Consider the following 230,686-nt stretch of genomic DNA (forward strand, 5'->3'; position numbering starts at 1 on the left):
GAAACGCCTGGCCGAGGTGCAGGAAGAGATCCTATGGATAACCGAAGCTGCCCATCTGCCTGTAGTCTGGGCTACCCAAGTGCTGGAGAAACTCACCAAAAAAGGCCGCCCTTCCCGCGCCGAGATCACGGACGCCGCCATGGCCCAACGCGCCGACTGCGTCATGCTGAACAAAGGGCCTTTCATCCTCAAATCAGTGGCCGTGCTGGATGATATCCTCAAACGGATGCAGGAGCACCAGTACAAGAAGTTTCCGCTCCTGCGCAATCTGCACGTTTCGGAAATGGACCACCCTGCCAAGCCCTAACCCCTAGGGTAAAAAATGAAGCGGTGTTTTAAGCCTGTTTTTCTAAAAACAAGCCTGAAACACCGCTCTGCCTGAAACATGACCTTGTTGGAAAATCATCTACATTTTGTCCCCCCTGTGAAGGAGAAAGAAATGCACGTTACACGTGGTTAGAGAGATAATCCATGTCGGAGAAATGGATTGTCACTGTTGATTGCCAGGTGTTGGTTCAACACCTCCTGCAAAATCATCAAGGCAGAAAAAGACCTTATTTCAACTGCACTTTCGTGGCTCCGTACCCGAACTTTTCTTTGCGGGCGTCTTCGTAGAACTTGATGTGCGGGTTTCGGCTCAGGACCTTCTGGATTTCCTTTTTAAGGACGCCGTTGCCGGTGCCGTGGATGAAAATGATCTCGTGCATGTTGGCGGCCAGAGCGCGGTCCAGATTATCCTGAAAGGCAGTCAATTGGAGGCGCAGAATCTCAGAATTGCTCATCTGCTTGGGGTCTTGGTTAGGCAGTAGTTTCTCAATGTGCAGGTCCACCTCATGGTTGGGCACGGCTACCTTGGTGTTCTCGGCCGTCGCCGCTGATTCCGTGAGTTGCTCCTGAATCTGATCTGGGTTCACCAGGGACGGCTTGGAGTCCAGTTGGAATACGTAGCCTTCTTTCTGCAACACCGGGGCGGTTTTCTTGCTCTTGTAGAAAGAAGAAGCCTTGAATTTGAGTTTGCGGGTCACGGGCTCCAGCAGCGTGTTGGCGCCGGTTTTGTGCTGCAGGTACTGCACCACCAGGTCGGGCCACTTCTCAAAATCGTTGAGGTGGAGGTGGGCCACTGGTTTGGTTTTCTTGGGCGGCAGCTTGTCGTTGTTCTGGGCGCGGTAGCCTTTCTCGGTTTCCTCGCCGTAGGTGAAGAGCAGATCAAACTCAGAGTTGTTCACGATATGCACCGCAAGCAGCTCGGGCGTCTGGTGGACCAAAGCCACGTAAATGCCGGCCACCGCCGTGGAAGGCAGTACGGGTGCTTCTTTTTTCTTCGCCGGCTCCGGCGCCGGGGCGTTCCGGAACATCTGGTCCTCTTCGGGGGCAATCACCACCACCTCACGGCGCATCACCGGAATAGTGAAATCGTTGTCAATGGCTACCTCTACCAGGTTGTTGTCCAGGAAGCGGGTAATCACCCCTTGTTCCTTGCCGTGCATGAGGCGCACGCGGTCTCCTATATTCATGTCGTTTATCGTCTGTTTTCTGAAAAACAGGCCTAAAGCAAAGGCCTTTTGCAAAGATACGCAAAAGGAAGCGGGCACGGCCGGAAGAGTTCTACCATGGGCAGAGGCAGTTTGTAGCCTTTGTTTCATAGATGGGATTCTGGCCTACAGGGCTTCTTTAAAAGGCTTCGGCAACTGTGGTTATAAGAAACCGTTCAAAATGTTGGAACAGCCGGATAAACTATGACCCAACACATTCACCTGGTTCCTGCTCCCTGGGAGTTGACCGGCAACGGCGTAGTCTGGCTGTACTCCATTCCCAAAGACTTCAACTTGCAGCATGGTTTCCTGGCCGATTACCAAAGAGAGGCATACCATAGCCGCCTGGGTGCCGTGATGCTGATGGACTACGAGACCTCAGGGGTAGGGCCTTACCAGGAGCTGCTGTATCTGCCGGCCATCTTCAAGCTGGGAGGCAAGCTGACTTTCTCGGTTTCCAAGATATACGTCTCCACCGAGGCCAGTGCCTTTAGCGGCCGCGCGAACTGGGGCATTCCCAAGGAAGTGGCAGCTTTTAGTTTCCTCAACTTCCAAGAAGGCACCCGGACCGTGGAGGTAAGCACCGGAAACCACCCGTTCTTTACCGCGCAGGTGAAGCCCTGGGGGCCCAAGTTTCCGTTCACCACCAAGCTTTTCCCCTGGAACCGAATTGTCCAGCAAAAGCAGAACCAACTGTTACTTACCAAACCAGAAACCCACGGGAATGCCCGTTTTGCCTCCACGGCCAAGATCAACAGCGATGCCCGTTTTTTTCCGCCTGTACACCTGCTCAAGCCTTTGGCCACTGTGAGGTTAAGTGATTTTCTGATGTCCTTTCCGGTGCCGGAGGTAATCACATGACCAACCTTTGTCCTTCCGCAAGTTTAGCGAAGCGTAACTTGTGCCTTAAAAAAAAAGCGCATGTGCTTTCCAGCCTTGCCTTCTGTTGTACTCCAGCGCCGGGGCCGGGAATTTGAAGATGGAAAGCACATAGAAGGCGCTTTTCAGGAATTTGCTGCGGGTGGGGATGGCCTGCCAGTTAAGATCCACGCTCAGGTAATACTGCCGGTACGCTGCCAGGCCGATGGCGCTGTTGGCATCTGCATCATTAAAGACCATTTCCTCAGCGCCATAACCAATGGCGGGGTTGAGCCATTTGGGGAAGCGGCCTTCCTTGGGCAGAAATTTGGCCAAGTCCACGCTCAACCAGTACGTGTGGCCGTTGTAGTCTTTCAAGAATTCCTCAGATAGCCCTTTCCCCAGCACGTTAGGGCGCAGGGCGGCGTAGCGGGTGCGGTGAAAAGAGTATTTGGGTATAATCCGGTTCTCGCCCCAAGCCAGTTGCTGCCCGATGACCAACAGGGAGCCAGCAGCGTTGGCCGCTATATCAGAGATGGAGGCGCCGTACTCGGGTGAGCGGCCATCAAAGTACTCAATAGGGGTTTGCAGCACAAAACCAAGGGCGCCACCGTACCAGATGGCTTTTTTCTCGGACACACCCGCTTTCAGTAGCAAATCAACGCCTAACCGACTTTCATGGAAGGCGCCCCAGAGATGGCCGGCTTTGTCCAGTTGTTTCCATTCGCGGGCATCGTTGAACCAGTGAAAGGAGGTGCGGTCTTTTTCACTGTACCAGGCTTGGTTAAGAAAAGTCAGACCACCAAAGTACAGGGTGGCACCTCCGGCCGAGAGCCAGGGCAGGCGGCGGCTGAACTGGTTGGCTGTGTCCTGCGGTTCCCCGGTTTCATAGTTGTAGGTAGCCTGCGACCAAACCTTTGAAGGAGAAAAACTCAGGCAGGACAGAAGCAGAAAAAAGAAGAAAGGGAAGAAGGTTGATCTGGTTAACACGGGTTAAAAGTACGCAAACCGCGCTCATTTTGCCGCCCTCGGGAAAATTGCATCTTTTTTTACCTGTTTTCTTGCAAATGATTTTCTGGCTCCTACATTTGCATCATGAACAAGACGCAATTCTCTCATAAAGCCTGGTGGCACACACGTCAAGACTGATGGGTGAACCGCTTGCTGTGCAGAGATGCAAATAATGAAAGGCTCGGATTCACCCGGGCCTTTGGTGTTTTAAAATCGTTCAGAAGTACAAGAAAGAGCAGAAATGGAAAAAGTGATGTTTAGCGAAATGATTTGGTGGTGGCACAATCGAGAGATTCGTGAACAGCAGGTTATTGCCTAAACTAAACTAGCCCATACTATAAAAGGCTTGCTGTTCATCCCAAACGGCAAGCCTTTTTTTATACTTTTTATGAAAACGTACACCCTACAAACGCAATACCGTCAACTCCTCGCCGACACCGTGACGCCGGTGGGCATTTACCTGCAACTGCGTGACAAGTACCGCAACTGCCTTTTGCTGGAAAGCTCTGACTACCACGGCCACGAGAATAGCTTCACCTACATCTGCTGCGAGCCCATCGCAGAGTTCAGACTCAAGGACAGCTTGCTGCGCCGCTCTTACCCGGACGGATCGGTAGAGGAGGAGGTACTGGCCAACAAGCGTGATGCGGTAGGATTGCTGCAAACCTACTGCGAGTTGTTCAAGACCGAGGCCGGGCCTTTCGGGTTTATCCAGAACGGGTTGTTCGGGTATATGTCTTTTGAGGCAGTGCAGTATTATGAAACGCTGGACCTGCGCCAGAAAGAAACCGCCCACCCGGAGCTGCCCGAGATCCTCTACCAAGCCTTCCGCTTCGTCATCGCCATTGACCATTTCAAAAACGAGTTGTACATTTTTGAGCACTTTTTTGGAAATGAGCCCCAAAACGATGGCCTGGATGAGTTGGAGACTCACATCCGGAACAAGAACTTCCCTATGTTTCACTTTTCCCTCTCCGGAGAGGAAAGCACAAACCAAACCGATGAGGAGTTCCTGCGCGTGATTGAGGAAGGCAAGCGCCACTGCCACCTGGGCAACGTGTTCCAGATTGTGCTCTCCAGAAGATTCTCCCAGTCTTTCCAGGGCGATGAGTTCAACGTGTACCGCGCCCTGCGCTCCATCAACCCGTCGCCTTATTTGTTTTATTTCGATTACGGCAACTTCAAGATCTTCGGGTCTTCGCCTGAGGCGCAGCTCACCATCAAGAACGACGTGGCCACCATTTACCCCATCGCTGGCACGTTCAAGCGCACCGGCAACGATGCCGCCGATGCCGAACTGGCCCAGAAACTCTACGATGATCCCAAAGAGAACTCAGAACACGTGATGCTGGTAGACCTGGCCCGCAATGACCTCAGCCGCCACGGCGACAACGTGAAAGTGGAGGTTTTCAAAGAGGTGCAGTACTACTCGCACGTGATCCACCTGGTGTCCAAAGTAACCGCCAGCCTGCCGCAGGCGCACGGCTCGGTGCAGATGGTGGCAGATACTTTCCCGGCCGGGACCTTGTCCGGCGCGCCCAAACACCGCGCTTTAACCCTGATTGATGAACTTGAGCCCACCGGCCGGGGTTATTACGGCGGATGCATCGGGTACCTGGGTTTCGGGGGCGATTTCAACCACGCCATCATGATTCGCTCGTTCCTGAGCGTACAGAACAAACTGCATTTCCAGGCAGGGGCCGGGGTAGTGGCCAAATCGGATACCCGCAGCGAATTGAACGAGGTGCACCACAAACTGGCCGCTCTGCGCAAAGCCTTGGAGAAAGCCGCCAGCATTTAAATGATTGAAAGCCGTTTTAAGGCCATTTTTCCAAAAACAGGCCTAAAACGCAGAGAAGATCCATATCAGACAGACGACAAATACCCTTTAGTACCATGAAAATCCTTGTCTTAGATAACTACGATTCCTTCACCTACAACCTGGTGCAACTGCTGCGCGAGCTGGGCTACGGAAACCAACTGGAAGTGTACCGCAACGATCAGATCAGCCTGGAAGAGGTAGAGAAATACGATGTGATTCTGCTCTCTCCAGGTCCGGGTGTGCCCAACGAGGCGGGCATCATGCCGGCGCTTCTGAAGAAATACGCGCCCACCAAGCGCATCATGGGCGTTTGCCTGGGCCACCAGGCCATCGCCGAGGCCTTCGGGGCGGAGTTATCTAACCTCAAGGAGGTGTTCCACGGCGTTTCTTCCACCTTGCGGGTAGTGAACAACCAAGAGCCTATGTTTAAGGAGTTGCCATCCACCTTCAACGTGGCCCGATATCATTCCTGGACCGTGGTGCCCGAGTCGGTACCCACTGAGCTAAAAATCACGGCGGTGGACGAAACCGGGGAAGTGCTGGCCCTACGCCACAGCAAGTACGATGTGTGCGGCGTGCAGTTCCACCCAGAGTCCATCCTGACTGATTTTGGCCGGGAGATGCTGCAGAACTGGTTGCAGAACCCCACCAAGCGCGTAAACCAATGGACTACCTTTGCTGCTTCCCTTGCCCTATGAAACAGGTACTGCAGCAACTGATTGACCACAAAGCGCTCTCCAAGGAAACCGCGAAACAGGTTCTGCTCAACATCGGGCGGGGCCAGTACAACAGCAGCCAGATGGCCGCTTTCATGACCGTGTACCTCATGCGCAACATCACGGTGCACGAGCTGGAGGGATTCCGGGAGGCCATGCTGGAACTCTGCCTGCTCCCCGAGCTGGGCACCGACCAGGTCATAGACCTCTGCGGCACCGGCGGCGACGGCAAAGACACGTTCAACATCTCCACGCTGGCTTCTTTTGTGGTGGCCGGCGCGGGGTACAAGGTAGCCAAACACGGCAACACCGGCGTATCTTCCATCTGCGGGTCCTCCAATGTGATGGCGCACCTGGGCTACAACTTCACCAATGACAGCACGGCCTTGCGCACCAAACTGGAGGCCGCTAACATCTGCTTTCTGCACGCGCCGCTCTTTCACCCGGCCATGAAGGAAGTGGCCCCCATCAGAAAAGAACTGGGCGTAAAGACGTTCTTCAACATGCTGGGACCCATGATCAACCCGGCCAAACCGCATTTCCAGATGGTAGGGGTATTCAGCCTGGAATTGTTGCGCCTCTACACGTACCTTTACCAGGGGACCGGCAAACGCTTCGTGTTGCTGCACGCCCTGGACGGTTACGATGAGGTGTCGCTCACGGGCCCTTTCAAGATGGTGACGCCGCAGGGCGAGCAGATTCTGCAGCCCTCGGACCTGGGCCTTCCTACTTACCAGGAAAGCGACCTGGCCGGCGGCAACTCCATTGAAGAATCGGCGGCGATCTTCATGAACGTGCTGGAAGGTCGCGGCACCCAGGCCCAGCAAGACGCCGTGGTAGCGAACGCCGGACTGGGCATTTTCTGCGCCGATGAGCGCTTGACGCTGCCCGAATCCATTCAGAAGGCCCGTCAGTCGCTCAACAATGGGCAGGCCCTTAAAACATTACAGACGCTTTTAGCTTAACACCTTATATGTCCTTGACCATCCTTGACAAAATCATTGCCCATAAGCGGCAGGAAGTAGCAGATCGCAAAAGCCTGGTGCCTACAGCGGCGTTGGAACGCAGCATTTATTTCCCCTCGCAGCCGGTATCGCTCCGCAAGTACGTACAGCGCCCAGATCTGAGCGGGATAATTGCCGAGTTCAAGCGCAAATCGCCCTCCAAGGGAACCATCAACGCCTACGCGCCTGTAGAGCGTACCTCTATCGGGTACATGCAGGCTGGCGCCTCGGCCTTGTCCATCCTCACCGACACCAACTTCTTTGGGGGCAAGAACGAAGACCTCACCACGGCCCGCAAATTCAATTTCTGCCCCATCCTGCGCAAAGATTTTGTGGTGGAGGAGTACCAGATCCTGGAGGCCAAGTCCATCGGGGCCGATGCTATTCTGCTCATCGCGGCGGTCTTGACGAAAGAGGAGGTAAGCCAGTTGGCGCAGTTCGCCCACTCATTGGGTCTGGAGGTGCTGCTGGAGGTGCATACCCGCGAGGAAATGGAGCGCACCATCACCCCGCATGTGGACCTGGTGGGCGTGAACAACCGCAATCTGCATGATTTCTCCGTGAGCCTGCAGACGTCCTTTGACCTGGCCCAGCACATCCCCAACGAGTTTGTGAAGGTGTCTGAGAGCGGCCTGAGCGAGGCCAGCAGCGTGATGGAGCTTCGGCAGTACGGCTACGAAGGTTTTCTAATGGGAGAGACCTTCATGCGCCAGAGCCGCCCAGAGAAAGCCTGCGCCGCATTTGTGGAGGAGTTAAAGAAACTGCACGTGGTAAGCCAGCTAGCTTTCAAAGGGTAAGCAGCTTATATAAGTATCCAGCTTGTCCTGATGCTCCGTTTTAAGCTCGATTTTAGAAAACAGGACTGAAACGATTCGCATTTAAAGAGAAAGATAATCACAGTGGCACAGCTTCAAAGCCAAACAAAACCAGACAGAACAGCATGCCAGATTACAACCTGAAGATAAAAGTCTGCGGCATGAAGTACAGTGAGAACATCCAGGAACTCATGGTGCTCCAGCCAGATTATGTGGGGTTTATCTTCTATGAAAAATCGCCCCGCTATATCTCTACCCAGTGGGCCGTATTCGCCTCGGTTTTCCCGAAGGAGACCAAAAAGGTGGGTGTGTTTGTGGATGAGGAACCTGGGGGCATTTTGCAGAAAATGACGGAGCTGGGGCTGGACATGGTGCAGTTGCACGGCCACGAGTCACCCCAGGTGTGCCATGAACTCCGGGACGCGGGCCTTTACGTAATGAAAGCCTTCCGGGTGGGTGCTGATTTTGATTTCGGGCAACTGAAGCCCTACGCCGGCACCTGCGACTATTTTCTATTCGATGCCAGCGGTGCCAACCCCGGGGGCAACGGCGTGCGGTTCAACTGGGACCTGCTGCAAAACTACCATCTGGAGGTTCCTTTCTTTCTGAGCGGAGGCATTGACCTGGAGCACATAGAGGAGATTAAAGCGCTGAACCTGCCCCGGTTGCACGGCCTGGATTTGAACAGCAAATTCGAAATTCAGCCAGGCCTGAAGGACATCAACCGGTTGAAAGAGTTTATCGAAGGAGTGAAAGCATAGTCATTATTTTATAAGATGTTACGGGAGCGAAAGTCATGTGCTAAGCTTCCTGATTAATACAAAAGAGGAATGGAATACGGAGTAAATGAACGCGGCTATTATGGCCAATTTGGCGGGGCTTTCATCCCGGAGATGCTGTACCCCAACGTAGAGGAACTGCGCGAGAAGTACCTGTCCATCATGGCGGAGCCGGAGTTCCAGCAGGAGCTGCAGGAGCTGCTCCGTGATTATGTGGGTCGGCCCACGCCGCTGTACCACGCCAAGCGCCTCTCAGAACGGTACAACACCAAAATCTACCTCAAGCGTGAGGACCTGAACCATACCGGTGCCCACAAGATCAACAACACCGTGGGGCAGATTCTGCTGGCTAAACGCCTGGGCAAAAAGCGCATCATCGCGGAGACCGGGGCGGGGCAGCACGGGGTGGCCACGGCTACCGTTTGCGCGCTAGCCGGGCTGGAGTGCATTGTGTACATGGGCAAGATTGATACGGAGCGGCAGCGGCCTAACGTGGAAAAAATGCGCCTGCTGGGTGCCACTGTGGTGCCGGTGACTTCCGGTTCCCAGACCCTGAAAGACGCCACCAATGAGGCCATCCGCGACTGGATCAACCACCCCGAGGACACGCACTACATCATCGGCTCGGTAGTAGGTCCGCACCCATACCCGGACATGGTGGCCCGTTTCCAGTCCGTTATTTCAGAAGAGATCAGAAAACAGCTCCTGGAGAAGGAGGGACGCGAATTGCCCGATTACGTGGTGGCCTGTGTGGGAGGTGGCTCTAATGCCGCTGGTGCTTTCTACCACTTCCTGAATGAGCCTGAAGTGAAACTGGTTGCCGTTGAGGCGGCTGGATTGGGGGTGGATTCCGGCCATTCGGCCGCTACCTCGGTGCTGGGTAAAACCGGCATCATCCACGGCAGCAAAACCCTGCTCATGCAAACCGAAGACGGCCAAATCACCGAACCGTATTCAATCTCCGCAGGATTGGATTACCCTGGCGTAGGTCCGCAGCACGCGCATTTGGCCCAGACAGGCCGCGCCCGATTCATCGCCATCACCGATGCCGATGCCATGGAAGCCCTTCGTGAGTTAAGCCGCCTGGAAGGTATTATTCCAGCCATTGAAAGCTCGCACGCGCTGGCAGCCCTCAAAGAAATCAACGCCGGTCCCGATGACGTGGTGGTGCTGAACCTCTCCGGCCGCGGCGACAAAGACCTTAACACCATTCTTACTTATTTTGAACAACAAGATGGCCCAAAATAGACTCACGCGCCTGTTCCAGGAGAAAAGCGGAAATCTACTCAACATTTACTTCACTGCCGGTTACCCTAAACTGGAAGACACGGTCACCATTCTGGAGGAACTGGAAGCCGCCGGCGCAGACCTGGTGGAGATAGGAATGCCTTTCTCAGACCCACTCGCCGATGGCCCTACTATTCAGGCTAGCAACATGGTGGCCCTGGAGAACGGCATGTCCATCAAAACTCTGCTGCAGCAACTAGAGGGAGTAAGAGAGAATGTCACATTACCCATTATTCTCATGGGCTACCTGAACCCAGTGATGCAGTACGGCTTTGAGCGCTTCTGCGAAGACGCCGCGAGAGTAGGCGTAGACGGCCTGATCCTGCCAGACCTGCCTTTCGCCGAGTACGAGGAAGAATACAAGCCTATCCTGGAGAAACACGGCCTCAGCCTGATCTTCCTGATCACTCCGCAGACTTCCGAGGCCCGCATCCGGCAGATCGACAAACTTACCAATTCCTTCATCTACATGGTGTCTAGCGCCAGCACCACGGGTAGCCAGGTTCAGGCCTCAGATTCACAGCAGGCGTATTTCTCCAAAGTGAAGAACCTCGGTCTGAAGAACCCGCTGCTCATTGGGTTCGGGATCAGCGACAAGCCTTCGTTTGAAATGGCCTGTTTATCGGCGCACGGCGCCATCATCGGCAGCGCCTTCATCAAAGCCCTGCAACAGCCTGAGGAAGTGCGCCAAAACGTAAGATCATTCCTGAAAACGCTACGCTAAAATTGGAGATTTGAAGAGGTGAAGATTTGGAAACAGTGAAATGAATCTCCAAATCTCCACCTTTTCAAATCTCCCCATCTCTACATCTGAAAAAACATGCTTATTCAGCTACAACAAGATATACGTCCTGAGGACAAGGCGGCCATTGTGAACAAGGCCAAAGAGTTGAAGTACAAGACCACCGAGGTGGTGACCCAGGCAGGACATTACCTGGTGGGCACTGGCAAAGCCGAGTTTGACGTTCGCGCCATCGGGAACCTGCCGGGCATCAAAGACATCCACATCGTCTCTGATGATTATCGGCTGGTTTCCAGAAAATGGAAAGTAAACCCCACGGTCATTGACTTCGGCGATGGCCTGACCGTGCAGGAGGGGGACCTGACCATCATGGCCGGGCCGTGCTCTATTGAGAACGAGGACCAGATAGAGAAAACCATTCAGCACCTGGTGGCCAACAACGTGCGCTTCATGCGGGGCGGCGTGTTCAAGCCCCGTTCCTCGCCGTATTCTTTCCGCGGTCTGGGGCTGGAAGGCCTGAAGCTGTTCTACGACATGTGCCGCGCGCACGGGATCAAGATTGTGACCGAGGTGATGCAGGTGTCGCAGATCGCGCCTATGGAGCCTTACACCGATGTTTTCCAGGTGGGCGCCCGTAATACACAGAACTTTAATCTGCTGGATGAACTGGGCAAAGTAGACAAACCCGTTCTGCTCAAGCGCGGCATCTCAGGCACCATTGATGAGCTGCTGTATTCGGCAGAATACATCTTCTCGGGCGGAAACGAAAAGCTGATGCTCTGCGAGCGCGGTATCCGGACCTACGAAACCGCCAGCCGCAACACCTTGGACCTGAACGCCATTCCCATCCTGAAGGAGAAAACCCACCTGCCGGTGATTGTGGACCCCTCGCACGGGATTGGCATTCGGGAGTACGTGGAGCCGATGGCCCTGGCCGCGATCATGGCCGGCGCCGATGGCATCATCTACGAAACCCACGAAAAGCCGGAGGAAGCCGCTTCAGACGGAGCCCAGACCCTGAGCTTCACCGAGTCTGAACGCCTGATCAGGAAAATGCGGAAGACCTTTGAGCTGCGGAAAGAGCTGGTGTAAGGCAAGCGGTTTCACAGTTCAGTTCCTGCAGTGGTAATTTCATGTTGCGTAATAAGCATCAGAAGAAATAATTGAAAAAAGTGTTTTAAGGCCATTTTTTATAAGACGGCCTTAAAGCGTTAAGAGGCAAAACGTTGATGTTTTTTAACCCGGCAAAAAAGCCTTTGGTTTGGGAGTGGAACCACTAAAAATCCCCCTTTAAACACTCTTAGGGGAATCTTTTGAAGAAGATGCCCGTATAATTGGTCGTGAACAAAGAAGGGATTACTGCCCATATCATTTTTACTTTAAGTGTTAAAAAATATAAAGTTCTTGCTTTTCTGAGTCAGGCCTTTTATATTAGTTTCAGTTATGAAAACATTTGCCCAGTCACTCATTATTGTCAATTGCAAACCGTTCGCGATGCGAGCCGGAGCCAGGGCAGTATGGGCAACAGTTAACTAACCTATTTAGAAAGTTAAAACCCAATATAAAGCCTGGCTCCGGTATACGGAACCAGGCTTTTTTTATTTAAACCAAGCCATGTATCAGCAACAGTATCACCAGTACAGCATCAGGGAACAACAAACCTGGAACATCTTGTACACGAAGCGGGCAGAAGCACTTTCTGCCGTGGTCTCCCTGCCTTTCTGGCAAGGAATCGACGCCCTGGAACTGAAGGCTTATTTTATTCCCGAATTCCAGAAGGTGAACTATCACTTAAAAAGCCTCACCAACTGGGTATTGGTGGCGGTGGAAGAGCCGCTGCGCCCTCGGCAGGTATTGGCTAAATGGGCTAAACGGAAGTTTCCGGCAGTGACGTCCCTGCGCCTGCACCCAGACAGCGATCTGCGTTTGCAGGGCGACAAAGACCTGTTCCAGGATGTGTTCAGCCAGTTACCGTGGTTGCTCCAGCCAGAGGTAGCCGATTTCATGGAACGGGTAGGGAAACTGTCGCTCCAGCATAAAGACCCGGCTGCCACAGATCTGCTGTGGCGGCTGGTGCAGCACGTACTGGGCAACGGGCTCCTGCGCGATGCCCAGGGAAACATCACCCTTTTCGGGGCTAACCTCATCTCCAACGCCCCCGAGGCTGACTTGGCCCTGAAGCGCGAGAATGCCTGGCACCCCATTGTGCTGGAGGAAATCCTGGCTCAGCCTTACAAACGCGGTGAAGCCCCCGAAGCCTACTTCGTACTGGAAAGTCTCTCAGACTTAACACGTCTGGCGGACCAACTGGAGAAAGAAGGCGTACCAGTGGTAGAGATCCCGGCCCAGTGGCAATTACTGGTAGGGTAATCAATTTTTTATGTTTAACGGAGACTGCCTGCTAAGGAACATAATCATTAGTTAGCAGGCAGTCTCCGTTAAACAAACATTGTGTTTTTAACCGATCATTTTTCAATTAGGTCTGAAGAGAATTCTATAAATGTTGGTGTGTAAACATTTACGGGTCTACTATTTTTGATGATAGTATGGTAACCACTGCTAGGCCCAGTATAACTTCCATCTATTTCAAAAGATGGTGAGGCAGTAAGGCTAGCTAGAATACCAGAGTTATTTTTTTCAAATAGGGAAGATTTCTCTTTCATATTTGTGTAATCTTCCATTAAAAGGTATGCTGCACATAAATTATTGATTAAGGCATTTGCAACCTTTTTATTTATTTGACTTTTCTTATTTCCACAATCCGCATTAGATAAATGCTTTTCTCAAACTTGTATGTATGGAGCAGGAGTGCCTTTGCTAATTTTTTTTCCTGATATAGCATTTTTGAATTCCTCAGTCGCTTTATTTATATCTTTATAGGCATCAGATTCCCCTTCTATTTTAGAAGCTGCTAACCTAACTTCATAGTTGTGCTCTGATAAATCATAGTCTACTTTTTTTTGAGTGTAGCTTAAGAGGGCTTTTGTTAAATCTCCTATTAGTGAATTTTGCATGTAGGTTTCTAATTCAGATCTACTTTCAAAATCTCTTGTGTCATATGGCCCTCCAGCTCTCTCAAAGCTATAAATTGTTTTTCCAGTTTTATTTTCCACAAGATCATAACCATATTCAGCTTTGTAGGAGAGGCTATAATAATACCTCATGCCGTTCCTTGCTTTTGTCTCATTCAATTTCTTATTTTCTACATATATTCCTTTTACATAAATTTTAAGTAATAAATCAGCATCGTTTTTCTTGAATTCTAATCCTTGTACTTTGGGTGGATCTCCAACCTTAACAGCCATATTCCCAAAATCATATTCAATAGAATAAGTTTGATAGGTTGGTGTCAATGTGATGTTAGGAGATTTTGTAAAGTTTGTCCAAAATTTGTCTTCTGATATTTTTTGCGAAAATACCAGCGGTTTGATTGATAATAAAATCAGTAAAATCAAAGTGGTTCTTTTGTTACATAAAAATTTTTTTATTGTTTTCATAAATTAAATTTTTGAAGATTATTGAATACCATTAAGACAGATGCCCCTAGTTTTAAATAGAAGAGAATTTTGAGTAATAAAGATGGAAAATATAGGTGGGTTAAAGTCTATTGGAAGATATATCAAACAATAGTTTTGACTCCTGTACTTATGAAAGCAAGGAAGGAGGAGAAGTCGAAAGGTCTATTTGAAAAACTTATGATGGGGGAGTAACTTAGAACTAAGATAAGTTATAAGAAGCTATAAGTCAATAATTTAATAAAGAAAATGCCTCTAATAAGCATTTCTTTTGCTTATTAGAGGCACAACTGCACTTAAAAGGTTTTACTTACAGCACTCCTTGCAGAACCTCCCAAACGTTATTCGCCAGGATTTTCTGCCCGGCCGAGGTGGGGTGGACGCCATCGGGTTGGTTAAGGGACCGGATGCCGGCTACGCCTTCCAGCAGGAAAGGAATAAGGGCCATGTTGTTTTCTTCGGCCAACTGCCGGAAGATCACCCGGAACTCGCTGGCGTATTTGCCGCCCATGTTGGGTGGTACCTCCATGCCTGCCATCACCAGTTTAGCCTCTGGGTACTTGGCTTTCACTTTGTCTACAATGGCCTGCAGGTTTTTCTTCGTCTCTGACGGCGGAATGCCACGCAGTCCGTCGTTGGCGCCTAGTTCCAGCACAAACACATCTACCGGCTGCCGCAGGAGCCAGTCAATCCGGTTTTTGCCCCCCGCCGAGGTTTCTCCGCTCAAGCCCGCGTTAATGGCTTTGTAGCCCAAGTCCAGCGAATCTATTTTCTTCTGGATAAGCGCCGGGAACGACTCTGAAGGATTGAGGCCGTATCCGGCGGTGAGGCTATTGCCAAAAAAGAGAATGTTTTTCATAGGTTGGGGGGCCTTGTTAGCTGCTTCTTTGTCTTTTCCGGGGGAAGCTTCGTCTTTACCGCCGTTTCCGGAGCAGCCGGAAATGAGCCAAACAAAGAGCAACAGGTAAATGAATGATTGCTTATACATACGGGTTAGGTTTCTTTTTCACCTGCAAAGAAAGTACTTATACCTTGTTTAGGGCGTTTGGGGTTTAAACAATGGAATTTAAATCCTGTTCTGTAATTTACCGTTTGCTAATACGGCACCAGCACCAAACCTTCCTTATCTAACCAAGCGCCTTGACACCAATTCTGCACATCCAGGATCTTACCAAAACATACCAAAGTACCGGCCAAACCCTTACGGTGCTGGACAACATCAACTTCACCCTAGAGGAAGGCTCCACCAATGCCATCATCGGTCCCTCAGGAAGCGGGAAAACCACGCTACTGGGTCTCTGCGCAGGTCTGGACCGATCAAGTTCCGGGTTGGTGGAGCTGAACGGCATCAGGCTGGATACCCTTAATGAGGATGCCCGAGCCCAGGTAAGAAACCAATACGTGGGATTTATCTTCCAGAACTTTCAGCTCCTGCCCACGCTCACGGCTCTGGAGAACGTGATGGTGCCCCTGGAGCTCCGGGGCGAGAGACACATCAAACAACAGGCAATGGAACTGCTGGACAAAGTAGGCCTCGCCGACCGGTCGCACCATTATCCCACGCAGTTATCAGGGGGTGAGCAGCAGCGCGTGTCCCTGGCCCGCGCCTTCTCTAACCGACCCAAAATTCTGTTCGCCGATGAACCCACCGGAAACCTGGATGCCGAAACAAGCGAGAAAGTAGTCAAACTCATCTTCGACCTGAACCGTGAGGCGGGCACTACCCTGGTCCTGGTCACCCACGATGCTGAATTAGCCGGGAAGACCCAGCGCATCATCAGGATGAAAGGCGGCAAAATCATCGGAGATGATGTAATGTGCTAATTGTTTAATGTGCTAATGTGTTAATGTGCTAATGATTTTTAGGGATGGATGCCAATGAGTTCTAGTAATTTGAAGCATTATAGTTTTCGGAGCACCTTTAGTAGTCAATCAGAATCAAGCATGGTCCATTAAAGAATTAACTCACTCACTCACTCACACATCAAACAATTAGCACATCAGCACATTACCTCATTTGCACATTAAAACCAGCACATTAACACGTTAGCATATTAAAAAATGGATAAACTCAACTTCCCGTGGTTGGTGCAGATGGCCTGGCGAGACAGCCGCCGGAACCGCTCGCGGTTGTTTCTTTTCATTTCCTCCATTATCCTTGGTATAGCCGCGCTGGTGGCCATCTTCTCTTTTGGGTACAACCTGCGCCAGGACATTGACAGCCAGGCCATGGAACTGATCGGGGCTGATCTGGTGATCACCAGTAACCGGCCGGTGGAGCCTAAGATGCTGCCCTTGCTGGATTCCCTTGGTAACCGGAGGTCCAAGGAGCGGAGTTTTGCCTCCATGATCCTATTCCCCAAAAGCCAGGGCACCCGGCTGGTACAGATCAGGGCGCTGGAAGGGCAGTTCCCTTACTACGGAGCCCTGGAAACAGTGCCCAAAACGGCGGCGCAGAGCTTCAGGGAAGGCCAGCAGGCGCTGGTAGACAAAACCCTCATGCTGCAATTCGATGCCCGGGTAGGTGATTCCATCAAAGTAGGGGAAGTTACTTTCCAGATTGCAGGTATCCTGAACAAAGCGCCCGGGCAGACCGGGATATCGGCAACCGTTGCGCCGGCAGTGTACATTCCGCTCCGGTTCCTGCCCCAAACCGGCCTTGAAAAGAAGGGGAGCCGCATCAATTACCTCTTCTACTACAAGTTTGACCAGAAAACCGATGTCAAGATGCTGGTAGAGCGTTTAGAGCCCCGTTTGGAAAAAGAGGCCCTGAATACCGAGACCATCGAGACACAACGCGAGGACATGGGCCGCTCTTTCAAGGACCTGACCAGCTTCCTGGCCTTGGTTGGTTTTATTGCGCTGCTGTTGGGTAGTATTGGGGTGGCCAGTGCCATTCATGTGTACATCAGGGAGAAGCTGCGTTCCATTGCCATTCTGCGCTGCCTGGGCGTGAGTGCCACGCAGGCCTTCCTTATCTACGTTATTCAGATCCTGGGCATCGGGTTGCTTGGGTCTATCATAGGCGCCGCGGTGGGCACGGTGGTGCAGCAGTTGCTGCCGCAGGTCTTGCAGGATTTACTGCCCGTGGAGATCACGGTGGGCATCTCCTGGCTGGCCATTTTCCAGGGGATTGGTTTGGGGCTGATTATCTCCCTGCTGTTCGCGCTGTTGCCGCTGGTGAGTATCCGGAACGTCTCTCCGCTTAATACCCTGCGCATTTCCTTGGAAAGCACCAGCCTGTTTAGAGATCCGTTGAAATGGGGGGTGTACGCGCTCATTCTGCTGTTCATCTTCGGGTTCACTTATCTGCAGACCGAAAAATGGAAAGAAGCGGCTTATTTCACATTAGGCGTTCTGGTGGGGTTCTTGGTGCTGGCCGGAATTGCCTGGGCCCTGATGTGGGCTGTGCGGCGTTTCTTCCCAGATACCTTGGGTTATGTCTGGCGGCAGGGGTTGGCCAACCTTTTCCGGCCTAATAACCAGACGCTCATCCTTATCGTCTCCATTGGGTTGGGTACGGCTTTCATCTCCACGCTCTACTTTGTGCAGACCATTCTGCTGAACCAGGTGACCCTTTCGGCAAGCGAGAACCAGCCCAACATGGTCTTGTTCGACATCCAGGAAGGGCAGCGGCAGGCAGTGGCCCAACTCACGAAACAGCAGGGCTTGCCCGTAATCCAGCAGGTGCCTATTGTGACTATGCGCATCGAGGAAATCAACGGGAGAACCGCTGAGGACGTGAAGGAAGACAGTACCCTGGGCGTATCTCCCAGGGCTTTCCAGCGCGAGATCCGCTCTACGTTCCGGAGTGCTTTATCGGATTCTGAGAAGATTATTGAAGGCACCTGGCAAGGAAAAGTGGCCTCGCCCAGTGATACCGTATATGTCTCCCTGGATGATCGTTACGCCGAGTGGATTAAAGTAAAGGTAGGCGATGAGATCGTGTTCAACGTGCAAGGTGCGCTTATTCCCACAGTGGTAGGCAGCCTACGCGAAGTAGACTGGAACCGCATCCAGACGAACTTCAGGGTAGTGTTCCCGGAAGGAGTGCTGGAGGCGGCGCCGCAGTTCCATGTGTTATTGACCAGGGTAGACGCAGCCCAGACCTCGGCCAGATTCCAGCAGGCGGTAGTACGGCAGTTTCCCAACATCTCAATTATTGACCTGGAACTGATTCTGAGTGTGATGGACGAGCTTTTGGACAAGATTGGGTTTGTAATCAGGTTCATGGCAGCCTTCAGCATAATTACGGGGCTCGTGGTGCTCATCTCATCGGTGCTCATCAGCAAGTACCAGCGCATGCAGGAAAGCGTATTGCTGAGAACATTAGGCGCCAACCGCAAACAGATCTATGCCATCACGGCCCTGGAGTATTTCTTCCTGGGTGCTTTGGCCGCCGGCACTGGCATTGTCTTGTCACTGGCAGGTAGCTGGGCCTTGGCCAAGTACTCCTTTGAAACCAAATTCACACCGCAGCTTCTGCCTGTTCTGGTGCTCTTTATCATCATCTCTTCACTCACCGTGGTCATAGGCTTGTTCAATAGCCGGGCCGTGGTGAACCAATCACCGCTGGAGGTACTGCGGGCAGAAGGGTAGAATTCAGTTTAAAAAGCAATGCGGACGTCGTTACGGTGTAATGACGCTACAGACAAATATGTAGCGTCGTTGCACTGCAACGACGTCATCCGGCAGGTTGAAAGGGTGCGGTCCTCCAAAGTGAATATGGTGCAAAAACACTCCTGAATTAGTGTCACATAAATCACCTTTCCCTAATTAGGGCCTGTTTTCTTGAAAACAGGCCCTAAACAATTAACCAAAGTCGTTTCCTTCAAGGCAAGGCTTACAACTCTTTCTTAGCAGAAGTTTCCACCACTTTATACCAGACCTCGCTTTTCTTGTCCTGCTTCTGCGTGTAGGCCACCAGGATTTTAGACGCGCCAAGCCCCATCACCACCGGATGGGTAGCGCTGGTAAAGTCAGAGGTAAGATACGTTTGCTGCACGGTTTTCCCCGAGGCATCCCTCACCTGTAACCCAATCCGGCTGTTGAATAGCTTGGAGTTAAGCACCTGCTCATCCCACACCAGGGCCAATTGGTTCTCTCCGAAGCTGGTGAGTTGCGGATGTTTGGCCGAGGGGAGCTGACTTACCTGCTCTCTTGGAGAAAAGGTGTTCTCTGAAGTTTTATGGCTATAGAACACACCGCTGCCACCGCCCATGGTGTACCAAGCTGCGTGCAGTCCGCTTTGGTTCCAGGCCAGGGTAGGGCCGGTGTGCGGACAGCCTTTGATGGCCCAATTGTCTACGCTGATGCGCTCGCGCGGAGCGAAGGTCTGCCCATTGTCCGTGGACACCAGGTGCATCATGTCCCGGATGCTGTCGTTCAGGATTGCCCGGTAGGCGGCATGGAGTTGGCCTTTTCCGTCCACAAACAGATCCGTGCGGCAACATTGGCAGAGCTGCTGGTCAATGACTTTCTCGTAGGTGAACCCGTTCCGGCCGGAGGTGCTGGAGAAGTAGAGGCTGGAACCTTCCTTGGGCGTGTTCTTGCGGGAATCGAGCCAAATGGCGGCAAATTCGCCGGTGGGCAGTAAGGTGATGTCAAAGTACCGCTCGTCAATGCTGTTTTCGGCATCCTGCGCCAGTTGTTTGGGCCTGGTCCAGGTTTTCCCACCGTCAAACGATTGGGTGTATTTCACCAGACCGGCGTAGCTGTTTTCGGGGTTAGGGTTCTGCACGGCAAACATGGCCAGAATGTCGCCGTTTTTCTTGAACAGGATCTTGGACAGGTTCTCATCGTGCGGATACACGCCCTGAGAGGTAGGCACCGTCATGGGTTTCCCAAAGGTGGTGCCGCCATCCTTTGAACGGGCGTACATCAGCAGGTAATTGCCGGTGGTGTCCTGCGCCTGCACCCAGCACAGCACCGGATTCCCTTGTTGGTCCTGGGTAAGATAAGGGCAGGAGGCTTTCAGGTTTGATAGGGAAACCCGGTTTTCTGGCGGTACCTCCTGCGCGGCTTTAGACTGGCAACCTATCAGCCAAAGGAAGCACAAAACAAATAGAAGTGTAGTGATGCGGTATGGGAATTTCATAAAGTCCATGCGAATAAAATGATGTAAATGCTGATGCTTGATTATTGCTTATTAAGTGTAAAACACCTGTAAAACAAGCTTCAAATAAACTAAACTGGTAAGTAGGCTAGACTTGTTTTCAGCCTCCTTTTCCAATGAATTGATATCCCACGCCCACGTTGAAGGTGCGCGGCACGCCTTGCCGGTAGCTCTTGCCATAGGAGTATTTGTCTACCGTGGTGGCGTAAAGTTTATCAGTGAGGTTAATGGTGTTGATCCAGGCTTCAAAGCCTTTGAAGGCGTAGCCCACACGCGCGTTGAACAGGTGATACCCGCCGTAATACTCAGAATTGACGGGGTCCATGTAGTATTTGCCTACGCGCTGCCACTCCAAACCTAGACGCAAACCTTTCAGGAAAGTCGGACGGTAGGTGACCTCGGCGTTGCCGATAAATCGGGGCGCAGTAGCCATTTCGTTGCCGGAATAATCTGCGCCGCGCTCCACGTAGGTGAGAAACCAGTGCCGGGCGTTGGTGCCGCTCACTCTAAAGGAGAGTGCCTCAGAAGGGGCGTAATTCAGGGTGTATTCAATACCGCGGTGACGGGTACGGCCGGCGTTCTGGTTTTGGTAGGAGCCATTTTCCAGCCGCACGGAGATGATTTCGTCTGTCCCGTTCATCTGGTACAAACTCACATCCAGGTAGGCTTTGTGCTGCAGGAAACTCCACCAGCCGCCCACTTCGTAGCTGCTGAAATCAGAGGGTTCCAAAGTGGGTACTTTCACGCCGCGGTACAGCTCAGTGATCTGCGGCGGCGCGAAACCCAGGCTGTAGTTAGCGTAAATTCCCTGGCTTTTCCCAAAGTCATAGGTCAGCCCCAACTTGGGCGAGAATTGCCGGTAGCCGTTTTTATCATCGGGTGCGCCCGTGAACGCAGAGGGCGGCAGGTAGTTGTCAAAGGTGTAGTCCATGCGGTCATAGCGCAAGGCAGCCACCAGTTTCAGGCGCTCCAGCGGGGAGATTGCGGCGTGGGCGTAAACGGCGGTGTTGAGCAGATCCACTGAGTAGTGGGTAAGAAGCGAATCTGAGGAGGTGTAGCCGGTGTACAGGCCTTTCTCGTCCCGATCTACGTCAATGAACCGGGCGGTGTAGGTGGCGGGGCTGTAATCGGCACTCACGCCGGCAATGAGGCTGGCGTTCAGGAACGAGAAAGACTTGCGGTGCTGGGCAATGAGGCCGTAGCTGGTGAAGGCGTCTTCGTTGATCTCGCCTTTGGCTTTGCGGGCGTTGCCCTGCACGTTCCCGATGGCGTAGAACGGGTTCTGCCCGATGGCATTGTTCCGGAAGAACAGGGTGGCCTGGGTTTGGTTGGAGGCATCCCAGGCGTGTTCCAGGGTGCTCCTGAGGCGCAGGGCGTTGACTTTGCGGTAGGTGAAGGTGTGCAGGCTGCTGTATTCCTTCCGAAAGAAACGGGTGCTGTCCAGGCCGCCGGTCTGGTCGGTTTTATAGTCCACCAGGCTGCCCGAGGTAGTCAGTTTGCTGCGGTCACTGATGCGGTAATCGGCCCGGAGGGTGAACGCCAGCTTGTCAAAATCGCTGTGGCTGATAATGCCGTCCCGCTGCGCCGCGTAGTACCCCCCGGCAAAGATGCCCACCTTCCCAAAGGTATTAGACACACTGAATTCGGTTCTGCGGTAACCCTGGGTGCTGCCTTCCACCTGTACTTTGGCGGTGGGCACCGGAGCCGGAGCCTGCGTGATAAAATTGACCGCTCCGCCAATGGCTTCGCTCCCGTACAGCGAGGAGGCCGGACCTCTGATCACCTCGATGTTCTTCAAGGCCGCCATGTTGATCTCAATGAGCGCGTTGTGGTTGAAATCACCGGAGGTCCGGATAGGAATGCCGTCTTCCAGGTACAGGAAAAGGCTTTTGTAGCCAATGGGCTGCCGAATGGCCATGGTGTGCTGCTCATTGCCCAGGTTCACCATATACACGCCACTCACCTTGTTCAGGACCTGGTCCAGAGTGGTGGCTTTGGTTTCCTGCAGTACCCGGCTGGAGATCGTGCTGATGGCCACGGGCGCCTCGGTTCTGGCCTGGGCTTGCCGGCTAGCCGAGACAATGACCTGGTTTAGTTGGTTAGAGGTAGGTGCCAGCGACACCAGCATAAAATCGTCTTGGAAGGGTACCTGCCGGGCATTGTACCCTAGGTAGGAAACCAGCAGAGAGGTAGGTTTCTGCCCCGTTTGCAGGGTGAAACTGCCATCGCGCTCCGTGATGGTGCCCGTAGTACTCTGGGCCATTTGGATAGAAGCGCCCACCAGCGCCTCTTTGGTATACGCATCCAACACCCGACCTTTTACGGTGAATTGGGCACGGGCAAAGGGTGCCAGCATCAGGAGAAAGCAGATGCCGGCCAAACATATTTTTTGCATGGAAATTCAGTTACAGTCAGAAAAACGGTGATAGCAGCAACGCCGGGGAAGATTCCGGGTACGGGTATCCGCTTCGGTCAGTAAGACCGAAGTATTCTTAATCAGGCTGTGAACTTGGGTGGATGGAAGACGGAGACATGAACCCCAATCGGCCTTCCTACAGGAGCAGAAGTTGGCGAAAGTGTGGGTTGGAGGGTCTGGGTGGTGGTAGAAGCCACAATTGGCTGGTAATACAGGGTGATATCCTGCTTCTGTTTCTGGGTTTTGTTGTTGCCCTGGTTCTGGGTCTGCTCAGCCTTCTTGAGCTTTTTCATGAGGTAGCATTTCCCGTTACAGTGCATCTGGGGTTTCTCGCGGTTGATGCAAAGCACTTTGGAAATAAAGTCCTTGTTGGCCTCATAGTCCAGCACAATGAAAAACTTGCTGAATGCCTGGGTGAGCATCACCGATAGAAGCAATATGGTGGCAAGGTTTTTCAAGACGTGCAAATCGGGGCAAAGGTAAGGAAGCATCTGAAAACTTCTTGAACCAAGACGACCGAAATAACCGAACGGTGGCCTTGTCTTTAGAAGAAATTCGTTTTCAGGCCAAATCTTCAAAACAGGCCTTAAATCTACCCCAGCAGAGGTTAAAAACCACCGGCAGCACAGGCGTTTAGTACCTCAAACCTAACTTCTGGTAGATGAAGCTCAGGAGCCAAACCGGCCCGATAAGCAGGAATTGCACGTCTTTCAGGAAAGAAGGCTTTTTGCCCTCTATCTTATGCCCGATGAATTGCCCTACCCATGCCACCGCGAAAATGATGAGGCACAGGGCCCAAAGCGGAAGACGTTGCACCTGGTCCAGTTGGTACACAATCCAGAGGAAAAACGAGGTTACTAACACCATACCCAAGGCCAGGCTGGGCGAGAGCATGAAGTAGTAGACCATACAAAGGAGCACAAAGAGAATACCCCAGTTGAAGAGGAAAGGCAGGTTCTCCAGAAAACCAGGGACGGGGATTGCCCAGATCAAACCCAACAAACTGATCATAATGGCTGGGACGCAGATCCAATGGATGAGTTTGTTTGTGCCATTACGGTGGCTCTCGGCGTACTCGTCTAACAGTTGGTGGATGGCAGCCATAGCGTTTTTTTACTTCAATGTACAAAATCTGCCCTAAGAAGTAAAGCTTTTATAGTGCCGCATATTGCGCTGCACCATAGGAATTTATGGTATATTTTGTCTTCTTAAATGGTGCGATTATGTAAACCAATTAACAGTAGAAAAGCTCTGTGCGGTTTTTTACTGACCTATGGGACAGACCCTGTTGGCAAGGTTAGTTGTTTCAGGCCCTGATCGCCGTACAAGGTGGGGCAGGAGGTTAAAGGCTCTAACCTGAATTGCTTGAAAAATGAGGAAGGTGACCTATGACGCATAAACCAGGCGCGGTTGAAGATGGGGGCCTCAGGAGAATAATCTGTGAAGATAGGTTGCCGCTGTTGACGGGCTTGGTTGATGGCATTGGAAAGAACTTCTGTTGTAGCCCAGCTTTCATATGCGTTAGGATGGTACTGGCCGGTTTGGTAGAAGTAAAAAGACGTAAAGGCATTCTTGTCTTGCAGCAGGAGCAAAGCCTCGGGATGCTTCTGTACTTCCTGGTAAACGCAGGTTTGGTTTGTGTAGGTGAAGGTGTGATTAGGCAGAATGCCATAAGCCATGTTCCAGAGGAAAAGCGCAGAACCAGCCAGCCACAGTGGCCAAGATGTACTCAACCTATAACAACCCAAAAGGATAGCCACCAGGAAAGGCACCATGACCATAAACTCGGCATTGCCCACCGCATACCAGGCAAACAGCAGCTGCAGCCCCAGAATGAGAAGGTGAACCTGGAAAAAGGCTCTTTGGTGTAGCTGTGTTTCCTTGCGGAAGAAAACAACTCTTCTGGTAAGAACTGTAGCAATAATAAAGGTTATTATTGCAGGTATTATGTAAAGTATGTTTGCCTTAGCCAAAAAGTACAGTCGGCCGTGCACCTCCAGAAAGGTCCTGATGAAAGAGATAAAGGTGAGCAGAAAGTTCTGGGAGGAAATCGAGGTATTAACGCTGCTTTTGTAGAAGTCCTGGAAAACGAAGCGGTGGGCCTGAGGGAAGGGGATGTCCTGCTGGTACATCACTAAAGCGTAAACCAGCGGGACCACCAGGGCCGGAACCAGGTACGTCAGAACTAGTTGTCCTCGTTTAGGCACCGAAATCAGAAAACCGAGCCCTAAACCCAGCCACCAGAAGAAATGCACCTGGTGGTACAGGCAGGCAAAAGCCGCCCAAAAACTGCTCCAGGCAACATCCACCCATTTGCCTTGGTTTTGGTACCGCAGCCAGAAAGAAGAACCCAACAGCGAGAAGAATATGGGCAGGAGGTAGGTCTCGTTCTCAGTGGCATACCGCATGGTACCAAAAGAAGCGCCTGCGAGCAAGAGCAATCCGGCCTGTACTTTGGTATCTTCCTGCAGGCGCGCCAGAATACGCCAGAGCACCAGCAGACATCCTGCCGCCGCCAGGCTGTTCAGAAACTTCAATGCTTCCAGCGGCTGTCCTTTAAATCCCAGTGCCTGGCAAAGATTGTAAAATTCCAGGCCAGTAATGTTGTAGAGCAGATGGTGCGGTCGCCAGAGATCAACCTGCCACTTCACGCTGGCGGCGTAGTCATAGGCGTCTGAGGTGGAGTTCTGGGTTGGGAAAACGGCATACACCAGGAACAACGCCACCACCAAAAAGAAAGGAAGAAAACGGCTTTGCAAGAAAGGGGTGGTCCGGGGCTCCATGCAGATGAATAGGGCAGAAGGTGTTGCTCCTGCCGGTTCCTTTTGGCTTTAAAGGTATTTCTTTCTGCCGGTTTTTTAATGCACGCTGCTGCTATGTTACCCTGAGAAAGCGCATATCCGGCAGAAAAGAAAATCGTTTTAAGGCTATTTTCCGGAAAATAGGGCCTAAACTAGGAAAAGGCAACTTTGAACGGCCTAACGGATCGGTTTTTGCCTGCCTGTTCCTAATTCCTTACTTTTAAAGGATCAAACCCCAGAAAATTATATGAAGAAAACACCTATAGCCGTATCTGCGTTGCTGCTGGCCTCTTTGCTGGCCGGCAGCTGCGGCAAGAAAACCACGGCAGCTTCTTCGCCGGCCATGATGCCGGGAGAGGCCAGCGTGGTTAAAAACCAGGAAATTGGCCCTATCTCCCGCACTTCGCCGCCGCAGGTCATCGTGGAGGATTCCGTCTTCAAATACGTCTCAGAGCAATTTGCTGACCTGCGCATCCTGCGGTACCGGGTACCGGGTTTCGAGAACCTGACCGCCAAGCAGAAGGAGTTGCTGTATTATCTCTACGAAGCCGCCCTCTCTGGCCGGGACATCATCTATGACCAGAACTACAAGCACAACCTGCGCATCCGGCGCACACTGGATGCCCTGGTGCAGAACAAGCGCGACCGCTCCACTTCGCCTGATTGGGAGAAGTTTATGGAATACACCAAGCGCGTGTGGTTCTCCAACGGTATCCACCACCATTACTCGGCCAACAAGATCATGCCTGAGTTCAGCCAGGAGTTCCTAGCCGCCTCCATCCGGAAGGTACCGGCAAACCAATTGCCCCTGCAGCCCGGTGAGAACGTGGAGACCTTCATCAAATGGCTTACCCCCATCTTGTTCGACCCGAACCTGGATGCGAAGCAGGTGAACAAAGCCGCCGGCCAGGACCTGATCAAGACCTCGGCGGTGAATTTCTACGAGGGCCTCACGCAGAAAGAAGTGGAGGCTTTCTATGCTAAGAAGGACAACAAGAACGATCCGCGCCCGGTGTCGCATGGCCTCAACTCCAAGGTGGTGAAAGAAAACGGCCAGGTTGTGGAGAAACCCTGGAAAGTGGGCGGCATGTACGGCCCGGCCATTGAGCGCATCGTGTTCTGGCTGGACAAAGCCGTGACCGTGGCCGAGAATGAGAAGCAGCGTCTAGCTCTGCAGAAACTGTCCGAGTTCTACCGCACCGGTGACCTGAAGGTGTTTGACGAGTACAACATAGCCTGGGTCAAAGACGTGGATTCGCAGATTGACGTGGTGAACGGGTTCATTGAGGTGTACGACGACCCATTGGGCATCAAAGGCTCCTATGAATCAGTGGTGTCTTTCAAGGACGTGGAGGCTACCAAACGCATCAAAGCCATAGGTGACCAGGCCCAGTGGTTTGAAGACAACTCGCCGCTTTTGCCGCAGCACAAGAAAAAGAACGTGGTGGGCATCACGGCCAAAGTTATCACCACGGTGGTGGAAGGCGGCGATGCGGCCCCGGCCACACCCATCGGGATTAACCTGCCCAACGCCAACTGGATCAGGAAAGAGCACGGCTCCAAATCAGTGAACCTAGGCAATATTGTACATGCTTACACTGAGTCAGCCAACACGGGCGGAAGCGCCTTGAGTGAGTTCGCCTTCAGCCAGGAAGAGATTGACCGCGGTAAAAAATACGCCTCCCTGGCCGGCGACCTCCATACCGACATGCACGAGGTGATCGGGCATGCCTCAGGGCAGATCAACCCGGGAGTGGGCACACCCAAGCAGACCCTGAAGAACTACGCCAGCACCATGGAAGAAGGCCGCGCCGACCTGGTGGCCCTGTACTACGTGATGGATCCCAAACTGGTGGAGATTGGCGTGATGCCTTCTTTGGAAGTGGGCAAAGCCGAGTATGATGCCTATATCCGTAATGGCCTCATGACGCAGCTCTCACGTTTGGCGCCCGGCGAGATGATTGAGGAAGACCACATGCGCAACCGCCAGATGGTAGCCGCCTGGGCGTTTGAGAAAGGCAAAAAGGACAACGTGATTGAGCGCGTGACCCGCCAGGGCAAAACCTACTTCAAGATCAACGACTACCAGAAACTGCGTGACCTGTTCGGTCAACTGCTTCGCGAAACCCAGCGCATCACCTCAGAGGGTGATTTTAAGGCGGCCCAGAAACTGGTGGAGACCTACGGCGTGCAGGTAGACAAAACCCTGCACCAGGAAGTACTGCAGCGTTACAGCAAACTCAATATCGCCCCTTACCAAGGCTTTATCCAGCCTAAACTCACGCCCGTGGTGAAGGATGGAAAGATTGTGGACGTGCTGTTGGTGTACCCAAACAACTTCACGCAGCAGATGCTGGAGTACGGCGAGGTGTACAACATTCTGCCTAACTACAACTGATCTGCGTTTTGAACTTTTTTATAATTAATACAGCCCCTAAACAGAAAATGCCTGACTCAGTTCAGGCATTTTCTGTTTTAAGACTAGGGTAGCGGGGAGCGTATGTCATTGCCTTTACCTGAGCACCCCGGCCTGCAGGATTCTGGCGGTGACCAGCAGTTGGCCCACGTGGCGTTGGGTGTGCTCCGCGGCATGAAAGAGCAGACCACCCACGGTGGAGGGAAGCTGCGCCCGGCCAACGCCTCTGAACTGGGTGAGGGTCTCCGGATCGGTTTGCTTTATCTGTTGAAGGGTGTTTTCTACCTGTTTCTCAAAAAGTAGCCGCAAATCCTCTGCGGTGGTGCTTTCTGCCGGGGGAGTTCCTTCTGCTTTCAGGTACGCGAGCCCTGCCTCAGATAAGGCTTCACCGCGGGCGTAGGTACACAGGCGGTCCAGAACCCCGGTGAGGTGCTGCAGGTGAAAGCCCACTGAGGCCACGCCTGCGGGTCTTTCCCACAGCAGATGATCGGGGAACCCGTTGAGGTATCCCTTCACTTCCTCCCGGGCCTGGAGCAGGGCATGGGCTACCGGTTGCAGCAAGGCCGGAACAGCGGGTAGGGGGCCGCGCAACCAGACTTCTGGTTTCTGTTCTTTATCCATTGTTTTCAGAAATATAGGCCTAAAATAAAAATGCCCAGCCAAACGGCTGGGCATTTTCTAGCTTTTAACTAAGCCAATCTTCCATTACTGGATGAAGAGGCGGAACTCAGCGCGGCGGTTTCTGGCACGGCCGGCGTTGGTGGTGTTTGGTGCTACTGGACGCTCTTCGCCGAATCCTTCGGTGATGATACGGTCAGAGGCTACTCCTTTTTGGTTTGTCAAGTAAGACTTAGCGGCATCTGCTCTGCGAACAGAAAGCTCTTGGTTGTACTCGTTTGAACCAATGTGGTCAGCGTGGCCAGAGATACGCAGGTTGTAGTGCGGATATTTAGCCAGCATGCTTGACATTCTGTCCAGGGTTGGGTAAGAAGTTCTCTTCAGAACAGCTCTGTTGAACTCAAACTCAATCTTAGGAACGCGGGCCATGTAGGTGCTGTCTTCCACATCTAAGCCTGGGCAACCCATGTTAGCGGCAGAACCGGCAACATCTGGGCAACGGTCAACATCATCGTTTACACCGTCATTGTCACGGTCAACTACCACTGGGCAACCACTGGCGTCTACACGAGTACCGGCTGGGGTGTTAGGGCAAGTATCGTTTTTGTCAGCTACACCGTCACCGTCTGCATCTGGGCAACCTCTTGTTGCAGCAGGACCAGCTTGGTCTGGGCACTCATCTTCTGAGTCACGCACACCGTCACCGTCTTTGTCTGGGCAGCCTTCCAAAGCGGCAGTACCGGCTTCAGTAGGACATTTATCCTGGTAATCTGGAACACCGTCAGCGTCGCCGTCAAGTGGGCAACCGGTTTTGTCTACCTGTACACCAGCTGGAGTGTCTGGGCACTTATCGCGGCGGTCAGAAACACCGTCACCGTCGGTGTCAGTGGCTTTTCCTAAACCAAAGGTAAGACCGAATTGGTGCTGCAGGTAACGGTCGTTCAACTCATCTGAGTTGGCAGGGGAGATACCATCCAGCAGGTTAGTGGTTGGATAGTTGAGGGTAGACTGGGCAAACAAGCTGATACCCTCAGTGATTCTGAACCCGATACCGGCACCACCCATGTAGTTCATGCGCAGCAGGCCTTCATCGTACTTGAACTCGTTTGTTCCGCCTGGTCTGGCTACTGGCAGGTAGGCTTCCACGCTGGCGTACTGAGCACCGATACCGGCAATCAGGTAAGGCTGCAGGAAAGCAGTCTCGCTCAGGATCTTGCCGTTGTTCAGCTTCAGTTTCAAGCCCAGGTTAGCGGTTCCAACCTCGTCATCAAATCTGCCCGGTCCAAAACCAGTTACGTTGTAGGTAACGTTGTTGGCATCTTGCTTCAAGTTGAAATAGTTCAACTGCAAAGCCACATCAAAGGACGGAGACAGATACCGGTTAATGCCTAGACCACCACCCCATGAGGAATTGCTCATATCCCAGATATCATTTCTCATGTTGGTCCGGGCCTGGTTGGCGCTACCGTAGAGCGATAAGCCCCAAGGTCTGTCGGCAGACTGCGCTATTGTTTCTGATGGAGCAACCATAGACAGCAGCCACGCGCCGAGTACAGAAGCTTTAAGTAAGGTTTTTTTCATAGTTTTAGAGAGTTGTAATATAGTATTCTGCACATATTTACAGGATTTACGCCAAAATGTTTCCTTTTATCAATAAAAAGGAATTCTAATATTTAGTAAGTCCCATATAATGAGACGATTAATTTTTATAAAAGTTATTTTTATTCTAATTCTTATACTAAAAGCAAACCTATAATCGTTGCAGGGAGCATTTGGAAGGGAGAAGATTATAAAGAAAAATGTATAAAAAAAGGGGAGTAGTCTGCTCCCCTTTTTTTATACATTACTGGTTATCAATTACACGTTGAATCTGAAGTGCATGATGTCGCCGTCCTGTACCACATAGTCTTTCCCTTCCAGCGCCATTTTGCCGGCCTCCTTAATCTTGGCTTCGGTCTTATATTCTGTATAATCCTTGAGTTTGATCACCTCTGCGCGGATAAAGCCTTTCTCGAAGTCGGTGTGAATGACACCGGCTGCCTGCGGGGCTTTCCAGCCTTTCCGGATGGTCCAGGCCCTCACTTCTTTTGGTCCGGCGGTGAAGTAGGTGATCAGGTCCAGCAAGGCGTAAGAAGCTCTGATCAATTGGTTCAGGCCAGATTCCTTCAGACCGTATTCAGACAGAAACATCTCTTTTTCCTCGGGCTCGGTGAAATCAGCGATCTGGGCTTCAATTGCGGCGGAGATCACCACTACCTGGGCCTTCTCGTCTTTCACGTGCTCTTTCAGGGCCTCCAGAAACTTGTTTCCGGTCTGGATAGAGTCCTCGTCCACGTTGGCCACGTAGATCACCGGCTTAATGGTGAGCAGTTGCAGGTCTTCCACAGACTCCAGGTCTTCGGGGGTATAATCAAGGGAGCGGGCGTTTTTGCCGCTTTGCAGGTGCTCTTTGAAGCGCTTCAGGCTCTCAAATTCCTTTTTGGCCTTGGCATCACCGGACTTGGCGGTACGCTCCACCTTGGCTATTTTCTTGTCAATGGACTCCAGGTCTTTGATCTGCAGCTCGGTGTCAATCACGTCTTTGTCAAACACGGGGTCAACGCCGCCGGCCACGTGTACAATGTTGGGATCGTCAAAGCAGCGCACCACATGTATAATGGCGTCTACTTCGCGGATGTTGGCCAGGAACTTGTTTCCCAAACCCTCGCCTTTGCTGGCGCCTTTCACCAGACCGGCAATGTCCACAAATTCCATGACGGTAGGCAGTACCCGCTCAGGGTGCACCAGTTCCTCCAGAACCTGCAGGCGCTCATCTGGCACCGTGATCACGCCCACGTTGGGCTCAATGGTACAGAAAGGGTAGTTAGCCGATTCGGCTTTGGCGTTTGACAAGGCATTGAACAGCGTAGATTTACCCACGTTTGGCAAACCCACTATTCCACAACGAAGTCCCATAAAGATAGATTGGTCTTAAATCAAAGTTGATGTATGTGCCTCCGGCCAAAGGACTTAAAACTGTTTTAAGGCTCATTTTCAGAAGCGGCTGCAAATATACGCATTCCTTTGGGGACTACCGTTAAAATAGTAAACACCTTGGCTGCCAACAAGAAACACTTACCGCTGAAAGGAGCCTTTATATAAAGAGACTTTGCGAAACTTCTGCACTGCCCCTATTTGAATTATGTGCCAAGATCTGCCTCCAGGTTTGGCTTTCTGTATTATGGCCGATTTCCTGATTCCGGGTTAAAACCAGAAAGAGTTTTTAGGCAAAGGGTACCCCATTCCAGAATGCCTCGTAAAGTAAAAGCTAATCATGGTTTAAAGTTTAACCCGGGTTTGAGGTTGATCAGGCTACTCCTTTATGACACCAGAGACAAGCAATGTAGTATTAAGTGGCAAACGAATTTTAGTCACCGGCGGCTCTACCGGGCTGGGGTTCGCCATGGCCAAAGCCTTATCTGAGGCCGGAGCTAGCGTGCTGATTACAGCCCGTTCTGAGGAAAATATCTCCAAAGCGGTAAACCAACTCCAGGGCTTGACGGGCGAAGTATTCGGGATTGCCATGGATGTGCGCGATGAGGATTCCATTGCCCAGGCGGTGTCCTGGGTTCAAAATCAGTGGGGAACCTTGGATGTGCTGGTGAACAATGCCGGTATTGGCATGCGCACTGTTAATCCAGATTTCCTTTCCCAGCCCAAGCCTTTCTATGAAGTCACCGCCCAAGGTTTCCGGGATCTGATTGACACCAACCTGACGGGGTACTTTCTGGTGGCCAAAGCGTTTGTGCCATTGTTTCTGCAAAACGGGAAAGGAAAGATCGTGAATATCTCCATGAACCATGAGACCATGAAGAGGAAGGGTTTTGTGCCTTACGGTCCTTCCCGAGCCGGGGCAGAATCCCTTTCCTACATCATGGCCGAGGACCTGATGGAAAGCCGGATTGACGTAAATATGCTGCTGCCCGGCGGCGCCACGGAGACAGAGATGATTCCAGACTATTATAAAAACAATTTAAAAGAGAAAGGCTTTCTGCTGAGCCCAGAGGTCATGGGAGAACCCATCGTGTTCCTGGCCTCAGACCAAAGCTCCGGCCTGACCGGGCAGCGGATTGTGGCCAAGGATTTTATAACCTGGAAACAGAAGTATCTACAGAAGTAAAAACAACTGCACTATGGAAAAAAGAAAATTAGGAAACCAAGGATTAAGCGTTTCGGCGCTGGGCCTGGGGTGCATGGGCATGTCAGACTTTTACAGCAATCGCGATGACAACGAGTCTATTGCCACCATCCACTACGCTTTGGATCTGGGCATTGACTTCCTGGACACCGCTGACATGTACGGTGTGGGCGCGAACGAAGAACTGGTGGGCAGGGCCATCAAAGACAGGAGAGACAAGGTGATCCTGGCCACCAAATTTGGGAACGTGCGGGATGATCAGGGCAATTTCCTGGGCATTAACGGCTCACCCGAGTACGTGCGCAAAGCCTGCGAAGCCAGCCTCAAACGCCTGGGCACGGATTACATTGACCTTTACTACCAACACCGGGTAGACAAACAAACACCCATTGAGGAAACCGTTGGCGCCATGGCCGAGTTGGTGAAAGAAGGAAAGGTGCGGTACCTGGGCTTGTCAGAAGCCTCGGCGGCAACCCTTAGAAAAGCAAGCAGAGTACACCCCATCAGCGCCCTGCAAACGGAGTACTCGCTCTGGAGCCGCGATGTGGAAGATGAGATTCTGCCCGCCTGCCGTGAATTGGGCATCGGGTTTGTACCGTACAGTCCCCTGGGCCGGGGATTCTTAACCGGGCAGTTTAAAACCCTGGAAGACATACCGGAGGATGATTACCGGCGGCATTCGCCAAGGTTCCAGGGCGAGAACTTCCAGAAGAACCTAGACCTGGTGCAGAAAATAGAGGAGTTGGCTGGTAAGAAAGGCTGCTCCGCAAGTCAATTGGCTTTGGCATGGCTCCTGGCGCAAGGCGAGGACATCGTACCTATTCCAGGCACTAAAAGAAGAAAGTACCTGGAGGAAAACGTAGGGGCGCTGCAGGTTTCTTTAACCATGGAGGAGCTGGAAGAGATTGAGTTTATTGCGCCTAAAGGAGTGGCTGCCGGTCAGCGCTACGCCGCCCCGCAAATGGGCAACTTGAACGTGTAACATTATCCACCTGAAATCCCTGTTGCATTTTAAAAGCAGCAGGGATTTTCTATACCCAAAGCCTATGCCCGAAGGACCCGAAATGGTTTTCCTTAAAGAACAGACCGAACAATTCATCGGTCAGGTTGTAGTGGAGGTGAAAGGTAGAACCAGGAACATCCCGTTTGAATTGGTGAAAGGGCAGGAGCTAACCCAGATCAGGACCTTCGGTAAGGAGATCCTGTTTTGCTTTCACAACAACGTGGTACGCGTTCACCTGATGTTTTTCGGGAAATACGCCATAAATGGGGAAGTCAACAGACCCCTGGAGTTGGGGCTTTCCTTTGAAGACGGCGACCTTAACTTCTACGCCTGCGATTGCCGGTTCCTGAAAGAACCCCTGGAAGCCGTGTATGACTGGAGTGCCGATGTGATGAGCGAATCTTTTGACCAGGAGCAAGCCCTGCAGAAACTTCTGCGCCAACCCACCCAACTTATCTGTGACGCGCTGCTGGACCAGAGCATATTGGCCGGGGTAGGCAACGGAATCAAGAATGAAGTGCTGTTTAGGGCCCGGTTGCACCCGGAGAGCCAGGTAGATCAGATCCCCATAGCCATCCTCAAAGACCTCATCAAGGAATGCGTGACGCAGAGCTTCCGTTACTTGGACAGCAAACGGGAGGGCACCGTGAAAGAACACTGGCTTGTGTACCAGCAGAAGGAATGTCCCCGGGACCATATTCCCTTACGCAAAGAGAAGGTAGGGAAGGGGCAAAGGTCTGGGTACTTCTGCGAGAAGTGCCAGGTCTTGTTTCATCCGGTTACCGGGTAGTAAATCCAAGCAGAAACCTTTAGTTGGAATTCCAAAGGCAGTACTTTTTAGACAAACTGCAATAGTCTCCAGCCTTGTTATTTCAGCGATTTGAAGTGTTTGGAGGAGGAACCTTCGCTTAGAAAACAGGACAAGGATTTCAAGGCAGTTTTAAGTAAAACGGCTTGGAAACGAGCGTAAGCATAAAAAAAGCTCACGCGAGGCATGAGCTTGAGGAGAATTAAGTGGAAGCTATTCCCACTTCAGTTCTTCATCCACCGCAGCTTCTGATTGAGCGTGGTCTAAACGCTCAAGTTCCGCCAGTGCCTCTTCAGACAATAACTCACCTTTTACATGGTTAACGGTATCCTGCAACGCTTCCATGAACTTGGCAAAGTCTTCTTTGTACAAGAAAATCTTGTGCTTCTCGTAAGAGTAGTTGTCGTCCTTGAATTTCCGCTTGCTCTCTGTGATTGTCAGATAATAATCATTTGAGCGGGTTGATTTCACATCAAAGAAATAGGTGCGCTTTCCTGCCCTTACTCTCTGCGAGTAGATTTCTGCTTTGTCGTTGTTCTCTTCCACCATAACTTGAAGGTTCCTTATTTATTTGAAGTAGCCAATTTAAAGCAACAGATTCACATCTAAAAATTTTTAAGATTAATTTTAATAGGTAAATTCGAATGTACTAATGTTTGTAAGAAACAAAACTACATGAGAATAAAGCTATTCTGTCTTTTCCTCTGCCTGCTGCCATGGACAAGCTTCGCCGAAACCTCACCGCAGAAAGGGAATGCCACCTTCTACGCTTCCTCTCATTCAGGGCACAGAACCACCAGCGGAGAACGCTACAACCCGCAGGAACTCACCGCCGCCCACGCGACCTTCCCTATTCATTCTTACGTACAGGTCCATAATCTGGAGAACGGCCGCAGCGTTGTAGTAAGGATCAATGACCGCATGAGCCGCAAGTCACGTTTTGTGATTGACCTTTCCCGCAAAGCCGCCCTGCAACTGGGCATCATTGGGGCCGGAAGGGGAAAGGTGAAGCTCATTAAAATAGACAAGGAAACTGCCCTGGCCCTAGGCCAAAAGGATAAAGAAGCCGCATGAGTAGAATAAACGTTGATTTAGACAGTGTCCGGAACATCCAGAACCTTGAGTTTCTGGCCAAGCGGTTGGTAGAAGGGTTTATCACGGGCCTGCATAAATCTCCGTACCACGGCTTCTCGGTGGAGTTCTCTGAGCACCGGCTCTACAATTCCGGCGAGAGCACCCGGCACATGGATTGGAAAGTCTTCGCCCGCACCGAGAAGCTCTTCGTGAAGCGCTACGAGGAGGAAACCAACCTGCGCTGCCAGCTGCTCCTGGATGTGTCAGGGTCTATGTATTACCCCACCAATAATTACGGCAAACTTTCCTACGCAGTGCTGAGCGCCGCCGCCCTGGCCACCCTCCTGCAGAGGCAACGCGATGCAGTGGGCCTTACTACTTTCGCTGACGGGATTGAGCTGCAGACGCCTATCAAGTCTACCGGCGCACACTTGCACACGCTCTTGCTGGCCCTGCAACAGCAACTACAGAAACCGGCCCCGCCGCAGAAAGAAACCCGGGTTGCGGCAATGCTGCACCACGTGGCCCAGCAGTTGCCCAAACGTTCCCTGGTGATTTTGTTCAGCGACTTACTGAGTCAGTACGAGCAACTGGACGAGATTTTCCTGGCCCTGCAGCACCTTCGGCATCAGCAGCACGAGGTCCTGCTGTTCCATATCACACACGCCGAGACCGAAGAGGAATTCCATTTCCCCGATAAGCCTTTCATGTTTCATGGTCTGGAGAACGGTGAGAAAATCAAAGTACAACCCGCTGAGATACGGGAAGCCTACGTGAAGGCCATGAAGCAGTTCAAGAACGAACTGAAGCTACGTTGCGGCCAGTACCGCATTGACTTGGTTTCTGTGGACCTCCGCGAGCCCATTGACAAAGTCCTGCAGGCCTACCTGGTCAAGCGCCAGAAAGTGCGTTAAACTGTTTTTGGGCTGAATTTCCAAAATCAGCCTCAAAACTACTCAGAACTTAGAACTCAAAACTCAGAACTTTATTTCTGGGGCTCAGAACTCACCTCCGGCATATTGTTCAGCGACTGCCACAGGTACCGGCAAGCCAGCGTACGGTACGGTCGCCAGGAAAGGGAGAGTTCCAGCATTCTGGCTCGGGCTTGTTTGTGGGGGGGCTCCAGGCCGTACAGACGTTTCATGGCGTTATAAATTCCCAAGTCATCCACTGGCATGACATCAGGCCGATGCAGCGCGAACATCAGGATCATCTCTGCCGTCCAGCGTCCTATTCCCTTGATGTGCACCAGTTGGGTAATCAGTTCCTCATCCGGCAGGTGTGCCAGTTGGTCATCTTCCAGTTTTCCGGCAGCCTTGTGCTCCGCGATGTTCTGCAGATAGCCAATCTTCTGCCGTGACAAACCCACCGCCCGCATCTGCTCCACGGGCAGCGAAAGTACCAGGGCTGGATCGGGGTAATTTTTCGGAAATAAGGCCAGAAACCGCGCTTTAATGGTAGCCGCCGCCTTCACCGATAATTGCTGCGAAATGACTGAGCTGAGCAGGGCATCGTAAATGGGCCGGGGTTCACCGGAAATCACCATCTCTGGTGCCTGCAGCACCAATTGGTACAGGAGTTCGTCTTGCTGGAAAAGGGAGGCGTGCGGTTGGGCCATGGGATCAGGAGGTAGGTTTCAGGCGGCCTATCATCTTCACCGCCGGTGCAAAATAAGCGTTAGGCCCGGTTATCCGTATGCAAGGGCAAATATTCTAAAGCAAAGCTGTCGCCAAAACGCGCCACAATGACTAAACTTGTTCCATGAAAATAATTGAGTGTCCCCGCGATGCCATGCAGGGCTTGTCCCAGTTTGTGCCTACCCAGGAAAAGGTAAAATACCTGCAAACCCTCTTGGAGGTGGGTTTTGATACCCTTGATTTCGGGTCTTTTGTCTCGCTTAAGGCGATTCCGCAGATGGCAGATACCGCCGAGGTGCTGTCTCAATTGGATACCTCTGTCTCGCAGACCAAACTGCTGGCCATTGTGGCTAACCTACGTGGTGCCCAACAGGCCGTAGAGCAGGCGCAGATCCGGTACATCGGGTTTCCTTTGTCTTTGTCTGAGGAGTTTCAGCGGCGCAACACGAACAAAAGCATTGCTGAAGCTCTGGAAGAAGTGACGCAAATGCAGGACCTATGTTTGAAACACGGAAAAGAACTGGTGCTGTACCTGTCCATGGGGTTCGGGAACCCGTACGGAGAGCCCTGGGAGCCTTCGCTGGTGGGGGAGATGACGCAGAAACTGGCGGCTATGGATATCAGAATCATTTCGCTGTCAGACACCATCGGGGTATCCGAGCCCGGCACCATTCAGGACCTTTTCACTACCCTCATCCCGGCCTTTCCGCAGATTGAGTTCGGGGCGCACCTGCATACGAGTCCCACTACCTGGCGCGAGAAAGTGGAGGCGGCCTACGCCAGCGGGTGCCGCCGCATGGACGGGGCTTTGCTGGGTTACGGCGGTTGCCCCATGGCCAAAGACGATCTGGTAGGCAACATGCCCACCGAGAAAATGCTCTCTTATTTACAGGAGAAAGGCGTACCTTTGAATTTAAACCAAGCGGCGCTGGGTCGGTCTCTGGCCCAGGCGTCCCACGTATTCCAATTGCATTAATCCAGATGGCACAGCCGGTAGTTGATATATTTATTCCCTGTTTCATAGACCAACTGTTTCCGCAGACGGCCTGGAACATGGTGAAACTGTTAGAGTCTTTGGGGTGTACTGTGCGTTACAACACCAACCAGACCTGCTGCGGGCAGCCTGCCTACAACGCCGGTTACCAGAAAGAGTGCCGCCAGGTGGCAGACAAGTTCCTGGAAGATTTCTCCTCAGAGGACAGCGACTACATTGTGGCTCCCTCGGCCTCCTGCGTGGGCATGATCCGGAACGCCTACTCCAACATCTTCATGACCTCTTCCAATTTCGTACGGTACCGCGCCATGGAGCGCAAAGTGCTTGAGTTAACTGAGTTCCTCACCGATGTGCTGCAAGTGCAGGAAATCCCCGGCGCCCGTCTTGATGCCAAAGTCACCTACCATGATTCCTGCAGCGCCCTCCGCGAGTGCGGCATCAAAGAAGGCCCGCGCCGGCTTCTGGGCATGGTACAAGGCTTGGAACTCACTGAAATGCAAGACACCGAGACTTGCTGCGGCTTCGGGGGGACCTTCGCTACCAAGTTTGAATCCATCTCCGTGGCCATGGGCGAGCAGAAAGTAGAAAACGCCCTGAGCACCGGCGCCGAGTACATCGTCTCCACCGACACCAGCTGCCTCATGCACCTGGACGCCTACAGCCGCAAACAAGGCAAACCCATCAAAGTCCTCCACATCGCTGATGTTTTGACGAGTGGGTGGTAAGTTACGCATCAGTAGTCCTGTTGCTTTCGGGCTGTTTATGGCCTCATTTCAAAATTAAGACCATACCCTTTTGTCATCCTGAAAGGATCTTGTGGGCCAGCTAGTTCTACATTAGCCATATGGGAATAACCAGAAAATAATAAGTCTGCCTGTTTAGGGGCTGTTTTGAGCAAAACAGCCCCTAAACAGGCAGACTTATTTATAATCTATGGTGCGGAAATTACCGTTCGTCAAAGATTCTTTCAGGATGGCATGTGAATGGATTTCTGTTTGCCTGTTTGCAGCCTTATATCCTTGACAAAGTCTTCTAACTTCTCCCTGAGCTGGTCTCTGTTCCAAATAATCCTCAAGTGGAAGATTATCAAGAATACAATCCAGGAGCACAGAATAGCAGCCACCGTTAACCAGTTGGCATGTAGCATCAAGCTAATGGCTGAAAACATGGTGAGAAAGAAAATCAAGAAATAAAGCCCATAAATGTTCCTGTTGAAGTAAGGGATTATTTCAGAATCCATACGAGTGCTCAACCTGTCTTGATTGTTTGTTAGGGAAATCACAACCCTCCCTTTGGTTGGTATAGTGACCTCTATTAAGTTATCTCCAGTGATGCTGACTTGGTTGAAGTCAAGAGGAAAGGCGGTGAGTGTTTCTAGTAAGCTTTTCTTTTGATTCTTTTGATGTGAGATATACTCCAGAATCAGTCTCCTCGGTTGTTTAACCTCTAGGGCGAATTGCCTGTGGTAGGTTCTGAATAATTTTCTCATTAAACTGAACCTTCGCTACTTAACAGACTTCACAAACGTCACCAAGGCAGGCATGAGCGGTGCGGCCAGCGGGAGAGTAGGATTGGAGTAGGTGCTGATGTTGGGGCTCCGGTCTGAGGTGGTTTCTTTGAGCACGTGGTTCATGTTGTCAACCGTCACCAGTTTGCCTTTGGCTGCCGCACCTGCAAGATAATTGGCGTCTTGCATGCTCACCTGCAGATCGGCCGTTCCCTGTACAACCAATACGGGAATCTTCAGCTTGGCCATCTCTGCCTGCGGATCATACCTGAACCAGGAGATGAGGTACGGTTGTACGCTGGGCCGGAACAGGGATGCCAACATGGGATTTACCTCCGGCACGGCTTTTCCTTGGGCAAGTTGATCCAAAATAGGGAAAGCGGCCACTTGAATCATGGGTGGTTGTCCCTGCAATTGCTGCCGGATGATTTTATCAGCGGACTGTCCGGCGCCGGCGATGGAGATAAAAGCATCGGCATGAGCCTGGCGGGCAGCGATCATGCCAATCAAAGAGCCTTCGCTATGGCCCAGTACTACCACTTTGCTGAACCGGAGATCTGCCTTCAGTTTCTGTATCCAGGCGGCGGCATCCTGCACGTAATGGTCAAACCTCAGATCGAACTCAGACATGGCTGCCTCTTTACTGGCTGCAATACCTCGTTTGTCAAACCGCACCGAGGCAATTCCCTGCGCATATAGGGCCTCGGCCACCATTTTCAGGCTGTTGTTTTTCATGGCGGGGTTGTTGCCATCGCGGTCGGTGGGGCCAGAGCCGGAAAGGAGAAGCACTACGGGCACTTTCCCGTCTGAGGCAGGGGAGAGCAGCGTGCCTTTGATGGTGCCTTTCTGGGTATTCAGGTCAATGGGCACCCCGGCTACCGGCGCTTCTGTTTGGGCATAGGTTTTCATCAGTACCAAAAAGAGCAGAAGCGTCAGCAGCAGTGTGTTTTTCATCTGTTTACCTGAAAATGGGCTTAAATCAAGCTTAGCCTAAAAGTGGAGCGGCAGCGGCCTGCACGCGTTGTATCAGGCTGGCAGAGGCAGGAGCCAGGGGCAGGCGCACGAAGGGCTCGCAGATACCCGCTTCCTTCAGGGCCAGTTTAATGCCTACCGGGTTGGCTTCTTCGTACATGAGCGGGTTGATTTTCCCGAAGGAGCGTTGCAGGGCCCCGGCCTCGGTGAAGTTTCCTTCCAGCGCCAGGCGCGTCATGCGGCTGAAAGCTGCTGGGAAAGCATTGGCCAATACTGAGATAATACCATCACCACCTACGGAAATCAACGGAACGGTGTGCATGTCATCGCCGGAGATCACCAGGAAACCCTCGGGTCTTTCCTCCAGAATGGTCATGTACTGTTCCATATTGGCGCTGGCGTCTTTGGTCCCGATGATGTTAGGGTGCTGGGCCAAGCGCAGCGTGGTAGCCGCGGAAATGTTGATACCGGTTCTGCCGGGCACGTTGTACAAAATTACCGGAACCGGAGAGGCATCAGCGATGGCGGTGTAATGCAGGAATACCCCTTCCTGGGAGGGCTTGTTATAGTAAGGGCAAACCGAAAGGATGGCATCAACGCCGGTGAAGTCTATCTTCTTGAGTTGCTCCAGCACATAGTGGGTGTCATTGCTGCCGAGGCCGTACACCAGTGGTTTGCGGCCAGCAATACGTTCCTTCGCGAAGGCCAGCAACTGGGCGCGCTCCTCGGGAGAGGTGGTCACCGATTCGCCGGTGGTACCGTTCACCACCAGGTAATCCACACCATTTTCCAGGTTGAAATCAATCAGTCTCCCGAAGGCTTCTATGTCCACGGAAAGATCGGCTTTGAAAGGAGTTACCAAGGCCACACCTGTTCCTCTTAATGCTTGCATGTCTGTATGTTTGTTCAATTTTTAAATCGCGCAAAGATACAGGTTTGGATCGGTAATTAGTATGCTCTACGAACGTTTGTTCAGGATCAACGGACGAGATGTTTTTGGGGCAACTTTAGGGAAACAGGCTCTAAACGGCTGCAGGTAGAACTGATGAGAAAGAGCACAAAGCGATAGGGTTTCTAATGGAATTCTGGCCAACAGTTATGATAAAAATCCGGCGGGCTTCAGGTCTGTTTCATTCTGTTCCCGTGCTGTTCTACTTGGCTATAAGTAAAGGGAGTCTTAATCACTGAACCCCAATTCTGAGGCTGTCGCCTCACTGAAGTTGCAAACTTCAGACCATGGTAGGTCCAAGTTGAAAACTTGAACCAGGGAAAAACAGCACTTGAACCAGAGAAATTAGAGGAAGAAACAATCTTGCGTTTAGAGCCTCTTTGTAGAAAAACACAACCTGAACGCGTCTATCGCTAAAGGTTCTTGCTTTCCACCCAGCGCATGAAAACCTCTTTGTAGCTGTCCCCGATGGGGATTTCCTGTTCCTTTATTTTGATGCGGCCTTTCTCAATGCTTTCAATGTGGGTCAGCGACACGATATAGGAACGGTGCACACGCGCAAAGTCCTGCTCGGGCAGTTTCTCCATGATCTTGTTCATGGATAAGAGCGTGATGATCTTGCGGGTTACGGTGTGGATGATGACGTAGTCTTTGAGGCCTTCAATGAAGAGAATGTCTTTGAGGTTTACCCGCAGGGTCTTGTAATCTGCCTTCACGAAGATGAAGTCTTCGCTCTCTGTTTGGGGCAATATTGCCTGCGAAACAGCCGGGCCGGCGGGTTGCAGTTGGGCGCGCTCATAGACTTTGTTTACCGCCTTGAAGAACCGGTCGAAAGGGATGGGCTTGAGCAGGTAATCCACCGCATCCAGGGTGAAACCATCCAGCGCGTACTGCGGATAGGCGGTGGTGAAAATAACGGCCGGGCGGTTCGAGAGCGACTGCACAAACTGCACGCCCGTGATCTCTGGCATCTCAATGTCCAGGAACAGCAGGTCTACCTGTTGCCGCTGCAAAACCGCCATGGCCTCTAAGGCGCTGGAGCAGGTCTGGACGAGCTGCAGGAACGGGATTTTACCTATGTAGGAGCGCATGATGTCCAGGGCGAGCGGTTCATCGTCAATGGCGAGGCAGGTCAGTTGCATCTGGTGAAGTTAGCGTTTTAAGAAAGTCTATTCAAGGTGAGCTCCGCGATAAAATCTTGGTTTTCCTGGCGGCAGGTGAAGGTGTGGGCTCCGGGGTACAGTAGCTCCAGGCGCCGTTTCAGGTTCTGCAACCCAATTCCGCCGTAATTTTCCGGGGTGCCGCCCAGGGCTTTGATCCTGTTTCTGGTGGTGAAGGTCAGGCCTACGTCCTGAGTACACACCTGCACCTGCATAGGGGCCGTGGAAAGACCGTGTTTGAACATGTTCTCCACCAGGGGCATCAGGAGCATGGGCGGCAGCGAAAGCCCCGAAACGTTTCCTTGGACCTCCAGCGTGAGCAACTCTGGTTGCGTTAACCGGAGTCGGTGCAGGTCCAAAAGGTGTTCAACGTGCTCCAACTCGCGGGCCAGGGGCACCACGGGCGTGTTGGTTTCATAAAGTTGGTAGCGGAGCAGTTGCGAGAGCTTAAGAATGGCCTCCGGGGTAGAAGGTGCGTTCTGGTAAGAGAGTGAGTAGATGTTGTTTAGGGTGTTGAACAGGAAGTGGGGGTTTACTTGTGCCTTGAGCAAGTCCAGCTCTGTGGTGGTATGCTGCAGTTCCAGTTCCTGGCGCCGCCGCTCGGTGCGAAGGTAGTCGCCGGTGACTTTTAGGGCTGAGCCCAGGAAGATGTTCATCAGCCCCATCACGCCCAGTTGGATCATGTGGGTCTTATAGTCCAGCATGCTGGGGTGCTTGGCAATCTGCTCGGCCATTTTAGGGGTGATGCTCGCCTCCTGCGTGATCTGGAATACCTCAATGGGGCTTCGGACCGCCGCAAATAGGGCCAGGGTTGCCACCACCGCCAGCGCGTAGCCCAGCACATTGCCCTTGGCCAGAATCCGGAGCAGCACAAACCAGTTGAAGTAAAAGAGCGCTAGGTGAAACGCAAGGGTCTGTGCCACATCCATGGCTACCCAGGACAAGGGCAGATCCAGCCGGTCAATCCCGAAATGGACCCAGAGTGACAGCCCAAGCAGACTGGTCCACAGCAAAAGGTGCAATAATAGCGGGAGCTGTTTTTTCATGGTTTTCTCAGAAATAAGCCCAAAACTAACCATTCAGCGGAGCTTATCCCGCACAAATCCCAAGAACTAGACCAAGCGGGATTTTATATCGACGAATGGGTTGAGGGGGAAAATCACGGGGTTGGTCTCTGCAAAAATGGCGTTGGTATAGTTTTGTTGCGGCAAGCGAAGAGAAGGTGTTCTTTTGGACTATCCAACCCGGCTGACCATGAAAGAACCGCTCATATCTACCCATCAACTTAGTTGCCGCTATGGCTCCCTGGAGATCCTCAAAGACCTGCACCTGAAGATCCCGCAGGGCAGCATCTACGGCTTCCTGGGACCCAATGGGGCCGGAAAAACCACCACCATCCGCTTGCTCTTAGGTCTTATAAAACCGTCTGCCGGGATCATCCGGTTATTCGGACAGGAATTGGAGCGCCATCGGGTACAGGTATTGCAAAGGGTAGGGGCTCTGATAGAGACGCCCAGCCTGTACAAGCACCTCTCGGGGAGAGACAACCTAGAGGTCATGCGGAGGATGCTGGGCCTGAAGAAAAGCCGGGTAGACGAGGTGCTGGGGATTGTACGGCTGCGGCAAGTCGCCCACCGGCCGGTGAAACAATATTCCCTGGGCATGTGCCAGCGGCTGGGCATTGCGCTGGATTTGCTCTCAGACCCAGAGGTGTTGATCCTGGATGAGCCCACGAACGGCTTGGATCCCAGCGGCATCCGGGAGATGCGGGAACTGCTCAAAGAACTGAACCAGGAGCACGGCAAGACCATTTTCCTGTCCAGCCACCTGCTAAGCGAAATTGAGAAAACGGTGACCCATGTGGGCATACTCCACCAGGGACAGCTTAGGTTCCAGGGTAGGGTGCAGGAACTGCAGAAAGCCACGCAGAGAGCCAGGACTGTTGAGGTGGAAGTGGGTAACGTGTTGCTGGCAAAAGAGATAATACTAAGCCTTGGCCATGCAGTTGAAACCCTGGATACCCATCGGCTTAGGGTAGCGGTGCAGGAAAAAGAAGAGGCTGCGGCCCTGAACCAGTTTCTGGTAGAAGGCGGGGTGGCGGTTTACAACCTCTCATTTACCGCGCAAAGCCTGGAGGAGGTCTTCCTTTCCATAACCGAGGCTCCCGCCCTTGATCCTTCTGCCAAAATCCATTTTCAACCTATCCTGCAAGCCTAATGACGACTACTGCAATCCTTTATGTTCGCAGAGGCCTTTCGGCGGAGGCCTTGAAAATAAAGAACACCTGGGCCCTTTGGCTGCCGGTGCTGGCGCCACTCTCGGTGGTGGGCATGACTTTCCTGGTGTTTTTCTTCAAGGGGCACCTGATCCTGAAGCCCGGTTCTGATCCGTGGTTTGCCTGGGCGGGCAACAATTTCATGGCGTCGGCGCAGTTGCTGGTGCCTTTGTTTTTGGCCTTGCTCACAGCCCTGGTAAACGGCACCGAGCACCAATCTGGTGGGTGGAAGCAGTTGTACACCTTGCCGGTACCCAGGTGGTCGGTGTTTCTGACCAAGTACCTGCTGCTGCTGGCGCTGGTGAGTTTGGCTTATGTCACGTTTTGGTTGGGCATGTTGGGCGGCGGATACCTGTTAGGCTGGCTCCGGCCTGAGTTGGGTTTCCAGAGCTACCACCACGTGCAGAGCATCAGCCTGGGCGCCTTCCGGATTCTGTTGGGCTCGCTCTCCATCTTCACACTGCAGTTTTGCCTCAGTTTCAGGTTCAGGAGCATCGGGATGAGTATTGGCCTGGGCATTCTGTTCACGATGGCTTTCCTGATTGGGTCGCGATGGGAGCACATCGGGTACTATCCTTACAGCTGGCCCACTTTCTCGGCGATGGCTTTCCAAGCTAAAGGTGCGACATGGTTCGTGCCGCAGATGTGGTACAGCCTGGGCAGCAGCGGTTTGCTTTTCCTGGTAGGCCTGTGGGATTCCTGCCGCCGCGAGATCCTGTAGTTTGTGCCTCTTTTTCTTAAATCACCTTTAAAACAGACCGGTATGAAAGTTTTATTTACGCTTGGGGTAGGAATGATGGTAGGTTGGGTCTCCGCGTTGTTTGATGCAGAAGGCCAATTGGCCTTGGAGCACCACCAGGAGAAAGTAAACCTAAGTATGTACCAGGCTGCAGGCCCGGAGAAAGAGGGACCGGCCAAAAACTGCAGGTTCTTTTCCTTCATCTGGCCTTAATTTCTGAGTCTCGGGCCTAACTTAAGGTGTAGAACGGCTCTTTTTCTTTGTCGTGCATCCTTATCTGGCCTTGCAGTACCATGTACACTAACAGGCGCTTGGCGCGTTGTTTTGACAAGTTGGCCATGTGCATGAAATCCTTGATGGTGAGTTTGCGGTATCTCTTGAGCAACTCCAGGATGCGCTGCTGCTGATGGTCCACTATGTCTTCAAGGGTCTCGGTGGCGGGCTCCAGCGTGAGTGATTTCTCCACCAGGTTGCTTGTTTGTACACTTTCATCTTTCACCCTGATGTAGCTGCGCCAGTCATCTTCCTTCACTTTGGCCAAATGCGGTTTGGTTTCACTCTCCGGGATGATCACCTTCAGGATAATGCCCTCGTCCATGTCTACCTCTTCATAAATAACCTGCACCGGTGGTTCGCAGAAAGAATGGATGGCCTTGTCTAGCGTGAATTTTTCCTCTTCAGGATCGGCGCCGCAGATGGTACCGTCGTCCTGCACGCCCACCAAGATCTGGCCGCCGCGGGTGTTCGCGAAGGAGACCAGGGTGCGCGCGATGCGGGCCGGGTGGGTGATGGTTTTCTTGAACTCCAACTTCTCGCCTTCGCCCTGAAGAATCAACAGATACATTTCCTGCATGTAACGGACGTGTTGTTTTAGCGGTGATTTCCCAAAAACAGCCTAAAAACCGGTTTGTTCCGCACTAATGTCCCAGAGGCGGCGGGCCACGTGCGCATTGTTTGAATCGGCGGCGGATTTCACCTGTTTGCTGTTCTTGAAGTACTTACCGCTTACAAACTTTAGATACGGAGAAGTGGCCAGATAAATTGTGGTCTGGGCACCTTTCTCGGGCGATTTCATGAAAAGCCGGCTAAACCGGAAGAGACTCCTGATGAAAAAATTGCTGTTGCTCCCGAAATTGGTGGCCACCACGCCCGGGTGCAGACAGTTGACGGTTAGGTTGGTGAACTCGGTGCGCCGGGCCAGCTCATAGGTGAAATGGATGTTGGCCAGCTTAGAATCTGCGTAGGCCGTGATGGCGCTGTACTTCACGGGCTTGCCGGCGTGTTCAAAATCTATCTGCCCCAGGCGGTGGGCCTCTGAGGTCACGTTGATCACGCGGCCCTGCTCGGCAGCCAGCAGGGGGTCCATGAGCAGGTTGGTGAGCAGGAACGGAGCCAGGTGGTTTGTGGCCCAGGCCATTTCCCAACCGTCTACCGTGGTTTCCTGGTGGCCGGGAATAAGGCCGGCGTTGTTGATGAGCACATCAATGACCGGGTAGTTCTCCTTCAGTTCCTGGGCCAGGCGCCTCACTTCTGTTAAAGAGGAGAGGTCTGCCAGGTAGAGTTTCAGGCAGGCATCGGGCACCTTCTTTTTGATATCGGCCATGGCCTGCTGGCCCTTCTGCTCGTTGCGGCAAACCATCACCACGTGAACGCCTTCTTTGGCCAATGCCTCTGCGGTGGCCTTTCCAATACCGGAGCTTGCCCCGGTGACTACCATTACCTTTGCTTCTTTGTCTGTTGCCATGTGCGCTGCTGCTCCAGTTTTCCTGGATAATGGGCACTACGGAAAAACGCTGCTTTTCGCTGTCTTCCGGTGCAGGATTCCTGTGGGCATAAAAAATGCGGCCTTTTTGGGGCCGCATTCTATAAGGTCTAAGGAAAAATCAAACTTAGAAAGGAAGATCGTTGTCCATGTCATCGCTGATGAAAGACGAGCTGGATTTAACCGGCTGTTGCTGGGCATAAGGGTTTCCTGACGCTTGCGGCTGGGCGGCGCTTCCGGCGTGCTCTACTCTCCAGGCCTGCAGGTTGGTGAAGTACATGGTGGTACCGTTCTTGGTGAATGGTTTACCGCTCAGGTTGAAAGCAACCTTCACTTCATCGCCTGTTTTGTAGTTGTCAAGAATACCGCACTTGTCTTGGGTAAGCTGAAACTTGGCATATTGCGTATAAGAGCCGTCTGGGATCTCCAAAACGAATTCGCGTTTACGGAATTTTTCGCTCACTTGGGTTTCGTCAAAGATTTCGTGCAATCTTCCCTGTACATCAAAAGACATAGGTGATAGTTTTAATAGATTAGTAAAGTAAACTCTACAAATATACAAAGAATAGAGGGTTAAGATTCCCCCAGCCGGACTTAAATTTATCAACCATCGCGGGCTAATCCGGGGAGGCGTCCGGGGCTGTAAAGCATGGGTTAGGCCGGTCTTAAACCTAACTATCTGAAATAAAGGACACCAGAATTATGGAGAACAAGCAAAGATTTGCCCTTGCCCTGCATGGCGGCGCCGGAACCATCACCAGAGCCTCATTAACCCTGCAAATGGACCAGGAATACCGCCTGGCCCTGCACCAGGCTTTGGAGATTGGCCATGCCATCTTGGAGAAGGGAGGATCTGCTTTGGCGGCGGTGGAAGCCACCGTGGTATCACTGGAAGATTGCCCCTTGTTCAACGCCGGGCGGGGTTCTGTGTTCAACAAGCGCGGTACCCATGAAATGGACGCCGCCATCATGGACGGCAAGACCCTGGGCGCCGGGGCAATCACCGGGGTGCGGAACGTGCGCAACCCTATTAAACTGGCCAGCGAGGTCATGCGTCACTCAGACCACGTGCTGCTGTGCCAGCAGGGAGCCGAGGAGTTTGCCCGTAACCAAGGCATCGCCTTTGAGCCGGATGATTATTTCTTTACCCAGCAGCGCTATGACCAGTGGCAGGCCCTGCGGGACTCAGACGTGTACATGCTGGACCACTCCCAGGCAAAGGAAAAGAAGTTCGGGACGGTGGGGGCAGTGGCGGTGGACCAGCAGGGTAACCTGGCAGCGGCTACTTCTACCGGTGGCATGACCAATAAGAATTTCAACCGCATTGGTGACACCCCTATTATTGGAGCGGGAACCTACGCCAACAACCGCACCTGCGCTGTCTCCTGCACCGGCCACGGCGAATTCTTCATGCGCAGTGTGGTGGCCTATGACATTTCCTGCCTCATGGAATACAAAGGGCTGTCGCTAACCCAGGCCTCTGACTTAATAGTGATGGACAAACTGAAAAAGCTGGGCGGCGAAGGCGGCCTCATAGCGGTGGATGCCCAGGGCAACGTAGCATTGCCTTTCAATTCTGAAGGTATGTACCGGGGCAGCTGGGTAGCAGGGCAGGAGCCAGTAGTAGCAATTTACCAGGACTAAACCCTGTTTCAATTCCGATTTTAGCAAATAGGCCTTAAAACCAAGTGGTGCCTATTCTACTTCTTTGGCCAGCTGCTTGGCGCCCACGCAGAAACGGCGTTCCCGGATGTCATAGTAATTCCCGAAGGCGAGCACGTGCATCCGGAAGTTCTCAATGGAGAGCGGGGTGCCCGGGGCGGCGTATGAGGTGTTGTTGTGCCTGATGTGGTGCCCATCCACCACAATCACCAGGTTAGACCCGATGGTCTCAATGACATTGCCCTGGGTAATCATGACGCCGGTGTCCTCACCCAAGCCGATGCCGATCTTGAACGGGTGCGTAGCCACCGCTTCCATGAGCCGCCCAAATCTGCCCCTTTTTACAAAATGCGAGTCAAAAATGACATTTTCCTGAAAGGCCAGTCCGCGGTCCAGTTTCACCGATCCTTTTAACAGAGAGCGCTGGCTGCTGCCGCCTTTGATCATGATATCAGACATGGCCATGGCGCCCGCGCTGGTACCCGCAATGACAAAGCCATTCTCATGGTGGTACCGGTGCAGCAGAATGTGGTGAAAAGCAGTGCCTGAGAAAATCCTGAACAGCCTTGACTGGTCGCCGCCAGTGAACATGACCCCGCTGGCCTTCTTCAGCCGCTCCAGGTACTCGGGCTTCTGGGCGTCATTTTCATCCCGTATATCCATCACGCTTACTTTTTTGCAGCCCAGAACCTCAAACGCGTGCAGGTACAACGCACCCAACTCCTCGGGGATCATAGACGCAGTGGTGATGACTTCCACCTGGGCCTCGTTTCCGCCCATGGCATCAATAATGCGCTTCAGAATGCCCAGCTCAAAGAAATTAAGGTGAAACTGCTTTTTATCCCGGGGGTAGGTGCCTTTGTCTTCGTTTCCGCCTACGGCGATGAGAATGCCTTTGGGGGCTAGCTCAAGTTTGGTCATGTATGCTACTGTTTTACCTGTAATGTTTTGATGCCTGCTTATACGGTGTTCTGTTGGTAACGGACCATCTGGTTTAAAGTGCATAAATAAGCCCATATTCTTCGGTAAACCCTTGAACTACCCTCTTTCAGGACCGTATAAAAATGACACGCTTGATTTTTCAACTAAATAAAAGAGCTATGAAATTAACATCCTTGAATGACTTGTTCATCCACCAGATGAAGGATCTCTATAACGCTGAGCAGCAACTGTTGAAAGCGATGCCAGAAATGATGGAAATGGTTTCCAGCCCCGAGCTGGCTACTGCCCTGGAGACCCACATGCGGGAAACAGAGCAGCAGATAGCCCGGTTAGAGGAGTGTTTCAGAATTCTGGGCATTAGCGGAGGCGGCGAGAAATGCATGGCCATGGAGGGCATCATCAAAGAAGCCCGCGAGTTCATGAAGCATGACGCCGATCAGGAAGTAATGGATGCCGGTATCATTGCCTGCGCCCAACGTGTGGAGCACTATGAGATTGCCGGCTACGGTACGGCCTGTACCTACGCCAAATTCCTGGGCCATACCGAGGTCCTGAACCACCTGAAGGAAATCCTGAACGAGGAGAAAATGACCGATGAGAAGCTCACCATGATTGCGGAAACCGCCGTGAACCGGAGAGCCGAGAACCACTAATTATCCTTTACACACCAAAGACACCCCATTAAACAGCGCAGCCCGCCGGATCAGGTCCCGCGGGCTGCGCTGTTTTTGTCTCAGGGAGTCTGCAGCAGCAAAGCATCAAGGGAGCTGGTGGAAACCGAGTGGTAGTTAGGGCGCGCCTTCCTGTAAATCTCCCGGGCCAAACCAGTGCCTTCTTCTGTCTCCAGCAAAGCCTTGTACAGCGGCAACAGGAACTTGCGTCGGCCAACCCGCACCAGGAATGCCTCCAGCGCCGGATAAGCTTCTTTGTACCCGTGCCTGATACTGTGTCTGAGCCATTCGGCCTGGATCTCGGCGTTGCCCGAGGCAGTGAACCCAAAGGCCTCGTCTAGTTCTTGCATCTGGGTCAGGGAAAGGTTCTTGGGTAGGTTGCTCAGGAAATATAGCCATTCATGGGTGCTCCAATTATGGGTGGCGAGCTGGCGGGCCAGGGTGCCGGTTTCCCATCTTTGCAGCTCGGCTGCCACTTTCTCAAACAGCCTGGCTTTTTGCGGAGCAATGCCTTCTGGAATTCCCGGCGAATGAATCCAGGCAGAGGCGTTGACCTTTTGCTTCAGTTCCTCGTCTCCGTTTACCAGCTCTTTTTCCAGAAACTGCTCAAAACGGGCCGTGTCCATGGACGTGAACTGGAACGTGCTGAAGTATTTGTTCACAAAGGCATCAAAACGGGCGCGGCCCACCAGCGCCTCCAGTCGGCAAAGGAACAGGTTGCCCTTTTCGTATGCGATCTCGGTGAGGCCTTCGTCTGGGTCGCGGTTCTCCAGGTTCAGTTTGAGGCAGGTATCCTGCGGTTTTGCGCTCAGTTCCTCCAGGGTATGGCGTAAATCCTGGTAGCCCAGCCAATGAAGCATCTGGGCATAATCTTGGCCGTACAGCGCTTCCATGATGCGGCGCTCAAAGTACACCGTGAAGCCCTCATTAAGCCAGAAGTCGTTCCAGGTGGCGTTGGTCACCAGGTTCCCCGACCATGAATGGGCCAATTCATGTGCCACCAGACTCGTAAGCGAACGGTCTCCGGCGATGATGGTAGGTGTGGCGAAGGTGAGCTTAGGGTTCTCCATCCCTCCGAAAGGGAAGCTGGGCGGAAGCACCAGCAGGTCATAGCGGCCCCAACGGTAAGGTCCATACAGGTTCTTGGCGGCCAGCAGCATCTGTTCCGTTTCGGCGAACTCATAGGCGGCAGCTTCCAGGCTGGAGGGCTCAGCGTACACCCCGCACCGTTCGCCTAATGGAGCGAAAGCCAAATCACCTATCGCCAAGGACAACAAGTAAGACGGAATAGGCTGGTCCATCCGGAAAAAGTAAGTGCCGCTGTTGTTCTTCTCCTGCGGATTATCTGCGGACATAAGGGGCAACAGGTTGGGCGGAACCTGAACCCGCGCTGTATAGGTGAACCTCACGCTGGGACTGTCCTGACAGGGGAGCCAGGTTCTGGCCAAAATAGCCTGGGACTGGGTGAACAGAAAAGTCTCCGTTTTGCCGGCAGTCTGTTCAGGTTCCAGCCACTGCAAGGCCCCAGATGCTGGGGTAGTCTCAAACGCAAGCCTGATTTTCTGCGTGCCTGGTTTAAGCGGGATTTGCAAACCCTGGCCCAGAAACGGCTTTTCACCCCTAAAGGTAAATTCTTCGGGTTGCTCCTCATCGTCTAGCCAGGCGCATATGATCCTTAGGTGGTGCACGTCCAACACAATTTCCGGGGCTTGCTGATGGCGGATGTGGTACACACCTGAGCCGGAGATCTTTTTCTGATCGAAGTCAACTTTTAAGTCCCAATCCACGTGGTGCACATGGGCAAGGTTAGGGTTAGAAAAACTGTGCGGGTCTTTGGAGAAAGTGTATGCTTGATTGTTGTTAAAATCCATTTTCAACGGTTTTGTTCATGGTTGGCATTGTCAATGCTATGCTTTACCCAGAATTAAAAGCCTATTCTTACATAAACACTAGGATAATAGCGGAAGCGCTTTGGTGTTCTATATTATTACGTGTCAATCTGCCTTTAGGGCTTTATGCGTAAATATCTGCTGCTTCTTATATGTAAGTACCGCTTTATTATTTTTATCCAATTTTATTAGGTTTCTGACGTCTAACTTTTCTGGGCTGGGCAAGTATAAGTACTACAATTCAATGATAGGAACAACCCTTATGAAATCAAATAGACCTTTCATGCCTCTTTTCCTGTTTTTCCTCATTGGCCTGATGGTGATGACCGCCTGTGCCAAATCGGGGGATAAGCAGCAAAAGAAGGTAGCCCTGGCGGCGGCCAAAGACTTTCCGCAGCAGACCGATAGTGTATACGTGGTGACTTTCACCAAAAGTGACCAGGAATTCAAGAAACACCTTGACCTGATGAAGCTTTTCTACCGGGAGCGGCAGTACCGCTTTGCCTGGTTTAAAGACGGCCAGTTGGTGCCCCAGGCCTACAAATTTGTGGAGGTCCTGAACAAAGCCCACGAAGAAGGCTTGAACCCGCAGGACTACGCCAGAAAAGACCTGAAGCAGATGTTCCAGAACCTGGAGCAGGCCAAGAATGACTCGGTGCGGCACAAACTCCAGGAAGAACTGGATGTGACCCTCACGGCCTCTTATTTCACCTATGCCAGTGATTTCTACCGCGGCACGGTTGACCCCCGCAGCATGGATAATATTGAATGGGAGGTAAAGAAAAACAAGATCAAGCTCCATAAGGCATTGCAAACCATTCTGAAGGAACGCGAGAGCCGTTACCCATACTATGAGTTTGAGGCTTTGCACCCAGACTACATCCGCTTGCGCGAGGCACTGAAACAATACCGGCAGGTGAAGCAGCAAGGTGGCTGGCCCAAAATCCAGCTGGCTAGTAAAATGATCAAACCCGGTGACTCAGCGGTGGCGGTCCTGACGCTTCGGCACAGAATCCTGGGTAAACCAGCCGAGAACACCCCTCAGAACAGAATGTATGACAATGCCCTGGCTACCGCGGTGAAGAACTTCCAGATCCGGCATGGTTTAAAACCAGACGCGGTGGTAGGAGGGGAGACCCTGCGCGTCATGAACATTCCTATTGAGGAAAGAATTGACCAGATCATTGTGAACATGGAACGGTGGCGCTGGGTACCCAAGCGATTTGAGGACCGCTACCTTTTCATCAACATCCCCGAGTACATGCTTCATGTGGTGGAGAAAGGGAAGGAAGTCATGAACATGAAAGTGGTAGTAGGAAAGGAGATGCACGCCACGCCCGTCTTCAGTGATAAACTTGAGTATATTGTGTTCTACCCTTACTGGAACATCACCCCTCAGATTTTGGAGGAAGAGATAGCCCCGGCCCAGGCGAACAACCCTAATTACTTAGCCCGAAATGATATGGAGTTGGTGAAGGACATCGGGAACAACAAAGTTGAGGTGATGTCACCTTCCTCGGTAGACTGGTATTCTGTTGACAAAGACTTCAAGTACCGCGTGCGGCAACGGCCGGGCAAGAAGAACCCGCTGGGCTTTGTGAAATTCATCTTCCCTAACGAACACAACGTGTACCTGCATGACACCCCTTCAGACCATTTGTTCAACCAGACGGAGCGCGGGTTCAGCCATGGATGTATCCGGATAGAAAAACCATTTGAACTGGCCCAGTACCTGTTGAAGGATCAGAAGCAATGGACACCCTCAGCCATCAATGCCGCCATGCATGGGGGGCAGGAGAAATATGTGAACTTATCGGCCAAAGTGCCGGTGTACATTGTGTACTTCACCGCTTGGGTTGATGACAAAGGAGTTGTGAATTTCCGGGATGATATCTACGGCCATGATCGCGATTTGGAAATGGCTTACTTTAGATAATCTGAAGAAAGCCTAATCAGGTTAAAGGCGATACAAAGAAGCCCCGGGGCTGCTCAAAGTTTGAGCAGCCCCGGGGCTTCTTCTTTTTGTTTTTGGTGTTAAATACGAAAGTATTACTTAAATGCAATTAAACCAAATTGTATATCTTATATGAGTTCTTTGTTGCTTTTGAGTCATGTGAAAAAGAACATGAAAGATCCTTCAACCTTTTAGACCACCTACCTTTAGGATGTAGGAAGTTCCTGATAGTGATTTTCCCAATTATACAGAAGTAGTCCCCGGAGGAAAGAGTGTGCCAGGTTGGCAGTTAAGGATGATAACTCAGGAGAGAAGGAAACTGCTGGTGTGTTATTGATCCAATTAGTGAAAAGTTGGGCGTAAGTATGCCTGATAACAAAATTAAACCCAGTTTACATTTGTTTAACAAATGTAAACTGGGTTTAATTTTGTTAAATTGCATTTCAGTTACAAGCATGTTTTGTGGGTATTAAATTTGTAAAACATTAAATTTGAGAGTGGTGTGTGCTTGAAATAAATTAACGGTTTAGATAAAGAGGCTTACTAATCAACAATCAGTATCAGGAAGATCTATGCCGCGAAGCACCTTCAACAAACCAAGGGATATTAATAAATAGAAAAGGCGTGTCAGAATTACTGCCCAGGATTACAGAAATATTAAGCTGGAGTTCATTAGGTCCGGCCGCTTTCGCAGATGAAATTGGCTTGGCAAGACCCGTGCTGAGCCATATACTCTCTTCCCGAAACAAAGCCAGTTTGGAAGTTGTACAGAAAATTCTGACCAGGTTTCCTGAAATCAGCCCAAGTTGGCTTTTGCTGGGTCAGGGCGAAATGCTAAGCAAATTAGGAGAGACTAAGAATTTCCCTCCCCCAGAAATCTCACTTCCGGAAACACCGGCTAACTTAAAACCACAAGAGGCTTTACCTGCTGGTCTTTCTAAAGTGCAAACAGGTAATCTGGAAGGTAAGGTCTCTGAGAAATCAAAAACAGTTTTACAGCGCCAGGTCACCAAAGTATTGCTGTTTTATTCAGACGGTACTTTTGAAAGTTTTGACCCGAAGTAATTGTGAAAATAGAATGAAATAGTATCTAGAAAGTGTAAACCTGGTTACTCACTTCAGCTGCTTTAGAATTGTATTAATACTGTTTTCTGAAATTGCATTTCATGGCTGCGGTCTGAAGGGGTAAAGATTAGAATTGCAGAACTTAGGTTTTGAACCTCTTTTGGTAAAATCAATCATAAAACAGAAACACGTACCTCCTCTGGTTCATATGCCGGTGGCAGATTTTATTCTTAACTCATCCTTAAGAAAAGGCCTTCCGGAAGAATTCCGTACCTCAAAAGATTTAAGTTAATGCACCGGTAGGCCTTCGTTAAACAGATGACAACCTTCTGTATCCTCTCACTTTCCTCTGTTAGAGTTTTTGGTTTGGCGATTACCATCGGGTTAGAAATGTCACCTATTCCTCCTCAAGCAGCATCTGTCTCTTAAAAGAAGCTTTAACCACAGGTTTTAAAACCATTATGGTTGAAATAAAGGGTTCTGTTCAGGCTGCTCTGAAACCTTATACCTAGAGTTTCACCGGGTAATCAATGTCTCCTGCTTTTACCTATTATTAAAAAAGTTAAACAAAAGGGCAGGTTCTTAGAGGTACTTATAAAAGTTGAGTTCAACACATATATAGAATTTGTAAAAACAATGGGTAATTTTTGCCTAATCAAAAAAATTATGCTTGTAAAAATTTGTTAATTATAATTTTATAAGTATCTTTTGGTATTGTTTTGAAAAGCCATTTCAATTTCGGCTTCCCCCATCCTATATAGAGAGAACTTCTGGTGTTTATACAATAGAGTAGTATAAACAGATACCGCTCCCTGTAACCGCTCTGGTTAACCTATCTCTTCTCCTGCCTAGTCTTCCAAAACCTGTTTTCCCATGAAAAATGGTTTACTTTTTTTGGTAATAATTCTTTTCATCCCTTTTGGTGTTTTCGCACAGGGCGTCAATGTCACTGGTAAAGTAGTGGATGAAAGCTCTGAACCCTTGATTGGAGTAACGGTACTGGTGAAAGGCTCTACCCTTAGCACCGCTACGGGGGCAAATGGAGATTTCACTTTAAGGGTTCCTGATCCTAACGCAACGCTGGTCTTCTCATTCATCAGTTACACCACCCAGGAGGTACCCCTCAACGGCCAGACTTCCATTAACGTCACCCTAAAAACCGATGTCCAAACCTTGGGTGAGGTAGTGGTGGTGGGGTATACCTCCTCTAGGAAAGAGGAATTAACGGGTTCGGTGGCGATTGTGGAAATGGCCCCCATCAAGACCGCCAGTGTGAGTACGGGTAACCCCATGCAAGCCATGCAGGGCCGGGTGGCGGGCCTTTACATTGAGAAAACGGGAACACCGTCTGGGGAGAACAGCCGTATTTTGGTGCGGGGTGTCAATACCTTGGGTAACACAGACCCTCTGTATATTATTGACGGGGTGCCTACCAAGCGGACGCAGGTTTTCCAGAGCATCAGCCCCAGTGCCATTACTTCGGTGCAGGTCCTGAAAGACGCCTCCTCGGCTTCCATTTACGGAGCCCGGGCCTCCAACGGCGTTATCATTGTGACCACCAGCAACGGGGGCAATACAGACGGGAAGATCAACGTGAACTTCAACACCAGCATCTCGGCGCAATCTGAGAATTCCCAGCGCTTTGAGATGCTGAATGCCGTGGAAAGGGGCAGGGCGCTCTGGCAAGCCTCCGTCAACGACCGCGTGGATCCTGAATCGGGGTACGGCGAGATCTATGATTTTGACTGGAACGGTGATTTCAATAACCCGGTGCTGAACAGCGTTACCGTCAAACCCTTTGTGGGTGGAAACCAGCAGGTACCTGTGGGGGATACAGACTGGCAGGATGTGATGTACGATGTGGGCTGGGTGAACAACAACGATCTTACCTTGTCCGGTGGCACGCCCAATTCCTCGGTTCTGATCAACCTGGGGTACATACACAATTCAGGCATGCTGGCCTTTACCAATTACCACCGGTACAGCGGCCGCCTCAATGCCAACACCAGCATGTTTGACGGTAAGTTCATGATGGGAGTCAATGCCCAGGTGGCAAGTTCAAAGGAAACCCTGGCCACCCAGGACCTGGGAAGCGCCTGGACTCCGGGTACCGCCATCACGCTTGCGCCCACCATCCCCGTCTATACCACCGATGGCCGCTACGCCGGCCCCCTGGGTTCTGGTTACTCAGACCGGAACAACCCCTTGCACATGCAGGACATCAACCAGGATGATTTCACCCGCCGTTCCTTTATCTTCGGGAATGTCTTTGCCGAACTGGAGCCGGTAAACCAATTGATTCTGAGAACGTCTGTTGGCGGCGATTTTGCGCAAAACAAGGTCAGAAACATTGAGAAATCCTTCACTGAAGGGTTTATTGCCAGGTCCCTGAACAGTTTGTCTCTGGCCACCACCAACTTCTCCAGCATCACCTGGTCCAATACCGCCCGGTACATGTTGGAACTGGGCCAGAACCGCTTCAATTTCCTGGCCGGTGTTGAAGCCATTTGGGACAACGGCGATGATGTGACTGCCTACCGCGAGAACTTCGCCAACCAAAACGTAAATTACTTTGTACTGAACGCCGGTTCTGGAAACACCAATGCTATTGGGGGCTCCACTGGTAGCAGGCTTTTGTCCCAGTTCGGGCGTATTGATTACGCCTTTGGGGAGAAATACCTGGCTGCGGTGACGCTGCGCAGAGATGGTTCCTCCCGTTTTGGCGAGGAAAACCGGTTCGGGTTTTTCCCGGCCTTTTCCATTGGGTGGCGCATTGACCAAGAACCTTTCATGCAAGGGGTGCCGCTGATCAGTGGCCTGAAACTAAGGGCCGGTATTGGCCGGATCGGGAACCAGGACATCGGGGATTTGGCGCGGTTTGGGTTGTTTGAGCCTAGGTATGGGGCTAGAGCCTCTGAGGTGCCCGGTGGGCACAATGATTTCTTTGACCGGTATTGGAACGTAGGAACCGCCTATGATTTAAATGGCACCAACACGGGGGCTTTGCCCTCTGGTTTCGTCTCCATCCAGGCCGAGAACCCTGCCCTGAAATGGGAGGAAACAGATGAACTGAACTTGGGCCTGGACTTCTCCTTCCTGGACGGAAGTATCACCGGCTCCTTTGATTATTTCACCCGAGAGACCCGAGACATCCTGATTCAGCCACCCGTGGCCTCTGCAGTGGGTGAAGGCCAGTTGAAGTATGTGAACGGCGCCACCAAAACAAACAAAGGTTGGGAGATCTCGGCCGCTTACACCAGCCCCGCCGACAAGCCATTCAAGTACACCCTTTCCGGCAATGTTTTCCGTTTCCGGGACAAAATCACAGAACTGCCCGAAGAAGTTCGGTCTGCTTTCCCGGGCAACGCCGTGACTACCATTTTGGGTAGGTCTCAATTGGATTTGTTTGGCTACCGCACTGACGGCATTTTCCAGAACCAGCAGGAAGTGGATGCGCATGCCAGCCAGGTAGGGGCGGCCCCGGGCCGTATCCGGTACGTTGACCTGAACGATGACGGGAAAATTGATGACCTTGACCAGGAGTTCTTCGGGACGCTGCTGCCTTCCTTCAGCTATGGCCTTCGGGTGGACGTGGGTTATAAGAACTTTGACTTATCCCTGTTCGGGGCCGGGGTGGCCGGCCGTACCGGCAATGATCCCTACACCTTCTACAATGACTTCATCAGGGGCCGTGATAACGTGGGAACCGGGGTGTTCAGGGCCTGGACTCCGCAGAACCCGGGTTCATCGGTACCCGCCCTCACCCTAGCCGATGCCAACAACGAGACCAGAAGCTCAGATTACCTGTTGGTCAACACTTCCTATTTCAAGCTGCGCAATGCCCAAATAGGCTATAGTCTGCCCACTACCTCCATTAACCGGTTCATAGGCTTGCAGCAGCTGCGGGTCTTTTTCATGGTAGATAACGTCTTCTGGATCAAAAGCAATGAGTTTCAGGGACCTGACCCTGAGCGGACCAGCATTGATGTGATTCCCGTTCCCCGGACATTCTCTTTTGGTGTAAACGTATCGCTTTAACCCTTTAGAAGCTGTGAGTCATGACAAAACGATGGATTTATATCACCTTAACAGCGAGTCTGGGCTTATTAGTTGCTTGCGAAGATATGCTGGACTACGAGCCGAAAGGGGCCCTTACCGCGGGCGATGTCACCACGCCTGAGAACGCAGAGGCCCTGGTCAACGCGGCCTATGCCGGGGTGGGAAACGATGACATGATTGGGCCTATGACCAGTATGTGGGTCTATGGCAGCGTCCGTTCCGATGACGCCTACAAAGGCGGTGGCGGGGTGGCCGACGTGGCGGAGGTGAATTTCTACGAGCAGTACAACCTCACTCAGGCCAACCTGAATTTTATGCACCCCAACACCTGGGAAAACTTCTACCGGGCCATTTCCCGGGCGAATTTGGCGATCAGGACCATAAACAACATTTCTGATGCGGATTTTCCCATGAAGAACACCCGGCTTGGCGAGCTCAGGTTCCTGAGGGGGCATTCCTATTTCATGATGAAGATTCTCTTCAAGTACATTCCGTACGTGGATGAAACCATGACCGCCGAGCAGATCCTGCAAACCTCTAACCGTGAATATTCCAATGACGAACTATGGAGTAAGATAGGAGAGGATTTTGAGTTCGCCATGGACAACTTGCCCGAAAACCAACCCCAGGTGGGAAGGGCCAACAAGTTTGCCGCGGCGGCTTACCTGGCTAAGTTGCGGCTGTACCAGGCGTATGAACAGAACGAGCAGCACCAGGTGGTGAACATCAATTCCGCCCGGTTGCAGGAGGTAGTGGACCTCACGCAGATGGTCATCAGCTCGGGGAAATATGCTCTGCAACCAGACTTCGCGGAGAACTTCCTCTACGGCTATGACAACGGTCCCGAGTCAATCTTCGCCATTCAGTACTCCATCAATGACGGTACTTCTTTGGGGAGGATCAGCACGGTGACCGGCTTGAATTATCCGCATGGGGCGCCACAGTACGGCTGCTGCGGGTTCCACCAGCCCAGCCAGAACCTGGCCAACGCCTTCGGGACCGATGCCAACGGCCTGCCCAAGTTTGACACGTTCAACAATGGCATTATCAACTTTGCCACGGCCACGGTAGACCCAAGGGTAGACCACACCATCGGTATTGACGGGCACCCCTATAAATACAATCCGGCCATTCCGTTCAGTAACAGCTGGGTAAGGGACCCCGGGGTGTACGGTTTTTTCCAAAGCATGAAGGAGCAGCAGCTCGCTGACTGCCCCTGCTACAAGAAGGAAGGACCTTTCATTGGCACGGCCAAAAACATTGACATCATCCGGTACGCCGATGTGTTGCTGTGGCAGGCCGAGGCTTACATTGAATTGGGGCAGCAGGATTTGGCATTGCCGTTGATCAACCAGATCAGGCAAAGGGCGGCCCAAAGCACCGGGCGGACTAAAAAAGCCGATGGAACCGATCCTTCAAATTACCTGATCAGGCCCTATCCCGCCACTAACTGGACCCAGGACTACGCCCGCCAGGCCTTGCAGTGGGAACGGCGGCTAGAGTTTGCCATGGAAAGCCCGCGTTTCTTTGACCTGGTGCGCTGGGGAATAGCCGAACCAACCTTGAACGCCTACCTGGCGGTAGAGAAAACCCGTAGAACGTTCCTGAATAATGCCCGTTTTACGGCCGGCAGAGATGAATACCTGCCCATTCCGCAAAGGGAAATCACGTTCACCAAAGGGTTGTATCAGCAGAACCCGGGTTTTTGAGGTATTTCTCCGAAATCACCTCAAAAACGGGAATTTAGAAAATGCGGTACGGCAGCGATTTTCTTCTTAGTTTAACCTTATCAAACTGAACATCAGCTCGCCGGAATGAATTTGTGATCTGATTGATTACCGTTTCACTCCACGAGGCTACCTTAATCCTTGGAAAAATGTCAAGTAGAAAAGTGTTTTTTTGGTCGGTGGTGGTAGCCTTGGGAGGCTTTTTGTTCGGCTTTGACACGGCCGTTATCTCGGGGGCCGAAAAGGCTATCCAGCAGCTCTGGAATCTAAGTGTGTTTGAGCACGGACTCACGGTGGCCATCGCGCTGATAGGAACGGTTTTCGGGGCCTTGTTTGGGGGGTGGCCCTCTGATAAGTTCGGGCGGAAAGCCACCCTGTACGGCATTGCCTTGCTGTATTTGCTGTCCTCGCTGGGCACTGCTTTGGCGCCTAACTGGTACTTCTTTCTGGTGTTCCGGTTTCTGGGCGGCATTGGGGTGGGCGTTTCCTCGGTGACGGCGCCGCTGTACATCTCTGAGATTGCCCCGGCCAAAGACCGCGGGAGGCTGGTGGGGTTGTTTCAGTTCAATGTGGTGCTGGGTATTTTGATTGCGTATGTTTCCAATTACCTTTTTGGCGGGGCCGGTGATCAGGACTGGCGCTGGATGCTGGGGGTGCAGGCGTTTCCCTCTTTCCTGTTTCTGGTGGCCATCTTCTTCGTGCCCGAGAGTCCGCGGTGGCTCATCATCAGGCGCAACCGGGTGGAAGAGGCGAAAGGTACCCTGGCCATCGCCAACCCAGGTGCCAATATTGACCAGATGGTGCATGAGATACAGCATTCCGCCGAAGACGAGCATGGCGGAAAAGACAAGACACCTTTGTTCTCCAGGAAATATTCACTACCGGTGACCCTGGCCGTGCTGTTTGCCTTCTTCAACCAGGCCTCTGGGATCAATGCCATCATCTACTACGCGCCGCGCATCTTTGAAATGGTGGGGCTGGGAAAAAGCTCGGCTTTGCTTTCCTCGGCCGGCATCGGGTTTATCAATTTCGTGTTTACCCTGCTGGCCATCAATTTCATTGACCGGTTTGGCCGGAGGGTGCTCATGCTGGTGGGGTCCTGCGGCCTGATCATCACCCTGGCCTTGGTAGCCAAGGCGTTCTACCGGGAGGAGTTCAACAGCATTGCCGTGCCTATTTACCTGTTTGTGTACATCGCATTTTTCGCGTTCTCGCAAGGGGCGGTGATCTGGGTGTTCATTTCCGAGATCTTCCCCAACCAGGTGCGGGCACAGGGACAGGCCTTGGGCAGTTTCACCCATTGGTTTATGGCGGCGCTTATCGCGTTTACGTTCCCGTACATCGCGGAGACTCTGGGCGGGGGCAATACCTTCCTGATCTTTAGTTTTATGATGCTGCTGCAGCTGCTGTTTGTCTGGCGCATGATGCCCGAGACCAAGGGAACTTCCCTAGAGAAACTGGAGCAGAAAGTTGTTTTTCACTGATTTTTGGGAATTCGGCCTGAAAACGAAGTTCAATTAACCTGATCTCACCTCTATGGAACAAAGCATCATCTGTTTTGGGGAAACGCTCTGGGACGTGCTACCCTCCGGGAAAATGCCGGGTGGCGCCCCTATGAATGTCGCCATTCATCTTACCTACCACGGGTATTCGCCCCTGGTGATCAGCCGGGTGGGGAACGATGATTTGGGGCGGGAGCTACTGGCGTTTCTGGAGAAGAAAAAGGTTTCCACCCTGTACATCCAAACGGGTCAGACGCATTTGACCGGGGTGGTGAAAGCCAACATCAGCAACAAAAATGAGGTCACCTATAAGATAGTTGAGCCCGTGGCCTGGGACTACATCCAATATGACGAGGAGGTAGCCAGACTGGTAGCCCACAGCAATGTTTTCATCTACGGCAGCCTGGCCGCCCGGAACCCCACCACCCAGGAGACTCTGCTGAAATATTTACCGGTTGCGAAGCTTCGGGTCTTTGATGTCAACCTTCGGCCGCCTTATTACAACCAGGAGCGGATAGGGCTTCTGCTGCAATTTGCTGACATCGTGAAGATGAACCACCAGGAACTGGCCGAGATCACCGAATGGTTCGGGCTGCAAGAGGGTGGGGAGCAGGAGCAAATGCAGGCGGTGAAAGAGAAATTCGGGTTACAGTTGGTGATTGTGACCCGGGGAGAGAACGGCGCCGCCGCGCTTACTCAAGAGGGCTATTTTGAGCACCCTGGCTTCAAAGTGGAGGTGGCCGATACTATTGGGAGCGGAGATGCCTTTCTGGCCACGTTTCTGAGCAATTATCTACAGCAGCAACCCATCCAGGAAACCCTGAAACGAGCAAGCGCGGTGGGGGCTTTTGTGGCTACCCGGCCCGGGGCAACCCCAGAATATTCTACCTCTGATCCTGAAAGCCTACTGATTCTGAACAATGCCCCCAAAGCATAAACCCGTCATCCCATGAAACTCAGTTGCCCGCTTTACCTATGGATTTTTTTACTTCTTGGCACCGCTTGTAAGGAAAGCAAGAAAGAGGAAACCCACGTTCAGGCCGTTACCTCCGCGGATGAGAATTCCTATAATGAAACTCACCGGCCGCAGTTTCACTTCTCGCCACCCGCCAAATGGATGAATGACCCCAACGGCATGGTGTACCACAACGGCGAGTTTCACTTGTTTTACCAGCACCACCCCGATAGCTCCGTCTGGGGACCTATGCACTGGGGCCATGCCGTGAGCAAAGACCTGGTGCGTTGGGAGAATCTGCCCATTGCCCTGTACCCGGATAGCCTGGGAACTATTTTCTCGGGCAGCGCCGTGTTTGATCAGCAGAATACCTCCGGCCTGGGCACCGCCAGTAACCCGCCTTTGGTCGCCATTTACACCTACCATTTAACCGCCGGGGAGAAGGCCGGTCGTAAGGATTTCCAAACTCAGGGAATCGCCTATAGTACAGATAATGGCCGAACCTGGAAAAAACACCCCAAAAACCCGGTGCTGCCCAACCCCGGCCAGAAGGACTTCCGGGACCCCAAGGTTTCCTGGCACAATGCCTCCAAGCAATGGGTGATGGCCTTGGCGGTGGGGGACCACATTGAATTCTACGGCTCCAAAAATCTGACCAGCTGGCAAAAGCTTAGCCAGTTTGGGGGCAAGGGAATAGGACACCACGGCGGCGTCTGGGAGTGCCCGGACCTGTTTCCGTTGACCGTGGATGGCCAGCAAAAATGGGTGCTTTTCGTGAGTATCAATCCGGGTGGGCCGCAGGGCGGTTCTGCCACGCAGTATTTCGTGGGAAACTTCAACGGCAAGGAATTCCAGTGGGACCGGAAGCCGGCCACGCCGCAGTGGGTAGATGAGGGAGCTGACAATTATGCCGGGGTCACCTGGTCAAATGTGCCTGCCACTGACGGCCGGCGGTTGTTTTTGGGCTGGATGAGCAACTGGCAGTACGCCGAGGTAGTGCCCACAGAGGTCTGGCGAAGTGCCATGACCATTCCCCGTGAATTAAAATTGGTAAGCAGACCGGCAGGGTATAGGCTCACCAGTACACCCGTGAAGGAATTGCAGACCCTCCGCTCTAAAACGGTGGCCCTAAAAGCCCAGCAGCTCACAAATCAACTGGACCTGGACCAGGCAGCCGGGTTGGATAGTCCTTTGCTGGAGCTGGAACTGAACTTGGACATGGCCGCCTCTGATGAGGTAACGCTTCGGTTCTCCAACGGGAAAGGCGAGCACCTGGACGTGGGGTATTCTAAAAAAGCGCAGCAACTCTTCATTGACCGGTCAAAAGCCGGTAAAGTCAGCTTCAAACCCGAGTTTGCCGCCCGGCACACGGCACCGCTTCCCCTGGACAACAACAAACTCCGACTCCATCTTTTCCTGGATGTGGCCTCCGTAGAAGTCTTTGCCAACAACGGCATAGGCGTAATGACCGACATCTTTTTCCCAACGGAGAATTTTACCCAAGTGGCGATGATTTCCAAAGGCGGCAGGGTGCTGGACGGAAGTAAAGTGCACGTGCTCCGGTCTATCTGGCGGTGACAGCGCTTACAGTAAGTGATCTGTTTATAAAAGGTGTAGCCTTCTGGGCAAAATAAGAAGGAAAAGGCTTTTTCTTGATCTTTCAGAAATGGACTACAAAGCCATCTTCCTTGATGTAGACGGAACACTCTTAACCGATGATCTCACCATTGCCCTGGGTTCCGTTAAGATACTGAGTAGCCTAGCGCGCCGAGGTTTGCTGATCTGCGTAGTAACGGCCAGGCCACCGGCAGCCTCTTTGTTTATTTATGACCAGCTGGGTATTCCGCAAAACCCTATCATCTGCTTCAACGGGGCATTGATCCTGCAAGAGAACAGAATCTTACACGAGGAAACCATCGCCACGCCTCAGTTGCTCCAGATTCTGGAGGAAGTCAAAGGCTATGTGGTGCGCCCAAGTCTTTACCGGCACCATGATTGGTTGACCGAGGAAGTGGACCGATGGGTGCACCAGGAAATGGAGATAACGCAAACCACCCCAACGCAAACTGAATTCAACCATATCTTATCCGCTGATTTCCGGCCAAACAAAATCCTCTGCATGGGAGAATCTTCGGAAATAGATGCCTTGGAACACCATTTGAAGCAGATGGACTTGCCTGATCTGAACTTCCATAAATCCAAGCCCACGTATCTGGAGATCATGAACCGGCGTGCTTCCAAAAGCAAAGGGATTGAGAGGGTGATTTCAGCGTGGCAGGTCAAACGGGAAGAGATCATTGCCATTGGGGACAACTTCAATGATCTGGACATGCTGCGGTACGCCGGCACAAGTGTTGCGATGGACAACGCGCCGGATGAGGTTAAAAACTCAGCCACCTTCGTCACGGATTCCAACAACCAGGAAGGTATTCTGAAAGCTTTGGAGAAGCTGATTCCTTTGTAAAGAGGGAAAGTGTTTGAATTGAATGGCTGAAACTCAGCCAATACCAATAATAATTTAGCAGGTAGTTTGGCTAGAACTGCTTCTGACAGGGCAATAACAGGGAAAGGGAAGAATATAGTGCAGAACCTGATAACGAAAACCTTTGAAAACGAAAAAGCCTCTCATTTCTGAGAGGCTTTTTGCGGTCCGGACGGGACTCGAACCCGCGACCTCCGCCGTGACAGGGCGGCATTCTAACCAACTGAACTACCGGACCAACATCCTCTGGAGACCTGTTGTCCCCGTTTGATGCTGCAAATATGTAGGTTTAATTTTTACGATGCAAACAAAAGTGTTCAAAACAGTGAAAATTATCGATCTCATTCTGCCGGTCGTTTTGCAGGCCTTTTCCAAAGAAGAGGCTTGAAAAGCGTGGACTAACTGATATCTGATTCTTTACCAGAAGGTTTGGGCTTTGTAGAAAGCGCAAGCTAAGTCCTTTATCGGGCCTGAATATTTTTAAAGCCTCTTAGCCAATAGGCCCAAAATTTTTTATTTCATCTTTATTCAGAGTCAGAAGGTTGACATATTGAAGAAACAGGCAATACAGAATCTGCTTAGAAGCTATAGCAGGTGAAAAGGTGAATAGGCTGAGGCCCTTTAAATTGGTGGCGTTTAGTTATGGAGGGGATATAGGCGATCTTTTTCTAAAATAGAATTATAATGTATCTGGTTCCTCGGTAAGTTCTGCCAAAGCGGTTTCCTTCAGGAAGAAGGTGATCACAGACTTAGTGAATGCAAGGCCTTCTTCCACCTCTTCGTTCTCAATCTGCTTTTTGGCGAACTCAAGTTTCATGATGCAGTAGTTGATCACGTGGCTGGGTTGTTCCTGGGTGTACCCATTCCGGAACATGTATCTGAATACATCTAGCGCGTTGTGAAGATGCCCCAGCAGCAGAGAAGCTGTTTCCTCCAAACCAACTTCCAATAAATTCAGCTTCCCCAGAATCTGTTGTAACTCCTCTAAGCTTTTCTCCTGTGTTTCCATTCTATGTGCCTTTCTGTTTTGAGGCTATTTATTAAAGATCATAACCTAACCCAATAGGCTAAGCCAGGGATTGATCGGCAAGTACTTGGGGGAGAAGAAATGCTGATTTACTGTTAACAAAGATAGGCTTATTTATCAGTTTCCATGGGCTGGGCAGGAGTTTTAATTACATCCTGGTGAAAAGAGGTATTGTGTGAAAGCATACCTATTGTGAGCCTTTTGAGAAAAGGTGCTTGATCTTGTCCATCCATTTCGGCTCTTCCACGTCATCCTCCAGCAAAAAGCCATAGGGGTGCAATTTGGGTACGTGGTCACAGATGATCCTGATTATGGCGAAGAGCGGTTCAAAAAGGATCATACCGGGTATGCCCCAGATCAATTCACCGAGCACAATGGCAAAGATGGTCATGATGGGGCTGATGTTCAGCTTAGACCCCATCACGATAGGCTCTATAAGGTTGTTGTCAATGACCTGGGCAACTACCAGAACGGCTATGACAGGCAGGACCATTCCCGTGGATCCGCTGACAAAAGCCATCAAGATAGGGAATGCCCCTCCAATGATGGAGCCCACATAAGGGATAATGGTAGGCAGAACCGCAATGAGGCTGATGAGCAATGCGTTTTCAATGCCAATAATAGAGAACCCAATGGCGTAGCAAATAGCCAGGAAAAACATGGAGATAATCCTACCCGTCAGATACTGGGCAGCCACCTTGTTTATCTGCTGCAGGGTCTCCTTGGTCACTGGTCTCTCATCACCTGAAAAGACCCACAGGAAAAAAGTCTCATACTTTTCTCGTTTCCACATCAGGAAGAAAAGGTAAAGAATCACCAGGGCAAAAGAAGTGATGAGGCCCATTGCTCCTTTCACCCAGGATGTAAGAAACTTGTTGGCCGACTGTGAGAACTTAGAGATCTGCTCCTGCACAAAGGCAATCTGCTCTTGTGGGGCCACCCCATACTTCTGCTGGATCCACTGCTGTACCTGCGTGATGGTCTGCGATAACTTGCGCTGGATCTGAGGCAGGTCTTCTGAGAAACTGACAGCCTGCAGCGATATGGCCAGGAAAATGCCCGCAATGAACAGCAGGAGCATAAGGATGCAAAGCAGCGTTGCCGGAATGCGGCTAACTCCCTTTACCTCTAGCCATCGGCTCACCGGTGTTAAAAGCATGGCTAAGATGATAGCAAAGGAAAGGGGGATGAAAAAGACTTTCCCATAGTACAAAGCCACCACAAACAATATCCCAAAAAGTAAAAAGGCGTTTACCCGGTGAAGTGAGATTTCTTTCATAATGATTTTTGCTTTTGCGTTAAACCGCACCTTTTCCTTATACGGCTCATGTGAGCAAGATAAAAGGTCTATAATTATATAAAAGAATGAGTAGGCAGGTTTAGGTAACTTTTCTAACCCAAGCACTATATACTTAAGAAAACTAAAAACAACCCATGAAAGCTATCATTCTCCAGGGCACCTTAAAAAAGGAAAGCCTGTCTAACACCCAGGCATTATCTGAGTTCCTGGCAGGCGTTCTCCGCAAGCACCAGGTGGAATGCCAAATCATAAAGCTGGTGGAGCATAATATCCCGGCAGGCACTTACAGCGACATGGGGCTGGGAGATGAGTGGCCCGCCATCCTGGAACAACTGCTCGCCGCCGACATCCTTATTTTTGCCACCCCAATCTGGTGGAATAACCAATCCTCTGAAATTCAAAGGGTGATTGAAAGGCTGGATGAGTTGCATGACGAGGTATTGGCTGGCAAGCCCTCCAGGCTGGAGGGCAAGGTAGGCGGTATCGTCATCACAGGCGACTCAGACGGAGCCCAGCACGTGATCGCCAACATCAGTAACTTTTTCAACGCTATTGGCATCACCCTGCCTCCGTATGCTACGCTGTCTGTGCTGTGGGAGAAACAAGCCAAGGGCGTAAAGACCAGCCGGGAGGAGTTGTTTGAGAAGTATGAGAAGGAGTATGGCAAAACAGCCGAAACGATGGTAGCGCAACTCATTAAGTTTCTGCCCAAAAAGTAACCAGACCAAAGATAATGAGTGTAATAAGGTGCGATCTACCGGCAGTTGTGGTTTTTACGATGTTTTCTCTTGTTCCGGTAACAAATACGGAGGAGGCCCGGTAAAATAAAGGGTTATCTTAATAAAAGGTAATAAGCATTGTTCCACTTTTTTTCAAACAGATCCTGATTTTGAAAAACCGCCTTTAAAGCAGAAAGGCAGGATAAAGCTTTTTTTTAAAAGGAAACCTGTGTTGAGGAAGATCCTGATTAAGGGCTACTTTTCTGAAATAAGGCTTAAAACACAGCACTCCTGCGGCTGAAAGGTGCAGAAATGGCGGGAGCTGTCCATACTCAAAGTGTATAAGTAAACCCAAAACGAATTTAAGATGGGAAACAGATTAGAAGGCAAAGTAGCCATTGTCACCGGCGGCGGAGCCGGAATAGGAGAGGCCATTAGTAAGAAATTCGCCCGGGAAGGCGCCAGCATAGTAGTGGCCGGCTTACCAGAAGACCCGGTAGAGCAGGTAGCCAAAGAGATCATGGAAGAAGGCGGTACGGCCATTCATTTTACTGGAGACCTTTCTATATGGCCGGTGGCCCAGAGCTGCGTTGAGTTGGCGGTGAAACAACACGGCAAGCTGGACATTCTCATCAACAACGCGGGCGTTTTCGTGGAAACTAATTTCCTAACTGATTACACCGAGGAGGCCTTTGACTACATGATGAAGAACAACGTGAAAACCACCTTCCTGATGTCTAAGGCGGCCCTGCCGGAATTGCAAAAAAACAAAGGCAACATAGTTTCCGCGGGCTCTGAGGCCGGGGTGTTGGGCATCCCGCAGAACGCGCCTTACGGCGGCACGAAGGGCTTTGTCATTGCGTTCACCAAAGGTTTGGCGGCCGAACAGGCTGCTTACGGGGTGCGTTGCAACGTAGTAGGGCCTGGCCCGATTGATACCGCCTGGACCCATAAGGAACTAGGCCCCATGGACGCCAAGATGGAGAAACTGAACAAGCAGGCCAATCTCACCGGCCGCCGTGGCACACCTGAGGAAGTGGCCAACGTGTACTTGTTCCTCGCCTCAGAGGAGGCCTCGTTTGTAACCGGCGCCCTTTACATGGTGGATGGCGGCATTACCATTGCCAAAGGCCCTGCGGGAGAAGAGGCGGATTCTTCCTTCAAACAGGAGCCCGAGAGTGACCTGAACCTTCGGCATTCCATGGACGGACACACCTCCATCCGGGAAAAATCCTGACATCGGGAAAGAGCCTTAGAAGAAGGCATGTAAAAGCAAAAAGCCCTGTAAGAATATTCTTACAGGGCTTTTCTTTTTAAGCGGTCCGGACGGGACTCGAACCCGCGACCTCCGCCGTGACAGGGCGGCATTCTAACCAACTGAACTACCGGACCAACTTCTTCTGGAGACCTGTTGTCCCCGTTTGATGATGCAAATATGGGGGGCAGATTGTTACCGCACAACAGGCACTCCTAAAAAAGAGCAAAAGAAAACGGCTAATGAAGGTAACGGGTTCATTTTCAAACCGAAAAAATTCAGGTAAACTTGAAAAAACTCGTGCTACTAAACTTTGCAAGTTTCGTTTACCTTTGTAGTCACACTTTAGCTAAACGTAAGGGGCATTACTATGCTGTTAGATTTTGAACAACCCATTGCTTCTCTTGAAGGGAAACTAGCCGAAATGAAGAAACTGGCCTCTGAGAGCCAGGTAGACGTAAGCGAGGCAGTTTTGGCCCTGGAAGAGAAAATAAAGTCTCTGAAGAAAGAAACCTATGCCAACCTTACCCGCTGGCAACGGGTGCAGCTTTCCCGCCATATAGAGAGACCCTACACCCTGGACTATATCAAGGGACTGTCCTCTACCTTCGTGGAACTGCACGGCGACCGCAATGTGCGCGATGACAAAGCCATGGTGGGCGGATTTGGCGAGATCAACGGCAAAACCGTGATGTTCATTGGCCAGCAGAAAGGTCGGAATACAAAAGAGCGCCAATACCGCAACTTCGGGATGGCCAACCCGGAAGGGTACCGCAAGGCGCTGCGCCTCATGAAACTCGCTGAGAAATTCAACAAGCCCATCATCACTTTCATTGACACGCCCGGCGCCTTCCCAGGTCTGGAAGCCGAGGAAAGAGGACAGGGGGAGGCCATCGCCCGCAACCTGAAAGAGATGTTCATGCTCAAAGTGCCCGTGATCTGCATCATCATTGGGGAAGGCGCCTCGGGCGGAGCTTTGGGCATAGGCATTGGGGACCGCGTGTACATGCTGGAGAACACCTGGTACTCGGTGATTTCGCCAGAGTCTTGCTCTTCAATCTTATGGCGCAGCTGGAACTACAAAGAGCAGGCCGCCGAGGCCCTCAAACTCACCGCCAAAGACATGCTGGGCAATAAATTGGTAGACGGCATCATCAAAGAGCCGCTGGGTGGCGCACACGTGAACCCAGAGAAAATGATCAGAACCCTGCAGAAAAAGATCCTTTCCACCCTGGAAGAACTGGAAGCCTTTACCCCGGAAGAACGCATCATGCAACGCATTGAGAAGTTCGGGGAGATGGGCGTGGTGACTGAGTAATTCTGTTTCCGGGCTCCTTTCTTAAAAACAGGCTTAAAACAACCTTTCATGGCATTGACCCTTCACCCCATCCATACCGGTAATTTTAAATTAGACGGCGGCGCCATGTTTGGGGTGGTGCCAAAATCCATCTGGCAGCGCACGAACCCGGCAGACGAAAACAATCTCTGTTCCTGGGCCATGCGCTGCCTTTTGGTGGAAAGCGGTAACCGCTTGGTCTTGATTGACAATGGCATAGGGGACAAGCAGGACGCTAAGTTCTTCAGCCACTATTACCTGCACGGCGATTATTCGCTGGAAAAGTCTTTGAAGGATACCGGTTTCGGGTTTTCAGACATCACCGATGTTTTCCTCACCCACCTGCACTTTGACCATTGCGGCGGATCGGTGAGGTACGGCAAAGACGGCAGTTCCCTGGAAACGGTTTTTCCCAATGCCCGCTACTGGAGCAACCAGGACCATTGGCTTTGGGCTACGCAGCCCAACCCGCGGGAAAAGGCGAGTTTCATCAAGGAGAACATTCTGCCCATTCAGGAGAGCGGCCAGTTGGAGTTTCTGTCTGTAGGTCAGGAGCAGTTCATTCCAGATTTTGACGTGCTGTACGCCGATGGCCACACCGACAAGATGATGCTCCCCAAGATCCATTACAAAGGCCATACCCTGGTGTTTGTGGCCGATCTGCTGCCCTCAGTGGGGCACCTGCCGTTGCCTTATGTCATGGGTTATGACACCCGGCCGCTCCTGACGCTGCAAGAGAAAGAAGCTTTCCTGAAGCAGGCCGCCGATGAAAAATGGGTTTTATTTTTTGAGCACGATGTCCAAAACGAGTGCTGTACCGTACAGCATACCGACAAAGGAGTTAGGGTAGACCAGGTTTTCCCTTTGTCGGCTTTGTAACCGATGCACAGATTAGGACTATGTTTGTCTGGCGGAGCCGCCAGGGGAGTAGCCCATTTAGGGGTTTTGCAGGCGTTAAAGGAAATGGGAATTCCCATCCACGCCATATCAGGAGTTAGCTCCGGCGCCATCGTCGGGGCTTTTTTTGCAGCCGGTTACACACCGGAGGAAGTGCTGGAAATGGTTTGCTGTCTGCCCTTGCCCAAACTCCTCAGGCCAGCCCTGAACCGGGGAATTTTGCATACGCATGCTTTGCACAAGATTTTTGAGGAGCACCTGAAGGAAAGGACCTTTGAAGAACTTCCTATCAAACTCACCATCTCTGCCCTGGACCTGGTAGAAGGAAGCACCGTGTATTTCACACAGGGTTCTTTGGTGGAGGCCTTGAAAGCGTCTTCGGCGGTGCCGGTCTTGTTCAAGCCTATGCAAATAGAGAAAAGACTGCTGGTAGATGGTGGCATCGTCAATAACCTGCCGGTGGAATGCATTACCGGGGAGTGCGACAAAATCATAGGGGTACACGTAAACCCCACCCTGCACAACGCCGAGATCAACAGCATTAGGCAGGTGACCGAACGCATCTTCCACCTGGCGGTGCATGCTAACATCCAGAGCCGGATTTCCCTCTGCGACCTGCTGCTGGAGCCACCCAAACTCACCGAGTACCATATTTATGACCTGAAAAGGGCCAAGGAAATGTACAACGTAGGCTACGAGTACACTTTAGGCTTAAGGTCTGAAATTGAGGTGCTTCTGGATAATAAAAAATAGTTTCACTATATTTTAAAAGTCCTATAAGATAGTTTGAAAAGTGAACTTTCTTGCAGAAGCTACTCCGTAATAGTCAAAATAAAGGTCAGGCTCACCCGTTCTAAGGTTTTACGTTCCACCTTATTTGACTCTATGAAAAAGTTGCTCTACCTCATTGCTTTCCTTTTGGTATTCACCCACGCCAGAGCCCAGGAAAACCGGGGGACTTTGGTTCCCGCCAAGATCTTCCAACGTTCCGTCATGGTGGGCGGCAGCGTGTCTGGTTCCTATAAAAGAATCAATATCACCAGCAACAGTGAACCCATCACAGGGCACCGCCAGCAGTATGACATGGATGCCAAGGTGGGTTATTTTGTGCTGAGTGATTTTGCAGTGGGCCTGAAAGGGTCTGTCTACCATTACAAAGAGAAGATGGCTGACCAGATTCCCACGCAGGCTACCAACATCCTTGCAGGTCCATTCGTGCGCTATTACCTCAACAATGGTGTTTTTGGAGAAGCCAGCGCCGCAGTAGGGATCAACAACCGACCTAACGCTTCCAAAACCGATCTCATGGAATATAGGGGCGGAGTTGGGTATGCCATTTTCATTAACCCTAAAATTGCCGTGGAGCCAGCCCTCATGTTTTCTTATTATCAGGAGAAACGTCCTGCTGAGGGCAACCGCAAATTGACGGAATGGGGACCATCGGTTAACGTGGGCTTACAGGTGTATTTGTTCAGGGAGCGTAAATTCCACTTAACACGGTAACCGGTAAACATAATATGAAGGAAAACCAGCTGAACGGCTGGTTTTTTTGTAATATTGTTGTTGGATTCACTTATATGTTATGTTTGGAAAGGCTTTAGCAAAGGTCATATTTAAAGTTGCCGGTTGGAAGTTGAACGGAGCCATGCCTCCGGGGGTAAAGCAAGCCATCATGGTGGCCGCCCCGCACACCAGTAATTGGGATTTTGTATACGCCCGCGCTGCTTTTTACCTTATGGATGTGCCCGTAAAGCTCACCATTAAAAAGGAGGCTTTCTTTTTCCCAATGGGCGCTTTGCTCAGGTCCATGGGTGCTGTACCCGTAGACCGGAAAAAGAACAACAACCTGGTAGCCGCCATGATTGATATCTTCAAACAAAACGAAGAGATGGTGATGCTGGTAACCCCCGAGGGAACCCGCAAATACCAACCCCGCTGGAAAAAAGGCTTCTACCACACGGCAGTTGGCGCCGTGGTTCCTATTGTCTTAGGTTACTTGGATTACGCCAAGAAAGAAGCCGGCATAGGCCCCACCATTTACCCCACCGGAGATTTTGACGCTGATATGCAGAAGATTTTGGCTTTCTATCGCACCGTAACTCCTAAATTCCCTAGCCAGGGAGTTAGGTAGTTTTAATAGAAGAACAAAGAAGTGTTAAGAGGCTGTTTTTCTGAAAGCAGGCTCTTAACACTTCTTTTGTTTTATAAGCAGGATAACCAGGATTATTCATGATTATGCGGATTATCTAAAGAAGACTATTTGATACACCTCCTTTTAGAAAACAAAACCAAATTTAGGTAGAGACCAGGCACCGCCTTGTCTCCACGTTAGCTGATTAAAGTAGGGGCAATCACTTGTGGTTGCCCTTGGGTTTACCCGCGTAGTCATGGTTGTTGGTGATAAAACCAACAATGGAACTAAACACCAATAATAAGTTGAACTGGGCGAGCACCAATAGTGAGCCCTTGAAACAAATACAGACCTCCTCTCATTTGTATCCTGAAAGGATCTTGTTGGCAAGTGGCAGTAGCAGAGATTCTATGTTTTTCTAGTTCGCCCACAAGATCTTTCCAAGATGACAATGAGAGGGGACAAACCAAGATGATTAGGAGGGTTAGGGCAAAATGATAAAGCCGGAAAGAACCGATGATCTATAGGAATAGAGATACCATTGAATCTCTCCTTCAATAAAAAAGCGTCTGCCGTTTAGAGCCTGCTTTCATGAAACAAGACCTAAACGGCAGACGCTTTAAATTAATAAGTCTTTCTAAGCAGACATAGCCGCTTCTGTCACTGGTTCCGGAGCCAGGTCTCTCAGATCAACCGGAATTACCCTTGAAACCCCCACTTCCAGCATGGTGATGCCGTAGATCACATCGGTGGAGACCATGGTGCGTTTGTTGTGCGTCACCACGATGAACTGCGAATCGTTGGAGAACTTCTTCACGATGTTGTTGAACTTGTCAATATTGGCATCGTCCAGCGGGGCGTCCACCTCATCGAAGATACAGAACGGCGCGGGCTTGAGCAGGTAGATGGCGAACAGCAGCGAAATGGCCGTCAGTGTTTTCTCACCCCCGGAAAGCTGGTTGATGGTCAAAGGACGCTTCCCTTTGGGACGGGCCATGATCTCGATCTTCGACTCCAGCGGGTTGCTGGGGTCCGCGATGTACAGGTCACAGGTATCTTCATCTGAGAAGAGGGACCGGAATACGCGCATGAAGTTCTCCTTGATCTGGTCAAAGGCGGCCAGGTATTTCTCCTTGGCCACGGTGTCAATCTCCGCGATGGTGTCCATCAGCTGGGTCTTTGCATCCAGGAGGTCATTTTTCTGCGTGAGGATGAATTGGTTACGGGTATCGATTTCCTGGTAAGCCTCGGCGGCCATTGGATTCACCGGCCCGATGTTCTCCAGTTTCCCCTTCACGCTGTGCACCTGCTGGCTCAGTTCCTCGTTGCTGATGTCTAGCTTCTCGGTAGGGGCCTCGGCCAGATCCTCAGGGTTCATGTTGAACTCCGCCGACAGACGCTCAATCACGGACACCAACTTGATGCGGGTATCGGTGATGGCCTGGTTCATGGACTGGAATACCTCATCGGTGTTCTGCTTCTTGCGCTGCAGTTCTCGGATGCTCTTTTCCTTTTCGTCTATTTCGCCGCGCAGGGTGAAATAGGCTTTCTCAATCTCCTCCAACTCGCGGGCCATTTCCTTGCGGGCCACCATGCCTTCTTCCAGCAGTTGGTTCTGGTCTTCCACAAACTGATCCAAAGAGACAGTCTCATCCTCGGCGCGGTTCAGCTCGTCCTGCAGTTGCACCAGGCGCTCCTGGTGGTTCATGACAGTCTTCTGCTTGTAGGCCAGTTCCTGCTGGATGCTTTGCAGCCGGTTCTTCAATTGGTGGAACTTAATGTTCTCCTGGTTGAAGATGCCGCTGACTTCGGTGATGATTTCGTTCTGTTTTTCCAAAACCTGGCTTAAACCAGAGAGCTCCTGCTCGTAGCTATTCAGGGCCAGGTTCTTGCTCTCGGCTTCAGGCATCAGGTCGGCTAGCTTGTCGCCCAGGTCCTGGATTTTCTCGAAGAGCTCGTCTTTCTTGCTGGCCTGGTTCTGCTGGTTCAAGAGGAACTGCTCATAGCGCACTTTGTGGCTCACCAACTCCTGCTGCAGGTTGTTGATGTCACGTTCCTGCAAACGGATCTGCTCCTGTTGGGTAGATTCCTTCTGGTTTTGCAGCACCTGCTGTAGCGTGGTGATCTTCAGCTTTATCTTTTCCTGCTCCTCCTGCAGTTCCTCTAACTCCTCGGCCAATTGCTCCAGGTTCTGCTTGCGGCCTAATCGGTTCCCGTCAAACAAGCCAACAGATCCGCCGGCCAAACTCAGCGGCTTCTTGATCGCGGAGCCATCCGTGAGGATGTAGGTTCGGCCGTCGTTGAGGAAAAGCTCGGTTTCCGCGGAATCAGTGAGATAGACTTCGCTGAGCATGAAGCGCAGGAGAGAATGGTATTTCTCTTCGGCGGCCACCACCTCCAGCGCTGCTTTGTATTTAGGCGTGCTGATGGTATCCGGGATCTCCATTTCCTCTACCTCGGAGAGGATGATGAAGCTGGCGCGGCCCTTGTTCTGCTCCTTCAAGAGTTCAATGGCTTCTACGGCTTCCTCCGGGGAGTCCACCACGAAGAAGTTCATGTACGGCTCCAGGTACGTCTCAATGAGGTTTTTGTACTCTGGGTCGCAGGAGATGATGTCTGAGAGGAGCGGGGCTGGTTTTTCCCAGTTATCAGACTTATATAGGAATTTGATGGCCTCGGGGAAACCTTCCAGGTTGTCCACCAACGACTTCATCAGGTTGTACTGGTTTTTCTTCGCGTCGTGCTCGCGGTTCAGGTCAATGAGGTGCTGACGGTGCTCGTGCAGCGTTTCCTCGGTTTTGGTCATCTCGGTGCGGAGTTGGTTTTCCGCTTCCTGCAGCTCGGCCAGGTTTTCCTGGGCCTCTTCCAGCAACATTTTGGTTTCGGCCAGGGAAGCTTCGTGCTGCTGCGCGATCTCGTTCTCGTGGCCTTCCATTTCCTGCAGGCGCTCCAGCTCCAAACGGTGGCTCTGCATCTGCACCTGCGTGATCTCTATGCTTTTGTTTACCGTGAACGCCTCGTTCTGCACTTGGCGCTGGGCCATGGTTTTTTCCTGCAGCTGGCGGTTCAGGTCGGCTTTCTGCTGGTTCACGTGCTCCAGCTCTTTCTTGGTGAGGCCCAGCTGTTCCTCAGAAATGAGCAGTTCTTCCTGGATCTGCTCCAAATCGTTCTGCAGCTGACCCAGGCTGTGCTCGGTTTGCGTGATGCTGGCAGTGTCAAGATTGATCTGCATGTGCAAGGTTTTCACCCGGTCCTGCAGGTACAGGTTGCGCTCGCTTTTCAACTTGATGTCGTTCTCCTGTTGGCGAAGCTGAGCAGTATGCTCGTGCACCTCTTTCTGCTTGTTTTGCAGATTCAGCTGCGTGCGGTCCAGCAGGGTTTTCTGCTCCTGAAGCATATCTTCAAGTTGGGTCAATTCCTCTGAATAGGAGCCTTTGCGTTCGGTTTCCTTCTGAAGCTCGTTCTCCAACCGCTCCAGCGCCTCCTGGTGGTGGCCTATGTTGCGGCGGGCGTACTCCAGGCTCAGTTTCTTGTATTCGTCTTTGAGGTTGAGGTAACGCTCGGCGGTTTTAGCCTGGCGCTCCAGGCTCTTGAGGTTTTTGCCTATCTCGAACAGCACATCTTCCACGCGCTCCAAGTCGGCATCGGTCTCCTCCAGTTTCTTCAGCGTCTGTTTTTTCCGCACCTTGAACTTGGAGATCCCAGCGGCTTCCTCAAACAGGTTCCGGCGCGAGTTGTCCTTGTCGGTGAGGATGTCGTCCACCATCTTCAGCTCGATGATGGCGTAGGAGTCAGAGCCTATCCCGGTGTCCAAGAACAGGTCGTTGATGTCTTTGAGGCGGCAGGTGACGTTGTTGAGCAGGTATTCGCTCTCACCGGACCGGTAGTAGCGACGGGTGATGGTCACCTGCGAGTACTCGGTGGGCAGGATGCCCTTGTTATTGTTGAACGTGAGCGACACCTCGGCCATCTGCTGCGGCTTCCGGTTTTTGGTACCGTTGAAAATCACGCTCTCCATCTTATCGGAGCGCAGGTTCCGTGTCTTCTGCTCGCCCAGCACCCACCGGATGGCGTCCACGATGTTGGACTTGCCACAACCATTGGGCCCTACAATACCCGTAATGCCGCTGTCAAAGTTAATGGTGACTTTGTCGCCGAAACTCTTGAAGCCTTTGATCTCTAATCTTGCTAATTCCATACGCATCGGCCAGAAAACCCGACCCCAACTTCAAAAATACAAAAAAGAGCGTTGAGTTAAACAATTCAGGAGCTGGATTGAGGAGGATGTTTGTTTTCGGGCCCTTTCCTGTAAAAGGGCCCGAAATCATAATCCGTTTTTCTCGCCAAAAGCCTGTCCAAAGCCACGAATGCACCACCTTATATATGCCTCTGTTTTGAAAGGCATAACCCTGTGATAGGAAAAAGTGTTCATCCTTTTGGCGCCTGAGAGACCGAATAAACCGCAACTACAAGATTATGACTGGTTTAAAGAAGCCGCTCAAATAACTGTAGGTACATTACCCCGTATAGAAAACGAAGAATTCCCGGAGATAAACCCAGAGCGAAAGATGTGCATTCTCGTTTTCTAACCATTTATATAAAATTATGGCAAACGTAAATTTAGCGGTGATCTATTACAGCGCTACCGGTACCAACTACCAACTAGCCCAATGGGCGGCCGAAAGTGCCAAAGCCGCCGGCGCGGAAGCAAAGATTCTGAGGGTTCAGGAGTTAGCTCCACCAGAAGCCATTGAGCGCAACCCGGCCTGGAAAGCGCACACCGATGCTGTGAAAGATGTGCCGGTGGTTTCATTGGCTGACCTGGAGTGGGCCGATGCCATTATTTTCAGTATGCCTACCCGCTACGGGAACGTGCCCGCGCAGTTGAAAGAGTTTCTGGACAGTACCGGCGGATTGTGGTTTCAGGGCAAACTGGCTAATAAGGTGGTAAGCGCCATGACTTCTGCCCAAAATCCCCACGGCGGCCAGGAAGCCACCACGCTGGCGCTGTATACCACCATGTACCACTGGGGCGCCATCATTGCCGCCCCTGGCTACACCGACCAGTCGCTGTTCCCGGCGGGAGGTAACCCCTACGGAACCAGCGTAAGCGTGGGCCAGGATGGCAGCATCTCCCCAGACGCCCGCGGGGCAGTGGAGCACCAGGCCAGACGTACCGTAATGGTTGCCTCCTGGGTAAAACAAGGTTTAGGCCAAGGGGTAACGCAAGGGTAATCGCCAACGCATATAGAATATAAAAGAAAAGGGCTGGTTGCTTTATGCAGCCAGCCCTTTTTAATGGGGTGAGTTTAATAGCCATTTTTTACTTAAAGCCATTAAAGTAGAGAGTAGCTTTAAATGGATGGTAGCTAAGAGAATAGCCTAAAAATTAGTCAAAGCATAAGAGATCAGGTTGGCGCCCATGCGCAGGGCCGCCTGGTGCTTTTCTACCGGGTCATTGTGCACCGACTGGTCCTCCCAACCGTTACCTAAATCGCACTCATAGGAATAGAAACACACCAGCCGTCCCTGGTAGATGATCCCGAAGCCCTGGGGAGGTTTGTTGTCATGCTCGTGGATTTTAGGCAGGCCACGGGGAAAATCAAACTTCTGGTGGTACACGGGGTGGTTAAAAGGCAGCTCTATGAAATCCAGTTCCGGGAAAACCTTCTTCATCTCGCGCCGCGCGAATTTGTCCAAGCCGTAGTTATCATCTATGTGCAGAAAGCCGCCGCCGGTAAGGTATTTTCTCAGGTTCTGGACCTCGGCCTCAGTGAAGATCACGTTGCCGTGGCCCGTCATGTGCACAAAGGGGTAGTCCAGCAACTCGGGGCTGCCGGGTTCCACGGTCTCTTCCTGCGGCGCGATGTTGGCCTTCAGTTCCTGGTTACAGAAAGCAATGAGGTTAGGCAACGAGGTTTTGTTTGCGTACCAGTCACCGCCACCGCCGTACTTGAGGCGGGCAATCCGGAAACTAGGCCGCTGGGCCCAGGCCGCGCCGGTTCCCAGTAATATAAGTAAGAACCAGAGGAGAAGCCGTTTTTGCATGGTTTTTCAGAAAAGAAGCTTAAAACGTTAAACGTCTAATAGTACGTGAATGGTATGGCAGGCGGCTAAAGCGGCAGTCTCGGTCCGCAAGCGGCTCTGCCCTAATGTAACGGGTTTATAGCCCGCCTGCAAAGCCTGTGTCACTTCCTCCGGGCTGAAATCACCCTCCGGCCCGATCAGGATGGTATACGTATCCTCACCCGAGATGCTTTTGGCCAAGGAGTGCCGTTCCTGGCCTTCCACCAGATGCGCAATGAACCGCTGCCCGGTGGCGGGCTGTTGCAGAAAATCCGCATAACGGGTCAAAGGGTGCAGGGTAGGCAAATACGCTTTCACAGATTGCTTCATGGCGCTCACCGCGATTTTCTCTATGCGCTCCAGGTTAAGGTTTTTGCGTTCAGAGCGGGCACAATGCAGAAAGGTGATCTCGTCAATACCCATCTCTACGGCCTTCTCCACAAACCACTCCATGCGGTCCATGTTCTTGGTGGGCGCCACCGCCACATGAATTCTGTAGCCCCGCTTCTGGTACTCCGGGTGGCTCTGTAAGATACTTATTTTCGTTTTCTTAGGGTTGGCCTCTGCAATCTCTGCTTCAAATAAACCGCCCCGGCCGTCTACCAGCGTCACCGCATCGCCCTGGGCCAACCTTAACACCCGGGCGCAGTGCTTGGACTCCTCCTCAGATAAGGTGTAAGACGCGTCATTGGGTTGCAGGTCAGGGGTGAAGAAGAGGTGCATGGGGTTTAAGTTTAAAAGCCGATTTCCCAAAAATACGGCAAAAACGCTCAGGGTGGCGGGGTAAATAAAAAAAGCCTTCCATAGGATGGAAGGCTTTAATAAGGTGAAGGAAATAATTAAAATTTTAGGCTTCAACAGCAATCTCAGGGGCTCCGGCCAGGATCTCCTGGTTCGCGTAGTCGGCGTATTTGTTGAAGTTTTTGACGAAGGCTTTGGCCAAGTCGTTGGCTTTATGGTCGTAGGCATCTTTGTCGGCCCAGGTATTGCGCGGGTCAAGGATGTCTGAAGGTACGTTGGGGCAGGTAGTAGGCATCTCCACACCAAACACCGGGTGCTTTTTGAAGGACACGTCCAGCAGGTCGCCGTTGAGGGCAGCGGTGATCATGGCCCGGGTGTAGCTAAGCTTCATTCTGGAGCCCACGCCGTACACGCCGCCTGTCCAGCCGGTGTTCACCAGCCAAACGTTCACGTTGTGGTCCGTCATCTTCTTGCCCAGCATCTCGGCATAGGTGGTGGGGTGCAAAGGCAGGAACGCCGCCCCAAAGCAAGCCGAAAAAGTGGTCTGCGGCTCGGTTACGCCCACCTCGGTACCGGCTACCTTGGCGGTATAACCTGAGATGAAATGGTACATGGCCTGGCACTTGTTCAGGCGCGAGATAGGAGGCAGCACCCCGAAGGCATCGGCGGTAAGGAAGAAGATGTTCTTGGGAATATCTGCCCTTGAGGGTTCTACCGCGTTGTCAATATGGTGAATAGGATAAGCCGTGCGGGTGTTCTCGGTAACGGATTTGTTTGTATAGTCAACGGTGCGGGTGCCGGGTTTAAAGCGTGTATTCTCCACAATGGCCCCAAACCGGATAGCATCCCAGATTTGAGGTTCTTTCTCGCGGGTAAGGTCAATGACTTTGGCGTAGCAGCCTCCCTCAAAGTTGAAGACGCTGTCCTCGGTCCAGCCGTGCTCATCGTCCCCAATCAGGCCGCGGTTTGGATCGGCGGAGAGCGTGGTCTTGCCCGTGCCGGACAGTCCGAAGAAGATGGCGGTGTCGCCGTCTTTGCCTACGTTGGCCGAGCAGTGCATAGATAAGGTATTGCGCTTGTGCGGCAGCAGGTAATTGAGCACCGAGAATATACCTTTCTTCATTTCGCCGGCATAGCCTGTGCCACCCAACAAGATCATCTTGCGGCTGAAGTTGATGATGGCGAAGTTGCTTTGGCGGGTACCATCCACGGCCGGATCAGCGAAGAAATCAGGGGCATTGATGATGGTGAAGTCAGGGGTATGGTGCTCAAGTTCTTCTTCACTCAGCCGCAGGAACATGTTATGGCAGAAAAGGTTGTGCCAGGCCAGGGTATTGACAATCCGGAGGTTTAGTCGGTACTCTGGGTGGGCACCCGCGTAGGCATCGCGTACGTATAACCTGCGGCCTTCCAGGTGGGCCAGCATTTTCTGGTGAAGGGCATCAAATTTGGCTGGGTCAAAGGCTATGTTTACATCGCCCCACCATACAGAATTCTCTGTTTCCGCATCGCGTACCACAAACCGGTCTTTGGGGGAACGGCCGGTAAAAGTGCCGGTGTCGCACATCAATGCCCCGTTGTCTGTGAGATAGCCTTCCCCGTTTTTCAGAGCTTCTTCCACTAACTCTGCGGGGGACAGGTTCCAGAGGACCTCTTTAGCCTGCACAATCCCTACGCCTGATAATTCCATGGTGCCTGACTTTTTGCCAATTTCTTTCATAAAGGAAGGTTTATTTTTTAAATTTTCAAAACGGAAGAGTAGATAAGAATTTTGATTTTCAAAATTATAAAAAAACTAACGTATGTTATCTTTTTTACAAAATTAATTGAAATGGCATCAGGCCTTGGTGGAGGTTTGCCCTTTCGGCCTGATTATGGTATATTTACCTTTTTGGTAAAACCCTCTTTTAAACAAACAATACTTTAATCCTTACTTTATGTCTCAAAGAGTTCATCCGCTTAATGACCAAGTCAGTAAGCATAACATTCCCTACGGAGAGCATCCCGTGGAAATTGAGAGCGGGCACCCTCCCGGGTTGTTTGTGCTCTTCTTTACCGAGATGTGGGAGCGCTTTAGTTATTATGGAATGCGGGCGCTTTTCGTGCTCTTTCTTACGTCTACTATTGCCAATGGGGGCTGGGCCTGGCAGCGCGATGAGGCCTTGCAGCTTTATGGTATCTATACCGGTCTGGTGTACTTGACCCCAATTGCGGGTGGTTTCATTGCCGACCGATTTCTGGGTTACCGAAAATCCATCATCTTCGGAGCCCTGCTCATGACCTTGGGCCATGCCAGTATGGCCATGGAATCTGAGATGTTCTTTTACCTTGGTTTAGGGCTTATAATTCTGGGGAACGGGTTGTTTAAACCCAATATCTCTTCTATGGTGGGTCAGTTGTACGCCAAGAACCCGGCTAAGAAAGATGCCGCTTACACCATCTTCTATATGGGTATCAACTCCGGTGCCTTCCTGGGGATCTTGCTTTGCGGTTACATAGGGGAGAAAGTAGGCTGGAGCTGGGGCTTTGGTCTGGCTGGTATCTTCATGCTGTTTGGCATGCTGCAGTTTGCCTTCTCTAAAAAGCTGTTCGGGAACATTGGCTTGGCCACTAAAAACCAGATTGACACTGGAGCCGAAACTGAGGTGAAAGCCCCTGAGGAGCCAGCACACGTAGTGAGAGACAGGATCATTGTTATTTCGGTACTGGCATTCTTTGTAATCTTTTTCTGGATGGCGTTTGAGCAGGCGGGTGGTTCTATGACCATTTTTGCCGCAGATTACACGAATAGAGTATTGGTAGGCAGTAGCGGAACCCTCTTCAAGTGGGCCAACGCAACCTTGGTGGTGGTGCCTATGTTGATTTTAACCTTTGTGCTGGGTAACCTCTTCAAACAAACCTATAAAAGCATTCCTTTTTCCAACCTGTTCCTGGGCCTAAGTTTCGTGATTATCTGGGGAATCATCATCTGGATGCTGCAACGTGAATTCAGTTCAGATGCCACAGAGGTGCCTGCTTCTTGGTTCCAGATTTTGAACTCGTTCTTTATCATTTCCTGCGCACCTATCTTCTCCAAAATATGGGAAAGCCGTTTTAACCCTTCCGGTCCGGTGAAGTTCGCGATTGGCTTGTTTCTGTTAGGAATTGGTTTCGGTATCCTGGCTTACGGTGGTCTTTCTATTCCGCAGGGTGCCAAGACTGCCTCAGTAAGTATGATCTGGCTGATTCTGGCTTATTTTTTCCATACCATGGGCGAACTGTGTATCTCTCCGGTGGGCTTGTCTTACGTGAGTAAGCTGTCTCCGCCTAGATTGGTAGGCTTGATGTTCGGGATCTGGTTTATCGCCAACTTCGTGGCCAACTACCTGGCTGGTTTAACCGGTTCTTTCATTGACCCAATCATTGAGAACTATTCCATCACCGTCTTCTTCCTCATTTTCACCATTCTTCCAATGCTGGCCGGGCTTGTTATGCTGGGCCTGAACGGAACCCTGAAAAAGAAAATGCACGGTATCCAATAAACAGGATTTACATTGTTCTGAAAGCCTTTGCCGCCTTTGCGGCAAAGGCTTTTTTATTAGAAACCGGATTGGTTTAAAAGAATTGGTAAATTTGTAGAGAGAAGAAGGCAGCAACAACCGCCCTTCACCGTTGTTGGAAATAAATATAAAAAACCCGTGCCCCCACGTAAACGACTTGCAAAAGCAACTTCCCGCAAGAAACAGGCGCCTACCGGTACCTGGTGGAAGCCGCTGTCCTTGGGGGTTGGGGCCTTTCTTTTGCTGTGCCTGGGCATTGAATACTTCAAGGAAGGTGGACGCCTGGCTTTCCTGCGCCATAAAGTGGAGGAGGCTACCCAGACCAATACCATTTCCACTTTCAGCCCGGCCGGGTACGAAGTCACCGGACTTGATATATCACACCACCAGCAGCAGATTGACTGGAAAGCCGTCAAATCCCAGAAGATCAAATTTGCCTTCATCAAGGCCACTGAGGGCATTACGCACCAGGACCGGTATTTTGCCAGGCACTGGCGCCAGGCCAAGAAGCACGATGTGCTCCGGGGCGCTTACCATTTCTTTCTGCCCGCCCGTGATGCCGAGGAACAGGCCAGAAGCTTTCTTAAAAGAGTGAAGCTGGAGGCCGGGGATTTACCGCCTGTGCTGGATGTGGAGGTCACGAACCACCAATCAGATGAGGAGATCCGCGCCGGGGTGCAGCTCTGGCTGGATATGGTGGAGGAGAAATACAACCTCAAGCCCATCATCTACACAAACTACGCTTTCTATGAGAAGCACCTGGCAGGCCATTTCGATGATTACCCTCTATGGATTGCCCATTACAATCCTGACAAGAGCCACCAGGTGGCCGACCACAAGTGGGTTTTCTGGCAGCACACAGAACGGGGCAAGCTGAAAGGAGTGAAGGGCAACCTGGACCTGAATGTTTTCAACGGCACCATGGAGGACCTATACAATATGTGCTATGAGCCAGAAAGCATGTAACCTATCTTTTCTTACATTTCATTTAAACCTGAAACTTAGGGAAGTTTAAATAAAACCGAACTATCTGGCTTTAGATGCGGTTGCGCTTGCATAAATTGCGACAACCTATCTAAACCCATGAAATCCTTTATTACCAAAGTGCCATTGCTGCTGGCAATGCCGTTCCTGCTTTTGTCCTGTGAAGAAGTTGAAGATGCTGTAAAACCCCAGAACCCCGAAGTAGAAGAAGGCACCACCTACGTGATCAACCCGGGAGGGCATGAAACGACCAATCCACTCAAACTGGTCACCGCCAACTCCATGAAGTTTGAAGTGGCCTTCGATTCTACCGCGATCTACAGCACCAAGAATCCCAATAACCAGGCCGACATCAACAAACTGTATGGCATGTCAGACTGCGGTACCTTTCACCATGAGAACAGTGCCCGCTTTGGCTGGCGCTGGTATAAAAACAAACTGGAACTGCACGCTTACTCCTACAAAGGCGGCAAAAACACCTCCACCTTTATCACGGCCATTGACCTGAAGAAAACCTATACCTGCGAGCTTACCCTCACAGATACCAAATACATCTACAAAGTAGGAGACAAGACGGTGGAGCATGAGCGAGCCTGTACCGGAGAAGGGAAAGGCTATCAACTGTACCCGTATTTCGGGGGAGATGAGACCGCGCCGCATGAAATCAAGATCATGATCAAAGTCTTGAAGTAAGCAGCCGTTTCAGGGCCGTTTTTAGTTAAATAGCTCTAAAACACCTAATAAAAGAAAAGGCCCCGGTTCATGAACCGGGGCCTTTTCTTTTATTATTCAGCGTGCGCTGAGGGGCAGATTACATCATGCCACCCATGCCGCCCATGCCGCCTGGCATTCCGCCACCGGCTGCTGCACCACCTTCTTCAGGCTCGTCAGCAATTACACACTCAGTAGTCAGCAACAGGGAAGCTACGGAAGCAGCGTTCTCCAGGGCCAGACGGGTAACTTTGGTTGGATCAATAATACCAGCGGCGAACATGTTCTCGAACTTGTCATCGCGGGCGTTGTAACCAAAGTCAGCTTTACCGGCACGTACCTGGTTCACGATCACAGAACCTTCGCCACCGGCGTTGGCTACAATCGTTCTCAGTGGAGACTCCAAAGCGGTGCGGATGATCTGCACACCAGTTTTCTCGTCTTCGTTGCGGGTATCTACGTCGTCCAAAGCATCCAGGGCGCGGATGAGGGCAACACCACCACCAGCTACGATACCTTCTTCAACGGCAGCTCTTGTAGCGTGCAAGGCATCATCCACACGGTCTTTCTTCTCTTTCATTTCTACTTCAGTAGAGGCACCAATGTAAAGGATAGCCACACCGCCAGACAGTTTAGCCAAACGCTCTTGCAGTTTCTCTTTGTCGTAGTCAGAAGTGGTTTTCTCAATCTGCGCTTTGATCTCGTTTACGCGAGCCACGATACCGTCTTTGGTACCCCGTCCGTTCACGATGGTAGTGTTGTCTTTGTCAATGATCACGCGCTCAGCCTGGCCAAGGTACTCTAAAGTAGCGTTGTCCAGTTTGTAGCCGCGCTCCTCAGAAATAACAGTACCACCAGTAAGGATAGCGATGTCTTCCAGCATTGCCTTACGACGGTCACCAAAACCTGGGGCTTTCACCGCCGCGATTTTCAATGAACCACGCAGTTTGTTTACTACCAGGGTAGCAAGAGCTTCGCCGTCAACATCTTCAGAGATGATCACCAATGGCTTACCGGTTTGTACCACTTGCTCCAGAACTGGAAGCAATTCTTTCATGGTAGAAACTTTCTTGTCGTAGATCAGGATGTAAGGGTTGTCAAACTCCGCTTCCATTTTCTCTGGGTTGGTCACGAAGTAAGGAGACAGGTAACCGCGGTCAAACTGCATACCTTCTACAGTCTTCACTTCGGTCTCAGTACCTTTGGCTTCTTCAACGGTGATTACGCCGTCTTTACCAACTTTGTCCATCGCATCGGCAATCATTTGTCCGATCTCGGTGTCGTTGTTGGCAGAGATAGTACCAACCTGGGCAATCTCAGAAGAGTTCTCTATTTTCTTAGACTGAGCTTTCAGGTTCTCAACCACTTTGTGAACCGCTTTGTCAATACCGCGCTTCAGGTCCATTGGGTTGGCACCAGCAGCCACGTTCTTAGAACCAGCCACATAGATGGCCTGGGCCAAAACAGTAGCGGTAGTAGTACCGTCACCGGCCATATCGGCGGTTTTAGAGGCTACTTCTTTCACTAACTGAGCGCCCATGTTCTCCACGGCGTCTTTCAGTTCAATTTCTTTGGCAACAGTAACACCGTCTTTGGTAATGCTAGGCGCACCAAATTTTTTGTCGATGATTACGTTGCGGCCTTTAGGGCCTAAAGTTACTTTCACGGCGTTGGCCAGCGTATCAACGCCTTTCTTTATCTTATTGCGCGCGTCTACGTCGAAAGTGATGTTTTTAGATGCCATAGTTTCTTATGATAGATTATGGTTGATGATAGGAATTTGTAAGATTAAAGAACCGCCAGGATGTCTGACTCTTTCATGATCAGGTAGTCTGATCCGTCTAGAGAAATCTCTGTGCCTGCATATTTACCATAAAGAACCTCGTCACCAGTTTTAACGGTTGGCTTCTTTCCTTCTCCGTCTTCAGCGGAGATCGCCACTACCGTACCTTTCTGGGGTTTCTCTTTGGCAGTGTCTGGGATGTACAGGCCAGAAGCAGTTTTTTCTACCGCAGGAGCCGGTTCTACAATAACTCTGTTTGCAGTTCCAGCAATTGGTTTGATGTTTAATGCCATAGGTTGTTATGATATTAGGTTAAGTTAACGAATATGCCCGGCAGTTCTGGGCCGGTGACGCAATGCCTAATAGCGATTCCTGTGCCAACTCCACATTTCTGCCAAACTTGGCACATTTTGTCAGTTCAAGGACTGTCAGAGCCGGATGATGTCTGACAACGCCACCTGGCAGGGCTTAAGTTTTGTCAGGTTTAAGACTGCCACTTTTTGTTTTTTGCCTGTTCTTATAAAACTAGCCACAAAACACCGGAAATGAAAAGAGCCCGAACCAAGAAAGGGTCGGGCTCCAATAAAGGGTTGTCAGTATCGGCTTTGTTATTGGTTTGCCGAGTCTCCAGCTGGGGCAGTGGCCGGGGCCGGAGTAGCAGTTCCCGGTGTAGCGTTTTGCTGCGGGATTGCTGGAGCGGCAGGAGCAGGGGCTGGAGCCGCCTGGCCGGCACGTTGCTCATTAATAGTGCGGTTATCAACTCCGCCACCATCATTGACAATAGTATGGGAAGCCAAGGTCAATACAATGATCCCGATCGCGAAACCCCAGGTAAGCTTCTCCAGAAGGTCACCGGTACGTTTAACACCCATCAATTGGCTGGTGCCGCCGCCGCCAAACTGGCTGGATAAACCGCCGCCTTTGGAGTTCTGGGACAATACCACCAAAACCAACAGCACGCACAGGAAAATAATTACGCTGATCAGAGCAAGGTACATAATTGGACTATTCGTTTCTTAATTTTTCAATTTGTTCAGCAAAGTAACTCTTTTTTTCGGGAAACTTCACTATAAGTTGTTCATAAATTTTGATGGCTTTCTTGCCTTTTCCTTGTTTAATAAGAATGAGGGCAAGGTTTTCAGACACCAGGTTCTTCTTGATCTTGGAGCTCTTGGCAGACAGATCCTCCTGCGGCTCTTGACTTAGCTGGGCGTTGGCCAGGGTTTTCCGTTTGGGCGTAGCCTTCAGGAACTGGTTGATGATATCCAGTTGCATATCCAGCTTGGCGGTTGGGCTAACCTCTGGCGCCGGCGCCGGGGCGTTCTTTTCCTTTACGTGCTCTATGATCAACTCCGGCTGGAAGTAGAAGGGAGTCTGTGAAGTGAGGTCGTCCTTGAGCTGGATACTTTCGCCCAAGCGGCTGGAGCCCATCCAATAAGCCAGATTGTTCTGGGTGAAGATGGAAAGGTAAGGGTCCTGGTTCTCCTGGGTGGCTGGGTTCTGGTTAACCTCAGGCAGCTTTAAAGTAGGAAACTCGTAACCGGAGGTATCATACAAAGAGTCAAGTTCAGCAATCTCCAGATAAGCGCTCAGGCCTTTGTCTTCTTCTTTACCGGTGAGGGCCACGCCGTGCGGAGGTAAGGTAGAGGCCAGGAAAGCTGTCTCTTCCTCGGTATAGGTGGTTTCACCGGGTGAGGTTAGCTCGGATACAATCTCCTCATGCGAGAGATTTACACTGGGAATGGGTGCGCTGAAAGAGGTAAGGCTACTGATCTGGATCAGCTCCAGCAACTCGTCCAGGTTGTCTTCTTCCTCGGAAAGCGAGAGGTCAATATCAACCTCAACCTCTAATTCTTCATCCACCACCTCTGCAAGAACTGCCTTATCAGGGGTATCTAACACCGCTTCCGGTTCCTCAACAAAAGGCAACTCAATCGATGCAGATTCTTCAGCCTGGTAATCTTCTACCACCGCCTGTTCAGGCTCAGTAGTTTCCGTCTCAAGAACAGGTGTCTCAAGCGTAGACTCAATTTCCTCAGGAGGGGTTTCTACTGCTTCTTCGGTGACTGGCTCTTCTTCCACCTGAGCAGAAAGGGGCTCCTCCTCCGCCAATGGAAGTTCTATCACCGGTTGTTCCTCTTCTAATGGTGAATAGAAGGCCTCGTTTTCTGTTTCTGTGTTTTCCTGGGTTTCGTAACCGGCTGCTGTTTCTACTGCTTCGGTTTCCGGTTCGACAGAAAGAATTGTGTCTTCCTCCTCAAAGGCCAGCAGCTCGTTTTGAGGCTCATTTTCAGAAATTGGCTCAGAACCGATTTGGATGATGGTTTCCTCTTCCTCAGCTGCGAGGAAAGGCTCTTCTTCTACGGCTGGGGTGGCGTACACCAGTTGTTTGAGTAACTGCCGGTTTGAGACGTGGGCGGCGGCTCTTCTCAGTTTCTGGGTAGAGAGCATGCTGCCGCGGTCATAGGCAGCTTTTGCCAACAGAACATGGGCGGTTTGGCAGTACGGAAAAGACACCACCAACCGTTCCAGGTCATCAACTTCCTGGTCCTGGATAGGGGCAACCTGCCGGACAATATTTAAAAACGCCGCTTTGTTCATGGAACTCGTGAATGCATTGCCGCTGGATAGGCAAGCTCAAATTACTAGTTATTAGGGAAATACAGGAGAAAGGCACTGAAATTTATGTTTTCAGTGCCTTTTTGATCCTGCAAAGATACTTACCAATTTGCTACCGTTTTGGTAAAAACGCTGTAAATAATGCGTTCTGTGATCTGTCTGATCTGCGCCTGGCTTATCTGGTTGATATCCAGAGAGGGAGGGAAATCGGCGAAACCGGAGAAACTTTGGTCAAAGTTGTTGGCGGGGTTCTTGGTGTCTGTATAGTTGATCTGCACCACAATAGTCAAACGGTTAGCCCCGGCCTGGTCCAGCCCTATGTTGCTGCCCGTGGGGATGTCGCTGCGCTGGATAGCCGCCGGACTAAAAGTATAGCTCAGGATTTGGCCCTCAATCTGTAAATCCCCGGCCTGCGGCAGGATGCGCAGGTTGGTGTTCCGCTGGAAGTAATCTTTGAAGTCTTCAGTGACAAACTGCTGTAAATTAGCCGGTCCCTGACCAGAGGCATTGTTGAAGTTGGTAATGGAAATGCTTTTCACGTCCGGCGAAATGTTGGTGCCAGTAAAGGAATAGCAACCGCTCAGCAGCAAAGGAAGGCAGAGCAGCAAAAAGTACTTCAAAGGGTTATAGATCTTCAAGGTCGTATTGTTTTAATTTCCGGTACAAGGTGCGTTCTGAGATGCCCAGGTCTTTGGCGGCGTATTTCCGTTTGTTCCCGTGCTTCTTTAACGCTTTCAGGATCATTTCCTTTTCTTTATGCTCCAAAGAAAGACTTTCTTCTTCGGTCTCATGGGAAATGTCTTCTACTTTGTCCTCGTATTCCTCTGGTTCGTCCACAGAGAGCATGTAGCCATCGCGGCGGTCTGGGGCGCGGTACACGGGTTGCTCATAGGGGCCCATCTCCTCAAACAAATGCCGATTATTCTTAAGAAGTTCCGCGTCTTCCTGCTGGTGTGAGAGCAGATCAAATACTACCTGCTTGAGGTCGTTCATGTCTTTGCGCATGTCAAAGAGCACTTTGTAGAGCAGGTCCCGCTCTGAGATGCCGCCGGGACCATCGGCCGTGGCGTTGGGGTGGAAGAGGGCGGGCAATTGGTTCTGCTGCTCCTGCGGCAGGTACTTGCGCAGGGTGGCGGCGTTGATCTCGCGCTCATACTCCAGCACCGAGATCTGCTCCACTATGTTCTTCAACTGCCGGATGTTGCCCGGGAAGCGGTAGCGCAGCAGTTCCTGCACCGCATCGGGCAGCAGTGTGATGGGCTTCACGTGGTAGCGCTCTGAGAAATCACTGGCGAACTTGCGGAACAGCAGGTGCGTGTCTTCGCCGCGCTCGCGCAAAGGCGGCACCGTAATAGGGACAGTGTTGAGGCGGTAATACAGGTCCTCGCGGAACTGTCCGCGCTCCACTGCCTGCATCAGGTTCACGTTGGTGGCCGCTACCACGCGCACATCGGTCTTCTGCACTTTGGAGGAACCTACCTTGATGAACTCGCCGTTTTCCAGCACGCGCAAAAGGCGGGCCTGCGTTCCGAGGGGCATTTCCCCGATCTCGTCCAAAAAGATGGTACCGCCGTTCGTGACCTCAAAATACCCTTTGCGGGCTTCAGCGGCGCCAGTGAAAGAGCCTTTCTCGTGCCCGAACAATTCTGAGTCAATGGTACCCTCTGGAATGGCGCCACAGTTAATGGCAATGAACTGGCCGTGCTTGCGCGGGCTCAGGTGATGGATGATCTTGGAGAAGGATTCTTTTCCGCTACCGCTTTCGCCGGTAATGAGCACGGTCATATCAGTAGGGGCTACCTGCACCGCCACCTGAATGGCGTAGTTCAGCAAAGGCGAGTTCCCGATGATGCCAAACCGCTGCTTCACCGACTGTATCTCTATATCACGCATGAAGTAGATTTGAAGATTAGAAAATGTGGAGATTTGGAAATGAGTGAGTGGGAGACTGAATTTTCAAACCTCCACATCTCCAAATTTTCTCATTATAAAACTGGTTCCCCGAACAAGGTGCCTACGGAGCAGTCAGTGATGAGCACGTTTACGTAGTCGCCTTTCTGGAAGTGCATTTTGGGGAAGATCACTACTTTGTTCTGGTCGTTGCGGCCGCTGAGCATCTCGTCTGAGCGCTTGGAGAAGTTCTCCACCAGCACCTTTGACACTTTGCCTACATCCAACTTATTCCGCTCCAGAGAGTAGTGGCGCTGCTTGTCAATGATTTCTTGCAGACGGCGTTTTTTCGTTTCCAGCGGAACATCGTCTTGAAGTTTGCGGGCCGCCAGGGTGCCGGGGCGCTCAGAATAGAAGAACATGTACGCGTAGTCATACTGCACGTAATCTATCAGCGAGAGGGTGTCCTGGTGCTCTTCTTCGGTTTCCGAGCAGAAGCCGGCAATCATATCGGTGGAGATTCCGCATTCCACGCCCAGGATCCGGCGGATGGCGTCTATGCGCTCCATGTACCAGGCACGGTCATAGGTGCGGTTCATAAGTTCCAGCACGCGAGAGTTGCCGCTCTGGGCCGGCAGGTGGATGTATTTGCAGATGTTGTCGTACTTTTTCATGGTGTACAACACGTCATCCGTGATGTCTTTGGGGTGGGAGGTGGAGAACCTTACGCGCAAGTCTGGGCTGATCAAGGCCACCATCTCCAGTAGTTGGGCAAAGTTCACGCGCTCCAATCCGTCCTCAGAAGCCCATTTATAGGAGTCCACGTTCTGGCCCAGCAAGGTCACTTCTTTGTAGCCCTGGTTGACCAGTTCCTGCGCCTCACGCACGATGGAATGGGCATCTCTGGAGCGCTCACGGCCTCGCGTGAATGGCACTACGCAGAAAGAGCACATATTGTCGCAGCCCCGCATGATGGAAACGAAGGCACTCACGCCGTTGCTGTTCAAGCGGATTGGGTTGATGTCGGCGTAGGTTTCCTCGCGGGAGAGGAGCACGTTCACGGCTTTCTGGCCGCCGTCTACTTCATTGATGAGCGAGGGAAGGTCGCGGTAGGCATCCGGGCCAACCACCAGATCCACCATTTTCTCTTCTTCCAGCAGGTTCTTTTTCAGGCGCTCGGCCATGCAGCCCAACACGCCCACCACCAGACCGGGTTTCTTTTTCTTCAAATGCTGCAGCTGCGTAAGGCGGTGCCGCACGGTCTGCTCGGCCTTCTCCCGGATAGAGCACGTGTTCAGCAACACCAGGTCCGCGTTGGTCACTTCTGACGTTGTGTCAAAGCCGGCCTCAAACAAAATGGAGGAAACGATCTCACTGTCAGAGAAATTCATCTGGCAGCCGTAGCTCTCAATATAAAGCTTGCGCTGACGTCCGGTGTTGGAGTCAACCGTTACTTTGGTGTCACACGCGGCTGCCTGCTCCGGCGTGCGGTTATCAATGAAGTCTAAGTCCAGAATGGGTGCGTGCATAGCTTGCAAGTAAAAACACAAAGATAAGCATATTCATGCGCTTATGACAGAATGGCAGGCAATATTTTATAGGAAAAGCGCCTGTTCTCTGAAAAACAGACGCTAAACGAACATCCCGGTAGTCCAGAGCAAAAACAGGTTCAGTACCAAACAGGCCTAAGGCTTCTCCAGCACGTTCCTGATGGCGGCAGCTTTTAAAAGGCATTCCTGGTATTCCTGCTCCGGGTCTGAGTCATAGGTGATGGCGCTTCCTACCTCAAAGGAAAGGTAACCCGTATGGGCATTGTACTGCAGGCTACGGATAACCACATTGAAGTCAAAATCCCCGTTGGGCAGGAAATACCCGAAGGAACCGGAGTAAAGGCCACGCCTGATTTTTTCGTACTGCTCAATCAGTTCCAGCGCCCTGATCTTCGGGGCCCCTGTCATGCTACCCATCGGGAAGGTCGCTTTGAGAACTTCCACGGCATTCACGTCTGCTGAGATCTGGCCAGTCACGGTGGAGATCATCTGCCAGACGTATTGGAACCCGTACATGCCAAACAGTTCCTCTACCTGAACGGTACCGGTCTGGGCCACCCGATTCAGGTCATTCCGCACCAGGTCCACGATCATCATGTTCTCGGCCTGTTCCTTCTCGCTCGTCGCCAGAAGGGTTCTCTGGCGTTGGTCGTCAGCAGGAGTGGAGCCACGGCGGATGGTGCCTTTGATAGGCTGGGAAATGAGCAGGTTGTTTTTCTTCTTTAAGAATCTTTCCGGGCTGGCACAGAGCAAGTAACGATCATCTAGTTTAAGAAAGCCTGCGAATGGGGTAGGTGAAGCTGCGTTCAGTTTCCAGAAGAGGGGGAGTGGGTTCAAGGAAACATTTTCGGCGTAGAACTCCTGGCAATAATTCACCTCATACACATTCCCTTCAAGGATGTGCTGGCGCAGACTTTCCACGTCATGCAGGTAATTCTCCCGGGAAACCCGCGGTTGCGTTCTGATGCTGTTTTGGGAAAAAGTGCCGGAAAACGGAGTGCGTCCGATGGCTTTGGCAATGGCCTCCGGTTCCTCTACGCTGGAGTGAATGGTCACGGAATCCTCGCCCCAGAGAAGCCAGGTCTCTGGATGGAAAAAGTACAGTTCCGGAAATCCTACGTAATCTGGGTGCTGGCTGTGCAGTTGCTCCAATCCGTTTTTCAGATCGTAGGTCAGGAACCCGAATAACGGGGTATCTCTCTCCTGACTAAGATTTTCCTGCAGCGCAACCCAGGATGTGATATCCCCGGGACTTTTATGCCGGCGCATGCCCAGCATGTTTGCAAAAGCGCCGTGCCGATAAGGTATGTTGTTGGGTTCATAGTAGGCCACTACCTCATGCTGCCGGGTTGTCCAGGCCAGGGCTTGCTGTTTCCATTGGAGAACAGAAACCGGGAGTGAGGCAAAAAGCAAAGTCAACTGGTGCATGGTGGCAACGGAAAAGAAATAAGGCGACAAATATAAGGATATTCTCCGTGGTGGTTTGCTGCCTGCTTTGGTGCCAAACCAACCTTAATCCTGTTTAAAGGCGGTTTTCGGGAAAACAGGGCACAAACGCAGCATTGAATAAATACACCATTTGCCTGGAGAGAATTGGAAAGAGAGCATAAAAAAAGGATGGTAGTCACACCATCCTTTTCACTATATAAACCAATTTGTCTGTTTACACGATAGCTTTCTGCTCCACATCGGCCAGGATACGGCCGCAGTGCTCACATACAGTAATCTTTTTGTGGGCAGCAATGTCAGACTGACGCTGTGGGGGAACGGTGTTGAAGCATCCGCCGCAGGCATCGCGCTTCACGGTTACCACGGCCAGGCCGTTACGTACGTTCTTCCGGATCCGGTTGTAGGCGAAAAGAAGGCGCTCTTCAATATGCTTCATGGCCTCTTCCTTCTCCTCATTGAGCTTGCGCTCATCTTCCTCGCTCTCGTTCACCATCACCTGCAGCTCGGCATTCTTGGTGTTGAGGTCTTTCTGGCGCTCCTCCAGGCGGTTTTTGGTTTCCTGGATTTCCTGGTTTTTCTGCTCTATCTGGAAATTAGCCTCGCGGATTTTTTTCTCGTTGATCTGGATTTCCAGTTTCTGAAGTTCAATCTCTTTGGTGATGGCGTCAAACTCGCGGTTGTTACGCACATTCTCCTGTTGCTCTTCGTATTTCTTGATCAGTTTCTCAGCGTCTTTGATGCCTTGTTTGCGGTTGGCAATTGCTTGGTGCAACTCAGCGATCTCGTCATCAAATTTGCTTACGCGTACTTGGTAGCCGGCAATCTCATCTTCCAGGTCACGAACCTCTTCCGGTAGGTCGCCTCTAATTTGTAGAATCTTGTCCAATTGAGAATCTAAGCTCTGAAGTCTTAGAAGTGCATCTAACTTACTTGCTACAGTACTTTCCATGTATAATTTAGCTGTGTCTTACGGGATTTGTGTCAGTGTATGACAAATCAACCGCAAAATTAGGAAAAGATTTTGTAAGTATATCATAAAAAAGCTCCTTCGTATAAACTTCGCTTTCGTAGTGTCCCACGTCTACCAAAGCCATTTGGTCGGTGGCTTCAAAGAACTCATGGTACTTCAGGTCGGCGGTGAGGAAAATATCAGCATTAGCTGCTTTGGCCTGGCGGATGAGGAAACTGCCGGCCCCGCCGCAGACTGCCACCCGCTTGATGGGCTTCTGCGGCCAAGCGGTATGCCGGAAAGTTCTAATATTCAACTTCTCTTTCACGTGCCGCACTAATTCCTCAGGGGATAGCGCATCTTCCAGTTCACCCACCATGCCGGCGCCTACTTCCTGGTTCTCGTTCTGCAGGGCCACCAGGTAATGCGCCACTTCCTCATAGGGGTGCGCCTTCATTAGGGCTCGCATGATCTGGTTTTGCTTGAAGGTGGGGAAGATCACCTCAATTTTGTTTTCAATGGTTTCCTCAGTCTTACAAGGCTCCCCAATGTGCGGATTGGCCTGCGCCGAGGGTGTGAACCGGCCCGTACCCGTGATCCGGAAGCTGCAGTCGGTGTACTCGCCAATCTGTCCGGCCCCGGCCTGATGCAGCGCGTCCAAGACTTTCTCGGTGTCATCAAGGGGCACGTAGGTCTCCAGTTTGGTCAGGAGCTGGGTTTTGGGCGAAAGCACTTTGGGGTTCAGGATGCCCAGCTTCTCGCAAAGCTTGGCGTTGACGCCGTTGTGCACGTGGTCCAAATTGGTGTGGCAGGCGAAAATGGCCACCTGGTGTTGCAGAGCCTTGAGCAGGATGCGTTCTACCGGGGTTTTGCCGGTGAGGCTTTTAAGCGGTTTGAAGATAACTGGGTGGTGGGCCACTATAAGGTTACAACCGCGGTCTACGGCCTCCTGCACTACTTCCAGGGTACAATCCAAGGTTAACAGTACGCCCGTCAGGGTTGTCTCTGGGTCCCCGATCTGCAGCAAGGCGTTGTCATAAGATTCCTGATAAGCGGGAGGCGCATACCGCTCCAGCATCTGCACCACTTCTTTTATCTTCGTCATTCTATAGGTTTAAAGCCGTTGAGGGCAAAGAAAGGCAAAATTCATGTACTTTTGTTCCTTATGCCCGCTATACCGCATCTGCTTCCTTTCCTGCTTTCTCCGTTCGCATTGGTCTACGGGGGCGTTGTGCGGCTGCGTAACCTGCTATACGGTAAGGAGGTGTTCGCTGTCTATGAGGCACCCATCCCAGTGATCTGCGTGGGTAACCTGAGCGTGGGCGGCACGGGTAAAACCCCGCAGGTAGAGTACCTGGCCCGCCTGCTGCAACCCCGCAAGATTGCCCTCCTTAGCCGGGGCTACAAACGCACCACCAAAGGGTTTGTATTGGCAGACGCCAAGGCCACGGCAACTACCTTGGGCGATGAACCTTTCCAGTACACCCAAAGCCTGCCGGGCGTCATTGTAGCGGTTTGCGAGAAAAGGAAAGTGGGCATTCAACGTTTGTTGGAGCTTTTCCCGGATCTAGAAGTGATTTTACTAGATGATGCTTTCCAGCACCGCGCGGTGAAGGCCTCCAGGTATTTGCTGCTGACGGATTACAATCGGCTTTTCACCCAGGATTACCTGCTGCCCGTAGGGCGTTTGCGGGAACCCAGAACCGGGGCTGATCGGGCTCATGCCGTGGTAGTGACCAAATGCCCAGATGCGGTTTCCCTGGAGCAACAAGCCCAAATCAGGAGGCAGATTCAGCGTTATACTTCCCTAGAGACACCCATCTTTTTCTCGCAAATAGTCTACGGTGCGGCTGTACCTGTTGGGCCCGTAAAAACGTTAGGGAAAAGGTTGATCCTGGTGACCGGCATCGCCAATGCCCGGCCGCTGGTGCAGCACCTGGCCCAATCTGGTTTTGAACTGGTGCGGCACTTTGAATGGGCAGACCACGCGGCCGTAACCCGGGAGCGGGTAGAAGAGGTGGTGACTTATTACCAAACTTTGCAGGAACCGCAGGTAAGTATTTTGATGACGCAGAAAGATGCCGTGAAATGGCAGACGCCTGAGCTAGAAACCCTCTGGCATGGGCTCCCGGTATTCTACATGCCTATCACCAATTCATTTGCCGCGCAGGAACCCTCATTTGATGAAACCATGAGCGGATGGGTACTTCCATCTGGTTCAGATTTTAATTCTTAATTTTGGACGTGACTTATAAGAAACTTTTAGCTGCGGCTTTTCTGGTTTGGCTGGGTACCTTTTTCCCGGCATCTGCGCAAATCCTCAATGATTCTACCAAAGCCATCTATGGCTCGGCAACCACCAATGTGATCTATGAGGCAGATATTTTCAAGGGGAATCTCAAACCATCTCGCATTGACACGTCTTTAACCAACCTGCAGAATTTCCGGCATTGGTACTATGACACCACCCTTCAGCAGAACTTGGGCAACGTGGGTACGGCTTCACAGCCGCTTTTCTGGCGCATGCCTACTAAACTGGGTAACCGGTTAGGCCGAAACGCCTTTGATCCCTACGTGGTAAACCCCAACACCTTGCCATATTATGATACCAAGTCGCCGTTTACGTTCCTGAACTACATGCAAGGTAGCCTGGGTGAGTCAATCTTCCGGGCCAAGCACACGCGTAACGTTACAGCCAACTGGAACGTGGGCATTGGTTATGAGCGGGTAGGCACAGAACGTCAAATTGGTGCTTTCAGCAACCGCAACGGCATGATCAGTCATTACGGCATTCAGGCTTTTACGCACTACTTCAGTAAGAATGAACGGTACCGTCTCATGGCCAACTTCAACCAGACCAGCCATGAGCAGATTGAAAGCGGCGGCATCAGGCCGCAAGTAGGTGATAGTGTAGACAACCTCTTCGACTATACCGATGAACCGGTTTGGCTTCAGAAAGCCGCTACAAATGAAAAACGCGCCGATTTCCACGCCACACAATGGTACAAGCTCCTGGGCGCCGGTCTGCAGCTGTACCATACGGTGGATGTGAATTCCCAGAACAATGATTACTCTGACCAGGAGTTACCCTATGACTCCGAAGGAAACAATCGGGTCCTGAAGTTTTATCCCCAAACCCTGAGGGATTCCACCCGCACCTATGATGATTCTTACTTCAAACAGCTGGAGAACACCTTCGGGGTGATGGGCAGCACCAAATATTTTGTGTACCGTGCCTACGCCAAACGCCGTGACGGTTCCTATAAAGTCACCGCAGAAGGTGGTGATTATATTGATCAGCCAAATGGTGAGGATAATTGGGTTTATTACTTGGACCAGGAGAAAAGAACCATTGCGGATAACTTCATTGGCGGAGATGCTCAGTTCCGGCTCAAAAACGACATCTATGTTAATACTGATGCTGAGTTCCAGATTGGCGGCGGCGATTACCGCCTCAACGCCCAGGCCCGTTATAAATTCCTGACCCTGCGCCAGACCCGCACTTCTTACTCCCCATCGCTTCTGCAGCGGGTGTTCATCAGCAACCATTTTGAGTGGTTCAGAGATTTTGAGAATACCCAAGCTACCCAAACCGCAGCTTCTCTGGAGGCGGGCTACAAGGGCCATTACCTTAACTCGCAGCTGCAGTACACCAACCTGCAGAATTACGTTTACTACCAGGACTCTTTACAGGGCAGGAAAACGGTTTGGGCCACGCCGGCGCAGGAGACCAGCGGGATCAACCTGGTGCAGGCTAGCGTGCGCTATAAATTCAATGTAAAATCCTTCGTGCTGGACAACACCGTCTACTACAACAAAGTATCGGGGCCGGATGTGATTAGGATGCCGGAATGGTACGTCAACTCCAAGGCCTATGTGCAGGGACCGCTTTTCAAAGGTGCCATCAACGTGCAGACTGGGGTGGAGATGAACTGGCACTCCAGCTACTACGCCGAGGGGTACATGCCCGTGACCCAGCAGTTCCACCTGCAGAACACCTTCCTGGTTACCCGTTACCCCACCCTGGACCTGTTCCTGAACACTGACATCAAAACTGTTAACCTGTTCCTAAAGCTGAGTAACCTTAACACCGTGACCAGTGCCTGGGAACAAGGCTACTTCACCACGCCTTACTACCCAGCCAACCCCTTCAGCTTCATCTTCGGTCTGCAGTGGAACTTTTACGACTAAGTTTTTCAGATTTGAAGATTGGGCAATTGGGAGATGTGGAGATTAGAAGATTTGAAGATGTGGAAATAATTAGATGGCTTTTTCTAACCTAAATCCGTCTGGCCTAGCTTTGTTTTTGAGCCGTTTATATAAAATATGCTTTAAAACATCAGGCCTTCATAATTTAACTTCTGATCCGAGAAACAAACACATTTGAGTTAACCAATCATCCTGCATCTTCTAATTTCCAAATCTTCTAATTTTCAAATCAACCAAAGTGGCCAAGTCAATTCTTAAACTTCAACTACCCACCGATCCCCGCTGGGTGAACATCGCGGAGATGAACATCCAGGATATTCTGGTGGACCATGCGTATTGTGAGCAGAAAGCCGCCACCTCAGGCATTTCCCTTATAGTAAAGTACCCAGACAAGACGAAGCTGGTGGAGGAGATGACTGCCCTTGTGGCCGAGGAATGGAGCCACTTTGAGCGGGTGTTGGAGGAGCTGAAAAAACGTGGTTACGAGCTAGGCCGCAACCGCCCCGATGAGTACGTGGTGCAACTGAGCAAACACATCCGGAAAGGAGACAAACGAGAACGTCAGCTCATGGACCACCTGTTGGTCAATGCCCTCATTGAGGCACGTTCCTGCGAGCGTTTCAAGCTGCTCTGGAAGAACCTCAAAGACGAGGACCTGCAAAAGTTTTATTATGAACTCATGGTCTCAGAAGCCGGCCATTACGTGAGCTTTGTGAAACTGGCCAAAGAATACATGCCCAAAGAAACCGTAGACGCCCGCCTCCAGGAACTACTACAAATTGAAGCAGACATTATCGCCAACCTGGAGCACCGCCCAGACAGGATTCATTAAACTAGATTCGGGGGAAGAATAGGGGATGAACTTTTAGAAATACCTAACAGATTTAATGAACAATAGGGGCAAGCCGTTGTAAAATTGTCTCTATATTTGCCAGCACACCATTAGCCACCTCCTACAGATGTAATAAACAATTTCTTTCAGAAGTGTGAAAGCCACCAACTGCTTAGCGGTTTAGGGGGCTGTTTTTACCATTTAAGAAAGAAATCATGTTGATTTTACAGAACATCTCCTACACTCATCCCAATAAGGATTTACTGTTTTCTGATATAAATCTGACAGTAAATGCCCACCAGAAAATCGCTTTAATCGGGAATAACGGCTCAGGGAAGTCTACGTTGCTGCGGATTATCGCGCAAGAACTAAAGCCTTCAGGCGGACAGGTACAGGTGGAGGCTGAGCCATACTATGTGCCTCAGGTATTCGGGCAGTTCAACCAACTCACCGTCGCTCAGGCATTAAGGATAGAACCCAAATTGAAGGCCTTACACGAAATCCTGGAAGGGAACACGTCTGAAGAAAATTTCCATCTGCTGAACGATGACTGGACGGTTGAAGACCGATGCCGGGAAGCGCTGGATTCCTGGCAGCTTCATGAGGTGGAATTATGCCAACCAATGGAAACCCTGAGTGGCGGGCAAAAAACCAAAGTGTTTCTGGCCGGTATTTCCATTCATCAACCCGAACTGGTTTTACTGGATGAACCCAGCAACCACCTGGATGTGGCCGGCCGTGAACTGCTCTACAACTTTGTGCAATCCACCAAAAGCACCTTGCTCATAGTAAGCCATGACCGGAAACTCCTGAACCTCCTGGACACTGTATGTGAATTAAGTAAGCACGGGATTAAGGTGTACGGCGGTAACTATGATTTTTTTGCCGACCAGAAGCAGATAGAAAGCGAGGTGTTGGGACATGACATCCAAAGCAAAGAAAAAGCCCTCCGGAAAGCCAAAGAGAAGGAACGCGAAACCTTGGAGCGGCAGCAAAAACTGGACAACCGGGGGAAAGGAAAGCAGGAAAAAGCCGGAGTGGCTCGCATCATGATGAACACCCTCCGGAACAACGCCGAAAACAGTTCCTCCAGATTGAAAAGCGTACATGCGGAGAAGATCGGCGGCATATCCCAGGAATTACACGAGCTGCGTGCTGCCTTACCAAACATAGACAAAATGAAGTTCGGCTTTGACTCTTCGGGGCTGCACAAGGGCAAAGTCCTGTTCTCCGCAGACAACCTTAACTTCAGCTACGGCCAAAAGCCTCTTTGGCGAGAAAGCCTTCAATTACAGATCACCAGTGGCGAACGAATTGCTTTGAAAGGGCTAAACGGATCAGGAAAAACAACTTTGATTAACCTTATCCTCGGGAATTTACCTGCCCAAACCGGTAATGTTTTCAGGGCGGTGAACAAAGCCATTTACATTGACCAGGATTATTCTTTGCTCAATGACAAACTCAAAGTTTACGAACAGGCCCAACAATTCAATACCACTGCCTTACAGGAACATGAAATTAAGATAAGACTAAACCGTTTTCTGTTTACCAAAGAAGACTGGGACAAGCCCTGTGGTACCTTAAGCGGGGGAGAAAGAATGCGGCTAATGCTTTGTTGCCTGACAATCAGCAGCCAATCACCGGACCTGATCATTTTGGATGAACCCACCAACAACCTGGACATCCAAAACATTGAAATCCTAACCGCCGCCATAAACGAGTACCAGGGAACCCTTCTGGTTGTATCCCACGATACTTATTTCCTGGAGCAGATCCACATTGAGAGAACCATTAACCTTTAGATAAGCAAAGAAGTAATTTCCACCTCTTTAAATGCCTGAGGGGTTTAGAAGCCATTTTCAAAAAACGGCCTCCAAACCCCTCAATCATTTCTCAATCTTCACATCTTCAAACCTTCAAATCTCCAAATATATTAGGTCTTCTGTTTCTTCTTCTTGGCGGCCGGGAACAGGATATTGTTCAAAATCAACCGATAGCCGGGGGAGTTGGGGTAGAGGGAGAGGTCGGTGGGTTCCTCTTCCACAAAGTGTTGGTAGTCCTCTGGGTCGTGGCCACCGTAAAAGGTCCAGGTGCCTTTCCCGAAGGTGCCGTGGATGTAGCGGGCCTCGTCTATGGACTTGGTCTCGCCCATGATCACCACCTCAGATTTGATCAGCTTTTTCTTGAAACCAGTGGTTAAGCCCATGAACCCTTTAATTGTTTTCTCGTGGTTCTGGGTGAGCATGGTAGGAATGGGGTCCCACTTGGCGGAGTAGGTGAAAAGCTGGAAAAAGTCATTGTTCTCGCGCAGGCCCCGTTCCAGTTGGGAGTTGTCAATGTTGGAAAACTCTGGGTGGTAAGGGTCTCTTATTAGCGTGAAGTCTTTAAAAGCAAAGGTGTTGGTGAAGTTCAGCTTCTGTTGGGCTTGAGGATCGGCGGGGTCGCCGTCAAACATGTTCTCGGTGATGTCCAGGCCCACGGCGGCCAGGGCAATGTCATAGGTATCGGTGGCAGAGCACATGGCAAACATAAAGCCGCCGCCCGCGCAGAAGTCCCGGATGCGCTGGGCTACCGCGCTTTTCAGCTGTGGCACTTTGGCAAACCCGAACCGCTTGGCAATGGCCTCAGATTCCCGTTTCTGCTCAATGTACCAGGGTGCGTTCCGGAAAGCGGTATAAAATTTCCCGTACTGACCAGTGAAATCCTCATGGTGCAGGTGCAGCCAGTCGTACTTGGGTAGTTTGTCTTCCAGGATCTCGGGGTCATAGATGATGTCGTAGGGGATCTCGGCGTAGGTGAGCACCAAAGTAACGGCATCGTCCCAGGGCTGTTTGGACTTGGGCGAGTACACCGCAATCTTGGGCGCCTTCTCCAGTTTCATCACGTCCATGTTAGACTCCGGCGCTGCAATCTCGGTGAGAATCTGGCTGTACTGCGCGTCTGAGATGGTCTGGTAACTGATGCCCCGCACCACCAATTCATTTTCCAAGGCGGTGGCCTGCTTCATAGCAAAGGCACCGCCTTTGTAGTTCAGGAGCCATTCAACCTCTACTTGCCGCTGCAGGGCCCAATATGCTACCCCATAGGATTTTAAGTGGTTCTTCTGCGTCTTGTCCATGGGCAGGAGCAGGTAAGAAGCCCAACTGGCTGGCGCAATAGCCATCAGCAGAAGCAGAAGAAATAAATTCCGGCACAAATTCTTCATCAGTAATCGGTTTGGAACGAATTTAAGAAAATAGGGCAATAAACGGGAAAACCATTACTTTTATATCAGTAAGAAAGCGCTCAGTTGTACGACAGATAGTAGACTGGGTACTGGTTACAGAGAAAACATGGATCTTGTAGAAAACACGAAAGAAGGCTTCCGCTCCATCCAGGGCAATTTGCTTAGGACGGTGCTCACTGCCCTGATCATCTCCATTGGCATAATGTCTTTGGTAGGTATTCTAACGGCAATTGAGGGCATCAAGTATTCCGTTTCCAGCACATTTTCTACGTTGGGGGCCAATTCTTTTGATATAGAGAAAAAATGGGACGGGGGCGGACAGCGGGGCGGCCGTCAGAACAAAGTGTATCCCAACATCACTGAGTTCCAGGCCCGGCAATACAAAGAACTCATGGCCGATAAAGCCCGGGTGAGTTTGTCTACCTGGGTGAGCGGGAACGTCTCTGTGAAAGCGGGCAGCATCAAAACCAACCCTAACATGAGTTTGATAGGGGGAGACGAGAATTACCTGGTGAACGAGAACTATGACCTGGAACTGGGCCGGCCTTTCTCTAACCTGGAGATTGAAAGCGGCGCCCCTGTGGCCATCATAGGCGAGGAAGTAGCCGACAAGCTGTTCCCCAAACAAAGCCCCGAGGGCAAGAGCATGGTGCTGATGGGCCGGAGGTTCAAGGTCATTGGCAAAATCAAAAGCACTGGCGGAGGCCTGGGCGGGGGCGGAAGCAATCGCCGGATCATCATCCCCCTGGAAACCGCCACCCAGATTCCCACCCCAGAACCATTAACGTATGAGATCAAATCTGCTATCCTGAACGGGAGCAGCCTGGCATTTGCCATGGAGGAGGCAACCGGTATTATGCGCAAAGTACGGCAGGACCGGCTAGGTCAGGAAGATTCCTTCAGGATAACCCGCAGCGACTCTGTGGAGCAGGAGTTAAACAAAATCACGGGTTACCTGAAAACCGGCGGCTTTCTGGTGGGTTTCATCACCTTGCTGGGTGCCTCCATCGGGTTGATGAACATCATGATGGTGAGCGTAACCGAAAGAACCCGGGAGATTGGCATCAGAAAGGCTTTGGGCGCCACTATAAAGCAAATAAGGCTGCAGTTCCTCATTGAGGCCATTGTTATCTGTGTGCTGGGGGGGATTGTAGGCATAGTCCTAGGCATTCTCATGGGCAATGGCATTGCCATGCTCATAGGCAAGGGCGACTTCTTTGTGCCCTGGCTTTGGATGATTGTGGGTATGGCCATCTGTATCACAGTAGGGCTGGTTTCTGGTTACTACCCGGCTTACAAAGCCTCTAAACTGGACCCTATTGAATCTTTAAGATACGAATAGCAAAAACCAGCCTTGGGGTAAGGACATTACAAAGAAGCTGGCGCCTTTTTCCTTTCTGCCGCGAGTGGAATAGCCGGACCTGGGAGGGAGAAGCAATTGAAGTAGTATGACTTTTTTCAAGAAGCCCGTTTTCTCCTTTTCCTCATTCTCCGGGCGTTCTTTTCCCCTGGATTTTTTTATCAATTCAAAATACCTGTTCCGCTGGCTGGGTCTGGCTTTGCTGGTGGGCATTATGGCCGGCAGCGCCTCAGCCTTGTTTCTGGTCTTGCTGGATTGGGTCACCCATTACCGCGAAACCCATACCTGGATCATCTGGCTTTTGCCCGTGGGTGGCTTCTTGGTAGGTTATGCCTACCACAAGTGGGGCCGCGAGGCAGAAGGCGGCAACAACCTGCTTTTGCAGTCCATTCAAACGCCTTCCTCCAATAAGATCCCCTTGGTTATGGCACCATTGGTGCTTTTTGGCACCGTACTTACACACTTGGTGGGTGGCTCGGCGGGTCGGGAGGGAACGGCCGTGCAGATGGGCGGCGCCCTGGCAGATCAACTCTCGCCCATATTCAGGCTTCGGCCGCGGGACCGTAAAATGATATTGATTTGCGGGGTGAGTGCCGGCTTTGCCTCGGTGTTCGGGACGCCGTTGGCGGGAGCGGTGTTTGCTTTGGAGGTTTTCCTGTTGGGGCAACTCCGCTACAATGCACTGCTACCTTCTTTTCTGGCGGCCATCATCGCCAATGCGGTTACCTCAGCATGGGGTGTTGGGCATACAGTTTACCCGGTAGTGGAGGTTCCACCCATGACCGTCTGGACTTTAAGCGCGACCTTGCTGGCTGGCATCTGTTTTGCCTTGGCGGCCCGGCTTTTCTCGCTAGCCTCCCATGCCGTGGGTAGCACCTTCAGGAAATATGTATCTTATCCGCCCCTACAGCCGGTGCTTGGAGGTGTGATACTTGCGGTGGTCATCTGGGCTTTGGGTACTACCAAATACATCGGGTTGGGGATTCCTACCATTTTGGCGTCCTTTTCAACACCGCTGCCTACCTATGATTTCTTGCTGAAGCTGGCGCTTACTGCTTTTACTTTGGGCTGCGGCTTTAAGGGTGGGGAGGTAACGCCATTGTTCTTCATCGGGGCTACTTTGGGGAACGCGCTTTTCCCCTGGCTTCCTTTGCCGTTGGAGTTGCTGGCGGCTATGGGTTTTGTGGCCGTATTTGCGGGCGCGGCCAATACGCCGCTGGCCTGCCTGCTTATGGCCATGGAATTATTTGGGGGCAGCTGTGGCCTCTATGCCGGATTGGCCTGTGTGGTGGCTTACCTCTTCTCGGGCCACACCGGTATCTATGGGGCACAGGTGGTGGAGAACAGCAAACACCCGTACTACGCCAGAGAGGCAGGAACCCGATTGGCGGGGATCAAGCGCCGCCTCTTCTGAGCCGTTATTCTCAAAAGGAAACAAAAAAGCCTGACCGAAGCCAGGCTTTTCTATCTCAACCCTTTTATAAGATTATTTCTTTGTTCCGGGTTTGTTCGCTTTGTACTCCTCGTTGAGGCCCTTAACGGTCTCGTCCGTGATGTCAAGGGAAGCATCTCCGTACAGGATGGCGCTGTTGCCGCGGGTATAGGTCAGGACCATTTTGTAGCCTTTCTCCTTGCTGATTTTCTTGAGGTGCGCCTCTACTTTCTCGTAGATCTTCTTCATCTCATCGTTCTCGTCCTTGGCCAGTTGGTTTCCGGAGGTCTGCTGCTGGGCGGCTAGTTGTTGCTCTTTCTGGGCCAGGCGCTGCTCAGTGGCGGCCCGTTGTTCCTGGGTCATGCCAGCACCGGTCTGGCGGTACTGCTCCACTTCCTTCTGGAAACTAGAGGCTTTGCCTCTAAGGTCAGATTCCATTCTTTTACCTTTGGCTTCCAGGCGGGCTTTCACGTCTTTGAAGTACTGGTATCTGTTCAGAAGGGTATCTGAGTTCACAAACACAATCTCGGCAGTGGGTGAAGCTACGGCTGGGGCATCCTCATCTTCTTCGGCAGCGGTTGTGGCGGCGGCTGGAGTGGTCTCCGTAGTAGCGGCAGTGGTAGGTTTGGATGCCTTGTCGTTGTTGCAGGCGGCAAAGGAAGCTGAAATGACAGCCAGTAAAATAAGCTTTTTAGATACGCTCACAGTCTATAATTAATTGATGTAAAATGGGTTGAACATGGGCCACGATTTGGTTTTCGCGGCCCATGTTCATGGGTTAAGGCCTCAATTTAAGAAAATTAATTGTAAGCCGGAGAAAGTGCAGGTCAAGAGATTAATTTACACCGGCCCGGTTCACCTCATCCAGGCTGCCGTTGCGGCGTTTCATTTCAAATTTCTCGCCTTTGTTGAAGCGGTACCGCAGGTTCAAACGCACGCTCTGGCCAAACTGGTACATGTTGATATGGTTGATGTTGCCGTTTACCTCAGAGGTTCCTTTCATTCGCTGGGTCCGGAAGATATCGGTAACGGCCAGGTTCACTTCCAGTTGGTCTTTCAGGAAAGAGCGTTTCACCGCTACATCTACCCAGCCGGCAGGGTCTGTTTTGTACACGTTGAACACCCCTTTGCCGCGGTAAGAACCGTTCACCTCCATTTTAAAGTTGTTGGGCAACATGATGTTGTGGCTGGTTTGGGCCATGACCATGGTCTGGGCGTTACGAATGATTTTCTTGTCTACTTCGGTGTTAAAGATCTGGTAAGCGATGGTCACGTTGTTGTTCATGTTCCATTTTGAGGTGATGGTCACCGGCGCTACCAGGGTGGCGTTCCAGGCTTCGCTTTCTACGTTGCGCTGCTGGAAAACCATGGTGTTAGTCTCTGGGTAGAAGGCGGGCACCTCAGAAATATCGTCTTTGGTGTGGGCGTACCCAAAGATCAGGTTGTAGTTCTGTCTGAAGGTCTGGGTCACCTGGAAAGAGTTGGTGTACTCAGGTTTCAGGTAAGGGTTGCCCTGGGCGTAGGTGTTGGCGTCAATGTAGAACCGGAAGGGGTTCAGGTTGCTGTAGCGCGGACGGTAGATGCGGCGGCTGTAGTTATACCCAATGGTGTAGTTATCTGAGATTTTCTGCTGCACAAACACGCTGGGGAAAAGATCCAGGTAAGAGCGGGGTGTCACTTTCTGCTCTGGGATGGAGTTGCCTTCAGAGTCGGTGTACTCGGCACGCAGACCGGCCTGAAGGGTTACTTTTGGGGTAAGGGTGGCGCTGAAGTTGGAATAGGCGGCATAGATGTTCTCGTCATAGATGAAGTGGTCGCCTTTACGTTTGGCATCGGGGATGCGCTGCGAGCCTTCCAGGGTGTAGAAGTCTATCTGGTTGTCAGACTCCACGTAGCTGGCCTTGGCGCCCAGTTCCAGCTTGCCTTTGATAGACGGGAAAGGTCTCACATAGTCCATTTTGGCCGAGTAGATCTGGTAAGAGGTAGGGTTGAGGGTCTCAAAGTACTCAGATTCAATGGCGCCGGTTGCAGCGTGGGTCTTATAGTTCAGGAAATCGCTAGGGCTGTTGTCTTTGATGCGGGCCACATCAAAATCTGCCGATAAGGTGGTGCCCAGGGTATCTAGTTTGCCTACGTAGTGGGCGTTGAGAGAAGCGCTGTTAAATTTGCCTCTGTTGTGGGTGGTGGTCTGGTTGTAAATGGGGCCGTCCTCGGTGGGGTCTAGGAGGGTAGAGTTGGTGTTCACGCCGGAGTTGGTGCGGGAACTGGACAAGCTCACGGTAGCGCCCACGCTGTGGTTTTTGTTCAGGTCATAGTCGGTGGTGAGGCGGGCCGAGGGGGCGAAGGTGGTGCCTTCTTCTTTGCCGGATTGGTTCAGGTAAGAATTCTCGCCTTCCTGCTCAAAGGTGCGGTTCATGCTGAAGGTTCTTTTGCGGGGACGCTGGGCCAGGTCCAGGGTGGCAGAGGAGCTCCATTTACCTTGTTTCAGGTTAAGGTTCACGCCGCCGTTGGCTGTGGTTTTGGTGTTGTACTGATAACCGCCGTACACACTGCCGTTCAGGCCATTCAGGTTGTTTTTCTTCAGGTTGATGTTGATGATCCCGGCGGTACCCTCGGCATCGAACTTAGAGCTTGGGTTGGCGATGATCTCCAGGTTCTTCAGGTTGTCGGCGGGCATGCCCTGTAACATGGTTTGCAGCTGTTTGCCGTCCAGGTAAGTCAGTTTACCGTCTATCATCACCTTCACCCCTTGTTTGCCGTTCAGCTGGATGTTGCCGTCCTGGTCCACCCACACGCCCGGCGATTTGGCCAGCACCTCATAAGCCGTATTGCCGGCGGCCATGGCGGTTCCTTCCACACTCACTACCATTTTATCGGCCTGCACGTCAACGGCGGGGCGCAGGTTGTTCACGGTCACTTCCTTCAGCACCTTACTATCCTGTTTCAGGGCTATTTTTCCGAAATCATGCGAAAAACCGGCACCCTTCACTTCCACAACTGGCAGGTCCTGGTTGGCGAAGCCCATCGCGCTGATGCGCACCAGGTATTTCCCTGGGGCCGGGGTTTTCATTTTAAAGGTCCCGTCCAGTTCAATAGCTGCGCCGGAAAAGAGGGAGGCATCGGCGGCTTTGAGCAGGGCCACGGTTCCGTAAGGAAGCGGTTGGCCTTTTTCATCCACCACCAAACCGGTGATAGCGCCAGGGGTTTGGGCCAGGGCGGCCTGGGTCAGGAAGGCCAGAGCGGCCAATAAGAGGAGGAAGTGATAGAACTTTTTCATAACGGTATGTGGTATGGATTTGGAGAGGTGGATACTTTATAGTACTGGGTAATGCAAGGTACATGCAGAAAAAAAAAGCCTCAGGGGCTACAGCTGGAAAGGTCCAGGGGCGGTGAATGCCTTTTTGTGGCGTGATGCTCCATGACCTGACAGCAGGAACACATAGGCGAAAACCAAGGCTGTGAAGGAGCCTAGGAAGAACAATACCTGAAAGAGAAGCTGAAAGACGGTTAAAGTTTCCATGGCTATTGAATGATTTAGTTGGATTTTTCTCTAAGGACGAAACAAAGATATAATAAGGTACTATGTAAAGCAAGGTACTGTTACGTTTTTTTTGAAAATAATTTTATCTCCTGCCAAATTGTGCCTTTCTAGCGTTTACAGGGCGATTTCGTTAAATCAGGTCTAAAACTGTTCTCTGTGAAAAGAGCGTTTAGCTTCCTTTTTCCTCGCCAAAGCCGTGGTTGCGCCATTACTTAGCGCCCATACAAGAAGCGGTGAGATGCTTTACCCGAAAGATGCACAGCCTTACCAAAGGGTTGCCTGAGCAAGCCAGAATTTCTTTTGACCAGACTAAAAAATCCCAGACCCAAAAAGAAGCCCAATCCTGTCTCTATTTATTAGATCAAAAACTTTACCCTGGTAATTCGTACTCCTATTTTTGGGCTGAATCATAAAAAAGAGACTTGAATCAGGTTTTGAAAGCAAACCTGATTCTGGGCTGGAGGAATAGCTTTGAATACTAAAAACAACGGAGTAGCCCTGGTTCCGGTGCGGGAGCGGGGAAGTAAATTTTTGAAACGCCTAGGACTGGACAACTTTCTGCTGGCGCTTCTGGCCATGATTCTGCTGGCCTACCTTTGGCCCCACATAGGCGAGGAAAATGGGCCTTTGCCCCTTGAAGAGATCACCACCTACGGCGTTTCTCTTATTTTCTTTTTCTATGGTATGCGTCTGAGCCCCGCCAAACTAAAAGCCGGCCTCAGCGACTGGCGCTTGCACCTGGTGGTGCAATTGAGTACGTTTTTGCTGTTTCCCTTGCTGGTGTTACTGGCGAATCTGGTGGTGGGCGCAGGAGAAAACCAATTGCTTTGGCTGGGGGTGTTCTACGTGGCGGCCCTGCCGTCTACGGTTTCTTCCTCGGTGGTGATGGTCTCTATTGCGGGAGGCAACATTCCGGGGGCTATCTTCAACGCCAGCATCTCAAGTTTGATTGGGGTGTTCATGACACCGCTCTTAATGGGCCTTTTCATGAGCACCAGCTCAGCGGCCGAGATGGACTTGGGTAGCATTATCCTCAAGCTCATGTTGCAGGTGCTCTTGCCTGTGACGCTGGGTGTGCTGCTGAACAAACGTTTCGGGGAGTTTGCCGAGCGGCAGAAGGCCCGGCTACGCCTGTTTGACCAAACCATAATCCTGCTCATCGTGTACTCCTCTTTCTGTGATTCCTTCGCGCGGGAAATGTTCAAAGGCTTCAGCGCTTTGGAACTGCTTTTGTTGGGAGGGGCTATGGTGGCGCTCTTTTTCCTGGTTTTCGGGCTAATTCACCTTTTGGGCAATCTGCTGGGATTCTCGCGTGAGAACCGGATCACGGCCATTTTCTGCGGCTCCAAGAAATCATTGGTGCATGGCACAGTCATGTCAAAAGTCATCTTCCCTGATGCCAATATTGTGGGCATTATTCTTCTGCCGCTCATGTTGTACCACGCTTTGCAATTGATTGCCGCCAGTATCCTGGCCCAGCGCATGGCCCGGCAGGGGACTAGCCTTGAAGTGTCGGCTTAAGCCTTTACCTTTACTGCTTACCTTATTTTTTCTAAACCCATAGACAGAAATGCCCTACCTGGTTCATCCAGCAAGGCATTTCTGTTTATAATAAATACAGCCTGTTTAGTGTGCCAGTATCCCTTGTTGTGCGGAGAGTTAGCGACAGCGCTCTCCGCACCATTGGACCGCCAATCTCCTGACTTGCATGTTCTTTTCCAAAGTAAAAGCGTTTTTCCCAAGCCATTGCCGTTCGCCCACAAGATGCTTTCAGGCTGACAAAAGAGAGAGAAGGCGATCTTACATTCTTATAAAACTAAAAGGTCCAGCTATGTCATGCATAACTGGACCTTTTGCTTTTCTTGGGCCTTTATAAAACTGATTATCTAATCTTCTTCTTAATGCGCCAGCATCTCATGATAGGTTTCTTCAGCCTCCATTAATCCAGCGGAAGTAATATTCGTCAAGCGGACGTGTTTCTGTTCGTTCACCAGTACCGGATCGTATTTGGCCACTACGCGGACGTAGTTCTCGGTGAAGCCTTCCATATAGCCATCGGTAATATCAGCCTCAAACAATACGCGGCCTTCGTACCCGATCTGGCTTTCGTAGAAGGCGCGTTTCTTCTTCTCAGACAGGATGCGCAGCATATCGGCGCGGCGGTTACGCTCTTTCTGCGGAACAACCCCAGGCAGGTCCAAGGCCAGGGTGTTGGCGCGCTCAGAGTACGGGAACACGTGCAGGTAGCTGATGTCCAATCCGTTCAGGAAGCTGTAGGTCTCCAGGAAATCCTCCTCGGTCTCGCCGGGGAAGCCCACAATAACGTCCACCCCGATGCATGCGTGCGGCATGGCAGTCTTGATCCATTCAACCCGCTGGGCGTACAGTTCCCGCAGGTAACGGCGGCGCATGAGCTTCAAAATCTTGTTACTACCCGACTGCAATGGCACATGGAAGTGCGGCATAAAGCGTTGAGAACCCGCTACGAACCTGATGATCTCTTCACTCAAAAGATTAGGTTCAATAGACGAAATCCGGAAGCGGCTCACGTTCTCCACCTGGTCCAGTTCCTGCACCAATTGGAAGAAATTCTCCACGCGCACGCCTTCCTGCAACCCGAAATCGCCGGTGTTCACCCCGGTAAGCACAATTTCCTTCACGCCGGAGTCGCCTATGGTGCGGGCCTCGGCTACTACTTTCTCAATGGTGTTGCTGCGGCTTTTGCCGCGGGCCTGCGGAATGGTGCAGAAGGTGCAGGAGTAATCGCAGCCGTCCTGTACTTTCAGGAACGTGCGGGTGCGGTCCCCGAAGGAATAGGCGTTCACGAAGGTATTAGCTTCAGATACCGGGCTGGCATGCACCTGCGGGGCGTCTTTCTTATCAAACGTCTCCAGAATGTCTACCAACTGAAACTTCTCGGCAGCGCCCAAAACGGCATCCACACCAGGGATCTCGGAGATTTCCTTGGGCTTCAATTGGGCGTAGCAGCCCACAATGGTAATGAAGGCGTTAGGCGAGTGCTTAAGGGCTTCCTTCACCACTTTCCGGCATTTCTTGTCGGCATTGTCCGTGACGGAGCACGTGTTGATGACGTAAATATCTGGGGTGTCTGTAAACTCCACCTTCTCAAACCCACGCTCCTGAAAAATCCTGGAGAGGGTAGAAGTCTCAGAGAAATTGAGCTTACAGCCTAATGTATAGAATGCTACCTTTTTCATAATCAAGGCACAAAGGTACGGAGAAACCGGAAATAGTTAATAGTGTTTAGTTTTTAGTGATTAGTGTTTGATTTCTAGAGTTTTGAGGTTGTTTTAAGAAATAAAGCTTAAAACGGGATTTCGGTTTATGATCTGGTGGGTAACTCCCAAAGCATTATGGATACGTTTAACAAAGGAAAAGGGCACCCACAAGAGGTGCCCCTACATTGATCGCTTAACCAAGAGCTAAATTCCGGAAAATGTTTTAGGGCTGATTTTTTATAACAGACCCGAAACAACTAAAGACTAATCACTAACAACTAATCACTAGGGACTACTTCTTAAGGAAATCCCCGAAACTGGTTTGCATGTAGGCTTTGCCTTGTTGTACCTGTTTGTCGGTAACTCCGGGGGAGCGGAGGATAGGTTTTTGCGAAACGTTGTCAAAGGTGACGGCGCCCTGCGGCGAGACCATCCCGAAGCCATCGTTGAAGACGTAGAAGGCGAAGGGGGTAGCCTTGGCATCCAAGAGGTTCTTGCTCCAGGCAAACTGGTGGGTGGGTTGCCCCATTTGTTGCAGAATGGTAGGCACCAGATCTGTTTGGGAACCTATGTTAGTGACTACGGAGTCTTTTACGGCCAGGGCGCCCCCGGTCATCAGGAGCGGAACCCGGAACTTGCTGGGTGCATCGTTCTGGTCGCGGCCGGGGAAATGGTGCCCGTGGTCGGCTACCAGCACAACCAGCGTATTCTGCCACCAGGGCATCTTCTTCGCGGCAGAGATGAATCGGCCTAAAGCATAATCTGTGTAGTAGAAGGCGTTCTTGAATCTGGTTTCCTCATCTGTGCCCGGGAATTTCGCCGGAATAGGAATGTCATACGGCTCATGGCTGCTGAGGGTATATACCGTAGTGAAGAACGGCTGTTTGGGGTTCTGGTGCTCGGCCAGTACGCGGTCAAACAGGATGTGGTCATGCACGCCCCACTTGGAGTTGTAATCCTCGCTAGGGAAATCTGACTTCTCCAGCAGTTTGTCATACTGCCCGTTGATGAGGTAAGACTTGATATTGGCAAAGGCCAGTTCCCCGCCGTAATAATAGCTGGTGGCGTACCCCAGTCTTTTCAGTTCCGAGGCCAATTGGGGCAGGCGCTCCGTTTTCTTCGGGGTTTTGATGATGGAGGTGGTGGTCTGCACGGGATAGCCGCTCAGCAGCGCCACCATGCCTTTTTCACTTCGGTCCCCGGCGGCGTAGATGTTCTGGAACAGGATGCCTTCTTTGGCCAGTGCATTGAAGTTAGGCGTCACCTCGGCCGGGCCACCCAGCGCGCCAATGAACTTGGCGGTGTAGCTTTCTAGGATGATAAATAGCACGTTAGGCCTTTTCACCCGAAGCAAAGAAGGAACAGAATCGCTCTTGGGCTGGTACAACTCCTGCACCATGGCCTGCGCCTGTTTCTCGTCCAGGAACTGGTAGGGGTTCTTGGTGTTGTGGTTCTTTTTAAGCAAGGAATGCATCACGTTCCAGGGCACGTTCACGCCGGCGTGGTTCGCGAAAAGCTTGGAAGAGAAGTAAACATCGCTTTGGTTCAGGGGAATCTGTTGCCAACCGCCCCGAATGGGCAGCACCAGCAAAGCCAGCAGGAAAAGACTGAGCAGTAGTTCACCGGATAGTTGTTTTACGCCTCTTTTTGGAGAAACAGACCAATTCTGGCTGATGAACCTAAAGCCCACTATGCCTATAAACAGCAGCAAGAGATAAAGGAGCGCCAGAAGCCAGACCGGGGCCGAGGCCGTGGAAGCCAGCATCTCGGCGGGCGTGTTGAGGTATTGCAGGGGAGTGGAGTCCAGCCTAAATCCCCAGGCAGAGTACAGTTCCAGGTCAATGGTTACCATCAGTACCAGGATGGGCAACAGCACATAGGTGAAAACAGAGACAATTTTCAGGAAGACCCTTTTTCTGAAGGCCACTTCGTTTAAAAAGAGCAGAAACGGGATCACGCTCAGGTAAGCGGCAAAGGAAAGGTCCATCCGGAGACCGTACCAGAACACTTTCCCAATCTCAGTAGAGGTTAAGGCATCGGTTTTGGTAGAATGGTAGAGGAGGAAAACGGCCCGGCATATCTCAAAGAAGAGGGTCCAGAAGATAAAATACCCGAAGGCTTTGAATAGTATTCTTTTCACAGGTCAAATATACCGCATAAAGGGCATCCTCAAAAAAGAGACACTTTGTAGAAGACTATGTGTTTTGAGGGGGTATGTAGGAAAATCCAATGCTTGTTTGGAAAATTGGGTATCAAAATAGAGGGGTATTCTCTTGAAAGTAGTTAGTAAATTTAAAAAAGTGGTTCAAAAAATTAGGGGTAATGCTTGAAAGTAAGATTTTCTGCCCTACATTTGATCCATCTTTTAAAAACAAACAAATTTCATGGCCATTCTTCGTTTTAAGGCGCTTGAGTTGGTAAACCAACGCACGCCAGTAGAGGTGAAGCTACCTTCTGACAAAATCTCTGATTATTATGGAAGTAACGTATTTGGTTTAGAGGCCATGCGCGCTACTTTGGCTGGAGATTATTTCAAACGCCTGCAGTTTGCCATTAAGACCGGCAGCAAAGTAGACCGTAACCTAGCCGATGCCGTGGCGGGAGCCATGAAGACCTGGGCTCTTAGCCGCGGAGCTACCCACTACACCCACTGGTTTCAGCCGTTGACCGGTGAGACCGCCGAGAAACACGACTCTTTCTTTGACCTGAGCTCAGACGGACGCGCCATTGAGGTTTTCAAAGGCAGCGCCCTGGTACAACAGGAGCCAGATGCCTCTTCTTTCCCAAGCGGCGGTATCCGTAACACCTTTGAGGCCCGCGGTTATACCGCCTGGGACCCAACCTCTCCGGCCTTCATCATTGAAAACGCCGGGGCCAAAACCCTTTGTATCCCTACCATCTTCGTTTCCTATACCGGTGAGGCCCTTGACTATAAAGCGCCTTTGCTCAAAAGCCTTGGCCTGGTGGAGAAAGCCGCCGTTGACGTTTGCCAGTACTTTGACAAAGACGTTACCAAGGTAACCGCCACTTTGGGTATTGAGCAGGAATACTTCCTGGTGGACCGTGCTTTGTACGAAGCCCGTCCAGACCTGGTAATGACCGGCAGAACCGTATTCGGGCATGAGCCGGCCAAAGGCCAGCAGCTGGAGGACCACTACTTCGGGGCTATCCCATCAAGAGTGCACGCCTTCATGATTGACTTCGAGGCCGAGTCGCATAAGCTGGGGATTCCTCTGCGTACCCGTCACAACGAGGTGGCTCCAAACCAGTTTGAGTGCGCTCCTACCTTTGAAGAGGCTAACTTGGCAGTTGACCATAACCAATTGTTAATGGACCTGTTAGACCGCGTTGCCGAGAAGCACCACTTTAAGGTATTGCTGCACGAGAAGCCTTACAAAGGTGTGAACGGAAGCGGCAAGCACAACAACTGGGCCCTAAGTACCGACACCGGCGTGAACCTGTTCGCCCCGGGTCGTCGCCCGAAGGAGAACCTGCAGTTCCTTACTTTCTTCATCACCACCGTGAAAGCGGTACACCGCTACGCCGATTTGCTACGCGCTTCTATCGCGTCTGCCAGCAACGACCACCGTCTGGGTGCCAACGAAGCGCCGCCGGCTATCATGTCCGTGTTCATCGGGAAGAAACTGACCGAGGTGCTGGATGAACTGGAGCGTACCGCTAAATTGCCATTAGACAAAGGCGATAACGTGTACCTGAAACTGGGCATCGACAAGATCCCTGAAATTCTGTTGGACAACACCGACCGTAACCGTACCTCGCCTTTCGCCTTTACTGGTAACAAGTTTGAGTTCCGCGCAGTAGGTTCCTCGGCCAACAGCTCCAACGCCATGACCACCCTCAACGCCATTGTTGCTGATCAATTGATCGACTTCAAAAACAGCGTGGATGCTTTGATGGCCCAGGGCAAGAAAAAAGAAGTAGCTATCATTGATGTGCTACGTGAGTACGTGATCTCTTCCAAAGCCGTGCGTTTTGAAGGAAATGGTTACTCAAAAGAGTGGGAAGAAGAAGCAGAGCGCCGTGGGTTGAGCAACATCCGCAAGACGCCGCAGGCTTTGGACAAACTGGTTGATGAGACCGCTATGGAGATCTTTACCAAGCACAACATCTTCAGCCCCCGTGAGTTACACGCCCGTCATGACATTCTGCTTGAAGACTATATCAAGCGCGTACAGATTGAGGCCCGCGTGATGGGTGACCTGGCCATGAACCACATCATCCCTACCGCCATCGCTTACCAGACTACTCTGGTGGAGAACATCAAAGGTCTCCGTGACATCGGGTTGGAGGACAATGAGTACACACAGACCACGCTGGACACCATCAAAACCATCTCCGGTCACCTGACTACCATCAAGACGAACGTAGATGCCATGATTGAGAAGCGCAAGGTGGCCAACAAGATTGAAGACACCCGTGAGCGGGCCATCATGTACACAGATGAAGTACTTTCTTTCTTTGACACCATCCGTTACAGCGTTGACAAGCTTGAGCTGATCGTTGCCGATGAGCAATGGCCATTGGTGAAATACCGCGAGATGATGTTCCGTCATTAATAGGACCTTTCTCCATAAACAAAAAGCCCCTGCCGGTGCGCAGGGGCTTTTTGTTTATACGCTGTTTAAGGCTCTGTTTTCTGGAATCAGCCTTGAAACGGAATTTTGGTCAGGTACTTTTATTAAATAAACAGCGGCTGGTCATTAGAGGGGTTGGTGCGGTTAGGGGAGAAGCTTTGCCCCAGTTCCTTGATCCTTGATTTAATTTGGCTGATGGTAGGCATCTGCTCGCGCCATTCCTGTTCCCGCCACCAGGCCTGCATTTTGGGATTCTGCCTGGCCAGGTCAAAGATGCGCTTCAGCACGAAGGGCAGGATGAGGGTGGCAATATTGGTGGCCATCGCGCTTTTGATGCCCAGGTGCAACATGAGCCTTACCAGCAGCATGTCCTTCAGTTTATCAAACAGCAGTTTAGGGCCTTTCTCCTGCACATGGCCTTTCAGAACCTCCAGCACTTGCTGGGCATTGCCGCTTTCCATCTCTTTCTGCAGCCATTGCTCCACGGTTTCGCGGGTGACCTGAATGGCCTGCGGAATCTGGGTGGCCTTTAAACCGGCTTTGTGCAACAATTGCGCCGCAAAGGCATGACTTCTCTGTAGAAACGGAACGGGCATAGATGGTTTTATAAAGTTTTCTTGGGGCTACGGCCATAAAGGCAAATGGTTTTGATGCAGGACTTAACTCAGGGCCGGATAACACGTATCCGGTCTACGAGTGTGCCATCAAAAAACACCTACTATGGACTTTGATATCCCTGAATTCAAGAAACGGTTAGACCACGAGCGCTTGAAAGGAACCCAGCCCGAAACCATCATCCAGCATGAGATCCGACAGGCCGAAGAGGTCAAAGAGGGCCTCTCGGAGGAAAATGACCACGCCAGCGAGTTCGTCTCTGAGGCCATTAACCGCATTGACACCTATATTTTCCAGCTCCATGAACTGGCCCAAGAGTTCAACCCTGAAGAATTCGATCTAGACCAGCAAACATATCTGCAGGATGACCGCGTTCACGACCGGATCGCTAACCGGATAGACCGCCTGAAAGAACAGGGAGAGGCCAATGCTTCCACGGAGGACCCATTGTTAAGGCAGGGAGAAGCGGAGCAGGAATAAACAGAAGTTGGTTTACAGGTGAAGAAAGCACCGAACCTTTTTATAGTCTTTTTTTCCTGAAACGGCTTTAAAACAGACGCTAGTCTTTAAGCGAACGCGCCGTTTTCAGAAGACTGGTTACCGGAAAAGGATTTCCCCACAGTTCTTATTTTTGACCTGATATCTTCCTTGCTGGGAAGGTGTTTGCGCAGGTCCAGGTTGTCCCACCAATTCTTGAACATGGGATTTTTCTGGAGCAGCTCTACCATGGCCTTCAGAATGAAGGGCAAAATCACCGATGCGGTCTTGGAGGCGGCATCATAGGCCATGCCCATGCGCATAATGTACTTGGCCACTACCACATCCTTCAGTTCATCAAACAAAAGCTGGGAGTCTTTTTCCAGGCATTCACCTTTTACCATCTGGAACACCAACGGCAGATTGCCCTGCTCCATTTCCTGGTAAAGCCAGTTCTCGGCGGTCTCGCGGGTGGTCTGAATGGTGTTGGGGATATTGATGTTGTCCATGCCTGCTTTCCGGAGCAAGGCAGTTACCTGGCGTTGGCTTTGGGATAAAAACAGTAGAGACATAGTTGCAGTTAGTTTAGCATAATATTGTACGCCTTATTTAACATAGGTGTTTTCTGTTCACTGCAATTAGATGCCGACCACCTGACGCATTGTGGCCAAATAAACTAGGCAACCCACGTAAAGAAAGCATCTTTAAATATGTTAGTGCTTTATTATTAAGCAGTTAATGTAGGTGAAAATCCTGTAATGTGCCTGTGTCTGGGTTCTGACTTACCTAAAAAGAAATTGATCATCTATTCAGTTTTGTGAAGGAGAAAACTGTCTAGAATATATGCCTGCAGACCCATAGCTGCTCAGGTCAAAAAAACGTCGTACTTTTACAAATGCTACGCTGAACAATCTGGTTTAGCCGTTGGTTAAAGAAATATGGAAACATCATTTCCCATGAATACAGAATCCCTTTCCCTGGGCGGAATCTATTGTCCTAGCCTTACTGATTATACCCGCCGCTTGAGCCGCGAAGTGCGTATTGGCGACTTGGCAATGGGGGGCGAGAACCCAATCAGGGTACAGTCCATGACCACCGTAGACACCATGGATACGCTGGGTTCAGTGGAGCAGGTGATCAGGATGGTGGAGGCCGGCTGTGAGTACGTGCGTATTACCGCACCCAGCGTGAAAGAGGCCGAGAACCTGGGCAACATCAAGCAAGAACTTCGGGCCCGCGGCTATACCGTTCCGCTCATCGCAGATATTCATTTCACTCCCAATGCCGCCGAGCTGGCCGCCCGTCTGGTAGAGAAAGTGCGCGTGAACCCCGGGAACTACGCCGATAAAAAGAAATTCCAGACCATTGAATATACTGATGCCACTTACCAGGCTGAGCTGGACCGTATCAGGGAGCGCTTCACGCCTTTGGTGAACATCTGCAAGGAGTACGGTACGGCCATGCGCATAGGCACCAATCACGGTTCTTTGTCTGATCGCATCCTGAGCCGCTACGGTGATACCCCACTGGGCATGGTGGAAAGCGCGCTGGAGTTCCTGCGCATTTGCGAAGACCTCAACTACTATGACGTAGTGCTTTCCATGAAGGCGAGCAATACCCAGGTGATGGTGCAGGCCTACCGTTTGCTCGTGCAGAAACTGGAAGAAGAGAAACTGCAGCCTTACCCGCTGCACCTGGGCGTGACCGAGGCCGGCGAAGGCGAAGACGGTCGCGTGAAATCTGCGGTGGGAATCGGTACTTTGCTGGAAGACGGCTTAGGTGATACCGTACGGGTTTCCCTCACGGAAGCCCCTGAGCTGGAAGCGCCAGTGGCTAAAATGCTCATTGACCGCTATACCACCCGGGCCGGGCACACGCCCATCAAACCCATCTGCAACCTGCCGTACAACCCGTTCCAGTATCACCGCCGCGAAACCCGCGAGGTCCTGAACCTGGGCGGCCACAACGTGCCCCGCGTGGTAGCCGACCTGAGCCGACTGGAAGAAATCACTTACGAGGATCTTCGGCCGGTGGGCCACATCTACTCGGCTGCGCTGGACAAATTCCATATGTCTGACCAAGGCGCGGATTACGTGTACACCGGCAGTTCACCCATTACGTTCATGCTACCCAACGGCTTAAAGGAGATAGTGGACTACACCGTTTGGCTGGAAGCCGAGCAGCGCGAGGAGCGTTATCCTTTGTTTACAGCCGTACAGTTTGAAACCGCCAGTAGCTGGCATCCGCAATTGAACTTCGTACAGGTGACGCTGGGCCAGTTAACGAACGATTTCATAGAAACACTGCATAATCGGCCGGATGTGATTCTCATCCTGGAGACACAGAACGAGCACGCCATGCCCGAGCAGCGCAAGGCTTTAATCCGCCTCATGAACCAGGGACAGCCGGTACCGGTCATTATCAAGCGCTCCTATGAAGACCTCACCGATGAACAGGTGCAGCTCTACGCCGCCACTGATGTGGGTGGCCTTTTGATTGATGGGTTCGGGGACGGAGTGCTGCTCAGCACCCAGGACCTGAGCCACCGCAGCAAAGAAGATTGGCTCTTCACCCTGGAAAGTCTGAACAAACTCTCCTTCGGCATTCTGCAGGCGGCCCGCACGCGCATGAGCAAGACGGAGTACATCAGCTGCCCTAGCTGCGGCCGTACTCTGTTCGATCTGCAGGAAACCACCGCCATGATACGTAAGCGCACCGATCACCTCAAGGGCGTGAAAATCGGGATCATGGGCTGTATTGTGAACGGCCCCGGCGAGATGGCCGATGCCGACTACGGTTACGTGGGTGTGGGCAAAGGCAAAATTGCGTTGTACCGTGGCCAGCAGGTGATCAAGAAATCGGTGCCGGAGGAACGCGCCGTAGACGAGCTCATTGAACTCATCAGGGAAGACGGAAACTGGAATGAGCCGGTAGGGGTAGAGGCCTAAATATATTTGCCCACAGGTAAATCATTCCTGGCCTGAGATTGTTCTAATTATATACAGAAGCACACTTAACTGCAGATATAAACCTATATGAAAGGCCTATTTGATTTCACCGAAGTGGCAACCTACTTCTTCCGCAAGAAGGACCCAAACCGCAAAACCAATTTCAACCTGCGCACCATGCACACCATCAACAAGGTGTCAATGATCATGTTCCTATGCGGGTTGATCTACCTGGTGTTCAAACTGATGACCCGTTCCTGATTTCCCCGCGATAAAGATATATTCCCATTTAGGAGGCGATTTTAGAAAGTAGCCCCTAAATGGGAATTTTCATTTTAGGAAAGCGCTAAACCTTGAATTCCATCTGGGATATGCACATGTTGCCTGGCATCAAGAAAGATATTCCGGCGCTGCTGGCCAGCGTGAGGCTCAACGAAGAAAACCAGTAGGCCGACTTCAATCTTTCTTTGGTAAAGTGGCGACCTACGGAATAGGAGGGCTGATTGCTGGTGAGGTGTTATACAAAGTTGGTATCCTGGCCTTCGTGGCCAAGTTCTATTAAGTGATTCTGCTGACCGGCGTTAAGTTCTGGAAGCTGATTGCCCTGGCCCTTGTAGCTTTGTTCAGCGGCTTAAAAAGGTTCTTCAGTTGTAAAAAAGAATCTGAATCTCACGTTGCTTTTGCTAAAGAAGGTGCAGAATTAGCCTTGGAAGCATCACAAATCTTTGAACACATCATCGCCAATGAGCAGGAGCCAGTGACCGCGCAAGCAGAAGAGGCAGCTTATGAAATGGAAACCAAAGCGTAATCTTTTATAGAAGTTACAATAAATAGAAGAGCCGCTTTCCCACTTTGGGAAGGCGGCTCTTTTTATTACCTTCAGGCCCTATGAACATAGAGGAATTAAGAGAGTATTGCCTAAGCAAACCGCACGTAGAGGAAACCCTTCCCTTTGACCAGGACACGCTGGTCTTCAAAGTGGCCGGTAAAATGTTTGCCCTTTGCAGCCTGTCTGACTACGCCGCTGGCGTTGCCCTGAAATGTGACCCGGAGAGGGCGGTTGAATTAAGAGAACAGTACCCCGCCATAAAGGAAGGTTACCACATGAGCAAGAAACACTGGAACACCGTCCTCCCTGAGGCTTTCCTGCCTATGGGTTTAATGACCGAACTCATTGACCACTCTTATGATCTGGTGGTGGCCGGAATGACGAAGAAGGTGAGAGCGGAGTTAGGGCTGTAAAGGAAACCGGAACAAATCAGCTTACCCTGAAGACTCTTCTTCGGTTTCTTCCAGCCACCCCAAAAAGGATCAACCCAAGGCCAAGGGTAGCGACTCCGGCAGTAGAGCCAGGCTCATAGTTAAAGTGCCATTCTACCCGCCATTTGGCTTTATTCTCAAAGCCTGCATAAACTACTTTGCTGACTTCTTCGCCCGAGGTGATATGAAAATACCTGTTCTGGTTGAAGAAGTAGCCGGTTGCTACGGCCGCTAACAAGGCTAAGCCCAGGAGAATATCATAGCGTTTGTTCATGGACGTAAAATTTAATGTTGTATAGGTATGAAATTTTATGGAATGCAAGGAAGGATAGCATCCTTTTTTTGAACTGCATTTTACAAAATGATACTAAAAACTACTGCTACACTCTTAATTATCCTATCTGTTTTTCTTTCCTCCGGGAGTACCTTGGGGCAAAAAAGGCAAACGGAGCAGTCAACCATCCAGAAGGCAAAAGGGGAAGTAACAGATACACTGTTCTGTATTTTTCCAATTGAACAACTGCCTGAATACAAACATGGCGGGTTGCCTTCCATGTTAAAGTTTATGCAAAGTAATTTAAGATATAAGGAGTGTGTGGAGGGGATGGTAGTAGTGCAGTTTGTAATTGATACCACTGGTCAGGTAATAGAGCCATTTCTATTGAAAAGCCTTACAAAGGAAACCGATGCGGAGGCGATGCGGGTAGTTCAATTACTGGAGTTTACTCCTGGTATGCAAAACGGAAAGAAAATGCCCATCAGGTATGTTTTACCCATTCGGTTTGGGGTGGTCAAGGGAAACCAGAAGAAGTAAGACGGTGTATGTGAACAGAAAAGGCCAGCTACTGTAGCTGGCCTTTTCTGTTTTAAAGGTAATTTTAGGAAATAAGGCAATAACCCTATATCACCACGTTCACGATTTTACCCGGAACCACGATCACCTTTTTCACCGGTTTGCCTTCCAGAAGTTTCTGCACCTGTTCAGAGGCTAGTACTTCTTTCTCCACTTCTTCCTTAGAGGTTTTAAGGTCGAAGGTGATTTTGGTTTTCACTTTTCCGTTCACCGAGATAGGGTAGTCAAAGGTGCTTTCGGTGAGGAATTCCTCTTTCCATTCTGGGTAAGCGGCGTAGGTGATGCTTTCATTGTGGCCTAATCTGCTCCAAAGTTCCTCGGCAATGTGCGGCGCGAAAGGTGCCAGTACCACGGTCAAGGGCTCCAGGATAGCGCGCTTCTTCGTTTTAAGGGCGGTAAGCTCGTTCACGCAGATCATGAACTGGCTCACGCTGGTCCCGAAGGAGAAACGCTCAATGTCTTCCTCCACCTTTTTGATGGTCTTGTGCAACGACTTCAGCTCAGCTGGAGTGGGTGCCTCCTCGGTCAGTGCCCAGTTGCCTTGCTCATCAAAGAACAGTTTCCAGAAACGCCGCAGGAACTTGTACACCCCGTCCATGCCGTTGGTGTTCCAGGGCTTGAACTGCTCCAAAGGTCCCAGGAACATCTCGTACATGCGCAGGGTATCGGCGCCGTATTCCTCCACCAGCACATCGGGGTTCACTACGTTATGCTTGGATTTGGACATCTTCTCAATCTCCACGCCCACCACGTATTTGCCATCCTCCAGAATGAACTCCGCATCTGCGAAATCAGGTCTCCAGGCTTTGAATCTTTCCAGGTCCAGCACATCGTTCTCCACGATGTTCACGTCTACGTGCAGGGCAGTGATTTCATGCTGGTCTTTCAGGCCAAATGAAACAAACGTATTGGAATCCTTGATGCGGTACACGAAGTTAGACCGACCCTGAATCATCCCCTGGTTGATGAGCTTCTTGAACGGCTCCTCCTGGTTTACTAGCCCCAGGTCAAAAAGGAACTTGTTCCAGAAGCGGGAGTAGAGGAGGTGACCGGTGGCGTGCTCCGATCCTCCGATGTACAGGTCCACGTTCTGCCAGTAGTCAATAGCTTCTTTGCTGGCGAATTCCAGGTCGTTCTGAGGGTCCATATAGCGGTACCAGTACCAGCTGGAGCCGGCCCAACCGGGCATGGTGCTTAGTTCGTACTCAAACTCCCCGCGGTATTTCCAATCGTGGGCGCGGCCCAAAGGCGGTTCTCCGGTCTCGGTGGGCAGGTACGCGTCTACCTCAGGCAACACCAAAGGCAGTTCACTTTCCTCCAGCAGGTCAGGAATTCCGTCTTTGTAATAAACGGGCACCGGCTCGCCCCAATAACGCTGACGACCGAACACGGCATCGCGCATGCGGTAGTTCACGCGGGCTTTTCCTACGCCTAATTCTTCGGCGCGCTGGATGCCGGCCTTGATGGCGTCTTTCACGTCCAGGCCGTTCAGGAAACCGGAGTTGATGATCTTGCCTTCTTTGGCCGCGTGGGCTTCTTTGGAAAGATCACCGCCTTCCACTACTTCTGGTATAGGCAGGTTGAATTTCTTCGCGAAGGCGTAGTCGCGGGTATCGTGGCCGGGAACGGCCATTACGGCACCAGTTCCGTAGCCCGCCAACACGTAATCAGCGATCCATACCGGGATTTTCTCCCCTGAGATCGGGTTAATGGCATAAGAACCTGTGAAAGTTCCGGTCACGTGCTTCACATCAGACATGCGGTCGCGCTCTGAGCGGTTCTTGGCCCAGGTCACGTATTCCTCTACTTCGGTGCGTTGCTCCGGTGTGGTGATTTCCTCTACATATTCGTGCTCAGGGGCCAGGACCACAAAGCTCGCCCCGAAGATGGTGTCAATGCGGGTGGTGAACACGGTGATGTGTTTGTGCTCGTGGCCGTCCAGTTGGAAATGCAATTCAGCCCCCACGGATTTCCCGATCCAGTTGCGTTGCATCTCTTTTACAGGCTCAGGCCAATCAATGGTGTCCAGGCCTTGGAGCAGGCGCTCCGCATAAGCTGTGATGCGCATCATCCATTGCTTCATCAACTTCCGCTCCACCGGATAGCCCCCCCGCTCCGATACGCCGTCTTTCACCTCATCGTTCGCCAGAACGGTTCCTAGTTGCGGGCACCAGTTCACCACGGCTTCGGAGAGGAAAGTCAGGCGGTATTTTAGTAGAAAGTCTTGTTGTTCTTTCTCAGATAAGCGGGCCCAGGCATCAGCAGTCACGTGCGGGGTGTCCTCATCGCAGGCGGCGTTCACGTGGGTGTTGCCGCGTATTTTGAACTCGGCTACCAGCGTGTCAATTGGCTCGGCTTTGTCGGTATCGTAATTGTACCAACTGTTAAAAAGCTGCATGAAGATCCATTGGGTCCACTTATAGTAATCTGGATCTGAGGTACGCACCTCGCGGTCCCAGTCAAAGGAGAAGCCAAGGTTGTTCAGCTGCTCAATGTAACGCTCAATGTTCTGTTTGGTGGTCACGGCCGGGTGCTGTCCGGTCTGGATGGCGTACTGCTCGGCCGGCAAGCCAAACGAATCGAAACCCATGGGATGCAGCACATTGAAGCCTTTGAGGCGCTTGTACCGGCTCACGATGTCAGAGGCGATGTAGCCCAGCGGGTGCCCTACGTGCAGACCTGCCCCGGACGGGTACGGGAACATATCCAACGAGTAGAACTTGGGTTTACTTAGGTTGATATCGGTCTTGAACGTTTTGTTCTCACTCCAGAAGCGCTGCCACTTCTGCTCAATATTCCGGTAATCGTACTCTGACATCAGTTTTTATGGTTGTTTGCTGTGGGAGCAGGGTTTAGGTACACTGTTTTCTTTGCCGCAAGGGCTATCTGCAAAAGTAAGGAATTTCTTTTTAGCCTGTTCTATGCGATTAGGGGCCGTTTTAGTGAAAAATGCTCAAAAGTATTTGGCTACAGTTGAGAGAAAGTAGAACTACTGAAGGAAAATTTGAAATAAAATAGTAAAATTGAAAAAAGGATAACTGGTGACTTTAGTCATTGATATTGGTTAAAGAATAAACTGAGAGGGAGCAAAAAGGTAGGAGTTACTTTAGTGAAATTTAGAGACTAATAAAAAGTTCTAAGTTGGCTTGGTTAATTGTGGTTAAACCTCTAGTTTTAAGAAGCCATTCTAATTTAAATTAGGAAATATTTGAGCCGTAACATAAAACCTCTTTTATAAGAGGCTTAATACTATATAAAAAAACATTTTAAAAGATATTGATTTATAATAACGTTCAATTTATGAATATTAAAAACAGTCCCTGTTTATTTATTTTTATAATTTCTTACTTTTTACTTTTTGTAAAGACAAATACGAAGATATAAAACAATATAACGCCACTTTTATAGTTCAGAAAGAATCAAATTATTTGCACAGTGATGTTGAATTTGTCGCAACTGATACAGTAAAAGGTATAAATTACAATTGGAATTTTGGAGATGGTACATCATCTGATGTCGGTTATAAGGTAATTCATAAGTATACAAAGGCAGGGAACTATACTGTTTCCCTAAAAGTAGGAAATAAGAGTAGCTCTAAAGAAGTGCAAATATTTCCAGGTACGTTAAGTTACCAAATAAAAAACGGCAGCCGGAGCGAAGTGAATCTCGAAACTTATATTGATAATCCAGAAAATTTTGGTTCAGTGAGCCTTAACCTTGCCCTTGGAACTACCTCTGATCAAATCTTTTCAAAGTCTAATTTTATTGGTGGTCTCAACGGAGGAGCCTTAGCAGGTATTATTCTGACTTTTAATAATATAAAATATATTAATAGACCCACTATTTGGCTGAAATTATTCCAAAACCACGTGATAGATTTGAATGATGATTCAGAGTTCCTGAAAATGTCTAGCAATGATGTTGGGCCGGATAGAATAAAATTGGGAGAATTGTAAAAAAGTTTAGTTGGCTATCGTCCATATTAACTTCCAAGAGTATTAACCAATTGCTAAAACTCCAAAGTATTTGTTTAAACAAGATGTTTGTCTCTCTGAATTCATCATCAAGTTACATTTGATTTAAAAATACCTGGTTAGAATATTTATTTGATTAGCCGTTTTTAATAACCCAATTTAACCTACAGCAACCTTGCCAACGGATCAACACCGTTCCAGGTGCCTTGACTGGAAAGAGGCGTAAAACGCGCGAACAGTTCCTCTGAGTACCAGCCGCGGGCGCGCGTGTTTTTAATGACCTCTCGGTGAGCAGCCATCCGGTAAGCATACTCTTTCATGCAGGCTTCATCGCGCCAGAGGCTGAAGGTGGCTTGCCGTAGAAAGGGAGCCTCGCCTAAACCGATGGAGGCCAACAAACCTTGGGCATGATCTAAACTGGCACTAGCTTGGGGTACGTGCCGCCAGAAATCAATGGCTTTGGTAAGCCGGATAGAGGCGCGGGTTAATACGGCAATAGGGGCATTGGCAGGGGCCGGTATGGTTTGGGTGGTAAACGGATTTTGGCCGCTCCAAAGGCCGTGCGCCTGCAGCGGTTGTAAGGTGAGGTTGTACTGTTCAAAGGTGTGCTGCCGGTATTCCTCTAATAGGGGATGGCCCATGTAAAAGTCCTCAGCCGCAGCAGGGCTCTCCCAAGTGGCCATTAGGCCGTACCGGAACCAATTAGGTTTCAGGCTGAAGCCCCGACCTTGTCCGCTGCCTAGCAGCTTAAAGAAATTCAACCCCTTCACTTTCTGCAATGTGGGTACCGAGGTGCCCATCTGGGCCAGTCCCCAGCGCCAGTGACCGGGCTTCACGCCGAATAATGAAAGGGTAGTATGTGCAGGAGCAGAAGGTGAGGAAAGTGCCAAGTCGGAAATAAAGATGATGGTTTATGCCTGTTTTCTTAAAAGTAGCCCAAAAGCGGATGCGGCACAAGCCTTAGCGGGGGCATGAAAAAAGGGAGCCGAAACTCCCTTTCCTTAATAACTATAGATTGATCTTTTTGTTTTCGCCGGGCCGGGCAGGCTCACCCGTGATGGCGGCTTTTACCATTCCATACAGATGGACCACCGCGCTGCTCGGTGAATCCCAGAACTCGGCCTGATCAATGGTCACTTTCAGCAATCCTATGTTCGGGTCATCCTTCCCCTCGGGGAACCAGGCTTTCATGGCAGGGTTCCAAAGCTCGTCTATTTTCTGCTGATCACGGAGTACTTGTGCCCGTCCGGATACCGACACGTATAGCTGGTCACCTGGTTTGGAGTAACTCAGATTTACGTGGCTGTCATTTCTGATCTCGTGGGTTTTAGCCGAGTGGTGGCTGTTGAAGAACCAGATCACCCCGTCTTCGGCTACCTGCATGTGGCGCATGGGCCGTGACCGGATGGTGCCATCGGGCTCCACCGTGCTCAGCATGGCCGTGTCAATGTCTTTGATCTTGTCTATAAGGGCCTTTAAATCGCCCTGGTTTTGGTTTTGTTGATTTTCCATAGTTTAGATGAGGTCGTTAAACGCTTTACAGGAATACGGGTGGTCCCCGGGTAGGGTTCTTTTTGGGGCCAATCGTAGTTTCATAACCAGAATACGTACCTTTGGTTTAAACCCGATGCTTTGAATTACCTGGCCCACTTATTTCTTTCTGGTAACGATGAGGACCTGCGCCTGGGTAACTTCATTGCCGATGGTGTGCGCGGTGCCCAGATCCTGCTCTACCCGGCGCGCGTGCAGGAGGGCATTAGGCTCCACCGTCTCATTGACTCTTTCACCGATTCTCACCCCGTAGTCACCCATACAAAGGAACGCCTGCGGCCCAAATTCCGGAAGTATGCCGGCGTGGTCGCCGATGTCTTCTATGACCATTTCCTGGCCTCTGACTTCCACCTCTACAGCCAGGTTTCCTTACAGCACTTTGCCGCCGAGGCTTACGCCCAGATCCAGGCTAAACCAGACCTGCTGCCCGAGCGGGTACAACATTTCCTGCCGTACATGGTCACCCACAACTGGCTTGTGTCTTACGCCCAGATCTCCGGCATATCTAAAGCCCTGCGCGGCCTAAGTAGCCGGGCCACCTTTGAGTCGGGCATGGAAAAAGCCGGCGAAGAACTGGAACTCAATTACCCTTTCTACCGCCAGGATTTTGAACAGTTCTTCCCTGATTTGCAGGCGTATGTTGCCCAACAAATTGAATTAAGAATTAAGAATTAAGAATTAGATTTTCTTTGACACGGTAGTTACGTCAGTCCCTTCCTGACTTAACTAAGTGGTATTGGGGAATTTAGATCCTAAAAGGTTTATCAGCTATAGTTAGTATGAGGCTTATGCCTCATGGAAGTTGCAAACTTACTGCAATTTAGGTCCAAGTTATAAACTTGAACCAGGGTCGTCTGAGAGGATTAATTTATAGGGTAGTGTAAAGGAAATAATTAGATTATTAGCCCTTTTGCCAAAAATGTCCTAAAAACAAAGGCCGTCCCACGAGAGACGGCCTTTGTTTGGTATCAGAAAAAGAAGAAGTCAATTCTTAATTCCTAATTCTTAATTATTAATGATGGTGTCCGCCTTCGCCGTGCACGTGGCCGTGGGCGATTTCTTCCTTGGTGGCTTCGCGTACGCTGATCACTTTGCCTTCAAAGTGCATGTCCATGCCGGCCAGGGGGTGGTTGAAGTCCATGAGTACGTGCTCTGGCTCTACGCTTACAATGCGGCCCTGCATGTGGTTTCCTTCGTTGTCAGACATGGGAATGTAGTTGCCCACCTGCACCATCTCCTCGTCAATTTTGCCGTCTATCTCAAACACATTCTTAGGTACCGGTACAATGGCAGACTCGTCTAGGTCACCATATCCTTCATCAGAGGCCACGGTGAATTTGAACGTATCGCCCGCAGATTTGCCTTCCAGTTCCTGCTCAAATTTCTCGGGCAGGCCGCTCACACCAAACAAAAAGACCATTGGATTTTCTTCGTCGGCGGTTTCCACCAGGGTGTCTTCGCCTTCTTCGTCGGTAACACGTAGCTCGTAGGTGAGCGACACCACTTTGTTCTCTTCTATTTTCATTTGGTGAACCGTTTATGGTTGATAGATGTAAAGGTAGAAATTCAGCGGAAAGTATCACGCATTTTAGCCGGAGCCAAAAGGAGAGACCAGCGTTTATCAGGTAGTTTTGTAAAAAGCCTCTTTATTGCCTCTAACGTGGCAGAAGCGCCAAAGGATTTATTCAGTATCAGTAGAAATAAGCTCCCAGGCGCTGCGGTAAGCCCCAATGTTCTCGGCGTAAGCCAGGAATTCCTGGTAGAAGGGGTGTTGCCCTAGTGTGGCACTGTCGCCCACAATCACCATCTTCTTTTTGGCCCTGGTCATAGCCACGTTCATGCGCCTGATATCCGCCAGGAAACCTATCTCACCCTCGGGGTTGCTGCGCACCATGCTGATGTAGATGATGTCACGCTCCTGTCCCTGGAAAGAGTCTACGGTACCCACTGAGAGTTGCCGACGGGCTTGCATAGCCGCCAGTTTGGGCTGATGCTCTACCTGGTCATTGAGGTAGTTAATCTGGGCCCGGTACGGCGAGATGATGCCAATGCGCAGCGGTCTCTCGGGTAGTTCCTCGTCTTTGCCAACGGGTTCATATGGCATAAGCAGGTTCACCAAGTGCTTGATCAGAATATCGGCTTCTTCTGGGTTGGCGGTGGAGCTGCCTTCACCAATGGTCTGGTCGTTGAAGCCGCAGCCGGCCGTGTCAATGAACTCAACAATGAGCCCTGGCTGGAACACAGGGTGCACATCTGGCAGGGTAGCCGAGGCAACACTCTCGTGGGCCAGCAGCTCGCCGCGGTAGAACTGTCCGTTGGAGAAACCCATGATGTGCTCGTGCATGCGGTACTGGGTAGTGAGCATCACCGCGGTCTCCGGTTGGCGTTCAATGCACTTCTCAAACAGGGTTCTGGCCAATCCCCCGCGTTCTGCGGCTATTGATTTGACAGTGGGCGGCAACTGATGGTGGTCACCGGCCAGCACTACGCGGTTAGCCCGGGTGATGGGAATCCAGCAGGCAGGCTCCAGGGCTTGCGCGGCCTCGTCAATGAACACGGTGTCATACTGAAGGTGGCGGATGGCACGGTTCGCGGAGCCCACCAGGGTGCAGGTAATCACCTCCACGTGGTCCAGCAGATCCTCGGTAATGTAGTCTTCTATGTCATCGGCCTGGGACAGGATGCGCTTGCTTTCCTCTTTCATGAACTGGCGCTGCTGCCTTTCCTCGTGCCCGAAGTTGCGCTTGTACTGCCCGGCCATGGCCTTGTATTCCTGGGCCTGTTTCCGGAGTTTCTTCAGTTGCTTGTAATCGCGGTGGTGCATGATCTGGGAGTCCAGCGTATGCTCCAGCAGCACCTCAGACACCCTTGACGGGTTCCCAATCCGGATGACGTTCACGCCCTGTTCGGCCAGTTTTTCGGTGATCAGATCCACAGCCGTGTTGCTGGGGGCGGTGACCAGTAGTTTGCGCTCGCCGGCGGCCAGGGTCTGCAGAATGGCCTGCACCAGGGTAGTGGTTTTGCCGGTGCCCGGAGGTCCGTGGATGATGGCCACATCTTTGGCTTGCATGATGTTCTTGACGGCCGCATTTTGCGAGTCATTGAGCGCCGGAATAGGAGAGAAGTCGCGCTCGCGGCGGAAGATGGCAGGCTCAGCACCCAGGATGATATCGCGTAGTTGGGCCAGGCGGGATTTCTCCGCTTCCATCACCTTCATAAGGGCGAACTCCATCTCGCGGTAACTCACCTCGTCAAAGGTCAGTTCCACGCCCAGGCGGGCACCACCTTCAATCCAGTCGGGGAGGTCTTCGCGAGAGGTAGCCAGGCGCAGTTTGTTGCGTTTCACCTCCAATACCACGCCATTCAAAGAGCCGCCTTCGCCGTTAGTGAACAAGGCCGCCGAGGAGCCAGCCTGGAACATGTGCAGTTGGTCACGGCCCGAGATACGCTCCAGTTCCACCACCATCTTGTTCCCGAAACCCACCTGCTGTTTGATCACGTTCACCGGATACCAGCAGATGCCCAAGCGCTTGCGCTCGGTAATGCTGGTCTGGGCGTTTTTGAGTTGGTATTGCTTGCGGTCCTCGTCCTGCTCCAGTTTCAGGAGCGCCCGCACATCTAATAATTCGTTCAGAATTTTATCCATGTAAAAGGTTAGACGCTAGATGTTAGAATTTAGATGTTAGACTTGTCTCAATTTTAAGTTTTTGGTCTTCGTCTAATATCCAGCGTCTTGTTACTTATTTTTTTAGGCGAAAAACGAATGGCCGCAGTCCTGGCATTTGTACACGGTGGTGCCGGCGTACACCAGCTTTTTCCACCAGGCCAAATCGCGCTCTGGCCATACGTATACGGAGCCGCAGTGGGGGCAGGTTTGCGCCTCTTCGCTGATTTGAGCTTGTTTTTGGGAAAACTCCTCTAAAACGGGCTGGGCCGTTTCGAGGTCTTTTTGCTGGAGCTGAAGCTGGTAATATAACCCGTCACCGAAGGGAAGACTGGGCGGCCCGCAGGTTTTAACCAGGGCCACCACGCCTACCTGGGTGAGGGCATTGTACAACCCGATGGCCTCGGTATAGGTGAGGTATTTGGCCGCGGGCACCAGGCGTTCACTCATGCTTTCACGTGCTTCTGGTCACGTATGTTTGTCAACTGGCCTCTTAGCCGCACAATATAACCTACCAACACCAGGCACAGCATCGCAAAGAAAGCGGCAATGGCGTCATGGTCAAACTTGGCATCTTTAGACGCTTGCAGTTGCTCTTCCAGGTCTTTTATCTTGCGGTCTTTGTTCCGGAGCAGGTTCTGGGCGTTGGCCAAAGAGGTTTTAAGGTCGTAGATGTTGTCGGTGATCACGCGTTTGTCGCCGCGCACCTGGCTGTTGAGTTTCTTGGATTCGGCCTCCAGCTCGGCAGCGCGTTTGGCCACAGCGCGCCGGGTCTCCAGGTTTGACTGCTCTACCGCCTGAATGATCTGCTCATCTTTCTGCAACACCTCTTTCAAGGCATCCACCACGGCCAGCAAATCCTCTTTAGAGGCTTTACCCCAGAAATTGTTGCTCTGGGTTTTGAGGTAGTCATACTTAAGCACCAACTGCTCCCGCTCAATAATAAGCCGGTCTACTTTGCTTAACCTTTGGGTTACGGCAGATGGTTTGCTGGCCGCCGCCATAGCCTCCGCTCCAGCCGCCGCGGTAGTGGGGTTGGTCTGGCCCGCCGGGGTCTGAGTAGTAGTGGCTGCGGAAGTAGACACTGCCGTACTTGGCTTAGCCGGAAGGGTAGTAGTCTGTGGTTTCTGGTTCTTTATAATAGCATTCACTTTAGAACCCAGATTAGAGTCTTGCTTCTTAGAGGCAGGGGGCTGGCTGCTGGCCGGAGGCGTAGCAAGGGTTTGGGCCACGGCCGATCCAGCGGTTTGCAGCAAACTCAAAACGATCAAGGCAGGGAATACGATCTTCATAAATAAGAGATGCTAATATAAATACTTGCACTTAAGGTGGTTATCCGTTTTCCAGCTTCCTGGTTATGGATTGAATTGGTAAAAATACGCCAAAAACGACAGATGACTCACATTAATCCTGCCAGATCTTACTTCAGGTGCTACAACTTACCTGTTTGGAGACCTTAACCAGGAACAACACTTCCTTGGCAGCTTATGACACACTCTTTGTAAATGAATCTAATATATGAAAATATTTCAATTAACAGCTGTGAATCATCTGCCAACTCCAGAGGCAGTTCTAACGGGTTCAACAGTACCCTACATTTTTGTTTTTCAAATAAACAGGTAATCTGTAGCAGCGTGGGGGAAGTGCCTACCCGTATTCTCTTCATACGGAAAACGCCCGGCCGGCGGTTAAATATGATAGGAAGTTTAAATAGCCGCAGAAACAGCCAAAAACCTTTGTTCAAACCTGGGATGATAAAAATAAAAGCCTGCAGAGAGGTGTCTGCAGGCTTTTAGATTAATAATTCATGAGATCAATGAAACATGATTAGTTTGACTGGATTCCGGATTTACTTTTTCTGGGATTTCGCCCAGTTGTCCATTTTCTTTTCCAGTACACTCAACGGCATGTTTCCGTCTTTGAGTAGTTCATCATGGAAGGAGGAAAGCTTGAACTGGTCACCTAATTCTTTCTCGTACTTGTCGCGCAGTTCCCTGATCTTCAACTGCCCGATTTTATAGGAGAGGGCCTGCCCGGGAATGGCCATGTAGCGTTCTATCTCGGCAATGGCACCTTCCTCAGAAATGGCCTCGTTGGCCATCATGTACTGGATGGCTTCCTCGCGGGTCATTCCTTTGGTGTGCATGCCAACGTCTACCACCAGCCGGATGGCCCGGTGCATCTCGTCGCCCAGGGCACCCATGTATTGGTACGGATCGGTGTAGAGACCAAGTTCCTTGCCCAGTGACTCAGTGTAAAGCGCCCAGCCTTCGCCGTAGGCCCCGTACCAGTTGAAGCGGCGGAACTTAGGCAGATTCTCGTTTTCCTGCTGCAATGAGATCTGGTAATGGTGACCCGGAATGGCTTCATGCAGGAACAGTGACTCCATGCCCGAGGTGGTGTTGAACTTGGTGGCATCTAAGATGGGCACGTAGAAGATACCGGGGCGCGATCCGTCAGGAGAGCCCTGGTTGTATTCAGCGGAGGCGGAGGCAGCCCGGAAAGCCTCAGTCTGGCGGATTTCAAATGGGGTTTTAGGCGTGCGGCCGAACATCTTCTGCAGGTTGGGCGCTATCTTGGCTTGGATAGATCGGAAGGCGTTCAGAACCTCCTCCGGATTCTTGTAAGGTGTGAATTTGGGGTCATTGCGGAGGTAGGTGAAGAACTCCTCCATGTTGCCCTTGAAGCCCACCTGGTCTTTCACCTTCACCATTTCACCGTGGATGCGCTTCACTTCCTGCTGACCCGTTTTGTAGATTTCGTTTGGTGTCTGGTCAGTGGTGGTCCAGTACTTTACGTAATAGGTGTACAGGTCCTTGCCGCCGGGAATATCCTGGATGCCCGTGTTGGTGCGGGATTTGGGTAAATACTCCTGCTGCAGAAAAGTGGCCAGTTTCTGGTAAGTGGGCACTAACTGGGTGCTGATGGCCTGTTTGTAGGCCTGGGTCAGGCGCTGACGGTCTGCCGCCGGAACCTCCGCTGGGAAATTCTGGATAGGCCCGTAAAACAAGCTTTTGGTAGGATCAGACACCACCATGCTTTTCATCTGCGGGATCATCTTGGTTACAAGGGGTTTGGGCAGCACCACGCCCGCAGCCATACCTCTTCTGAGATTACTGATGGCGCTATCTGCCCAGACGGTGAAGCCCTGCACGCGGCCTAACCAGTTCTCGTAGTCTTTGGTGTTTTTGAACGGCTGGTTTCCGGTGCCCGAGCCCAACTGGCCCATGGTAAGCGGCAAGCCCCAAAACTGCTGGAACGGGATCATCCAGGTGTTAAGCTTAAGCCCTTCCAGCCGGGTCTTGGTTTCGTATTCGAAGATGTCGTAGCTGATCTGGTCGTTGGCGTTCAGGTCCTCCCGCTTGAACTGGTGCAGCTTGCCCTGGTACTGCTGGTAGAAGGTTCTGAGGCTGTCCCTAAAGGCTTGGGTGTTATCGTTGGGCAGGAGGTGGTTGTACCGGTTATCGCCCTGGGCGGTGGCCTCCAGGGGGAAGAACCGGGCATTCTGATCCCAGTACTGCTCAAACATGGTGGTAAGCTGCGGGTTATTGGCCACGTTGGCGGCCGAGGTTGAATCTGCCTTTTTTTGGCAGGAAGAAAGCAGCGCTCCGGCCAATACAGCCGATAGCATCAATTTTTTCATAGAATCTTGTTTGTAGTTGGGTAAGGGCTCTAAGATAAGTAACAAAAGGCTTGGCACGCTACTTCTCCCACTTAGCCGAGGGAAAATTTAGGTTCTACGTTTAAACCCTCTGTTTTTGAGGTGTTTTCCGGAAAATGCCTTTAAAACAGGTTGAAGTCAGAGGGCATTAATAGGTTCTCCTTTCACAGGACAGGAGGGAGCACTTTTAGAGTATCGGCTTTGGGAATGGTCACTTTTTGCTATCTTCAGGCTTATAATCACTATTTCCTAATTGCCATTTCTTTTTGATCATATGCAGGCTTACCTTGATTTAATGCGCCACATTCTGGACAACGGCGTGAAGAAAGAAGACCGTACCGGCACTGGTACGCTGAGTGTGTTCGGTTATCAGATGCGGTTCAACCTGCAGGAAGGTTTTCCGCTGGTGACTACCAAAAAGGTTCACCTGAAGTCTATTATCTACGAGCTGCTGTGGTTTCTGCGCGGAGAGACCAATGTGCGCTGGCTGCAGGAGCGGGGCGTGAGCATCTGGAACGAGTGGGCCGATGAGAACGGCGACCTGGGTCCAGTTTATGGGTCGCAGTGGCGCTCCTGGCCAACTCCGGACGGGGGGCACATTGACCAGATCACCCAGGTAATCAACCAGATCAAAAACAACCCCGACTCCCGCCGCCTAATAGTGAGTGCCTGGAACGTGGCCGAGGTCAACAATATGAAACTGCCGCCTTGCCATGCGTTCTTCCAGTTCTACGTAGCCGAGGGCAAACTCTCCTGCCAACTCTACCAACGCTCTGCCGATGTGTTCCTGGGTGTGCCTTTTAACATCGCCTCTTATGCGCTGCTCACCATGATGGTAGCCCAGGTGTGCGACCTGGAACCCGGCGAGTTCATCTGGACCGGCGGCGACACGCACCTCTACACCAATCACCTGGAGCAAACTGAGTTGCAGCTTTCCCGAGAGCCGCGGCCTTTACCTAAAATGATACTGAACCCTGAGGTGAAAGATATCTTCGGGTTCTCTTTTGAGGACTTCACACTGAAAGCCTATGAGCCTTGGCCGGGCATAAAAGCGCCGGTGGCGGTGTGACCGAGCTTACAGAACAAAGCGTTTTGGGTTTGTACGCTTGGCCAGGGTTTTTCTCATCAGAGCCTTCGTTCATGGCACACTGAGAGGCATGGCGCAACCAGTACTTGTGAGACCAAATGACTGTTTAAGATTATCTAAACGTTTAATCATGCTCACATGAACCCAAACCTTGTCAGAAAATTCAAGACCCTTGGCTTGATCTGTCTCTTTACGAGCTTTGCCGGGGTCCTTTACCAGCTCATTGATGAGGAGCGCCTGGATTATAACAGCGTTATGGTTGGTTTCCCATTAGGCTTGTTTTTTGGCCTTCTGGAAATGTTTATTTTTCCAAACGCCGAGACCTTGTTCAGGCGGTGGTCCTTTACCACTATTCTGGTGGTCAAAACCGTCCTTTATACCGTAGTCATTTACATGATCACCATTGCACTTCTCATTGTATATGGTTTATCTGAAGGGCGTGAATTTAGTGAGCTCCCGGGTGCTTTGGCCTCTTTGCATCAAGCAGTTTTAGTCATTTATACCCTTGTCATCTACGGGCTGCTCGTGTTCTTTCTTCAGATCAACCATTTGTTGGGAGAAGGTGTACTATGGAAGTTCATCAGAGGTAAATACCACCGGCCAAGGGAGGAGGAGCGGATCTTTATGTTCCTGGACATGAAATCTTCCACTACCATTGCGGAGAAGTTAGGGCACGTGCGTTTTTACAAGCTGTTGAATGAGGTATTCCATGAGATTTCGCAACCCGTTCTTCAGACCAGGGCCGAAATCTACCAATACATAGGCGACGAGGTAGTGCTTACCTGGAAGGTGGCGCATGGCCTGGAGAACTCTAATTGCCTCAAGGCATTTTTCCTGTTCAAGGAAAGGTTGCAAAGAAACAGCGAGTATTACCTCAGGGATTTTGGCATCAATCCGGAGTTCAAGGCCGGTCTGCATTTTGGTAAAGTCATCAGCGCTCAGATTGGGGATCTGAAAAGGGAGATCGTGTACAACGGGGATGTGCTCAATACTACCTCCCGCATCCAGAATGAATGCAATAAATATCAGCGGGATTGCTTAGTTTCCGGGCTTCTCAGAAGCCAACTTGACCAAATGAATGGTTTCCATTGGGAGAAATTGGATACTGTAATCCTGCGGGGTAAAGAATCTGAAGTTGAGCTTTTCAGTGTGATGGCAAGCTAATAATGGAGGGCCGCCTTCATCTTGCTTCGTTATTTGGATGATGATCTGCGACTAAATCTTATTTCCTTTTGATAGCTGTTTTCTCTTCCTGCAAAGCCGCCAATTATATAGATAATCAAACAGATGCCTTGGAAATCAGCCTAAATCACCAGAAAAGATTTAGATGGGAAAACTTTTGGAGACGATTTAATACGGAGGGGATATCTCCTGGTAAACAGGCCAAAGAAATAAACGCAAGGCAATGGGCTGACGAGTAGTTTCTGGTCAGCCCCTTTTTATACATTTGGGCTGGAATCAAGTGCTAGCCATTTCAAAAGCGATGTGGTACCGCACAAATTGCTTTCCGCATTAACCCTAACAGCCATTTGAAGCATCCGTCACCAATAATTTCAAAACGCATTCTCCCTACCATCGTGCTGGCCCAGTTTGCCTGCACCTCTTTGTGGTTTGCGGGAAATGCCGTGCTACCTAACCTTATTCCGCTGTTTCATCTGGAGGCCAGTTCTCTGAGTCATGTAACATCGGCGGTGCAGTTGGGCTTTATCTTGGGTACGCTGGTTTTTGCCGTCTTTACCATTTCTGACCGTTTTTCGCCTTCTAAGGTGTTCCTGGTCTGCGCCATGGCAGGAGCGGGGTTCAACCTGAGCCTTTTGCTAGCCAATGGTTTTCCGGCCCTGGTGCTTTCCCGATTTTTAACGGGCTTCTTCCTGGCTGGCATTTATCCCGTGGGCATGAAAATAGCTGCAGATTACCACCAGAAAGGCTTGGGCAAAGCTTTAGGTTTTTTGGTGGGAGCTTTGGTGCTGGGTACGGCGTTCCCGCATCTGCTCAAGAGCCTTACCCAGGGACTACCCTGGCGATATGTGATCTGGGCTACCTCAGGTTTAGCCGTGCTAGGCGGCTTCAGTTTGTTTGCGGTGGTGCCGGATGGACCCTTCAGAAGCCGCAGCAGCCAGCCGGATTTCAGGGCCTTTTTCCAGATCTTCCGGCAAAAAGAGTTTCGGGCGGCCGCCTTTGGGTACTTTGGGCATATGTGGGAGCTGTACACATTCTGGGCTTTTGTGCCCGTCATCTTGGCCCTCTACGCTGAGGCGCACCCAGAAACGCCCCTCAACAATCCTTTCCTCTCCTTTACCATAATTGCGGTGGGTGCCCTTGCCTGCGTGGCCGGTGGTTTTTTGGCCGGAAGCATCGGGAGCGCCAAAACAGCTTTCGGGGCATTGGCGGTTTCCATGGGGTGCTGCCTGTTATCTCCGTGGTTGTTCCAGATGTCCCTGCCGTTATTCCTGGGCTTGTTGTTGGTGTGGGGGCTCGCCGTGGTCATGGATTCACCCCAGTTCTCCACGCTGGTGGCCCAATTTGCCCCGGCGCAAGTTAAAGGTACGGCGCTAACCATCGTGAACTCCCTGGGGTTTGCCATTACCATCGTGAGTATTCAGTTCCTGCGCAGCCTTCAAAATGAGGTTTCTCCCTGCTACTGGTTTCTGTTCCTGGCCCTAGGACCGCTTCTGGGTTTGCTGGCCATGCGCCGGTTGGTAGGAAGAAAGTAAGCTAATTGAGAAAAGACAATGTCAACCCAATGCTTGCTTCTGCGATCCTATTTTAAGGCTGTTTTTGTAAAAAGAGGCTGAAAAGGAAAGCATCACCTGTACGGAAGAACCTACCTTGAGCGCAGATCAATCACCGTCATGTTTTTAAGGATTCAATTTTTAATATAAAACTCTCCTGATCTGAGCTTCCAATTCCCTTTCCCTTTCCTTGAGCTGTATCCTGACAGCCAAAAACAGCACACAATTCTTTTAGTAGAGGTTTCGGTCTGTCGGGTGACTGAAAGATATAGAGGAATTGCTGTTTAAATCTGATAATGAAAAATTGGACCCTAGCCGGAGGCATCTACATCCGTGCCAGCTTACGGATCTTCAAACTTAAATAGCCCTTGTTTGCAGGACGTCTTCTAGCCCAATAGCCATTTCTCATAAACCTTTCAAGTTTAAGGTGGTTTAGAAAAGAGGTCTGTCAGAAAGGCAGGCGTTTCCTGTTTTATTTAATCTAGATAGTATGTTTCCCCTAGACAGACTGTTGACACTGGTACCAGATGAATTCACCCAACCGGTAAGCCGGAAAAGTTTCCTGCAGATGGCCGGCAAAGGCATGGCTGCCGGCGTGGTAGGAGGGCTCATGGCTTCCTGCCAAACCACCAAAACGGCTCCCTCGGGGCAAGCCACCGGTTCAGGAGGTAATGCCACACCCACCGACCAGAACGTACCCAAACTCCCCGCGGTCTCACCCCCGGCGCAGGTACCTTCCAAGCCAGACGAGCCCATCAAACTTGAAGCTTGGAAATCAGATGCCGACCGTCAGTCCGGACCCACACCTACGCCCATGCCCCCGGATCAGCGGGTGGGCTATGCTCTGGTAGGACTGGGCCATTTAACCTTGGAAGAGTTGCTGCCCGCCTTTGGGCAGTGCAAGAAATCAAAACCGGTGGCGCTGGTGAGCGGCAGTCCCGAGAAAATGCGCAAGGTAGCCCAGCAGTACGGCATCAAACCAGAGAACTGTTACAGCTACGAGACCTACGACCAGCTCAAAGACAACCCCGAGGTGCAGGTCATTTACATTGTGCTGCCCAACGCCCTCCACGCCGAGTACACCATCAGGGGCGCCAAAGCGGGCAAACACATCCTCTGCGAGAAACCCATGGCCAACTCCTCGGCAGAATGCCAGGCCATGATTGACGCTTGCCGCAAAGCCAACCGCAAACTCATGGTGGCTTACCGTATCCAGTACGAGCCATACAACCGGCACGTGCGGCAGTTGGTGCAGGACAAGAAGTTTGGCGAAGTGAAGTTCATCGAAGCCTTCAACTGCCAGAGCTCGGCTAACCCAGAGCACTGGCGGCACAAGAAAGCCCTTGCCGGGGGCGGCGCCCTGCCCGATATTGGCTTGTACTGCCTCAACACGTTGCGTTTTTTGCTAGGCACAGAACCCACTGAGGTCTCAGCCTACCAATACAGCACGCCGGGTAACCCACTGTTCAAGGAAGTGGAAGAACTGATGTCCTGGCAGATGAAGTTCCCCAACGGGGTCTACGCCTCTTGTGCCACCCACTACAACACCCACGAGAGCCGCCGCTACCGGGTGCTTTGCGAGCGCGGCTGGATCAACATGGACCCGGCTTTCTCTTACACCGGCCAGCAAATGAAAACCTCCCGCGCCGACGGAATGCTGGTCCGGAAGGAAGACATAGACATTGCCCACAAAAACCAATTTGCCACCGAGATGGATCATTTCTCTGAGTGCGTGCTGAAAGACCTAACACCCTACACCCCCGGTGAAGAAGGCCTGCAGGATCACCGCATCATGGAAGCTATCTATCAATCCGCTAAAGAAGGTCGCCCGGTGAGATTGCCTGCCATAGCCAAAAAAGACGCATTCAGAGGACCAGAGCCTAAGTTGGAGTAAATTGTAGGAACTAGGACATTACCATCCATCATGGCAATATTTTAAACCCCCTTACTTTGCTGGACACGCATATCGTCCCCTTTTGAAGGGGGTAGGGGGATGAATACACCTGCTGAAAAGGGATGTTTGAAATGAAGGGGCAATCCCTTGTGGTTGCCCTTAAGCTTGACAATCCATTTATTCAATATAATGATCAGCTGAAGTAAACCTCCTGTGTAAACACCCCTCTTTATCTCCCCTCAAGGGGAGAATCCCTTGTAACAACGAATTTTTAAGAGGCAACTTCATTGACTTCCTTCTTACATAAACCTAAAGCCGTTTTAAGCACGATTTACTTAAAGAACAGGAAAAACGAGGTGCCTTTGCCTTCTTCAGACTGTACCTGGATGGTGCCTTTGTGAAGCATGATTATTTGTTTGCAGAGGCTCAGGCCAATGCCGCTGCCGTTTTTCTTGCTGCTGAAGAACGGAATAAAGATTTTCTCCTGCACTTGCTTTGACATGCCGCTGCCATTGTCGGAGATTTTGAGTACTACTTTTCCCTCTGAGGAGGCGTAGGCAGACAGGGTGATTTCGGGGGCGGGTTGGTCTTTTACGGCATCCACGGCGTTGACCAGCAGGTTGATCAGTACCTGGTCTAGCAGGTTGGGATCTGCTTCTAAGGTCAGGTTTTCGTCCTGGAGAAGTAGGTTAAGCTGGATGTTCTTCTGGGCCAGGGAAGGTAGCATAAGCCGGCGCAGGTTCTGGAAAATGTCCTGTACCAAAAGACGTTCTTTATTCAGGTGCGTGATCTTGCTCAGGTTGCGGTACGTCTGCGCAAACTTCAGCAAGCCCTGGCTGCGGTATTTGATCGTACTTATGCCTTCTTCCAGATCCTCCAGATCAGTGGCCGATACGCCATTGGGTACTGTGATTTGCAGCCGATCTTTCAAGGTATCAGCGAGGGAGGAGATGGGCGCAATGGAGTTCATGATCTCGTGGGTCATCACGTTCAAAAGCTTCTGCCAGGCCGCCGATTCGGTTTCTTCCAAGGCATCGTTCACGTTCTGGAAAGCCACCAGCTTGTACCTTCTGCCTTCATTCTGGAAAACCGTGGCCGAGAGCATGAACTTGTAGGTGCTTCGTTCCAGGCTGGGCGTTTGGATTAGGGCAATCTTGGGGTGGCCTGGCGGCAGGCTCTGCACTTCGGCGTACAGGCTGGGGTCCCGTCTCTCCAGCGCATGCACCGATTTCAGGAACGGCATCTGCAAAAGCTTCTTCAACGATTCGTTCATTAAGACTACCTCGCCGCTGTCAAGGTCATAAGACATGATGCCCGTGTCTACCAGCTCCAGAATACGTTGTAGGTGCTGGTGTTGGGTTTCTTTTTCCTGGTTAATGGTCTTGAAGGTGGTGTTGATCTGGTTGAAGCCTTTTCTCAGGTGCAGCAACTGCGGCGAGGTAGGCTTCTCACTGAAGTAGCGGTTAAAGTCGCGGTAGTGGATGGCCTCAATGAACAGGTTCAGCTCTTCCTGGGCTTTTTTCAGGAAATGGTACAACTCATATACCTGGTAGAGTAGCAGCGGCACCAAAAACACCAGCAACTCGGACCAACCTTTGACAATGACAATGGAAGGCGTGCTCAACGTCAGGAGCAGCAGGAAAACCCGCAGCAGCAGCTTGGCCTCAAAATTCTTAAAGCTCATACTTGCCCAATCTTCTATAAAGCGCGGTGCGGGTGATACCCAGTTCCTTGGCGGCTTTGGTCATGACCCCGTTGTGTTTCTCCAGTACCCTGATGATGGTGGCTTTCTCCAGTTCCTCCAGGTTAGTAGCGGTAGTTTGAGTGCTAATCTCTGGGGCCGATTCAATAGGGGAGAAGATGATGTCCTTTGCGTCCAGGGCGTGGTCATCGGCCATGATCACGGCGCGCTCAATGGCGTATTGCAACTCACGCACGTTGCCGGGGAAAGGATAACTTTTTAGTTTCTCTATGGCCCGACTAGTGAGGTCCAGCTGTGGTTTCAGGTACTTTTCTGAGTAGACTTTGATGTAGTGGCGGGCCAGCAAGATCACATCATTGCCCCGTTTGCGCAGGGGCGGCACCACAATCTCCACGGTATTGATGCGGTAGATCAAGTCTTTCCGGAAACGGGCATCGCTGGCCAGGTCGGCTAAGGAAACGTTGGTGGCGCACAAAAGCCGCACATCCACGTTGATGGGCTCGTTAGAGCCTACGCGTATCACCTGCCGGTTTTGCAGCACGCTCAAAAGTTTGGCCTGCTGCTGCAAGGAGATGTTTCCTATCTCATCCAGGAAAATGGTGCCTTTGTTCGCTGCCTCAAACCGACCGGCGCGTTCTTCGCGGGCATCGGTGAAGGCGCCTTTCTTGTGCCCGAACAACTCACTTTCAAACAACGACTCGGTGAGCGCGCCTACGTCTACTTTGATGAACGGCTGGCTGGCCCTGAGAGAATGTTGGTGCAGTGCCTTGGCGATGAGTTCTTTGCCCGTACCATTTTCACCCAGAATAAGGATGTTGGCATCGGTGGGTGCTACTTTCTTTATCTTGTAGAAAATGTCCTGCATGGCCTCCGACTCGCCCAGCAGTTCCATTCCAAAGCCAGCGTTTTTGTCGGGAGCCGCCGATTGCGTAGCGCCTTTTACTTGCCCGCTTACCGCTTCCTGCAGGGTGTTCAGGAGTTTTTCATTGTGCCAGGGCTTTACTACAAAATCATAGGCGCCTTCCTTGAGCGACCTGATGGCCAGGTCAATATCGCCGTAGGCGGTGATCATGATCACGGCGGCGCTGGATTTGAGGCGTTTTATCTCTTTTAGCCAGAAAATGCCCTCGTTGCCCGTGTTGATGGAAGAGGCGAAATTCATGTCCAGCAAGATCACGTCAAAGCTGTGCTGCTTTAAAAGGGAGGGAATGTTCTCGGGGTTTTTATCAACCACAATCTCTTTTACCTGAGGCCGCAGCAGGAGCCGGACCGCGGTCAGCACATCGGGGTCATCATCTATCACCAGAACGGAGGCCTTCTTTAATTGCATAGGTAAAAGGTATAAAGGGTAGGAAGGTTTGTCATCATTAAATCGCAGCCGTTTCACTGCCCAGACACTTGCCAGAAGAAATCAGTTTAAAGCCATTTTTAGAAAAATCGGCCTAAAACAGGAAGCCGGATTGTGCATGTTTTAGAAAGGAAATCCGGCCTATCTTCTGCCAGACGAAAAAACGATAATTATGCCACTCTTACAACTGCCTGAAAGTGAATGTTTTTAGGTAGAGGCCTGGGTACAGCACGTGCGAAAACGCACACATTGGGAGCGAATTTGCACGCGCGGTTGGTAAGTTAAACTTGTAAGTAATTGAAAATGTGCGAGAAGCGATTCTGGCATTTGTTCTGTATATTCTGTGGTAGGAATCTCAAACCAGACCTACACCTATGATACAGACCCAGAACTTAGAGAAAGTGTACCGCACCGATGAAATCCATACCACCGCCCTGAACAAGGTGAACCTGGAGGTAAAAGCCGGAGAATTTGTGGCGGTCATGGGCCCCTCGGGCTGCGGAAAATCTACCCTGCTGAACCTGCTGGGCTTGCTGGACGACCCGGATGCCGGCAGCCTGGTGTTCAACGGCACCGAGGTAGCCCGTTTCTCTGAGCGCCAGCGGGCCGACCTGCGCAAACGCAGCATCGGGTTTGTGTTCCAGAGCTTCAACCTCATTGACGAACTCACCGTGTTAGAGAACGTGGAGCTGCCTTTGATCTACCTGGGCATGAAGAACCCAGAGCGCCGCCGCCGGGTAGAGGAGGTGCTGGAGAAAGTGCAGATCACCCACCGCATGAACCATTACCCGCAACAGCTCTCGGGTGGGCAGCAGCAACGGGTGGCCGTGGCCCGGGCCGTGGTGAACCAGCCGCCGCTCATCCTCGCCGATGAACCTACCGGAAACCTGGATTCCAGCAACGGCAACGAGGTCATGGACCTGCTCTCTGAACTCAACCGCCAGGGCACCACCATCATTATGGTCACCCACTCAGAGCACGACGCCCGTAATACCCACCGCATCATCAGAATGCTGGACGGCCAGACCATCATGACCGAAGCCACGGTTAGCCAAGCCCAGGCATCCATGGTTCTGTAGAATGCTTCAGGCCAATGGAAGGTAACAGAACTACCTCTACCTTTACTAACTCCTCTATATTTTCTTTACTAGACCTTTTGAAAGACCAGTTATATGTTCCAGAACTACTTTAAGATAGCCTATAGAAACCTCCTGCGGCACAAGGGTTTCAGCTTCATCAATATCGCCGGGTTGGCTTTAGGCCTGACGGCCTGCCTGCTGCTGGGTTTGTTTGTGTACGATGAACTGCAGTATGACAAATTTTTGCCAGAGGGAGACCGGGTTTACCGGGTCTACAACAATGTGACCTCTGAGGAATCTACCGACCAGATCACCTGTGTGCCGCCTATGTTTGGTACCACCATTCAGGAGAACTTCCCTGAGGCCGAGACGGTCCTGCGCATCATTATGCAGCCGTGGGAAGGAAAGAGCCTGGTGGAGTTTGGCGACAAGCGGATGTATGAAAAAGGCGGCTTGATTTCTGACCCTACTTTCTTCCAGGTGTTTCCGCTAAAGTTTATTTACGGCTCCCCGGAGAAAGCCCTTGATGATCCAACCTCGGTAGTGATCTCAGACAAGTTCGCTGACCGGGTGTTCGGGAATGTGGACCCAGTGGGCAAGAAAATCTCCATTGACAAGTCCTCCTTTCTGGTGAAGGGGGTATTTGAAAGCAACCCCAAGTTTCATATACCGGTTAACTTTGTGGTAAATCTGGCCATTATGCAGCTTGAGCCGGAACGCATGAAAAGCTGGGGTTGGCAACAGTTTTATACTTATGTTAAGTTGAAAAAAGGGACCGATGCCAATTTGCTGCAAACCAAGTTCAGGGCAGAGGTTAAAAAGCAGATAGACCCCGAGACCCATAAGCCGCACAACTATGAGCCGGTTTTCCAGCCTTTGAAGGAGGTGCACTTGTACTCGGCCAGTTTCAAGTTTGACCAGTCTTTACGCGGGAATATCACCTATGTGAAGGCGCTGAGCGTGATTGCCGTCTTCATCCTGGTCATCGCTTGCTTTAACTTCGTGAACCTTGCCACCGCCAAATCTTTGCAGCGGGCCAAGGAGGTGGGGGTACGCAAAACCATCGGCGCCAGCCGAGGCCAGCTCATGCTTCAGTTCCTGGGCGAGACCTTGCTGCTCACCTTCATCAGTGTGGTGTTCGCGGCCGCACTTACCTCGCTGCTGCTGCCTTCACTAAATGCCTTCACCGAGAAGGAAATGAGCTTCAATGTTTTCTCCAGTCCGGGTCTGTTGCTGTTGTTGCTTGGTCTTTTACTGATAGTAGGCATTCTGGCTGGACTGTACCCGGCCCTTGTGCTGGCGAACTTTAAACCGGTGAGCGTGCTCAAGGGCGGCCTGGCGAGTACGAATGGTCCGGGTAAAACGCCCTGGTTACGCCATAGCCTCATTGTGCTGCAGTTCTCCTTGTCTGTGTTCCTCATTATCTGCGCCGTGGTGGTGTACCAGCAGGTGAGTTTCCTGCACAACAAAGACCTGGGGTTCAACAAAGACCAGATCATGTTCTTTGAGATGCGGGGCAATAACATGTACCAGAACTATGAGACTTTTAAAACCGAGTTGCTGAAAAGCCCGGATATAGCGAGTGTCTCTATCGGGTACGGGTTTCCGGGCGATGCCACTGCCGGCGATGGCATCTACATCACCAAGGATGGCCAACGGGTGAACCATTCCATTACGCACCTGATGGTGGACTATGATTACATCAAAACCCTGGGGCTGGAAATGCAGGCGGGCCGCTGGCTATCAAAAGACCACCCAACCGACAAAGACGCCGCTTTCGTGATCAATGAAACCGCGGTAAAGGAACTGGGATTCGGGACCCCGGAGAAAGCCCTGGGTCAGAAAATGGAATGGCCTATCTGGGGAGCCACCCGGAAGGACTCCACCAAAAAAGGCGAGGTGATTGGCGTGGTGAAAGACTTCCATTTTAAGAGTCTTTTTGACAAAGTAGACCCCGCCATCCTGCAGATTTTCCCGGGCGCCAACTGGAAAGTGGCCGTGAAAATGAAAGGAGGTAATGTGGCCGGGGCCATCAACCACGTGAAAGCAGTTTGGGACAATTTCTCACCAGAGTACCCAGTGGAGTACAAGTTCATGGACGATAACTTTGAGGTGATGTACAAGGCTGAGGACAAGCTGAGAACGCTGCTCTGGATCTTTACCGGCATGGCCATTTTCGTAGGTTGCCTGGGACTGTTCGGGTTAGCGGCTTACGCAGCCGAGCGCCGGAAAAAGGAAATCGGCATCCGGAAAATCCTTGGAGCGGAGACTTCTTCCATTGTCACCCTGCTGTCCAAAGAGTTCCTGAAACTGGTATTGATTGCCGCGGTGATCGCCATGCCTTTGGCCTGGTACGCCATGAGCAAATGGCTCCAGGATTTCGCTTACCGCATTGATATTCCGCTATGGGTATTTGGGGCCGCAGTGATTTTGGCCGGCGTGGTTGCTTTCCTTACTGTCAGTTACCAAGCCCTCAGAGCCGCCACCCTCAACCCTGTGAAAAACCTCCGGATGGATTGATTTCGGTATTCCGTTTTTCTGATTCGCTCCAAATTCAAGGCTCCCGTGTTTTGAGTCTGTTTTCCAAATAACAGGCTTAAAGCGCGGGAGCTTTTTTAGGTGGCCTTCTCCTTATTTGCATTGAACCCCTAGGGCAGGTAGTACTTCTTTTAACCTTATCCGTACATCCTCAGAACAGCCGATGTTCTTCAACGCCTCGGCTTATAACGTAAGACAAGGTTCAACAAAAAGATAAACAATGGCAAAGGAAAGCAGAATTCTGAAAGCAATGTATGCCCTGGTGAAAGATCAGGAAAGTAAAACGGGCTGGCCAATAGATGCCGCAGCTATTTCCCAGCAAACCCCGGGACTTTCCCTGGGGGAGATTGAACAGGAAATGCGGGATCTGCAGGTGAAGAAACTGGTGCAGATTGACCACGCCCCAGACATGACCTTGTTCTGCCGCCTCACCGAAGCCGGGTTAGAAGAAGCTGAGAAAGCAGCCCGGCACTAAGCAAAAGCTTTTATTGAGCTGCTTTTATTCTAAATAGAGGCAGATGTAAACAAAACGGCCCTGAAACGAAGTAGGTGTTTTGGGGCCGTTTTCTATTGGAACGATTCCAGGGGAAGGGGCAATTCCTCGCCGGTCATCACGAAGAAGAAGTTCTGGAGTTGGTGCACGTATTCTACCGGGGCGCTGGTGGCAATGTAGCCGCCGTTGAAGACAATCTCCTTGTACTCGGGGTCAAGCGCCCACTGGCTTAGCTGCGGGAAGGTGAACTCGTGCTCCAGGGGGTTGTAAGAGGCACCAGATAGCCATTCCTCCGTGAGGGGCATAGGTTCAAAAGCCGACCCGTCGCCGCTCAGGATAGAAATCAATCTGGGAGCATCCAGGGCAACTGGTTTGCCCGCTTCCAGAATTATGTTGCCCAGCCGTAGTTCATTCGCAAACATGCTGCAATATAAGATTAAAACCTCTTTGGCCCTCTGACATTTGCAAGGCCGTGCTTGGAGGAACAGTATTGCCTCAGCCGCTCGCCGGTTTTAATTAAGTTGAAGAATACGATTAGGAAAACGGAAATAAGGGAATAAAGGTATTAGGGCTTGAAGAGATTGTTCTTGCTAAAGATGTAAGTCATTGTCGGTTTGAGAAATATGAGTGGTTATTTATCTCTAAATAATTTTTGAGGTTCTCCTTAATCCAATAAAACGCCTGCTTCTAAAAGAAAGTAGCAGGCGTTTTATTGGGTGTTTTTAGACTACTACCCCTAAGTGCGGTTTACTTCATCAATACTGTTTTGGCGTTTAGGATCAAATTTGGCGCCTCGGCTGAAATTGTACCGTAGGTTGATGCCTACGCTGCGCGCCCGGAAGTATTGGTCAAATTCATTGATGTTGCGGCCAATGGTTCCCACCTTGATGCGCTGACCTTTGAAGATGTCATTGGCATTCACGCTCAGGTCCAGCTTGTCATTCAGGAAGCTTTTCTTGAAACCCACGTTTACCCACCACTGGCTATATACCTCGTACAATCCGTAAGCGGCCGGACCCCGGTACCCAGCATTGATCTCCATTTTCAGTTTGGCCGGCAGCAGCAGGTTGTGGTTGGTCTGAAAGGAGTAGAACACCTGGTCATTAGTGGCTTTTTGTTCGCCTACCATGGTCATGTATTTGCTATAGGATACCAGTGCGGTATTCTGGGTGTCCCAGTTCTTCATGATCTTCACGGGCACGTTAGCGGTGAGGCTGAGGTTATGGCCATCATCCACGTTGCCGATGGTATAGATGGTGAGCGCCCGCTCTACATCCAGGATTGGGATCTCGGCCATCACGTCTCTGATCAGCTGGTAATTGGCTACCAATGAGTAATCTTTCTTGAAAGTTTGGGTTACCCCGAAAGCGTGGGTGTACTGGGGCCGCAGACCGGGATTTCCCTGCCAGTAGGTGTAAGGGTCACGGTAGGCGATGAACGGGTTCAGGTTCCCGTAGTTGGGGCGCTGCAGACGGCGGCTGTAGCTATAGTTGATCTGGTAGTTCTCACTCACCTTTTGTTGCAGGAACAAGCTGGGGAAGAAATCCAAGTATTCGCGTTTGTTCACCTGGTCATAGGTGAGGGACTCGCCCCGGGAAACGGTCTGCTCGGCTCGTAAACCCGCCTGAATGCTGTACCGCTCGCCTAACTTGCTGCTCCAGTTGGCATATAGTGCATAGATGTCCTCATCATAGATGAAATGGTTTGTGCGTCTGGGGTCCAGAATTAGAGCCTCTGAGTTGTTGAAGTAGAAGCGCGAGTCATTGTCTGAGGCTACCCGGCTGGCTTTGGCCCCGAACTCCACTTTGCGGCCCCTGGAGAACGGATGGCTGTAATCTACCTTCGCCGAGTAAATGTTGTAACCGTTGGGCGTATCGGTGTAAAGGAAGTCTATGCTGTCGCGCTTGGTGCCGGTGAGGTCAAAATAGTAGTTGTAGAAGTTGGCATCGCCGCGGTTCGTGATCCGCACAAAGTCCAGGTTCGCCGATAGGGTAGTGCCGGCGGTATCCAGTTTGCCCAGGTAGTGCAGGTTGGTGGTAAAGTTGGTGAACCGGTTGGTATTGTAATTTTTGGCATCTATGTACTGCGTGGCTGCATTAGGAGCCCCGCCTATGTACGTATCAGTAAGGAAGTCTCCGTGTAGTTTGTTTGTGTTGAAATAAGTCATGAAGCCGATGCTGTGCTTATCGTTCAGGCTATAATCGGTGCCCTGACGCACGGCCGGCGGACCCTGCACCTCGAAGTTCCCTGTAGCTACCTGATCAAAATACGTGGTGTTCTGCTCGCCGTAAAAAACACGGGTAAAAGTAGCTTCGCGACCGCCCACACGCCGGGCCACGTCCAGATTTAAAAACGAGTTCCAGGGTCCAGTTTTATAGTTGAAGGTACTGCCTAACGTGAAGCCCACCTGCTTGAAATTATACGTAGAGCCCCCGTAGACACTGCCGTTCATGCCCTGCACCTCATTCTTCCTTAAGTTAATGTTCAGAATACCAGAGGAGCCTTCCGCATCAAACTTCGCCGAGGGGTTGGTAATGATTTCAATGTTCTTGAGGTTCTCGGCGGGCATGCCCTCCAGCAAAGACCGCAAATCCCGCGCCGATAGGTACGTGAGTTTGCCGTCCAACATCACCGTCACGCCAGACCGGCCGTTGAGCTGGATGTTTCCTTCCTGGTCAATGAAAACGCCGGGTGCCCGGGTGAGTACGTCATAGGCGGTTCTACCGGCCGCCAGGGCAGTGCCCTGCACGCTCACCACCATTTTGTCGGCTTCCTGGGTAATGGTAGGCCTTAAACCCTGTACTGTGACCTCTTTCAACTTGGTAGCCGCTACCTTCAGCTTTATCGTGCCCACATGAACCTCAGGTTTCTGATCTGTGAGAACGATGTTGTGCCTGGAAACCGCCTCATACCCAATAAAGCTGAACGCTAGGTTGTATTCCCCGGCAGCTATCCCGGCAAAAGTGAAACGCCCTTGAGCATCGGTAAGGGTACCATCCAGCGAGGTGGTGGAACCTTTCCGCAGGAGAGAAACCGTAGTGTACTGCACTGGTTTTCCGGTTATGGAATCAGTCACCACTCCAGAAACTTTACCTAGGCTCTGGGCAGCAGCGGCAGGCGGGGTACCAGGATTGGTCTGCGCTTTCACCTCCACCAAAAAGTTTAGGCATAGGCATAGCAGCCCCATAAAAAAGAGGTATCTTTTTTTCATAAGCTAGAGTTGTAGTTTATTTAGATTTTGATGAGACCGGCTATTTGTATTCTAAAGACACCGGTTTATTTCATCAGTTGCATAGGCGCTAATATTTTTTTAGACAATTAGGGTAAGAGAGTTCTTTTTGGTGATTTAATGCTGGTTATATTTTCTAAAAGAATAAGTGCAAATAACTTGTCTTCTTGTTCTCGGGTTGTTTTATGAAAAAGAGGTATAAAGCTTAAAAACTGTATTGTGTTAAGATACTGTGATCCATTTTCATCTCTTTCTCTGGTTCAAGTCTGTGACTTGGACCTACCATGGTCTGCAGTTTGCAACTGCGGTGAGGCGTTAGCCTCAAACTACTATGGCAAGGGTTTACTTCCGTGACACTCTTTCTTCTGCCTATACTTCCTAATTCTTCCTTGCCAAGCCTCAGAACTGCAATGCGCTCTGCGGGCGTTTGTCACTTTTCTCCTTGATGAGAAAAGTAACCAAAAGAATCAAGAAGAAAAGAAACTCGCTGACGCTCAAACAGTCTTTTCTTCAGTAAGGGTACCACCCCGCTGCCGTCCTCTGTTCCATAGCTAATGCAGGCTAATACTGCTTGAACTGTCCCTGCTTGCGTCAGGCCGGGCCTCGGCCTCACTTTAGGCCTTTGCCCCTGCCTGCCGCAGGAAACAGATGATTGTGGTGCCTTTACGGGTTATCTGATCATGTAGAGACAAGGCACGCCTTGTCTCCAACGGGTCCTCCGCAATAACCGGCAGCTACCCGAAAGGACGTCCCCATGCAAAACCTCTATTTTCTTTGGTTATACCTTTAAGGAACGCCAACCCTTGTTGGTGTTACCACCAACAAGCACAATGCAGGTGCCCAATTAACGAAGTTAGCTTAGAAAACCAGCCTCTGCAAGCAGGTGTTTTAAGCCTAATTTATCAAAATCAGCCTCAAAACACCTGCCTGCATTTACTGCCATTAAACCTATTGCACTTAGTCGCGTTTTGATCTGCGGGCCATGCCCATAATCTTCACGTTGATGTATTCGTCCAGGGTTTTGAGGTTGTAGCCTTCCTGGCGGGCTTTTTTGATGAAGTCGCTGTTGACACCGTGGATTTTGGCTTCAATGGCTTTGTCCGCTGGCAGGTTTTTGAAACCGGCGTTGGCTAGATCATCCAAATAGGCTTTGTTGACGCCATGGATTCTCAGTTCCATGTACTTGTCTAAAGACAGGTCTTTGAAGCCGTAGGCTCTCAGCTCTTCTACGGCCTTGGCGTTCACCCCATGGATTTTAGCATCCACCACTTTGTCCAGGCTCAGGTTGTTGAACCCCGCTGATTTCAGGTCCTTCACGTAGGCGGCATTGATGCCGTGGATTTTCAGTTGGATGTATTTGTCCAGGGTAAAGTCGCCGAAGCCCATGGATTTCACTTCGGTCAGGTAAGAAGGAGTGATGCCGTGGATTTTAGCCTCAATGAGTTTGTCAATGGAAAGGTCATTGAACCCAGCTTTCCGGAGTCCGTCTGCGTAGGCCGGGGTTACGCCGTGGATTTTTGCTTCCATCATTTTGTCCATGGAAAGGTTTTTGAAGCCCATTTCCTGCAGTTGCTGCACATATTCCTGGGTGATGCCGTGGATTCTGGCGGAGATCACGTCTTCCATAGAAGGTTTCTTGTCGCTGTGTTTCTTGAACATAGCCAGGTAATTTTGGTAAGCGTCCATGGTGATGCCGTGGATGGCGATTTCCTGCAGGCGGTCACCGTCTACATCGTTATAGGTGGACTTCAGGAAATCGACGTACTTTTTGTTCACATCCCCCAGGAAAAGGTGGAAAAGGAAGTTATCCTCAGGGTTGGCAATGCCTTTCTTGAACAGGTAATCTCTGAAATTATCATCCTGCGTGAAGACGTATTTGCCCTGGCTTACCTCCTCAGAAAGGTTGCCGGTTAGTTTCAGCGTGCCTGCATCGCGGGTGATCTGGTACACGTTGTCGCCTTGTTTGGTGAAGGCGTTTTTAGGGTAGCACCGGGAAATGTTCCAGTTAGAGGTATTGGTTTTGCCTCTCAGGTCCAGGCAGTACTCGTTTTGGTTGGCATGGCCGTACCAGAAACCTTCAGTCATATCGGCGCTGCCGATGATGTTCATTCGGTTCCGGAACCTGGGTGGTGCGGGAAGGATGTTGCCCGGATTGTCTGCTTCCAGGACAGATTCAGCGGCCTGCGGATTGCCGGGATGCGGCGGCAGGTTTTCATCTGCCAGGATGGATTTTTGTCCGCCGGGGAGCGGCGAGGGTTCTGCCTCAGGACTGCTTAGAGGTGCTGGGTCAGATGATAATAAAGGAACCTGCGGCAATCTGCTGGCCACGGTGGAATAGGCGTCAGAAACGTCTTCCAGAATGGTTTGACTGGTGGCGGGCTTGTTCAACAACAGCAGCGTCCCGAAGACCATCGGCGCCAGGAAGGTGTATTTCCAAAAGGCATGCGGGGTAGATTTCTTGGCGTTCATCATGAATATGCGTTGTTTGAGAAGTGACTGGTTATAGTTGGTGGTGATGGAAAGCGGTTTGTTGGGGCAGGCAATCTGCAGCAGGTTGAACTGGTACTGGGTTTTACTTACCTCTTCTTTCTCCAGCAGCAGGGCATCTGTCTGGTACTCCAGGTTCTTTTCAACCTCTTTTTTGAAATACCACATGAAAGGGTTGAACCACAGCAGGATAACAGCCACCTCGGCTAAAAGTAGGTCTAGGGTGTGGTTCTGCCGCACATGTATTTTCTCGTGCGCGATGATCTGCTCATAGGTCTCAAAGTCATAGTCGTCTGGGTGGATGAAGATGTATTTGAAGAAGGAGCAGGGGGCTTGTTTGCTTTCTACATTCACAATCACGTAGTCGCCGTCTTCAATGCGGTCCTGGCTACGAATGGCTTTCAAGAGGGTACCCGCGATCTGGAACAGTAGGTTGAGTCCGCAGACCGCCACCCCGAACAGGTACAGCAACACGAGCCAGAAAACCCAGGTGGTGGGTGCTTCAACCTCGGCGGTAGGAGTGGTAGCCGTTACAACCGGTTGTCTTGGGCTGAGTACCTCCTCGGGTGCAGTTTCCCGGTTGGGAGCCAGGTTTTCTTTCCCGGTGCTTAACCTGTTTTGAGCCTGATTTTCAGATTTCGGGCGCAAAACAGAGGCGGCTTCAGCCTCGGCTGTCTGGGTCACTTTAAGCGCTTCGGAGATAAACCCCTGGTTGTCTACCAGTTTAGGTAGCGTGACAAAAGGTAGGGCAAATGCCAGCGTGATGCCGCACAGCAGGTACATCCGATTGGTGGAGAAAAAGCTTTCCTGCTGCAGCACCGTTTTGTAGAACAGGAAAACCACGCCAATCACGAAAGAAACTTTGAGGAGGTATTCTATCATGGCTTTCAGGGTTTAGGATGATTTCTTGGATTTGATGATCTGGATAAGCTCGTCTAACTCAGCATCAGAGAGGTTTTCCTCCTTCGCAAAATGGGTGATCATCTTGGAGAAAGAATTCCCGAAGTACTTCTGCTTAATGCTGGCCACATCCTGGGTACGGTACTCAGCCAGGGGCACCAGCGGCGTGTACTGCAGGGTGTTGCCTACTTTCTCTGAGCGCAGGAAGCCTTTTTCGTCCAGGATCTTCACCATAGTGGCCACGGTGTTGTAGTGCGGTTTTGGTTCTGGCAGCGCGTCAATGATATCCTTGATGAAGGCTTTCTCTAACCGCCAAATGATCTGCATGATCTGCTCTTCCCTTTTCCCTAGTTTCTGCATAATGGTAATTGTTTAATCAATACTACTAATAAGTTAGGAGAACTCCTAATGAATTAGTAGAAAAACTATTGCAGTAGGAGAGCAGATGTACTGAATGTCCTTGGAGGCACTTTTATCCTGGAAAAAAGAGGTTTCCCTATTCAGTGAATGGCCTTTGGCGTAGAAGAGGGCAAGCCTGCAGAAGACAATGACCTACTTCTTGTTGCGGGTGAGAATAAAGGCAACTGTACTCTTCAGTGAATTGCTTAAAAAGACCCTTAAATCAGCTTTTTTAAAGCAATTGCAGAGGTGACAGATAGTAGGCATGCAAACAATATTCTATAAGTTTGCATGCGTAATAGAACCGGGTTTGGGCTTGGCAGGCGCGGGTTAAATCTAGGAAAGCAGAGATGATTAGAGGCTTCTATATAAAAGGGGGAGAGATACATTGGGAGAAAAACCCAGAGAGCTTCCATGACCCGGAGAAAGGGCGCATTATCTGGATAGACCTGCAATCGCCCACCGACCATGAGCAGCGCCTGGTGGAGGAGGAGTTTGGCATTGAGTTCTTCACCCAGCAGGAGGCCGCCGAGATTGAGAGTTCCTCGCGTTACTTTGAGGATGATAACATCTTTGAGGCCAACAGTGCCTTTGTCATGCACCAGGAGGGTTCCTACATCACCCGCCAGGTTTCTTTTATCCTGAAGAACGAGATACTGTTCACCCTGCGGCGCACCGAGATGAAGTCCTTTGGGGAGACGGTGCGCAAGATGAAGACCTTCCGGAGCACCACCACCAAGGCCATTCAGATCTGGCTTCTGCTACTGGAAACCCAGATTGACTATGACGCCGACTTTATTGAGTTGCTCACCCGCACCACCAACGTGGTGAGTAAACGCCTGGTGAAAGAGCAGTCCATTGAGGAGGAAATCCTGATCAGGATTACGGAGCTCCAGGAAAATACCATCCTTATCAGGGAAAGCATCGTGGATAAGCAGCGCCTGGTATCCTCACTCTTACGTAGCTACGCCGTGGATGAACCCGAGAAAGAACGTCTGCGCACCATCATCAAAGACATTAACTCGCTTTTGCAGCATACTCAGTTCAGCTTTGAGCGTCTGGAGTACCTGCAGAACACATTCCTTGGTTTGGTGAACATTGAGCAAAACCAGGTCATCAAGATCTTCACGGTAATGACCGTGGTGTTTATGCCACCCACCTTGATTGCCAGCATCTACGGCATGAACTTCAAAGTAATGCCGGAGTTGGAATGGGTAGGAGGGTACCCGTTTGCTTTGATTATGATGGTGATCTCCTCGCTGGCGTTCCTGTGGTACTTCAAGCGGAAGAAGTGGCTGTAAAACGTCTTGGGTGAACGGCTTGAGGAGAAAGTAACAAAAGGTTAACCGTACTCCTCAAAGTCATCTTCTCCATAAAAGTCATCGTCTTCATAATCCTCCTCAGGTAAGTCGTCCTCCGGTTCTTCCTGGCCATAACCTTCCGGAAGCAATTGCTGGATGAGTTCCTGGTGGCTGGGTTCGTAAATCAGTTCGCCTCTAAGCAGGAACCTGTTGGCGTTCATCATTACCTCGTAAATAGGCGTGTGGATGTGCTTCGGGATTTTAAAGATACGTTCGTCGCGTTTCTCAAAAGGAGTGGGCACTTTGGCGTCGTACAGGAAGGGGAGCAGCGTTTTGGAACAGCTCAGCGCGATGCGGTGAATTTCATGGTCCTCAAAGTAGTCCTGCAGCCGCCCGTTGATGTTCTCGAAGAACTCCGCCGTATCGCCCAGCCGCACCCGGGAGCCCGCGCGTGATTTGCCCTTCGTCTTCAGGTATTTAATCTGGCTCTTGCCCTGCTTCTTCCGGACCATGTAAGACCGGAACACTTTGTGGTTCAGGTTCACGCCGTTTCTAAATAATCCCATCGCGCAGTTACCCGCCTGAATGAGCAGGATCACGTACTGTACCGGCTTGTCTGTACTGGGGGTGAGATCCTGCTTCAAAGGCGGCAGGGTGATGGGCAGCCTGAAAAACACCTGTTCATCTCCTTTGGCGTCTACAAGATTCACCCGGTGCTTTTCATAGTCATAGGTGGCCCGTAAAGCCAAGTCCTTTATATTCTGCAACACCTGCGCAGCGGCATCTCGGGAGACAAATTGGTTCATAGAAACGTTAAACGGAATTCCTGAACCACGAAGATGCACAATGTTTGGCTAAGCCTGGAGTGCTAATGGTTTTTTGGGGTTTCTTCTCGCCTCTGTTTTGTTTAAAGCCTGATTTTATATAATTAGCCCTTAAACAAAATTCCTTGGATGGCAGGAAGGTACGTGCTTGTAAGATCTCCTGCTTTGCCAATGCACCCGCAAAAGCGTATATTTCCTTATCTGTTGAGCCTTAAACCCAAAGCTTATGTGTGGCCGATACTCAGTGAGCAAGAAGAAAGTACCCCAGGAACACCGGTTTTCCTCCAAATTGGAAGGACTGGTGTTTGAGCCGAATTTTGATGCCCGGCCTTCCCAGAAACTGCCGGTCATCATCCCCGATGCCGAGAAAGCAATCATGGCTACCTGGGCCTCGCCGGAGAAAGAACCAGATGGCAAGCCTACCTTACCCTTCAATGTAAGGCAAGAAAATCTGCTGCGCATTCCGCGGTTTCGGGCGCTGTTGCCCCACCACCGGTGCATCATCCCCATTGACGGATTCTTCGAATGGAAAGAACTGGAGGAAGAACCAGAAGAACCCACGCCTTCTCCGCTGCCCGATCTTGGCTTAGACTTGTTTGGCAACCCCATCAGAAGCAAAGAGGAAAAAAGCCGGGCCAAGAAAACCAAGCCTCACAAACAGAAATACCGGTTCACACTTAAAAACGAGGAGCCTTTCGGGTTGGCCGGTCTATGGCGTGAGAGCCTGCTCCCCGATACCGATGAACTGGTCCCTTACTTCAGTATCATCACCACCCAGGCCAATAGCGCCGTCATGCCTTACCACGACCGCATGCCCGTTATCCTCTCGCCCCAAAGCGAGGACATCTGGCTCAACAACCGCTTGCAGGAACGCCAATGGTATGAAGTGCTGCAACCTTATGATCCCTACCAGATGCGGGTGATGGCCATTGATGAACGGGAGAGTATTTTAGGGAATTATGTAGCGCCAGCGCTGAATTCAAGATAAGCTCCAGAGTTATTATTTTAATGGTGCTTTGTGGATTTAAGGCTCTAAACGGAAATCTACTTTTGGAGAGAGTCTTTCTTTTGATGGGTTAGGAGGATGATTACACAAGAAGATCTCTTCTGCTGATTTCTCCTTTGTCGCTAGGTTGTTTTGTGGTGCATGCGTAGTCTGCTTGTGCTAGCGTGGGGCCGCTGTTTGCGTGGGTTCATAAACTGGGTTGTTTCATCGCTACTCTCCGTGCGCTCACGGCCGCGAGGCCCCGCCTTCCGGCCTCGCGCTGCGCCAGCTTCCTTTGCTCCCTAAAGGTCGCAATGCCTTCGGCACCGGAACCTGACAAGGCGCTCCACCGAAAGGCTGGAAAAAGGGAATTCGCCAGCAGGAACGCCTCAGACCTCGCAGCGTCCGGAGGTCCTGCGAGCGTCTTCTATTTATAACATGGTTCAAGTCTGTAACTTGGACCTAAAATGACCGGCAGTTTGCAACTGCCGTGAGGCAATAGCCTTAAAAGCATACTTTTCCGTAGCTGCAACTTAAGCATAAGACCAAAGTTGTTTAATCTGGCATTGCCCCTGTAATAGGAGTGATTATCCAAGCAGATCCTTCCATTCCTTTTCAAAGCCAGCAAACTAATCCCATTTTTCTGCCCAATTTTCAGTAAAAAGCCATAATATATGATATCAATAAAATAGGCCTTCAACTTTTTGCGTTATATTGGCCGGTTTCTTTTATATATTAGGACGTGACTATTTTTTTACGTACCTTTGCACCACAATACACGCCGAGACTCCGTTTGGTCTCATTTTTGGCAATAAGGCACTTCTCAAGCAATCCTCTGTGCGGATTCCCGCAACGAAATCTTGATAAATGACGAATACCCTAGGGCAGGTGTATTGCATTTATATATCATACATAATAATTGATGGAAAGAATTAAATTCCAGGAGCTTCCTCTATCGGAAGAAATCCAGCGTGCGATCGTGGATTTAGGTTACGAAGAAGCTTCCCCCATCCAGACCGCCGCTATTCCGGTGTTGCTGGAAGGTCGTGACGTTATTGGTCAGGCCCAGACAGGTACCGGTAAAACGGCTGCTTTCGCTATCCCTACCATTGAGGCCATTGACCCAAACAACCGCGACGTGCAGGCTCTGATCCTGTGCCCCACCCGCGAGTTGGCCATTCAGGTATCGGAAGAGATCCAAAAACTGGTTAAATACAAAAAAGGCATCAGCGTAGTGCCTATCTATGGTGGTCAGCCCTATGAGCGCCAGTTACGCGCCCTCAAACAAGGGGTACAGATCGTGATCGGGACGCCCGGCCGCGTGATGGACCATATTGAGCGGGGAACCCTGCAGTTGGAGAACACCAAGAAGATCATTCTTGATGAGGCCGACGAAATGCTGGACATGGGTTTCAGAGAGGACATTGAGTTCGTGCTGAGCCACATGCCGGAAGATCGTCAGACCATCTTCTTCTCTGCTACTATGAGTAAGCCCATCATGGAGCTGACGCGCAAGTACCAGACCAACCCAGAGGTGGTGAAGGTGACCCAGCAGCAGCTGACCGTGACCAACATTGAGCAGATCTACTTTGAAGTACGCAGCGGCGGCAAGATGGAAGTAACCACTCGCCTCATTGACATGTACAATTTCAAAGTGGTGATCATCTTCTGTAATACCAAACGCATGGTAGACGAGCTGGTGAGCAACCTGCAGGCCCGTGGCTACTTCGCCGATGGTTTGCATGGAGACCTGAACCAGAACCAGCGGAACAACGTGATGACCAAGTTCAAAGCGGGTACCCTGGAAATCCTGGTTGCCACTGACGTAGCTGCCCGCGGTATTGACGTGGACAACGTGGAGGCCGTGATCAACTATGACCTACCGCAGGACGAAGAAAACTATGTACACCGCATAGGGCGTACTGGCCGTGCCGGTAAATCAGGAAAAGCGTTCTCATTTGTAGCGGGTCGTGACCTGTACAAACTGCGTGACATTGAGCGTTTCACCAAAGCCAAGATCGTTCGTCAGAACGTTCCTACCTATGAAGACGTGGCCGAAGTGCGCACCACCTTGGTGTTGGATCAGGTGAAAGAAGTTATTCAAAAAGGTGGGTTGTCTAAGCACATCCTTAAAATTGAGCGTCTTGTGGATCAGGATTTCACCACCATTGACATTGCCGCGGCTTTGTTGAAACTGGTGATGAAAGACACCAAGAACAAAGAAAAGAGCGCCGAGGCCGCTGAAGGCAAAGGTGGTCCTAAACCAGGTTTCGACCGTCTGTTCGTGACTCTGGGCAAGAAAGACCGTCTGCACCCCAAAGACCTGGTAGATATCCTCACCGATAACACCAGCATCCCGGGCGGCAAAGTAGGTGACATTGACCTGTATGACCGTTTCAGCTTCATTGAGGTACCAACCGAGTACACTTCTGAGATCCTGGAGCGCTTAGCGGTTACTGAAATCAACGGCATGACCGTGAAGTTCCAGAAAGCCGAGAAGAAAAACATGGATCCAGCTGAAGGTGGCCGTGAGCTGCAGGAACTGGAAGACCGTCCTAGAAAGAAATTCTACGATGGACCTTTCAACCGCGGTGGCGGAGACCGTGACCGTGGTGGCGACCGCGGAGGAAGCAGAGGCGGCTACGGCGGAGACCGTGGTGGCGATCGTGGCGGCCGTTCTTACGGTGGCGACAGAGACCGCGGTGGCGACCGTGGCGGAAGAAGCTACGGTGGCGGTGACCGCGGTGGCAGAAGCTTCGGCGGAGGAGACCGTGACCGCGGTAACAGCGGTGGCGGCTTCCGGGAAAGAAAAAGAAGAGATTTCTAAAAATATTTTCCCAATACTGTAACCTTGGCTACAGACCCTCCGTTTAAATGAGGGACAGAGCTTAAAAGTTAATAAAGGGTTTAGTATCTGTTTTAAAAAAATCGCGGTCCAGAAGAGACCGCGATTTTTTTTTTGCCCCTACCTCAATGTTTTAGAGCAGGTTTTAGGAAAATAGCCTCTAAACAGGATTAGATTAGTATAAGCAAAAGGTTGAGGTTAGATCAAGCGTATACTTTGTGGTTATTAGTGAAAACACCAAAAATAGCAGGCAGGATATAAAGATTGCCGAACAACGATAATATAGGGCACCTCTCATGGGTGCCCTTTTTTGTTGGTTCAGTTGGTAGCGGGATGAACTGTGGGAGACAAGGCGGTGCCTAGTCTCTACAATTTCTGGTAATGTTAGAAGGCGAGAACCAGTTGGTGAAAACATCTTTCTTTGCCGTACCAAGGGAAAAGACGCTGGAAAAACGTGAGTGCCGGGAAAAGCTATGGAACTGAAAAAGAGCAGGCTAGATGTGTTTATGAGAGTAGTACCTCACGGCAGTTCCAAACTGCCGGTCATTTTGGGTCCAAGTCACAGACTTGAACCATGTCAAAAATAGAAGACCTCACCGGTTTTCAAAACCTGTGAGGTCTGGAGCGTTCCTGCCGGTGCATTCCCAACTCCAGCCTTTCGGTGGAGCGCCTTGTCAGGTTCCGGTGCCGACAGGCATTGCGACCGAAGGAAGCAAAGGAAGCTGGCGCAGCGCGAGGCCGGAAGGCGGGGCCCCGCGGCCGTGAGCGCACGGAGCCTAGCGATGCAACAACCAAGCTTATGAACCTACGCTAACAGCGGCCCTTCGCCAGCACAAGCGGACTACAAGTCCAGAAATGCCTTTAGTGAAAAGACTGTGTAAGAAATTAAGCTAGAAAAGAATAAAGCTCCGCCTAACAAAACTCAAAAGGTAACCTAAGCTGCTTGCGCCATCGCCTTTCCGGCAAGGTAACCTCCAGTCCAAGCCGCCTGAAAGTTAAACCCACCGGTAATCCCATCAATATCCACGACTTCGCCCGCGAAGAAAAGTCCAGGAACCAGGCGGCTTTCCATCCGTTCCAAATAAAGTTCTTCCAACTTAATACCGCCACTGGTCACAAACTCCTCTTTGAAAGTAGTCTTTCCCTTCACCTCAAAAGGCGTGCGGAGCAAAAGCTCAATCAACTTGTTTTGCGCTTTACCCGCCAGTTCAGACCATTTCACCGCCTCAGGGACCTCAGCCAATTCGCAGAGTCGTTGCCAAAGCCGGTTGGGGAGGTTGAAAAGCGCGTTGGTGAACACGGTTTTTCTAGGGGAGTTCTGACGTTGCTGTAGGATCTGCTGGCGCACCTGATCCTCGGTAAAATCCGGTACCCAGTTCACCAGGGCAGTGCCGGTGTAAGCCAGGCCGTGCATGACCTTAGCGCCCCAGGCCGAGAACCGCAATACCGCCGGACCGCTCAGGCCCCAGTGGGTGATGAGCAAAGGTCCTTCGGTCTCCAGTTTCTGACCCGTGAGTTTAACTTTCGCCTTAGGCACGGACACTCCCTGCAAGTCTTTGAAAGGAGAGGAGGGAACGTTTAGGGTAAATAGCGAAGGAACCGGTGACTCAATGGTATGGCCTAGTTTCTGGAGCCACTCGTAATTTTCTGGTTTGGGATTGCCGCCAGTAGCTACCAATATTCTGGAGGCTGTAATGCTTTCGCCATTACTCAGTTGCAGAACAAACTTTTTGTGCGGAAGGCCTTCTTCTTGTACCTGGATCTCGTTCACTCCCAGACCAGTCCTTATTTCCACCCCCGCTTTCCTGGCCGATTGAACCAGGCAGTCCACGATGGTTTCTGAAGAGTTTGACTGGGGAAACATGCGGCCATCGGCTTCGGTTTTGAGTTTCACCCCACGGTTCTCAAACCAGGTCACAGTGTCTTGCGCGCCAAAGGAAGGCAGCAGTTTTTTCAGAGCTTTCTGGCCCCTGGGGTAGTGCAAGGAAAAAGCGGAGGTCTGGAAACAGGCATGGGTCACGTTGCAGCGTCCGCCACCAGAAACCCGCACCTTTGAAAGCAGCTTAGTTGTCTTTTCCAGTAAAATAACCCGCAGGTGGGGGTTGGCCTCGGCACAGGTAATGGCCCCGAAAAAACCTGCCGCGCCTCCTCCAATAATGACAACTGTCTCTTGCATCTATTTTTCGCTTACTTCTACAAAATTAGACAAAAAACGGCACGCATTAGTTTAAGCCAGACAGCCTGAATGCTAAAAGTTAGGGGCTGAAAGGCAATCCAGTGGATCTGGGAACAAGAAAGTATAATTTAATACCTGCCGGATAAAATCACTGTTGATGATCTTGAATTTTTCCTTACCCTGGGAGGCAAAAGAAGGAGGAGTTAGGCCCAGTTGCCGAGCGGCTTGGGTGTAGAATTCTTCCCGGGTGGGATGTTCCGGCGCGCAGGCATTGAAGGTAAATCCCCATTTCTCTTGTTGGATGATTCCCAGGAGCAGGCCCACGCAATCTGCCAGGTGGATCATGTTAACCGGGCCATTTGGCTGCGGAACCTCGGTTTTACCAGCCAGGAACCGGCCGGGGTGCCGGGAACAGCCCATCAACCCCCCAAAACGTACTATCGTGGAATCAGCGAAGGATTGCTGCACCAGGAACTCGCATCGGAGCATCAGTGATGCTGCGTCAGATGAGGCCACAGCATCCGCTTCTTTCACCTCGCGGTTCAGGTCTGGGTACACCGAGGTGGAAGAGACAAAAATCATTTTTAAGGAAGCCGGCGCCGCGACCAAGACCTTTTGCAGGAGGTCTTCATAAGAACTTTGTTCACTGGCAGATCGGGAAGGCGGAAGGTTGAAAACCAGGACATCAGTAGCTAAGAAATCCTGCAGATCCGTTTTAGAGCTGTTTTCGGGAAAAGAGAGCAAAAACGGCTCAATTCCGGCGGACCGGAGCACCTCTACTTTGGCTGGCGTGGTGGTGGAGCCTTTCACCTGATGGCCTTGTTTCACCAGTTCCTGGGCCAAAGGGAGACCCAGCCAGCCGCAGCCCATCACACTGATTCTTTTCTTTTCCATGCCGCAAAGAACGCTTGAAATGACCAGCACCGCAACAAAACTAACTTGATTTGGTTCATGCTGTACATGGAGGCAAAACACGTTCAGGTAGCGGTAATCGGCTCGGGTTTCGGGGGGCTCACAGCGGCGGCTCTCCTGGCGAAGGCAGGTCTGCAGGTAGCGGTCTTGGAGCAGAACAATTATCCGGGCGGCTGTGCCTCTTCTTACAAACGAAAAGGTTACTGGTTTGAGACCGGCGCTACCACCTTGGTGGGGCTTGATGAACACATGCCGGTGCGGTATCTGGCAGACCAACTTAATCTTTCGTTGCCACTCATCCCGTTGGAGGTTCCCATGCAGGTGCGCCTCACAGACGGAACACTAATCACCCGGTTTCAAAATCTGGAGGAATGGATTAAAGAAGCGGAGCGAGTATTCGGGGAGAAAGGACAGCGGGGTTTTTGGGAAACCTGCTACGGCATCAGCCAGAAAGTGTGGCGCACCTCTTTGCGGCAGTTAAGCTTTCCGTTCAGTTCCTTTTCAGACTTGTGGCAGGCTGCTAAATCTGTCCGGTGGGAACAATTAGGTTTGGTGCCGATGGCTTTCCAGAACATGCGGGACCTCCTAGATAAGTACGGTCTCCTGCAGAATGCCCGGTTCGTAGAATTTGTAGACCAGCAGTTGCTCATTACGGCCCAGAACTACCACCCCGAGGTAAATGTTCTCTTCGGGGCCACCGCTTTATGTTACACCCAATATAGCAACTATTATCTGCCAGGTGGGTTGCGCCAGCTGAATGAACACGTGGTGCAATACCTGGAGCAGCAGAATGGCCAAATGCTTTACCGCCGCCTGGTCAAACAAATCACCCCTCAAACTGAAAAGGGATACCTCATTGACACCGACAAAGGACCTTTATTTGCCGAGTTCCTGGTTTGTGGAGTTCCATTGAACAACGTGAGCGCCCTTTTCCAAAGTGAAATGGTAAAGCAGAAGCTAAACAGACATTTACTGCCGGCAGAGCAAATCAATGGGGCTGTTACATGGGGTATTGTCTTTGACAGGTCCAGTCAAATGCCAAGTGTGTTGCACCACCAGTTACATGTACCCGGAGGGGTGCCTTATCTCCAAAGCAAAAGCATCTTCGTCAGCCTCAGTCACCCCGATGATTTACAACGGGCTCCCGAAGGCATGTGTGTGGCTTCCGTCAGTACGCATGTGCCTAACCCGCCGGAAAACTGGGTGAACCAGAAAAAGGAACTAGAGCATTGGGTTGTTCAATTCCTCGCCAGCCAGGGATTTTTTACGCAGGAGCAGGTAAGATTTGTGCAGGCCGCAACGCCCGGTGCCTGGATTGAGTGGACCGGAAGAGAGTGGGGCCAGGTAGGAGGGTATCCGCAGTACCAGCGCATCAAGCCTTGGCAGATGAAGGACGCGCGGTTAGATGGCCATAAAGCCTACGTCTGCGGAGATACGGTTTACCCGGGGCAGGGCATCCCCGGGGTTTGCCTAAGCGGAATTATTGGAGCCCATAAGCTTCTAAGGGACCATTTTGGTAGTGCAGTTAAGAAACTACACCAGTGATTCTTCTTCCTCCGGCGAAGGAGAGAAGGCCTCGGCGTGTTCCAGCACCTGGTAGGCAGGCACGGTGAAATGGAACTGGGAACCCACGCCTTCTTCGCTTTCCACCCAGATCTCTCCGCCATTCTTCTCAATAAATTCCTTACAGAGCATAAGGCCCAGGCCGTTGCCTTTTTCGTTGGCGGTGCCTTTCTCCTTGAAGTTATTCGCCCCGAAAAGTTTCAACTGGTTTTGCGGGCTTATACCCACGCCGCAGTCTTTCACCGTCACCACCAGTTGGTCTTCGTCCAAATGTTCTGCGAAAACCTCTACTACAGCACCGGAATGGCAGAATTTAATGGAGTTAGAGATGAGATTTCTGAACACCAGCTTCAGGGTTTCTTCATCTACTAGAGCCCAAAGATCCTGCGAAACATTGTTCTGGAGGATAATGCCTTTTTTCTCCGCCTGTGGGCGCAATAATTTGATGTTCTGCTCTACCAGTTCGTGCAATTGCAGGGGTTCTGGCTCCAGGTTCACGCCTTTCATCTGGGTTTTGGCCCAAACCAGTAAGTTGTCCAGAAGGCTCAAAGTGTTTTGCTGCTGGGTGTCAAGTTCCTTCACAAAGCGGTCCAGCTTCTCTGGGGGCAGTTTACCCATGGCCAGCAGTTGCAAAAGCGATTGCAAAGAAATGAGGGGGCTTCTTAAATCATGCGCAATGATGGAAAAGAGGATGTCTTTCTGGTGGTTTATTTTTTCTAGTTCTTCTTTTTGCTGCTGAATGTCCTGGTTTTTCTCCAGTATAACTAGGTTGAAGTCTGATAACTGCTCATTGGTGATTTTTGCTCTGCGGCGGCCTTTGAAGAAGACGTAAGCCAAGGCAAGTGCCATCAAAAGTAAAATACCCGTGGCGTATTGGATGAGCCCTTTCTGAACCAACTTTTCTTTCTGCAATTCCTGCTCCACCCGCAGACGGTGATTCTCGGCCTCTTTTTTCTCCAGCTCGTATTTGGCGTGCATCTCTGCCTGGGCCTCGTTTTGTTGACGGTTATAAAGGCTGTCTTTGTAGGCCGTATGCAGCGTAAGGTAACGATGCGCCAAAGGGAAATTCTTCTGCGCCAGGTATACTTCGTTCAAAAGCAATGACGCTTCCTGTACACCTTCCGGGGAAGGCACCTGCTGCGATATCTTCAGGCTTTTCAGGCCCAGGTTGGCGGCTTGGGAATAATCCTTACTTTGCAGGTAAATACGGGCCAGGCACCGGTAGATGTATATTTTGTTTATCTCATTGCGGGTTTGCTCGCTTATTTCCAATGAATTATACAGATGGTCCAGGGCTTTCTTTTTCTGCCCTAAAAGGAAATAAATGTTCCCCAGGTTCAGGTCACTGAGTGCCTGGTCATATTTGTCACCCTCTGCTTTGTTGATCTCCTTTACCTGCAGGTAATAGTCCAGCGCCTTCTCAGGTTGCTCCATGAGTTCATAAGTGGCGCCAATGTTGTTCAGCGAAGTACTGATAGTGCGCCGCCGGTTAATGCGCCGCCCTATATTGAGGGCTTTCTGGAAAAACGCCAGGGACTCCTTATAGTTCTGCTGCCCCCGGTGGATGTTGCCCAGCGCATTATAGCTGGAGGCCATGCCGATGGAATCATGCAGGTCTTCCCGGATTTTAAGGGCTTTGTAGGTGAACTCAGACGCCTTGATGAGGTTGTTGAGCCAGTAATGGCCAATACTGATGTTGTTGTAAGCTGCACCCAGCTGTTTCTGGTCATTGATCTGCTGGGCAAGATCGGCGGCCTTCTGCCCGTAGAGGATGGCTTGTTGGGGATCTACCTCGCGGTAATACTCACTTATCTTGTTAAAGAGCTCTACTTTTTTCTGCGGCGTAGTGGCCCTGTTGAGCTCCTGCATGAGAACCACCGGAGACCTACCCAGAAGGGGGAACGCAGCCAGAATGAACCACAAAAAAAGGAAGTATAATTTTTTCATTACATTCACGGCTTGGCCAAAAACTCTCAAGCGATTGTCCGGACAGTTTAGGTAAACTGTAAAACTTTTGAAATACTTAGTTTTAAGTATTCTGGCGCAGCGCAGGGCACCTTTTTAGGTGCAATTTTTTCTTTTGATAAATATATTATTTTTCAAACTAATTCTAAAGCAGGACAGAAATATTATCTTTCCAACTTAGATATTCATGTATGGGTACATATTCAGAACCAATGCTCCGGGATGGGGCGCTAAACGGCAAAACTATCATTATTACCGGGGGCGGAACCGGCCTGGGTAAGTCTATGGGAATCTACTTTCTGCAACTGGGGGCCAACCTGGTCATCACCAGCCGCAAAATGGAGGTTTTGGAGAAAACGGCCCGGGAAATGGAGGAGCAGACCGGCGGCCAGGTGCTGCCTGTTGCCTGCGATGTGCGCAAGCCGCTGGAAGTGGACGCCATGCTGAAAGCCACCCTGGACAGGTTCGGGGCGGTACATGGTTTGCTGAATAACGCCGCCGGTAATTTCATCAGCCCCACAGAGAGATTGTCACCCAAAGCCTTTGACGTGATCGTGGATATCGTCCTGAAAGGCAGCTACAACTGTACGCTCACCTTAGGTAAACATTGGATTGATAAACAACAGCCCGGTACCATCCTCAACATCGTAACAACTTACGCCTGGACCGGCTCAGGGTATGTGGTGCCCTCGGCAACGGCCAAGGCTGGCGTGCTGGCCATGACGCGCTCCCTGGCGGCAGAGTGGGCCAAGTACGGCATCAGGTCCAACGCCATCGCGCCGGGACCGTTCCCCACGGAGGGTGCCTGGAGCCGCCTTTTCCCCGAGGCCTTGGCTAAGAAACTGGATCCTTTGAACCGAATCCCGGTGAAGCGCTACGGCGAGCACCAGGAACTGGCGAACCTGGCGGCTTACCTTATCTCAGATTACTCGGCGTATGTGAACGGTGAGGTGGTCACCATTGACGGCGGCGAGTGGCTTTACGGCGGCGGTGAGTTCAACTACCTGGATCAGGTCCCACATGAGATGTGGGATACCATTGAACAGATGGTGCGCGGCAAAAAAACAGACGCCAGACAAGACAGCAAAGAGTAGCCTATGCCCACCCTGGAAGGCTCTGTTTTGGTGAAAAGCGCACCTGAGGAATTGTTCTGGTTCTCGCAGGATTATGACCAGCGGCTGCTTTGGGACAAATACCTGGGCGTGGCCCGGCTGGAACATGGCGCCACGCAGGCAGCCAAAGGAGTGGAGGCCTATTGTGAGAGCCAAAAAGGAATTGGCATGACCGTGCGCTACATCAGTTTTCATCCACCCACGCAAGTGGCCATGGAAATGACTAAAGGTCCCTGGCTGTTCAAAAAGTTTTCTGGTAGCTGGCGTTTTAAGCTTAAAAGTAAAGAACTTACCAGGGTTTACTTTAGGTATAACTTCCAAGTGAAGTTTGCGGCTTTTGTATTGAACCCTTTGATCAACTGGCTCCTCCGGGCGGATATTAATAATCGCTTGAACTACTTTAAAGATGCTGTAGAATCAGGAGTATTGCAGGCATAAAAAAAAGCCCGGAGCATTTCCGGGCTTTTTTGTTAAAAACAGGGTGAAAGCAGCATTAGTCAGCTTTTACCTTCAGCTTCTTTTTATTCTTCTCCTGCTTAACTTTGATCTTGGTGTTCGCTCTTCCTTGTAAAGGAGCAGCAGCCTGCGGACCGTTGTTCACTAGGGTCATTTCCTTTACCAAGTGACCCGCTCCGGCAAATTTGTCTACGATGAACAGGAAGTAGCGCGCGTCCATGCTGATGTTTCTCACGCGATCAGGGTCATACATAATGTCAGACATGGTGCCTTCCCAGTTGCGGTCAAAGTTGGTGCCAATGAGCTCGCCGCGGGCGTTGATCACCGGGGAGCCGGAGTTACCGCCCGTGGTGTGGTTAGAGGCGATAAAAGCCACCGGCATCTGGCCGTTCATTCCGTACTGTCCGTAGTCTTTCTTCTGATAGAGTTCTTTCAATTTGGCGGGCACCTTGTAGTCAGGGATGATGGGGTCCTCTTTTTCAATGATGCCTTCCAGGGTGGTGTAGTAGTCATAGGTCACGCCATCGGCGGGTTTATAGGTGTCTACCTGGCCGTAGGAGACGCGCAGGGTGAGGTTGGCGTCTGGGTAGAACTTCCGGTCTTTCTGCATCTCCCGCAGCCCTTGCAGGTAAGTGCGGTTTAGCAGGGTGTTCTGGTCATTGAGAGCGGTGTAGGTAGGCAGTACTTTGGTCCTGTAAACGGTAGCGAAGCCATTGAGCAACTGCACAGCCGGGTCAGCCAGCAATTTGGCCTGGAGCTGGGTTGGGGAGAGCTTCAGAAGGCTCTGCACTTTTTCTTCCGAGGCCAAGTTGGTGTTGGCGTACACGTAATCGGCGTAAGCCGCCCAGTTGCCTTTGTACTGTTTGGTCAGGGTCTGCAGCACCTCGGGTTGGAACTGGGCCTCCAGGTCGTTGACGTACAGCTGCAGCAGGGCGGTGAACACTTTCTTATCGGTGGGCAGGTTGTAGTTCTTGAAGAAGCCTGCGGCTCCTTTGCTTAGTTTGTCTATCTGCTCCTGGGCATCAGATTTGGTTTCCGGGGTTCCCTGCAGGCTGGCAGCCAGGTTCAGGTAGCTTTGGGCGTAGTTTAGCAATTCCACGCCTAAAACAGCCTCGTTGAAATAGTCGCGCGCCAGGGTAATGCCTTTGGCCAGCGTAGCGTAGTTCTGCTCAAACTGTGGCATTACCTGGCTGTAGGTGGCTTTGCGGCCGGTTTCCTGCGCTACCCAGTTGGCGAACTGTCTTTCCAGCTCCTGCTTTTTAGCGATGGCGTTCAGCTTGCGCAAGCCGCGCATCTCCCCAATCCATTTCTTGTGGGCATTGCTCACGCTGGCGTATTTGGCCGCGTACTGGATGCGCACCCTTGGATCGGCTTTCATGTCCTGGTCCAGGATACCCAGCTTCACCGTGCGGATTTTCACCTTGGCCGGATCAGAGATTTCCGCGATCTCGCGCACGGCCTGGGAGGGAAGGTACTCGGTGGTACGGCCCGGAAACCCGAAAACCATAGTGAAATCGCCCTCCTGGATACCGGCCAGGGAAATAGGCAAGTGGTGTTTGGGCACGTAAGGTTTGTTGTTGGGCGAGTACGCGGCTGGCTTGTTATCGAGGCCGGCGTAGATGCGGAACAGGGAGAAGTCACCCGTGTGGCGGGGCCACATCCAGTTGTCGGTATCGCCCCCGAACTTTCCGATGCTTTCGGGCGGAGCGCCTACCAACCGAATGTCTTTGAAGGTCTCGGTCACATACATGTAGTACTCGTTGCCGTAGAAGAACGGGCGGATGATGGCATCATAGTGCGTGCCCGCGGTGGTCTGGGCCTGCACCTTTTTGATGTTGGCCTGCACCCGCTTCTCGCGCTCGGCCTCCGATAGTCCGGCCGGGATATCGACCAGAATCTGTTTGGTCACGTCTTCCATGCGCACGATGAAAGTGGCGGTGAGGCCCGGATTGGGTTTCTCCTGGTCTTTGGTCATGGCCCAGAAACCGTTGGTGAGCAGATCGTTCTCCACGGAACTGTGCGACTGGATCTGGCCGTAGCCGCAATGGTGGTTTGTGAGCAGGAGTCCCTGGTTGGAGATGATCTCCCCGGTACAGCCGGCGCCAAACTGCACAATGGCGTCTTTCAGGCTGGATTTGTTTACGCTGTAGATGTCCTCGGCAGAAAGGCGCATGCCTTTTTTCTGCATATCAGCTTCGTTAAGCTGCTTGAGCAACATAGGCAGCCACATGCCCTCATCGGCGTAAGCCGAGAGCGAGCTAAGGGCCAGCATTACCCAAAGACAGAGTTGTTTGCGGTTAAACATACGTTAGTTTTAAATTGAGAAAGTCAAAAGTACGAAGAAGTATCAAGCAAGTATCATGTACCTCGTATCATGTATCACGATGATTGTATTGTTGAAAAAAGGGTTGGGGGAAGGAAATAGGCATGTAGGTTTCAATAACCTTGATCAATTAAAAAACAATGGCTGCGTTCCAGGACTGTTTTCTTATAAACAGACCTGGAACGCAGCCATTAATTTAAAAAGTCGTGCTACGTGATACGCGCTACATGATACTCCTTAGGAATGTCCCACGCCTACGGTGCCTTCTTCCCACACCTGGAACTTCTCCAACTCTTCCTGGAAAGCGGAGATAAACCAGGCCATCAGGCTGAGGTCATCAGCAAAACCGATGATGGGAATAAAATCAGGTACCAGGTCCAGTGGGGTCACCAGGTACAGGAGCACGGCCACACCCAACAGCAGCGTTTTGGAACTGACCTCACGGTAAGAGCCGTTGTAATAGGCTTTCACCAGGCGCACCAGCCGCTGCCCAATGGCTTTGATCTGGTCTATACCGCTTTCTGAACTGTTGGCATCGGTGAGTTTCTCGTAGGCGGTGGTGAGCAGCATGCCAATCTTCACCGGTTTTCTCATGATACCCGATGCTTTGGAGATCATGTATTTGAAAAAGGGGTTGTTGAATATCTTCAAGCCTTTGTCTGCAAGTGAATTCATTTTTCTAGGTGGTTTTGGTTCATAGTTTTGGCGGTTATACGTTCCCACCCCGAGGATAGATATAGGAGTGCTATTTAAGCCTGTGTTTAAGGAAAATAGCTGTGAACCAAGGTTGATTTGTTCAGTTAAATAGAAAAGTAATATTTTTGGTTTTAAGAATTATAGCTAAGCCAAGAAAAGTTGTTTTTCCGGTAAGAATGATTGTCCGGCTTTTGCCACGCTTCTGTGGTATAAGCCGGATATCTCTTTGGTGATTTACCACTTTGAACCAATCTGATTACACATAACCGATCTTCCACTGGCTTGAATAGGTCCTTTACCATGAAAAAACGTTTGCTCTTGGCTGTTTTCAGCCTTTTTGTTCTGCAGGTTAATGCCCAAAAGTTATTAGTTACCCCGTATGTCTTAGGACTGGTGGACGATTATAACGGAAGGAACTGGATTAAAGAGGACCCAGAGGAAAGTACGGTTGTGGACAAATTCCATAATACGGAGATCAAGCTGGTAACTTTCCTTGATTCCCTCATTACCGCCGAAAACAAGAAGACCTATAACAAAATCCTGTTCACCAATGTGAAATGGGAAAAGCCGGATTGCTATTACTGCCAGGATTTCAGAAGAATTTACGCCAAGCGGCTGGTGGAGCAGATGAACGAGGCCTATTCCTTTAAGTGGAAAGACCAGGTAGATGCAAAGCAGCAGAAGATCTACCAGGGTGTGCTGAAACCCAAAGCCTTTGAGACAAACCAGGAAAAATGCTCTTTCCTGGCCGGGGCCTTTGTGCGGTACGGTGTCTTTGAGGAAGACCAGTACACCTTTTTACTTGCAAACACCAACAGCAAGTATGACGCCATCATCAGGGAACTGAAGGCGCTTAAGTGTAACATCAAGGATTTTAGCCAAAAAGGCGAGGACCCCGTAATCCAGAAAGTGTCCTTTGTTCCCACCCGCGAACTCAAAGCCTATTTAGACAAGCAGGAAAGGATACGGGTAGATATCCTGAGAAGGAAAAACAAATTGGCCACCGACCGCAATAAGGAGCAGCCAGGTACTGATCTGTTTTCAACCCAGGAAAACAACCAGAATTAGCCAGTAGGTTTGAAAAGCCTTATGACAAGGCCCTATTGCTTGTTAATTAGCCATGGTCTTACTTACTTAGTTCTCCATACCAAATACTGCAGACTATGATTCCAAGACCCAAACCCGGCGAGTATAACGAGTATTTCTCTAAATACATCCAGCACATTCCTGACCAGGCCAATATCCTGGAGGTGCTTCAAAAACAGCGGCAGGAGGTGGAGCAGTTGTTTGGACGCGTGAGTGAGGGCGAGGCAAGTTTCGCCTATGAGCCCGGAAAATGGTCGGTGAAGGAGTTACTGGGCCACATGGTTGATACGGAGCGCATCATGGCCTACCGAGCACTGTGTATTGCCCGGGGCGAACAGAAACCATTGCCAGGTTTTGAAGAAAATGATTACGTAGCCAACGCATTTTTCAGTGAGCGGTCGCTCAATAATATTCTGGACGAGTACAATACCGTGCGGGAGGCCACCCTCTCCCTGTTAAGGTCTTTGCCAGCAGCTAGCTTTTCCAGGTTAGGTAACGCCAACGGTAGCCCTATCACTCCCTCGGCCCTGGCCTTCATCATTGCCGGTCATGAGCGCCACCACATGAACATCCTCAAAGAGCGGTACCTGGTTAAGTTGTAATATTGTTGATTGTTAATTGCTGATTGTTACCTAAGCGGTAGGTCACTGAAATAAGAGAAATCCCTTTTGGAGCTGTTTTAAAGACAACGGCTCCAAAAGGGATTTACTTTATGTGATCCATCAACAATCAGCAATCAACAATTCTAAAGAAGCTGATTAGCCAGGTTGGCCAGTTCAGAGCGCTCACCACGTTGCAGGGTTACGTGCGCGTATAGGGGGTGGTTCTTCACTTTGTCTATTAAATAGGAGAGACCGTTGCTCTGGCTGTCCAGGTAGGGCGTGTCTATCTGGTAGATATCGCCAGTGAAGATGATCTTGGTGTTTTCGCCGGCCCGGGAGATAATGGTTTTGATCTCGTGCGGAGTCAGGTTCTGGGCCTCGTCTACAATAAAGATGATGTTAGACAAACTCCGGCCCCTGATATAAGCCAGCGGCGTGATCACCAGGCGGTCATCCTCCACCATTTCCTTTATGCGGTTGCTTTCCTTGCTGTGCTCAGGAAACTGGTTCTGGATAAACTTGAGGTTGTCCCAGAGCGGCTCCATGTAGGGCCCAATCTTGGAGTTCACATCGCCGGGCAGGAAACCCAGGTCACGGTTGCTAAGCGGGATGATGGGGCGGGCCAGGTAAATCTGCCGGTACACTTCCCGCTGTTCCAGGGCGCCGGCCAGGGCCAGCAAAGTTTTGCCTGTTCCGGCCACCCCCTGGATAGACACTAGTTTAATCTCGGGGTGCAGGATAGCGTGAAGAGCAAACGTCTGCTCGGCGTTGCGGGGTTTAATGCCCACGGCATGGGGCTTATCTACGCGTTCCAGAATACGGTCTTCTGGATTGTAGTATGCTAAGGCAGAAGATTTTGCGCTGCGCAAAATAAAGTAATGGTTGTCTTTGGGCGGATTGGGCAGTGCTTCCTCCACCGGACACTCACCCTCTTCGTACAGCTTGGTGATGACGGAGTGCGGAATATCTTCCACCAGGTCATTACCCCGGTATAAGTTGGTCACGTTCTGGATCTTGCCCGTCTCGTAATCCTCGGCTGATAGGTTCAGGGCCCGGGCCTTGAGCCGGAGGTTGATGTCCTTCGTTACCAGGGTAACCCGGTGGTCGGGCATCTCGTGCTGCAAGGCCAGGGTGGCGTTCAGGATCTTGTGGTCGGCTTTGTCTTCGTTGAAGATTTTCTCGGCGTCAATGGGTGACCCGTTGCCCATGAGTACCTTGAACCGGCCCTTGTTGGTACCCTCCAGCGGAATCCATGACTGAAGCATGTGCTGCGAGGAGAGAGTGTCAATGTAGCGGATGAACTCCCGCGCCTCAAAGTTCTTGATGTCATTCCCTTTTTTAAAATTGTCCAGTTCCTCCAGCACCGTGATAGGGATGGCCACATCATGCTCCCCAAAATGCTCCACGGCACTATGGTCATACAGGATGACCGATGTGTCCAAAACAAAGGCTTTTTTCTGTTTCGTTGCCTCACCAGCCGACTTGGCGGCTCGTTTACGGGGTTTACTAACTGTCTGCACACGAACGGATTTAGAAGTGGAAGAATAACCATGCAAAGACGCACGTCCTTGATACCTAAGATGGCGATTATTTCGTTTTAAAATAGATAATTTGAAGATTAAATTTTAAGCCTGGATTCTTTTTTGTAAAGCTTCTTCTAACCCCAACTGATGATGGAAAAAGCGAAAAGACACCTATATCTTACTCCCAGAACCTGGTTGCCATTTGCTCTGGTGCTGGGAATTATGTCCCTCAGCCAACCGGCCCAAGCCTGGCCCTGGACCTGGAACCGCTATGATGCCAAACAACTGAAAAACGGGCGCTGGCGGGCTTTCCATGATTATGAAGAGAAAATCCTACATTACAAAGGCAGGTACCGGCACGGAAAAGAAGTAGGTGTCTGGAAGACGTACACCGCTGATGGCAAGCTTTACTTCACTGAGAAGATCAAGCGGCGGAACAAGAGTTATAAAACGGTATATTACCACCCCAACGGCAAGGTCTCACACCGGGGCATGGCTTACCTGCGGGATGCTGAAAGCGGCGGGGTGCATTTCTATTGGGAAGGTGACTGGGAGTACTTTGATCTGGATGGACGGCCGCTGGGAGTGAAAACCTTTGTGAAAGGCAATCCCACCACAGATTCACCGGTGCTTGGCAGCGTGAGAAAACAAAAATAGGTTCACCTAAACCACCAGAAATAAATCGTTTAAAGGCTAAAACTTCTGATCTGTGCAAATTCTACGACCAAGAATCAAAGTACTAGTGATCTGTGTCTTTTCGCTGGTTCCTTTGGTAAGCAACGGTTTTACATGGCCCTGGAAATGGAACCAAGTAAATAAAGATGGAATACGGAAGGGGAAATGGCGCGCCTATTATGACCATAAACCCGATCAGCTCATGTACACCGGGCGGTTCAAAAACGGGCAGGAGAAAGGTACCTGGAAAACCTATTCACAAGACGGCAAACTGGAGCGCCTGGAGAAGTACGAGCCCAAACTCAAGCGGATCAAAACCACCTTTTACCATCCCAACGGTAAAGTCTCACACCAGGGACTTGCTTACCTTTTCGAGGAAAACAACCTCCTCATGTACAAATGGCACGGCAACTGGGAATATTATGATTCCACCGGCGCGTTCCGGGGCTGGATTGCTTACCAACGGGGAAAGGCAATGTCTCCGCAACCCATCTCAGGCAAAAGGATAGTTCCAGGAGGAGTAGAATAAGGCTTTCCTGTCCAGCTTAGCGAAGAGGACAGTTTATGGCGTACTCTCGGAAAAATAGCCCCGCAACTAGTTACAGGACATTTCCCTAACCAGACAATTTCCTTAATAGACCTTCTCTTCTTTGCCATCTTGAAAGGAACTTGTGGGCGAACTGTATTTATCGTCGGCAAAAGGATTCGCCTTTCTTTGGCTTAGGAAAATTTCCCTCCTTGTAGGGCAGGGGTGGGTTCCGTCATTAGCCGTTGGCACATTCGTGTTTCTTGGAAAAACAAATTTAAGCTGTTTTTACGAAAACTACCCCAAAACGGAAAGCCTGCCAATTAGCAATGTCTTTGCTGTTCTTGGTCTTCGTGCCTGCTCTTTGAATTAAGAAAGCCTATTTTGAGGCTGCCCCTTCACTGAAGTTGCAAACTTCAGCCCATGGTAGGTCCAAGTTGGAAACTTGGACCAGAGATTTATTTAAGATAACAGGAAACTCCCATAAAAGGAGAAGGTCAGGCAAATTGTCTGACCTTCTCCTTTTAAGTTTATTAAATGTCTAGCGTTCGTTAACCGGCGTGTAGTCACGGGCCGGAGCACCGGTATACACCTGACGTGGACGACCGATGGGCTCTTTGGCTTCACGCATCTCTTTCCACTGGGCGATCCAGCCAGGGAGACGACCTAGGGCGAACATCACGGTGAACATCTCGGTTGGGATACCAATGGCGCGGTAGATGATTCCAGAGTAAAAGTCAACGTTAGGGTACAGCTTGCGCTCCACAAAGTAAGGATCAGTCAGGGCGGCTTGCTCCAGTTCCATCGCAATGCTCAGGATAGGGTCATTGATGCCCAGGGCAGTCAATACCTCATCGGCGGTTTTCTTGATGATGGTCGCGCGTGGATCAAAGTTCTTGTACACGCGGTGCCCGAAGCCCATCAAACGGAACGGATCGTTTTTGTCTTTGGCTTTCTCAATGTACTTCTTGGAATCACCACCATCGGCTTTGATGGCCTCCAGCATTTCAATTACAGCCTGGTTTGCACCGCCATGAAGTGGTCCCCAAAGGGCGCTAATACCGGCAGATACTGATGAGTAAAGGCTGGCGTGGGCCGAGCCTACCAGGCGCACGGTAGAGGTAGAGCAGTTCTGCTCGTGGTCGGCGTGCAGGATCAACAGCTTGTTCAAGGCATCCACTACCACTGGGTTGATCTCGTACTCCTCGGTTGGGTACGCGAACATCATGTGCAGGAAGTTAGAACAGTAGTCCAGCTTGTTTTTAGGGTAGTTTACCGGGTGACCTACAGAGTTCTTGTAAGACCAGGCCGCAATGGTAGAAAGCTTGGCCATTAAACGGATAATGGTCAGGTCAATCTCTTCTTTGCTCTGGTTTGATTTAACAGACTCTGGGTAAAACGCGGTAAGGGAGCTTACCAGGGCAGAAAGGATACCCATGGGGTGCGCCGTGGAAGGGAAGCCGTCAAGGATCTTCCGCATGTCCTCGTTTACCAGCGTATGAACTTTGATCTGATTTGCGAACGTGTCTAATTCTACCTGAGAAGGCAGTTTGCCGTAGATCAGCAGGTAGGCCACTTCAATAAAAGAAGATTTCTCTGCCAGTTGCTCTATAGGGTACCCTCTGTACCGAAGTATGCCTTCCTCACCGTCCAGAAATGTGATGGCACTCTCTGTGGCACCGGTGTTTTTGTAACCAGAGTCAAGGGTGATGTAACCAGTTTGCGCGCGTAAAGCATTAATATCAATGGCCTTCTCGTTCTCAGTGCCCGTTACTACCGGGAACTGGTACGATTTGCCCTCAAGCGTTAGTTCAGCAAAATCAGACATATTACTTCTTTAAGTGTGTGTTTAGTTAGGTTGTTGCGCCTCGCGGCGAAGTTAGCCAAAAGAGCCATAAAATGAAAAGTGTTATGCAGTACCTACTTCTTTTCAAAAATCGCCTGTTACACACCTTTTACCCGGTATTTACACTACCTGTTGTCTTACTTTGAGACAGTGCAATTAACCTGGTATACAGTGCCCTTGCAGCGATAATGGACCCTTTGGAAGTATTAATTAAGACTTGAAATTAAACGGCGTCAATATAGAGACAGCTACTGTTTTACTCCAATAAATTTTACAGTTTTTTTACCTGCGGCACCCCTTTTCCGTTACGTCTCTGCTAAGGAAAATTTTGTTGTAAAATTGTCAAACAAACAACTGTTAGGGCTTTTTGCGTTTGAAATAATTTATTTAAAATCTGTTTTAATTAAAAAATGTAAAAAAATGGCTCATGTAATTAAAAAATGGCAAATTTTAAATTTATGTTTTGAGGCTATTTCTATAATGCATAAGATTGGAAAATCAGCTTGATGTTAAACGAGTCTCTAGACCCAATCTTAATGGAAGTAAAAGACAAAATCCAACCGGTTACCGCAGACCTTCTCAAGTCCATTTTCGTGGCGGAAACAGAGGTTCCAGCAGAGTTCGCCTTACCCGGTGAGGTCCACCAGAAAGAGTATCTTTCTAATGGTTTCATGAAGGCCTGGGACGGTCCGGCACATGAGGTGTATTCACCCGTGGCCCTGGCCCAGCCAGACGGCACTTACGCCCGCAAACTCATTGGCACTTACCCCGTGTGTACTGAGAAGGAAGCCCTGGAGGCGCTTGACGCAGCCGTAGCGGCCTATGACAACGGGCGCGGGGCTTGGCCTACCATGGGAGTGGACGGACGCATTAAATGCGTAGAGCGTTTTACCCAGAAAATGATTGCCCAGAAAGACATAATAGTCAAGCTGATCATGTGGGAGATAGGCAAATCCTACGCCGACTCGGTGAAAGAGTTTGACCGCACTGTGGAGTACATCTACGCCACCATTGACGCCCTCAAGAACCTGGATCGCCAGAGTTCCCGCTTCGAGATTGAGCAGGGCATTGTGGCGCAGGTACGCCGCTCACCCTTGGGTGTGGTGCTGTGCATGGGCCCTTTCAACTACCCGTTAAACGAGACCTTCACCACGTTGATCCCGGCGCTCATCATGGGTAACACCATCCTTTTCAAACCACCTAAGCACGGGACGTTGCTGTTCTATCCTCTGCTGGAGGCCTTCCGTGATAGCTTCCCCGAAGGTGTGGTGAACACCATCTACGGCCGGGGGCACGCCATTGTGCCGGCCTTGATGCAATCAGGTAAAGTGAACGTGCTCACGCTCATCGGGAGCAGCAAGGTAGCCGATGAACTAAAGAAGCTGCACCCAAAAGTAAACCGTTTACGCGCCATTCTGGGATTAGACGCCAAAAACGCCGCCATCATCACCCAGCACGCTGACATAAAGCTGGCGGTGGAAGAGACGGTTCTGGGGGCCTTGTCTTTCAACGGGCAGCGCTGCACGGCTCTGAAGATCGCGTTCGTGCACCGGTCCAAAGTAGACGCGTTCCTGGAACTGCTTACCCAGGCCGTGAGCAATTTGAAATATGGCATGCCCTGGGAAAAGGGCGTTTCCCTGACTCCGCTTCCCGAGCCGCACAAACCCGCCTACTTGCAAGAGTGCATTGACGATGCCGTGGCCCATGGCGCCAAAGTAGTGAACCCGGGCGGCGGCACCGCTTTTGAGTCTTTTGTGTACCCGGCTATCCTGTACCCGGTGAAGGAAAAGATGAAACTCTATCGCGAGGAGCAGTTCGGGCCCATCATTCCGGTGGTGGCTTTTGACGAACTGGAGGAACCTATCCAATATTTAATAGAGTCTACCCATGGTCAGCAGGTGAGCGTCTTCAGCCAGGATGCCTCAGAAATTGCTTCGCTAATTGATCCATTGGTGAACCAGGTAAGCCGCGTGAACATCAATTGCCAATGCCAGCGCGGGCCGGACACCTTCCCGTTCACCGGCCGCAAAGACTCCGCCGAGGGTACCCTATCAGTGGTGGATGCACTAAGGTCCTTCTCCATCAGGTCATTGGTGGCCACCAAGTTCAATGAGAACAACAAGCAGCTGTTAAACCAGATCGTGAGCGAGGAGCAGTCCAACTTCCTAAGCACCAAGTTTATCTTTTAGCCTGTTTTAGGCCCATTTTACTGAAAACAGCCTCAAAGCCACCCCGGATTATCCAGGGTGGCTTCTTTTTTTTGCCCTTTTCCAATGGAGAAGCTATACATTTTTTAAGGTTCAATTTTTCTCTATTCTGCGTTGGGTAAACTGTTGTGAATGAGGGTTAAAAGTAGGGACTGGGGTATCCGTATAAATATCTGAACTTATACATAATTGAATATTTCCATGCTTTGGGTGTAGACCTGGCCTTGGTTTATGCGTAGACGGTACGCGAGTAAAACAAACCCATTGTTCTGCCAATCCATTTACTTGACCCAAAATCTATGAACATCATTACCTATCCGGGAAAGCCTTTCCCATTAGGAGCCACCTATGACGGAGAAGGTGTCAACTTTGCTTTGTATGCCCATAACGCCATCGGGGTAGAATTATGCCTCTTTGATTCCCCAGACGCTCCAAAGGAATCTGCCCGACTGAAAATGGAAGAGCGTTCTTACGAGGTGTGGCATACCTACGTGCCGGAACTGAAACCGGGCCAACTGTACGGGTACCGCGTTTACGGAGCCTATGAGCCTGAAGAAGGCCACCGATTCAACCCCAATAAGCTGCTGATTGACCCTTACGCCAAAGCCATTTCTGGTACCATCAACTGGCACGAGTCTCTGTTCGGGTATAAGTTCGGGCACGAGGATGAAGACCTCAGCTACGGTGACCTAGACAGTGCGCCTTATATCCCAAAATCGGTGGTGATTGACCCTTTCTTTGATTGGGAAGATGACACCCCGCCCAAAATAGCTTACCATAAATCCATCATCTACGAAGCGCACGTTAAGGGCTTCACTCAAACCCACCCTGACATTCCGGAGGAGATCAGGGGAACCTACGCGGGAATTGCCCACCCAGTGACCATTCAGTACCTGCTGGATCTGGGCGTGACAGCCATTGAGTTGCTGCCCGTGCACCACTTCGTGACCGATTGGTACCTGCTTGATAAAGGCCTCACCAATTACTGGGGCTACAATACCATAGGGTTTTTCGCGCCCGATGTGCGGTACTCCAGCAGTGGGGTTCTGGGCCAGCAGGTTATTGAGTTCAAGAACATGGTTAAAGCCCTCCACAAAGCGGGTATCGAGGTGATCCTGGATGTGGTGTACAACCACACGGGTGAAGGTAACGAGCGTGGGCCAACCTTGTCTTTCAAGGGAATTGACAATGCTTCTTATTACCGCCTGGTAGATGACAACCAGCGGTATTACATGGACTACACCGGCACCGGCAACACCCTCAACGCCAACCTGCCCAGCGTGCTGCGCCTGATCATGGACAGTCTCCGCTACTGGATTCTGGACATGCACGTAGACGGTTTCCGTTTTGACCTGGCTTCGGCGCTGGCCCGTGAACTGCACGCTGTGGACCGGTTGAGCTCCTTCTTTGACATCATCCACCAGGACCCGGTGATCTCGCAGGTGAAACTAATTGCTGAGCCCTGGGATGTGGGTGAAGGCGGATACCAGGTGGGTAACTTTCCGCCGGGCTGGACCGAATGGAACGGTAAGTACCGTGACTGCATGCGCGATTTCTGGCGCGGTGAGGAAAGTATGCTGGCTGAGTTCGCTAACCGGTTCACCGGCTCCTCAGACCTGTACTATGATGACTACCGCCGCCCCACCGCCAGTATCAACTTCATCACTGCCCATGACGGCTTCACGCTGCATGACCTGGTTTCCTATAATGAGAAGCACAACGAGGCCAACGGCGAAGACAATAAAGACGGCGATGACCATAACCGTTCCTGGAACTGCGGGGTAGAAGGCCCCACCGATGACCAGTGGATCATTGACCTGAGAAACCGCCAGAAGCGGAATTTCCTGGCTACCATGTTCCTTTCGCAGGGTGTGCCCATGATGGTAGCCGGCGATGAATTAGGCCGCACCCAGGGCGGGAACAACAACGCCTATTGCCAGGACAACGAAATTTCGTGGTTGAATTGGGCCGGGGCAGACAAACAGCTTCTGGAGTTCTCCAAAAAGCTCATCCATTTTCGCAAGAACCACCCGGTGTTCAGACGCCGCCGCTGGTTCCAGGGGCGGGCTATTAAAGGGCAGGGGGTAGAGGACATTGCCTGGTTCCTGCCTACCGGCGATGAAATGTCTTATGAGCATTGGGAGCAGGACCACGCCAAATCGTTGGCGGTTTACCTCAACGGCCGGGGCGTGCATTCCCGCGGACCCAAAGGCGAGGTGGTGTTAGATGACTCCTTCTTCGTGATCTTCAATGCCTACCATGACTCCATTGTGTTTCACGCGCCTAGTGAAAAATACGGCGAGAAATGGACCGTAGTGCTGGATACTTTCCGCGACCAGGTAGAACCCGAAGAACCCATTACGTATAAGGCCGGTGAGTCTTTCTACGTGGAAGGCCGCTCTGTCTTAGTATTGAAGAACCCTATTTTTCATAATCCTGAATGAATAAAATAGACGTCAGCAAAAGAACCCTGGGTGTTACCTTTAATCCCCAGGGGCTCGCCGAAATACTGGTGTGGGCACCCAAAGCCGAGCAGGTGGAGATATGCCTGAACAACGGAAACACCATCATTCCGCTGCGCAAAGGCGAATTTGGCTACTGGTACGAAACCACCGACCAGGTGGAGCCCGGCGACACCTATAAATTCAGGATAGACGAAGACCAGGAATACCCAGACCCGGCCTCTTTGTCCCAACCCGAAAGCGTGCACGGTCCGTCCCAGGCCGTTGATGTAGACAAGTTCAAGTGGACGGATGACCAATGGAAAAACCTGCCCCTGGAAGAGTACGTCATGTACGAGCTGCACACGGGCACTTTCTCGCCAGACGGCACCTTTGCCGGGCTGGAGCAGAAGCTGGACTACCTCAAAGAACTGGGGGTAAATGCTATTGAGATCATGCCGGTGGCGCAGTTCCCCGGAGACCGTAACTGGGGCTATGACGGGGTTTTCCCGTATGCCGCCCAAAACACCTACGGCGGACCTAAAGGCTTGCAGCACCTGGTAGACGTTTGCCACCAGAAAGGCTTTGCCGTGGTGCTGGACGTGGTGTACAACCACATGGGCCCCGAGGGCAACTACCTGGGCGTGTACGGCCACTACTTCACCGACAAATACAACACCCCGTGGGGACCGGCCCTCAACTTTGACGATGCCTGGTGCGATGGCGTACGCCGCTATTTCACCGAGAATCTCCTGATGTGGTTCCGGGACTTCCATATTGATGCCGTGCGCATGGATGCCGTGCACGCCATCAAAGACTTCAGCCCGAACCACATTCTGCGGGAGATGAAGCAGCACGTCAATCAACTCATGGAGGAAACCGGCCGCAACCATTACATGATTGTGGAGCTGGACCTTAATGACACCCGCTTCATCAATCCGCTGGAACAACAAGGCTTCGGCATGGATGCCCAATGGATTGACGAGTTCCACCACGCCCTGCGCGTGACCATCACCGGTGAGCAGACCGGCTATTACTCAGACTTCTCGGGCATCAGCCACCTGGCCAAAGCCTACCAGGACGCCTACGTTTTTGACGGCCAGTTCTCAGAGCACCGGATGAAAACGTTTGGGATCAAGGCCGAGAACAACCCCGGCAGGCAGTTCGTGGTGTTCACCCAGAACCACGACCACGTGGGTAACCGCATGATGGGCGAGCGCCTGGGTGCCCTGGTGAGCTTTGAAATGCAGAAACTGGCTGCCGGGGCCGTGCTCCTGAGCCCGTACCTTCCCATGCTCTGGATGGGCGAGGAGTACGCAGAACCTAATCCGTTCCAATACTTCGTGAGCCACACCGATCCGGATTTGGCCGAAGCCGTGCGTAAAGGCCGCAAAGCCGAGTTCGCCGCTTTCCACGCCGAGGGCGAAGCCCCGGACCCTATGGCCGAGACAACGTTCAACAACTCCAAGCTGCAATGGGACCTGGTACAGCAGGAGCCACACCAAACCCTGTTCCGCTACTACCAGACCCTCCTGCGCCTGCGCCGCGAACTGCCCGCCCTGAAAAACCTGGACCGCAAAGCCGTGCAAGCCGAGGCCAACGAATCCCAGAAAACCCTGATTCTCCAGCGCGGTCAAGGCAGCCAGCAAGTCATCGCCTTGATGAACTTCTCCCAGCAGCCACAGAAAGTGACCCTGCCTATAGGAGCCAAAAACCTGCAACTGGTGCTAGACTCCGCTTCCCCGGAATGGAATGGCCCGCAAGTTGCTGAGGCATCGGTAGCCGTTGGAGCAGAAGTGACCCTGCAACCGGAGAGTTTGGTCTTATACCAAGCCTAAATCATTTCCGGCCTGTTTTCTCTAAAACAGGCCGGAAATATACCCTACTTCAAGTTTGAGCGCATCGGTAACTTGGAGTACTCATGACCGCCAGTTTGAAACTGGCGAAACACGTGATCAGGTATTGCACTAGGCCAGTTACAAACTGGCATCATTGGCAGCCACAAGTTACCGCTACGCTCAAACTTGCGGCATATCCGGTGTACCGGCCTTAAAGTTGTTTTTGGCCAGTTTCAAATAAAACAGGCTAGAAATGATACCAAAGTCAAAGGAACGTGGAGACAAGGCACTGCCTTGTCTCCACGTTTGCAAGGGATTTTTCCAAGTGTAATGTCCACCGCTGGCGCGAGCTTCCAGCTCGTGCCTTCTACAGGTGAATTAACTTTTTAACCAATGCCGCTTCAGGAATGCGTGCGGACACGAGCTGGAAGCTCGCGCCAGCGAAAAAGTTTATTAAAGAGTAAATAAATATCTTTTTAGTACCACATTTTTAGGTTGTTCACCGTAAAACGGCCCTAAAACACAGATCAACAAAGGCCATTCAGTCGTGAATGCCATTCGGTGTGAGAAATTTCCAGATCTCCCCATTTCCAAATTTTCAAATAGAGAACCTATGCATAACCCTGTCGCGACATATCGCTTGCAGTTTCATAAGGAGTTCACCTTTCAGGACTTTGAGCGCATTATACCATATCTGCAGAAGCTGGGGGTAAGCACCATCTATGCTTCGCCCATTTTTGAGGCTACTCCGGGCAGTACCCACGGGTATGATGGGGTGAATCCGCACCGCATCAACCCCGAGATCGGGACTGAGGAAGAGCTAAAGACGGTGGCCGGGGCCCTGAAAGAGCAAGGGGTGAGTTGGCTGCAGGACATCGTGCCGAATCATATGGCCTATCATCCCAACAATCCCTGGCTCATGGATGTGCTGGAGAAAGGCCCGTTAAGCCAGTACCATAAATTCTTTGACATCGGCTGGACCAGCTCAGTGTACAACGGGCGCGTGATGGTGCCGTTCCTAGGCGGCAAGCTGGAGGAAGTGATCCAAAACGGTGAGCTGAAGGTAGCCTTTGACGAGGCGCAGCAGCGGCTGGTGCTCAAGTACTATGACAGCGCCTATCCGCTGAACCTGAAATCCTATGAGACCATTCTGCGCGGAGAAGGCGAGCCTAACCAGGCCATCTCGCAGTTGCTGGATAAACTGGAGCAGATCCACCAGACCGAAGAGCCGGTTAGCCTGGCTTTGAAGTGGGAGGAGTTCCGCCAGCAATTGGTGTCTCTGATGAAGAACGAAGTGGTGCAGGCATCGGTAGAGGCAAGCTTGCAGGGTATTAATGATAAACCGGAGCGCGTTCAGCAGTTGGCCGAAGAACAGGTGTACCAGCTCTGCCACTGGCAGGAAACCGATTACCAGATCAACTTCCGGCGGTTCTTTACGGTGAACGGGCTCATCTGCCTCAACATCCAGGACCCCGACGTTTTCACCACCTACCACCAGTACATCAAGCAACTGCAGGACGAAGGCGTGTTCCAGGGCTTGCGCATTGACCACGTAGACGGTCTGTATGACCCTACCGGGTACCTGCGGCAACTGCGCGAGCTGGCCGGCGAGGAAACCTACATTGCGGTAGAGAAGATCCTGGAGCCGGGTGAACCCATGCCTAAGCAGTGGCCCATCCAGGGAAACACCGGCTATGATTTCCTTTCGTTCGTGAACAACCTGTTTACTTACAAACCCGGTCAGGAAGCCTTTGACCAGCTGTACCACCAACTGGTAGGCGAGGGGGCCGAGGTGCAGGAGCAGATCCATGAGAAGAAAGCCTATATCCTGAACGAGAACATGCGCGGTGAGCGCGAGAACCTGTACAGGTACTTCCTGGAGCAGCGCCTGGTAGACGATGAGGTCCTGAGCAGCGTGGAGCCGGAAACCCTTAAAAACGCAATAGGCGAGTTCCTGATCCAGTGCCCGGTGTACCGCTACTACGGAAACCAGATGCCGCTGGACGGCGAAGAAGCCGAGGCCGTACAGCTGATCTTCAACCAAATCAGGGAAAGTAAACCAGAAATGGTAGGGGCCGTGGAGCTGCTGGAAAGAGCTTTGCTGGGCGCTGCCCCCGAAGGCGAAGATGATACCTACCTGGAGCGCGCACAGAAATTCTACCAGCGCCTCATGCAGTTCAGCGGTCCGCTCATGGCCAAAGGGGTGGAAGACACCATTATGTACACCTACAACCGCTTCATCGGGCACAATGAGGTGGGAGATTCACCGGAGGCGTTCGGCACCAGCGCAGAGGAGTTCCACCAGATCATGCAGGACCGTCAGGCCAACTGGCCGCTGTCTATGAACGGAACCTCTACCCATGACACCAAGCGCGGCGAAGACGTGCGCGCCCGCCTGAACGTGCTCACCGAACTGGCCGAGGAATGGACCTCCGCCGTGCAGGAATGGCGCGAACTTAACGCCGACCTGAAGCAGAACGACGCCCCTACCGTGAACGATGAATACCTTATCTACCAGACCTTGCTGGGCGCGTACCCCATGCCGGGCCAGGACGAAGATGACTTTGAGAACCGCGTGCAGGAGTATCTGCAGAAAGCCCTGCGCGAAGCCAAGGTCAATTCCAACTGGACCACGCCCAACGAGGAATACGAAGCCGCAACCAAGGCTTTCGCCGTAAACCTGCTGGACAAGAGCCGTCCGTTTTGGGCCAGTTTTGAGAAATTCAGAACTAAAACCACCGACTTCGGCATTGTCAATTCCCTGAGCCAGGTGCTGCTCAAGTTCACCGCACCGGGCATCCCGGATGTGTACCAGGGCACCGAGCTGTGGGACTTCAGCTTGGTAGACCCAGACAACCGCCGCCCGGTAGACTACGAAAAGCGCCAGGCCTGGCTAGAAGACCTGGACAGCACCGATCTTCGCCGCCTGGAAGCCCTTTGGGAAGACCTCTGGGAGAACCGCTATGATGCCCGCATCAAGCTGTGGCTTACCCGTACGCTCTTCACCGAGCGTAAGAACAACGCCGATCTTTTCGCCAAGGGCAAATACCTGCCGCTGGCCGTGGAGGGCGAATACAAAGACCACGTGCTGGCCTTCGCGCGGCAGCACTTGCGTACCTGGTACGTGGTGGCGGTGCCGTTGCACCTGGCGGCGCTGGCCAAAAAGCAAGGCGTAGAAACTCTGCAGGACATTGACTGGAAAGACACCAAGGTGATTATTCCGGAAGACGCGCCCAAAGACTGGCAGGACACCTTCATCAAAAACAACGGCAACTACGCGCATGAACTTAGCGTGGCCGATCTGTTCGGTATTTTCCCGCTGGCCTTGCTCAAACTGCAGGCGCAGAACGAGCGCGGCGCGGGTATCCTGCTGCACATCACCTCGCTGCCCTCAGCGTTCGGGATTGGCGACATGGGACCGGAGGCGCGTAAATTCGCCGATTTCCTGCAGGCCAGCAACCAGAAGTACTGGCAGTTGTTGCCGCTCAACCCCATAGAGGCCGGGCAGGGCTACTCGCCGTACAGCTCCATCTCCAGCCGGGCGGGTAATCCATTGCTCATCAGTCCGGTATTGCTGGCCAAAGAAGGCTTGCTGAACGAGGCAGACCTGAGCCAACACCACTTGCCGCAAACGGGCAACGTGGACTATGTGCAGGCCCAGCGCGTGAAAGACGAGCTGCTGGAGCAAGCCTGGCAGACCTTCAAGTCCGGCGATTTCCCTACGCTGCAGCAGCAGTTCATTGACTATTGCGGCACCGAGGCCAGCTGGCTCCATGACTTCGCTCTGTACGTGCTCCTGAAAGAGCAGAACGGCGGCAGTGCCTGGTTCCAGTGGGCCGAGGAATACAAGCAACGCGACCCTGCCGCGCTGGAGAAACTGGCCCAGGACAACGCCGATGCGGTAGACAAGATTAAGTGGGTGCAGTTCATCTTCAACAAACAATGGAAGCGCCTGCGCACATACTGCAACAACCGCGGCATCCAGATGTTTGGCGACATGCCGTTCTACATCAGCTATGACAGCGTAGACGTGTGGGGCAACCGCGAGATCTTCGCCATTGACGAGGAAGGCCAGATGACGGGCGTGGCGGGCGTACCACCAGATGATTTCTCAGAAGACGGGCAGCTCTGGGGTATGCCGGTCTTCAAGTGGGAGGTACTCAAAGAGCAGGACTACGCCTGGTGGATAGGGCGTTTGCGCAAGAACATGGAGCTGTTTGACCTGGTGCGGCTGGATCACTTCCGGGCCTTCGCCGATTTCTGGGAAGTGCCCGCCGGGGAAACCACGGCTAAGCAAGGCGAGTGGAAACTGGGACCGGGTGCCGATTTCTTCACCTTTGTGCAGAAAGAGCTGGGCAGCCTGCCGTTCATTGCCGAGGACCTGGGCGAGATCAACGACCTGGTGCTGAAACTGCGCGATGATTTCAACCTGCCGGGCATGAAGATCCTGCAATTCGCGTGGGGTGACGAGATGCCGCAGAACGCCTACATGCCGCACAACTACGCCCGCAACTTCATCGCCTACACCGGTACCCACGACAACAACACCACCCTGGGCTGGTACCGCAACGAAGGCAAGGAGTACCACCAGCAGATTGAGCACTACGTGGGCCGCGAACTGAGCGAAGACGATATCTGGTGGGTTTTCGCCCGCCTGGCCTACGCCTCGGTAGCTAAAACGGCCATCCTGCCGCTGCAAGACGTGCTAGGTATTGACGAGGTGGGCCGCATGAACACCCCAGGCAAAGGTGAAGGCAATTGGGGGTGGCGCCTGATACCCGGCCAGATCAACAAGCAAACTGAGGATCAGCTGCGGGAATGGACCAAGTTGTATAACCGGGATTAAGCTTTAGATTAGTACTTAAAAAGTAAAGCCATGGGAGCGATGCTTCCATGGCTTTTTATATATTTAACACTATAAACAAATTTGAACTTCTTATGAACACTCCAAAAAACAACATCTTACTCGTGGCAGTCCTTTTTCTGCTCACCTTGACCACTTCGGTGTTTGCTCAGGATGCTCCTAAGCCAAAAGCCAGCCCGGCGCAAACGGCAACCGGAAAAGTAGGGGCCGCTAACATTACCATTGCTTACAGCAGCCCATCGGTGAAAGGCCGTACCATTTGGGGTGGTCTGGTGCCGTATGGCAAAGCCTGGAGAGCAGGAGCCAATGAGGCCACTACCTTCACCACCGACAAAGACATCACCGTAGAGGGCAAAACCCTGAAGGCAGGCAAGTACAGCGTGTTCATGGTACCCGGAGAGGCACAATGGCAAATCATCTTCAACTCTCAGACCGGCCAGTGGGGCACCAACCGCGAAGGCGCCAACTTTGATCCGGCTAACAACGTGCTCACCGTGAACGTGAAGCCTAAGAAGTCTGCCCAGATGAATGAAAGCCTGAAGTACGCCATCAACAACAAAGGTTTCTCGCTGCTGTGGGAGAACCTGGAAGTACCAGTGGCCATCAAGTAACCAGCCGCCAACTTATACAGAAAAGCCTGTCCTAATTAGTTAGGGCAGGCTTTTCTGTTTTAGGGCAATTTCCAGAAAAAGAAACTTAAAACAGGTTAAGCTCACTGTATGGCCTGCGATACCGCCTTGGAAAGGGGAGTGGTTGGCTGGCCTATTAAGCCAGAGAGTTGGTGGCTGTCATCGAACAGGTCGCCGGAAGAAGCAGATACATCCCAGCCGGCAATGGCGTGGGCGAAAAATTCTGGTACGCCAAAACTGGCGAGCGCGGCGGTGTAGTCGGCTTCCGGTAAGTTTTTGTAGGGAATGTCTTTGCCGGTCTGGCGGGAGATCTCGGCGGCCAGATCCTGTAAGGTGAACGCTTCGTCGCCGGCCAGTTCGTAGACTTTGCCTTCGTGCCCGCTGGAGGTCAATACGGCCACGGCGGCTTCGGCGTAATCTTCGCGGGTAGCGCCTGAGATTCTGCCTTCGCCGGCACTGCCAATGAACGCGCCTCCGGCCAAGGCTCCGCCAATGGAGCCGGTATAATTCTCGGTGTACCAACCGTTGCGCAGCAGGGTGTACGGGATGCCCGAGTCCTTCAGGGCAGCCTCGGTGGCCAGGTGCTCCTCGGCCAGACTCAGCGAGGAGGTATCGGCGTGCAGCAGGCTGGTGTACACAATGTGTTTTACGCCCGCTTTTTTAGCGGCGGCAATCACGTTCTGGTGCTGGGTAGCGCGTTGCCCTACCTCGCTGGACGAGATGAGCAGCAGCGTGTCAATGGCGGGCAGAGCGGCCTCCAGGGTTTCTGGTTTGCTGTAATCGGCTTCCCGGGTTTCCACGCCCAGGTCAGACGCTTTCTGCGGATTGCGTACCAGCGCCACTATGTTGTGCTCTGTTCCTTTGGCTTTGAGTTTGCTTACCACAATGCGACCCAACTGGCCGGTAGCGGCAGAAATTCCTATGTTCATGCTGTGGTTCTTTAGTGTTTTAGGATCGTTTTATGATTTTGAGGCTAAAAACAATTTATTTTCCGCGGTAAGGTAGAGTTTTTACGGATGAACCGCTCACCCGTACTGGTTTCACTCAGGAAAGCGGATATACCCAAACAAAGGAGGCCTAAAAAGAAAGTACCTAATTCACCGCTGGGGCATGAGCTGCTCCTGGGGTCAATTAGGTACTTCATAGAGTAGCCATCTACTACAGTGGCTTATCTGTTCTCAGGCTCGTTGGTGCGGCTTTTCAGATCATCTTCGTCCTGGCGGGAGAGGAATCCCTCATGGCCGGTGTTGCCAGATGAACCCGCATCGTAAGTAGACGAAGAGGCGCTGTTTCTTAGTTCCTCTGAGTCTGGTTGATAGGTGGCATGCGGATCTGCCTCGCTTTTTTTGCCTTGAGTTGGATTGGGATCCTGGTTATTTTTAATTTCCTGTTCCATGGTTCTGGTCGGTTTAAGATGTGTTTTCCTGAAAGGATTCTCTTTCTACGGCAGAGAAAGCCAGTAGTTAGGATTGTGCTTCATCCAAAGAGATAGGCTTGATTAAGGATGATCCTTCTTCCAAAGCCTGGCCATCAGCAGTTTCAGAGTTTACATTGGATTGAGTGGCAGAAGGAGAGAGGCGTTGACCTGAAACCAGGAAGAATGCGATTCAGAGCCATTTCCGGGAAAATGGCTCTGAATCGTAAATGAGGATAGGGCTATTGACCGAAGGTGTACGCCACTCCAAACTTGACGAAAAACGGGGTGCCGGGGGTGAAATGGATCTCAGAAACAGGGTCTACTTCATGCGCTAACCTGGACTCGGTTTCAAATTGGGCTTCTTTCCAGTTGCTGTTGAGCAGGTTTTCGCCGCTGAGTTTAAACTCCAGGTTTTTGTGGGTATAGCTTACCACGGCGTCCAGCAGAAAGTACCCCTTGGCGGTGAGGCTGTAGTCTTCATTGGCGGCGCGGTCGGCCAGGAACCGGTAACGCAGGCTTCCCCGCAGGCTTTTGCTGCCCTGGTAGCTCAGGCCACCGGTGCTGGTGAACGTGGGCGCCAGGGGAATGTAGCTCTGGCCTCGTGCTTCTTCACGGGCGCGGGGCCGGGCAAAGTTCACATCAGTATCCAGGTAAAGCGAGTTAGACAACTGCCCCCGCACCGATACGTCAATCCCCACCCGGCGCGATTTGCCCGAGGGTTCCACTACGCCTTCATCGCCCACGTACACCAATTCCTGGTCCAGGTCCAGGAACCAGAAGGCCGTATTCACGAGCCAGCGGTTTCCGGGTTTAAAGGTAAAGCCCAGATCAGAACCCCGCGCCGCGGGCAAAGCTTCCCGGCCGCTGGTCCCCGCTGAGACGCGGGTGTCATTGGAGTGGTAGCCCAGTCCGGAGTTCAGGTACACCTGCAGCACAGGCGATAGAGCGTAAGAAAAATTCAGCTTGGGGCTCAGGCGGGTCTGGGCATTTTTCTGCCGGGCTGGGGCGCCTTCTCCGGCTAAGGCATCGTGGTAGGTGAAAAACAGGCGGTCGGCGCGCAGGGCGGCGTTCACGGTGAAGCGGGAGGACAACTCCCAGGTTTCGTCCAGGTAGGCAAAGGCGTTCAGCTCGTCTATGTCGCCTAGCTGCACCTGCGTTAAGGTGGTGTTCCGGTTTTTGGTACGGGACAGCTCCGTATCATGGATGTCATCGTACCGGAACCCGATGCCCATTTTGTGGCGCAGCGGCAAACCCAGGAACGTCTGGTTCTGTTCATAGCTGCCCCGGTAGCCGTAGATCTGGCGGTTTTCCTTCTGCCGGATCTGGTCGCCGTTCTCGGGGTCGTTCAGGAAAAAGGTGAAGTTGGAGTACAGTTCAAAGCTGTAATCAACGGCGTAGGCCTGGTTCCGGAAAATGGCCCCGTTTTCAAAAGTTTTGTCCAAACTGACGTTGGCGCTGTAGCGTGAGGTGTAGCCACCTTCAGTATCATCAATGGCCCCAAACCGGCTGATGTTGCCATCCGCTACGGCCCTTTCTGGTATCTGGCCCGAGGCATCCCAGTTGCTCCGGAACGCCGCTAAGGAGGCCTGTAACAGCATGTTGTTCCCGAAAAGGCCCTGGAAGCGACCCAGCGCATTGAAACGGTTTAGCCCCTGCGGCGAATCAAAATAGCCGTTGCTGAACAGGTATTCCGTTGCCAGGTAGGCGTTCTGCTGCCTGCTGCGGGCGGCCGGTCCTAAGAGGTTCACCATGCCCACTGCCCGGTAAGTATCAAACCGGCCTGCTTCCAGTTTAAGCAGGTTTTTGTCCAGTGCAGTCTTTGTCTTAAAATCAGTGTAGCCGGCCGTGGCAAAGTTTCCCCGTTCCGCGTTGTAAGGTCCTTTCCCGAAATCCACGGTTTCAATGGTCTCAGGAATGAGGAAGTGCAGATCAGAATACCCCTGGCCGTGCGCGTGCGAGACCATGTTCACGGGAACACCGTCGGCGGTTAAACTGATGTCGGTGCCGTGGTCTATGTCAAAGCCGCGCAGGAAAATCTGTTCGGCCTTGCCGCCGCCCGCGTGCTGGGCAATTACCAATCCCGGAATCATGCGCAGCATCTCCTGGGCGTTCTGGATAGGCCGCAACTGTGCATCTACCGCGCTGATCAGGTGCAGCGGGTTTTCGCGTCTGGCCGTCACGGAGACTTCCTGCAGTTCCAGGTTGCTGGTCTCCAGATGCGAGGTCAATGTAACCGGAATTCCCTTGCTCACCGACACGGTTTTCACCTCCTGCAGAAAACCCAGGTAAGAAACCCGCAACTCATACTGGCCCTCTTTGAGGTTGTGAAAGGCATATTTTCCAAATCGGTCAGTTATGGAAATCTTTTCCAGCAGGTGAATGGAAACCACAGCGCCCTCCAGGGGCGTGTTGGTGCCTTTGCTGTACACCACCCCCTTGATGGACACCTCATGGCCGTGCGCCATCTCTACCAGATGCAGGCAAAGCAGCAGGAGCAACCAAAGCTTTTTCATAAGATGGTTCTTATAATTTGGAGATAGAAGAACCTAAGAGACTTTTGCCTTCAAAGCTAAGGGCGGAAGTTTGGTACGGGTTAATGGTGAAGGATTTTTTGATTTTGTTCTGTCCGGCTGCCAGTTTGCCCAGACGGTAATCAATCAGGCCATGGAGGCAAAGCAGTTCAGCGTTCTGGCTCTGGGTGCGGGTCGCTTTCTGGATATGCGCGGCCGCTTTGGCGTAATTCTGCTGGTGGTAGTAGATATTGGCCAGCGTCTTGTTCACGTCAATGTTATTAGGCCGCCGTTCGTATTCTTTCAGGGCATACTTCAGGGCTCTGGGGTAATCTTTCTGCAGTTCCAGGTAGATATTGGCCAGTTCCAGGTCCACGTTGTGTCCGGCCTCCTGGTCTTCTTCCATGCCCTCCAGCAATTCTTTGAGCCTAGCCTTGGCTTTGGCGTTTTCGCCCTGTTTTTGGTAAAGTCGCACCAATTCTTCCTGGAAGGAGAACTCCGGCAGGGTGTTGGCGGCTTGGGTAAATAATTTCAGGGCTTCCTGTTTCTGGCCTCTTTTCACCGCGATGCGGCCCAAACCACCTAGGGCAAAGGCATACTGGTTGTATTCAGCCAGGGCGCGTTGGTAGTAGTACTCGGCTTGAACCAGGTCGCCGGTTTTCTCATACAGGCTGCCCAGGGTTACCTGGCTCCAGGCGGTTTGCTCCAGGCCCGGAAATCCGGCTTTTACAGCGGCTTGCATAGCTTCAATGGCGCCGGGCAGGTCCCCGTGGATCTCCCTGAGGTAAGAAATGCGGGAATAGGATTTAAGGTCAGGGCGGAGGGAAGTCATCTGGTCGGCCATCCGGATGGCTTCTTCGTAGTTGCCCAACTCCACGTTGGCGTCACAGAGCACCCCATACACCGCTGCTCCCCGCGGGTTCATGGCCACGGCTGCCTTGCCGGTTTCCAGGGCTTTTTCAAACTGGTGGAGCGAGAGCTGGATAGAGGCTTTGGCCACAGTGGTCTCATAGATTAACACCTGGTCGGCGGGTTCCGCGTCCAGGATATTGTCTACCAGCTCCAGCGCGGCCGGAAAGTAGTAGGGGTGGTCTCCGGTGACGCGCGCCTCCTGCATGTAAGCCAAGGCCAGAAGCAGTTTGCTGCGGTAGTCATTGGGTTTCTCACGCAACTTGCGCTGCAGACCATTAATGGCGGCTTTAGTGTTCAGCCATTCGCTGGAGGTGGAGATAGGCCCGTGCCGTTCCTTAAGCTGCGGAATGGCTGGCTCCGGCTTATTCCTGTTCCAATGGGTAAAGCCGAAGGCCACTACAAAGACGGTTGCCAGTATTGCGTTATATAGGTAGACTTTTTTCATGCCGATTTAGGTAAAACGATGGGAAAACGGAAATAAAGACCGGTGCACCAGGCACCGGTCTTTGACCTACAGATTACTTATTCACGATGAACTTAACGGTTTGGAAGGTGTTCTCGCCGGTCTGGATGCGGGCGAAGTACAGCCCGTTTTTCAGGCCTTTCAGGTCTACCACGGTTTCATGGATACCCACAGCCTTCTGCTCGTTTCTCATGGGTGATGCCACCAGCACGCCAGACTCATTGTAAATCTGGAGACTCACGGTGCCGGGTTGCCCTATTTTGTAGCGGAACGTGGTCGCATCACGGGCGGGGTTAGGGAAGTTCTCTACCTTTTGCAGCAGGATTTCCGGTGCCCCCAGGTTCAGGCTGCCCAGGTTCTGGGTGTTCAGGGAACCAGGCATGGGGTTTCCGTTCAGGTCGCAGTTAATGGCGATGTGGCCGTCTGAGAAGCCATCCCAAGGTTTGGCCACGTACGGGAACATGGCCTGGAACGGCTTGTCGTTTTGCTCTACGCCCGTGGTGAAGTTATACACGCTCAACAGATTTGGCGTGAGTGGGCTTCCACCTGGGGTGTAGTCATCGTACCACAAACCAATGGCAGCCAGTACTATCCCGCTCACGGCCTGCAACTCAATGCGGGTCACGTCATCCTCCAGGCGGCGACCGTTAGGGAAACCGTCCATGTTAGGGATAAACTCAAGCTTGGTGCTTGTATTGAACCTTGGATCGGTTAATCCCAGCACGGCGGCCTGTACCAAGCCCAGGCTGCTGAAGTCCGGTGAGTTACGCGGCGTGGCAGGCACGGCCATGTTCACCCGCAGCATATCGCCGAAGGTAGGCAGGAAGTTGTTGATGAACGGTTTGCCTTTGGCCAGCGGATTGCCTCCTTTGCCGGTGGCCAACTGGTAAGGCGCCAGGTTTGGTACGCCTGTCATGAAGATAGGCAGCAAATCCACGGAGCGGGGAGCGTTGGGTCTTAAGAGGTAGTTGCCGTATAGCTTGGTGTCCAGGGCGGTGCCTTTGGTGGCCGGGTTACCTAGTAAAGGATAAAGGCCAGGTTTTCCGTTCCGGAAGTCAAAAGAACCCAGGGAATTCGTCTGGATTCTGAGCGGGGCCAGCCCCGGCACCGCGCCCCCGAATTTAGAGTCATCCATATACAGGGCCAACTCTGGGTTTACGAAGTACTCATCATACTTGCCGTTCTCCATGGTGGCCGGCGTGGCGTTCCACTCGTCTTTCCGCCCGATAGGGATGATCACCTCGTTCGTCAGCGGCATACCCAGGCGGGAAACCTGTACGTAATCGCCGGAGCTGGTCACGGTACCGTTGGTGTTTCTTACCGTCATCTGTCGGCGGCTGGCCGAGGCCCACACTCCAATCACAAATCTTTGGTCTAGGATATTGAAAGCCCGGTTCACGCTTCTTTTGTAGTCAGACAACCGGTAGGAGGGGATCTCCATAGCGATAGTGTGCACGTTCAGTTTGGCCAGACCGTCTGGGGCAGCCTGCGCTCGGATGTTTCCCAGGTCAAATATCCCACCCGGGTCTACAAAGAAAGGATCATCAATGGGGCCACAGAAAACCTTAGAGTCGTCAGACAATTTCATGATGGAGGCTCTCATGAGGGCGTCATAATTGGAGTTGAGCCCCACGGCGCCTTCAATAGAGCGCGGCCCTACGTTGTAGGGTGCCACTTTTCCCATGCCCAGCACGGTTTCCCAGGTGGAACCGCCGTCAAGGCTTTTCTTCACCGTATAGGTGGCTTTCTGGTTTTCCTTGCCCAATCTTATCTTAAAGAAGGTGGTTGGGTCTTCGTTCGTTTTCTTGAACTCAAACCGGTAGATAATGTCGTCTCTGGTTGTTCTGGCGTTGTTTTTTATGTGGATGTCATAGGCGATATCCTCCCCGAAATTATAATAGTTGGGTCCGCCGTGTGGCAACTGGAAAGGGATGAAGTTGGCGATGATCACCATGTTCTCCGGGTTCGTAGGGCTCCGGAATGCGTACACGTCGGTGTTGTCGGCGAGGGGGTCGTTCGCAATGATGGGCGCCTCCCGGTGGCTGGAGGATTCCAGGTAGTTGCTGTTCACCCCGATGATAAACAACCCGGCAATAGCCAGGACAGTTACCAAAATCTTTGGTGTGAATCCGGTAAAGATTTTCATAAGCTTTATATGTTTGGTGATGGGTAATCGCCTACTACTCAGTAAGCTATACTTTAAAATCTACGACAGCTACATTGTATTGGATTTTAATAACAAAACATATAATTAAATTAATTTTAAGTTTCAGGAATAATGCTGTTATGCCAGGAAATAAATACCATCAGGATAAAATCCAGGGTGGGGTTATCTCAAAAATTTATATTGGAGTGATATTTTATTTCAGTTGAACAAAACTGTAATAAAAGAAAGGTGCGGTGCATGCGCCATCGCCAAAACTGTTTTCCCTACAATCAAGGTGGTTTATGGTAGAAGATAAAAAGAAGGCGGTTTTATAAGTAAACTGAACTTGGTGTAATGACAATGAATCTGCAGGAAGATACCGTAGAAAAATTGGCTTATTCTGTTGGCCTTAATTTGCACTCTTAAAGTAAACCAGCCCTACCATGTCATGAAAGCCGCTTCTTTCCACCTAAAATATTCTGGCTGAAATTCTACCTGGAAACGTAAAGGGGGAAAGTTTACCTAAAGAATCCAGCGCCTATGTCCATGAAAGACCAAATCAGATTATTTGTGGCTGCCAAGTTGCCGGCAGAAGTCAAATCTTACCTGATGCAGGCCCGGCAGGCTTACGAAGACCCAAACATTAGGGCAGTACCGGAGGAGAACCTGCACCTGACCCTTTACTTCATCGGGAACGTTCCCACCACGGAAGATACCTACATCCGGCAGACCCTGGCCCAGGTAGCCCAGCGGCATGCACCGTTCACTTTGCATTTAGAGCAATTGGAGCCAGGCCCCAAGCCGCGCTCACCCCGCCTGATTTGGGCCCGTTTTTCGCAAAACGAGGCATTTTCAAAACTGAGCCAGGACCTTACACAGGCGCTGGCCCCCGCGCCACCCAAACAAGAGAAGTTCATTCCGCACGTGACGCTTTGCCGTTTTCGGAAAGAGGGCGTCGTGCCAAGAGACCTGCCCCTTGTCACCCCTCCTGAAGATGTTTTGTACCCGGTGTCTTCTTTCGCCCTCTGGCAATCACAACTGGCTTCACCACACCCCATTTATACCATCGTGGAAGAGTACCCGCTTACCTTCTCATGAATTTAAATCTGGAGCAATTTGGTCTGGTTAGAACTGCTTTTCAGAAAAAGGCCTGTTAATCTTTATTTGAGTACGTGGTACAGGTAAATGCTCAGGAAAATAAGTAGATACAGAGTAATCTGCAGAAAGATGGTGGGCAGAATGCCTTTGAAGAAACCCAGAACCGTTCGCTGCCCGGTGAATTGCACACAGGCCATGGCAAAGTAAAGGGCATACAGCCAGAGATATGACCAGATAATGGCCAAGTGGTGTTCAGGGAAGAACTTCATCAGTGGAATGACCAACACTAGGAAGAAGACCGTACGTTCACCCGCCGTATAGCAGGCGAGCACGGCGGCCTCGGCAAAATTCACTTCTTGTTTTTTGAAAAGGAGTGAGGTGTACAAGGCGGTGAGGGGCACAGTAAAGAAAATGACCAGGTTGAAGTGCTTGGTCATGAGGTTGGCCACCGGGTTGCCGTTCCGGGCCTGGAACACATCCACCCCAGAGAGATTGATGATGAGGATGGAAAGTGCTACCAACACCACCAGAAAGTTGAAAGGGTTGTACAGACTCTTGCGCTTTCCGTCTACATAAGCCCTGGCAATGTAGCCGGGTCTTACCATCAGGTGTTTGATAATCCCGAAGATGCTGGTGTCTGTATGGAAAATGGCATGGAAGAATTCGTGCAGGATGTGCCCTACCGTTAGCCGATGTACATGGGTGCTCTGTCCGCAGGAAGGGCAAAAACTCTGGTCTTGTTCATACGGGGCAGAACAGTTCAGGCAAGTGCGGGTGGCGGTTTGAGTGGATTGCATCTTCTATATGGCTAATGTATTGAAAGATAGCAAACTTCCGGCATTCTAGCCAGAGGTGATCACCAGTAATGGGAGGGGGACAAAGGATTGAATTCCTTTTCAATTTAGGGCTTAATTTCTGCGATGTCTTAGGAAAGAGCGCTATATGGTTTTAAGCCTCTTTTAAGAAAAGGAGCCCTAAAAAAGAAAACAATCCATTGCTCAAAAGAGCATTTCGCCGGTATTTCCGATTCTGGCCTGTTTTCCGGAAATTTGCCCTAAAATACCCTTTTCCTTGACCCTGCCAGAAACCCTCCACCGCCATTTCATCCTGCACAAGCCCTTCGGCTACCTCAGTCAGTTCATCGGAAGCCCGAAGAACAAGAAGCTGTTAGGGCACTTATACGATTTTCCAGCGGGGACCATGGCAATCGGCCGGTTGGACCAGGACAGCGAAGGACTTTTGTTGCTTACTACCGACGGCAAGATGAGCGAGTACGTGCGGGGCCGCAAGGTGGAGAAAGAATACTATGCGCAGGTAGACGGCCTCATCACGCCAGAGGCAATAGCCCGTTTACAGCAGGGTGGCATTGAGATCGCGCATGAAAAGCAGCCCTATTTTACCTTGCCCTGCTCAGCCTCCAGGCTAGATCCAGCCCCAGACGTTCCGGTGCGTTCTCGCCGCGTCCGCGACGATAGGCACGGCCCCACCAGCTGGGTTTCCATCACGCTCACCGAGGGCAAAAACCGGCAGGTCCGGAAAATGACCGCTGCCGTGGGCTTTCCTACACTGCGCCTCATCAGGGTAAGGATAGGGTCCATAATCCTAGGGGCATTGGGCGTGGGTGAAGTGCAGGAATTACCCCAATTCTCATTGCAGCAAGAGACAGGTCCCACCACTTAAGAGGCCACCTTTGGCAAAATGTAAGTTCTACTTGCAATTCATATTTTTTTGCTGCTCTTGATTCGATTTCGGCTAATAATTTCTGCAACCATTATGGTTTTTTGCAAAATTTCTGCTTTATTTTCTCCATTTTGCCTCAAATTGTAAATAAAACGTAGTGAAACCGATAAGGAGGTTTGTTCATGCTGCTGAAGAATACTAATTTAGGGTTTCACTTTGCCGGGATTAAACCGGCAGAAGAATGGTTTTACTGCTTATGTAAAAGGTAGTTTTGATCAGGTTTTCAAATCAAAAAACAGCATACCTAAGAGTAGAACCAAACATACCGGTTACTTCTTGGGCCAGAAGTAAACCCTTAGATCAATCCCCATGACCAAGGTACCCTCTTTAGACAAATTGCAGGAATTAGAGCAAAAGGTGCGTGAACTAGAGGAAAAGTGCGCCTTTCTGGAGCGGGTAGTGCATGAGGTACCGGCCAATATCTACCTTTCTGACCTGCAGGAAGGAGTAGTCTGGTGCAACAAGACCAATGAGGAAACGCTGGGCTATTCCCTTGAGGAAATCAAGCGCATGGGCGGTTTGGAGTACATGAAGCAGATTGTACACCCCGAGGACTTGAACATACCCGATGACAGCATTGCCCATTACCATGAATTCACGGGGGCCGAGTTTGGGGGTGTTTTCCGGGCCAAACACAAAGAGCAGGAAGAATACAAATGGTTTATGGGGTGGGCCAAGGCCTTCTCGCATGAACAAGATGGTCAGGTAAAAGAAATCCTTTGCGTGGATGTAGACATGAGCCCGCGCATGAACACCGACAAACAACTGATTACCGCCCTGCAGGAGAACCTCCGGCTCAAAAACGAACTCCTCATCAGGAGCCTTAGCAAGCGCGAGATTGAGATCCTTTGCCTGGTGTGCCAGGGCAGAAGCTCCAAAAGCATTGCCAACCAGCTCTTTCTGAGCGTACATACAGTAAATACCCATCGGCGGAACATCCAGTCGCGCTTAGGCACCTCCAACGTAGCAGATCTGGTGGCACTGGCCAAAGAAGCCGGACTGGGCTGAAATAAGCCTCCGGATAAATACTGATTTTCTAAAAATAAGCCTTAAAAACATGGGCTTTCTGAACGGCCTTGGCATATGTCCGTTAAAATAAACCTATCTGGTATAAAGCAAATGAACATGTTGGCTTTTAAAGCAAAGCCAACAGCAGTGAGATAAAATAAGGAAAGCCATTTCTTGTTAGACCCCGATTTCTGAAAAACAAAGCGAAAACCGCGCGGGCTTTCGGTGGAGCGCTGGTCTGCGGCAGACGCTGAAAGTATCTTTTCCTATTTTCTTGAATAAAGGGCAGAGGTACTTGGTTCTTGAGGTACATGCGAATTTCCCTTCCCAAAACCTGATTCCTATGGATGCTAATGTACGCGTTGGCCAGGATTACAAGTTCATTCCCATGTCATCGGTTTCCTCCGGTAAAATCTGGCAGGTCTGCCCCGATGTGTATTATTGCACAAACCAGATCGTGAATTTTGTGATGGTGGGTACCCCTTCGCACTGGGTGCTGGTAGATGCCGGCATGCCTAAATGCACAGAGGAGATCCTGGAGGTAGTGGAGGCAGTTTTCGGGAAAGATAACCAACCGGCTGCCATCATCCTCACCCATGGCCATTTTGACCATGTGGGCAGCCTCAAGGGCTTGCTGGAGCATTGGCAGGTGCTGGTATACGCCCACCCATTTGAGTTTCCTTACCTTACTGGCCGTAAAGCCTACCCTGAGCCAGACTCAACCGTGGAAGGAGGGGTGCTGGCTAAGATTGCTTCTATCTATCCCAATGAACCCATCAACATAAACGAAGCTATTCTGCGGCCCTTGCCAGAAGGCGGAGAGGTACCGGGGTTACCGGGTTGGCAATGGGTTCTTACGCCTGGCCATTCGCCAGGCCAGGTGGCGCTTTTTAGGGAGGTAGACCGTACCTTGATCTCAGCCGATGCCGTAATCACCGTCAAACAGGATTCTTTCTACAAGGTACTGCTGCAAACCGAGGAGGTACAAGGGCCGCCCCGCTATTTCACCACCGACTGGCAGGCCGCTTGGGAATCAGCGAGGAAACTGGAATTGCTCAGACCCAACCTAATGGTGCCCGGACACGGTAAGCACATGTCTGGCACGGCACTTACCCTTGGCCTTCGGAAGCTGGTGCGGGACTTTGACACCATTGCCATTCCCAAGCACGGCAAATTTGTGGAAGAGGAAGAGGAGGATAGTTAATCTTCCCCCGGGTAATTTCCTGAAAAGGCCTCGTCGGAACTACCTTCATTTTTTCTGTCCTCCTGAAGGAGGTTAAAAGCCAAGTTGAAATGAGCCGTTAACCCTCAATCAGGAGGATAGAAAAGTAAATAAGGCTTCTAATTTGAAGGCTACCTTAAGATGGAGGTGCCCAGTTTCACTGCTAAAGCATCCTCTGCCAGAGCCAGTGCTGCATCTGGCAGTTTGGTAGCTTTGCCTAATTTCTTGCGCAGGAAATAGAAGGCATAGCTAGAGGCCACCGCACCCACTATGCCCAACAAACCTCCTGTAACCCTGCTTTCCCCGTTTACCTCCGCAATGGTAGCGCCCACCAAAGCCCCCGAGAAAACCCTGGGCAGCAATTCTATGGGTACTATGCGTTTAGGCACCTGCGGAAATTTATCACCGAACATTTCTGCCACGGCCAGGATCTGCATGCCCGTAGCCACTCCAGATTTTTGCAAATAGTTTAGCTTAGACCCTGCTAGGCTAAGGGAGGGAGAATCTGAGAGATGGTTGGCGAGAATTGCCGGGGCAGTCATGGCGCGCATGCCCGCAATGGCACCCATGGCCAAAGCTTTCTGGTGGGTAGTGAGTGAGAGTTCCATAGTTTTGTTCTTGGTTTTACAACCTATACGGAAGAGGTGGGTTTATTGTAACCATGGCCGGAAACCTTTAGGCAAATGGAGGCTTTTTTGAGGTTGTTTTCTGAAAAACAGCCTTTACAACAAGAGACAAAACTTAACCCGGCCAAAGGCAAAATATAGTACAGGGTTTAAAGTTTATCTGTTAAGGCAGCCCTCATATCAATCCTTCAGATATTTTTGCGAAAGGCAATTGTAGAAGTTTTGCCTATCTTTCTGTTTTACAGGGGCCCAGAAAACCAGATACATTTTTCTGCCTTGGGCTGTCAGGTCATTATTCATAGCATGCGATTCACTATTTTCCCTAATAAAATACTCACCCAGATTGTTCTCATCCTTTTCCTGATTACCGGGTTTTCCTGCGGCACCAAAGCCCAGCGGATTGAGAATAGAAAAAACCAGACTTGGTTGCAGCAACACAAAGAAGCGGCAAAGAACACGGTCCTTCTGAACAACCAGACTGGTTTGGTGCCCATCAAGAACCTGGAACAGAAGATAGCCAGTGTCTCCCTGCAGGTTACCTATGCCGCCCAGTTTGACAGCCTTTTGAACAAGTATACGGCCGTCACCGCTTTTCCCGCCGCGGCCTATGCCCAGGATGCTTCTTTTGACCGGCTCCTGAGCGACCTTGCCGCTTACCAAACCGTGATTGTGCAGGTAGGGGCCGCCGCGCTGGATGAGCCGCGCAACCTCAACCTTCTGCTGGAACTGCAGCGGCGTAAACAACTGGTGGTGGCGGCTTTCGGTGATCCTGAGCACCTGGAGTTGGTAGATGGTTTAACTGTGCCGCTTATCTGGGGCAAAGAAGAATCTGCGGCGGCCGCAGGTTTTGCGGCGCAGTTGGTTTTCGGGGGGGTGTCTGCTTCCAATACTCTGGCACAGGATTATTCCGCTAAATACAGGAAAGCCCTGGGATTCAAAACAAAAGCCATAAGGCTCAAGTACAGCGTGCCGGAAGAAGTAGGCGTTAAGACCTCTGAACTGCAGGACCCAATTGACGCCATCATGGCCGAGGCCATTCGGGCGCAGGCCACGCCGGGGGCGGTGGTGCTGGTAGCCAAAAACGGGAAGGTCATTTTTCAGAAGGCCTATGGCTCGCACACCTATGAAAACACCCAGGCCACCCAGGTCTCTGATATCTACGATGTCGCCTCCCTGACCAAGATCTCGGCCACCACCATGGCCATCATGAACCTGTATGACCAGCAAAAAATAGCCCTTGATTCTTCTTTCGGGTATTACGTGCCCTCGGCCAGGATCACCAATAAGGCAGGCATCAAAATCAGGGATTTGTTATTGCACCAGTCGGGTTTGCCGGCCGGGGTGTACCTGCCATTGCAGGCGCAGGATGTAAGCCGTATCCCAACGCCGCAATACACGGTCAAAGCATCGGACAGCGCTTTTATCCGGAAGGACTATTTTGATACCGTGCTCTGGCCGCGCATGCTCAACGCCAAAATGGGCGTAAAAGGCAAATACGTGTACGCCGATGTGAGCATGTTCTACCTGAAGGAGGCGGTGGAGCGGCAAGCCCAAACCTCATTGGATACCTTCGTGGCGAAGCAGTTCTATGGTCCTTTAGGCATGCAGACAGCCGGCTATCTGCCCCTGAACCGATTCCCCCAAAGCCGTATTGTACCTACCGAGTTTGACAACACTTTCCGGAAAACCTTGCTCCGCGGCTACGTGCATGACGGCGGGGCGGCCCGAATGGGCGGGGTATCTGGGCACGCAGGTCTTTTCGCCACAGCCAATGATCTGGTCATTCTCTACCAGATGATGCTGAACGGCGGCACCTACGGTGGCAGAAACTACATCACCCCAGAGACGGTGGACCTGTTCACGAAAAAACAATCGGCGGTGAGCCGACGGGGTCTGGGCTTTGACCGCTGGGACCCGGATTCCACTAAAATGTACCCTTCCCAATTGGCTTCGCCACAGACCTACGGCCATACAGGCTATACCGGAACCTGCGTCTGGGTTGATCCCAAAAGCGAGCTGGTGTATGTTTTCCTCTCTAACCGGGTGCACCCCAAAGTCTCTGATAAACTGATCTCCATGAAAATCCGGCAGCGTATTCTGGACGCCATTTATATTGCCATCCAGCGGAGAGAGAAAGCAACTGCTTCAGTACAATAGCTCCGCGCTTAACGGCTGATTTTACTAAAACGGGCCAAAAGCTTGTCTTCCCGGAACGACTAAAGCAGAGGTTCAGGAAAGGGACTACCAGTTTGAGGCTGTAAATATTACGCTGAAGGAGAGTCCTTCTTTTCCTTTGGTTCCGGTACCAGACCCCGGTCCTGGGCAGGTTCCTGTTCGGCCTTTCTTTCTTCTTTCATTTCCTGCGCCAGGAAGAAGTTGAGCGCCGTTCTGATGACTGCAATGGCACCTAGTTTACCAATCTGGTCCCAGGTAGGGGCAATGGCCGTGGAGAGGATATCTGCTCCCAATTGAAATTCCAGAGCCAGCGCCAGATAGCGGGCCAGCACCAACCTGATTTTATTGTAACTTTCCACCTGCGGCGGGATCAGGCCTTTCACCAGATAAAAGAGGGCTATGAGCACTCCTATACCAATAATTAAGGCCCCAATAGACTCAATAAACAGTTTCAAGCCCTGTACCCCTTGGATAATGGTTTCTTCAATTCCCCCTAAGGCAGGTTTGGCAATCTCCTCAGAACCTTGGTGCTGTAGCAAATAGTGCATGGCTGTTTAAATTGGTGACGTTTTCCCTTTAACGGGATTTGTAGAAATTAGCTGTAACCAAAAGCTAACTGAAACAGGGTTGAATGCTTTTTTATAGCTTGATTTTTAATCCTGTTTTGTAGCTGTTTTAAGAAAATAAGTCTGTAAATGGAGGCTTGAAAACTGATTTATAAAGGATAATTTATGGTTTTGAGCATTAGTTTTTATTTTTAATTGATACGCCAAAACCTATTCTAATTAATTGACTTAAATAAATGTTTGATATAAGAAAGCGAATCCTGATACATCAGGTTAAGGTTTCTTTTGGAATTCTAGGAGGTTCCCTAAGTTTGCTGTGCCGCAACAAAAGCACCAAGAAAGAGTTTAGAGAGAATAAACTCCGTTGATATTAAATACCAATATGGAAGACACTACGCAAAAAGATGAAACATATGAAATCGCCACGTTTGCGGGCGGCTGCTTCTGGTGCATGGTGAAACCCTTTCACAAGTACGAGGGGGTCATAGAAGTTGTCTCTGGTTACACCGGCGGTCACGTTCCCAATCCTACCTACGAGCAGGTTTGTTCCGAGACTACGGGCCATTACGAGGCGGTACAGGTAACTTTTGACCCTCAGGTAATTTCATACCCAGAGATTCTCAACATTTTCTGGGAGGCTATTGACCCCACCGATGCCGGTGGGCAGTTCGGTGACCGGGGCTCAAGCTATAAAACCGCTATCTTTTACCACTCAGAGGAGCAGAAAGCGCAAGCCGAGGCTTCTAAAAAAGAAATCCAGAAAAACGGTCCTTTTGAAAGCCCCATTGTGACGCCTATTCTTCCGGCCGCACCTTTTTACCGCGCCGAGGAATACCACCAGGATTATTATAAGAAGAACCCCAGCCATTACGGAAGATATTATGTAGGTTCTGGTAGAGCCGGTTTCCTGGAGAGGAACTGGGGTAAAAGCTAAGCCTTATTTTACTTTAATAAACTTTGAGGAACCATTTCAATAGAGTAGAATGAATTGGCTCAATTAAGAGATTTATTAAGCATAACAAAAAGAGAGGAACAGTTAATCTGTTCCTCTCTTTTTGTATCTGTAAACACCTAGCTGCTTTTCTTTAATCAAAAGTACTGGTATTGTATTTTATCTCAAATCTGAACAAAATACCTTAGAAACGGGAAGCTAATTCCTCGGTTTGCAACCCAACTATGCGGTTCATGCCTTCGGCTTTTACAGTTATTACTTTTGAAAAAGGCTAACTAATGAAAGTGTCTGCTCCAATTTGGTTCAAAGCTTCATAATCTTTTTCAGACAAGGGGATGGATGCCGCTTTAAAATTTTCCTCTAGGTGTTTCACTTTGGAGGTCCCGGGGATTAGCAGGATGTTGGGTGACCGATGCAGGAGCCAGCTAAGGGCAATCTGGTGGGGCGTGGCTTCGTACTTTTGGCTTACCTGATCCAAGGTTTCCTGCGCTTTCATGTTCCCGCCGCCCAGCGGGTACCACGGGATAAAGGCCATGGCGTTGTCTTCACAGTACATGAGCTCTGCTTCCCACTTACGGTTGTCAAAGCTGTACATATTCTGCACCGATACAATCTCCACGTACTTTTGGGCAATCTGGATCTGCTCAACGTTCACTTCAGACAACCCGATGTGCTTGATCAGGCCTTGTTCCTGGGCGTCCTGCAGAAACTCCAGCGTCTGTTCAAACGGAATCTCGGGATCTACGCGGTGCAGCTGGTACAAGTCAATCCGGTCAAGTTTCAGGCGCTGCAGACTTCCTTCCAGCGCCTCCTTTAAATGGTCTGGTTTGGCATTGATGGGCCATTGGTTAGGACCGGTGCGCAGCAAACCACCTTTGGTGCCGATGACCAGGTCTTTGGGGTAAGGGTACAGGGCCTCGGCAATGAGTTCCTCGGAGATGTTGGGACCGTAAGAATCAGCGGTGTCAATAAAATTGATACCCAGTTCTACGGTTCTTTGCAATACCCTGATGGCCTCTTCCCGGTCTTTGGGTGGTCCCCAGATGCCTTCGCCAGTGATGCGCATGGCCCCAAATCCCATACGATTGACCGTTAAATCGGCCCCAAGGCTATAGTTGGGGTTAAATGTTCTTGGTGTATCTGCCATAGTAGTAAATATGTTATGGTCTATGGATGTACCCTTTTCCAGCGAAGAAGTTGTCACAACGCTGTTACCTTCAGGATACTATACTCAAGAATTTATTTCCGTTTTGGGGCGGTTTTCTCAAAAACAGCTTTTAATCAGAGGGCCTATCATGGGTAAGCATTACGGATTATGACTTTTGAAAACTTCGGAATTAAGATGGGTATTACCGATTGTCCTCAGCAATTCCCCTTGCTTGGTTTAAGGCGGCCTTATATGTCTTAAGGGCCCTTTCTCTCGCAAAGGCATGGTCTACCATGGGTGAAGGATAAGCGGAGGTGCCCACTTCCGGTACCCACTTTTTGATATACTCCTGGCTCTTGTCAAATTTCTTGGCCTGGGTCTCAGGGTTGAAAACCCTGAAGTACGGCGCGGCGTCGCAACCGGTTCCGGCACACCATTGCCAATTACCGTTGTTCGCGGCCATGTCGTAATCCAGCAATTTCTGGGCAAAATAAGCCTCGCCCCATCGGTAGTCAATGAGCAGGTGCTTTACCAGAAAACTGGCCGCTATCATGCGCACCCGGTTATGCATGAAACCAGTGGCGTTGAGTTCCCGCATGCCGGCATCCACAATGGGGTAACCGGTTGTGCCATTGCACCAACGCTCAAACTGATCTTCCTGGTTAAGCCAGACCATGTGCTCATACTCCAGGTTAAAGGGCCGGCTGGCCACCTGCGGAAAATGGAAAAGAATCATCATGAAGAACTCGCGCCAGATCAGTTCTCCCAGCCAGACGGAATTCAGTTCCAGGGCTTTTCTGGTCAGTTCGCGCACACTCACCGTCCCGAACCGCAGGTGCAGCCCCAACCTTGAGGTGCCCGCCAATGCAGGTAAATCCCGGGTTAATTCATAAGTTCTGATGATAGTTTCAGGCAGTTGGGCAGGAGGGAAGAGGGGCTCCCCGCTAGGTGCAAAGCCCATCGACTCTAAACTGGGGATGGGCTGGGTACCAGATTGGAGAAAGTTTTGCCGGTACTTTTCTGTAGGGTAAGAAGAAAGGTAGAAGTCTGAAAGCGTGCTCATCCACTTTTTCCGGTAGGCCCCAAACATCCGATAAGGCGTCCCATCGTCCTTCACCACTTCCTTTTTCTCGAAAATCACCTGGTCTTTAAAAGTCCGGAAAGCGATCCCTTTCTCCTCCAGAAAACTTGCCACATCCTGGTCCCGGGCAATAGCGGCGGGTTCGTAGTCATGATTCGCGTACACGGCTCTCACTTTGTATTGCTCTGTGAGTGTTTGCAGCACCTCCAGGGGCTTGCCATACTTAACTACCATGGTAGAACCCAAGGCTTGCAACTCCTGGGATATATTTGACAAGGTTTGATGGATAAATTCCACCCTACGATCTGGGCCCGAGGGAAACTGGTCTAAAATATCCTGATCAAAAATGAAAATCGGCAGCACCTGAAAACCCGAGGTGAGCGCATGGTAAAGTCCGGCATTATCTGTCAGCCGGAGATCACGCCGGAACCAGTAAAGAACAATGGGTACTTGCAAAGGAAAAGGCTTGAAATTTTGTGGTGGTTAAATAAATAACCCTTCAGGAGAAGGTTTTGTTTTGGATGGGTAAGCCGCCAATCCAAATACAGCAAAGCGTATAGCCTGTTTTATCATTCACAACCTGGCGGCAGGAACTTTTAAGGGCTTTCTTAGTAGGAGTAAAGGATGGAGAATATGGCCCACATCTTTTTCCATGGCCGCCTGCAGGACTTCTTACCAAAGCACCAAAGGCAGCAATGGTTACACTATTCATTCACGGGAGCACCCGCCCTCAAAGACGCTTTAGAAGCCTTAGGCGTACCTCATCCCGAAATCGGAAGCATTCTTCTTGATAACCAGCCCGCCGCGTTCCTGGATTCCTTACCTTATGGAGCACGGGTAGAGGCGTATCCGGTAGTTTGTGAAGAGAGTTACGAAAGGCTGCCTCCATTGCAGATAAAGAGCCCGGTACCTGCCTGTTTTGTGCTGGATGTGCACCTGGGAAAACTGGCGCGTTACCTGCGTTTGCTGGGGTTTGATACCCTTTACGAGAACCAATATGATGACCAAACCATAGGGCAGCTTGCCGCCCAGGAACAGCGAATTGTGCTTACCAGGGATATCGGCCTGCTCAAACAAAAAGTAGTTGTGTGGGGCTACTGGCTAAGGTCTCAGCATTTGGAAACGCAATTAGCGGAAGTGATGAAAAGGTTTGGACTTAAATCCCAAATTCAGCCATTTACCCGGTGTATGGCGTGTAATGGAAGCATTGTTGAGGTTCCAAAAGAATCTGTTTTGCCCCTGCTACAACCCAAGACCAAAGTGTATTTTCAGGAATTCTACCAATGCCCCATTTGCCAGCGGGTGTATTGGAAAGGCTCTCATTATGACAAAATGCAGGGTTTTCTAGAGCGACTATAGTCAAGCGTTTCCAGGGGCTTTTAACAGAAATAGATTGAAAACAGGAAAATCTCCCAATTATAAATAACAAGTTTTCAAGGAGCTCCTGCAGGTAAAGATATCAGCAGCCTTTTATACTTTTCCCTTATTCATGCATTTCCAAGATTATATGCTTAATTAGTACTTGGAATATTTTGCTGATTCCCCAAATCACTGATATCATACCTGATTATGAAAGTAAGAAAAGCTGTCATTACAGCGGCCGCCCGCGGCGAAAGACTATACCCCGTAGCTGATACCGTTCAGAAAGCCATGTTACCAGTGGTGGACATTGACGGCCTGTCCAAACCCGTTATCCAGATCATTGCCGAGGAGGCTTTTGCCAGTGGCATTGAGGAAATCTGCGTGGTCTGCGCCCCCGGTGACGGTCCGCGCTACCAGGAGGCTTTCACCTCACTCCGAAATAACCTTATTGAGTCTTTCTCCGGCACCGATTGGGCCAAAGAAGAAGCCGAAAAAGTAGACAACCTGCGCACCCGCCTCCAGTTTGTAGAACAGACTGAGCCGTTGGGTTTTGGACACGCGGTTTACTGCGCCCGCGATTTTGTCAAAGAAGAACCTTTTTTGCTTCTGCTGGGCGACCATTTATATGTTTCTGACCTGCAACGCCAACGTTGTACTACCCAGTTGATCAACCTGGCCGTGCAGGAGGGTTGCGCGGTATCGGCGGTAAATCCCACCATTGAGCACCAGATCCATCGGTACGGCACCTTAACGGGCAAGCACCTGGCTAACCAGAAAGGAGTTTACCAAATTGACCGGATCATTGAGAAACCTTCTTTAAGCATCGCCGAGCTGGAACTGCAGACTCCTGGCTTAAGAGCCGGTTATTACCTCTGCTTCTTCGGGATGCACGTTTTAACGCCTACGGTTTTCGGTATTTTGGAAGCAAATCTGAAAAACGGCAGCCAAAACGTACAACTCACGCCCGCTTTGCAGGAATTGGCTGCCACGGAGAAATACCTGGCGCTGGAAGTCAAAGGCAACCGCTATGATCTCAGTAAAAAGCAAGGCTTGCTACAGGCCCAGATTGCTCTTGGTTTAGCCGGTCAGGCCCACGATGAAACCCTTACGTCCATGGTGGAACTCCTGGCCGAGGCCAATCAGCGGAAAACTAACTAAGGCATAAAATGCGCTTTATTCAGGACGTTCCAGATTGCATAGAAAGAGCCAGATGAACATATTTATACAGACCATTACCTCCACTAACCCCGAGGAACGGAACCGCTCCTTCTTCAAGATGAGCAAAGGGCTTTCCTCTAGAGAGCTGTTCCAGGCGTTGCGGGAGTTGGATGAATTCAGGAAAACCACTCCTAGTTTATACGATAAAGTACGCGCCATTCTTTTCCTGGCCGCCGGCTTCCGCTTTTTCCTCATGGAATCAGCCGATACACCTTCCACAGGGAAGATCCCGTACGCCGGGTTTGAAGACCTGTTATCGCGGCGTTTTGAGCAGGCCATTACTACCTTCTTCAAGGAAATTGATGCGCACGGTGCCAACGCGGCCTTGTTCAGCGGCTTAGCCGATAGCTACCACCATTTGTCATTCCAGATCCTGGCCGACCAGGTTCGCAAAAGCGTGCGCTCCAGCAAGGGAAACCAGTGGATGTTCAGGGTAGGGCACCAGGAGGAGCATCCTATCAGAATTCACCCGCAGTTGTTGCAGCGGCAGGAGAGTTCGCTTTTCTACCCGGTTTTGGAGGAACAGACTTCCGTACGGATGGACCTGACCCACAGCGGCTGGTCAGACATCTTCTTCCTGGGCATGGATTACCCCGAGGGAGCCCGCGTGCTTAATATCTCCATTGACTTAGGCGTGTTCGGGCGCGACAAAGACATCCGGCCGCCCTTGCAGTCCTATGTGCGGGTAATCCCTGAGCCGGTGCTGCGCCTGACCAGTATTGACTTAAACACCTCCAAGGATATTACCGAACTGGATGACCTATTCAATTTCGGGAACGATTACCTGAGTTTGGTGAAAGCCGGGGTGATTGCCTCTGGTTTGATTCCGCCGTCTTTTGAAGGCACAAACCAGTCTTTACCTGAAATCCTGTCCCGCATCGTGGCGCCCGGCATGGGTATTGAGCTGGTGACCCGGGTAAATGATATTCCCAAGGGTTCAAGGTTTGCCGTGTCTACGAACCTGCTGGGCTCCATCATCAGCCTGCTCATGCGCGCCACCGGCCAGACCCGTAATCTGGTAGGTGGCCTGGAGGAAAGCGAACGCCGCCTGGTGGCCTCAAGGGCCATTCTGGGTGAGTGGATTGGTGGTTCTGGCGGTGGTTGGCAGGACTCTGGCGGGGTGTGGCCGGGCATCAAAGCCATCCAGGGTACGTTTGCCCAGGAAGGTGACCCTGAGGCAGGCATCAGCCGGGGTACTTTGCTGCCGCGGCACCGGGTATTGCAAAACGGGGAAATTCATCCCGAAATGTCCCACAAGCTCATGAACTCGCTCGTGCTCATGCATGGCGGCATGGCCTCCAACGTAGGACCCATCCTGGAAATGGTGACCGAGAAATACCTGCTCCGCGGCGAGAACGAGTGGGAGGCGCGGCAACAGACGAACCAGGTTTTTGATAACATCCTAGCGGCCCTCAAAGAAGGTGACATACGAAAGCTGGCCGCGAATACCGCCCATAATTTTGAAAAGCCTATTAAAACGATCATTCCTTGGGCTTCCACGCACTTCACCGAGGAAATCATCCGGCGGGCAAAGAAGCAGTTCGGGGAGAATTACCTGGGCTTCCTGATGCTGGGCGGCATGTCCGGAGGCGGCATGGGCATGTTCGTGAACCCAGATCAGTACGAAGACTACAAACACCAGGTGCTGGAGATTCTGCGGGCCACCAAAAGCGAGCTGTCTGATTCCCTGCCTTTCGCCATGGAGCCGGTGGTCTACAATTGGCGCATCAACGAGAAAGGATCGTGGTCTTACCTGCACCAGGGCCAGGATGCCCTCATGCCTGAGCAGTACTATGGCATCCACGTCTCTGACCTGGTGAAGAAAGACCCGCAATCCATTTCTTATGTGCGGCGGGCAGAGATTGATTTCTTCACCACCCGGTGCGGGCAGGACAACGTGGCGTACCCGCTGCTGCGCACCATCGTGAGCAACCTATTCAAGGTGTCTGACCCGTCCAGCCAGGGCAGCCGCAGCCAGGAAAATGAGAAAGCCGACCGAATCAAAAAAGAGAACGGTTTTGATTATATCCAGCACGAGGAAATTAGGGAGCAACTGCAGAAAGGCTACATCGGGTTGTCCCGCAACCGTCTGCCCAACGAGACCACCATTGAAGACGTGCAGCCTTCAGACATCGCTAAGCTGGAAAGCCTTGATCAAGCTGCGCAAACCGGCGAGGAAGCAATTAGAGCCGGGAAGATAGCCGTGCTAAGTTTAGCCGCTGGCGTGGGCAGCCGATGGACCAAAGGCGCCGGCGTGATCAAAGCCCTGAACCCGTTTGTGGAGGTGGAAGGTGTGCACCGGAGTTTCCTGGAAATCCACCTGGCAAAAACCAAAGCCGTGTCCGCCAAATACGGGGCATTGCTGCCGCACATCGTGGCTACGAGCTACCTGACGCATGAACCCATCCGGAAGAAACTAGAGCTGACGCAGAAATACGGTTATGCCGGCCCGGTTTATCTGTCCACGGGCCGGTCCATCGGGCAGCGGTACGTGCCTATGGAGCGCGACCTCCGGTTCTTGTGGGAGGAAATGCCGCAGGAGACCCTGGACGAAAACAAGCAGAAAGTGCGCGAAGCGGGGAGAAGGGCCATGATTGGCTGGGCCAAGTCCAAGGGAGAAGGCTCCGATTATGTAGACAACATCGCCTCGCAGCGCTTCTCGCCTCTGGGCCATTGGTACGAGGTATCCAACATGCTGCGGAACGGTGTGCTGGCGCAGATTCTGGAGGAGAATCCTCAACTGGAGACCATTATGCTGCACAACATTGACACCCTTGGGGCCGATCTCAACCCTGCAGCTTTGGGTCATCACTTAGACTCAGGAAATGTGCTCACCTTTGAGGTGGTGCCACGCCGCATTGAGGACCGCGGCGGCGGGTTGGCCCGCGTGAACGGAAAAGTGCGCTTGTTGGAAGGCCTGGCCCAGCCACGGGAGGAAGACGAGCTGAACCTGAGCTACTACAATACCATGACTACTTGGATTCAGATTGATCCGCTGCTTGCCTTGTTCGGGCTCACCCGCACCGATCTGAAGGGGGAGGAGGCCGTGCTGGCCAAAGCGGTAAGAAGTGTGGCGCACCGCATGCCTACCTACGTGACCATCAAAGACGTGAAATACCGTTGGGGGCACGGCCAGGAGGACATCTACCCGGTGGCCCAGATTGAAAAGCTCTGGAGCGATATGTCGGCCTTGCCGGATATTAAGTGCGGGTACATTGCCGTGCCGCGGCAACGGGGCCAGCAGATGAAAGACCCCGCGCAGCTGGATGCCTGGGTTACCGATGGCAGCAAGGACTACATTGTTTCCTTAGGCGATTTCAAATAAGTTATTATTAAGAGTAACTACTCACCAAGACGGTTTACTTTTTCATTCCGGCCTTCAACAGAAGGTGCTCAGGATTGGAAAGGTAAACCGTCTTTATTTTTAACTACCTCTCCGCAAACTAGATTCTGTGCCTAATGAATCTGTTTGGAGGCTGTTTTTTCAAAAACAGGCTGAAAAGGAAACTCCTTGAGCAGTTTCCAAGGGCCGCCCTGGTATTCCCAAAGGGTAAACCCGATGCCTGAAATCTGAAATGGCTGGAAAGATTGTCTCAGGCGGTGCTCCAGGCCTTTGGCTTCCTCAGGCTTTACTTTGTTTTGGATGGTGATGTGCGGGCGGAGTTTCTGTTTGTCCTGCGGAAGAAGGAACAGTTCCCATTGCTCTTGTAAGTACCTGTGCAACTCCTGCAGTTCTTCACTGGCTATTCTGTAGGCTACCCCTTTGCCCAGGCTCATGAGGTCAGTTACTTCTAAAGTGATTTGGGGTTGTTTTTGGCAAATCTGCTCCAAAGTTTCTTTGATGACTTTCTCCGTTGGCGGCAGATGATGAAACAAGGTTAAGTGGGCCTGCAGGTAATTTCGCTCGGGTGGGAAATGCTGGGTCCGTAATTGGGTGAAGAAATCAGCGGCCTCGGGATCAAGGGTGAGCGTTAAGATCAACGGGTTTAACTCCATGGGGCTTATAGGCTTGTTGCGTAGGGTTTTATTCCAGCTTTGGATTTTAGGTTCTACTCCGATTTCTGCTTCTGGTTCATTTCTAATGGAGTAGGAAGTCTGAAGAAAAATTGCCTGGTGCCCTAACCTAAGTGGGGTTGTACATGTTAGCAGAAGGTATGTTGCAAGATCCGGTTCACCTAGACGCTACGTTAAGCAGTTTTCTGATGATCGGCAGTGGCCTCTTCTGGACCATCGCCTATATCCTGATCCTGAGAAGAGGTTTCAAAGACAGGTTTTATGGCATGCCCATGGTGGCTTTATGCGCCAATTTAGCCTGGGAGTTCATTTTTTCCTTTGTCCACCCGCATCCGCAGCCGCAGTTGTCCATAGATTACCTGTGGCTGCTGTTTGACGTAGGCATTATGGTGCAGTACCTGCGGTTCGGCCGCGGCGAGTTCCCCCAGCATCTGCCCCAAAAGCTTTTCTACGCTACCTTCCTCTTTACCCTGGTTTACTGCGGGTTGCTGATCTCGTTTATGGCCCGGGAGTTCAACGACTACATTGGCATTTACGCCGCCTTTGCCCAGAACCTGATGATGTCGGTGCTTTTCGTGCGGATGCTGCTGAAACGGAACAGCTCGGCCGGGCAATCGCTTTATATTGGCCTGAGCAAGTTAGTAGGCACGGTTTTCCCATCGGTGCTGTTTTACCTGTATTTCCCCAACTCATACCTGCTGATGCTGCTGTACTTCGGCATTTTTGTGCTGGACCTGGTGTACGTACTGCTGCTGTACTCCGTGATGAAGGCAGAAGGCATCAAACCCTGGAAAAGGCTGTAAAGCCACTATTGATTTAGTCTGTTCAGAAAAGCAATAAAGGAGGTTCATTCAAGAGCCACTTTAATACCTATGTTTCTGATTGGTTTGAAAGGCGAAAATGGATGCAATTGACCGTAGTTTAGGGTTATGGTGTTCTTGAACCCGGGAATTCCAATTGCATTACTGTTTTAAATTGGCCAGGCTCGGCCTCAGAGCAAAGTTCTAGAATTGAAGACAGGGCTTTTCTAACGTTCTCATCGCTCCTCATGGCCTGGATGTCTTCCAAAGACTCCCATGGCCCAAATGAATAAAACACCAGCGGATCATCAATACTCTGGATCAAGGTTCCGCGTACCGGAGGGGAGTTGGGCACCTGGGACAAAGCCTTTCCGAACTGCTGCCAAGCTTGCAGGAATGCTTCTGTTTTTCCTTCCTGCACATGCCAAAGCGCGTGGGTGTAATAGTTTTCTTTCATGTCAGTAGCCATTTGGTAAGGTATTATTAATCAAGGGAAATAGGGTTAAAGGTTGAAATGGAGTATCTAAAAGGTTATTAGCTATAATCTTCTCTTTATACGCTTGAGATACCAATTCAGAAAAATTGCCCCTCACGGCCTTTTTACTACATCTTCCTTGCAGACAATCCGTTTCCTTTACTTTACCCTGGCTTTTGGGTTTAATGGTTACTTTTAGGAAATCAGGCCCTAAACCCGATTCCTGTTACCTTTGGTTCTGGAGGTTTTCGCCTCTTGTAAAGCAGAAGATGAGCATATGAACTATAAACTACTAGGCACCTCAGACTTAGAAGTGAGCGAGGTGAGTTTTGGGTGTATGTCCCTGACCGGGTCCGAGGATGAAAATATCAGGCTATTGCACTTGGCGCGGGAAAACGGAATCAATTTCTTTGACACTGCTGACCTGTACGAGAAAGGCAGGAACGAGGAAACCGTAGGCAGGGCTTTCAAAGGCCAGCGCGACCAGGTGATCATTGCCACCAAAGTGGGCAACCAGTGGCGCCCCGATGGCAGCGGCTGGGATTGGAACCCTACCAAGGCGTACATCCTGGAGGCGGTAGAGCAAAGCCTGCGGCGCCTCCAAACAGATTACATAGACTTGTATCAACTGCACGGCGGAACCATTGAAGACCCTATTGACGAAACCATTGAGGCCTTTGAACAGCTAAAACAGCAAGGCAAAATCAGGCACTACGGCATCTCGTCTATCAGGCCTAATGTGATCAGGGAGTACGTGAAGCGTTCTAACCTGGTAAGCGTCATGATGCTGTACAGTCTGCTGGACCGCCGTCCCGAGGAACAGATGCTTGACCTGCTACACCAACACCAGGTTGGAGTATTGGCTCGCGGAAGCCTGGCGCAGGGGCTTTTACTGGGCAAAACACCCAAACCTTATCTGAACCATACCACGGTGGAGGTGACCCAGGTGGCCGAGGCTGTGAAGGCCATCGTAGGAGCGGATCATGCCAAAGAAGCCTCGGTGAGATATGTCCTGCACCATCCGGCGGTGACCACGGCGGTGCTGGGCATCAGAACTGAGTCGCACCTAAATCAAGCCCTGGCCCTGGCGGACGTACCTGCCACTTCCCCAGAGGTTATCAAAGCGCTGCAGACCCAGGTTCCCACTGATATCTACCAGCAACACCGTTAATCAAAGGTTGGGAAAGCAAGGCAGAACCGGTTAAAACCGAATCTGGTTTGTCTTTCCTGATTTAAGGCCGTTTACCTGAAACAGGGGTAAAACAAGGTGCTTGGTCCAAGACATTTTCAAAATCCAGGTCAGGGCTTTATCTTTTCGGGTCCATCTGGAGTACATACCTTTATTGTATCCATAAAACAGAACACATGAACTATAGAGTATTAGGGAAAACCGGCTTCAACGTATCTGAAGTGTCATTGGGAACCTGGCAAGTGGGAGGCCGCTGGGGTGAGCCCTTCAGCGAGCAGACCGCAGAAGCCATCATCCACTCGGCTATTGACGCGGGCGTGAATTTCATAGATACCGCCGATGTGTACAGCGATGGCCTGAGCGAAGCTGCGGTGGCCAAGGTGGTGAAAAGCCGCTCAGAAGAGGTTTTCATCGCCACCAAATGCGGACGCCAGATCCAACCGCACGTAAGCGAAGGCTACACGCCAGAATCTATCACCAGGTATGTGGAAGGCAGCCTTCGCAACATGAACCTGGACACCCTGGACCTGATCCAGCTGCATTGTCCACCCACCCAGGTGTACACCCGCCCCGAGATCTTCGAGACCTTTGACCGACTCAAGGAACAGGGCAAAATCCGGAACCTGGGGGTAAGCGTGGAATTAGTGGACGAGGCGCTCATGGCAATGCGTTTCCCTAACGTGACCACCGTACAGGTGATTTTCAATATGTTCCGCCTGAAACCTATAGAGCAGCTGTTCCCGGCCGCTCAGGATAACAACGTGGGACTTATTGTTCGGGTACCGCTGGCCAGCGGATTGCTATCGGGTAAGATGTCGCACCAGACCACGTTCAATTCACAGGACCACCGCGCGTTCAACCGGAACGGTGAGGCGTTTGACAAAGGGGAGACCTTCTCGGGAGTAGATTTTGACCTGGGCCTGGAGGCCGTGGAAGAACTGAAGAAATTATTTCCGGGAGAGGAGCCTTTGGCCGCCTGGGCGCTGCGTTGGGTGCTCATGTTCCCAGAGGTTAGTACCGTAATTCCAGGAGCTTCGCGCCCTGAGCAGGTGACTTCTAACCTGGCGGCCGCCGCTTTGCCTGCTTTAACTCAGGAGCAAATGGAGGGCGTACGCACCATCTATGACCGGTACATTAAACCCACCGTGCACCAGCAGTGGTAAGTCTCATTTAAAGCCAAGCTTTTTGAGTAGTTTCTTCTTTCCTGAGGTTTGATCTGGTTTACAGAAAAGGCTAAAGGGGAGAGGAAACCCTGGGGAACGGGCAAATAAAAAGGGGGCGTCCCCCGATGCCCCCTTCTCAGACAAAATATAAAACCCTGTGATGGAGTTTGATATACAAACCCTATCTGAAAGCAAAGTACCGTTATTCTCAGTCCACTTGAAATACCTAAAAATAAGTATTTCTAGCCTATTTTTTAGGGAGAACTCCCTTTGAATGAAGCACTTTTGGATTTAACAAAGTAGCTGTTGTACTTAATGTATGTAGGTACTTATAATTAATCCCCAGCCTTAAATTTGCCGTTCTCTCTGTAGGGGCCATAAAGGAATTTTCCATGGCATGGCGACTTAATTAAACCAACAGAATCCCCAGTTATGTACACCAGAGAACAAGCCTCGCAGCTAAGACAAAGTTTTTGGACCACCTTTGGCCAGTACATCGCGCCGCACCCCTCCGCCGAAGGCTTGAAGATCAACTGGTCTAACTACAAAACCGGACTCAAGCATGTGTACTTCAGGATGCGGGCCGAAAACAAATCTGCCTCCATCGGGATTGAAATGACCCACCCAGACGCCGAAATCCAGGAGCTTTTCTTTGAGCAATTTCTGGAGCTGAAAACCTACCTGCATGAAACCCTGGGCGAGGAGTGGGAATGGGATCTGCACACCACCAATGAGTACGGAGAGACCATCAGCAGGATCTACAAAGAGATAGGCCCCGTGAACATTTTCAACCGGGAAGACTGGCCCACTCTAATTTCCTTCTTCAAACCCCGCATCATTGCCTTAGATGAATTCTGGAGCGACGCCCAGTACAGCTTTGAATCTCTGAAATAAAGGCCCAAGGAGCGCATTACCATTGGGCCAGCAATTTGCCTGGTAAGGTAAGGAAAAATGTAAGGAAAGTTTCTGTCACCAAAGCGGCTGCGCTTCGTCTTCTTCTCCGTTATACCGGCGGTAGAACCCAGATTTGTCATGCAGGGGATTACCTTTCCCCTCTAAATGGTTCTGCAGGTCACGGTGCATTTTGAGCTGGTCCAGGTGCATAAACTCCTTCCACAGTACCTGGTCGTTGAGCGTCATGCTCTCTACAATCTCTGTTAGATCCAGGCTTTTTCCCTCGGCTATTTGTTTCTGCAGATGCGGGTCAGTGCTCAACTGATGCTGGATTTTTTCCCGGAAATAACCATTCAGTTCCCGGTAACGGTCTTCATCCCACCCTTTGTTATCCATGGTAATCTTCTTTGGTCTCAGCCCTCATGTACGTAATACCGCTCTCCTAAAGGGAAACTTGCGGACAGTTTTTGCCTGCTTTCCCAAAATCAGGCGTAAAACGGAAGCAAACCAGAGGGTAAACACAGGGGTTTGAGATAAATCATAGCAAGGTAATGGGAAAGGCCTCTCCGGCAGAAAAGGTATCCGGTACGGCTGGCAGACTTAGTAGGGCATCGGCTTCCAGAATGCTGGTGAGGTCCCCGGACCCGGTGCTTTGGATAGGAGTGGCCTGCAGAAGTCCCAAGTGGTTATGCAGTTTTACCGGCAAGTGGTAAGTGAGGTTCGGCCGGAAATGGACGTTCTGGGTTAATTGCGCGTAGGCCTCAACTGATGAAAGGTTCAACGAAGCCCTGAGCCAGGGCCGGAAGAAAAGCTGGTAACACACAAAGGTAGATACCGGGTTGCCGGGCAAACCAAACACCACCTTCTGCCCGGGCAGGGTCCCGAACAACATAGGTTTGCCGGGTTTTTGGGCTATTCTATGGAAAACAGACTCAAAACTCAAAGTCGCTAATACCTGCGGCAGAAAATCGAACTTACCCTTGGAAACTGCCCCGGATAGAATCAGCACCTCATGCTCTGCGATGATCTTCTCCAGACTGGCCTCCATGACCTGAGGCACATCTGGCAGGTGGTAAAGCGAAGCCTGGATACCTTCTCCTTGTAAAGCAGCCGCCAGCATATACGCGTTTGACCTCCTGATCTGGTGCGGCAGCGGCGTCTCCTTTATTTCCACCAACTCGTCGCCGGTAGAGCAGATGGCTACTTTTGGAAGTTTATAGACTTTCACTTTGGCCAATCCCACTGAGGCAAGCGTGCCCACTATGGCCGGGGTGATTTGTACGCCAGCGGTAAGCAAAGTTTCTCCTGCCTTTTTATCAGAACCTCGCCGGTGGATGTTCTGTCCCGCCTTTACGTGCTCGATTTGAACCTTGGCTACCTTGTCCTGCAAGAGGCAGTCTTCGTAGGGGATTACCGCATCAGTATTGACTGGGAGCATGGCGCCCGTCATAATCTCGATACAAGACCCGGTTTCCTGCAAAATAGTCTGGGGCGCACCGGCTGCCTGGATTTGCTCCACCAGGAAAGCCCTAGCGCCGGAGGCAAAATCATGCGAGTTGATGGCAAAGCCGTCCATGGTCGCCCGGTCAAAAGGAGGGAAGTCCCGGTCTGCGGTGACCTCCTGCGCCAGCACCCGGCCCATTGATTGAAGCAAGTCTATTTCTTCCAGGGGCAAAGCGGCTTTATGCTCCAGTATCAGTTGTAAGGCTTCTTCTACAGATATCATAGGGGTACGTCAAGCCCTAAAGATAACTGAAAACCAGCTTCAACCCGATGAAAAGGACAAATGCACCCGTTAAGCCTTTCACAGCCTGGGGCTTTATCTTTTGTAAGCTAAGCCGCGTTCCCAGTTGACCGCCCAGGAAAACCGCCAGCAACAGGGGCCACAGGAAGGTACCATCCGCCATGAAATTGCCGCTGGCTACCTGGCCCAGCACCCCGGCCACCGAGTTCACCAGAATGAAAAAGGAAGCCAGAGCGGCAATCGTCCGGGCATCGGCCCACTTGAGCAGGTGCAGGACCGGCGACAGCAGAATACCGCCGCCAATACCTACCAACCCCGAGACAAAGCCCGAGCTGGCCCCCAACAGCAAATTGAAAAGCCAGGAATGCCGGGCATACTCCATGCGCTGAGCTACAGGCTGGGTGAAGAACTGTATAATCAGTAAGGCACCGGAGAACGCCAGCACGGCTCCCAGACAGATAAAGAAAACCGATTGCTTCAGGCTGAAGGTGGCGCCCAGAAAAGCGGCAGGCACGCTGCACAAGGCCAAGGGCAGAAACTTCCTGAAGTCAAAAAGCCCTTGTTTGATGAACAGGTACGTGCTTCCCGAAACCACTACCAGGTTGCACAGCAAGGCAGTTGATTTAATCTCCAGGAAATTGGGCAACAACAGCGCCAGCAGGGCCAGGTAACTGGAGCCGCCGCCAAACCCCACCGAGGAATACAGTGTGGCAATGACAAAGAAACTGAAGATCAGCAGTACCAGATTCAAGTCCAAGTCCATCATTTCACCACCAGTTTGTTTCTTAACTGGGTTTGCCAGGCCTCCATGCCGCCCGCTAAACTATAGACTTCTGCTGCCGCCTCATTTTCAAGGAGCATTTCGGCGGCTTTCCGGCTGCGGCTTCCTTTCTGGCATATGGTAATGATGGGCAGGTGCTGGGGTAAATGTTCCATCTGGTTCCGGAACACCGATAAAGGCGTCAATAAGGACTTCTGCAGGTGCCCTTGTACGTATTCATCCTGCTCCCGCACGTCCAGCAACAGCATTTTCTTGCCGTTTCCTACCCATTCATAGAGTTCGGCCGCCGTGACCTCCGGAACCGTGGTGCAACTGGCCACAGCATAGGAATCCTGCAGACTGGTAATGCACTGGTTGTCCGGGTTGGCTTTCAGCTTGATCTTGTATTGGCTTTGGTTCAGGTAATCCAGCATAAGCAGGTAACCAGAAAGCGATTTCCCGATACCGGTAAGCACTTTCACTGCCTCTAAGGCTTGCTGTAGCCCAACCAATCCGGGAACCACGCCCAGGACACCTGCCGTATTGCAATCCGGTATTTCCTGCGCCGAGGGCGTTGTAGGGTAGAGGCAACGGTAGGTTGGACCACCCTCCAGATTGAACACACTTACCTGGCCTTCATACTGGTGCAGGGCGCCATACACAAATGGTTTACCCAGAAGCACACAGGCATCATTGATGAGGTAACGGGCCTCAAAATTATCGGTGGCGTCTATAATCAGGTCATAGCCTTCCATGATTTCCAGCGCGTTCTGCGGCGTAAGATGCGTAGGGTAAGAGTTCAGCCGGATCTCAGGGTTCAATTGCGCCAGTTTTTGCGCGGCTACTTCCACTTTCAGTTGTCCCACCTCTAGGGTGCTGTACAAGACCTGCCGATGCAGATTGGTAAGGCTGATGTGGTCCCCGTCTACCATGCCCAACGTGCCTATACCCATGCCCACCAGATACTGCAGTACCGGAACCCCCAGTCCGCCGGCGCCCACCACCAGAACCCTGGCTTTGCTTAGTTTCTGCTGCGCCTCCGCTCCGAAGCCAGGGAGCTGCAATTGCCGGTTATAACGGTTGTCCATGGGTTAGTTTAAGGTTGCTGTTAAAGAGTAGTGATAGATTTGGAGTAGTGATAGATTTGGCATGATAGATTTCATCTGCCAAGAGCAATTTTGAGGTTGATATCAGCTTGAGCAGAAAACTTGATTAGTAACTCAAATAGGAGCACTGACGTCCCCTCAGCGGGCTGCATGGATATCAGACTTACCCCCGGTTTTTTCTACCAGTCGGATTTCTGAAATAACCATATCATGGGTGAGCGCCTTGCACATGTCATACACGGTGAGGGCTGCCGCCGAGACGCCCGTCAAGGCCTCCATCTCTACGCCGGTTTTTCCTTCGCACCGTACCAGGCAAGTAACCTTAAGGGAGAAGTTGTCAGTGGGTTCAATGTTCACTTTACAGGTAGACAGGGCCAAGGGGTGGCAAAGCGGAATAAGGTCTGATGTTTTCTTTGCGGCCATGACCCCAGCGATAATCGCTGTCTGGAAAACCGCGCCCTTTTTGGTGAGAAAGTCCAGCTCTGCCAACTGCCTGAAAACGGCCTCAGGAAAACGCACTATGCCCTCGGCAATGGCCGTTCTGGTAGTCACCGCCTTAAGCGACACATCTACCATGCTGGGCTGGCCCTGTTCGTCTATATGTGAAAGTGAACTCATTTAAATGATTAGTCTAAAGCTATTTATAGGCTGTTTTTAAGAAATTGGCTTAATAACAGTAATCCAATTCTGGCCGGTAAAGTAAATGTCTTACTTCAATAATTCACCTGAATCTGGAGGGAAGTTTTTGTTGGCCAAAGCTAGTCCGCCTGCTCAAAAGAACTCGTAGCGTCCGAAGGACTTGCGAGCGCCTGGGGCCATTACCCGCCCAGCACCGACATGGATTCATGCCTTTTTTGGGAGACACTTGCCTCGGCGGCAAAGCCGTCCTTTTCGCGGTTGCTTATGGCCACCCTTATTTCCCTTTCCAGTTCTTCGGGAGAAGCCCCTTGTCTTACCAGATCGCGCAGGTTCAGGGCAGGAGGACCGTAAAGGCAGGTGCGGAATTCTCCGGTAGCGCCCAGCCTGATGCGGTTACAGGTGCCACAGAAGGTCCGGCTGAAGGACGGAATAATCCCGAAGGTGCCTTTATAGCCTGGTACCCGATAGTTGACCGAGGTAGAGGTAGGTTCGCTCTGCAGTTTCTCCAACCCCGGGTAATGATCCTGGATGTGCTGGTAAATCTCGCGGTGGCTCCATTGCGGCAGGAGAAAGGTATCGCTGCCGTTGAAGGGCATCTCCTCCAGGAACCGGACAGCTAGCGGATAGTCTTTCGTCAGTTCCACAAAAGGGAGAATGTCCTGGATGTTCTTGTCCTCGGCTACCACGCAGTTGAGCTTTACCCCGAAACCTGATTCCAGCAGTTGAAAGATACTGGCGTACACAGATTCAAAACGATCGCGGCGGGTAATGCGGAAAAAGCGCTCCCGGTCTAGGGAATCAAGGCTGATATTGATTTTCCGGATCCCGATTTCCTGCAGGGCTTTAATCTGGCCGCTGGTGAGCGAGCCGTTGCTGGTCACGGTGATTTCCTCCAGGCCGGGTATTTTACTCAACCGGCGCAAGAACGGAATGATGCCTGCACGTACAAAAGGCTCGCCTCCGGTGATCCTTATTTTTTTCACGCCCAGGCTGCAGAAAAGCGAAGCGAGGTTGTGCATTTCGTCAAAGGACAGCAGTTCCTGGCGAGCGGCAAAATCCATTCCTTCCTCTGGCATGCAGTAATAACACCTGAAGTTGCAGCGGTCAGTAACCGAGAGCCGCAGGTACGTCAATTGCCGGCCGTATTTATCTATCAATGGGGACTTGCTCATGGCTTAAGGGTGGGCGTTAACCCACACACTGTTGTCTTGGTAATATTCTTTCTTCCAGATAGGCACGGTCTTCTTCAGTTCGTCAATTAAAAACCTGCAGGCGGTGAAGGCCACATCGCGGTGCGCCGAAGCCACCCCGATGATGACCACCGGCTCACCCACCAGTTTCTCGCCTACGGCATGCAGCATGACCAGTTTTTCAATAGGCCATTGCTGTTGGGCTGCCTGGGCCAGCTTCTGCATCTCCTTCAAGGCCATGGGCGCATATGCCTCAAACACCAGCTTCACTACCTCTTTGCCTTGGGCGTGATTCCGCACGGTACCCACAAACAGGTCAATCCCGCCCGCCCCCGGGTGCTGTAAGTAGCTGTAGGCTTCGTTCAGGTCAACGTCTGTAACTAGTTTAACTAACATGCTTTATCGTTTACCCGCCGCTCACCGGTGGAATAAGCGCCACTTCCTGCCCGGACCTTAGAGGCTGATCGTCATCGGCGTATTCACTGTCAACGGCCACAGCCAGGGAACTCAGTTTTTGCATGGCTGGGTACTTTTGGGCCAGCCATGCCTTCAATTGGCCCACGGTCTGCAGCGGTTCCTCAGGCGCTACCGTTAAGGTAGATCCTCCCACAATTTCCCTGGTTATACCAAACAGGAGTAATTCCATTCTTCTCTTCTTAATTCAGATTTGTTGTTTTCCGGCTTTTACTTCCGTTCTACAACAATTAATAAATTTACCGCTCTTTTACAGGAAGGCCAAAAAAGTAACCCCTTCTGTAAATCTATTTAGCGCCTGTTTTTAGATCTTTTAGGTAAAAACAGGCGCTAAACGGTTAGAGTAATTTATCTAAGGTAATAGGTAATTCCCGGATTCTCTTGCCCGTGGCATGGAAAACCGCATTACAGATAGCCGGGGCCACACTCACAATACCAATCTCGCCTAGTCCCTTTGCGCCCAACGGGTTCACTATTTCGTCCTTCTCCTCCACAAAAATCACGTCTGTTTCATGCA

The 230,686-nt window shown here is 51.3% G+C and carries 188 protein-coding genes and 2 tRNA genes (2 of these 190 cut by a window edge); 96 read left to right on the top strand and 94 right to left on the bottom strand.

The window, feature by feature from the left end; translation table 11 throughout:
* Positions 1-307 carry the 3' portion of a pyruvate kinase gene (locus J3P35_RS11135; RefSeq protein WP_210464679.1) on the top strand. The gene continues 1,547 nt to the left of window position 1, outside the view, so only the last 307 of its 1,854 coding nucleotides appear in the window; the start codon falls outside the window, past its left edge; it ends in the stop codon at positions 305-307.
* A gap of 247 nt (positions 308-554) precedes the next feature.
* On the opposite strand, the gene J3P35_RS11140 is transcribed toward J3P35_RS11135, so the two are convergent.
* Positions 555-1,514 carry a Smr/MutS family protein gene (locus J3P35_RS11140; RefSeq protein ID WP_210464680.1) on the bottom strand — a complete coding sequence of 320 codons (960 nt, stop codon included), beginning with the start codon at positions 1,512-1,514 and terminating at the stop codon, positions 555-557.
* A gap of 222 nt (positions 1,515-1,736) precedes the next feature.
* Here J3P35_RS11140 and J3P35_RS11145 point away from each other — a divergent pair, with 222 nt between their 5' ends.
* Positions 1,737-2,393: an acetoacetate decarboxylase family protein gene (locus tag J3P35_RS11145; RefSeq protein WP_210464681.1), complete on the top strand. Its 657-nt coding sequence runs from the start codon at positions 1,737-1,739 to the stop codon at positions 2,391-2,393.
* Positions 2,394-2,438: 45 nt separating this feature from the next.
* On the opposite strand, the gene J3P35_RS11150 is transcribed toward J3P35_RS11145, so the two are convergent.
* Positions 2,439-3,380, bottom strand: coding sequence for a DUF2279 domain-containing protein (locus J3P35_RS11150; protein WP_317195370.1), 942 nt, complete (start codon positions 3,378-3,380; stop codon positions 2,439-2,441).
* 409 nt (positions 3,381-3,789) lie between these two features.
* Here J3P35_RS11150 and J3P35_RS11155 point away from each other — a divergent pair, with 409 nt between their 5' ends.
* From J3P35_RS11155 to J3P35_RS11195, 9 genes are all read left to right on the top strand, one after another.
* A complete protein-coding gene (locus J3P35_RS11155; RefSeq protein WP_210464682.1) occupies positions 3,790-5,202 on the top strand; it encodes an anthranilate synthase component I family protein in 1,413 nt (470 codons plus the stop codon).
* A 95-nt stretch (positions 5,203-5,297) separates the two neighbouring features.
* Positions 5,298-5,921 carry an anthranilate synthase component II gene (locus J3P35_RS11160; RefSeq protein WP_210464683.1) on the top strand — a complete coding sequence of 208 codons (624 nt, stop codon included), beginning with the start codon at positions 5,298-5,300 and terminating at the stop codon, positions 5,919-5,921.
* Positions 5,918-6,904, top strand: coding sequence for an anthranilate phosphoribosyltransferase (trpD, locus tag J3P35_RS11165; protein WP_210464684.1), 987 nt, complete (start codon positions 5,918-5,920; stop codon positions 6,902-6,904). Before J3P35_RS11160 ends, trpD begins: the two co-directional genes overlap by 4 nt.
* Positions 6,905-6,918: 14 nt before the next feature.
* Complete coding sequence (gene trpC, locus J3P35_RS11170) at positions 6,919-7,740, top strand: indole-3-glycerol phosphate synthase TrpC (RefSeq protein ID WP_210465568.1); 822 nt, start codon at positions 6,919-6,921, stop codon at positions 7,738-7,740.
* A gap of 143 nt (positions 7,741-7,883) precedes the next feature.
* Complete coding sequence (locus J3P35_RS11175; RefSeq protein WP_246850167.1) at positions 7,884-8,519, top strand: phosphoribosylanthranilate isomerase; 636 nt, start codon at positions 7,884-7,886, stop codon at positions 8,517-8,519.
* Between the two features lie 69 nt (positions 8,520-8,588).
* Complete coding sequence (gene trpB, locus J3P35_RS11180; protein ID WP_210464685.1) at positions 8,589-9,785, top strand: tryptophan synthase subunit beta; 1,197 nt, start codon at positions 8,589-8,591, stop codon at positions 9,783-9,785.
* The gene (trpA, locus tag J3P35_RS11185; protein ID WP_210464686.1) at positions 9,772-10,548 is read left to right on the top strand and encodes a tryptophan synthase subunit alpha; all 777 of its coding nucleotides are present in this window, start codon (positions 9,772-9,774) and stop codon (positions 10,546-10,548) included. Before trpB ends, trpA begins: the two co-directional genes overlap by 14 nt.
* Before the next feature lie 96 nt (positions 10,549-10,644).
* Complete coding sequence (gene aroF, locus J3P35_RS11190) at positions 10,645-11,658, top strand: 3-deoxy-7-phosphoheptulonate synthase (protein WP_210464687.1); 1,014 nt, start codon at positions 10,645-10,647, stop codon at positions 11,656-11,658.
* A 522-nt stretch (positions 11,659-12,180) separates the two neighbouring features.
* Complete coding sequence (locus J3P35_RS11195) at positions 12,181-12,936, top strand: hypothetical protein (protein WP_210464688.1); 756 nt, start codon at positions 12,181-12,183, stop codon at positions 12,934-12,936.
* Positions 12,937-13,031: 95 nt separating this feature from the next.
* On the opposite strand, the gene J3P35_RS11200 is transcribed toward J3P35_RS11195, so the two are convergent.
* The 3 genes from J3P35_RS11200 to J3P35_RS11210 form a co-directional block, all read right to left on the bottom strand.
* Positions 13,032-13,247, bottom strand: a complete 216-nt coding sequence (locus tag J3P35_RS11200; RefSeq protein ID WP_210464689.1) for a hypothetical protein — start codon at positions 13,245-13,247, stop codon at positions 13,032-13,034.
* Between the two features lie 102 nt (positions 13,248-13,349).
* Complete coding sequence (locus tag J3P35_RS11205; protein WP_210464690.1) at positions 13,350-14,063, bottom strand: hypothetical protein; 714 nt, start codon at positions 14,061-14,063, stop codon at positions 13,350-13,352.
* 328 nt (positions 14,064-14,391) lie between these two features.
* Positions 14,392-15,069, bottom strand: a complete 678-nt coding sequence (locus tag J3P35_RS11210; protein WP_210464691.1) for an arylesterase — start codon at positions 15,067-15,069, stop codon at positions 14,392-14,394.
* 152 nt (positions 15,070-15,221) lie between these two features.
* On the opposite strand from J3P35_RS11210, the gene J3P35_RS11215 reads away from it, so the two are divergent.
* A complete protein-coding gene (locus J3P35_RS11215) occupies positions 15,222-15,905 on the top strand; it encodes an ABC transporter ATP-binding protein (protein WP_210464692.1) in 684 nt (227 codons plus the stop codon).
* Positions 15,906-16,142: 237 nt separating this feature from the next.
* Positions 16,143-18,680 (top strand): ABC transporter permease, encoded by a 2,538-nt coding sequence (locus J3P35_RS11220; RefSeq protein WP_246850170.1) that lies wholly within the window; start codon positions 16,143-16,145, stop codon positions 18,678-18,680.
* Between the two features lie 244 nt (positions 18,681-18,924).
* Here the strand turns inward: J3P35_RS11220 and J3P35_RS11225 are convergent, their stop codons facing one another.
* The 5 genes from J3P35_RS11225 to J3P35_RS11245 form a co-directional block, all read right to left on the bottom strand.
* Positions 18,925-20,178, bottom strand: coding sequence for a sialidase family protein (locus J3P35_RS11225; protein WP_210464693.1), 1,254 nt, complete (start codon positions 20,176-20,178; stop codon positions 18,925-18,927).
* Positions 20,179-20,296: 118 nt separating this feature from the next.
* Positions 20,297-22,591: a TonB-dependent receptor gene (locus J3P35_RS11230; protein ID WP_210464694.1), complete on the bottom strand. Its 2,295-nt coding sequence runs from the start codon at positions 22,589-22,591 to the stop codon at positions 20,297-20,299.
* A gap of 101 nt (positions 22,592-22,692) precedes the next feature.
* Positions 22,693-23,103: a hypothetical protein gene (locus J3P35_RS11235; RefSeq protein ID WP_210464695.1), complete on the bottom strand. Its 411-nt coding sequence runs from the start codon at positions 23,101-23,103 to the stop codon at positions 22,693-22,695.
* Positions 23,104-23,245: 142 nt separating this feature from the next.
* Positions 23,246-23,716: an Mpo1 family 2-hydroxy fatty acid dioxygenase gene (locus J3P35_RS11240; RefSeq protein ID WP_210464696.1), complete on the bottom strand. Its 471-nt coding sequence runs from the start codon at positions 23,714-23,716 to the stop codon at positions 23,246-23,248.
* A gap of 167 nt (positions 23,717-23,883) precedes the next feature.
* A complete protein-coding gene (locus J3P35_RS11245) occupies positions 23,884-25,395 on the bottom strand; it encodes a hypothetical protein (protein ID WP_210464697.1) in 1,512 nt (503 codons plus the stop codon).
* 265 nt (positions 25,396-25,660) lie between these two features.
* Between J3P35_RS11245 and J3P35_RS11250 the strand changes: the two genes are divergently transcribed.
* Complete coding sequence (locus J3P35_RS11250; RefSeq protein WP_246850172.1) at positions 25,661-27,811, top strand: dipeptidyl peptidase 3; 2,151 nt, start codon at positions 25,661-25,663, stop codon at positions 27,809-27,811.
* Positions 27,812-27,925: 114 nt separating this feature from the next.
* Here the strand turns inward: J3P35_RS11250 and J3P35_RS11255 are convergent, their stop codons facing one another.
* From J3P35_RS11255 to ychF, 3 genes are all read right to left on the bottom strand, one after another.
* Entirely contained in the window at positions 27,926-28,450 is a 525-nt protein-coding gene (locus J3P35_RS11255; RefSeq protein ID WP_210464698.1) for a DinB family protein, read from the bottom strand.
* 84 nt (positions 28,451-28,534) lie between these two features.
* Complete coding sequence (locus J3P35_RS22195; RefSeq protein ID WP_210464699.1) at positions 28,535-30,028, bottom strand: OmpA family protein; 1,494 nt, start codon at positions 30,026-30,028, stop codon at positions 28,535-28,537.
* Positions 30,029-30,304: 276 nt separating this feature from the next.
* Positions 30,305-31,402: a redox-regulated ATPase YchF gene (ychF, locus tag J3P35_RS11265; protein ID WP_210464700.1), complete on the bottom strand. Its 1,098-nt coding sequence runs from the start codon at positions 31,400-31,402 to the stop codon at positions 30,305-30,307.
* A gap of 406 nt (positions 31,403-31,808) precedes the next feature.
* On the opposite strand from ychF, the gene J3P35_RS11270 reads away from it, so the two are divergent.
* The 3 genes from J3P35_RS11270 to J3P35_RS11280 all read left to right on the top strand — a co-directional run bounded on the left by J3P35_RS11270 (position 31,809) and on the right by J3P35_RS11280 (position 34,417).
* Positions 31,809-32,606 (top strand): SDR family NAD(P)-dependent oxidoreductase, encoded by a 798-nt coding sequence (locus tag J3P35_RS11270; protein WP_210464701.1) that lies wholly within the window; start codon positions 31,809-31,811, stop codon positions 32,604-32,606.
* A 13-nt stretch (positions 32,607-32,619) separates the two neighbouring features.
* Positions 32,620-33,606 (top strand): aldo/keto reductase, encoded by a 987-nt coding sequence (locus tag J3P35_RS11275; RefSeq protein ID WP_210464702.1) that lies wholly within the window; start codon positions 32,620-32,622, stop codon positions 33,604-33,606.
* 64 nt (positions 33,607-33,670) lie between these two features.
* Positions 33,671-34,417 carry a DNA-formamidopyrimidine glycosylase family protein gene (locus tag J3P35_RS11280; protein WP_210464703.1) on the top strand — a complete coding sequence of 249 codons (747 nt, stop codon included), beginning with the start codon at positions 33,671-33,673 and terminating at the stop codon, positions 34,415-34,417.
* Between the two features lie 231 nt (positions 34,418-34,648).
* Here the strand turns inward: J3P35_RS11280 and J3P35_RS11285 are convergent, their stop codons facing one another.
* On the bottom strand, positions 34,649-34,981 hold the full coding sequence (locus J3P35_RS11285; protein ID WP_149091948.1) for a DUF3276 family protein: 333 nt from the start codon (positions 34,979-34,981) through the stop codon (positions 34,649-34,651).
* Positions 34,982-35,110: 129 nt separating this feature from the next.
* On the opposite strand from J3P35_RS11285, the gene J3P35_RS11290 reads away from it, so the two are divergent.
* Together J3P35_RS11290 and J3P35_RS11295 are read left to right on the top strand one after the other, a co-directional pair.
* On the top strand, positions 35,111-35,509 hold the full coding sequence (locus tag J3P35_RS11290) for a septal ring lytic transglycosylase RlpA family protein (RefSeq protein WP_210464704.1): 399 nt from the start codon (positions 35,111-35,113) through the stop codon (positions 35,507-35,509).
* Positions 35,506-36,423 carry a DUF58 domain-containing protein gene (locus tag J3P35_RS11295; protein WP_210464705.1) on the top strand — a complete coding sequence of 306 codons (918 nt, stop codon included), beginning with the start codon at positions 35,506-35,508 and terminating at the stop codon, positions 36,421-36,423. The genes J3P35_RS11290 and J3P35_RS11295 overlap by 4 nt, the downstream gene beginning before the upstream one ends.
* 71 nt (positions 36,424-36,494) lie before the next feature.
* On the opposite strand, the gene J3P35_RS11300 is transcribed toward J3P35_RS11295, so the two are convergent.
* Positions 36,495-37,127 (bottom strand): DNA-3-methyladenine glycosylase family protein, encoded by a 633-nt coding sequence (locus J3P35_RS11300; RefSeq protein WP_210464706.1) that lies wholly within the window; start codon positions 37,125-37,127, stop codon positions 36,495-36,497.
* A gap of 143 nt (positions 37,128-37,270) precedes the next feature.
* Here J3P35_RS11300 and J3P35_RS11305 point away from each other — a divergent pair, with 143 nt between their 5' ends.
* Positions 37,271-38,122: a hydroxymethylglutaryl-CoA lyase gene (locus tag J3P35_RS11305; protein ID WP_210464707.1), complete on the top strand. Its 852-nt coding sequence runs from the start codon at positions 37,271-37,273 to the stop codon at positions 38,120-38,122.
* A gap of 5 nt (positions 38,123-38,127) precedes the next feature.
* Positions 38,128-38,865: a (Fe-S)-binding protein gene (locus tag J3P35_RS11310; RefSeq protein WP_210464708.1), complete on the top strand. Its 738-nt coding sequence runs from the start codon at positions 38,128-38,130 to the stop codon at positions 38,863-38,865.
* Between the two features lie 242 nt (positions 38,866-39,107).
* On the opposite strand, the gene J3P35_RS11315 is transcribed toward J3P35_RS11310, so the two are convergent.
* The 5 genes from J3P35_RS11315 to J3P35_RS11335 all read right to left on the bottom strand — a co-directional run bounded on the left by J3P35_RS11315 (position 39,108) and on the right by J3P35_RS11335 (position 43,774).
* Positions 39,108-39,629 (bottom strand): hypothetical protein, encoded by a 522-nt coding sequence (locus J3P35_RS11315; RefSeq protein ID WP_210464709.1) that lies wholly within the window; start codon positions 39,627-39,629, stop codon positions 39,108-39,110.
* Between the two features lie 15 nt (positions 39,630-39,644).
* On the bottom strand, positions 39,645-40,601 hold the full coding sequence (locus J3P35_RS11320) for an alpha/beta hydrolase (protein WP_246850176.1): 957 nt from the start codon (positions 40,599-40,601) through the stop codon (positions 39,645-39,647).
* Positions 40,602-40,632: 31 nt separating this feature from the next.
* Complete coding sequence (dapA, locus tag J3P35_RS11325; protein WP_210464710.1) at positions 40,633-41,511, bottom strand: 4-hydroxy-tetrahydrodipicolinate synthase; 879 nt, start codon at positions 41,509-41,511, stop codon at positions 40,633-40,635.
* A gap of 470 nt (positions 41,512-41,981) precedes the next feature.
* Positions 41,982-42,710, bottom strand: coding sequence for a LytR/AlgR family response regulator transcription factor (locus J3P35_RS11330; protein WP_210464711.1), 729 nt, complete (start codon positions 42,708-42,710; stop codon positions 41,982-41,984).
* Between the two features lie 17 nt (positions 42,711-42,727).
* Positions 42,728-43,774 carry a sensor histidine kinase gene (locus J3P35_RS11335; protein WP_210464712.1) on the bottom strand — a complete coding sequence of 349 codons (1,047 nt, stop codon included), beginning with the start codon at positions 43,772-43,774 and terminating at the stop codon, positions 42,728-42,730.
* 208 nt (positions 43,775-43,982) lie between these two features.
* On the opposite strand from J3P35_RS11335, the gene J3P35_RS11340 reads away from it, so the two are divergent.
* From J3P35_RS11340 to J3P35_RS11350, 3 genes are read left to right on the top strand one after another with little or no spacing between them, the layout of a single operon-like run.
* Positions 43,983-44,945, top strand: a complete 963-nt coding sequence (locus J3P35_RS11340; RefSeq protein WP_210464713.1) for an ABC transporter ATP-binding protein — start codon at positions 43,983-43,985, stop codon at positions 44,943-44,945.
* Entirely contained in the window at positions 44,945-45,724 is a 780-nt protein-coding gene (locus tag J3P35_RS11345) for an ABC transporter permease (protein WP_210464714.1), read from the top strand. The genes J3P35_RS11340 and J3P35_RS11345 overlap by 1 nt, the downstream gene beginning before the upstream one ends.
* 42 nt (positions 45,725-45,766) lie before the next feature.
* The gene (locus J3P35_RS11350) at positions 45,767-45,955 is read left to right on the top strand and encodes a hypothetical protein (protein WP_210464715.1); all 189 of its coding nucleotides are present in this window, start codon (positions 45,767-45,769) and stop codon (positions 45,953-45,955) included.
* A 16-nt stretch (positions 45,956-45,971) separates the two neighbouring features.
* On the opposite strand, the gene J3P35_RS11355 is transcribed toward J3P35_RS11350, so the two are convergent.
* From J3P35_RS11355 to J3P35_RS11365, 3 genes are all read right to left on the bottom strand, one after another.
* Positions 45,972-46,595 (bottom strand): AlbA family DNA-binding domain-containing protein, encoded by a 624-nt coding sequence (locus tag J3P35_RS11355; RefSeq protein ID WP_210464716.1) that lies wholly within the window; start codon positions 46,593-46,595, stop codon positions 45,972-45,974.
* Positions 46,596-46,637: 42 nt separating this feature from the next.
* Positions 46,638-47,486, bottom strand: a complete 849-nt coding sequence (locus J3P35_RS11360) for an SDR family oxidoreductase (RefSeq protein WP_210464717.1) — start codon at positions 47,484-47,486, stop codon at positions 46,638-46,640.
* 145 nt (positions 47,487-47,631) lie between these two features.
* Positions 47,632-48,018, bottom strand: a complete 387-nt coding sequence (locus J3P35_RS11365; RefSeq protein ID WP_210464718.1) for a DUF3127 domain-containing protein — start codon at positions 48,016-48,018, stop codon at positions 47,632-47,634.
* A gap of 188 nt (positions 48,019-48,206) precedes the next feature.
* Between J3P35_RS11365 and J3P35_RS11370 the strand changes: the two genes are divergently transcribed.
* Positions 48,207-49,148, top strand: coding sequence for an isoaspartyl peptidase/L-asparaginase family protein (locus J3P35_RS11370; RefSeq protein WP_210464719.1), 942 nt, complete (start codon positions 48,207-48,209; stop codon positions 49,146-49,148).
* Positions 49,149-49,199: 51 nt separating this feature from the next.
* On the opposite strand, the gene J3P35_RS11375 is transcribed toward J3P35_RS11370, so the two are convergent.
* Entirely contained in the window at positions 49,200-50,087 is an 888-nt protein-coding gene (locus tag J3P35_RS11375; protein ID WP_210464720.1) for a cyanophycinase, read from the bottom strand.
* Positions 50,088-50,266: 179 nt separating this feature from the next.
* On the opposite strand from J3P35_RS11375, the gene J3P35_RS11380 reads away from it, so the two are divergent.
* Positions 50,267-50,761, top strand: a complete 495-nt coding sequence (locus tag J3P35_RS11380) for a YciE/YciF ferroxidase family protein (protein ID WP_210464721.1) — start codon at positions 50,267-50,269, stop codon at positions 50,759-50,761.
* A gap of 80 nt (positions 50,762-50,841) precedes the next feature.
* Here J3P35_RS11380 and J3P35_RS11385 read toward each other — a convergent pair whose 3' ends face one another.
* Complete coding sequence (locus J3P35_RS11385; RefSeq protein ID WP_210464722.1) at positions 50,842-52,650, bottom strand: M1 family metallopeptidase; 1,809 nt, start codon at positions 52,648-52,650, stop codon at positions 50,842-50,844.
* A 280-nt stretch (positions 52,651-52,930) separates the two neighbouring features.
* Here J3P35_RS11385 and J3P35_RS11390 point away from each other — a divergent pair, with 280 nt between their 5' ends.
* The 8 genes from J3P35_RS11390 to J3P35_RS11425 all read left to right on the top strand — a co-directional run bounded on the left by J3P35_RS11390 (position 52,931) and on the right by J3P35_RS11425 (position 66,394).
* Positions 52,931-54,604, top strand: coding sequence for a L,D-transpeptidase family protein (locus J3P35_RS11390; RefSeq protein WP_210464723.1), 1,674 nt, complete (start codon positions 52,931-52,933; stop codon positions 54,602-54,604).
* Between the two features lie 642 nt (positions 54,605-55,246).
* On the top strand, positions 55,247-55,687 hold the full coding sequence (locus tag J3P35_RS11395) for a helix-turn-helix domain-containing protein (RefSeq protein WP_210464724.1): 441 nt from the start codon (positions 55,247-55,249) through the stop codon (positions 55,685-55,687).
* Positions 55,688-56,581: 894 nt separating this feature from the next.
* Positions 56,582-59,725, top strand: coding sequence for a SusC/RagA family TonB-linked outer membrane protein (locus J3P35_RS11400; protein WP_317195371.1), 3,144 nt, complete (start codon positions 56,582-56,584; stop codon positions 59,723-59,725).
* A 20-nt stretch (positions 59,726-59,745) separates the two neighbouring features.
* A complete protein-coding gene (locus J3P35_RS11405; RefSeq protein WP_210464726.1) occupies positions 59,746-61,455 on the top strand; it encodes a RagB/SusD family nutrient uptake outer membrane protein in 1,710 nt (569 codons plus the stop codon).
* A 167-nt stretch (positions 61,456-61,622) separates the two neighbouring features.
* Positions 61,623-62,957, top strand: a complete 1,335-nt coding sequence (locus J3P35_RS11410; protein WP_210464727.1) for a sugar porter family MFS transporter — start codon at positions 61,623-61,625, stop codon at positions 62,955-62,957.
* A 52-nt stretch (positions 62,958-63,009) separates the two neighbouring features.
* A complete protein-coding gene (locus tag J3P35_RS11415) occupies positions 63,010-63,912 on the top strand; it encodes a carbohydrate kinase family protein (RefSeq protein WP_210464728.1) in 903 nt (300 codons plus the stop codon).
* A 12-nt stretch (positions 63,913-63,924) separates the two neighbouring features.
* Entirely contained in the window at positions 63,925-65,508 is a 1,584-nt protein-coding gene (locus tag J3P35_RS11420) for a glycoside hydrolase family 32 protein (RefSeq protein WP_210464729.1), read from the top strand.
* Between the two features lie 88 nt (positions 65,509-65,596).
* Entirely contained in the window at positions 65,597-66,394 is a 798-nt protein-coding gene (locus tag J3P35_RS11425; RefSeq protein WP_210464730.1) for a Cof-type HAD-IIB family hydrolase, read from the top strand.
* 182 nt (positions 66,395-66,576) lie between these two features.
* Here J3P35_RS11425 and J3P35_RS11430 read toward each other — a convergent pair.
* From J3P35_RS11430 to J3P35_RS11440, 3 genes are all read right to left on the bottom strand, one after another.
* Positions 66,577-66,650: transfer RNA gene (locus tag J3P35_RS11430), tRNA-Asp, on the bottom strand.
* A gap of 441 nt (positions 66,651-67,091) precedes the next feature.
* Positions 67,092-67,421, bottom strand: coding sequence for a hypothetical protein (locus J3P35_RS11435; protein WP_210464731.1), 330 nt, complete (start codon positions 67,419-67,421; stop codon positions 67,092-67,094).
* A gap of 205 nt (positions 67,422-67,626) precedes the next feature.
* The gene (locus J3P35_RS11440; protein ID WP_210464732.1) at positions 67,627-68,718 is read right to left on the bottom strand and encodes an AI-2E family transporter; all 1,092 of its coding nucleotides are present in this window, start codon (positions 68,716-68,718) and stop codon (positions 67,627-67,629) included.
* Positions 68,719-68,873: 155 nt separating this feature from the next.
* Here J3P35_RS11440 and J3P35_RS11445 point away from each other — a divergent pair, with 155 nt between their 5' ends.
* Both J3P35_RS11445 and J3P35_RS11450 read left to right on the top strand, forming a co-directional pair.
* Entirely contained in the window at positions 68,874-69,458 is a 585-nt protein-coding gene (locus tag J3P35_RS11445) for a flavodoxin family protein (RefSeq protein ID WP_210464733.1), read from the top strand.
* A gap of 367 nt (positions 69,459-69,825) precedes the next feature.
* Positions 69,826-70,695 (top strand): SDR family NAD(P)-dependent oxidoreductase, encoded by an 870-nt coding sequence (locus J3P35_RS11450; protein WP_210464734.1) that lies wholly within the window; start codon positions 69,826-69,828, stop codon positions 70,693-70,695.
* Between the two features lie 81 nt (positions 70,696-70,776).
* On the opposite strand, the gene J3P35_RS11455 is transcribed toward J3P35_RS11450, so the two are convergent.
* Positions 70,777-70,850, bottom strand: a tRNA-Asp gene (locus J3P35_RS11455).
* Positions 70,851-71,083: 233 nt separating this feature from the next.
* On the opposite strand from J3P35_RS11455, the gene J3P35_RS11460 reads away from it, so the two are divergent.
* The 5 genes from J3P35_RS11460 (at position 71,084) to J3P35_RS11480 (ending at position 75,077) form a co-directional block, all read left to right on the top strand.
* The gene (locus J3P35_RS11460; RefSeq protein ID WP_210464735.1) at positions 71,084-72,031 is read left to right on the top strand and encodes an acetyl-CoA carboxylase carboxyltransferase subunit alpha; all 948 of its coding nucleotides are present in this window, start codon (positions 71,084-71,086) and stop codon (positions 72,029-72,031) included.
* A gap of 54 nt (positions 72,032-72,085) precedes the next feature.
* On the top strand, positions 72,086-72,928 hold the full coding sequence (locus J3P35_RS11465; RefSeq protein WP_210465573.1) for an MBL fold metallo-hydrolase: 843 nt from the start codon (positions 72,086-72,088) through the stop codon (positions 72,926-72,928).
* Between the two features lie 3 nt (positions 72,929-72,931).
* The gene (locus J3P35_RS11470) at positions 72,932-73,699 is read left to right on the top strand and encodes a patatin-like phospholipase family protein (protein WP_210464736.1); all 768 of its coding nucleotides are present in this window, start codon (positions 72,932-72,934) and stop codon (positions 73,697-73,699) included.
* 132 nt (positions 73,700-73,831) lie between these two features.
* Entirely contained in the window at positions 73,832-74,449 is a 618-nt protein-coding gene (locus tag J3P35_RS11475; RefSeq protein ID WP_210464737.1) for a hypothetical protein, read from the top strand.
* Between the two features lie 142 nt (positions 74,450-74,591).
* The gene (locus J3P35_RS11480) at positions 74,592-75,077 is read left to right on the top strand and encodes a 1-acyl-sn-glycerol-3-phosphate acyltransferase (RefSeq protein ID WP_317195372.1); all 486 of its coding nucleotides are present in this window, start codon (positions 74,592-74,594) and stop codon (positions 75,075-75,077) included.
* A 637-nt stretch (positions 75,078-75,714) separates the two neighbouring features.
* On the opposite strand, the gene smc is transcribed toward J3P35_RS11480, so the two are convergent.
* Positions 75,715-79,275 carry a chromosome segregation protein SMC gene (gene smc, locus J3P35_RS11485; RefSeq protein ID WP_210464739.1) on the bottom strand — a complete coding sequence of 1,187 codons (3,561 nt, stop codon included), beginning with the start codon at positions 79,273-79,275 and terminating at the stop codon, positions 75,715-75,717.
* Positions 79,276-79,682: 407 nt separating this feature from the next.
* Here smc and wrbA point away from each other — a divergent pair, with 407 nt between their 5' ends.
* Positions 79,683-80,312, top strand: a complete 630-nt coding sequence (wrbA, locus tag J3P35_RS11490) for an NAD(P)H:quinone oxidoreductase (protein ID WP_210464740.1) — start codon at positions 79,683-79,685, stop codon at positions 80,310-80,312.
* Positions 80,313-80,459: 147 nt separating this feature from the next.
* Here wrbA and J3P35_RS11495 read toward each other — a convergent pair whose 3' ends face one another.
* The 3 genes from J3P35_RS11495 to pckA all read right to left on the bottom strand — a co-directional run bounded on the left by J3P35_RS11495 (position 80,460) and on the right by pckA (position 83,604).
* The gene (locus J3P35_RS11495; protein ID WP_210464741.1) at positions 80,460-81,125 is read right to left on the bottom strand and encodes a DUF4159 domain-containing protein; all 666 of its coding nucleotides are present in this window, start codon (positions 81,123-81,125) and stop codon (positions 80,460-80,462) included.
* A 27-nt stretch (positions 81,126-81,152) separates the two neighbouring features.
* Positions 81,153-81,866 carry a 16S rRNA (uracil(1498)-N(3))-methyltransferase gene (locus tag J3P35_RS11500; protein ID WP_210464742.1) on the bottom strand — a complete coding sequence of 238 codons (714 nt, stop codon included), beginning with the start codon at positions 81,864-81,866 and terminating at the stop codon, positions 81,153-81,155.
* Positions 81,867-81,990: 124 nt separating this feature from the next.
* On the bottom strand, positions 81,991-83,604 hold the full coding sequence (gene pckA, locus J3P35_RS11505; protein WP_210464743.1) for a phosphoenolpyruvate carboxykinase (ATP): 1,614 nt from the start codon (positions 83,602-83,604) through the stop codon (positions 81,991-81,993).
* 217 nt (positions 83,605-83,821) lie between these two features.
* Between pckA and J3P35_RS11510 the strand changes: the two genes are divergently transcribed.
* The 3 genes from J3P35_RS11510 to J3P35_RS11520 all read left to right on the top strand — a co-directional run bounded on the left by J3P35_RS11510 (position 83,822) and on the right by J3P35_RS11520 (position 87,100).
* Positions 83,822-85,405 carry a peptide MFS transporter gene (locus J3P35_RS11510; protein ID WP_210464744.1) on the top strand — a complete coding sequence of 528 codons (1,584 nt, stop codon included), beginning with the start codon at positions 83,822-83,824 and terminating at the stop codon, positions 85,403-85,405.
* A gap of 156 nt (positions 85,406-85,561) precedes the next feature.
* Positions 85,562-86,389 carry a glycoside hydrolase family 25 protein gene (locus tag J3P35_RS11515; RefSeq protein ID WP_210464745.1) on the top strand — a complete coding sequence of 276 codons (828 nt, stop codon included), beginning with the start codon at positions 85,562-85,564 and terminating at the stop codon, positions 86,387-86,389.
* A 117-nt stretch (positions 86,390-86,506) separates the two neighbouring features.
* Entirely contained in the window at positions 86,507-87,100 is a 594-nt protein-coding gene (locus J3P35_RS11520) for a hypothetical protein (protein WP_246850178.1), read from the top strand.
* 118 nt (positions 87,101-87,218) lie between these two features.
* Here the strand turns inward: J3P35_RS11520 and groL are convergent, their stop codons facing one another.
* The 10 genes from groL to J3P35_RS11570 all read right to left on the bottom strand — a co-directional run bounded on the left by groL (position 87,219) and on the right by J3P35_RS11570 (position 98,463).
* Positions 87,219-88,862, bottom strand: coding sequence for a chaperonin GroEL (groL, locus tag J3P35_RS11525; RefSeq protein WP_210464746.1), 1,644 nt, complete (start codon positions 88,860-88,862; stop codon positions 87,219-87,221).
* A 44-nt stretch (positions 88,863-88,906) separates the two neighbouring features.
* Positions 88,907-89,194 carry a co-chaperone GroES gene (locus J3P35_RS11530; protein WP_210464747.1) on the bottom strand — a complete coding sequence of 96 codons (288 nt, stop codon included), beginning with the start codon at positions 89,192-89,194 and terminating at the stop codon, positions 88,907-88,909.
* A gap of 315 nt (positions 89,195-89,509) precedes the next feature.
* The gene (gene secG / locus J3P35_RS11535) at positions 89,510-89,899 is read right to left on the bottom strand and encodes a preprotein translocase subunit SecG (protein WP_210464748.1); all 390 of its coding nucleotides are present in this window, start codon (positions 89,897-89,899) and stop codon (positions 89,510-89,512) included.
* Between the two features lie 7 nt (positions 89,900-89,906).
* Positions 89,907-91,502 (bottom strand): hypothetical protein, encoded by a 1,596-nt coding sequence (locus tag J3P35_RS11540; RefSeq protein WP_210464749.1) that lies wholly within the window; start codon positions 91,500-91,502, stop codon positions 89,907-89,909.
* Positions 91,503-91,621: 119 nt separating this feature from the next.
* Entirely contained in the window at positions 91,622-92,140 is a 519-nt protein-coding gene (locus J3P35_RS11545) for an LptE family protein (RefSeq protein WP_246850180.1), read from the bottom strand.
* Positions 92,141-92,144: 4 nt separating this feature from the next.
* Complete coding sequence (locus J3P35_RS11550; RefSeq protein WP_210464750.1) at positions 92,145-93,413, bottom strand: sigma-54 interaction domain-containing protein; 1,269 nt, start codon at positions 93,411-93,413, stop codon at positions 92,145-92,147.
* Positions 93,414-93,505: 92 nt separating this feature from the next.
* On the bottom strand, positions 93,506-94,939 hold the full coding sequence (miaB, locus tag J3P35_RS11555) for a tRNA (N6-isopentenyl adenosine(37)-C2)-methylthiotransferase MiaB (protein WP_210464751.1): 1,434 nt from the start codon (positions 94,937-94,939) through the stop codon (positions 93,506-93,508).
* A 156-nt stretch (positions 94,940-95,095) separates the two neighbouring features.
* Positions 95,096-96,388: an aminodeoxychorismate synthase component I gene (pabB, locus tag J3P35_RS11560; RefSeq protein ID WP_210464752.1), complete on the bottom strand. Its 1,293-nt coding sequence runs from the start codon at positions 96,386-96,388 to the stop codon at positions 95,096-95,098.
* A gap of 235 nt (positions 96,389-96,623) precedes the next feature.
* Positions 96,624-97,358, bottom strand: coding sequence for a zinc ribbon domain-containing protein (locus tag J3P35_RS11565; RefSeq protein ID WP_210464753.1), 735 nt, complete (start codon positions 97,356-97,358; stop codon positions 96,624-96,626).
* Positions 97,359-97,365: 7 nt separating this feature from the next.
* Positions 97,366-98,463, bottom strand: a complete 1,098-nt coding sequence (locus J3P35_RS11570; protein ID WP_210464754.1) for a Nif3-like dinuclear metal center hexameric protein — start codon at positions 98,461-98,463, stop codon at positions 97,366-97,368.
* Positions 98,464-98,523: 60 nt separating this feature from the next.
* Here J3P35_RS11570 and lpxK point away from each other — a divergent pair, with 60 nt between their 5' ends.
* The 4 genes from lpxK to abc-f all read left to right on the top strand — a co-directional run bounded on the left by lpxK (position 98,524) and on the right by abc-f (position 104,201).
* Complete coding sequence (lpxK, locus tag J3P35_RS11575) at positions 98,524-99,594, top strand: tetraacyldisaccharide 4'-kinase (RefSeq protein WP_210464755.1); 1,071 nt, start codon at positions 98,524-98,526, stop codon at positions 99,592-99,594.
* Between the two features lie 8 nt (positions 99,595-99,602).
* Positions 99,603-101,549, top strand: coding sequence for a putative porin (locus J3P35_RS11580; protein ID WP_210464756.1), 1,947 nt, complete (start codon positions 99,603-99,605; stop codon positions 101,547-101,549).
* Positions 101,550-101,805: 256 nt separating this feature from the next.
* Positions 101,806-102,399, top strand: a complete 594-nt coding sequence (miaE, locus tag J3P35_RS11585; protein ID WP_317195373.1) for a tRNA-(ms[2]io[6]A)-hydroxylase — start codon at positions 101,806-101,808, stop codon at positions 102,397-102,399.
* Positions 102,400-102,614: 215 nt separating this feature from the next.
* Positions 102,615-104,201: a ribosomal protection-like ABC-F family protein gene (gene abc-f, locus J3P35_RS11590; RefSeq protein WP_210464757.1), complete on the top strand. Its 1,587-nt coding sequence runs from the start codon at positions 102,615-102,617 to the stop codon at positions 104,199-104,201.
* Positions 104,202-104,332: 131 nt separating this feature from the next.
* Here the strand turns inward: abc-f and J3P35_RS11595 are convergent, their stop codons facing one another.
* The gene (locus tag J3P35_RS11595) at positions 104,333-105,604 is read right to left on the bottom strand and encodes an asparagine synthetase B (protein WP_210464758.1); all 1,272 of its coding nucleotides are present in this window, start codon (positions 105,602-105,604) and stop codon (positions 104,333-104,335) included.
* A 127-nt stretch (positions 105,605-105,731) separates the two neighbouring features.
* Here J3P35_RS11595 and J3P35_RS11600 point away from each other — a divergent pair, with 127 nt between their 5' ends.
* Together J3P35_RS11600 and J3P35_RS11605 are read left to right on the top strand one after the other, a co-directional pair.
* Positions 105,732-106,967: an ABC transporter permease gene (locus tag J3P35_RS11600; RefSeq protein WP_210464759.1), complete on the top strand. Its 1,236-nt coding sequence runs from the start codon at positions 105,732-105,734 to the stop codon at positions 106,965-106,967.
* A 106-nt stretch (positions 106,968-107,073) separates the two neighbouring features.
* Positions 107,074-108,399, top strand: coding sequence for a voltage-gated chloride channel family protein (locus tag J3P35_RS11605; protein WP_210464760.1), 1,326 nt, complete (start codon positions 107,074-107,076; stop codon positions 108,397-108,399).
* Positions 108,400-108,471: 72 nt separating this feature from the next.
* Here J3P35_RS11605 and J3P35_RS11610 read toward each other — a convergent pair whose 3' ends face one another.
* Both J3P35_RS11610 and J3P35_RS11615 read right to left on the bottom strand, forming a co-directional pair.
* Positions 108,472-109,122, bottom strand: coding sequence for an OmpH family outer membrane protein (locus J3P35_RS11610; protein WP_317195374.1), 651 nt, complete (start codon positions 109,120-109,122; stop codon positions 108,472-108,474).
* A 130-nt stretch (positions 109,123-109,252) separates the two neighbouring features.
* On the bottom strand, positions 109,253-111,694 hold the full coding sequence (locus tag J3P35_RS11615; protein WP_210464761.1) for an outer membrane beta-barrel family protein: 2,442 nt from the start codon (positions 111,692-111,694) through the stop codon (positions 109,253-109,255).
* Positions 111,695-112,429: 735 nt separating this feature from the next.
* Here J3P35_RS11615 and J3P35_RS11620 point away from each other — a divergent pair.
* On the top strand, positions 112,430-113,479 hold the full coding sequence (locus tag J3P35_RS11620) for a bile acid:sodium symporter family protein (RefSeq protein WP_262897557.1): 1,050 nt from the start codon (positions 112,430-112,432) through the stop codon (positions 113,477-113,479).
* 377 nt (positions 113,480-113,856) lie between these two features.
* Here J3P35_RS11620 and mtaB read toward each other — a convergent pair whose 3' ends face one another.
* Together mtaB and J3P35_RS22200 are read right to left on the bottom strand one after the other, a co-directional pair.
* Entirely contained in the window at positions 113,857-115,176 is a 1,320-nt protein-coding gene (mtaB, locus tag J3P35_RS11625) for a tRNA (N(6)-L-threonylcarbamoyladenosine(37)-C(2))-methylthiotransferase MtaB (RefSeq protein ID WP_210464762.1), read from the bottom strand.
* Positions 115,177-115,489: 313 nt separating this feature from the next.
* Positions 115,490-117,337 carry an LTA synthase family protein gene (locus J3P35_RS22200; protein ID WP_210464763.1) on the bottom strand — a complete coding sequence of 616 codons (1,848 nt, stop codon included), beginning with the start codon at positions 117,335-117,337 and terminating at the stop codon, positions 115,490-115,492.
* Positions 117,338-117,581: 244 nt separating this feature from the next.
* Here J3P35_RS22200 and J3P35_RS11635 point away from each other — a divergent pair, with 244 nt between their 5' ends.
* The gene (locus J3P35_RS11635; protein WP_210464764.1) at positions 117,582-119,774 is read left to right on the top strand and encodes a glutamine synthetase III family protein; all 2,193 of its coding nucleotides are present in this window, start codon (positions 117,582-117,584) and stop codon (positions 119,772-119,774) included.
* Positions 119,775-119,896: 122 nt separating this feature from the next.
* Here J3P35_RS11635 and J3P35_RS11640 read toward each other — a convergent pair whose 3' ends face one another.
* Positions 119,897-120,388 (bottom strand): hypothetical protein, encoded by a 492-nt coding sequence (locus tag J3P35_RS11640; protein ID WP_210464765.1) that lies wholly within the window; start codon positions 120,386-120,388, stop codon positions 119,897-119,899.
* Positions 120,389-120,512: 124 nt separating this feature from the next.
* On the opposite strand from J3P35_RS11640, the gene J3P35_RS11645 reads away from it, so the two are divergent.
* A complete protein-coding gene (locus J3P35_RS11645; RefSeq protein WP_210464766.1) occupies positions 120,513-120,887 on the top strand; it encodes a hypothetical protein in 375 nt (124 codons plus the stop codon).
* Between the two features lie 86 nt (positions 120,888-120,973).
* On the opposite strand, the gene J3P35_RS11650 is transcribed toward J3P35_RS11645, so the two are convergent.
* Complete coding sequence (locus J3P35_RS11650; RefSeq protein ID WP_210464767.1) at positions 120,974-121,456, bottom strand: hypothetical protein; 483 nt, start codon at positions 121,454-121,456, stop codon at positions 120,974-120,976.
* A 384-nt stretch (positions 121,457-121,840) separates the two neighbouring features.
* On the opposite strand from J3P35_RS11650, the gene ispG reads away from it, so the two are divergent.
* From ispG to J3P35_RS11670, 4 genes are all read left to right on the top strand, one after another.
* On the top strand, positions 121,841-123,832 hold the full coding sequence (ispG, locus tag J3P35_RS11655; protein ID WP_210464768.1) for a (E)-4-hydroxy-3-methylbut-2-enyl-diphosphate synthase: 1,992 nt from the start codon (positions 121,841-121,843) through the stop codon (positions 123,830-123,832).
* Between the two features lie 87 nt (positions 123,833-123,919).
* Positions 123,920-124,093 carry a DUF6728 family protein gene (locus J3P35_RS11660; RefSeq protein WP_210464769.1) on the top strand — a complete coding sequence of 58 codons (174 nt, stop codon included), beginning with the start codon at positions 123,920-123,922 and terminating at the stop codon, positions 124,091-124,093.
* Between the two features lie 301 nt (positions 124,094-124,394).
* The gene (locus J3P35_RS11665) at positions 124,395-124,640 is read left to right on the top strand and encodes a hypothetical protein (protein ID WP_210464770.1); all 246 of its coding nucleotides are present in this window, start codon (positions 124,395-124,397) and stop codon (positions 124,638-124,640) included.
* An 80-nt stretch (positions 124,641-124,720) separates the two neighbouring features.
* Positions 124,721-125,074 carry an MmcQ/YjbR family DNA-binding protein gene (locus J3P35_RS11670; RefSeq protein WP_210464771.1) on the top strand — a complete coding sequence of 118 codons (354 nt, stop codon included), beginning with the start codon at positions 124,721-124,723 and terminating at the stop codon, positions 125,072-125,074.
* A gap of 16 nt (positions 125,075-125,090) precedes the next feature.
* Here J3P35_RS11670 and J3P35_RS11675 read toward each other — a convergent pair whose 3' ends face one another.
* Positions 125,091-125,366, bottom strand: a complete 276-nt coding sequence (locus J3P35_RS11675; protein ID WP_210464772.1) for a hypothetical protein — start codon at positions 125,364-125,366, stop codon at positions 125,091-125,093.
* Positions 125,367-125,453: 87 nt separating this feature from the next.
* Here J3P35_RS11675 and J3P35_RS11680 point away from each other — a divergent pair, with 87 nt between their 5' ends.
* A complete protein-coding gene (locus J3P35_RS11680; RefSeq protein WP_210464773.1) occupies positions 125,454-125,906 on the top strand; it encodes an energy transducer TonB in 453 nt (150 codons plus the stop codon).
* Between the two features lie 85 nt (positions 125,907-125,991).
* Here the strand turns inward: J3P35_RS11680 and leuS are convergent, their stop codons facing one another.
* Entirely contained in the window at positions 125,992-128,763 is a 2,772-nt protein-coding gene (leuS, locus tag J3P35_RS11685; RefSeq protein WP_210464774.1) for a leucine--tRNA ligase, read from the bottom strand.
* Positions 128,764-129,373: 610 nt separating this feature from the next.
* On the opposite strand from leuS, the gene J3P35_RS11690 reads away from it, so the two are divergent.
* Positions 129,374-129,901, top strand: coding sequence for a PKD domain-containing protein (locus tag J3P35_RS11690; RefSeq protein WP_210464775.1), 528 nt, complete (start codon positions 129,374-129,376; stop codon positions 129,899-129,901).
* A 182-nt stretch (positions 129,902-130,083) separates the two neighbouring features.
* On the opposite strand, the gene J3P35_RS11695 is transcribed toward J3P35_RS11690, so the two are convergent.
* Both J3P35_RS11695 and J3P35_RS11700 read right to left on the bottom strand, forming a co-directional pair.
* Positions 130,084-130,755: a spheroidene monooxygenase gene (locus J3P35_RS11695; RefSeq protein WP_317195375.1), complete on the bottom strand. Its 672-nt coding sequence runs from the start codon at positions 130,753-130,755 to the stop codon at positions 130,084-130,086.
* Positions 130,756-130,927: 172 nt separating this feature from the next.
* Positions 130,928-131,431 carry a pyridoxamine 5'-phosphate oxidase family protein gene (locus tag J3P35_RS11700; protein WP_210464777.1) on the bottom strand — a complete coding sequence of 168 codons (504 nt, stop codon included), beginning with the start codon at positions 131,429-131,431 and terminating at the stop codon, positions 130,928-130,930.
* Between the two features lie 120 nt (positions 131,432-131,551).
* Between J3P35_RS11700 and J3P35_RS11705 the strand changes: the two genes are divergently transcribed.
* Complete coding sequence (locus J3P35_RS11705) at positions 131,552-132,145, top strand: acyl carrier protein phosphodiesterase (RefSeq protein WP_210464778.1); 594 nt, start codon at positions 131,552-131,554, stop codon at positions 132,143-132,145.
* A gap of 337 nt (positions 132,146-132,482) precedes the next feature.
* On the opposite strand, the gene J3P35_RS11710 is transcribed toward J3P35_RS11705, so the two are convergent.
* The 5 genes from J3P35_RS11710 to J3P35_RS11730 form a co-directional block, all read right to left on the bottom strand.
* On the bottom strand, positions 132,483-132,995 hold the full coding sequence (locus J3P35_RS11710; RefSeq protein WP_210464779.1) for an FKBP-type peptidyl-prolyl cis-trans isomerase: 513 nt from the start codon (positions 132,993-132,995) through the stop codon (positions 132,483-132,485).
* 156 nt (positions 132,996-133,151) lie between these two features.
* Positions 133,152-135,116, bottom strand: coding sequence for an AAA domain-containing protein (locus J3P35_RS11715; RefSeq protein ID WP_210464780.1), 1,965 nt, complete (start codon positions 135,114-135,116; stop codon positions 133,152-133,154).
* Between the two features lie 102 nt (positions 135,117-135,218).
* Complete coding sequence (locus J3P35_RS11720) at positions 135,219-135,584, bottom strand: hypothetical protein (protein ID WP_210464781.1); 366 nt, start codon at positions 135,582-135,584, stop codon at positions 135,219-135,221.
* Positions 135,581-136,426, bottom strand: coding sequence for a hypothetical protein (locus J3P35_RS11725; RefSeq protein WP_210464782.1), 846 nt, complete (start codon positions 136,424-136,426; stop codon positions 135,581-135,583). Before J3P35_RS11725 ends, J3P35_RS11720 begins: the two co-directional genes overlap by 4 nt.
* A gap of 557 nt (positions 136,427-136,983) precedes the next feature.
* A complete protein-coding gene (locus J3P35_RS11730; RefSeq protein WP_210464783.1) occupies positions 136,984-138,777 on the bottom strand; it encodes a DUF885 domain-containing protein in 1,794 nt (597 codons plus the stop codon).
* Between the two features lie 292 nt (positions 138,778-139,069).
* On the opposite strand from J3P35_RS11730, the gene J3P35_RS11735 reads away from it, so the two are divergent.
* The 4 genes from J3P35_RS11735 to J3P35_RS11750 all read left to right on the top strand — a co-directional run bounded on the left by J3P35_RS11735 (position 139,070) and on the right by J3P35_RS11750 (position 144,508).
* Positions 139,070-139,864 (top strand): thymidylate synthase, encoded by a 795-nt coding sequence (locus tag J3P35_RS11735; protein WP_210464784.1) that lies wholly within the window; start codon positions 139,070-139,072, stop codon positions 139,862-139,864.
* Between the two features lie 156 nt (positions 139,865-140,020).
* Positions 140,021-141,046 (top strand): adenylate/guanylate cyclase domain-containing protein, encoded by a 1,026-nt coding sequence (locus J3P35_RS11740; RefSeq protein ID WP_210464785.1) that lies wholly within the window; start codon positions 140,021-140,023, stop codon positions 141,044-141,046.
* A 365-nt stretch (positions 141,047-141,411) separates the two neighbouring features.
* Positions 141,412-142,596, top strand: a complete 1,185-nt coding sequence (locus J3P35_RS11745) for an MFS transporter (RefSeq protein ID WP_246850184.1) — start codon at positions 141,412-141,414, stop codon at positions 142,594-142,596.
* A gap of 508 nt (positions 142,597-143,104) precedes the next feature.
* Positions 143,105-144,508 carry a Gfo/Idh/MocA family protein gene (locus J3P35_RS11750; protein ID WP_210464786.1) on the top strand — a complete coding sequence of 468 codons (1,404 nt, stop codon included), beginning with the start codon at positions 143,105-143,107 and terminating at the stop codon, positions 144,506-144,508.
* A gap of 331 nt (positions 144,509-144,839) precedes the next feature.
* On the opposite strand, the gene J3P35_RS11755 is transcribed toward J3P35_RS11750, so the two are convergent.
* Both J3P35_RS11755 and J3P35_RS11760 read right to left on the bottom strand, forming a co-directional pair.
* Complete coding sequence (locus J3P35_RS11755) at positions 144,840-146,192, bottom strand: sensor histidine kinase (RefSeq protein WP_210464787.1); 1,353 nt, start codon at positions 146,190-146,192, stop codon at positions 144,840-144,842.
* Positions 146,182-147,540, bottom strand: coding sequence for a sigma-54-dependent transcriptional regulator (locus tag J3P35_RS11760; protein WP_210464788.1), 1,359 nt, complete (start codon positions 147,538-147,540; stop codon positions 146,182-146,184). The genes J3P35_RS11755 and J3P35_RS11760 overlap by 11 nt, the downstream gene beginning before the upstream one ends.
* Before the next feature lie 392 nt (positions 147,541-147,932).
* On the opposite strand from J3P35_RS11760, the gene J3P35_RS11765 reads away from it, so the two are divergent.
* From J3P35_RS11765 to J3P35_RS11775, 3 genes are all read left to right on the top strand, one after another.
* Complete coding sequence (locus tag J3P35_RS11765; protein ID WP_210464789.1) at positions 147,933-148,637, top strand: ABC transporter ATP-binding protein; 705 nt, start codon at positions 147,933-147,935, stop codon at positions 148,635-148,637.
* A gap of 93 nt (positions 148,638-148,730) precedes the next feature.
* Positions 148,731-151,157 carry an ABC transporter permease gene (locus tag J3P35_RS11770; RefSeq protein ID WP_210464790.1) on the top strand — a complete coding sequence of 809 codons (2,427 nt, stop codon included), beginning with the start codon at positions 148,731-148,733 and terminating at the stop codon, positions 151,155-151,157.
* Between the two features lie 238 nt (positions 151,158-151,395).
* The gene (locus tag J3P35_RS11775) at positions 151,396-151,650 is read left to right on the top strand and encodes a hypothetical protein (protein WP_210464791.1); all 255 of its coding nucleotides are present in this window, start codon (positions 151,396-151,398) and stop codon (positions 151,648-151,650) included.
* A gap of 92 nt (positions 151,651-151,742) precedes the next feature.
* Here J3P35_RS11775 and J3P35_RS11780 read toward each other — a convergent pair whose 3' ends face one another.
* The 4 genes from J3P35_RS11780 to J3P35_RS11795 form a co-directional block, all read right to left on the bottom strand.
* Positions 151,743-152,090 carry a hypothetical protein gene (locus J3P35_RS11780; protein ID WP_210464792.1) on the bottom strand — a complete coding sequence of 116 codons (348 nt, stop codon included), beginning with the start codon at positions 152,088-152,090 and terminating at the stop codon, positions 151,743-151,745.
* Positions 152,091-152,404: 314 nt separating this feature from the next.
* On the bottom strand, positions 152,405-154,879 hold the full coding sequence (locus J3P35_RS11785) for a TonB-dependent receptor domain-containing protein (RefSeq protein WP_210464793.1): 2,475 nt from the start codon (positions 154,877-154,879) through the stop codon (positions 152,405-152,407).
* A gap of 975 nt (positions 154,880-155,854) precedes the next feature.
* Positions 155,855-158,266 carry a M56 family metallopeptidase gene (locus J3P35_RS11790; RefSeq protein ID WP_210464794.1) on the bottom strand — a complete coding sequence of 804 codons (2,412 nt, stop codon included), beginning with the start codon at positions 158,264-158,266 and terminating at the stop codon, positions 155,855-155,857.
* A 12-nt stretch (positions 158,267-158,278) separates the two neighbouring features.
* A complete protein-coding gene (locus tag J3P35_RS11795) occupies positions 158,279-158,644 on the bottom strand; it encodes a BlaI/MecI/CopY family transcriptional regulator (protein ID WP_210464795.1) in 366 nt (121 codons plus the stop codon).
* 389 nt (positions 158,645-159,033) lie between these two features.
* On the opposite strand from J3P35_RS11795, the gene corA reads away from it, so the two are divergent.
* Complete coding sequence (corA, locus tag J3P35_RS11800; RefSeq protein ID WP_210464796.1) at positions 159,034-159,984, top strand: magnesium/cobalt transporter CorA; 951 nt, start codon at positions 159,034-159,036, stop codon at positions 159,982-159,984.
* 41 nt (positions 159,985-160,025) lie between these two features.
* Here the strand turns inward: corA and J3P35_RS11805 are convergent, their stop codons facing one another.
* Positions 160,026-160,790, bottom strand: coding sequence for a hypothetical protein (locus J3P35_RS11805; RefSeq protein WP_210464797.1), 765 nt, complete (start codon positions 160,788-160,790; stop codon positions 160,026-160,028).
* A 244-nt stretch (positions 160,791-161,034) separates the two neighbouring features.
* Here J3P35_RS11805 and J3P35_RS11810 point away from each other — a divergent pair, with 244 nt between their 5' ends.
* Positions 161,035-161,796 carry an SOS response-associated peptidase gene (locus J3P35_RS11810; protein WP_210464798.1) on the top strand — a complete coding sequence of 254 codons (762 nt, stop codon included), beginning with the start codon at positions 161,035-161,037 and terminating at the stop codon, positions 161,794-161,796.
* A 919-nt stretch (positions 161,797-162,715) separates the two neighbouring features.
* Entirely contained in the window at positions 162,716-164,620 is a 1,905-nt protein-coding gene (locus J3P35_RS11815; protein ID WP_210464799.1) for a DEAD/DEAH box helicase, read from the top strand.
* Between the two features lie 952 nt (positions 164,621-165,572).
* Here the strand turns inward: J3P35_RS11815 and J3P35_RS11820 are convergent.
* Both J3P35_RS11820 and J3P35_RS11825 read right to left on the bottom strand, forming a co-directional pair.
* Complete coding sequence (locus J3P35_RS11820; protein WP_210464800.1) at positions 165,573-166,814, bottom strand: BaiN/RdsA family NAD(P)/FAD-dependent oxidoreductase; 1,242 nt, start codon at positions 166,812-166,814, stop codon at positions 165,573-165,575.
* Positions 166,815-166,886: 72 nt separating this feature from the next.
* Positions 166,887-167,708, bottom strand: a complete 822-nt coding sequence (locus J3P35_RS11825) for an SDR family oxidoreductase (RefSeq protein WP_210464801.1) — start codon at positions 167,706-167,708, stop codon at positions 166,887-166,889.
* A gap of 45 nt (positions 167,709-167,753) precedes the next feature.
* Between J3P35_RS11825 and J3P35_RS11830 the strand changes: the two genes are divergently transcribed.
* Positions 167,754-169,271 carry a phytoene desaturase family protein gene (locus tag J3P35_RS11830; protein ID WP_246850186.1) on the top strand — a complete coding sequence of 506 codons (1,518 nt, stop codon included), beginning with the start codon at positions 167,754-167,756 and terminating at the stop codon, positions 169,269-169,271.
* Here the strand turns inward: J3P35_RS11830 and J3P35_RS11835 are convergent.
* Positions 169,260-171,236 (bottom strand): tetratricopeptide repeat-containing sensor histidine kinase, encoded by a 1,977-nt coding sequence (locus J3P35_RS11835; protein ID WP_210464802.1) that lies wholly within the window; start codon positions 171,234-171,236, stop codon positions 169,260-169,262. The two genes, J3P35_RS11830 and J3P35_RS11835, sit on opposite strands and share 12 nt — an antisense overlap.
* Before the next feature lie 209 nt (positions 171,237-171,445).
* On the opposite strand from J3P35_RS11835, the gene J3P35_RS11840 reads away from it, so the two are divergent.
* Together J3P35_RS11840 and J3P35_RS11845 are read left to right on the top strand one after the other, a co-directional pair.
* Positions 171,446-172,348, top strand: coding sequence for an SDR family oxidoreductase (locus J3P35_RS11840; protein WP_246850188.1), 903 nt, complete (start codon positions 171,446-171,448; stop codon positions 172,346-172,348).
* Between the two features lie 3 nt (positions 172,349-172,351).
* Positions 172,352-172,804, top strand: coding sequence for a type II toxin-antitoxin system RatA family toxin (locus J3P35_RS11845; RefSeq protein WP_210464803.1), 453 nt, complete (start codon positions 172,352-172,354; stop codon positions 172,802-172,804).
* Between the two features lie 55 nt (positions 172,805-172,859).
* Here the strand turns inward: J3P35_RS11845 and J3P35_RS11850 are convergent, their stop codons facing one another.
* Complete coding sequence (locus tag J3P35_RS11850) at positions 172,860-175,127, bottom strand: S46 family peptidase (RefSeq protein WP_210464804.1); 2,268 nt, start codon at positions 175,125-175,127, stop codon at positions 172,860-172,862.
* Positions 175,128-175,382: 255 nt separating this feature from the next.
* Positions 175,383-175,820 (bottom strand): YkvA family protein, encoded by a 438-nt coding sequence (locus J3P35_RS11855; RefSeq protein WP_210464805.1) that lies wholly within the window; start codon positions 175,818-175,820, stop codon positions 175,383-175,385.
* Between the two features lie 321 nt (positions 175,821-176,141).
* Here J3P35_RS11855 and J3P35_RS11860 point away from each other — a divergent pair, with 321 nt between their 5' ends.
* Both J3P35_RS11860 and J3P35_RS11865 read left to right on the top strand, forming a co-directional pair.
* Positions 176,142-176,909 (top strand): hypothetical protein, encoded by a 768-nt coding sequence (locus J3P35_RS11860; protein ID WP_210464806.1) that lies wholly within the window; start codon positions 176,142-176,144, stop codon positions 176,907-176,909.
* A 95-nt stretch (positions 176,910-177,004) separates the two neighbouring features.
* Complete coding sequence (locus J3P35_RS11865; RefSeq protein ID WP_210464807.1) at positions 177,005-177,529, top strand: DinB family protein; 525 nt, start codon at positions 177,005-177,007, stop codon at positions 177,527-177,529.
* 143 nt (positions 177,530-177,672) lie between these two features.
* On the opposite strand, the gene J3P35_RS11870 is transcribed toward J3P35_RS11865, so the two are convergent.
* A complete protein-coding gene (locus tag J3P35_RS11870; protein ID WP_246850190.1) occupies positions 177,673-178,971 on the bottom strand; it encodes a PhoH family protein in 1,299 nt (432 codons plus the stop codon).
* A gap of 303 nt (positions 178,972-179,274) precedes the next feature.
* On the opposite strand from J3P35_RS11870, the gene J3P35_RS11875 reads away from it, so the two are divergent.
* A complete protein-coding gene (locus J3P35_RS11875) occupies positions 179,275-179,709 on the top strand; it encodes a toxin-antitoxin system YwqK family antitoxin (protein WP_210464809.1) in 435 nt (144 codons plus the stop codon).
* A 52-nt stretch (positions 179,710-179,761) separates the two neighbouring features.
* Positions 179,762-180,256: a toxin-antitoxin system YwqK family antitoxin gene (locus J3P35_RS11880; RefSeq protein ID WP_210464810.1), complete on the top strand. Its 495-nt coding sequence runs from the start codon at positions 179,762-179,764 to the stop codon at positions 180,254-180,256.
* A 538-nt stretch (positions 180,257-180,794) separates the two neighbouring features.
* Here J3P35_RS11880 and J3P35_RS11885 read toward each other — a convergent pair.
* On the bottom strand, positions 180,795-182,081 hold the full coding sequence (locus J3P35_RS11885; protein ID WP_210464811.1) for a citrate synthase: 1,287 nt from the start codon (positions 182,079-182,081) through the stop codon (positions 180,795-180,797).
* 554 nt (positions 182,082-182,635) lie between these two features.
* Between J3P35_RS11885 and J3P35_RS11890 the strand changes: the two genes are divergently transcribed.
* The 5 genes from J3P35_RS11890 (at position 182,636) to J3P35_RS11910 (ending at position 194,060) form a co-directional block, all read left to right on the top strand.
* On the top strand, positions 182,636-184,288 hold the full coding sequence (locus J3P35_RS11890; protein ID WP_210464812.1) for an NADP-dependent glyceraldehyde-3-phosphate dehydrogenase: 1,653 nt from the start codon (positions 182,636-182,638) through the stop codon (positions 184,286-184,288).
* A 317-nt stretch (positions 184,289-184,605) separates the two neighbouring features.
* The gene (gene glgX, locus J3P35_RS11895; RefSeq protein ID WP_210464813.1) at positions 184,606-186,750 is read left to right on the top strand and encodes a glycogen debranching protein GlgX; all 2,145 of its coding nucleotides are present in this window, start codon (positions 184,606-184,608) and stop codon (positions 186,748-186,750) included.
* Positions 186,747-188,585, top strand: a complete 1,839-nt coding sequence (gene treZ, locus J3P35_RS11900; RefSeq protein ID WP_210464814.1) for a malto-oligosyltrehalose trehalohydrolase — start codon at positions 186,747-186,749, stop codon at positions 188,583-188,585. The genes glgX and treZ overlap by 4 nt, the downstream gene beginning before the upstream one ends.
* A 613-nt stretch (positions 188,586-189,198) precedes the next feature.
* Entirely contained in the window at positions 189,199-193,431 is a 4,233-nt protein-coding gene (gene treY / locus J3P35_RS11905; RefSeq protein WP_210464815.1) for a malto-oligosyltrehalose synthase, read from the top strand.
* Between the two features lie 92 nt (positions 193,432-193,523).
* On the top strand, positions 193,524-194,060 hold the full coding sequence (locus J3P35_RS11910; protein WP_210464816.1) for a DUF2911 domain-containing protein: 537 nt from the start codon (positions 193,524-193,526) through the stop codon (positions 194,058-194,060).
* 101 nt (positions 194,061-194,161) lie between these two features.
* Here J3P35_RS11910 and J3P35_RS11915 read toward each other — a convergent pair whose 3' ends face one another.
* The 5 genes from J3P35_RS11915 to J3P35_RS11935 form a co-directional block, all read right to left on the bottom strand.
* Positions 194,162-195,007 (bottom strand): SDR family oxidoreductase, encoded by an 846-nt coding sequence (locus tag J3P35_RS11915; protein WP_210464817.1) that lies wholly within the window; start codon positions 195,005-195,007, stop codon positions 194,162-194,164.
* Between the two features lie 239 nt (positions 195,008-195,246).
* Positions 195,247-195,474, bottom strand: coding sequence for a hypothetical protein (locus J3P35_RS11920; RefSeq protein ID WP_210464818.1), 228 nt, complete (start codon positions 195,472-195,474; stop codon positions 195,247-195,249).
* Between the two features lie 260 nt (positions 195,475-195,734).
* Complete coding sequence (locus J3P35_RS11925) at positions 195,735-198,008, bottom strand: TonB-dependent receptor (protein WP_210464819.1); 2,274 nt, start codon at positions 198,006-198,008, stop codon at positions 195,735-195,737.
* A gap of 10 nt (positions 198,009-198,018) precedes the next feature.
* On the bottom strand, positions 198,019-199,362 hold the full coding sequence (locus J3P35_RS11930) for a tetratricopeptide repeat protein (protein ID WP_210464820.1): 1,344 nt from the start codon (positions 199,360-199,362) through the stop codon (positions 198,019-198,021).
* 73 nt (positions 199,363-199,435) lie between these two features.
* On the bottom strand, positions 199,436-201,526 hold the full coding sequence (locus J3P35_RS11935) for a DUF4331 family protein (protein ID WP_210464821.1): 2,091 nt from the start codon (positions 201,524-201,526) through the stop codon (positions 199,436-199,438).
* 546 nt (positions 201,527-202,072) lie between these two features.
* Here J3P35_RS11935 and thpR point away from each other — a divergent pair.
* Positions 202,073-202,624, top strand: a complete 552-nt coding sequence (gene thpR, locus J3P35_RS11940) for an RNA 2',3'-cyclic phosphodiesterase (protein ID WP_210464822.1) — start codon at positions 202,073-202,075, stop codon at positions 202,622-202,624.
* A 62-nt stretch (positions 202,625-202,686) separates the two neighbouring features.
* Here thpR and J3P35_RS11945 read toward each other — a convergent pair whose 3' ends face one another.
* Positions 202,687-203,421: a DUF3667 domain-containing protein gene (locus J3P35_RS11945; RefSeq protein ID WP_210464823.1), complete on the bottom strand. Its 735-nt coding sequence runs from the start codon at positions 203,419-203,421 to the stop codon at positions 202,687-202,689.
* A 274-nt stretch (positions 203,422-203,695) separates the two neighbouring features.
* On the opposite strand from J3P35_RS11945, the gene J3P35_RS11950 reads away from it, so the two are divergent.
* From J3P35_RS11950 to J3P35_RS11960, 3 genes are all read left to right on the top strand, one after another.
* Positions 203,696-204,304, top strand: a complete 609-nt coding sequence (locus J3P35_RS11950; protein ID WP_246850193.1) for a pseudouridine synthase — start codon at positions 203,696-203,698, stop codon at positions 204,302-204,304.
* Between the two features lie 369 nt (positions 204,305-204,673).
* Entirely contained in the window at positions 204,674-205,372 is a 699-nt protein-coding gene (locus J3P35_RS11955) for a LuxR C-terminal-related transcriptional regulator (RefSeq protein ID WP_210464824.1), read from the top strand.
* A 343-nt stretch (positions 205,373-205,715) separates the two neighbouring features.
* Positions 205,716-206,576, top strand: a complete 861-nt coding sequence (locus J3P35_RS11960; RefSeq protein WP_210464825.1) for an MBL fold metallo-hydrolase — start codon at positions 205,716-205,718, stop codon at positions 206,574-206,576.
* Between the two features lie 149 nt (positions 206,577-206,725).
* Here J3P35_RS11960 and J3P35_RS11965 read toward each other — a convergent pair whose 3' ends face one another.
* Positions 206,726-207,202: a DUF4126 family protein gene (locus J3P35_RS11965; protein WP_210464826.1), complete on the bottom strand. Its 477-nt coding sequence runs from the start codon at positions 207,200-207,202 to the stop codon at positions 206,726-206,728.
* 321 nt (positions 207,203-207,523) lie between these two features.
* Between J3P35_RS11965 and J3P35_RS11970 the strand changes: the two genes are divergently transcribed.
* Positions 207,524-209,377 (top strand): serine hydrolase domain-containing protein, encoded by a 1,854-nt coding sequence (locus J3P35_RS11970; RefSeq protein WP_210464827.1) that lies wholly within the window; start codon positions 207,524-207,526, stop codon positions 209,375-209,377.
* A 107-nt stretch (positions 209,378-209,484) separates the two neighbouring features.
* On the opposite strand, the gene J3P35_RS11975 is transcribed toward J3P35_RS11970, so the two are convergent.
* Entirely contained in the window at positions 209,485-209,943 is a 459-nt protein-coding gene (locus tag J3P35_RS11975; RefSeq protein ID WP_210464828.1) for a DUF1622 domain-containing protein, read from the bottom strand.
* A 400-nt stretch (positions 209,944-210,343) separates the two neighbouring features.
* Between J3P35_RS11975 and msrA the strand changes: the two genes are divergently transcribed.
* On the top strand, positions 210,344-210,895 hold the full coding sequence (msrA, locus tag J3P35_RS11980; RefSeq protein ID WP_210464829.1) for a peptide-methionine (S)-S-oxide reductase MsrA: 552 nt from the start codon (positions 210,344-210,346) through the stop codon (positions 210,893-210,895).
* Positions 210,896-211,184: 289 nt separating this feature from the next.
* Here the strand turns inward: msrA and J3P35_RS11985 are convergent, their stop codons facing one another.
* Both J3P35_RS11985 and J3P35_RS11990 read right to left on the bottom strand, forming a co-directional pair.
* Complete coding sequence (locus J3P35_RS11985) at positions 211,185-212,060, bottom strand: aldo/keto reductase (protein WP_210464830.1); 876 nt, start codon at positions 212,058-212,060, stop codon at positions 211,185-211,187.
* Between the two features lie 202 nt (positions 212,061-212,262).
* Positions 212,263-213,597, bottom strand: coding sequence for a cryptochrome/photolyase family protein (locus J3P35_RS11990; protein ID WP_210464831.1), 1,335 nt, complete (start codon positions 213,595-213,597; stop codon positions 212,263-212,265).
* 177 nt (positions 213,598-213,774) lie between these two features.
* Between J3P35_RS11990 and J3P35_RS11995 the strand changes: the two genes are divergently transcribed.
* From J3P35_RS11995 to J3P35_RS12005, 3 genes are all read left to right on the top strand, one after another.
* Positions 213,775-214,500, top strand: coding sequence for a Mut7-C ubiquitin/RNAse domain-containing protein (locus J3P35_RS11995; RefSeq protein WP_246850195.1), 726 nt, complete (start codon positions 213,775-213,777; stop codon positions 214,498-214,500).
* 210 nt (positions 214,501-214,710) lie between these two features.
* Entirely contained in the window at positions 214,711-215,661 is a 951-nt protein-coding gene (locus J3P35_RS12000) for a UTP--glucose-1-phosphate uridylyltransferase (RefSeq protein ID WP_210464833.1), read from the top strand.
* 52 nt (positions 215,662-215,713) lie between these two features.
* Entirely contained in the window at positions 215,714-219,046 is a 3,333-nt protein-coding gene (locus tag J3P35_RS12005) for a UTP--glucose-1-phosphate uridylyltransferase (RefSeq protein WP_210464834.1), read from the top strand.
* 131 nt (positions 219,047-219,177) lie between these two features.
* On the opposite strand, the gene J3P35_RS12010 is transcribed toward J3P35_RS12005, so the two are convergent.
* On the bottom strand, positions 219,178-219,717 hold the full coding sequence (locus J3P35_RS12010; RefSeq protein WP_210464835.1) for a 2'-5' RNA ligase family protein: 540 nt from the start codon (positions 219,715-219,717) through the stop codon (positions 219,178-219,180).
* 143 nt (positions 219,718-219,860) lie between these two features.
* Between J3P35_RS12010 and J3P35_RS12015 the strand changes: the two genes are divergently transcribed.
* Positions 219,861-220,538, top strand: coding sequence for a transmembrane-type terpene cyclase (locus J3P35_RS12015; RefSeq protein ID WP_210464836.1), 678 nt, complete (start codon positions 219,861-219,863; stop codon positions 220,536-220,538).
* A gap of 124 nt (positions 220,539-220,662) precedes the next feature.
* Here J3P35_RS12015 and J3P35_RS12020 read toward each other — a convergent pair whose 3' ends face one another.
* Positions 220,663-221,004 carry an antibiotic biosynthesis monooxygenase family protein gene (locus tag J3P35_RS12020; RefSeq protein ID WP_210464837.1) on the bottom strand — a complete coding sequence of 114 codons (342 nt, stop codon included), beginning with the start codon at positions 221,002-221,004 and terminating at the stop codon, positions 220,663-220,665.
* Positions 221,005-221,287: 283 nt separating this feature from the next.
* Here J3P35_RS12020 and J3P35_RS12025 point away from each other — a divergent pair, with 283 nt between their 5' ends.
* The 3 genes from J3P35_RS12025 (at position 221,288) to J3P35_RS12035 (ending at position 224,256) form a co-directional block, all read left to right on the top strand.
* A complete protein-coding gene (locus J3P35_RS12025; RefSeq protein WP_210464838.1) occupies positions 221,288-222,181 on the top strand; it encodes an aldo/keto reductase in 894 nt (297 codons plus the stop codon).
* Between the two features lie 194 nt (positions 222,182-222,375).
* Complete coding sequence (locus J3P35_RS12030; protein ID WP_210464839.1) at positions 222,376-223,362, top strand: aldo/keto reductase; 987 nt, start codon at positions 222,376-222,378, stop codon at positions 223,360-223,362.
* 432 nt (positions 223,363-223,794) lie between these two features.
* A complete protein-coding gene (locus J3P35_RS12035; RefSeq protein WP_210464840.1) occupies positions 223,795-224,256 on the top strand; it encodes a DUF4268 domain-containing protein in 462 nt (153 codons plus the stop codon).
* 75 nt (positions 224,257-224,331) lie between these two features.
* Here J3P35_RS12035 and J3P35_RS12040 read toward each other — a convergent pair whose 3' ends face one another.
* From J3P35_RS12040 to J3P35_RS12080, 9 genes are all read right to left on the bottom strand, one after another.
* On the bottom strand, positions 224,332-224,652 hold the full coding sequence (locus tag J3P35_RS12040) for a hypothetical protein (RefSeq protein WP_210464841.1): 321 nt from the start codon (positions 224,650-224,652) through the stop codon (positions 224,332-224,334).
* Positions 224,653-224,794: 142 nt separating this feature from the next.
* A complete protein-coding gene (locus J3P35_RS12045) occupies positions 224,795-225,982 on the bottom strand; it encodes a molybdopterin molybdotransferase MoeA (RefSeq protein WP_210464842.1) in 1,188 nt (395 codons plus the stop codon).
* A gap of 16 nt (positions 225,983-225,998) precedes the next feature.
* On the bottom strand, positions 225,999-226,766 hold the full coding sequence (locus tag J3P35_RS12050) for a sulfite exporter TauE/SafE family protein (protein ID WP_210464843.1): 768 nt from the start codon (positions 226,764-226,766) through the stop codon (positions 225,999-226,001).
* Positions 226,763-227,848 (bottom strand): HesA/MoeB/ThiF family protein, encoded by a 1,086-nt coding sequence (locus tag J3P35_RS12055; RefSeq protein WP_210464844.1) that lies wholly within the window; start codon positions 227,846-227,848, stop codon positions 226,763-226,765. The genes J3P35_RS12050 and J3P35_RS12055 overlap by 4 nt, the downstream gene beginning before the upstream one ends.
* 156 nt (positions 227,849-228,004) lie before the next feature.
* On the bottom strand, positions 228,005-228,484 hold the full coding sequence (gene moaC, locus J3P35_RS12060; RefSeq protein WP_210464845.1) for a cyclic pyranopterin monophosphate synthase MoaC: 480 nt from the start codon (positions 228,482-228,484) through the stop codon (positions 228,005-228,007).
* A 200-nt stretch (positions 228,485-228,684) separates the two neighbouring features.
* Positions 228,685-229,677 carry a GTP 3',8-cyclase MoaA gene (moaA, locus tag J3P35_RS12065; RefSeq protein WP_210464846.1) on the bottom strand — a complete coding sequence of 331 codons (993 nt, stop codon included), beginning with the start codon at positions 229,675-229,677 and terminating at the stop codon, positions 228,685-228,687.
* 3 nt (positions 229,678-229,680) lie between these two features.
* Positions 229,681-230,091: a molybdenum cofactor biosynthesis protein MoaE gene (locus J3P35_RS12070; RefSeq protein ID WP_210464847.1), complete on the bottom strand. Its 411-nt coding sequence runs from the start codon at positions 230,089-230,091 to the stop codon at positions 229,681-229,683.
* Positions 230,092-230,101: 10 nt separating this feature from the next.
* Positions 230,102-230,341 carry a molybdopterin converting factor subunit 1 gene (gene moaD / locus J3P35_RS12075; RefSeq protein WP_210464848.1) on the bottom strand — a complete coding sequence of 80 codons (240 nt, stop codon included), beginning with the start codon at positions 230,339-230,341 and terminating at the stop codon, positions 230,102-230,104.
* A gap of 166 nt (positions 230,342-230,507) precedes the next feature.
* Positions 230,508-230,686 carry the final stretch of a xanthine dehydrogenase family protein molybdopterin-binding subunit gene (locus J3P35_RS12080; RefSeq protein ID WP_210464849.1) on the bottom strand. The gene runs 2,041 nt beyond the window's last position, so the window shows 179 of its 2,220 coding nt (coding positions 2,042-2,220); its start codon lies off the right edge, out of view; its stop codon occupies positions 230,508-230,510.

The organism is Rufibacter roseolus (assembly GCF_017916365.1).
Classification (GTDB): Bacteria; Bacteroidota; Bacteroidia; order Cytophagales; family Hymenobacteraceae; genus Nibribacter; species Nibribacter roseolus.

Coding starts and splice junctions, on each gene's coding strand:
- J3P35_RS11965 (WP_210464826.1), bottom strand. CDS start 207,202: ATGGAACTCTCACTCACTACCCACCAGAAAGCTTTGGCCATGGGTGCC.
- abc-f (WP_210464757.1), top strand. CDS start 102,615: ATGTTGATTTTACAGAACATCTCCTACACTCATCCCAATAAGGATTTA.
- J3P35_RS11340 (WP_210464713.1), top strand. CDS start 43,983: ATGAAAGAACCGCTCATATCTACCCATCAACTTAGTTGCCGCTATGGC.
- J3P35_RS11700 (WP_210464777.1), bottom strand. CDS start 131,431: ATGGAAAATCAACAAAACCAAAACCAGGGCGATTTAAAGGCCCTTATA.
- J3P35_RS11640 (WP_210464765.1), bottom strand. CDS start 120,388: ATGCCCGTTCCGTTTCTACAGAGAAGTCATGCCTTTGCGGCGCAATTG.
- J3P35_RS11650 (WP_210464767.1), bottom strand. CDS start 121,456: ATGTCTCTACTGTTTTTATCCCAAAGCCAACGCCAGGTAACTGCCTTG.
- J3P35_RS11480 (WP_317195372.1), top strand. CDS start 74,592: ATGCCTCCGGGGGTAAAGCAAGCCATCATGGTGGCCGCCCCGCACACC.
- J3P35_RS11410 (WP_210464727.1), top strand. CDS start 61,623: ATGTCAAGTAGAAAAGTGTTTTTTTGGTCGGTGGTGGTAGCCTTGGGA.
- J3P35_RS11330 (WP_210464711.1), bottom strand. CDS start 42,710: ATGCAACTGACCTGCCTCGCCATTGACGATGAACCGCTCGCCCTGGAC.
- J3P35_RS11915 (WP_210464817.1), bottom strand. CDS start 195,007: ATGAACATAGGAATTTCTGCCGCTACCGGCCAGTTGGGTCGCATTGTG.
- J3P35_RS11195 (WP_210464688.1), top strand. CDS start 12,181: ATGTATCAGCAACAGTATCACCAGTACAGCATCAGGGAACAACAAACC.
- J3P35_RS11815 (WP_210464799.1), top strand. CDS start 162,716: ATGGAAAGAATTAAATTCCAGGAGCTTCCTCTATCGGAAGAAATCCAG.
- J3P35_RS11795 (WP_210464795.1), bottom strand. CDS start 158,644: ATGCAGAAACTAGGGAAAAGGGAAGAGCAGATCATGCAGATCATTTGG.
- J3P35_RS11835 (WP_210464802.1), bottom strand. CDS start 171,236: ATGAAAAAATTATACTTCCTTTTTTTGTGGTTCATTCTGGCTGCGTTC.
- J3P35_RS11970 (WP_210464827.1), top strand. CDS start 207,524: ATGCGATTCACTATTTTCCCTAATAAAATACTCACCCAGATTGTTCTC.
- J3P35_RS11475 (WP_210464737.1), top strand. CDS start 73,832: ATGAAAAAGTTGCTCTACCTCATTGCTTTCCTTTTGGTATTCACCCAC.
- J3P35_RS11370 (WP_210464719.1), top strand. CDS start 48,207: ATGGAGAACAAGCAAAGATTTGCCCTTGCCCTGCATGGCGGCGCCGGA.
- J3P35_RS11770 (WP_210464790.1), top strand. CDS start 148,731: ATGTTCCAGAACTACTTTAAGATAGCCTATAGAAACCTCCTGCGGCAC.
- J3P35_RS11250 (WP_246850172.1), top strand. CDS start 25,661: ATGAAGAAAACACCTATAGCCGTATCTGCGTTGCTGCTGGCCTCTTTG.
- J3P35_RS11595 (WP_210464758.1), bottom strand. CDS start 105,604: ATGAAGAATTTGTGCCGGAATTTATTTCTTCTGCTTCTGCTGATGGCT.
- J3P35_RS11540 (WP_210464749.1), bottom strand. CDS start 91,502: ATGAACAAAGCGGCGTTTTTAAATATTGTCCGGCAGGTTGCCCCTATC.
- J3P35_RS11860 (WP_210464806.1), top strand. CDS start 176,142: ATGAAAAAACGTTTGCTCTTGGCTGTTTTCAGCCTTTTTGTTCTGCAG.
- J3P35_RS11415 (WP_210464728.1), top strand. CDS start 63,010: ATGGAACAAAGCATCATCTGTTTTGGGGAAACGCTCTGGGACGTGCTA.
- groL (WP_210464746.1), bottom strand. CDS start 88,862: ATGGCATCTAAAAACATCACTTTCGACGTAGACGCGCGCAATAAGATA.
- J3P35_RS11200 (WP_210464689.1), bottom strand. CDS start 13,247: ATGGAAGATTACACAAATATGAAAGAGAAATCTTCCCTATTTGAAAAA.
- J3P35_RS11380 (WP_210464721.1), top strand. CDS start 50,267: ATGAAATTAACATCCTTGAATGACTTGTTCATCCACCAGATGAAGGAT.
- moaA (WP_210464846.1), bottom strand. CDS start 229,677: ATGAGCAAGTCCCCATTGATAGATAAATACGGCCGGCAATTGACGTAC.
- J3P35_RS12015 (WP_210464836.1), top strand. CDS start 219,861: ATGTTAGCAGAAGGTATGTTGCAAGATCCGGTTCACCTAGACGCTACG.
- J3P35_RS11750 (WP_210464786.1), top strand. CDS start 143,105: ATGTTTCCCCTAGACAGACTGTTGACACTGGTACCAGATGAATTCACC.
- J3P35_RS12010 (WP_210464835.1), bottom strand. CDS start 219,717: ATGGAGTTAAACCCGTTGATCTTAACGCTCACCCTTGATCCCGAGGCC.
- J3P35_RS11210 (WP_210464691.1), bottom strand. CDS start 15,069: ATGTATAAGCAATCATTCATTTACCTGTTGCTCTTTGTTTGGCTCATT.
- J3P35_RS11225 (WP_210464693.1), bottom strand. CDS start 20,178: ATGAAATTCCCATACCGCATCACTACACTTCTATTTGTTTTGTGCTTC.
- J3P35_RS11345 (WP_210464714.1), top strand. CDS start 44,945: ATGACGACTACTGCAATCCTTTATGTTCGCAGAGGCCTTTCGGCGGAG.
- dapA (WP_210464710.1), bottom strand. CDS start 41,511: ATGCAAGCATTAAGAGGAACAGGTGTGGCCTTGGTAACTCCTTTCAAA.
- J3P35_RS11945 (WP_210464823.1), bottom strand. CDS start 203,421: ATGCAATCCACTCAAACCGCCACCCGCACTTGCCTGAACTGTTCTGCC.
- J3P35_RS11355 (WP_210464716.1), bottom strand. CDS start 46,595: ATGCAGGAAATGTATCTGTTGATTCTTCAGGGCGAAGGCGAGAAGTTG.
- J3P35_RS11390 (WP_210464723.1), top strand. CDS start 52,931: ATGAAATCAAATAGACCTTTCATGCCTCTTTTCCTGTTTTTCCTCATT.
- J3P35_RS11725 (WP_210464782.1), bottom strand. CDS start 136,426: ATGAAGATCGTATTCCCTGCCTTGATCGTTTTGAGTTTGCTGCAAACC.
- J3P35_RS12005 (WP_210464834.1), top strand. CDS start 215,714: ATGAACATATTTATACAGACCATTACCTCCACTAACCCCGAGGAACGG.
- J3P35_RS11300 (WP_210464706.1), bottom strand. CDS start 37,127: ATGGCCCAACCGCACGCCTCCCTTTTCCAGCAAGACGAACTCCTGTAC.
- J3P35_RS11350 (WP_210464715.1), top strand. CDS start 45,767: ATGAAAGTTTTATTTACGCTTGGGGTAGGAATGATGGTAGGTTGGGTC.
- J3P35_RS11335 (WP_210464712.1), bottom strand. CDS start 43,774: ATGAAAAAACAGCTCCCGCTATTATTGCACCTTTTGCTGTGGACCAGT.
- J3P35_RS11995 (WP_246850195.1), top strand. CDS start 213,775: ATGGCCCACATCTTTTTCCATGGCCGCCTGCAGGACTTCTTACCAAAG.
- J3P35_RS22195 (WP_210464699.1), bottom strand. CDS start 30,028: ATGAAAAAAACCTTACTTAAAGCTTCTGTACTCGGCGCGTGGCTGCTG.
- J3P35_RS11360 (WP_210464717.1), bottom strand. CDS start 47,486: ATGGCAACAGACAAAGAAGCAAAGGTAATGGTAGTCACCGGGGCAAGC.
- J3P35_RS11305 (WP_210464707.1), top strand. CDS start 37,271: ATGAAAATAATTGAGTGTCCCCGCGATGCCATGCAGGGCTTGTCCCAG.
- J3P35_RS11240 (WP_210464696.1), bottom strand. CDS start 23,716: ATGGCTGCCATCCACCAACTGTTAGACGAGTACGCCGAGAGCCACCGT.
- J3P35_RS11670 (WP_210464771.1), top strand. CDS start 124,721: ATGAACATAGAGGAATTAAGAGAGTATTGCCTAAGCAAACCGCACGTA.
- J3P35_RS11155 (WP_210464682.1), top strand. CDS start 3,790: ATGAAAACGTACACCCTACAAACGCAATACCGTCAACTCCTCGCCGAC.
- J3P35_RS11660 (WP_210464769.1), top strand. CDS start 123,920: ATGAAAGGCCTATTTGATTTCACCGAAGTGGCAACCTACTTCTTCCGC.
- J3P35_RS11845 (WP_210464803.1), top strand. CDS start 172,352: ATGCCCACCCTGGAAGGCTCTGTTTTGGTGAAAAGCGCACCTGAGGAA.
- J3P35_RS11175 (WP_246850167.1), top strand. CDS start 7,884: ATGCCAGATTACAACCTGAAGATAAAAGTCTGCGGCATGAAGTACAGT.
- J3P35_RS11840 (WP_246850188.1), top strand. CDS start 171,446: ATGGGTACATATTCAGAACCAATGCTCCGGGATGGGGCGCTAAACGGC.
- J3P35_RS11975 (WP_210464828.1), bottom strand. CDS start 209,943: ATGCACTATTTGCTACAGCACCAAGGTTCTGAGGAGATTGCCAAACCT.
- J3P35_RS12045 (WP_210464842.1), bottom strand. CDS start 225,982: ATGATATCTGTAGAAGAAGCCTTACAACTGATACTGGAGCATAAAGCC.
- J3P35_RS11235 (WP_210464695.1), bottom strand. CDS start 23,103: ATGCTTCCTTACCTTTGCCCCGATTTGCACGTCTTGAAAAACCTTGCC.
- J3P35_RS11600 (WP_210464759.1), top strand. CDS start 105,732: ATGGATCTTGTAGAAAACACGAAAGAAGGCTTCCGCTCCATCCAGGGC.
- ychF (WP_210464700.1), bottom strand. CDS start 31,402: ATGGGACTTCGTTGTGGAATAGTGGGTTTGCCAAACGTGGGTAAATCT.
- J3P35_RS11790 (WP_210464794.1), bottom strand. CDS start 158,266: ATGATAGAATACCTCCTCAAAGTTTCTTTCGTGATTGGCGTGGTTTTC.
- J3P35_RS11470 (WP_210464736.1), top strand. CDS start 72,932: ATGCACAGATTAGGACTATGTTTGTCTGGCGGAGCCGCCAGGGGAGTA.
- J3P35_RS11220 (WP_246850170.1), top strand. CDS start 16,143: ATGGATAAACTCAACTTCCCGTGGTTGGTGCAGATGGCCTGGCGAGAC.
- J3P35_RS11740 (WP_210464785.1), top strand. CDS start 140,021: ATGAACCCAAACCTTGTCAGAAAATTCAAGACCCTTGGCTTGATCTGT.
- J3P35_RS11910 (WP_210464816.1), top strand. CDS start 193,524: ATGAACACTCCAAAAAACAACATCTTACTCGTGGCAGTCCTTTTTCTG.
- J3P35_RS12035 (WP_210464840.1), top strand. CDS start 223,795: ATGTACACCAGAGAACAAGCCTCGCAGCTAAGACAAAGTTTTTGGACC.
- wrbA (WP_210464740.1), top strand. CDS start 79,683: ATGGCAAACGTAAATTTAGCGGTGATCTATTACAGCGCTACCGGTACC.
- J3P35_RS12070 (WP_210464847.1), bottom strand. CDS start 230,091: ATGTTAGTTAAACTAGTTACAGACGTTGACCTGAACGAAGCCTACAGC.
- corA (WP_210464796.1), top strand. CDS start 159,034: ATGATTAGAGGCTTCTATATAAAAGGGGGAGAGATACATTGGGAGAAA.
- J3P35_RS11820 (WP_210464800.1), bottom strand. CDS start 166,814: ATGCAAGAGACAGTTGTCATTATTGGAGGAGGCGCGGCAGGTTTTTTC.
- J3P35_RS11295 (WP_210464705.1), top strand. CDS start 35,506: ATGAGTAGAATAAACGTTGATTTAGACAGTGTCCGGAACATCCAGAAC.
- J3P35_RS11375 (WP_210464720.1), bottom strand. CDS start 50,087: ATGACCAAACTTGAGCTAGCCCCCAAAGGCATTCTCATCGCCGTAGGC.
- J3P35_RS12000 (WP_210464833.1), top strand. CDS start 214,711: ATGAAAGTAAGAAAAGCTGTCATTACAGCGGCCGCCCGCGGCGAAAGA.
- mtaB (WP_210464762.1), bottom strand. CDS start 115,176: ATGAAAAAGGTAGCATTCTATACATTAGGCTGTAAGCTCAATTTCTCT.
- J3P35_RS11440 (WP_210464732.1), bottom strand. CDS start 68,718: ATGAAAGAAATCTCACTTCACCGGGTAAACGCCTTTTTACTTTTTGGG.
- J3P35_RS11765 (WP_210464789.1), top strand. CDS start 147,933: ATGATACAGACCCAGAACTTAGAGAAAGTGTACCGCACCGATGAAATC.
- ispG (WP_210464768.1), top strand. CDS start 121,841: ATGAATACAGAATCCCTTTCCCTGGGCGGAATCTATTGTCCTAGCCTT.
- msrA (WP_210464829.1), top strand. CDS start 210,344: ATGGAAGACACTACGCAAAAAGATGAAACATATGAAATCGCCACGTTT.
- J3P35_RS11785 (WP_210464793.1), bottom strand. CDS start 154,879: ATGAAAAAAAGATACCTCTTTTTTATGGGGCTGCTATGCCTATGCCTA.
- J3P35_RS11715 (WP_210464780.1), bottom strand. CDS start 135,116: ATGGATAAAATTCTGAACGAATTATTAGATGTGCGGGCGCTCCTGAAA.
- secG (WP_210464748.1), bottom strand. CDS start 89,899: ATGTACCTTGCTCTGATCAGCGTAATTATTTTCCTGTGCGTGCTGTTG.
- J3P35_RS11270 (WP_210464701.1), top strand. CDS start 31,809: ATGACACCAGAGACAAGCAATGTAGTATTAAGTGGCAAACGAATTTTA.
- J3P35_RS11755 (WP_210464787.1), bottom strand. CDS start 146,192: ATGAGCTTTAAGAATTTTGAGGCCAAGCTGCTGCTGCGGGTTTTCCTG.
- J3P35_RS11460 (WP_210464735.1), top strand. CDS start 71,084: ATGCTGTTAGATTTTGAACAACCCATTGCTTCTCTTGAAGGGAAACTA.
- J3P35_RS11855 (WP_210464805.1), bottom strand. CDS start 175,820: ATGAATTCACTTGCAGACAAAGGCTTGAAGATATTCAACAACCCCTTT.
- J3P35_RS11205 (WP_210464690.1), bottom strand. CDS start 14,063: ATGAAAACAATAAAAAAATTTTTATGTAACAAAAGAACCACTTTGATT.
- J3P35_RS11810 (WP_210464798.1), top strand. CDS start 161,035: ATGTGTGGCCGATACTCAGTGAGCAAGAAGAAAGTACCCCAGGAACAC.
- J3P35_RS11955 (WP_210464824.1), top strand. CDS start 204,674: ATGACCAAGGTACCCTCTTTAGACAAATTGCAGGAATTAGAGCAAAAG.
- trpA (WP_210464686.1), top strand. CDS start 9,772: ATGGCCCAAAATAGACTCACGCGCCTGTTCCAGGAGAAAAGCGGAAAT.
- J3P35_RS11885 (WP_210464811.1), bottom strand. CDS start 182,081: ATGTCTGATTTTGCTGAACTAACGCTTGAGGGCAAATCGTACCAGTTC.
- J3P35_RS12025 (WP_210464838.1), top strand. CDS start 221,288: ATGAACTATAAACTACTAGGCACCTCAGACTTAGAAGTGAGCGAGGTG.
- J3P35_RS11930 (WP_210464820.1), bottom strand. CDS start 199,362: ATGAAAAAAGTCTACCTATATAACGCAATACTGGCAACCGTCTTTGTA.
- J3P35_RS11605 (WP_210464760.1), top strand. CDS start 107,074: ATGACTTTTTTCAAGAAGCCCGTTTTCTCCTTTTCCTCATTCTCCGGG.
- J3P35_RS11280 (WP_210464703.1), top strand. CDS start 33,671: ATGCCCGAAGGACCCGAAATGGTTTTCCTTAAAGAACAGACCGAACAA.
- J3P35_RS11735 (WP_210464784.1), top strand. CDS start 139,070: ATGCAGGCTTACCTTGATTTAATGCGCCACATTCTGGACAACGGCGTG.
- smc (WP_210464739.1), bottom strand. CDS start 79,275: ATGGAATTAGCAAGATTAGAGATCAAAGGCTTCAAGAGTTTCGGCGAC.
- treY (WP_210464815.1), top strand. CDS start 189,199: ATGCATAACCCTGTCGCGACATATCGCTTGCAGTTTCATAAGGAGTTC.
- miaB (WP_210464751.1), bottom strand. CDS start 94,939: ATGCACGCACCCATTCTGGACTTAGACTTCATTGATAACCGCACGCCG.
- J3P35_RS11510 (WP_210464744.1), top strand. CDS start 83,822: ATGTCTCAAAGAGTTCATCCGCTTAATGACCAAGTCAGTAAGCATAAC.
- J3P35_RS11405 (WP_210464726.1), top strand. CDS start 59,746: ATGACAAAACGATGGATTTATATCACCTTAACAGCGAGTCTGGGCTTA.
- J3P35_RS11780 (WP_210464792.1), bottom strand. CDS start 152,090: ATGTTTGCGAATGAACTACGGCTGGGCAACATAATTCTGGAAGCGGGC.
- J3P35_RS11275 (WP_210464702.1), top strand. CDS start 32,620: ATGGAAAAAAGAAAATTAGGAAACCAAGGATTAAGCGTTTCGGCGCTG.
- J3P35_RS11920 (WP_210464818.1), bottom strand. CDS start 195,474: ATGGAACAGGAAATTAAAAATAACCAGGATCCCAATCCAACTCAAGGC.
- moaD (WP_210464848.1), bottom strand. CDS start 230,341: ATGGAATTACTCCTGTTTGGTATAACCAGGGAAATTGTGGGAGGATCT.
- J3P35_RS11530 (WP_210464747.1), bottom strand. CDS start 89,194: ATGGCATTAAACATCAAACCAATTGCTGGAACTGCAAACAGAGTTATT.
- J3P35_RS11775 (WP_210464791.1), top strand. CDS start 151,396: ATGGCAAAGGAAAGCAGAATTCTGAAAGCAATGTATGCCCTGGTGAAA.
- lpxK (WP_210464755.1), top strand. CDS start 98,524: ATGCCCGCTATACCGCATCTGCTTCCTTTCCTGCTTTCTCCGTTCGCA.
- trpD (WP_210464684.1), top strand. CDS start 5,918: ATGAAACAGGTACTGCAGCAACTGATTGACCACAAAGCGCTCTCCAAG.
- J3P35_RS11425 (WP_210464730.1), top strand. CDS start 65,597: ATGGACTACAAAGCCATCTTCCTTGATGTAGACGGAACACTCTTAACC.
- J3P35_RS11720 (WP_210464781.1), bottom strand. CDS start 135,584: ATGAGTGAACGCCTGGTGCCCGCGGCCAAATACCTCACCTATACCGAG.
- J3P35_RS11570 (WP_210464754.1), bottom strand. CDS start 98,463: ATGACGAAGATAAAAGAAGTGGTGCAGATGCTGGAGCGGTATGCGCCT.
- J3P35_RS11365 (WP_210464718.1), bottom strand. CDS start 48,018: ATGTCTTTTGATGTACAGGGAAGATTGCACGAAATCTTTGACGAAACC.
- J3P35_RS11450 (WP_210464734.1), top strand. CDS start 69,826: ATGGGAAACAGATTAGAAGGCAAAGTAGCCATTGTCACCGGCGGCGGA.
- J3P35_RS11435 (WP_210464731.1), bottom strand. CDS start 67,421: ATGGAAACACAGGAGAAAAGCTTAGAGGAGTTACAACAGATTCTGGGG.
- J3P35_RS11495 (WP_210464741.1), bottom strand. CDS start 81,125: ATGCAAAAACGGCTTCTCCTCTGGTTCTTACTTATATTACTGGGAACC.
- J3P35_RS11385 (WP_210464722.1), bottom strand. CDS start 52,650: ATGGATTTTAACAACAATCAAGCATACACTTTCTCCAAAGACCCGCAC.
- J3P35_RS11760 (WP_210464788.1), bottom strand. CDS start 147,540: ATGCAATTAAAGAAGGCCTCCGTTCTGGTGATAGATGATGACCCCGAT.
- trpB (WP_210464685.1), top strand. CDS start 8,589: ATGGAATACGGAGTAAATGAACGCGGCTATTATGGCCAATTTGGCGGG.
- J3P35_RS11140 (WP_210464680.1), bottom strand. CDS start 1,514: ATGAATATAGGAGACCGCGTGCGCCTCATGCACGGCAAGGAACAAGGG.
- J3P35_RS11550 (WP_210464750.1), bottom strand. CDS start 93,413: ATGCGTGATATAGAGATACAGTCGGTGAAGCAGCGGTTTGGCATCATC.
- J3P35_RS11960 (WP_210464825.1), top strand. CDS start 205,716: ATGGATGCTAATGTACGCGTTGGCCAGGATTACAAGTTCATTCCCATG.
- J3P35_RS11565 (WP_210464753.1), bottom strand. CDS start 97,358: ATGGAAAGTACTGTAGCAAGTAAGTTAGATGCACTTCTAAGACTTCAG.
- J3P35_RS12030 (WP_210464839.1), top strand. CDS start 222,376: ATGAACTATAGAGTATTAGGGAAAACCGGCTTCAACGTATCTGAAGTG.
- pckA (WP_210464743.1), bottom strand. CDS start 83,604: ATGAAAGAAATTGGCAAAAAGTCAGGCACCATGGAATTATCAGGCGTA.
- J3P35_RS11420 (WP_210464729.1), top strand. CDS start 63,925: ATGAAACTCAGTTGCCCGCTTTACCTATGGATTTTTTTACTTCTTGGC.
- J3P35_RS11865 (WP_210464807.1), top strand. CDS start 177,005: ATGATTCCAAGACCCAAACCCGGCGAGTATAACGAGTATTTCTCTAAA.
- J3P35_RS11825 (WP_210464801.1), bottom strand. CDS start 167,708: ATGGAAAAGAAAAGAATCAGTGTGATGGGCTGCGGCTGGCTGGGTCTC.
- J3P35_RS11675 (WP_210464772.1), bottom strand. CDS start 125,366: ATGAACAAACGCTATGATATTCTCCTGGGCTTAGCCTTGTTAGCGGCC.
- treZ (WP_210464814.1), top strand. CDS start 186,747: ATGAATAAAATAGACGTCAGCAAAAGAACCCTGGGTGTTACCTTTAAT.
- J3P35_RS11245 (WP_210464697.1), bottom strand. CDS start 25,395: ATGGAGCCCCGGACCACCCCTTTCTTGCAAAGCCGTTTTCTTCCTTTC.
- J3P35_RS11615 (WP_210464761.1), bottom strand. CDS start 111,694: ATGAAAAAGTTCTATCACTTCCTCCTCTTATTGGCCGCTCTGGCCTTC.
- J3P35_RS11645 (WP_210464766.1), top strand. CDS start 120,513: ATGGACTTTGATATCCCTGAATTCAAGAAACGGTTAGACCACGAGCGC.
- J3P35_RS11850 (WP_210464804.1), bottom strand. CDS start 175,127: ATGTTTAACCGCAAACAACTCTGTCTTTGGGTAATGCTGGCCCTTAGC.
- J3P35_RS11320 (WP_246850176.1), bottom strand. CDS start 40,601: ATGAAAAACACACTGCTGCTGACGCTTCTGCTCTTTTTGGTACTGATG.
- J3P35_RS11145 (WP_210464681.1), top strand. CDS start 1,737: ATGACCCAACACATTCACCTGGTTCCTGCTCCCTGGGAGTTGACCGGC.
- J3P35_RS11160 (WP_210464683.1), top strand. CDS start 5,298: ATGAAAATCCTTGTCTTAGATAACTACGATTCCTTCACCTACAACCTG.
- J3P35_RS11890 (WP_210464812.1), top strand. CDS start 182,636: ATGGAAGTAAAAGACAAAATCCAACCGGTTACCGCAGACCTTCTCAAG.
- J3P35_RS12050 (WP_210464843.1), bottom strand. CDS start 226,766: ATGATGGACTTGGACTTGAATCTGGTACTGCTGATCTTCAGTTTCTTT.
- J3P35_RS11935 (WP_210464821.1), bottom strand. CDS start 201,526: ATGAAAATCTTTACCGGATTCACACCAAAGATTTTGGTAACTGTCCTG.
- J3P35_RS11730 (WP_210464783.1), bottom strand. CDS start 138,777: ATGAAAAAATTGATGCTATCGGCTGTATTGGCCGGAGCGCTGCTTTCT.
- J3P35_RS12055 (WP_210464844.1), bottom strand. CDS start 227,848: ATGGACAACCGTTATAACCGGCAATTGCAGCTCCCTGGCTTCGGAGCG.
- glgX (WP_210464813.1), top strand. CDS start 184,606: ATGAACATCATTACCTATCCGGGAAAGCCTTTCCCATTAGGAGCCACC.
- thpR (WP_210464822.1), top strand. CDS start 202,073: ATGAAAGACCAAATCAGATTATTTGTGGCTGCCAAGTTGCCGGCAGAA.
- J3P35_RS11310 (WP_210464708.1), top strand. CDS start 38,128: ATGGCACAGCCGGTAGTTGATATATTTATTCCCTGTTTCATAGACCAA.
- J3P35_RS11445 (WP_210464733.1), top strand. CDS start 68,874: ATGAAAGCTATCATTCTCCAGGGCACCTTAAAAAAGGAAAGCCTGTCT.
- J3P35_RS12040 (WP_210464841.1), bottom strand. CDS start 224,652: ATGGATAACAAAGGGTGGGATGAAGACCGTTACCGGGAACTGAATGGT.
- J3P35_RS11520 (WP_246850178.1), top strand. CDS start 86,507: ATGAAATCCTTTATTACCAAAGTGCCATTGCTGCTGGCAATGCCGTTC.
- J3P35_RS11985 (WP_210464830.1), bottom strand. CDS start 212,060: ATGGCAGATACACCAAGAACATTTAACCCCAACTATAGCCTTGGGGCC.
- J3P35_RS11710 (WP_210464779.1), bottom strand. CDS start 132,995: ATGAAAATAGAAGAGAACAAAGTGGTGTCGCTCACCTACGAGCTACGT.
- J3P35_RS11230 (WP_210464694.1), bottom strand. CDS start 22,591: ATGCAAAAAATATGTTTGGCCGGCATCTGCTTTCTCCTGATGCTGGCA.
- J3P35_RS11255 (WP_210464698.1), bottom strand. CDS start 28,450: ATGGATAAAGAACAGAAACCAGAAGTCTGGTTGCGCGGCCCCCTACCC.
- J3P35_RS11315 (WP_210464709.1), bottom strand. CDS start 39,629: ATGAGAAAATTATTCAGAACCTACCACAGGCAATTCGCCCTAGAGGTT.
- moaC (WP_210464845.1), bottom strand. CDS start 228,484: ATGAGTTCACTTTCACATATAGACGAACAGGGCCAGCCCAGCATGGTA.
- aroF (WP_210464687.1), top strand. CDS start 10,645: ATGCTTATTCAGCTACAACAAGATATACGTCCTGAGGACAAGGCGGCC.
- J3P35_RS11290 (WP_210464704.1), top strand. CDS start 35,111: ATGAGAATAAAGCTATTCTGTCTTTTCCTCTGCCTGCTGCCATGGACA.
- J3P35_RS12020 (WP_210464837.1), bottom strand. CDS start 221,004: ATGGCTACTGACATGAAAGAAAACTATTACACCCACGCGCTTTGGCAT.
- leuS (WP_210464774.1), bottom strand. CDS start 128,763: ATGTCAGAGTACGATTACCGGAATATTGAGCAGAAGTGGCAGCGCTTC.
- pabB (WP_210464752.1), bottom strand. CDS start 96,388: ATGCACCAGTTGACTTTGCTTTTTGCCTCACTCCCGGTTTCTGTTCTC.
- J3P35_RS11680 (WP_210464773.1), top strand. CDS start 125,454: ATGATACTAAAAACTACTGCTACACTCTTAATTATCCTATCTGTTTTT.
- J3P35_RS11500 (WP_210464742.1), bottom strand. CDS start 81,866: ATGCACCTCTTCTTCACCCCTGACCTGCAACCCAATGACGCGTCTTAC.
- J3P35_RS11635 (WP_210464764.1), top strand. CDS start 117,582: ATGGCCATTCTTCGTTTTAAGGCGCTTGAGTTGGTAAACCAACGCACG.
- J3P35_RS11805 (WP_210464797.1), bottom strand. CDS start 160,790: ATGAACCAATTTGTCTCCCGAGATGCCGCTGCGCAGGTGTTGCAGAAT.
- J3P35_RS11925 (WP_210464819.1), bottom strand. CDS start 198,008: ATGAAAAAGCTTTGGTTGCTCCTGCTGCTTTGCCTGCATCTGGTAGAG.
- J3P35_RS11875 (WP_210464809.1), top strand. CDS start 179,275: ATGTCCCTCAGCCAACCGGCCCAAGCCTGGCCCTGGACCTGGAACCGC.